178 protein-coding genes, 3 tRNA genes and 2 riboswitches (1 of these 183 cut by a window edge) are annotated in these 227,301 nt (G+C 66.0%); of the genes, 123 read left to right on the top strand and 58 right to left on the bottom strand.

Going from position 1 to position 227,301, the window contains the following annotated elements; translation table 11 throughout:
• Nucleotides 1-774 carry the 3' portion of a hypothetical protein gene (locus AC1AXT_RS02825; protein WP_476552869.1) on the top strand. Its footprint begins 141 nt before the window's first position, so the window shows 774 of its 915 coding nt (coding positions 142-915); its start codon lies beyond the left edge, outside the window; its stop codon occupies nucleotides 772-774.
• Between the two features lie 37 nt (nucleotides 775-811).
• Here AC1AXT_RS02825 and AC1AXT_RS02830 read toward each other — a convergent pair.
• Nucleotides 812-885: transfer RNA gene (locus AC1AXT_RS02830), tRNA-Ile, on the bottom strand.
• 155 nt (nucleotides 886-1,040) lie between these two features.
• Here AC1AXT_RS02830 and AC1AXT_RS02835 point away from each other — a divergent pair.
• The 12 genes from AC1AXT_RS02835 (at nucleotide 1,041) to AC1AXT_RS02890 (ending at nucleotide 14,456) form a co-directional block, all read left to right on the top strand.
• Complete coding sequence (locus AC1AXT_RS02835; RefSeq protein ID WP_476562922.1) at nucleotides 1,041-2,816, top strand: bifunctional aspartate transaminase/aspartate 4-decarboxylase; 1,776 nt, start codon at nucleotides 1,041-1,043, stop codon at nucleotides 2,814-2,816.
• A 99-nt stretch (nucleotides 2,817-2,915) separates the two neighbouring features.
• Nucleotides 2,916-3,128, top strand: coding sequence for a 50S ribosomal protein L31 (gene rpmE, locus AC1AXT_RS02840; RefSeq protein WP_476552865.1), 213 nt, complete (start codon nucleotides 2,916-2,918; stop codon nucleotides 3,126-3,128).
• 130 nt (nucleotides 3,129-3,258) lie between these two features.
• The gene (gene prfA / locus AC1AXT_RS02845) at nucleotides 3,259-4,347 is read left to right on the top strand and encodes a peptide chain release factor 1 (protein ID WP_476552863.1); all 1,089 of its coding nucleotides are present in this window, start codon (nucleotides 3,259-3,261) and stop codon (nucleotides 4,345-4,347) included.
• 9 nt (nucleotides 4,348-4,356) lie between these two features.
• Nucleotides 4,357-5,340: a peptide chain release factor N(5)-glutamine methyltransferase gene (gene prmC, locus AC1AXT_RS02850; protein ID WP_476552916.1), complete on the top strand. Its 984-nt coding sequence runs from the start codon at nucleotides 4,357-4,359 to the stop codon at nucleotides 5,338-5,340.
• Nucleotides 5,340-5,999, top strand: a complete 660-nt coding sequence (locus AC1AXT_RS02855) for an L-threonylcarbamoyladenylate synthase (RefSeq protein ID WP_476539046.1) — start codon at nucleotides 5,340-5,342, stop codon at nucleotides 5,997-5,999. The genes prmC and AC1AXT_RS02855 overlap by 1 nt, the downstream gene beginning before the upstream one ends.
• Nucleotides 5,996-7,147: an MraY family glycosyltransferase gene (locus AC1AXT_RS02860; RefSeq protein ID WP_476539047.1), complete on the top strand. Its 1,152-nt coding sequence runs from the start codon at nucleotides 5,996-5,998 to the stop codon at nucleotides 7,145-7,147. The genes AC1AXT_RS02855 and AC1AXT_RS02860 overlap by 4 nt, the downstream gene beginning before the upstream one ends.
• 97 nt (nucleotides 7,148-7,244) lie before the next feature.
• Entirely contained in the window at nucleotides 7,245-8,783 is a 1,539-nt protein-coding gene (gene guaB, locus AC1AXT_RS02865) for an IMP dehydrogenase (RefSeq protein WP_476539048.1), read from the top strand.
• A 209-nt stretch (nucleotides 8,784-8,992) separates the two neighbouring features.
• A complete protein-coding gene (gene orn / locus AC1AXT_RS02870; RefSeq protein WP_476539049.1) occupies nucleotides 8,993-9,646 on the top strand; it encodes an oligoribonuclease in 654 nt (217 codons plus the stop codon).
• Between the two features lie 2 nt (nucleotides 9,647-9,648).
• Nucleotides 9,649-10,521 carry a Cof-type HAD-IIB family hydrolase gene (locus tag AC1AXT_RS02875; RefSeq protein WP_476539050.1) on the top strand — a complete coding sequence of 291 codons (873 nt, stop codon included), beginning with the start codon at nucleotides 9,649-9,651 and terminating at the stop codon, nucleotides 10,519-10,521.
• Between the two features lie 53 nt (nucleotides 10,522-10,574).
• Complete coding sequence (locus AC1AXT_RS02880; RefSeq protein ID WP_476539051.1) at nucleotides 10,575-11,981, top strand: DEAD/DEAH box helicase; 1,407 nt, start codon at nucleotides 10,575-10,577, stop codon at nucleotides 11,979-11,981.
• Between the two features lie 123 nt (nucleotides 11,982-12,104).
• A complete protein-coding gene (locus AC1AXT_RS02885; protein WP_476539052.1) occupies nucleotides 12,105-12,551 on the top strand; it encodes a permease in 447 nt (148 codons plus the stop codon).
• 75 nt (nucleotides 12,552-12,626) lie between these two features.
• Entirely contained in the window at nucleotides 12,627-14,456 is a 1,830-nt protein-coding gene (locus tag AC1AXT_RS02890) for a proline--tRNA ligase (RefSeq protein ID WP_476539053.1), read from the top strand.
• 27 nt (nucleotides 14,457-14,483) lie between these two features.
• Here AC1AXT_RS02890 and AC1AXT_RS02895 read toward each other — a convergent pair whose 3' ends face one another.
• Together AC1AXT_RS02895 and AC1AXT_RS02900 are read right to left on the bottom strand one after the other, a co-directional pair.
• Nucleotides 14,484-15,068, bottom strand: coding sequence for a single-stranded DNA-binding protein (locus AC1AXT_RS02895; protein WP_476539054.1), 585 nt, complete (start codon nucleotides 15,066-15,068; stop codon nucleotides 14,484-14,486).
• Nucleotides 15,069-15,297: 229 nt separating this feature from the next.
• A complete protein-coding gene (locus tag AC1AXT_RS02900) occupies nucleotides 15,298-17,379 on the bottom strand; it encodes a M13 family metallopeptidase (protein WP_476539055.1) in 2,082 nt (693 codons plus the stop codon).
• Between the two features lie 224 nt (nucleotides 17,380-17,603).
• On the opposite strand from AC1AXT_RS02900, the gene AC1AXT_RS02905 reads away from it, so the two are divergent.
• From AC1AXT_RS02905 to AC1AXT_RS02980, 16 genes are all read left to right on the top strand, one after another.
• Entirely contained in the window at nucleotides 17,604-18,221 is a 618-nt protein-coding gene (locus AC1AXT_RS02905; protein ID WP_476539056.1) for an HdeD family acid-resistance protein, read from the top strand.
• Nucleotides 18,222-18,385: 164 nt separating this feature from the next.
• Nucleotides 18,386-19,168 (top strand): type I methionyl aminopeptidase, encoded by a 783-nt coding sequence (gene map / locus AC1AXT_RS02910; protein WP_476539057.1) that lies wholly within the window; start codon nucleotides 18,386-18,388, stop codon nucleotides 19,166-19,168.
• Nucleotides 19,169-19,335: 167 nt separating this feature from the next.
• Nucleotides 19,336-20,628: a citrate synthase gene (locus tag AC1AXT_RS02915; RefSeq protein WP_476539058.1), complete on the top strand. Its 1,293-nt coding sequence runs from the start codon at nucleotides 19,336-19,338 to the stop codon at nucleotides 20,626-20,628.
• 70 nt (nucleotides 20,629-20,698) lie between these two features.
• Entirely contained in the window at nucleotides 20,699-21,688 is a 990-nt protein-coding gene (gene dapD, locus AC1AXT_RS02920) for a 2,3,4,5-tetrahydropyridine-2,6-dicarboxylate N-succinyltransferase (protein ID WP_476539059.1), read from the top strand.
• Entirely contained in the window at nucleotides 21,688-22,167 is a 480-nt protein-coding gene (rlmH, locus tag AC1AXT_RS02925) for a 23S rRNA (pseudouridine(1915)-N(3))-methyltransferase RlmH (RefSeq protein WP_476539060.1), read from the top strand. The genes dapD and rlmH overlap by 1 nt, the downstream gene beginning before the upstream one ends.
• 103 nt (nucleotides 22,168-22,270) lie before the next feature.
• Nucleotides 22,271-23,398 carry a peptide chain release factor 2 gene (gene prfB, locus AC1AXT_RS02930; protein WP_476539061.1) on the top strand — a complete coding sequence of 376 codons (1,128 nt, stop codon included), beginning with the start codon at nucleotides 22,271-22,273 and terminating at the stop codon, nucleotides 23,396-23,398.
• Between the two features lie 24 nt (nucleotides 23,399-23,422).
• Nucleotides 23,423-24,742: a cell division ATP-binding protein FtsE gene (ftsE, locus tag AC1AXT_RS02935; protein ID WP_476539062.1), complete on the top strand. Its 1,320-nt coding sequence runs from the start codon at nucleotides 23,423-23,425 to the stop codon at nucleotides 24,740-24,742.
• Nucleotides 24,743-24,745: 3 nt separating this feature from the next.
• A complete protein-coding gene (gene ftsX / locus AC1AXT_RS02940; RefSeq protein WP_476539063.1) occupies nucleotides 24,746-25,669 on the top strand; it encodes a permease-like cell division protein FtsX in 924 nt (307 codons plus the stop codon).
• A gap of 131 nt (nucleotides 25,670-25,800) precedes the next feature.
• Nucleotides 25,801-27,252, top strand: a complete 1,452-nt coding sequence (locus tag AC1AXT_RS02945) for a CHAP domain-containing protein (protein ID WP_476539064.1) — start codon at nucleotides 25,801-25,803, stop codon at nucleotides 27,250-27,252.
• A gap of 21 nt (nucleotides 27,253-27,273) precedes the next feature.
• Entirely contained in the window at nucleotides 27,274-27,765 is a 492-nt protein-coding gene (gene smpB / locus AC1AXT_RS02950) for an SsrA-binding protein SmpB (RefSeq protein WP_476539065.1), read from the top strand.
• Nucleotides 27,766-28,054: 289 nt separating this feature from the next.
• Nucleotides 28,055-28,987 (top strand): ABC transporter substrate-binding protein, encoded by a 933-nt coding sequence (locus AC1AXT_RS02955; protein ID WP_476539066.1) that lies wholly within the window; start codon nucleotides 28,055-28,057, stop codon nucleotides 28,985-28,987.
• Between the two features lie 439 nt (nucleotides 28,988-29,426).
• Nucleotides 29,427-30,341, top strand: a complete 915-nt coding sequence (locus AC1AXT_RS02960; RefSeq protein ID WP_476539067.1) for an ABC transporter substrate-binding protein — start codon at nucleotides 29,427-29,429, stop codon at nucleotides 30,339-30,341.
• A gap of 36 nt (nucleotides 30,342-30,377) precedes the next feature.
• The gene (locus tag AC1AXT_RS02965; RefSeq protein WP_476539068.1) at nucleotides 30,378-31,364 is read left to right on the top strand and encodes an amino acid ABC transporter permease; all 987 of its coding nucleotides are present in this window, start codon (nucleotides 30,378-30,380) and stop codon (nucleotides 31,362-31,364) included.
• A gap of 37 nt (nucleotides 31,365-31,401) precedes the next feature.
• The gene (locus tag AC1AXT_RS02970; RefSeq protein ID WP_476539069.1) at nucleotides 31,402-32,202 is read left to right on the top strand and encodes an amino acid ABC transporter ATP-binding protein; all 801 of its coding nucleotides are present in this window, start codon (nucleotides 31,402-31,404) and stop codon (nucleotides 32,200-32,202) included.
• A gap of 96 nt (nucleotides 32,203-32,298) precedes the next feature.
• Nucleotides 32,299-34,191, top strand: coding sequence for a glutamine--fructose-6-phosphate transaminase (isomerizing) (glmS, locus tag AC1AXT_RS02975; RefSeq protein ID WP_476539070.1), 1,893 nt, complete (start codon nucleotides 32,299-32,301; stop codon nucleotides 34,189-34,191).
• A gap of 8 nt (nucleotides 34,192-34,199) precedes the next feature.
• On the top strand, nucleotides 34,200-35,018 hold the full coding sequence (locus tag AC1AXT_RS02980) for a pseudouridine synthase (protein ID WP_476539071.1): 819 nt from the start codon (nucleotides 34,200-34,202) through the stop codon (nucleotides 35,016-35,018).
• Here the strand turns inward: AC1AXT_RS02980 and AC1AXT_RS02985 are convergent.
• Entirely contained in the window at nucleotides 35,015-36,199 is a 1,185-nt protein-coding gene (locus tag AC1AXT_RS02985) for a CdaR family transcriptional regulator (RefSeq protein WP_476539072.1), read from the bottom strand. The two genes, AC1AXT_RS02980 and AC1AXT_RS02985, sit on opposite strands and share 4 nt — an antisense overlap.
• A 247-nt stretch (nucleotides 36,200-36,446) precedes the next feature.
• Between AC1AXT_RS02985 and AC1AXT_RS02990 the strand changes: the two genes are divergently transcribed.
• The 7 genes from AC1AXT_RS02990 (at nucleotide 36,447) to AC1AXT_RS03020 (ending at nucleotide 45,487) form a co-directional block, all read left to right on the top strand.
• The gene (locus AC1AXT_RS02990) at nucleotides 36,447-37,748 is read left to right on the top strand and encodes a GntP family permease (protein WP_476539073.1); all 1,302 of its coding nucleotides are present in this window, start codon (nucleotides 36,447-36,449) and stop codon (nucleotides 37,746-37,748) included.
• Nucleotides 37,749-37,758: 10 nt separating this feature from the next.
• Nucleotides 37,759-38,889, top strand: a complete 1,131-nt coding sequence (locus AC1AXT_RS02995; RefSeq protein ID WP_476539074.1) for a glycerate kinase — start codon at nucleotides 37,759-37,761, stop codon at nucleotides 38,887-38,889.
• A 167-nt stretch (nucleotides 38,890-39,056) separates the two neighbouring features.
• Nucleotides 39,057-40,808: an ABC transporter ATP-binding protein gene (locus tag AC1AXT_RS03000; protein ID WP_476539075.1), complete on the top strand. Its 1,752-nt coding sequence runs from the start codon at nucleotides 39,057-39,059 to the stop codon at nucleotides 40,806-40,808.
• Nucleotides 40,809-40,864: 56 nt separating this feature from the next.
• Nucleotides 40,865-42,685 carry an ABC transporter ATP-binding protein gene (locus tag AC1AXT_RS03005; RefSeq protein ID WP_476540448.1) on the top strand — a complete coding sequence of 607 codons (1,821 nt, stop codon included), beginning with the start codon at nucleotides 40,865-40,867 and terminating at the stop codon, nucleotides 42,683-42,685.
• A 102-nt stretch (nucleotides 42,686-42,787) separates the two neighbouring features.
• Entirely contained in the window at nucleotides 42,788-43,189 is a 402-nt protein-coding gene (locus tag AC1AXT_RS03010) for a hypothetical protein (RefSeq protein WP_476539076.1), read from the top strand.
• Between the two features lie 32 nt (nucleotides 43,190-43,221).
• Complete coding sequence (locus AC1AXT_RS03015) at nucleotides 43,222-44,610, top strand: ABC transporter substrate-binding protein (protein WP_476540450.1); 1,389 nt, start codon at nucleotides 43,222-43,224, stop codon at nucleotides 44,608-44,610.
• A gap of 109 nt (nucleotides 44,611-44,719) precedes the next feature.
• Entirely contained in the window at nucleotides 44,720-45,487 is a 768-nt protein-coding gene (locus AC1AXT_RS03020; protein WP_476539077.1) for a type III pantothenate kinase, read from the top strand.
• Between the two features lie 71 nt (nucleotides 45,488-45,558).
• Here AC1AXT_RS03020 and AC1AXT_RS03025 read toward each other — a convergent pair whose 3' ends face one another.
• Complete coding sequence (locus AC1AXT_RS03025) at nucleotides 45,559-46,626, bottom strand: tetratricopeptide repeat protein (RefSeq protein WP_476539078.1); 1,068 nt, start codon at nucleotides 46,624-46,626, stop codon at nucleotides 45,559-45,561.
• A 125-nt stretch (nucleotides 46,627-46,751) separates the two neighbouring features.
• Between AC1AXT_RS03025 and AC1AXT_RS03030 the strand changes: the two genes are divergently transcribed.
• The 10 genes from AC1AXT_RS03030 to AC1AXT_RS03075 all read left to right on the top strand — a co-directional run bounded on the left by AC1AXT_RS03030 (nucleotide 46,752) and on the right by AC1AXT_RS03075 (nucleotide 57,045).
• A complete protein-coding gene (locus AC1AXT_RS03030) occupies nucleotides 46,752-47,123 on the top strand; it encodes an MGMT family protein (RefSeq protein ID WP_476539079.1) in 372 nt (123 codons plus the stop codon).
• A gap of 45 nt (nucleotides 47,124-47,168) precedes the next feature.
• Entirely contained in the window at nucleotides 47,169-49,112 is a 1,944-nt protein-coding gene (locus AC1AXT_RS03035; RefSeq protein WP_476539080.1) for a hypothetical protein, read from the top strand.
• 27 nt (nucleotides 49,113-49,139) lie between these two features.
• The gene (locus tag AC1AXT_RS03040) at nucleotides 49,140-49,973 is read left to right on the top strand and encodes a hypothetical protein (protein WP_476539081.1); all 834 of its coding nucleotides are present in this window, start codon (nucleotides 49,140-49,142) and stop codon (nucleotides 49,971-49,973) included.
• Nucleotides 49,970-50,425 (top strand): hypothetical protein, encoded by a 456-nt coding sequence (locus AC1AXT_RS03045; protein WP_476539082.1) that lies wholly within the window; start codon nucleotides 49,970-49,972, stop codon nucleotides 50,423-50,425. Before AC1AXT_RS03040 ends, AC1AXT_RS03045 begins: the two co-directional genes overlap by 4 nt.
• A 369-nt stretch (nucleotides 50,426-50,794) precedes the next feature.
• Complete coding sequence (locus AC1AXT_RS03050) at nucleotides 50,795-52,435, top strand: ABC transporter substrate-binding protein (protein WP_476539083.1); 1,641 nt, start codon at nucleotides 50,795-50,797, stop codon at nucleotides 52,433-52,435.
• A 20-nt stretch (nucleotides 52,436-52,455) separates the two neighbouring features.
• A complete protein-coding gene (locus AC1AXT_RS03055) occupies nucleotides 52,456-53,418 on the top strand; it encodes an ABC transporter permease (RefSeq protein ID WP_476539084.1) in 963 nt (320 codons plus the stop codon).
• Nucleotides 53,415-54,356 (top strand): ABC transporter permease, encoded by a 942-nt coding sequence (locus AC1AXT_RS03060; protein ID WP_476539085.1) that lies wholly within the window; start codon nucleotides 53,415-53,417, stop codon nucleotides 54,354-54,356. Before AC1AXT_RS03055 ends, AC1AXT_RS03060 begins: the two co-directional genes overlap by 4 nt.
• Entirely contained in the window at nucleotides 54,332-55,102 is a 771-nt protein-coding gene (locus tag AC1AXT_RS03065) for an ABC transporter ATP-binding protein (protein ID WP_476539086.1), read from the top strand. The genes AC1AXT_RS03060 and AC1AXT_RS03065 overlap by 25 nt, the downstream gene beginning before the upstream one ends.
• Nucleotides 55,103-55,160: 58 nt before the next feature.
• A complete protein-coding gene (locus AC1AXT_RS03070) occupies nucleotides 55,161-55,949 on the top strand; it encodes an ABC transporter ATP-binding protein (protein ID WP_476539087.1) in 789 nt (262 codons plus the stop codon).
• An 85-nt stretch (nucleotides 55,950-56,034) separates the two neighbouring features.
• On the top strand, nucleotides 56,035-57,045 hold the full coding sequence (locus AC1AXT_RS03075; protein ID WP_476539088.1) for a LacI family DNA-binding transcriptional regulator: 1,011 nt from the start codon (nucleotides 56,035-56,037) through the stop codon (nucleotides 57,043-57,045).
• Nucleotides 57,046-57,379: 334 nt separating this feature from the next.
• Here AC1AXT_RS03075 and lacZ read toward each other — a convergent pair whose 3' ends face one another.
• Nucleotides 57,380-60,466, bottom strand: coding sequence for a beta-galactosidase, LacZ type (gene lacZ, locus AC1AXT_RS03080; protein ID WP_476539089.1), 3,087 nt, complete (start codon nucleotides 60,464-60,466; stop codon nucleotides 57,380-57,382).
• A 279-nt stretch (nucleotides 60,467-60,745) separates the two neighbouring features.
• Here lacZ and AC1AXT_RS03085 point away from each other — a divergent pair, with 279 nt between their 5' ends.
• Both AC1AXT_RS03085 and AC1AXT_RS03090 read left to right on the top strand, forming a co-directional pair.
• Nucleotides 60,746-62,269 (top strand): glycoside-pentoside-hexuronide (GPH):cation symporter, encoded by a 1,524-nt coding sequence (locus tag AC1AXT_RS03085; RefSeq protein WP_476539090.1) that lies wholly within the window; start codon nucleotides 60,746-60,748, stop codon nucleotides 62,267-62,269.
• 56 nt (nucleotides 62,270-62,325) lie between these two features.
• On the top strand, nucleotides 62,326-64,518 hold the full coding sequence (locus AC1AXT_RS03090; protein WP_476539091.1) for a beta-galactosidase: 2,193 nt from the start codon (nucleotides 62,326-62,328) through the stop codon (nucleotides 64,516-64,518).
• A 24-nt stretch (nucleotides 64,519-64,542) separates the two neighbouring features.
• Here the strand turns inward: AC1AXT_RS03090 and AC1AXT_RS03095 are convergent, their stop codons facing one another.
• From AC1AXT_RS03095 to AC1AXT_RS03110, 4 genes are all read right to left on the bottom strand, one after another.
• Nucleotides 64,543-65,754 (bottom strand): cystathionine gamma-synthase, encoded by a 1,212-nt coding sequence (locus AC1AXT_RS03095; protein ID WP_476539092.1) that lies wholly within the window; start codon nucleotides 65,752-65,754, stop codon nucleotides 64,543-64,545.
• A gap of 42 nt (nucleotides 65,755-65,796) precedes the next feature.
• On the bottom strand, nucleotides 65,797-66,834 hold the full coding sequence (locus tag AC1AXT_RS03100) for a pyridoxal-phosphate dependent enzyme (RefSeq protein WP_476539093.1): 1,038 nt from the start codon (nucleotides 66,832-66,834) through the stop codon (nucleotides 65,797-65,799).
• Nucleotides 66,835-67,265: 431 nt separating this feature from the next.
• Nucleotides 67,266-68,267 (bottom strand): helix-turn-helix transcriptional regulator, encoded by a 1,002-nt coding sequence (locus AC1AXT_RS03105; RefSeq protein ID WP_476539094.1) that lies wholly within the window; start codon nucleotides 68,265-68,267, stop codon nucleotides 67,266-67,268.
• A gap of 347 nt (nucleotides 68,268-68,614) precedes the next feature.
• Nucleotides 68,615-69,616 carry a pyridoxal-phosphate dependent enzyme gene (locus AC1AXT_RS03110; RefSeq protein WP_476552860.1) on the bottom strand — a complete coding sequence of 334 codons (1,002 nt, stop codon included), beginning with the start codon at nucleotides 69,614-69,616 and terminating at the stop codon, nucleotides 68,615-68,617.
• 138 nt (nucleotides 69,617-69,754) lie between these two features.
• On the opposite strand from AC1AXT_RS03110, the gene recQ reads away from it, so the two are divergent.
• The 8 genes from recQ (at nucleotide 69,755) to AC1AXT_RS03150 (ending at nucleotide 80,161) form a co-directional block, all read left to right on the top strand.
• The gene (gene recQ, locus AC1AXT_RS03115) at nucleotides 69,755-71,611 is read left to right on the top strand and encodes a DNA helicase RecQ (RefSeq protein WP_476562923.1); all 1,857 of its coding nucleotides are present in this window, start codon (nucleotides 69,755-69,757) and stop codon (nucleotides 71,609-71,611) included.
• Between the two features lie 45 nt (nucleotides 71,612-71,656).
• Nucleotides 71,657-72,142 carry an S-ribosylhomocysteine lyase gene (locus AC1AXT_RS03120; protein ID WP_476539098.1) on the top strand — a complete coding sequence of 162 codons (486 nt, stop codon included), beginning with the start codon at nucleotides 71,657-71,659 and terminating at the stop codon, nucleotides 72,140-72,142.
• A 4-nt stretch (nucleotides 72,143-72,146) separates the two neighbouring features.
• On the top strand, nucleotides 72,147-72,671 hold the full coding sequence (locus tag AC1AXT_RS03125) for a GNAT family N-acetyltransferase (RefSeq protein WP_476539099.1): 525 nt from the start codon (nucleotides 72,147-72,149) through the stop codon (nucleotides 72,669-72,671).
• A gap of 54 nt (nucleotides 72,672-72,725) precedes the next feature.
• The gene (gene alr / locus AC1AXT_RS03130; protein WP_476562924.1) at nucleotides 72,726-74,084 is read left to right on the top strand and encodes an alanine racemase; all 1,359 of its coding nucleotides are present in this window, start codon (nucleotides 72,726-72,728) and stop codon (nucleotides 74,082-74,084) included.
• A gap of 73 nt (nucleotides 74,085-74,157) precedes the next feature.
• On the top strand, nucleotides 74,158-75,492 hold the full coding sequence (locus AC1AXT_RS03135) for a deoxyguanosinetriphosphate triphosphohydrolase family protein (protein ID WP_476562925.1): 1,335 nt from the start codon (nucleotides 74,158-74,160) through the stop codon (nucleotides 75,490-75,492).
• A gap of 89 nt (nucleotides 75,493-75,581) precedes the next feature.
• The gene (dnaG, locus tag AC1AXT_RS03140) at nucleotides 75,582-77,642 is read left to right on the top strand and encodes a DNA primase (RefSeq protein ID WP_476562927.1); all 2,061 of its coding nucleotides are present in this window, start codon (nucleotides 75,582-75,584) and stop codon (nucleotides 77,640-77,642) included.
• 407 nt (nucleotides 77,643-78,049) lie between these two features.
• Nucleotides 78,050-78,658 carry a hypothetical protein gene (locus AC1AXT_RS03145; protein WP_476552846.1) on the top strand — a complete coding sequence of 203 codons (609 nt, stop codon included), beginning with the start codon at nucleotides 78,050-78,052 and terminating at the stop codon, nucleotides 78,656-78,658.
• A 309-nt stretch (nucleotides 78,659-78,967) separates the two neighbouring features.
• Nucleotides 78,968-80,161, top strand: a complete 1,194-nt coding sequence (locus AC1AXT_RS03150; RefSeq protein ID WP_476539104.1) for an SLC13 family permease — start codon at nucleotides 78,968-78,970, stop codon at nucleotides 80,159-80,161.
• A gap of 6 nt (nucleotides 80,162-80,167) precedes the next feature.
• On the opposite strand, the gene AC1AXT_RS03155 is transcribed toward AC1AXT_RS03150, so the two are convergent.
• Nucleotides 80,168-80,240, bottom strand: a tRNA-Arg gene (locus AC1AXT_RS03155).
• 71 nt (nucleotides 80,241-80,311) lie between these two features.
• Nucleotides 80,312-82,333 carry a 1-deoxy-D-xylulose-5-phosphate synthase gene (locus tag AC1AXT_RS03160; RefSeq protein WP_476540451.1) on the bottom strand — a complete coding sequence of 674 codons (2,022 nt, stop codon included), beginning with the start codon at nucleotides 82,331-82,333 and terminating at the stop codon, nucleotides 80,312-80,314.
• Nucleotides 82,334-82,550: 217 nt separating this feature from the next.
• Between AC1AXT_RS03160 and AC1AXT_RS03165 the strand changes: the two genes are divergently transcribed.
• The 4 genes from AC1AXT_RS03165 to AC1AXT_RS03180 all read left to right on the top strand — a co-directional run bounded on the left by AC1AXT_RS03165 (nucleotide 82,551) and on the right by AC1AXT_RS03180 (nucleotide 85,722).
• Complete coding sequence (locus AC1AXT_RS03165) at nucleotides 82,551-83,540, top strand: zinc-binding dehydrogenase (RefSeq protein WP_476539105.1); 990 nt, start codon at nucleotides 82,551-82,553, stop codon at nucleotides 83,538-83,540.
• Nucleotides 83,541-83,643: 103 nt separating this feature from the next.
• Complete coding sequence (gene purE / locus AC1AXT_RS03170; protein ID WP_476539106.1) at nucleotides 83,644-84,144, top strand: 5-(carboxyamino)imidazole ribonucleotide mutase; 501 nt, start codon at nucleotides 83,644-83,646, stop codon at nucleotides 84,142-84,144.
• Complete coding sequence (purK, locus tag AC1AXT_RS03175) at nucleotides 84,128-85,279, top strand: 5-(carboxyamino)imidazole ribonucleotide synthase (RefSeq protein ID WP_476539107.1); 1,152 nt, start codon at nucleotides 84,128-84,130, stop codon at nucleotides 85,277-85,279. Before purE ends, purK begins: the two co-directional genes overlap by 17 nt.
• 20 nt (nucleotides 85,280-85,299) lie before the next feature.
• A complete protein-coding gene (locus AC1AXT_RS03180; protein WP_476539108.1) occupies nucleotides 85,300-85,722 on the top strand; it encodes a Fur family transcriptional regulator in 423 nt (140 codons plus the stop codon).
• Here AC1AXT_RS03180 and AC1AXT_RS03185 read toward each other — a convergent pair.
• Entirely contained in the window at nucleotides 85,719-88,364 is a 2,646-nt protein-coding gene (locus tag AC1AXT_RS03185) for a bifunctional lysylphosphatidylglycerol flippase/synthetase MprF (RefSeq protein WP_476539109.1), read from the bottom strand. The two genes, AC1AXT_RS03180 and AC1AXT_RS03185, sit on opposite strands and share 4 nt — an antisense overlap.
• Before the next feature lie 254 nt (nucleotides 88,365-88,618).
• On the opposite strand from AC1AXT_RS03185, the gene AC1AXT_RS03190 reads away from it, so the two are divergent.
• Both AC1AXT_RS03190 and uriH read left to right on the top strand, forming a co-directional pair.
• A complete protein-coding gene (locus AC1AXT_RS03190; RefSeq protein WP_476539110.1) occupies nucleotides 88,619-90,769 on the top strand; it encodes an LTA synthase family protein in 2,151 nt (716 codons plus the stop codon).
• 305 nt (nucleotides 90,770-91,074) lie between these two features.
• Nucleotides 91,075-92,019, top strand: coding sequence for a uridine-preferring nucleoside hydrolase UriH (gene uriH / locus AC1AXT_RS03195; protein ID WP_476539111.1), 945 nt, complete (start codon nucleotides 91,075-91,077; stop codon nucleotides 92,017-92,019).
• 108 nt (nucleotides 92,020-92,127) lie between these two features.
• Here the strand turns inward: uriH and AC1AXT_RS03200 are convergent, their stop codons facing one another.
• The 4 genes from AC1AXT_RS03200 to purF form a co-directional block, all read right to left on the bottom strand.
• Nucleotides 92,128-93,027, bottom strand: coding sequence for an SPFH domain-containing protein (locus AC1AXT_RS03200; protein WP_476539112.1), 900 nt, complete (start codon nucleotides 93,025-93,027; stop codon nucleotides 92,128-92,130).
• 28 nt (nucleotides 93,028-93,055) lie between these two features.
• Complete coding sequence (purD, locus tag AC1AXT_RS03205) at nucleotides 93,056-94,324, bottom strand: phosphoribosylamine--glycine ligase (RefSeq protein ID WP_476539113.1); 1,269 nt, start codon at nucleotides 94,322-94,324, stop codon at nucleotides 93,056-93,058.
• A gap of 36 nt (nucleotides 94,325-94,360) precedes the next feature.
• Nucleotides 94,361-95,395, bottom strand: coding sequence for a phosphoribosylformylglycinamidine cyclo-ligase (gene purM / locus AC1AXT_RS03210; RefSeq protein ID WP_476539114.1), 1,035 nt, complete (start codon nucleotides 95,393-95,395; stop codon nucleotides 94,361-94,363).
• Nucleotides 95,396-95,488: 93 nt separating this feature from the next.
• Complete coding sequence (purF, locus tag AC1AXT_RS03215; RefSeq protein ID WP_476539115.1) at nucleotides 95,489-97,009, bottom strand: amidophosphoribosyltransferase; 1,521 nt, start codon at nucleotides 97,007-97,009, stop codon at nucleotides 95,489-95,491.
• Between the two features lie 244 nt (nucleotides 97,010-97,253).
• On the opposite strand from purF, the gene AC1AXT_RS03220 reads away from it, so the two are divergent.
• On the top strand, nucleotides 97,254-98,798 hold the full coding sequence (locus AC1AXT_RS03220) for a Y-family DNA polymerase (protein ID WP_476539116.1): 1,545 nt from the start codon (nucleotides 97,254-97,256) through the stop codon (nucleotides 98,796-98,798).
• A 5-nt stretch (nucleotides 98,799-98,803) separates the two neighbouring features.
• Entirely contained in the window at nucleotides 98,804-99,100 is a 297-nt protein-coding gene (locus AC1AXT_RS03225) for a hypothetical protein (RefSeq protein WP_476539117.1), read from the top strand.
• 81 nt (nucleotides 99,101-99,181) lie between these two features.
• Here the strand turns inward: AC1AXT_RS03225 and AC1AXT_RS03230 are convergent, their stop codons facing one another.
• From AC1AXT_RS03230 to AC1AXT_RS03245, 4 genes are all read right to left on the bottom strand, one after another.
• Nucleotides 99,182-99,583: a hypothetical protein gene (locus tag AC1AXT_RS03230; protein ID WP_476539118.1), complete on the bottom strand. Its 402-nt coding sequence runs from the start codon at nucleotides 99,581-99,583 to the stop codon at nucleotides 99,182-99,184.
• A gap of 148 nt (nucleotides 99,584-99,731) precedes the next feature.
• Nucleotides 99,732-100,391, bottom strand: a complete 660-nt coding sequence (locus tag AC1AXT_RS03235; RefSeq protein WP_476539119.1) for a DUF6320 domain-containing protein — start codon at nucleotides 100,389-100,391, stop codon at nucleotides 99,732-99,734.
• Nucleotides 100,378-101,862 (bottom strand): phthiocerol/phthiodiolone dimycocerosyl transferase family protein, encoded by a 1,485-nt coding sequence (locus AC1AXT_RS03240; RefSeq protein ID WP_476562928.1) that lies wholly within the window; start codon nucleotides 101,860-101,862, stop codon nucleotides 100,378-100,380. The genes AC1AXT_RS03235 and AC1AXT_RS03240 overlap by 14 nt, the downstream gene beginning before the upstream one ends.
• Nucleotides 101,835-103,019, bottom strand: coding sequence for an alpha/beta hydrolase (locus AC1AXT_RS03245; RefSeq protein WP_476539121.1), 1,185 nt, complete (start codon nucleotides 103,017-103,019; stop codon nucleotides 101,835-101,837). The genes AC1AXT_RS03240 and AC1AXT_RS03245 overlap by 28 nt, the downstream gene beginning before the upstream one ends.
• Before the next feature lie 329 nt (nucleotides 103,020-103,348).
• On the opposite strand from AC1AXT_RS03245, the gene AC1AXT_RS03250 reads away from it, so the two are divergent.
• The gene (locus AC1AXT_RS03250; protein ID WP_476539122.1) at nucleotides 103,349-104,587 is read left to right on the top strand and encodes a hypothetical protein; all 1,239 of its coding nucleotides are present in this window, start codon (nucleotides 103,349-103,351) and stop codon (nucleotides 104,585-104,587) included.
• Between the two features lie 115 nt (nucleotides 104,588-104,702).
• Complete coding sequence (locus tag AC1AXT_RS03255) at nucleotides 104,703-105,383, top strand: PspA/IM30 family protein (protein WP_476539123.1); 681 nt, start codon at nucleotides 104,703-104,705, stop codon at nucleotides 105,381-105,383.
• A gap of 314 nt (nucleotides 105,384-105,697) precedes the next feature.
• Here the strand turns inward: AC1AXT_RS03255 and AC1AXT_RS03260 are convergent, their stop codons facing one another.
• On the bottom strand, nucleotides 105,698-106,297 hold the full coding sequence (locus AC1AXT_RS03260; protein WP_476539124.1) for a DUF6591 domain-containing protein: 600 nt from the start codon (nucleotides 106,295-106,297) through the stop codon (nucleotides 105,698-105,700).
• Nucleotides 106,298-106,583: 286 nt separating this feature from the next.
• Between AC1AXT_RS03260 and AC1AXT_RS03265 the strand changes: the two genes are divergently transcribed.
• The 3 genes from AC1AXT_RS03265 (at nucleotide 106,584) to AC1AXT_RS03275 (ending at nucleotide 109,527) form a co-directional block, all read left to right on the top strand.
• Nucleotides 106,584-108,122, top strand: coding sequence for a DUF308 domain-containing protein (locus AC1AXT_RS03265; protein WP_476562643.1), 1,539 nt, complete (start codon nucleotides 106,584-106,586; stop codon nucleotides 108,120-108,122).
• A gap of 317 nt (nucleotides 108,123-108,439) precedes the next feature.
• Nucleotides 108,440-108,910, top strand: coding sequence for a hypothetical protein (locus AC1AXT_RS03270; RefSeq protein WP_476539126.1), 471 nt, complete (start codon nucleotides 108,440-108,442; stop codon nucleotides 108,908-108,910).
• Nucleotides 108,911-108,996: 86 nt separating this feature from the next.
• Nucleotides 108,997-109,527: a hypothetical protein gene (locus AC1AXT_RS03275; RefSeq protein ID WP_476539127.1), complete on the top strand. Its 531-nt coding sequence runs from the start codon at nucleotides 108,997-108,999 to the stop codon at nucleotides 109,525-109,527.
• Nucleotides 109,528-109,610: 83 nt separating this feature from the next.
• Here the strand turns inward: AC1AXT_RS03275 and AC1AXT_RS03280 are convergent, their stop codons facing one another.
• The 3 genes from AC1AXT_RS03280 to purT all read right to left on the bottom strand — a co-directional run bounded on the left by AC1AXT_RS03280 (nucleotide 109,611) and on the right by purT (nucleotide 115,835).
• A complete protein-coding gene (locus AC1AXT_RS03280) occupies nucleotides 109,611-113,423 on the bottom strand; it encodes a phosphoribosylformylglycinamidine synthase (RefSeq protein WP_476552841.1) in 3,813 nt (1,270 codons plus the stop codon).
• A 112-nt stretch (nucleotides 113,424-113,535) separates the two neighbouring features.
• Nucleotides 113,536-114,285, bottom strand: a complete 750-nt coding sequence (purC, locus tag AC1AXT_RS03285) for a phosphoribosylaminoimidazolesuccinocarboxamide synthase (RefSeq protein WP_476539130.1) — start codon at nucleotides 114,283-114,285, stop codon at nucleotides 113,536-113,538.
• Between the two features lie 251 nt (nucleotides 114,286-114,536).
• On the bottom strand, nucleotides 114,537-115,835 hold the full coding sequence (purT, locus tag AC1AXT_RS03290; protein WP_476539131.1) for a formate-dependent phosphoribosylglycinamide formyltransferase: 1,299 nt from the start codon (nucleotides 115,833-115,835) through the stop codon (nucleotides 114,537-114,539).
• A 286-nt stretch (nucleotides 115,836-116,121) separates the two neighbouring features.
• Here purT and AC1AXT_RS03295 point away from each other — a divergent pair, with 286 nt between their 5' ends.
• The 8 genes from AC1AXT_RS03295 to AC1AXT_RS03330 all read left to right on the top strand — a co-directional run bounded on the left by AC1AXT_RS03295 (nucleotide 116,122) and on the right by AC1AXT_RS03330 (nucleotide 127,186).
• Entirely contained in the window at nucleotides 116,122-117,327 is a 1,206-nt protein-coding gene (locus tag AC1AXT_RS03295) for a glycosyltransferase (RefSeq protein ID WP_476539133.1), read from the top strand.
• 799 nt (nucleotides 117,328-118,126) lie between these two features.
• Nucleotides 118,127-118,202 (top strand) — tRNA-His (locus AC1AXT_RS03300).
• A gap of 189 nt (nucleotides 118,203-118,391) precedes the next feature.
• A complete protein-coding gene (locus AC1AXT_RS03305; RefSeq protein WP_476539135.1) occupies nucleotides 118,392-119,423 on the top strand; it encodes a threonine aldolase family protein in 1,032 nt (343 codons plus the stop codon).
• Between the two features lie 291 nt (nucleotides 119,424-119,714).
• A complete protein-coding gene (rpsL, locus tag AC1AXT_RS03310; RefSeq protein WP_006294990.1) occupies nucleotides 119,715-120,086 on the top strand; it encodes a 30S ribosomal protein S12 in 372 nt (123 codons plus the stop codon).
• Nucleotides 120,087-120,091: 5 nt separating this feature from the next.
• Entirely contained in the window at nucleotides 120,092-120,562 is a 471-nt protein-coding gene (gene rpsG / locus AC1AXT_RS03315) for a 30S ribosomal protein S7 (protein ID WP_476539137.1), read from the top strand.
• A gap of 30 nt (nucleotides 120,563-120,592) precedes the next feature.
• The gene (fusA, locus tag AC1AXT_RS03320; protein WP_476539139.1) at nucleotides 120,593-122,722 is read left to right on the top strand and encodes an elongation factor G; all 2,130 of its coding nucleotides are present in this window, start codon (nucleotides 120,593-120,595) and stop codon (nucleotides 122,720-122,722) included.
• Between the two features lie 169 nt (nucleotides 122,723-122,891).
• Entirely contained in the window at nucleotides 122,892-124,091 is a 1,200-nt protein-coding gene (tuf, locus tag AC1AXT_RS03325; RefSeq protein ID WP_476539141.1) for an elongation factor Tu, read from the top strand.
• Nucleotides 124,092-124,216: 125 nt separating this feature from the next.
• Entirely contained in the window at nucleotides 124,217-127,186 is a 2,970-nt protein-coding gene (locus tag AC1AXT_RS03330) for a glycoside hydrolase family 3 C-terminal domain-containing protein (RefSeq protein ID WP_476539143.1), read from the top strand.
• A 139-nt stretch (nucleotides 127,187-127,325) separates the two neighbouring features.
• Here AC1AXT_RS03330 and AC1AXT_RS03335 read toward each other — a convergent pair whose 3' ends face one another.
• On the bottom strand, nucleotides 127,326-128,042 hold the full coding sequence (locus AC1AXT_RS03335; protein WP_476539145.1) for a Pr6Pr family membrane protein: 717 nt from the start codon (nucleotides 128,040-128,042) through the stop codon (nucleotides 127,326-127,328).
• Nucleotides 128,043-128,268: 226 nt separating this feature from the next.
• Here AC1AXT_RS03335 and efp point away from each other — a divergent pair, with 226 nt between their 5' ends.
• From efp to gmk, 6 genes are all read left to right on the top strand, one after another.
• Nucleotides 128,269-128,832 carry an elongation factor P gene (gene efp, locus AC1AXT_RS03340; RefSeq protein ID WP_476539146.1) on the top strand — a complete coding sequence of 188 codons (564 nt, stop codon included), beginning with the start codon at nucleotides 128,269-128,271 and terminating at the stop codon, nucleotides 128,830-128,832.
• Nucleotides 128,833-128,917: 85 nt separating this feature from the next.
• Nucleotides 128,918-129,376: a transcription antitermination factor NusB gene (gene nusB, locus AC1AXT_RS03345; protein WP_476539148.1), complete on the top strand. Its 459-nt coding sequence runs from the start codon at nucleotides 128,918-128,920 to the stop codon at nucleotides 129,374-129,376.
• Nucleotides 129,377-129,469: 93 nt separating this feature from the next.
• Nucleotides 129,470-130,708, top strand: a complete 1,239-nt coding sequence (gene carA / locus AC1AXT_RS03350) for a glutamine-hydrolyzing carbamoyl-phosphate synthase small subunit (RefSeq protein ID WP_476539150.1) — start codon at nucleotides 129,470-129,472, stop codon at nucleotides 130,706-130,708.
• A complete protein-coding gene (carB, locus tag AC1AXT_RS03355) occupies nucleotides 130,701-134,078 on the top strand; it encodes a carbamoyl-phosphate synthase large subunit (RefSeq protein ID WP_476539152.1) in 3,378 nt (1,125 codons plus the stop codon). The genes carA and carB overlap by 8 nt, the downstream gene beginning before the upstream one ends.
• Before the next feature lie 119 nt (nucleotides 134,079-134,197).
• On the top strand, nucleotides 134,198-135,118 hold the full coding sequence (gene pyrF, locus AC1AXT_RS03360; RefSeq protein ID WP_476539154.1) for an orotidine-5'-phosphate decarboxylase: 921 nt from the start codon (nucleotides 134,198-134,200) through the stop codon (nucleotides 135,116-135,118).
• Nucleotides 135,119-135,175: 57 nt separating this feature from the next.
• Nucleotides 135,176-135,826: a guanylate kinase gene (gene gmk, locus AC1AXT_RS03365; RefSeq protein ID WP_476540453.1), complete on the top strand. Its 651-nt coding sequence runs from the start codon at nucleotides 135,176-135,178 to the stop codon at nucleotides 135,824-135,826.
• A gap of 260 nt (nucleotides 135,827-136,086) precedes the next feature.
• On the opposite strand, the gene ilvD is transcribed toward gmk, so the two are convergent.
• Nucleotides 136,087-137,946, bottom strand: coding sequence for a dihydroxy-acid dehydratase (ilvD, locus tag AC1AXT_RS03370; RefSeq protein WP_476539156.1), 1,860 nt, complete (start codon nucleotides 137,944-137,946; stop codon nucleotides 136,087-136,089).
• Between the two features lie 144 nt (nucleotides 137,947-138,090).
• Here ilvD and rpoZ point away from each other — a divergent pair, with 144 nt between their 5' ends.
• The 5 genes from rpoZ to fmt all read left to right on the top strand — a co-directional run bounded on the left by rpoZ (nucleotide 138,091) and on the right by fmt (nucleotide 144,140).
• Complete coding sequence (rpoZ, locus tag AC1AXT_RS03375) at nucleotides 138,091-138,396, top strand: DNA-directed RNA polymerase subunit omega (protein ID WP_476539158.1); 306 nt, start codon at nucleotides 138,091-138,093, stop codon at nucleotides 138,394-138,396.
• 292 nt (nucleotides 138,397-138,688) lie between these two features.
• The gene (gene metK, locus AC1AXT_RS03380; RefSeq protein ID WP_476539160.1) at nucleotides 138,689-139,903 is read left to right on the top strand and encodes a methionine adenosyltransferase; all 1,215 of its coding nucleotides are present in this window, start codon (nucleotides 138,689-138,691) and stop codon (nucleotides 139,901-139,903) included.
• Nucleotides 139,904-142,198, top strand: a complete 2,295-nt coding sequence (locus AC1AXT_RS03385) for a primosomal protein N' family DNA-binding protein (protein ID WP_476539162.1) — start codon at nucleotides 139,904-139,906, stop codon at nucleotides 142,196-142,198.
• Between the two features lie 78 nt (nucleotides 142,199-142,276).
• Nucleotides 142,277-142,957, top strand: coding sequence for an HAD family hydrolase (locus tag AC1AXT_RS03390; RefSeq protein WP_476539164.1), 681 nt, complete (start codon nucleotides 142,277-142,279; stop codon nucleotides 142,955-142,957).
• Between the two features lie 181 nt (nucleotides 142,958-143,138).
• Nucleotides 143,139-144,140 (top strand): methionyl-tRNA formyltransferase, encoded by a 1,002-nt coding sequence (gene fmt, locus AC1AXT_RS03395; RefSeq protein WP_476539166.1) that lies wholly within the window; start codon nucleotides 143,139-143,141, stop codon nucleotides 144,138-144,140.
• On the opposite strand, the gene serB is transcribed toward fmt, so the two are convergent.
• Nucleotides 144,132-144,833 (bottom strand): phosphoserine phosphatase SerB, encoded by a 702-nt coding sequence (serB, locus tag AC1AXT_RS03400; protein WP_476539168.1) that lies wholly within the window; start codon nucleotides 144,831-144,833, stop codon nucleotides 144,132-144,134. The two genes, fmt and serB, sit on opposite strands and share 9 nt — an antisense overlap.
• A gap of 121 nt (nucleotides 144,834-144,954) precedes the next feature.
• Between serB and AC1AXT_RS03405 the strand changes: the two genes are divergently transcribed.
• From AC1AXT_RS03405 to AC1AXT_RS03430, 6 genes are all read left to right on the top strand, one after another.
• A complete protein-coding gene (locus AC1AXT_RS03405) occupies nucleotides 144,955-145,575 on the top strand; it encodes a DedA family protein (RefSeq protein WP_476540454.1) in 621 nt (206 codons plus the stop codon).
• A 115-nt stretch (nucleotides 145,576-145,690) separates the two neighbouring features.
• Nucleotides 145,691-147,220 (top strand): proteasome ATPase, encoded by a 1,530-nt coding sequence (arc, locus tag AC1AXT_RS03410; protein ID WP_476539170.1) that lies wholly within the window; start codon nucleotides 145,691-145,693, stop codon nucleotides 147,218-147,220.
• A gap of 32 nt (nucleotides 147,221-147,252) precedes the next feature.
• Complete coding sequence (gene dop / locus AC1AXT_RS03415) at nucleotides 147,253-148,842, top strand: depupylase/deamidase Dop (protein WP_476539172.1); 1,590 nt, start codon at nucleotides 147,253-147,255, stop codon at nucleotides 148,840-148,842.
• A gap of 60 nt (nucleotides 148,843-148,902) precedes the next feature.
• Nucleotides 148,903-149,757 (top strand): inositol monophosphatase family protein, encoded by an 855-nt coding sequence (locus tag AC1AXT_RS03420; RefSeq protein WP_476539174.1) that lies wholly within the window; start codon nucleotides 148,903-148,905, stop codon nucleotides 149,755-149,757.
• 16 nt (nucleotides 149,758-149,773) lie between these two features.
• Nucleotides 149,774-149,977: a ubiquitin-like protein Pup gene (locus AC1AXT_RS03425; RefSeq protein ID WP_476539176.1), complete on the top strand. Its 204-nt coding sequence runs from the start codon at nucleotides 149,774-149,776 to the stop codon at nucleotides 149,975-149,977.
• Nucleotides 149,977-151,485 (top strand): proteasome accessory factor PafA2 family protein, encoded by a 1,509-nt coding sequence (locus AC1AXT_RS03430; protein ID WP_476539178.1) that lies wholly within the window; start codon nucleotides 149,977-149,979, stop codon nucleotides 151,483-151,485. The genes AC1AXT_RS03425 and AC1AXT_RS03430 overlap by 1 nt, the downstream gene beginning before the upstream one ends.
• A 113-nt stretch (nucleotides 151,486-151,598) precedes the next feature.
• On the opposite strand, the gene AC1AXT_RS03435 is transcribed toward AC1AXT_RS03430, so the two are convergent.
• The 12 genes from AC1AXT_RS03435 to AC1AXT_RS03490 all read right to left on the bottom strand — a co-directional run bounded on the left by AC1AXT_RS03435 (nucleotide 151,599) and on the right by AC1AXT_RS03490 (nucleotide 164,053).
• Entirely contained in the window at nucleotides 151,599-151,883 is a 285-nt protein-coding gene (locus tag AC1AXT_RS03435) for an HU family DNA-binding protein (RefSeq protein ID WP_476539180.1), read from the bottom strand.
• Nucleotides 151,884-152,052: 169 nt separating this feature from the next.
• Entirely contained in the window at nucleotides 152,053-154,593 is a 2,541-nt protein-coding gene (locus tag AC1AXT_RS03440) for a lysylphosphatidylglycerol synthase transmembrane domain-containing protein (protein ID WP_476539182.1), read from the bottom strand.
• A 131-nt stretch (nucleotides 154,594-154,724) separates the two neighbouring features.
• Nucleotides 154,725-156,167 carry an adenylosuccinate lyase gene (gene purB / locus AC1AXT_RS03445; protein WP_476539184.1) on the bottom strand — a complete coding sequence of 481 codons (1,443 nt, stop codon included), beginning with the start codon at nucleotides 156,165-156,167 and terminating at the stop codon, nucleotides 154,725-154,727.
• Nucleotides 156,168-156,232: 65 nt separating this feature from the next.
• Entirely contained in the window at nucleotides 156,233-157,717 is a 1,485-nt protein-coding gene (locus tag AC1AXT_RS03450) for a PGAP1-like alpha/beta domain-containing protein (protein WP_476562773.1), read from the bottom strand.
• The gene (locus tag AC1AXT_RS03455) at nucleotides 157,699-157,977 is read right to left on the bottom strand and encodes a hypothetical protein (RefSeq protein WP_476539188.1); all 279 of its coding nucleotides are present in this window, start codon (nucleotides 157,975-157,977) and stop codon (nucleotides 157,699-157,701) included. Before AC1AXT_RS03455 ends, AC1AXT_RS03450 begins: the two co-directional genes overlap by 19 nt.
• 101 nt (nucleotides 157,978-158,078) lie before the next feature.
• Complete coding sequence (locus AC1AXT_RS03460; protein ID WP_476539190.1) at nucleotides 158,079-158,624, bottom strand: DUF6466 family protein; 546 nt, start codon at nucleotides 158,622-158,624, stop codon at nucleotides 158,079-158,081.
• Nucleotides 158,621-159,646 carry a vWA domain-containing protein gene (locus tag AC1AXT_RS03465; protein ID WP_476539192.1) on the bottom strand — a complete coding sequence of 342 codons (1,026 nt, stop codon included), beginning with the start codon at nucleotides 159,644-159,646 and terminating at the stop codon, nucleotides 158,621-158,623. Before AC1AXT_RS03465 ends, AC1AXT_RS03460 begins: the two co-directional genes overlap by 4 nt.
• The gene (locus AC1AXT_RS03470; RefSeq protein ID WP_476540456.1) at nucleotides 159,643-160,701 is read right to left on the bottom strand and encodes a VWA domain-containing protein; all 1,059 of its coding nucleotides are present in this window, start codon (nucleotides 160,699-160,701) and stop codon (nucleotides 159,643-159,645) included. Before AC1AXT_RS03470 ends, AC1AXT_RS03465 begins: the two co-directional genes overlap by 4 nt.
• Nucleotides 160,698-161,213, bottom strand: coding sequence for a hypothetical protein (locus AC1AXT_RS03475; protein ID WP_476539194.1), 516 nt, complete (start codon nucleotides 161,211-161,213; stop codon nucleotides 160,698-160,700). Before AC1AXT_RS03475 ends, AC1AXT_RS03470 begins: the two co-directional genes overlap by 4 nt.
• An 11-nt stretch (nucleotides 161,214-161,224) precedes the next feature.
• Nucleotides 161,225-162,190 carry a DUF58 domain-containing protein gene (locus AC1AXT_RS03480; RefSeq protein ID WP_476539196.1) on the bottom strand — a complete coding sequence of 322 codons (966 nt, stop codon included), beginning with the start codon at nucleotides 162,188-162,190 and terminating at the stop codon, nucleotides 161,225-161,227.
• Nucleotides 162,187-163,248 (bottom strand): AAA family ATPase, encoded by a 1,062-nt coding sequence (locus tag AC1AXT_RS03485; RefSeq protein ID WP_476539197.1) that lies wholly within the window; start codon nucleotides 163,246-163,248, stop codon nucleotides 162,187-162,189. Before AC1AXT_RS03485 ends, AC1AXT_RS03480 begins: the two co-directional genes overlap by 4 nt.
• Before the next feature lie 88 nt (nucleotides 163,249-163,336).
• Nucleotides 163,337-164,053, bottom strand: a complete 717-nt coding sequence (locus AC1AXT_RS03490; RefSeq protein WP_476539199.1) for a uracil-DNA glycosylase — start codon at nucleotides 164,051-164,053, stop codon at nucleotides 163,337-163,339.
• Nucleotides 164,054-164,176: 123 nt separating this feature from the next.
• Between AC1AXT_RS03490 and AC1AXT_RS03495 the strand changes: the two genes are divergently transcribed.
• From AC1AXT_RS03495 to groL, 3 genes are all read left to right on the top strand, one after another.
• The gene (locus AC1AXT_RS03495; RefSeq protein ID WP_476539201.1) at nucleotides 164,177-164,872 is read left to right on the top strand and encodes a LytR C-terminal domain-containing protein; all 696 of its coding nucleotides are present in this window, start codon (nucleotides 164,177-164,179) and stop codon (nucleotides 164,870-164,872) included.
• 242 nt (nucleotides 164,873-165,114) lie between these two features.
• A complete protein-coding gene (locus AC1AXT_RS03500) occupies nucleotides 165,115-165,324 on the top strand; it encodes a cold-shock protein (protein ID WP_476539203.1) in 210 nt (69 codons plus the stop codon).
• 638 nt (nucleotides 165,325-165,962) lie between these two features.
• Nucleotides 165,963-167,579, top strand: coding sequence for a chaperonin GroEL (gene groL, locus AC1AXT_RS03505; protein ID WP_476539205.1), 1,617 nt, complete (start codon nucleotides 165,963-165,965; stop codon nucleotides 167,577-167,579).
• Between the two features lie 149 nt (nucleotides 167,580-167,728).
• On the opposite strand, the gene AC1AXT_RS03510 is transcribed toward groL, so the two are convergent.
• Nucleotides 167,729-168,019 (bottom strand): WXG100 family type VII secretion target, encoded by a 291-nt coding sequence (locus AC1AXT_RS03510; protein WP_476539207.1) that lies wholly within the window; start codon nucleotides 168,017-168,019, stop codon nucleotides 167,729-167,731.
• A 108-nt stretch (nucleotides 168,020-168,127) separates the two neighbouring features.
• Between AC1AXT_RS03510 and AC1AXT_RS03515 the strand changes: the two genes are divergently transcribed.
• The 5 genes from AC1AXT_RS03515 (at nucleotide 168,128) to AC1AXT_RS03535 (ending at nucleotide 173,375) form a co-directional block, all read left to right on the top strand.
• On the top strand, nucleotides 168,128-169,195 hold the full coding sequence (locus AC1AXT_RS03515; RefSeq protein ID WP_476539209.1) for a TPM domain-containing protein: 1,068 nt from the start codon (nucleotides 168,128-168,130) through the stop codon (nucleotides 169,193-169,195).
• The gene (locus AC1AXT_RS03520) at nucleotides 169,188-169,919 is read left to right on the top strand and encodes a response regulator transcription factor (protein WP_476539211.1); all 732 of its coding nucleotides are present in this window, start codon (nucleotides 169,188-169,190) and stop codon (nucleotides 169,917-169,919) included. The genes AC1AXT_RS03515 and AC1AXT_RS03520 overlap by 8 nt, the downstream gene beginning before the upstream one ends.
• A 21-nt stretch (nucleotides 169,920-169,940) precedes the next feature.
• The gene (locus tag AC1AXT_RS03525) at nucleotides 169,941-171,743 is read left to right on the top strand and encodes a sensor histidine kinase (RefSeq protein WP_476539213.1); all 1,803 of its coding nucleotides are present in this window, start codon (nucleotides 169,941-169,943) and stop codon (nucleotides 171,741-171,743) included.
• Nucleotides 171,744-171,879: 136 nt separating this feature from the next.
• Nucleotides 171,880-172,269 carry a cold-shock protein gene (locus AC1AXT_RS03530; RefSeq protein WP_476540457.1) on the top strand — a complete coding sequence of 130 codons (390 nt, stop codon included), beginning with the start codon at nucleotides 171,880-171,882 and terminating at the stop codon, nucleotides 172,267-172,269.
• 8 nt (nucleotides 172,270-172,277) lie between these two features.
• Nucleotides 172,278-173,375, top strand: coding sequence for a DUF3027 domain-containing protein (locus AC1AXT_RS03535; RefSeq protein WP_476539215.1), 1,098 nt, complete (start codon nucleotides 172,278-172,280; stop codon nucleotides 173,373-173,375).
• On the opposite strand, the gene AC1AXT_RS03540 is transcribed toward AC1AXT_RS03535, so the two are convergent.
• Nucleotides 173,362-174,372 carry a universal stress protein gene (locus tag AC1AXT_RS03540; protein ID WP_476539217.1) on the bottom strand — a complete coding sequence of 337 codons (1,011 nt, stop codon included), beginning with the start codon at nucleotides 174,370-174,372 and terminating at the stop codon, nucleotides 173,362-173,364. The genes AC1AXT_RS03535 and AC1AXT_RS03540 overlap by 14 nt on opposite strands.
• Nucleotides 174,373-174,529: 157 nt before the next feature.
• Here AC1AXT_RS03540 and AC1AXT_RS03545 point away from each other — a divergent pair, with 157 nt between their 5' ends.
• Nucleotides 174,530-177,124: an ATP-dependent Clp protease ATP-binding subunit gene (locus AC1AXT_RS03545; protein WP_476539219.1), complete on the top strand. Its 2,595-nt coding sequence runs from the start codon at nucleotides 174,530-174,532 to the stop codon at nucleotides 177,122-177,124.
• 152 nt (nucleotides 177,125-177,276) lie between these two features.
• Nucleotides 177,277-177,903, top strand: a complete 627-nt coding sequence (locus tag AC1AXT_RS03550; protein ID WP_476539221.1) for a hypothetical protein — start codon at nucleotides 177,277-177,279, stop codon at nucleotides 177,901-177,903.
• Between the two features lie 237 nt (nucleotides 177,904-178,140).
• On the opposite strand, the gene AC1AXT_RS03555 is transcribed toward AC1AXT_RS03550, so the two are convergent.
• A complete protein-coding gene (locus AC1AXT_RS03555) occupies nucleotides 178,141-179,523 on the bottom strand; it encodes a DUF349 domain-containing protein (RefSeq protein ID WP_476539223.1) in 1,383 nt (460 codons plus the stop codon).
• 198 nt (nucleotides 179,524-179,721) lie between these two features.
• Here AC1AXT_RS03555 and hisS point away from each other — a divergent pair, with 198 nt between their 5' ends.
• The 8 genes from hisS (at nucleotide 179,722) to AC1AXT_RS03595 (ending at nucleotide 188,841) form a co-directional block, all read left to right on the top strand.
• Nucleotides 179,722-181,116 carry a histidine--tRNA ligase gene (gene hisS, locus AC1AXT_RS03560; protein ID WP_476539225.1) on the top strand — a complete coding sequence of 465 codons (1,395 nt, stop codon included), beginning with the start codon at nucleotides 179,722-179,724 and terminating at the stop codon, nucleotides 181,114-181,116.
• 102 nt (nucleotides 181,117-181,218) lie between these two features.
• Complete coding sequence (aspS, locus tag AC1AXT_RS03565; protein WP_476539227.1) at nucleotides 181,219-183,018, top strand: aspartate--tRNA ligase; 1,800 nt, start codon at nucleotides 181,219-181,221, stop codon at nucleotides 183,016-183,018.
• 91 nt (nucleotides 183,019-183,109) lie between these two features.
• On the top strand, nucleotides 183,110-183,883 hold the full coding sequence (locus AC1AXT_RS03570; protein WP_476539229.1) for an alpha/beta hydrolase: 774 nt from the start codon (nucleotides 183,110-183,112) through the stop codon (nucleotides 183,881-183,883).
• 287 nt (nucleotides 183,884-184,170) lie between these two features.
• Nucleotides 184,171-184,950 carry an amino acid ABC transporter ATP-binding protein gene (locus AC1AXT_RS03575; RefSeq protein WP_476539231.1) on the top strand — a complete coding sequence of 260 codons (780 nt, stop codon included), beginning with the start codon at nucleotides 184,171-184,173 and terminating at the stop codon, nucleotides 184,948-184,950.
• 123 nt (nucleotides 184,951-185,073) lie between these two features.
• Nucleotides 185,074-185,913, top strand: a complete 840-nt coding sequence (locus AC1AXT_RS03580) for a glutamate ABC transporter substrate-binding protein (RefSeq protein WP_476539234.1) — start codon at nucleotides 185,074-185,076, stop codon at nucleotides 185,911-185,913.
• Nucleotides 185,914-185,916: 3 nt separating this feature from the next.
• The gene (locus AC1AXT_RS03585; protein WP_476539236.1) at nucleotides 185,917-186,594 is read left to right on the top strand and encodes an amino acid ABC transporter permease; all 678 of its coding nucleotides are present in this window, start codon (nucleotides 185,917-185,919) and stop codon (nucleotides 186,592-186,594) included.
• Nucleotides 186,595-186,600: 6 nt separating this feature from the next.
• A complete protein-coding gene (locus AC1AXT_RS03590; protein ID WP_476539238.1) occupies nucleotides 186,601-187,713 on the top strand; it encodes an amino acid ABC transporter permease in 1,113 nt (370 codons plus the stop codon).
• A 138-nt stretch (nucleotides 187,714-187,851) separates the two neighbouring features.
• A complete protein-coding gene (locus AC1AXT_RS03595) occupies nucleotides 187,852-188,841 on the top strand; it encodes a PPK2 family polyphosphate kinase (protein ID WP_476539240.1) in 990 nt (329 codons plus the stop codon).
• Between the two features lie 6 nt (nucleotides 188,842-188,847).
• Here the strand turns inward: AC1AXT_RS03595 and AC1AXT_RS03600 are convergent, their stop codons facing one another.
• Nucleotides 188,848-191,442: a DEAD/DEAH box helicase gene (locus AC1AXT_RS03600; RefSeq protein ID WP_476539242.1), complete on the bottom strand. Its 2,595-nt coding sequence runs from the start codon at nucleotides 191,440-191,442 to the stop codon at nucleotides 188,848-188,850.
• A gap of 60 nt (nucleotides 191,443-191,502) precedes the next feature.
• Between AC1AXT_RS03600 and AC1AXT_RS03605 the strand changes: the two genes are divergently transcribed.
• The 3 genes from AC1AXT_RS03605 to AC1AXT_RS03615 all read left to right on the top strand — a co-directional run bounded on the left by AC1AXT_RS03605 (nucleotide 191,503) and on the right by AC1AXT_RS03615 (nucleotide 196,454).
• Nucleotides 191,503-192,972: a replication-associated recombination protein A gene (locus AC1AXT_RS03605; protein WP_476539244.1), complete on the top strand. Its 1,470-nt coding sequence runs from the start codon at nucleotides 191,503-191,505 to the stop codon at nucleotides 192,970-192,972.
• A gap of 117 nt (nucleotides 192,973-193,089) precedes the next feature.
• A complete protein-coding gene (locus tag AC1AXT_RS03610) occupies nucleotides 193,090-194,667 on the top strand; it encodes an MFS transporter (protein ID WP_476539246.1) in 1,578 nt (525 codons plus the stop codon).
• A gap of 221 nt (nucleotides 194,668-194,888) precedes the next feature.
• Nucleotides 194,889-196,454 carry an MFS transporter gene (locus AC1AXT_RS03615; RefSeq protein ID WP_476539248.1) on the top strand — a complete coding sequence of 522 codons (1,566 nt, stop codon included), beginning with the start codon at nucleotides 194,889-194,891 and terminating at the stop codon, nucleotides 196,452-196,454.
• 132 nt (nucleotides 196,455-196,586) lie between these two features.
• Here the strand turns inward: AC1AXT_RS03615 and AC1AXT_RS03620 are convergent, their stop codons facing one another.
• Together AC1AXT_RS03620 and AC1AXT_RS03625 are read right to left on the bottom strand one after the other, a co-directional pair.
• A complete protein-coding gene (locus tag AC1AXT_RS03620) occupies nucleotides 196,587-197,282 on the bottom strand; it encodes a GNAT family N-acetyltransferase (protein ID WP_476539250.1) in 696 nt (231 codons plus the stop codon).
• Nucleotides 197,283-197,323: 41 nt separating this feature from the next.
• A complete protein-coding gene (locus AC1AXT_RS03625) occupies nucleotides 197,324-198,925 on the bottom strand; it encodes a DUF6508 domain-containing protein (RefSeq protein ID WP_476539252.1) in 1,602 nt (533 codons plus the stop codon).
• 203 nt (nucleotides 198,926-199,128) lie between these two features.
• Here AC1AXT_RS03625 and AC1AXT_RS03630 point away from each other — a divergent pair, with 203 nt between their 5' ends.
• From AC1AXT_RS03630 to AC1AXT_RS03640, 3 genes are all read left to right on the top strand, one after another.
• Nucleotides 199,129-201,003, top strand: coding sequence for an AMP-dependent synthetase/ligase (locus AC1AXT_RS03630; RefSeq protein ID WP_476539254.1), 1,875 nt, complete (start codon nucleotides 199,129-199,131; stop codon nucleotides 201,001-201,003).
• A 321-nt stretch (nucleotides 201,004-201,324) separates the two neighbouring features.
• On the top strand, nucleotides 201,325-201,480 hold the full coding sequence (locus tag AC1AXT_RS03635) for a hypothetical protein (protein ID WP_476539256.1): 156 nt from the start codon (nucleotides 201,325-201,327) through the stop codon (nucleotides 201,478-201,480).
• 9 nt (nucleotides 201,481-201,489) lie between these two features.
• A complete protein-coding gene (locus tag AC1AXT_RS03640) occupies nucleotides 201,490-201,861 on the top strand; it encodes a metallopeptidase family protein (RefSeq protein WP_476539258.1) in 372 nt (123 codons plus the stop codon).
• A gap of 20 nt (nucleotides 201,862-201,881) precedes the next feature.
• Here the strand turns inward: AC1AXT_RS03640 and AC1AXT_RS03645 are convergent, their stop codons facing one another.
• On the bottom strand, nucleotides 201,882-202,241 hold the full coding sequence (locus AC1AXT_RS03645) for a YccF domain-containing protein (RefSeq protein WP_476539260.1): 360 nt from the start codon (nucleotides 202,239-202,241) through the stop codon (nucleotides 201,882-201,884).
• A gap of 94 nt (nucleotides 202,242-202,335) precedes the next feature.
• Nucleotides 202,336-202,465: riboswitch (TPP riboswitch) on the top strand.
• On the opposite strand from AC1AXT_RS03645, the gene tenA reads away from it, so the two are divergent.
• On the top strand, nucleotides 202,457-203,200 hold the full coding sequence (tenA, locus tag AC1AXT_RS03650; protein ID WP_476539262.1) for a thiaminase II: 744 nt from the start codon (nucleotides 202,457-202,459) through the stop codon (nucleotides 203,198-203,200). (Overlaps the previous riboswitch by 9 nt.)
• 70 nt (nucleotides 203,201-203,270) lie before the next feature.
• Here tenA and AC1AXT_RS03655 read toward each other — a convergent pair whose 3' ends face one another.
• The 4 genes from AC1AXT_RS03655 to AC1AXT_RS03670 form a co-directional block, all read right to left on the bottom strand.
• Nucleotides 203,271-203,579, bottom strand: a complete 309-nt coding sequence (locus AC1AXT_RS03655) for a YhbY family RNA-binding protein (protein WP_476539264.1) — start codon at nucleotides 203,577-203,579, stop codon at nucleotides 203,271-203,273.
• Nucleotides 203,580-203,865: 286 nt separating this feature from the next.
• Nucleotides 203,866-204,693 (bottom strand): aldo/keto reductase, encoded by an 828-nt coding sequence (locus AC1AXT_RS03660; RefSeq protein WP_476539266.1) that lies wholly within the window; start codon nucleotides 204,691-204,693, stop codon nucleotides 203,866-203,868.
• 235 nt (nucleotides 204,694-204,928) lie between these two features.
• A complete protein-coding gene (locus AC1AXT_RS03665) occupies nucleotides 204,929-207,295 on the bottom strand; it encodes an energy-coupling factor transporter ATPase (protein WP_476539268.1) in 2,367 nt (788 codons plus the stop codon).
• Nucleotides 207,292-207,879, bottom strand: a complete 588-nt coding sequence (locus AC1AXT_RS03670; protein WP_476539270.1) for an ECF transporter S component — start codon at nucleotides 207,877-207,879, stop codon at nucleotides 207,292-207,294. Before AC1AXT_RS03670 ends, AC1AXT_RS03665 begins: the two co-directional genes overlap by 4 nt.
• A gap of 9 nt (nucleotides 207,880-207,888) precedes the next feature.
• Nucleotides 207,889-208,024, bottom strand: a riboswitch (FMN riboswitch).
• 215 nt (nucleotides 208,025-208,239) lie between these two features.
• Between AC1AXT_RS03670 and ppgK the strand changes: the two genes are divergently transcribed.
• Nucleotides 208,240-209,007 carry a polyphosphate--glucose phosphotransferase gene (gene ppgK, locus AC1AXT_RS03675; RefSeq protein WP_476539272.1) on the top strand — a complete coding sequence of 256 codons (768 nt, stop codon included), beginning with the start codon at nucleotides 208,240-208,242 and terminating at the stop codon, nucleotides 209,005-209,007.
• Between the two features lie 93 nt (nucleotides 209,008-209,100).
• On the opposite strand, the gene AC1AXT_RS03680 is transcribed toward ppgK, so the two are convergent.
• The 3 genes from AC1AXT_RS03680 to AC1AXT_RS03690 all read right to left on the bottom strand — a co-directional run bounded on the left by AC1AXT_RS03680 (nucleotide 209,101) and on the right by AC1AXT_RS03690 (nucleotide 213,426).
• Nucleotides 209,101-210,267 carry a pyridoxal phosphate-dependent aminotransferase gene (locus tag AC1AXT_RS03680; RefSeq protein WP_476540459.1) on the bottom strand — a complete coding sequence of 389 codons (1,167 nt, stop codon included), beginning with the start codon at nucleotides 210,265-210,267 and terminating at the stop codon, nucleotides 209,101-209,103.
• 122 nt (nucleotides 210,268-210,389) lie between these two features.
• On the bottom strand, nucleotides 210,390-211,190 hold the full coding sequence (locus tag AC1AXT_RS03685; RefSeq protein ID WP_476539274.1) for an ATP-binding cassette domain-containing protein: 801 nt from the start codon (nucleotides 211,188-211,190) through the stop codon (nucleotides 210,390-210,392).
• 34 nt (nucleotides 211,191-211,224) lie between these two features.
• Nucleotides 211,225-213,426 carry a hypothetical protein gene (locus AC1AXT_RS03690; protein ID WP_476540461.1) on the bottom strand — a complete coding sequence of 734 codons (2,202 nt, stop codon included), beginning with the start codon at nucleotides 213,424-213,426 and terminating at the stop codon, nucleotides 211,225-211,227.
• 179 nt (nucleotides 213,427-213,605) lie between these two features.
• Between AC1AXT_RS03690 and AC1AXT_RS03695 the strand changes: the two genes are divergently transcribed.
• Together AC1AXT_RS03695 and ligA are read left to right on the top strand one after the other, a co-directional pair.
• The gene (locus AC1AXT_RS03695) at nucleotides 213,606-216,983 is read left to right on the top strand and encodes a tetratricopeptide repeat protein (protein WP_476539276.1); all 3,378 of its coding nucleotides are present in this window, start codon (nucleotides 213,606-213,608) and stop codon (nucleotides 216,981-216,983) included.
• Between the two features lie 64 nt (nucleotides 216,984-217,047).
• On the top strand, nucleotides 217,048-219,924 hold the full coding sequence (ligA, locus tag AC1AXT_RS03700) for an NAD-dependent DNA ligase LigA (RefSeq protein WP_476539278.1): 2,877 nt from the start codon (nucleotides 217,048-217,050) through the stop codon (nucleotides 219,922-219,924).
• Nucleotides 219,925-219,950: 26 nt separating this feature from the next.
• On the opposite strand, the gene AC1AXT_RS03705 is transcribed toward ligA, so the two are convergent.
• A complete protein-coding gene (locus tag AC1AXT_RS03705) occupies nucleotides 219,951-221,066 on the bottom strand; it encodes an Mrp/NBP35 family ATP-binding protein (protein ID WP_476539280.1) in 1,116 nt (371 codons plus the stop codon).
• A 133-nt stretch (nucleotides 221,067-221,199) separates the two neighbouring features.
• Nucleotides 221,200-221,679: a D-aminoacyl-tRNA deacylase gene (gene dtd / locus AC1AXT_RS03710; RefSeq protein ID WP_476539282.1), complete on the bottom strand. Its 480-nt coding sequence runs from the start codon at nucleotides 221,677-221,679 to the stop codon at nucleotides 221,200-221,202.
• A gap of 718 nt (nucleotides 221,680-222,397) precedes the next feature.
• Here dtd and AC1AXT_RS03715 point away from each other — a divergent pair.
• Nucleotides 222,398-224,122 (top strand): ATP-binding cassette domain-containing protein, encoded by a 1,725-nt coding sequence (locus tag AC1AXT_RS03715; RefSeq protein ID WP_476539284.1) that lies wholly within the window; start codon nucleotides 222,398-222,400, stop codon nucleotides 224,120-224,122.
• 182 nt (nucleotides 224,123-224,304) lie between these two features.
• Here the strand turns inward: AC1AXT_RS03715 and glnA are convergent, their stop codons facing one another.
• Both glnA and AC1AXT_RS03725 read right to left on the bottom strand, forming a co-directional pair.
• Nucleotides 224,305-225,741, bottom strand: a complete 1,437-nt coding sequence (gene glnA, locus AC1AXT_RS03720) for a type I glutamate--ammonia ligase (RefSeq protein ID WP_476539286.1) — start codon at nucleotides 225,739-225,741, stop codon at nucleotides 224,305-224,307.
• 516 nt (nucleotides 225,742-226,257) lie between these two features.
• Nucleotides 226,258-227,049: a DUF4191 domain-containing protein gene (locus tag AC1AXT_RS03725; protein ID WP_476539288.1), complete on the bottom strand. Its 792-nt coding sequence runs from the start codon at nucleotides 227,047-227,049 to the stop codon at nucleotides 226,258-226,260.
• Between the last annotated feature and the right edge of the window lie 252 nt (nucleotides 227,050-227,301).

A 227,301-nucleotide genomic window follows, 5' to 3' on the forward strand; every position in this document is an offset into this window, starting at 1 on the left:
ATCACCATCGGCTGCGTCGTGTTCCTCGTGCTGTTCGGGCTGGTGTGCGGGGGAGTGGCGCTGTGGCACCGCAACGCCACGCAGCGGCTCGAGGCGGCGAAGACGCGGTGCGAAAGCGCGCTGCAGACGCTGGAAGGCAAGGAGAAGTCGTATGCCGACTACAAGGCCGGCGACGCGACGGCGGCGGCCGACATCTCCGACGCGCAGGTCGTCGACGCGACGACGGTGACGCGGCTGGCCGACGTCATGAAGGTCTCCGAACCGTCGTCCGTAAGCTGCAACGCCGCCAGCATCGACGAGCTCGACCGGCGCATGGACACGATCGGCTCGAACGGCGAGTGGTACGACACCCATGAGGCGAGCCTGCGGCAGGCGGTGCAGGACGTCAACGATTCGAAGCGGGCCAAGGACGTCAACGACGTGCAGACGTCGCTGGCCGGGGAAATCACGACGGCCGAAACGCTGCTTGTTTCCACGAAGGGCGACGTCGCCGACGAATCGACGTGGACGGAACTGTCCGACCTCGTGTCGAAGGCCAACCAGATGAAGAACAGCGACGACGTCGACGCGATGAACGACATGATCGCCAAGCTGCAGTCCGCCTCCACCGCCGTGACCGACTCGCGCGACAAGAAGGACGAGCAGGAAGCGGCGGCCGCGAAGGCGCTGGAGGAAGCTAAGCAGAAGGCGGCCGAAGCGAGCGCTTCCGCGAAGGCCAGCGCATCGGCCAAGGCGAGCGCCTCGGCGTCGGCGAGCCCCTCCAAGAAGCACTGACGAAGCGCGGGCGGCAGGAAATAAGGGAAAAGAAGAGTGGGGCCGCAGGGGCTTGAACCCTGGACCGGCGGATTATGAGTCCGATGCTCTAACCGACTGAGCTACAGCCCCACGCTGGCCAAGAAGCCAACGGCCACAGTGTAGCAACACCGGCGAATTTCGGCCCGTCAGGAAAGCCGGCGCCGCCCTCCGGCGCGCCGTGGCTATGATGGCCCCGGAATGGATTGGCCGCACGGGGCGGCCATGCAGCGAACAGGGGGCAGGCGATGGCGGACAGCGGGCGCGGCGCAAACGGCAAGCAGCTGCTTGAGGAAATGACGATCGAAGCGAACCACGACAAGGCGTTCGAAGAGGCGACAAGCCACATGTCGCCGTTCGAGAAGAAGAACATGCTGCTGTCGTTTGCGCGCGAGGAAACGAAGGCGTCGTCCTCGAAGCTGCTCAATGCGGGCCGAGGCAACCCGAACTGGATCGCGATGCAGCCGCGGCAGGCGTTCTTCCTGCTCGGCCAGTTCGCCATGCAGGAGGCAAGCCGCTCGATGGTCGTGCCCGGGGTCGACATCGCCGGCATGCCGCAGGCCGCTGGCGCGGCCACGCGGTTCGCGCAGTTCCTCGCCGCCCATGAAGGCGAGCCCGGCCAGCGGCTGCTGTCGGACGCCGTCGCCTATGCGCAGCGGCGCGGATGGGACGCCGACGCCGTCGTCGACGAATGGTCTCAGGGCATCGCCGGGTGCGAATACCCGATGCCGGAACGCATCCTGAAGTACACCGAGCAGATCGTCGGCGACTATTTCCGGCAGGAAGTGTGCGGGGGCGCCGTGCCGCAGGGCGGCCTCGACCTGTTCGCCACCGAAGGCGGCACGGCGGCGATGTGCTACGTGTTCTACTGCCTCAAGTGCAACTTCCTGATCCACGAAGGCGACACGATGGCGCTGATGACGCCGATCTTCACGCCGTACATCGAAATCCCACAGCTCAACGACTACGCCCTCGACGTCGTCAACGTCAACGCCTCGACGATGAACGCCGACGGCACGCACGCATGGCAGTACCCGGATGAGGAGCTCGAGAAGCTCGCCGACCCGAAGGTGAAGCTGCTGTGCCTCGTGAACCCGTCGAATCCGCCGAGCTACGCGATGGACGAGGCGAGCCGCAGGAAGCTCATCGACATCGTGCGCACGAAGAACCCGAACCTGATGATCATCACGGACGACGTCTACGGCACGTTCGTGCCCGGCTACCGCTCGCTGTTCGCCGACCTGCCGTACAACACCATCAGCATCTACTCGTTCTCGAAGTACTTCGGCGCCACCGGCTGGCGCCTCGCCGTCGCCGCCGTCGCGCAGCGCAACGTCTTCGACGACCTGATTGCCGCGCTGCCCGACGACAGCAAGCAGGTGCTCGCGTCGCGCTACTCCTCGCTCGGCGACGACGTTCCGGCGATCCGCTTCATCGACCGCATGGTCGCCGATTCGCGGCTCGTCGCGCTCAACGGCACCGCAGGCCTGGGCACGCCGCAGCAGGTCCAGATGTCGCTGTTCGCGCTGTTCAGCCTGCTGGACGGCGAAGGCCTGTACCGCAGGAAGATGCTCGAGCTGGTCGGCGACCGCTTCTCGACGCTGTGGAAGTCGCTGGGCTGGACCGTCGACCCCGACCCGCTGCGCGCCGGGTACTATTCCGTCGTCGACCTGGAGCTGTGGGGGCGCAAGCTGTACGGCGACGCGTTCGTGAAGTGGCTGGAGGCGACCTACGAGCCGTTCGATTTCGTGCTGCGCCTGGCGAAGGACACCGGCATCGTCGTCATGGGCGGCGACGGATTCGACGCGCCGGAATGGAGCATCCGCGTTTCGCTGGCCAACCTCAATATAGAGGACTACGAGACGATCGGGCGCCATATCGTCGCGCTGCTCGGCGAATACGCCGACGTCTGGCAGCGCGAAACGGGCGCCGCCCCGGCGCCGGGGCAGCAGGCCGCGGATGAAGCGCCGGAGCCCGGGACGTCCGCGCCGGCCCCGGCGTCCGGCGAGCCGAGCGGGAAATAAACGCGTCGGCGCGGTGGTTTATACTGGCACGTTGTCCGGTTCACGCCTGCCGACGGGGCATGGCGACCCGGGTTTCCCGAATCATTAGGAGACACGATTATGCAGAAGGATATCCATCCTGATTACCATGCCGTGGAAGTGCTCTGCTCCTGCGGCAACACCTTCATCACCCGCACCACCGCCGAGGGCGACCACATGACCGTCGACGTGTGCTCGAAGTGCCACCCGTTCTACACGGGCAAGCAGAAGATCCTCGATACCGGCGGCCGCGTCGCCCGCTTCGAGAAGCGCTACGGCAAGAAGAGCAAGTGAGCCTGATGTTGGCATCATGATGCTTCGGGCCGGCCCGCAAGGGCCGGCCCTTTTCGTTGCCTGAGCGGGGGCCGGGCAGTGGTCGGGGTAGTATGGAGCGGTTTGCACTATAGGAAGGCCGAGGAGAATCGTGGCGGACGAACAATTTGCTGCAGCGGTGACCGCAGCGGAGGAATATCGCAAGATCGAAGCCCAGATGGCTCAGCCCGAGGTGGCTTCCGATCCCGATACGATGAAGAAGCTGGGGCGGCGCCATGCCGAGCTCGGCGCCATCGTCAGCGTCTACAACGAGTACCGCTCCATCGTCGACGATCTGGAGGCCGCCCGCGAAATGGCATCGCTCGACGACGACTTCGCCGAGGAGGCCAAGCGCCTCGAGGCGCAGCTGCCGCAGGCCGAGGAGAAGCTGCGCACCGCGCTGATCCCGCGCGACCCCGACGACGCGCGAGACGTCATCATGGAGATCAAGGCCGGCACCGGCGGCGAGGAAGCCGCGCTGTTCGCCGGCGACCTGCTGCGCATGTACACGCGCTATGCCGAGAAGCGCGGCTGGACGACGAGCATCCAGAGCGAGAACTCCACCGAGCTCGGCGGCGTCAAGGACGTCCAGCTCGCCATCCGCGCCAAGGGCACCCCGGCGCCGGAGGACGGCGTATGGGCGTCGCTTAAGTACGAAGGCGGCGTGCACCGCGTCCAGCGCATCCCCGTCACCGAATCGCAGGGCCGCATCCAGACGTCGGCGGCCGGCGTCATCGTGTTCCCCGAAGCCGACGAGGACGACGACGAAATCGAAATCGACCCGAAGGACCTGAAGATCGACATCTTCATGAGCTCGGGCCCCGGCGGCCAGTCGGTCAACACGACATACTCGGCCGTGCGCATGACGCACATCCCCACCGGCATCGTCGTGTCGATGCAGGACGAGAAGAGCCAGATCCAGAACCGCGCTTCGGCGCTGCGCGTGCTCAAGAGCCGCCTGCTGGCGATGAAGCACGAGCAGGAAGCGGCCGAAGCCGCCGACATGCGCCATTCGCAGGTGCGCAGCCTCGACCGTTCCGAGCGCATCCGCACCTACAACTTCCCGGAGAACCGCATCGTCGACCACCGCACGAACTACAAGGCCTACAATCTGGACGCCGTGCTCGACGGCGACCTGCAGGCCGTCATCGATTCCGACATCCAGGCCGATGAAGCGCAGCGCCTGGCCGACCAGCAGTAGGATGCCATGATGGGAGACATGCGGGCCCCGACGGTAGCCAAAGCGGTGCGCGAAGCGGCCCGCCAGCTCGACATCGCCGGCGTGGATACGCCGCTCAACGACGCCAAGCTGCTGGCGGCGGCCGCGTTCGGCTGCACGGCCGGCGACATCGACAAGGCCATGCTCCTGGGCTGGAACGCAAGGCGGCTGGAAGCCGAAGCTGCGGGAATGGATGCGGCAGCGCAATCTGGAGCCGTCCCGGAAGAAACCGAAAGCGAAACGCGCGGCGAACAGCGGTTCTCGATGATGGTGCTGCGCCGGCGCCGGCGCGAGCCGCTGCAGTATATCGTCGGCCACGCGCCGTTCCGGTTCCTCGACCTGCTGGTCGGGCCCGGCGTGTTCATTCCGCGCGCCGAAACCGAAACGGTCGTGCAGGCCGCCATCGACTGGATCACCGCGCAGGGCATGTACAGCCCGCGCGTCGTCGACCTGTGCGCCGGCAGCGGCGCCATCGGCCTGGCGATCGCGCAGGAAGTGCCGGGGGCGCAGGTGTGGGGCGTGGAAGTCGACGCCGACGCGGCCGCGTGGACGCGCCGCAACGTCGCCCACGTCGTGCGGCAGTCGCCGGCCGTCGACATGAACTACCACCTTGAGCAGGCCGACGCCACCAGCCCGCTGACGCTTGCGCAGCTCGACGGCACCGCCGACCTCGTCATCTCCAACCCTCCGTATGTGCCGGAAAACATGCCGGTGCAGCAGATGGAGGCGCGCGACTGGGATCCGCGCATGGCGCTGTACGGAGGCTCGGCGGACGGCATGATGATCCCCGAGCGCATCATCCGGCGCGCCGCGGCGCTGCTGCGGCCGGGCGGCGCGTTCGTCATGGAGCATGACGTGACGCAAGGCTCGCGCACCTGCGCGTTCGCGCGCGCCAATGGCTTCGTCGACGTGACCACCGGCATCGACCTGACCGGCCGGCCACGCTACCTGTTTGCAGTGAAAGGGGACGCGTGATGCCCGACGTACGTACCGTAACCGATGAATCGCTGGACCTGGCGAGGCGGCTCCTGGCCGAAGGCGAGCTCATCGTCGTGCCGACCGACACCGTCTACGGCATCGCCTGCGATCCGCGCAACGACGAGGCGATGGAGCGTATCTACGCGGCCAAGGGACGCCCGAAATACAAGGCGCTGCAGGTGCTCGTGTCGTCCGCCGACGACCTGGACGGCCTGGGGCTCGACCTGCCGGCGCCGCTCAACCGCCTGGCTGCCGCGTTCCTTCCGGGCGCCTTCTCGCCGATCTGCATCGCGCGCGACGACTGCACGCTCGGCACCGTGCGCCCCGATGGCGCGGGGCACATGACGCAGGGCATCCGCGTGCCCAATTCGGCGGTATCGCGGCAGATTCTCAAGGCCGTGGGCCCGCTGGCATGCTCGAGCGCGAACCGTTCCGGCGAACAGAGCGCGCAGAGCGCGCAGGAAGCCGTCGAGGCGTTCGGCGACGACGTGGCGCTCTACCTTGACGCCGGCTCGACGCCGGGGCATATCGCCAGCACCGTCGTGGCGGCCGATCCGCTGGAACGCGACGGCATCGCGATCCTGCGCGAGGGCATGATCCCCGAATCCGCCATCCGCCGCGCCATCCACCTGAACGGGGGCGGCCTCGGCGCATGAGAGTCTACCTGTTCATCGCGGCGGTAGCCGCCTGCGCAACGTACCTGCTGACGCCGCTGATCAGGCACCTGGCCATCCGCATGGGCGCCGTCGGCGAAGTCCGCGCGCGCGACGTGCATACGGTGCCCACCCCGCGCATGGGCGGCCTGGCGATGCTGCTGGGCTTTACCGTGGCGATGTTCGTGGCCTCGCGGCTGCCGTTCCTGCAATCGGTGTTCCGGGCCAACCACCAGCCATGGGTCATCCTCATCGGCGCAATCCTGATCTGCCTGCTCGGCATCGCCGACGACTGCTGGGACCTGGACTGGATGCTCAAGCTCGCCGGGCAGATCCTCATTTCGGTATTCGTCGCCTGGGGCGGCCTGCAGATCATTTCGCTGCCGCTGGGCTCGCTGGTCACCTTCTCGCCGACGCTGTCCATCGCCATCACGGCGCTGCTGATCGTCGTGTCGATCAACGCCGTTAACTTCGTCGACGGGCTCGACGGGCTGGCCGCCGGCATCGTGGCGATCGGCGGCATCGCCTTCGGCATCTACTCGTACATCCTGGCGCGCACGTCGCCGTCGTATGCCTCGCTGGCCACGCTGATCGACGTCATGCTCGTCGGCATCTGCATCGGGTTCCTGCTGCACAACTGGCACCCGGCGAAGCTGTTCATGGGCGACTCGGGCTCCATGCTGCTGGGCTATCTCATCACCTGCGCCTCGATCGTCATGACCGGGCGGCTCGACCCGGCCTCCGTGCACGCGTCGATCTACCTGCCGGCCTTCATGCCGGTGCTGCTGCCGATCCTCGTGCTGTTCCTGCCGGTGCTCGACATGGTGCTGGCCATCGAACGGCGCCTGCGCAAGGGCCAGTCGCCGATGCACCCCGACCGCATGCACCTGCACCACCGCATGCTGCGCATCGGCCACACGGTGCCCGTCGCCGTGCTGATCCTGTGGGGATGGGCCGCGCTGTTCTCCTTCGGCTCCATCATGCTGCTGTTCTTCGAGCCGCTGGAAGTGCTCATCGGCTTCATCATCGCCGCCACGCTGCTGACGCTGGCGACGATGTCGCCGTGGCTGCAAAAGCGGCTGCGCGACGGTTCCGACGGTGCCGTGCTCGACGAAACGGCGCGCCATGCCGGCGACCACGAACGCCGGTAGCCGCCCAGCCTGCAGCCGTCATCGCGGAAAAAACGGAGAGCGACGGTTTGCGGCACATGCGCCCCTGTGCGTCTAGTTCACTCCATATAGTGGTTGCATGGCTACAACCGATATGAATGCAGATTCTACGTTCACCCCGCTCCCTCCGATTTTCGCCCAGCTCGGCCTCGCCTATGACGACGTGCTGCTGCTGCCGAACGCAACCGACGTCATCCCCTCCGAAGTGGATACGACGACGCATCTGACCCGCAATATCACGATGAAGGTGCCGGCGATCTCCGCCGCCATGGACACCGTCACCGAAGCCGAAATGGCCATCGCCATGGCCCGCAACGGCGGCATCGGCGTGCTGCACCGCAACCTTTCCATCGACGACCAGGCCGCCCAGGTCGACGTCGTCAAGCGCAGCGAATCCGGCATGATCACCGATCCGGTCACCGTCAACCCGGACGTCACCCTCGCCGACCTCGACAAGCTGTGCGGCAAGTTCCACATCTCCGGCCTGCCGGTCGTCGACGCCGACGGCAAGCTCGTGGGCATCATCACCAACCGCGACATGCGCTTCATCGCCTCCGAAGACTACGACCACCTGCGCGTGCGCGACGTCATGACGAAGGACAACCTCGTCACCGGCCCGTCCGACATCTCCAAGGAGGCGGCGCACCGCATCCTCGCCGAGCAGAAGATCGAGAAGCTCCCGCTCGTCGACGAGCACGGCCGCCTGACCGGCCTGATCACCGTCAAGGACTTCGTGAAGACCGAGCAGTACCCGGACGCCACCAAGGACGAGCAGGGGCGCCTGCGCGTCGCCGCAGGCGTCGGCTTCCTCGGCGATGCGTGGCAGCGCGCCTCCGCGCTGATGGAGGCGGGCGTCGACGCGCTCGTCGTCGACACCGCCAACGGCGAGGCCCAGCTCGCGCTCGACATGATCCGCCGCATCAAGAACGACCCGGCCTTCAAGAACGTCGACATCATCGGCGGCAACATCGCCACGCGCCAGGGCGCGCAGGCCATGATCGACGCCGGCGCGGACGCCGTCAAGGTCGGCGTGGGCCCCGGCTCGATCTGCACCACGCGCGTCGTCGCCGGCGTCGGCGTCCCGCAGCTGACGGCCGTGTACGAAGCCGCCCAGGCGTGCAACGCCGCCGGCGTGCCGTGCATCGCCGATGGCGGCATCCACTATTCCGGCGACATCGCCAAGGCCCTGGTGGCCGGCGCCTCCTCCGTCATGCTCGGCGGCACGCTCGCCGGCTGCGAGGAAGCCCCGGGCGAGAAGGTGCTGCTGCACGGCAAGCAGTACAAGCTGTACCGCGGCATGGGCTCGATGGGCGCCATGGCGCCGCGCGGCAAGAAGAGCTACTCGAAGGACCGCTACTTCCAGGCCGACGTCACCTCCAACGACAAGGTCGTGCCGGAAGGCGTCGAAGGCGAAGTGCCGTACCGCGGCCCGCTCAACGCCGTCCTCTACCAGATGATCGGCGGCCTGCACCAGTCGATGTTCTACATCGGCGCGCACAACATTCCGGAAATGCGCGAAAAGGGCCGCTTCATCCGCATCACCGATGCCGGCCTGCGCGAATCGCATCCGCACGACATCGTGATGACGGCCGAAGCGCCGAACTACTCGACGCGCTGAGCCATCGCCGGGGCTGCCCGTAGCCGCCTATGAACGCGCTGCGGCAGCCCGGGCGTGCGTGCCAACGGGCCGCGGTCTTTGCCTGCAAAGCCGCGGCCCGTTGGCGTATGCGCGCGCATGCGGACTCCGAAAGCGGCGGCGCGCAGCAGACAGCGCCGAGGTATACAGTGGTGGGGGACTGTATGGAACGAGCGCAGGAAGGAAACGCGATGGTAGACGCGCATGACGGCGAGACCTATCGGGCAGAGGATTCGCGGCTGATCTGGATCGATTGCGAGATGACGGGGCTGGATATCTTCAAGGACGAGCTGTGCGAGGTGTCGGTGGTGCCGACCGACTTCAACCTCAACGTGCTCGACGACGGCATCGACTTCGTCATCAAGCCCAGCGACGCGGCCGTCGCCAACATGAACGATTTCGTCCGCGCGATGCATACGCGCTCGGGGCTGATCGACGAGTGGGAGAACGGCCTCGACGTCAAGGACGCCGAACAGCGCGTCATCGACTATGCCGCCCGCTTCACGCCCGAAGGGGTCAAGCCCCTGCTCGCCGGCAACTCGGTGGGCTCCGACAAGAAGTTCCTCGACCGCTACATGCCGGGGCTGATGGAACGGCTGCACTACCGCGTCATCGACGTGAGCACGCTCAAGGAGCTTGCGCGCCGCTGGTACCCGGCCGTCTACGAGAACCGTCCGGCCAAGGCCGGCGGCCACCGCGCGCTCGCCGACATCATCGAAAGCCTCGACGAGCTGCGCTACTACCGCGACGCCATCATGGTGCCCGCGCCGGGGCCGAGCGCCGAACAGGCCGCTGAAATCTCGCGTCAGGTGAGCGAGACGAGCCTCAACGGCATCGAGGAATAGCGATGGTGACGGATAGCGCCGGCAACGCCGGAAACAAGGACTGGAGCGCCATCGAAGGCCCGCAGGACATCCGCCTCGTCGTGGCCGACATGGACGGCACGCTGCTCGACGGGCACAGCGAGATCCCGGCCTCATTCTGGCCGATGCTGGAGAAGCTGGAAGCGCGTGGCATTCCGTTCGTGCCAGCCAGCGGGCGCCAGTTCGCCACGCTGGAGCGCATGTTCGGCGACCGCAGCGAGCACATGAGCTTCATCGCCGAAAACGGCAACGTCGTCAGCTATGCCGGCGACATCGTGTCGGTGCGCGGCATCGACCGAGACGTCGTGCGCCGCGTCATCGACGCCGTCGACGAAGCCGTGGCGTCCGGCAAGCACGACATCGGGCTGATCGTCTGCGGGCTGGCCAGCGCGTACGCGTCGCGCACCGACGAGCCGTTCGTCAAGGAAGCCAGCAAATACTATGCCCGCCTTGCCGAAGTGGACGACCTGCACGCCGTGCTCGACGACGAAGGGGAGACGATCCTCAAGCTCGCCGTCTTCGACTTCGATGCGGCCGAGCCGATGGCCGAGGAGCTGTTCTCGGACCTGAAGGACGACTATGCGGTCGTTGTCTCCGGCGCCCACTGGGTCGACATCATGGACAAGTCCAGCGACAAGAAGCTGGGCGTCGAGGCGCTGCAGAAAACGCTGCACGTCACGCCGGCGCAGACCGCCGTGTTCGGCGACTACCTGAACGATGCGGGCATGCTCGAAGCGGCCGACTGGTCGTTCGCCATGGCCAACGGCCACGACGACGTCAAGGCGGTGGCCAACTACATCGCCCCGGCCAATACCGAAGGCGGCGTCATGACGGTGGTGGACCGCCTCATCGGCTGAACGCGCCGCCACGGCGCCCGACCCTCCGGCAACCCCCAAGCGAAAGGCCCAGCATGAAGCAAAGCGAAGCGCTCGCCATTCTGGACATGGGCGCCAACGTGTTCCTGACCGGCGCTCCCGGCGCCGGCAAGACGTACGTGCTCAACGAATTCGTCGCCGACGCGCGCCGCGCGGGCAAGTCGGTGGCCGTCACCGCGTCGACCGGCATCGCCGCCACGCACATCAACGGCCAGACCATCCACTCGTGGAGCGGGGCCGGCGTTTCCAAGGCGCTGACCGACACGCTGCTCAAGCAGATCCGCACGAAGCGCGGGCGCAAGATCCGCGATACCGACGTGCTGGTCATCGACGAAATCTCGATGATGCATGCATGGCTGTTCGACATGGTCGATGAAATCTGCCGCGCCGTGCGCCGTGACCCGAGGCCTTTCGGCGGCCTGCAGGTCGTGCTGTCCGGCGACTTCTTCCAGCTGCCCCCGGTGACGCGCGGCGCCCGGTCGCGCGGCGACTTCGCGCCGTCGCCCGAACTGGCGGCGATGCAGGAACGCTATCAGGCGGCCGGGCGCGACATGGAGGGCTTCGTCACCGAATCGTTTGCGTGGCGCGACCTCCATCCGGTCATCTGCTACCTGACCGAACAGCACCGCCAGGACGACGGCCAGCTGCTCGAAGTGCTCACCGACATCCGCGAAGCCGCCGTGAGCCAGGACGACCGCGACCTGCTGCTCACGCGGCTGGGGGCGCAGCCGCCCGAAGGCAGGCAGGCTGTCAACCTGTTTCCGGTCAACCGGCAGGCCGACGCGCTCAATGACCTGCGGCTGGCCGAAATCGACGCGGAAGAGCACGTCTTCGAAGCCTCGAGCGCCGGTCCCGCCGACCTCGTCAAGCGGCTCAAGAAGAACATGCTCGCCCCGGAAACGCTGGTGCTCAAGGAAGGCGCGGTCGTCATGGCCGTGCGCAACGACCAGGAAGGCCAGTACGTCAACGGTTCGCTCGGCACCGTCATCGGCTTCAAGCGCGAAGCGCAGGGCGGCTGGCCGGTCGTCGAGTTCGAAAACGGGCATGTGGCGACGATGCGCCAGGCCGATTGGGAAATGACCGACGGCGAAACGGTGCTGGCATCGGTGTCGCAGGTGCCGCTGCGCTGCGCGTGGGCCATCACGATCCATAAATCGCAGGGCATGACGCTGGACGCCGCCGTGATGGACCTGAAGCGCACGTTCGCCCCCGGCATGGGCTACGTGGCGCTTTCCAGGGTCGAACGGCTCGACGGGCTCTACCTCAACGGCGTTTCCGAACGCATGTTCCTCGTCTCGCCGCAGGCCATCGAGCTCGACGCGCAGCTCAAGGCTGCTTCGCAGTCGGCGAGCGAGGAACTAGCCGCCCACGGTGCGGAAACGTTCGACCCGAGACCGCCGATGACGCAAGAGGAGGAATTCGGCCAGGACTGCCTGTTCTAGCCATGTGCATGGCAGGCAAGAGCACGGGGATGGCGAATCCGCTGCATGCCGAAACGGCGAAACCTCCTATGATGGTGGTATCGCTATGAAGGATTCACGGGAAACCGGAAGGGGTTGAGGACGATGAAAAACTGGTGGAATACGGTGGTATCGGCAATCGGCATGCTGATCCTGTTCGCGTCGTTTGTCATTTACGAGGCAGGCGGCAACCGCGCATGGGGCACGATCAAGCTTACCGACATCATGATCATCCTCGGCGGCCTGATGTTCATCCTGCCGTTCTTCTTCTCGTCGGTCGTTCGCAAATCCGCGGACAACGCCCCGAATCGCTTCGTATGGTTCTGGCTGCCGCTCATCGGCATCGTGCTCGTCGTCGTCGGCATCCTGCTGCCCAATTCCGTGGCCTCCATCGGCTCGGTGTCGCTGCCCGACTGGATGTACCTGTTCGGCTGCCTGTTCATGCTGCTGATCTTCTGCTACCCGCCGAACGAGGTCAAGCAGGAAATGCTCGAAGACGACGTCGAGCGCATGACCGGCACGCAGGACGCCAGCTCCGCATCCAGGCACTAGGCGCTATCCGGGCGCCGCATGCACTGGGCTTGCCTGCGCCGCGCGTTGTCGGGCAAATTGAATAGCTTTATGGGTATGACCAAAGCTCTTCGCATGTCTACCCTGTTCCTGCGCACGCTGCGCGAGGATCCCGCCGACGCCGACGTCGATTCGGCCAAGCTGCTCCAGCGGGCCGGCTATATCCGCAAGGCCGCTCCCGGCATCTGGACCTGGCTGCCGCTGGGCCTCGCCGTCCTCAATAAAATCGAGGGCGTCATCCGCGAGGAAATGAACGGCATCGGCGCCCAGGAAGTGCATTTCCCGGCGCTGCTGCCGCGCGAGCCGTATGAAGCCACCCATCGCTGGGAGGAATACGGCGACAACATCTTCCGCCTGAAGGACCGCCATGAGGCCGACTACCTGCTGGCTCCGACGCACGAGGAAATGTTCACGCTGCTCGTCAAGGACCTCTACAAGTCCTACAAGGACCTGCCGGTCACGCTCTACCAGATCCAGACGAAGTACCGCGACGAGTTCCGCCCGCGCGCCGGCCTGATCCGCGGCCGCGAGTTCATCATGAAGGACGCCTACTCGTTCACCGTCGACGAGGAGGGGCTCAAGCGCTGCTATATGGAGGAGCGCGGCGCCTACGAGCGCATCTTCAACCGCCTTGACCTGAAGTACGTGCCCGTCTTCGCCATGTCCGGCCCGATGGGCGGCTCGGCGTCCGAGGAGTTCCTTGCCCCGATGCCGATTGGCGAGGACACGTTCGCGCTCGCGCCGTCCGGCAAGGCGTGGAACGTCGAGGCGCTCAAGACCCCCGAACCGCCGGCCATCGACTGCTCCGGCGCCGCGCCGGCCGAGAAGAAGGCTACGCCCGACGCGGGCAGCGTCGAGGACATGGTCGCGTTCGCCAACGCCACCTACCCGCGTGAAGACGGCCGCGCCTGGCAGGCGTCCGACATCCTCAAGAACGTCGTCATCGCCGTCAAGCACGCCGAGGACGACACCCATGACGAACCGTGGCGCGAGCTCATCGTCGTCGGCGTCCCCGGCGACCGCGAAGTCGACCTGAAGCGCCTCGAGGCCCAGTTCGCCCCGGCGGAATTCGACGAGGTCACCGAGGAGGAGTTCAAGGCGCACCCCGAACTCGTGCGCGGCTACATCGGCCCCATGGCCCTTGGCCCCCAGGCCCGTCCCGAAGGCGTCGAAGCCGGCGCCGAGGGCGACACGGCCCTGCGCTACTTCGTCGATGCACACGTTGCACGCGGCTCGGCCTGGTTCACCGGCGCCGATGAGCAGGACACCGACTACTACGGCCTCGTGTACGGCCGCGACTTCGAAGCCGATGGCACCGTCGAGGCCGTCGTCGTGCGCGACGGCGACATGAGCCCGGACGGCTCCGGCCCGCTTTCGTTCGAACGCGGCGTGGAAATCGGCCAGATCTTCCAGCTGGGCCTGAAGTACTCGAAGGCACTCGACCTGAAGGTGCTCGACCAGAACGGCAAGACGGTGCCGGTATGGATGGGCTGCTACGGCATCGGCGTTTCCCGCGTGCTCGCCTGCATCGCCGAAACGCACCACGACGACGCCGGCCTGGCATGGCCGGCGAACATCGCGCCCGCGGCCGTCCACGTCGTCGCCACCGGCAAGGACGAAGCGGCGTTCGAAGCCGCCGAAAAGCTCGTCGCCGAACTGGAGGCGCGCGGCCTCGAAGTCATCTACGACGACCGCAAGAAGGTGTCGCCGGGCGTCAAGTTCAAGGACGCCGAGCTGATCGGCGTGCCGCTGATCGCCGTCGCCGGCCGCGACACCGTCAACGACGGCACGATCGAGATCCGCAACCGCGACGGCTCCGCCAAGGAAGCCGTCCCCGCCGAAGCGGCGGCGCAGGTGCTGGCCGACCGCTTCCGCGAGCTACAGTAGAATTCGCCGGCCGGCTCTTCGCCGCTGCTAGAACGGGTCGGCCGCAAACTCGCCATCGCCCTGCAAACCCTGGTTTGCAGGGCTTTGCTGTTGCCCGGCGCCGGACGCAGGATCCGGCTCCGGGGCGACGAACTGCGGTGCAGGCGCGGCAAACTGCGGTGCAGCCGCGGCAAACTGCGGCTCCGGGGCGATGAACTGCGGTCCTGCCTCCGGCGGTACCTCGGGTGCCTGGTCTGCCGGCCGCGGATCGCGCGGCATCTTGCGGTAGGTGCAGATGCCGTAGTTGAGGTCCAGCCCGATGACCGACGCCTCGATGGCCACGCGCGAGCGCAGCTCGCCTGCATTGGTCGTCCACTCCTCGGTGACCAGGCGCCCCGATATGAGGACCGGATCGCCCTTGTGCAGCGAATTGAAGGCGTTGAGCGCAAGCGTGCGGAACGCCTTGATGGTGATCCACGTCGTCGGCAGCTTGCGCCACTCGTGGTTCGCGTCCATGTACCCCGGCGTGCAGCCGAGGCGGAACTGCACGCCGTTGCGCGGTTCCTCGCCGAATTGCGCCGGCTCCGAGCCGATCCTGCCGGTAATCGTGATGATGCCTTGCTGCGATGCCATGATGCCGCCCTTCTCTAGCCGTACCTGTTGCCATGTTGGGTGCCGCGGCTGCCGCGGCGCCATTCCACTATCGCGGCAACGCGAAGGCCCCGGCAATGATGCCGGGGCCTTGTGGATGGAAAGGCGTGTCGTCCACATTGCGCCCGCCGTGACGGTGCACGCGGCAACGACGGTGCATGCACAAGCAGCGGTGCATGCCAGCGGGTACGCGGCGCAATGCGGGGGTGCGCTACCAGATGTGCACGCGTTCGCCCTCCGCCAGCCACATGCCGTTTTCCGGCTTGACGTCGAACGCATGGTAGAACAGGTCGACGTTGCGCGCGATGCCGTTGGTGCGGTGCTCGGCCGGCGAATGCGGGTCGATCTGCAGGTACTGTTCGGCCAGCTCGTCGCGGTTCTTCGAACGCCAGATCGACGCGTAGTTGAGGAAGAAGCGCTGCAGTCCGCTGAAGCCGTCGATGACCGGCGCCGTGTCCAGCGACGCTTCCACCGCCTGCGGGCTGCCGTCGATCGGGCGTCCCGCGGCTTCGTCGAGCGCGAACGCGTAGGCCTTGAGCGCGATGTTGACGCCCGACAGGTCCCCGATGTTCTCGCCGATGGTCAGCGCGCCGTTGACGTGCGGGGCGCTTTCCGGCTTGTCGGCGTACTTTTCGGCCAGCTGCGCCGGCACGAAGCCGTTGTACTGGTCGATGAGCGCCTTCGTCAGCTCCTGGAAGCGTTCCTTGTCTTGAGGCGTCCACCAGTCGTTGAGCTTGCCGTCGCCGTCGAACTGGGAGCCCTGGTCGTCGAAGCCGTGGCCGATTTCATGGCCGATTACCGCGCCGATGCCGCCGTAGTTCGCCGCGTCCTCCGCCTTCGGGTTGAAGAACGGCGGCTGCAGGATGGCCGCCGGGAACACGATGATGTTCAGGCTCGGCTCGTAGTAGGCGTTGACGGTCTGCGGGTTCATCAGCCACTCGTCCTTGTCGACGGGCTTGCCGCACTTGGACAGCTGGAAGCCGAACTCGTAGAGCGCCGCCGCGTCCATGTTCTGCGCGAAGCCGGCGCCGTCGGCGATGTCGAGGGCCGCATAGTCGCGCCAATGGTCCGGGTAGCCGATCTTCGCCGTGAACTTGCCGAGCTTGGCCAGCGCCTTCTCCTTCGTATCGTCGGACAGCCACGCCGAATTGAGGATCGACACATGGTAGGCCTCGATGAGGTTGTGCACCAGCTGCTCCATGCGGTCCTTCGAGGATTGCGGGAAATGCTCGCGCACGTACGCCTGGCCGACGTCCTCGCCGCACACGCTGTTGACGAGGGAAACGCCGCGCTTCCAGCGTGCGCGCTGTTCCTTGGCGCCCGACAGCACCTTGCCGTAGAAGTCGAAGTTCGCCTTGTCGAACTCTTCCGGCAGGGCAGTGGCGGCATGGATGATGACGTGCACGCGCGCCCACAGCTTCAGGTCGTCCAGCCCGGCTTCCTGCCAGTAGGCGTCCAGCCCCGACACGAACGACGGCTCGTGCACGATCGTATGGTCCAGCGCGCCGCGCAGGTCGACCGGCTGGCTGGCCGCGGCCGGGCTGGCGTCGTACGCCTGCTGGGCGGCCTCGGCCCATGCCGCGATGTCGAAATGGGAGAGCGACGAGGCGAGCTCGTCGAACGTCGTCGGGTTGTAGGTCTTCTGCGGGTCGCGCACCGTCACGTTGTCCCAGTGGTGGGAGGCGATGGCCGTCTCGACGGCCAGGAAGCGCTCGGCGGCCGCCTGCGCGTCGTCCTTCGAGGCGGCATAGCCGGCGTTCGCCAGCTGCGTGGCCACCATCTGCACGTACGCCTCGCGGATCGGCGCGTAGTGGTCCTCGCGGTAGTAGGCTTCGTCGGGCAGCCCCAGCCCCGACTGCTCGATGTGCAGCACGTTGACGTCGGGATCCTTCGGGTCGCCGTAGATCGCGAAGTCCAGCAGGTCCGGGCCGCCGGCCGGGTTGAGCGAGCCGAGGACGCGCGTCAGCTCCGCCTTCGAGCCGGCCGCGTCGATGGCGTCCAGTGACGGCTTGATCGGCGCGATGCCTGCGGCGTTGATGGCGTCGACGTCGAGGAAGGAACGGTAGAGGGCCTTCGATTTGGCGGCGTCCTCGCCGTCCGATTCGAGGATGTCGCGGATCTGGTTTTCGGCGTCTTCCGCGAGCCGGTCGAACGCGCCGTAGCGCGAGCGGTCGTCGGGAAGGCGGTAGGTATCGATCCACGGTCCGTTGACGTAGCGGAACAGGTCATCTGCAGGGGAGGTGACCGACGAGAACGACGTCGGGTCGATGCCGGAAGTAAACGTTTCACTCATGCCTTACCACTATAGCCCGTGCGGTTGGCGCCCGGCGGCGCGTTCGGCCGGGCGCAATCTTCCTGAAAGAATCTTGGGAATAATACGCCGGTCGGTGAAACGCCGCGTTCCGCTCCGCCCCTTCGACAAGACTGGGAGGTGAGTCCCGGCGGAAGAGTGGAACCGCCGCGGCAGGCTACGTTGGTTGGGGCGGCGTAACGGCGGCCCGTAGAGAAGGAGACTATATGTCTGACAGCAACGGCTACAGCAATCCCGAAGGGCAGCAAAGCCCCTTCAAGCTCGTGGAGGACATCCTCCCGACCCGCGCGAAGAACGGCATCCGCGCGGCATACGGCATCATCGGCATCGCCGCCATCATCCTGGGCATCGCGCTGCTGGTGTGGCCGGGCCGCACGCTCGTCGTCGCCACCGTCATCATCGGCATCTACTTCCTGATTTCCGGCGTCGTGCGCATCGTCAGCTCGATCGTCGAGCTGGGGCTGCCGGGCGGATGGCGCGTGCTCGGCGTCATCGTCGGCATCCTGCTGATCATCGCCGGCATCGTGTGCCTCAAGTACGTCACGATGTCCGCGGCGACGCTGACCATCATGTTCACGATCATCGTCGGCATCGGCTGGATCATGGAAGGCATCATGTCGCTGACCGAGGTCAGCGGCTCCGGCTCCGGCTGGGGCATCGCCTACGGCATCATCTCGATCATCGCCGGCTTCGTGCTGCTGTGCATGCCGCTGGCGTCCACCGTGTGGCTGATCCTGTTCGGCGCGATCGCGCTCGTCGTCATGGGCGTCTTCGCCGTCATCCGCGCCTTCACGTTCGGCCGCGGCAGCAAGCAGGCTGCGTAGGCGCAGCGTACGCAAGCGTACGAAAAGGGGCGGCCGCCGGCAATCTTGTTCAAGATTCGCCGGGGGCCGCCCCTTTCCGTGTCGCCGGCCAAGCCGTGTCCGGTTTTTGTTTGGCTCCCGGACTAACGTTGGCCCTATCGTTCGCCCAGGTGGAAAGACACGACATGATTGAAATCAAGACCGCGAAGGAAATCGAGGAGATGAAGCCGGCCGGCAGGTTCGTCGGCGGCATTCTCAAGGAACTCCAGGAAACGACGAAGGTGGGCACCAACCTGCTGGAAATCGACGAGTTCGTGCACAGGAAGATCGTCGACCGCAAGGGCGCCGAATCGTGCTATGTCGACTACGCGCCGGACTTCGGCACCGGCCCGTTCGCCCACTACATCTGCACGTCCGTCAACGACGCGGTGCTGCACGGCGTTCCCTATGACTACGCCCTCAAGGAAGGCGACCTCGTCAGCCTCGACCTGGCGATCAACGTCGACGGCTGGGTCGCCGACTCGGCCATCAGCTTCGTCGTCGGCGCCCATCCGGACCCCGAGGACCTGCGCATCATCAAGAGCACCGAGGAGGCGCTGGCGGCCGGCATCGACGCGGCGCGCTCCGGCAACCGGCTCGGCGACGTCTCCCATGCCATCGGCGAAGTCGCCGCGAGCTACGGCTACCCCGTCAACCTCGAGTTCGGCGGCCACGGCGTGGGCCACATCATGCACGGCGATCCGCACGTCCCCAACGACGGGCGCGCCCACCGCGGCTTCAAGCTGCGCGAAGGGCTCGTCATCGCCATCGAGCCGTGGTTCATGAAGACGACCGACGAAATCTACCAGGATCCGAAGGACGGCTGGACGCTGCGCAGCGAGGACGGCTCGCGCGGCGCCCACAGCGAGCATACGATCGCGATCACCGACAACGGCCCGATCATCCTGACGGACCGCTCGAACCTGTAGCCAGCGGTTCCCTCCGGTTTTCCCACGGCCTTTCTCCATCGAGGAAAGGCCGTTTTTCGCGGTTTTGAGACGGACAGCGCCCCCGGAAACGTTCCTGCGCTATATTGAACGGACTTTGCGATGCGACAAGGGCCCTGAGCGAGGGGCGCCGAAAGGGGTGGAAGCGTATGGATAATGCGCAGCTTCATGTTGATTCCGACGAATTCAAGATGCCGGTGGTCAAGGCGACCGAAGGGCCGGACGGCATCCTGATTTCGGGGCTGCGCAACGACCGGTGGGTCACCGTCGACCCTGGCTTCCTGACGACGGCGCAGTGCGAATCGAAGATCACCTACATCGACGGGCAGAACTCCATCCTGCGCTACCGCGGCTATCCGATCGAGCAGCTGTGCGACCAGTCCGACTTCCTCGAGGTGGCGTGGCTGCTGCGCCACGGCGAGCTGCCGAGCAAGGACGAATACGAACGGTTCGTCGGCCAGATCAACCACCGCACGATGGTGGGGGAGGACTTCCGCAACTTCATGGGCTCCTTCCCGCATGAGGCGCACCCGATGAGCGTGATGGCGTCGGCCATCAACGCGCTGGCGACGTTCTACCCCGAAACCACCGACATCAACGACCCCGAGCAGCTCGACGAGGCCGCCACGATCATCATGGCCAAGGCCCGCACGATCGTCAGCTACATCCTGCGGCGCCGGCGCGACGAGCCGATGCTGTACCCCGACTATGCGCGCGGCTACGTGGACGACTTCCTGCGCATGTGCTTCGCGGTGCCCTATGAACGCTACGATTCCGACCCGCAGCACGTCCACGCGCTGGGGCGCCTGCTGATCATCCACGCCGACCACGAGCAGAACTGCTCGACGTCGGTCGTGCGCATTGCCGGAAGCGCCCACGCCAACCTCTATTCGGCCATCGCCGCCGGCATCAACGCGCTGTCCGGGCCGCTGCATGGCGGCGCCAACGAAGCGGCGCTGCGCCAGCTGCACGACATCCAGGAATCCGGCATGAGCGTGCGCGAGTACGTCGAGACGGCGAAGAAGGAAGGCCGGCGCATCTCCGGCCTGGGCCACCGCGTCTACAAGTCGTACGATCCGCGCGCCGCCATCGCCAAGCGGTGCCTGCAGCAGGTCATGGCGCACGAGAACGCGTTGACGGTCGACCCGAAGGAAGTCGAGATGTACCGCATCGCGATGGAGCTCGAGGACATCGCGCTCAACGACGACTATTTCGTGTCGCGCCACCTGTACCCGAACGTCGACTTCTACACGGGCCTGGTGTACCGGGCCATCGGCTTCGGCCCCTCGATGTTCACGACGCTGTTCGCGCTCGGCCGCATTCCCGGCTGGATCGCCCAGTACCGCGAGATGCTCGACGACCCGATGACGAAGATCGGCCGGCCCCGCCAGGTCTATACCGGTCCGGAAAAGCGCGACTACGTCCCGATGGAGGAGCGGTAGGCCAGCGGCTAGAGTAGGGGCAAGCAGGCCGCCCGGTCAAGAGGCGGCCTCCTAGCGAAGGAGTCTGTACATGGCCGCAATGGGCAAGGCATGGGGCTGGGGCCTGGCAAGCGTCGACGCTGCCGGCAACACGCTCGACGTGTGGTATCCGCAGCTGACGATGGGCGACGCGCCCGCCGAGGCCGACCGACCGAACCACGGGTTCGGCGTGCTGGCCCACAAGGGGCCCGACCTGCGCGGCGTGCGCCGCGTGCCGGTGTTCACCGAATCGGACCTGGACGCGCCGATCGAGGACGCGGCCGACGCGTTCCTGCGCCTGCACCTGCTGAGCATGCGCCTGGTCAAGCCGAACACCATCAACCTCGACGGCATCTTCGGCAAGCTCAAGACGGTCGTGTGGACCAACTACGGCCCGTTCGCCCCCGAGGACTTCGCGCTGCGCAAGCTCGACGTCATGAACGGCAATGCCGACGCCGGGCTGCCGGGCACTCCGGTGGACGTCAGCGTGCTCGCGCTCGACAAGATCCCGCGCATGGTCGACTACGTCATCCCCTCCGGTGTGCGCATCGGCGACGCCGACCGCGTGCGCCTGGGCGCCTACCTGGCCGAAGGCACGACGGTCATGCACGCCGGCTTCGTCAACTTCAACGCCGGCACGCTCGGCACCTGCATGATCGAGGGCCGCGTCTCCCAGGGCGTCACGGTCGGCAACGGCTCCGACGTCGGCGGCGGCGCGTCGATCATGGGCACGCTGTCGGGCGGCGGCAAGCTGCGCAACTCGATCGGCGAGCATTCGCTGCTGGGCGCCAACGCCGGCATCGGCATTTCCCTGGGCGATCACTGCGTCGTCGAAGCGGGCCTGTACGTCACGGCCGGCACGAAGGTCAAGGTCGTCGACAAGCGCCATCTCGCCGAAGGCGAGGAGTTCCAGGTCGTCAAGGCGGCCGAGCTGTCCGGCAAGGACAACATCCTGTTCATCCGCAACTCGCTGACCGGCGGCATCGAGGCGCGCTTCCGTTCCTCGGGCATCGAGCTCAACCACGACCTGCACAAGAACTGATGAATATCACGCTGGCAACGGTCGGGAAGGTCAAGGAACGCTATCTGCGCGACGCCATCGACGAATACTCGAAGCGGCTGTCGCGCTACTGCAAGCTGGACATCATCGAAGTGGCCGATGAAAAGACCCCCGACCATGCCAGCGACGCGCAGGCGCTCGCCATCAAGGAACGCGAAGGCGAACGCCTGCTCAAGCGCATCAAGCCCGGTTCATACGTCATCGTCCTTGCCATCGAGGGCAAGATGCTGTCCAGCGAGGGGTTTGCGCGCAAGATCGCGTCGCTGGGCCTGTCGGGCGAAAGCCACATCGTGTTCGTCATCGGCGGATCGCTGGGGCTGGACCCGCGGGTGCTCCAGCGCGCCGACATGCTGCTGAGCTTTTCGCCGATGACCTTCCCCCACCAGCTGATGCGCGTCATCCTGCTTGAGCAGATCTACCGCGCCTGGCGCATCAACTCCGGCGAACCGTACCACAAATGAGGGCGCCGTGCCCAGCGCGGGCCAACGTTGGCGCCATTGGGTAGACTGAAACGTCGGTTAGTACGAAACGTTCGAAACGACGAAGAACGAAGAGATTGGTGACATGGCTGAATTTGACTATGCGCAGGCCATAAGCGACGCCCGCGCGAAATACGAAACGATTGCCGCGGCGCTCGACGTCGACCGGCTCAAGGAGCAGGAAGCGCAGCTCGAAAAGGAAGCCGCCGAACCGGGCCTGTGGGACGACCCGGAGCATGCGCAGAAGGTCACGAGCAAGCTGTCCGCCGTCCAGTCGCAGCTCAAGCACCTGGCCAGCGCGGCCACGCGCATCGACGACGTCGAGACGCTCGTCGAGCTCGGCCAGGAGGAAAACGACGCCGACACGCTCAGCGAGGCGCGCACGGAGGTCGAGTCCATCGCCAAGGACCTGTCCGACATGGAGATCCAGACGCTGATGGACGGCGAATACGACGAGCGTTCGGCCGTCGTGACGATCCGCAGCGGCGCCGGCGGCGTCGACGCCGCCGATTTCGCCCAGATGCTGCTGCGCATGTACCTGCGCTGGGCCGAACGTAACGGCTTCAAGGCGAAGGTGATGGACACCTCCTACGCCGAGGAAGGCGGCATCAAGTCCGCCACGTTCCAGGTGGACGCCCCGTATGCCTACGGGCGCCTGTCCGTCGAGGGCGGCACGCACCGCCTCGTGCGCATCTCGCCGTTCGACAACCAGGGCCGCCGCCAGACGAGCTTCGCGGCCGTCGAGGTCGTCCCGCTCGTCGAGGCGACCGACCACATCGACGTGCCGGATTCGGAAATCCGCGTCGACACCTACTGCTCGTCGGGCCCCGGCGGCCAGGGCGTCAACACGACGTATTCCGCCGTGCGCATCACCCACCTGCCCACCGGCATCGTCGTGACGATGCAGGACGAGCGCAGCCAGATCCAGAACCGCGCGGCCGCCATGGCCGTGCTCCAGAGCCGCCTGCTCGTGCTGCGCCGCGAGGAAGAGGCCAAGAAGAAGAAGGAGCTCGCCGGCGACATCAAGGCCAGCTGGGGCGACCAGATGCGTTCCTACGTGCTGCATCCGTACCAGATGGTCAAGGACCTGCGCACCGGCTACGAAACCAGCCAGACGCAGGCGGTGTTCGACGGCGATATCGACGCCTTCATCCAGGAAGGCATCCGCTGGCGCCACGAACAGCGCCGCGAGGCCGCACAGGAAGAAGCGTAAGGATCCGCACGGATTGGAGACCAGATGGCGCTGATCACGCTTGACCATGTAAGCAAGATCTACCCGAAGGCGACGCGCGCCGCGCTCGACGACATCAACCTCGAAATCAACCGCGGCGACTTCGTGTTCCTCGTCGGCGCCTCCGGCTCCGGCAAGACGTCGCTGCTGCGGCTGCTGACCCACGAGGAGGAGGCGACCAAGGGCGAGATCCGCGTCGCCGGCCACGACCTGCGCCGCATGAAGAACCGCCAGGTCCCGCAGTACCGCCGCTCCATCGGCACGATCTTCCAGGACTACAAGCTGCTGACGAACAAGACGGTCTGGCAGAACGTCGCGTTCGCGCTCGAAGTGATCGGCACGTCGCGCTCGACGGTCAGGTCGCTGGTGCCGAAGGTGCTGGAGACGGTGGGCCTGACCGGCAAGGAGAAGAACTATCCGCACGAGCTGTCCGGCGGCGAGCAGCAGCGCGTGACGATTGCCCGCGCCTACGTCAACCATCCGCAGATCCTGCTGGCCGACGAGCCGACCGGCAACCTCGACCCGACGACGTCGCTGGGCATCATGGAGGTGCTCGACGCCATCAACCGCACCGGCACGACGATCGTCATGGCGACCCACAACGAGGAAATCGTCAACTCGATGCGCAAGCGCGTCGTCGAGCTGCACGCTGGCAAGATCGTGCGCGACCAGGAGGGCGGCGTCTACGATTCGACGCTGTACTTCCCGGACGCGCAGACCGAGGCGCAGGCCCACGAAGCCATCTCGTCGCTCGGCGTCCAGGACGCCGGCGTCTCCAGCGTGCGCGAGCGGGTGGTGGCGCAGGGCACCGAAGCCGACCGCAAGCCGAATCTCATTGCCCCCGCTACCGAGGACGACGACCGCGTCATGACGGCGGCCGACGTCGTGACGGCGATTTCGGACGCCGTGCAGGCGCCGTACGAAAACGAAGGCATCGCGCGGCTGGCCAAGTCCGTCCATTCCGGCAAGACCGGCCGCTACGGCGAGGCGTTCGCGCCGGTCGAGACGACGCTGACGTGGGGTAAGGGGCTGCCGGTGGCCGACGAAGGCGCGGATGCGTCCGATACGGCAAGCGAATCCAAGACGACCGAACCGGACGCCGCCAACGCCGGCTCCAGCACGGACGAAGCGACTGCAACGGCGGCAACGCAATCCGCTGCCGCTGCCGATGCGGAACGGTCAGCGCAATCCGCACAGGAACATACGGCTGGCGAATCTGAAGCGAAGGAAACGCCCGCGGTCCCCGCGCCGCCGGCCCCTCCGGCGCCACCCGCCCCGCCAGCCGCTCCCGCGGCCCCAGCCGACGCTGCGAACGGGAAGGAGTAGGCAGTGCGATTTCGGTTCATACTTTCGGAAACCTGGACGAGCCTCAAGCGCAACGTGCCGATGCTGCTGTCGGTCATGCTCGTCACGTTCATCTCGTTCCTGTTCATCGGCGCGTCGCTGCTGACGCAGGCGCAGGTGTCCAAGGCGAAGGGCGACTGGTACGACAAGGTCGAAGTCGTCGTATGGCTGTGCCCCGACGGCACGAGCTCGTCGGCGAACTGCGCGTCCGGCACCGGCGCGACCGTCTCGCAGATCAACGCGCTGCAGAAGGTCATCGACACCGAGCTGGCCGACGACGTGTCGAGCGTGACCTACATGAGCAAGGAGGAGTTCTATCAGGACTCGTTCCTCAAGCAGTACCCCAACGGGCAGTACCAGGGGCGCACGCTGACGGCGGACGACATGCAGGATTCGCTGTGGCTCAAGCTCAAGAACCCGGAGAAATACAAGGTCGTTTCCGAAGTGCTCTCCGGACAGGAGGGCGTTGAGGAGGTCGTCGACCAGCGGCAGATCTTCGAGCCGGTGTTCTCGATACTCAACCGCGCGACCGTCGCGACGGCGACGCTGGCCATCGTCATGGTCATCGTCGCGATCATGCTGACGGCGACGACGATACGCATGTCCGCCGCGTCGCGCAGCGAGGAAACGGAGATCATGCGCCTGGTCGGCGCGTCGAACTGGACGATACGGCTGCCGTTCATCCTCGAAGGCGTCGTCGCGTCGCTGCTCGGCTCGATACTCTCGTGCGTCGCGCTGTCGGTCATCGTCAAGGTATTCATCACCGACTGGCTTGCCCAGTCGATTACGTGGATTCCGTATGTCAACCAGACGACGGTGCTGTGGACGTCGCCGGTGCTGATCGTCGGCGCCGTGCTGCTCAGCGTCATCGCCTCGACGGTGTCGCTGCGCCGGTACCTGAAGGCGTAGCCGCCAGCCGGCTGCGTTATGCGGGCCGGTACGGCGGAATGTAATGAGATTGTCAGGACGTGCGGCAGCGTTCCGGCCTTCCAGCAAACGATGCTAGGGTAGGAGGCACTGCCGTCCACGAAAGGGAGCACATGGCCAGGGTGAAAGCGTTCAAACCGATTGCCGCAACCACGCTCGCGGGAGCGCTGTGCGTCGCCGCGATGGCGCTGCCGTCGGCGCCGTTTGCCGATGTCGCGCAGGCGACCACCTACAGCGATCTCGTCAACGCGCAGAACCAGACGCAGGCCAGCAAGGAACGCGAGGCGAACCTTCGTTCGCAGCTTGCGAACGTCGACTCGGCGCTTGCCGACAAGATCGTCGAGCTCGACGACCTGACGAACAACCAGATTCCCGCCGCCCAGGCCAAGGTCGACGCGGCGAATTCGGCCGCGGCGGACGCGGCCGAGGCCGCCGATGCGGCGGCCAGCAGGCTTTCGGCGGCGCAGGACGACAAGAAGAACCTCGAACAGCAGATCAAGGAAACCGGCGAGAACTACGACGACGCGCACGCCGCCGTCGCGCAGATGGCCCGCGAGTCCATGCACGGTTCCGACACGTCGGACGTCATGAGCGTCGTGACCGGCTCGAAGACGACGGCCGACTTCATCCAGTCGATGCAGTCGCGCGACGCCGTCAGCCGCAGCGAAGCGAACGCCGCTTCCGACTATGCGAACGACCTGAGCACGTCGATGACGCGTTCCGAGCGCCTCGACGCCATTGAAAAGCGCATCCAGACGCTCAAGTCCGAAGCCGACCAGAAGTCCGCCGCCGCGCAGTCGGCCGCCGCTTCCGCCGAAGAGGAGCGCCAGGCGCTCGACAGCCTGCGCGCCGAAGGCGAAACGAAGCGTGCCGAACTGGAAAGCCAGAAGAGCAGCCTGAACGACTCGGCCGCCGCCGCGGCCGCCGAAACGGTCCTGCTGCAGTCGCAGGTCGATTCGCTCAACCGCCAGTACGCCGCCGAACAGGCCGCCGCCGCGGCCAGGGTCCAGTCGACGGTGCAGGCAGCCCCGGTCTCCACGACGACGACCGCTTCATCCTCCTCATCCTCTTCCTCCGGCGTCGTCTCCAAGCCGGCGAACACCGGTTCCTCGTCGGGTTCCTCCGGCTCGTCGGGCGGCTCCAATGCAGGCTCCTCGAGCTCCGCCGGCACGGCCGGCGCCGTTACGCAGCCGTCGACGTCCGGCTCGATTCCGGCCTCCGACTACGTCAAGAACAATCTCTACCCGTGGGGCCAGTGCACCTGGTGGGCCTATGAATGGCGCCTGAACAACGGCTACCCGGCCTATACCTACTTCGGCAACGCACGCGACTGGGGCTACAATGCCCGCGCCCGCGGCTACACCGTCAACAACACGCCCTCCTACGGCGCCATCATCGTCTTCCAGCCTGGGCAGGCCGGCGCAGACGCCACCTACGGCCACGTCGGCGTCGTCGTCGGCGTTTCGGGCAGCACCATCACGATTTCCGAATCCAACGTGGCCGGTCTGGGCGTCATCAGCTCGCGCACGCTGTCGAACGCCTACGCCTACACCTACATCCACTGAGCGCGGCTACACTGGAAAGCTATGGCTAAGAAGAAGGAAGTAGACCAGCGCAACCACATGGTCGTGCAGAACCGGCGCGCCCGGCACGACTATGCCATCGAGGACACCTACGAAGCCGGCATCGCGCTGACCGGCACCGAAGTGAAGTCGCTGCGTGAAGGGCGCGCCTCGCTTGCCGAAAGCTTCGTGACGATCGACCGGCGCGGCGAAATCTGGCTCGAAGGCGCCAACATCCCCGAATACCTCAACGGCACCTGGAACAACCATGCGCCCAAGCGCAAGCGCAAGCTGCTGCTGCACCGCGAGCAGATCGCCAAGCTCGCCCGGCAGATCGAGGCGAAGGGGTACACCATCGTGCCGCTGTCCATCTATTTCAAGGACGGGCGTGCCAAGGCCGAAATCGCGCTGGCGAAGGGCAAGAAGGAATTCGACAAGCGCCAGGCGCTGCGCGAAGAGCAGGACAAGCGTGAAGCCCTGCGCATCATGCGCTACAAGAACATGCGCGCCCGCTAAGCCTCGCTGGACCACGCTGGTTGCTCAATCCATAGCCGTGGTCCGTCGGAACTTTTCATGCCCCTGATGCCCGTGCCATTCGGTTTCCTGCGTTTGCGGGGAGGACTGCCATGCGGGTGGTTGCCCCCAGCGCTGCCGCCCCGTGGCTCAACTTCGGTAAATTCTATGTTACGAAGCGGCATGCAATGCCCCCTTTGCGGCCAGTCGGCAATACATTCGTAGCAAAACCACGTTAGCGTTCCCCTTGCAAATGCACAGGCAATACGCTCGTGAACGGGAGGAACGGAAGATGGCTGGCAACGGCAAGGGAATGCAATGGCGGTGGCTCGCGGCGGCGGCCGCGGCGGCGATGTGCGTGGGGGCGGCCGGCTGCGGCACGAGCGACGCCTCTTCCGACGGGGAATCCAGCGCGACGGTAACGTCCTACGACGTCTCCTCGGTCGAGACGGACGAGCAGATCGCCGCCCTGGTGCCCCAGGCCGTCAAGGTGGACGGCAAGCTGACCATCGGCACCGATACGTCGTACGCGCCCGCCGAGTTCCTCGATGCCGACGGCAAGACGCCGGTCGGCTTCGAAATCGACCTCGGCAAGGCCGTCGCCAAGGTCATGGGCCTGGAAGCCGACCCGCAGACGGCGACGTTCGACCTGATCATCCCCGCCGTCGGCTCGAAGTACGAAGTCGGCATTTCGGCGTTCACCGTTACGCCGGAACGCGAGGAAAGCGTCGATTTCGTCACCTACTACAACGCCGGCTCGAGCTGGGTGACGCAGAAGGGCAATCCGGACGGCTTCGATTCGTCCAGCCTGTGCGGGCTGAAGATCGCCGTGCAGACCGGCACGACGCAGGAAACGGAACTGGAAGAGGAGAACGCCCAGTGCAAGGCCGACGGCAAGGGGTCCATCGAGATCCTCTCGTCCGCGCTGCAGACCGACGTGACGACGAACGTCGCCACCGGCAAGGCGGTGGCGTTCTACGCGGACAGCCCGGTCGCCGGCTACGCCGTCGAGCAGACCGGCGGCACGCTGGAAACGGTTGGCGAGACGGAAGGCATGACGCCGGAAGGCATCGTCGTGGAAAAGGGCAACGACGACCTGGCCAACGCCGTCCAGCAGGCGCTGCAGAAGCTCATCGACGACGGCACCTATGGCAAGATCCTCAAGAACTGGGGCGTCGAGTCCGGCGCCATCGAGAAGGCCGAGATCAATCCGTCCGTCGGCTGACGGAGGCTGCCGGCCCGGGGCGCCGTGCGGTCGCCGCGCCCCCGGCGATGCGGTAGACTGGAACTATCGTGATTCGGCGTGAAGGGACGTTACGTCGGACCCAATTACGGGAGCGACGCAGCCAGCCGGAACGCCGGAAACGGGTTTGAATCCTGGGCTGCCATCCTTCCGTTCCCTACTCGGCAGGACGGCAGCCTTTCCCATGCCCCGGATTGTGGAGAACCGGTGAACACTGCATAAAGTCGCCGGGTTATGCAACGCCAGAAGTGTCGGCGTTTCCTAATGGCTGCAAGAGATTTCCTTCACCTAAGTTGGTACGCTCGCTTTCGTTATATGCGGCGCACGGTATATTGATGCTATTCGATTCTTACGCCAGATCAATCACTAACGCGCCGGCAGGCCCCGTTACGCCTGCCTTTTGTCAAGGAGAGAACAATCCATGCGCATGATGAAGAAGGCCATCGCCTGCGTGGCAGCGGCCGCCGCACTCGTTTCGTTCGCCGCCTGCGGCACCACCGACCACGCCGATTCGGACACGACGGGCACGACGAACTACGACGTGTCGTCAATCGCCAAGGTCGATTCGATCGCGTCGATGCTGCCCAGCGACGTCAAGGACAGCGGCAAGCTGACGGTCGGCATGGAGCTGTCGTACGCGCCGGCCGAGTTCCTCGCCGAAGATGGCAAGACGCCGGAAGGCTACGACGTCAATCTCGCCCAGGCGATGGGCAAGGTGCTGGGGCTCGATACCGAAATCGTCGCGGCCAATTTCGATACGATCGTGCCGTCGGTGGGCGCCAAGTTCGACATCGGCATGACGGCGATGACGATCACCGAGGAACGCGAGAAGTCGGTGGACTTCGTCAGCTACTACCGTGCCGGCTCGATGTGGGTCGTCAAGTCTGGCAATCCGGAAGGCGTCGACACGTCCGACATGTGCGGCAAGAGCATCGCCGTGCAGACCGGCACCGTCCAGGAGGACGAGGCGAACTCCATCAAGGAGCAGTGCGCGGCCGACGGCAAGAAGGCGGTGGACGTGCTGTCCTACCAGGCGCAGACCGAAGCCGCCTCGAACGTCGTCAACGGCAAGGCGTCGGCGTTCTATGCCGACTCGCCGATCGGCGGCTACGCCGTCGAGCAGTCGGACGGCGCACTGGAGACGCTGGGCGAAGTGAGCGATACGACGCTGCAGGGCATCGCCGTCAAGAAGGGCGACGACGAACTGGCCAAGGCCATCCAGGCGGCCATGCAGCAGCTGATGGACGATGGCACCTACACCGCCATCCTCAAGCACTGGGGCGTCGAATCGGGCGCCATCGACAAGGCCGAAATCAACCCGGCCAACCTGTCCTGAGTCCAGGAAGACCTGAGCTTCGAGAAAAGAGGAACGATGCCGCACCATGAACCCCTCGACGGGGAAGGACTGCCCATCCCCAACCGCGTGCATGCCAAGCCGGTGCGCAAGACCGGCGAAATCGTGGCCGCCGTCATCGTCGCGCTGCTCGCGGCGATGCTCATCAAGGCGCTGATCACCAATCCGCGGTTCGAATGGAACGTCGTATGGAAATACCTGTTCAACGAGCGCGTGCTGGAAGGCGTCGGGTATACGCTGCTGCTGACGTTCATCGCGATGGTCGTCGCGATCATCCTCGCCGTCATCCTGGCGATCATGCGCAAGTCGCTCAATCCGGTGCTGCGCGGCGTCAGCTGGTTCTACATCTGGTTCTTCCGCGGCACGCCTGTGTACACGCAGCTGATCTTCTGGGGTCTGTTCGCCGTGCTGGTGCCCAAGCTCAGCCTCGGCATTCCGTTCACGTCGATCGAGTTCTGGAGCATCGATTCCTCCGAGGTCGTCACCGCGTTCAACGCCGCGTGGCTTGGCCTTGCGCTCAATGAAGCGGCCTACCTGTCGGAAATCGTGCGCGCCGGCCTCGAAGCGGTGGACAACGGGCAGGCCGAAGCGGCCCAGGCCCTCGGCATGAAGCGTTCGCAGATCATGCGCCGCGTCATCCTGCCGCAGGCCATGCGCATCATCATCCCGCCGACCGGCAACGAAACGATCGGGATGCTCAAGACGACGTCGCTCGTATCGGCGGTGCCGTTCACGCTCGAGCTGCAGTTCGCCACGACGGCGATCGCCAACCGCATCTACAAGCCGATTCCGCTGCTGCTCGTGGCCGGCCTGTGGTACCTGCTGATCACGTCGATCTTCATGGTCATCCAGTCGCGGCTGGAAAAGCATTTCGGCAAGGGCTTCCAGGCGCGTCCCATCGGCACGAAAGGCAAGCAGCCGCCGCTGCCCGGCAAGACGGACGGCGAGCCGAAGGACGACGTGAAGAAGGAAAACGACGCGACGATGCTCGGGTTCAATGCCTAGCACCACGGCGGATCGCATAAGCAAGGAGCATCAACCGATGGCCAATGAAACGAATGCGCAGCCGGCCCAGCCGGCCGTCGTCGCCAAGCAGGTCCACAAGGCGTTCGGGCACCTGCACGTCCTCAAGGGCATCGACATGACCGTCGAGCCTGGTACCGTCACCGTCATTCTCGGGCCGTCCGGCTCGGGCAAGTCGACGTTCCTGCGGCTGATCAACCAGCTGGAAACGCTCACCGGCGGCGAAATCGACGTCAACGGCGAACGCATCGGCGTCAAGGACACCGTCGACCGGCACGGCAACCATGTGCTGCAGCAGCTGACCGACAAGGAAATCGCCGCGCAGCGCGCGCAGCTGGGCATGGTATTCCAGAAGTTCAACCTCTTCCCGCACATGACTGCGCTGGAAAACGTCATGGAGGCGCCGGTCCACGTGCACAAGATGCCGAAGGACGAGGCGCGCAGGCTCGCCGTGGAGGAGCTGGAACGCGTCGGTCTGGGCGAGCGGCTCGACTATTACCCGTCCCAGCTCTCGGGCGGCCAGCAGCAGCGCGTCGCCATCGCCCGCGCGCTTGCCATGAAGCCGGGCATCATGCTGTTCGACGAGCCTACGTCGGCGCTCGACCCCGAGCTTGTCGGCGAGGTGCTCGGCGTTATGCGCTCGCTGGCCGACGAAGGCATGACGATGATCGTCGTCACCCATGAGATCGGCTTCGCTCGCGAGGTGGCCGACCAGGTGGTGTTCATGGACGGCGGCGTCGTCGTCGAGCAGGGCGGCCCCGACATCATCGACAACCCGAAGGAAGAGCGCTTCCGCGACTTCCTGCAGCACGTCCTGTAGGAGCCGCTGCGAAAACTTGAAGGAATATTGAAAAATCGCCCCCCGATGCCCCGTGACTGTTCTTCAAGCCATGGGGCATCGGTTATGCTTGAGTGCATGTGTGGAATTGTAGGTTTTGCTGGAAATATCGATAGCCCTTCGCAGTTGCCGCTGGAAGTGTGCCTGCAGGGGCTGGAGCGGCTGGAATATCGTGGCTATGATTCTGCCGGCGTAGCCCTGACGGCGCCGGGCATGGACCATGTGGAGGTCCGCAAGAAGGCGGGACGCCTGTCCAATCTCGTGGAAAGCATCGAGCGGCGCCCGATGCCGGACGCTACGGTGGCGATCGGGCATACGCGCTGGGCCACCAACGGCGCTCCCTCCGATTCGAACGCCCATCCCCATTCCAGCCGCGACGGCAAGGTCGCGATCATCCATAACGGCATCATCGAAAACGCCTCGCAGCTGCGTCTCGACCTGATGGCCGAAGGCTACCATTTCGCGTCGTCTACCGACACCGAAGTGGCGGCCAAGCTGCTGGGCAAGACGGTGGATGCCGTCATCGCCGAAAAGGGCGAGCCGGACCTGTTCGAGGCGATGCGCCGCCTGGCGCGGATGCTCGAAGGCGCGTTCACGATCCTCGCCATCGACTGCCGCCAGCCGGGCCTCGTCGTCGGCGCGCGCCACGATTCGCCGCTCGTCGTCGGGCTGGGCGGCGGCGCGAACTACCTGGGCTCCGACGTCGCCGCGTTCGTCGCCTACACGAAGCGCGCGATGGAAGTCGATCAGGACCAGGTCGTCGCCGTCACCGCATCCAGCGTCGAAGTCACCGACTTCTTCGGCAACGCGGTCGCCGAGCCGGCGACCTTCACCGTGGACTGGGATGCTTCGGCTGCTGAAAAGGGCGGCTGGGACTCGTTCATGGACAAGGAGATCCATGAGGATCCGGCGGCCGTGCAGCGCACGCTGATCGGCCGGCTCGACGAAGACGGCAACGTCAACCTCGACGAAATGCGCATCGACGAAAACGAACTGAAAATGGTCGACAAGATCATCGTCATCGCATGCGGCACGGCCAGCTATGCCGGCATGGTCGCCAAGTACGCCATCGAGCACTGGTGCCGCATTCCGGTGGAAGTGGAGCTCGCCCACGAGTTCCGCTACCGCGACCCGATCCTCAACGCACGCACGCTCGTCGTGGCGATTTCCCAGTCCGGCGAGACGATGGATACGCTGATGGCGCTGCGCCACGCGCGCGAACAGGGCTCGAAGGTGCTGGCGATCTGCAACACCCAAGGAGCCTCGATCGCCCGTGAATCGGACGCCGTGCTCTACACGCAGGCCGGCCCGGAGGTCGCCGTCGCGTCCACGAAGGCGTTCGTCGCGCAGATCACCGCCGCCTACGTGCTGGGGCTGTACCTGGCGCAGCTCAAGGGCACGGTGTTCCGCGACGAAATCCACCACACGCTCGACTCGCTCAAGGAGATGCCGCGCAAGATCCAGTGGGTGCTGGATACGCAGGGCCCTGCCGTCGAGAAGGCGGCCGCCGAACTGGCCGATGCGAAGTCGTTCCTGTTCCTGGGGCGCCACGTAGGCTACCCGGTCGCGATGGAAGGCGCGTTGAAGCTCAAGGAAATCGCCTATACGTTCACCGAGGGCTTCGCCGCGGGCGAGCTCAAGCACGGCCCGATCGCGCTGGTCGAGGAAGGCGAGCCGGTCGTGTTCATCGTGCCGCCCAAGCGCGGCCGCGACGTGCTGCACGCGAAGGTCATCTCCGGCATCGAGGAAGTCAAGGCGCGCGGCGCGTTCATCCTCGCCGTCGCCGAGGAAGGCGACGAGGACGTCAAGCGCTACGCCGACATCGTGTTCTGGCGCCCCGCGTGCCCGACGCTGATGAGCCCGCTCGTCGACGTCGTGCCGCTGCAGCTGTTCGCGATGGACATGGCCAAGCGCAAGGGCTACGACGTCGACAAGCCGCGCAACCTCGCCAAGTCCGTCACCGTCGAATAGCGCCCGGCATGCCCTGCGCAAGGCACCGCTGGGTGCTCGACGAGCCCGACGTGCCGTTCGGGCTCGACGTGCTCTACGAAGACGGCGACATCATCGTCGTCGACAAGCCGCATTTCCTCGCGACGATGCCGCGGGGCATGTGGTACCGCCAGAGCGTCGTCATGCGGCTGCGCGAACGGTACGGCGACGAGGGCATCGTGCCGGCGCACCGGCTCGACCGCATGACGGCCGGCGTGCTGATACTGGTACGCAACCCGCAGGTGCGTGGCGCCTACCAGAAGCTTTTCCAGGAACGGCGTGCCGTCAAGACCTACGAGTGCGCCGCGCCGCTGGCCCCGGTGCATCCCACGGGTTCGGGCGGCCATCCGTTCGCCGGCACGCTGCGCCGCGCTTTGGGCCCGGGCCAGCACACGCCGTTCCCGCTGGTGCGCCGCTCCCATATCGTCAAGCGCCCCGGCGTGCTGCAGGCCTATGAGCTGCCGGGCGCCGCGCCAAACGCCGAAACGCTCATCGAGCGCGCCGGGCTGATCGATGCCGCGGGTTCCGCTCTCGCGGCGCCCGGCATGCGCGCCGGCAGCGGGGCTGCGTCCGCCCGGCCGCTGTGCCGCTACGTGCTGCATCCCCGTACCGGCAAGACCCACCAGCTGCGCGTGCACATGGCGTCGCTGGGGCTGCCGATTGCCGGCGACGACCTGTACCCGGCCGTGCGCGAGCCCGACTACGCCGACTTCTCCCGGCCGCTGCAGCTGGTGGCACGGCGCCTGGAATTCACCGATCCGATTACCGGCCAGCCGCGCGCGTTCACGTCGCGCATCCCGCTGGGCTAGCCATGCGTCTCGGCGGTGGCGAACCGCACGTAGGCGCGGATCGAGAACGCCATCGACAGCACGGTGAAGTCGGCGAGCGTGCGCGGATTGTAGCCGGTATCGGCCGCCAGCGCATTGAGATGGTTCTGCAGCGTGTTCTTGTGGATGAACAGTTCGTCGGCCGCATGCGTAATCGAGCCGTTATGCCGTTCGTAGACGCGGAACGTGCGTTCGTAGGCGTCGATGGCCTCGTCGTCGAGCGTACCGAACACGCGCCGGCAGAACAGCCTCATCGAGTCGAGCGTCAGGTCCGGCACCAGCAGCCCCACGTCCAGCGAATCGTAGGAGCCGACGTCCGGCGCGCCCTGGAAGCGCTGCCATTTGGTCACCGTCAGCGCCTGCCGGTAGCTCGCCGCGTAGCCTTCCAGCGACCGGGCCGTGCCGCCGATGCCGAATCCGAACGGCATGCCGCATTCGGCCCGGAACGTCTCCTGCAGCGACCGCAGCAGCTGCGTCGGCGAGTCGCCCCGTGTGCCCGCATACGCCCGCGCGATGTCGGCGGGGTCGAGCAGCAGGCAGCATTCGCGCGTCGTGACCGCATACAGCGAATGCTTCAGCGGCCGCACGATGCGGTCGAGCACCGAGTAGAGCTCGTCGGTGCTCGCCGAGCTCATCATCGTCGGCGTCTGCGAATGCGGCTGGATGATGCGCCCGACGGCGACAAGCCGGGGCCGTTCGATATCGCAGTCCAGCACCGACGCCAGGTATCCGGCGATCGTTACGTCGGGGGAGGGGGAGATGAGCTGGTTGATCAGCGACGACATCGACATGCGCCGTTCGTAGCGCGCCGTCTGCTCGAGATTCTCCCGCAGCAGTATCTCGGTCATCTTGCGGATGATGTTGCCGAACGGCTCGACGTCGCTGCGCTGGCCGGTCACGCCCACGACGGCCGCGACGTCGCCGTCGATGATCACCGGCACGTTGATGCCGTCCTTGGCCCCCGCATAGCGGTGCGTGTCGTCGACGCAGACCGTGCATTTGTCGCGCGCCGCCTTCAGGGCGCCGGCATGATGCGTGCCGATGCGCGCCGGATCGGTGCTGGCGATGATCATGCCATGGGTGTCGAACAGGTTGATCTCGTGCTGCAGCACGTCCTTGATATTCGCGACAATCGTCGTGGCGATATCCGGGTTGATATCCATGGAGAATAGTATACGTACCATTTTCCGCGAAGAATCGCGGCGGGTTTCGTGGCGCTTGGGACAGCCGTTCCCGTGCGGGCGCCGGCGATAATGAAAGCAAGAGGAAAACCAAAGGTTGCTCAACGAAGAGCATCGCAACGACAACCGCCGATATCTGCAGAACAGTGCCAGCGACTTGGCCTACGTACCAAGCCGCAGCGGCAGCTTTGCCATAAGGCCTGCAGGGGAGGCGGGGAAAGGATTCATCATGGACGGCACTCTGGCATGGTGGGCGGCCCTTATCGGCCTCGCGCTCGCCATCGTCCTTATCCTCCTCAAGCTCAACACCACCTATTCGCTGCTGCTGGGCGCCATCGTCGGCTGCCTGATCGGCGGCGCGTCGCTGAGCGACACCGTCAACGTGCTGGTATCCGGCTCGCAAAGCGTCATCGGCACGATCCTGCGCGTGCTGGCGGCCGGCGTGCTGGCCGGCGTCATGATGGAATCGGGCGCCGCGGAACGCATATCGCGCACGATCGTCGACAAGTTCGGCGAGGCGCTGGCCATCTTCTCGCTCGCCTTCGCGACGATGATCATCTGCGCCATCGGCGTGTTCATCCCCGTCGCCGTGCTGATCGTCGCGCCCATCGCCATCGAGGTCGGTTCGAGGCTGCACATCTCCAAGCTGGCGCTGCTCGTCGCGCTGTCGGGCGGCGGCAAGGCCGGCAACATCATCTCCCCGAACCCGAACGCCATCGCGGCGGCCTCCGGATTCAACGTCACGCTTTCCGACGTGATGGTCCACAGCTACATCCCCGCGCTGTTCGGCCTGGCGATGGCCGTCATCCTGGCGATGGTGCTCCAGCACCACGGCAACCCGGTGTCGATGGCCGACCTGCAGATGGGCGAACGCGAGGAGAAGGAAGAGGACCGCGACCTGCCGTCCCTCGGCAGCGCGCTCGTCGCCCCGGCCGTCGCCATCGTCCTGCTGCTGCTCAACCCGATCGGCTCGGTATTCCACATCGAGGTGCTGGAGAAGTTCCAGGTCGACGCGCTCTACATCCTGCCGCTGGCCGCCATCATCGGCATGATCGCGATGGGCAAGGCCAAGCACGTGCTCAGCTACTGCGCTTCCGGCATGAGCCGCATGATCGACGTCGTGCTGATCCTGATCGGAGCCGGCGCCATCGGCGGCCTGATCACCAATTCGACGCTGCCGCAGGCCATCGTCAACCTCATCACCGCCATCGGCGTGCCCGGCTCGATGCTCGCCCCGATTGCCGGCATCCTGATGGCCGCCGCCACCGCATCCACCTCCACCGGCGTCATCCTCGGCGCCTCCGCGTTCGGCGACTCGATCCTGAGCTTCGGCGTCTCCAACGTCGCCGCCGCCGTCACGATGCAGGCAGGCGCCACCGTCATCGACGGCCTGCCGCAAGGCAACTACTTCCATGTCACCGCCAAGGCGATGAACATGACGCTCGGCGAACGCATGAAGGTCGTGCCCTACGAAGCATGCGTCGGCCTCGCCATGACGATCGCCGCCACGCTGATGTACATCGTGTTCTAAGGAGAGCATCATGAAAATCGTCATCGCACCTGATTCGTTCAAGGGCTCGCTCAGCGCCCGGCAGGCGGCCGACGCTATCGAACGCGGCGTCAGGAAGGCGTTGCCGGATGCCGAAACCGTCAAGGTCCCGATGGCCGACGGCGGCGAGGGAACGGTGCAGTCGCTCGTCGACGCAACCGGAGGCAATCTGGTTTCGGCAACGGTCACCGGGCCGCTGGGAACGCCGGTCGACGCCAGGTACGGCATTCTGGGCGACGGGGTGACCGCCGTCATCGAAATGGCCGCCGCCAGCGGCATCCAGTTCGTCGACGACGCGACGAAGGACCCGCTGATCACCACGACGTACGGCACCGGCGAACTCATCCGCGACGCGCTGGACCGCGGCGTGCGCTCGTTCATCGTCGGCCTTGGCGGCTCGGCCACCAACGACGGCGGCGCCGGCATGGCGCAGGCGCTCGGCGTGCGGCTGAAGAACGCAGCCGGCCAGGAGCTGCCGTACGGCGGCGCGGCGCTGGCCGACCTCGCCTCCATCGACGTGTCCGGACTCGATCCGCGCCTCGCCGAAAGCACGATCCAGCTCGCATCCGACGTGACGAACCCGCTGACCGGCCCCACCGGCGCCTCCGCGGTGTTCGGACCGCAGAAAGGCGCGACGCCGTCGATGGTCGAGGAACTCGACGCGGCGCTCGCCCATTACGCGGCCGTCATCCGCAGCCAGCTGGGCCGCGACGTCGAACACGTCCCCGGCGCAGGGGCGGCCGGGGGACTGGGCGCCGGCTTCCTTGCCTTCACAGGCGCGACGATGAAATCCGGCGTCAAGCTGGTCGTCGAAGCCACGCACCTGGAAGACAAGGCGGCCGGAGCCGACCTGTGCATCACCGGCGAAGGCGGCATCGACCGGCAGACCCAGTTCGGCAAGACGCCGATGGGCACGGCCTGCGCGGTCAAGGAAGCCTCCCCGCACTGCAAGGTCGTCGCCATCGCCGGCAACGTCGGCGCCGGCATCGACGAACTCTACAAGGTCGGCATCGACGCGATCTTCGGCATCCTTCCCGGCGCCGAAACGCTCGCCGACGCCATGGCGCAGGGCGAAGCGAACCTCGAACGCACCAGCGAGAACATCGCGCGCCTCGTAGCCTGAAACGCCCCGCTCCCCGGCCGCCAACGCACGGCCGGGGAGTTTTTGCGCAAGATTGACACCCTGTGCCACTATAGGTAGCGAGAGATTTCACAGAGACTCCCGACTCTGCGGATGGCGCTGGCCATTCCACGAATTTCGGGCCGCCACTCACGAAGGATTTGCTTCCCTTGCGATTGGTACTGCGTTATATCAAGCCCCAGTGGCCGCTGGCCACGCTCATCGTGCTGCTGACGTGCGTCAATGCCGTCACGTCGCTGCTCATTCCCACCTACTCCGCCGACCTGATCGACCAGGCCGCTTCCGGCAAGGGCTTCGCCGCCATGGCCGGCAGCTGCGTGGCGATGGCCATCGCTTCCGTCATCGCGTCCGGCACCGCCATCTGGTGCGGCTACGCGGTGGCGAAGCTGTCCGCCAAGGTCGCCAAGGACATGCGCGACGACTTCTACGCCAAGTCGCTGGAACTGTCCTCCTACGACTTCGCGCAGTTCGGCCTCGCCTCGATGACGACGCGGACGATGTCCGACATCAACGTCATCCAGGTCGCGCTGACGGACTTCAATTTCATGCTGCTGCCGGTGCCGTTCATCGTCGGGGCGTCGCTGGTGCTCGCCTTCCGCGTTTCGGTACGCATGGGATGGCTGCTGACCGCCGCGATGGCCGTCGTGCTGCTGCTCGGCGTCGTCATCCTCAGGGCGGCATCGCCCTTGTACCGCAAGCTCCAGCGCCTGCTCGACCGCATCGGCGCCGTGCTGCTTGAAAACCTGACCGGCGCGCGCGTGGTGCGCGCGTTCGGCAGGGAACGCTACGAAGAGGGGCGGATGAACGCCACGTTCCGCGGCTACGCGGACACGTCCATCAAGGCGAACCGCATGTTCGCCAACCTCGACGGCCTGAGCCTGCTGATGGTCAACGTGTTCATCGCCGCCATGCTGTTCGTGTCCGGCAAGTTCATTGCGCTTGGCGAATTCCAGATCGGCGGCCTGGTCGCGCTGTCCGAATATGCGTTCATGTGCCTGTTCTTCCTGATGATGGCGCAGATGATGATCGCGATGTTCCCGCGCGCCCTCGAATGCGCGCGCAGGTTCCGCGAAGTCATCGATTTCACGCCGTCGATCGCCGATCCGGCCGATCCGGTCGACATGGCGGATTGCAAGCCGCTGCCGGACGGGGAAGTGCTGGCGTTCGACAACGTCAGCTTCCGGTTCCCCGACGCGTCGGAAGACGCGCTGTCGGCCGTGTCGTTCACCTGCCGGACCGGCGAGACGACGGCGGTGATCGGCGGCACCGGTTCGGGCAAATCCACCGTCGCCATGCTGGCGCTGCGGTTCCACGACGCGACGAGCGGCCATGTGCGGCTCGACGGCGTCGACGTCAAGGAGATGACGCAGGCCGACCTGCGCCGCAACGTCGCCTACATCCAGCAGAAGGCGTGGCTGTTTTCGGGAACCGTCGGCGAGAACCTGCGCCATCGCAGCGATGGCGCCGATCTGGACGAACTGCGCCGCGCGCTGGAGATTTCGCAGTCGGTTGGCTTTGTGGGCGACCCCGGCGCCGATGGTGGCGTGCTGGAGCAGCCCGTCGCGCTCGGCGGCGCGAACTTCTCCGGCGGCCAGCGCCAGCGCCTGTCGATTGCGCGGGCGCTGGTCGGACCCAGCCAGCTCGTCGTGTTCGACGATTCCTTCTCCGCCCTCGACTTCGCCACCGACGCCGCGCTGCGGCAGGCGTTGCAGGACCAGATGGCCGACAAGGCGGTGCTCATCGTCGCCCAGCGCGTCAACACCATCCGCCACGCCGACCATATCGTCGTGCTGTCGGACGGGCGCGTAGCCGGCCAGGGCACCCACGACGAACTGATGCGAAGCTGCGACGTCTACCGGGAAATCGTAGCGTCCCAGACCCACGAGGAGGCAGGCGCATGAGCAACGCGACCGATGAATTCGTCGAGGACCTCCGTGCCGACGAAACGCTGCAGGCCATGGAACAGTCGCAGCAAGAAGAGCTGGGCGAGGCGCCGAAGCATGCGTGGCAGACGGCCAGGCGGCTGATGAAGCAGTTCGGCAACCAGCGCGTGCGGCTCATCGCCGTCATCGCCTCGACGGTGCTCTACACGGCCTTCCATGTGGCAGGCCCCGCCTACAGCGCCATCGTCATCAACATGCTGTGGGCCGACATCCAGCATGCCTGGCGGACGGGGGAACCGTTCCACCTGTCGTTCGCGAACGGCAGCGCGGGCCTCGCCATCGCCGTCTACGCCGGCATCCTGCTCGGCGAGTGGCTGTTCTACTACATCCAGGTCGTGCTCGTCGCCAGCGTGGCCGAGAAGCTCAACCTGACGCTGCGCGAGCAGATTTCCGCCAAGCTGGGGCGGCTGCCGCTAAGCTGGTTCGACGCCAACCGGCCAGGAGAGACGCTCAGCCGCGTGACCAACGACCTCGACCGGATCAGCGAAACGATGCAGAACGGGCTGGTGAGGCTGCTGCAGGCCGTGCTCAATACCGTCGTCGCGCTGGTCATCATGTGGATCTACTCGTGGACGCTGACGCTGGTATTCCTCGCGTTCGTGGCGCTCAATCTCGTCATCACGAAGGTCGTCGCCGCAAAGAACCTCGCCGCCGCCAGCAAGCGGCAGCGGCTGATCGGCGAGCTGACCGGCATGGCCGAGGAATGCTACCAGGGGCGCCAGGTCATCAAGGCGAGCAACCGCGAAGCCGCAAGCCGCGCCGAATTCGAGCGGCTGACCGAGCAGGTGCGCAAGGTGTCGCAGTACGCCGACTTCCTGACGAACTGCGTCAATCCGCTGGTGCGCATGGTCAACCGGTTCGCGCAGGTCGTCGTCGCGCTGCTGGCCGCCTGGATGATGGCGGCCGGGCGCATGTCGATCGGCGTGGCGCAGGCGTTCTTCCAGTACATCATGCAGATCGGCGAGCCGATTACCGAAGCGACGTTCGTCATCAACTCGCTGCAGTCGTCGCTCGCGTCCGCCGAACGCACGTTCGAGCTGCTTGACGCCCCCGAGGAGCGGCCCGACCCCGCGCCGTCTCAAGCGCTGGCCGTCGCCGAACCGGTGCGCGGCGACGTCGAGTTCGCCGACGTCACGTTCGGCTACGACAGGGCGGCCGCGCCGCTGATGCGCGACGTGTCGTTCCGGGCGAAACCTGGCCAGAAGGTGGCGATCGTGGGCCAGACCGGCGCCGGCAAGACGACGCTGATCAACCTGCTCATGCGCTTCTACGACGTCAACGGCGGCGCCATCACCATCGACGGCGTCGACACGGCGAAGATGACGCGCGCCGGGCTGCGCTCGCATTTCGGCATGGTGCTGCAGGACACGTGGCTGTTCGGCGGCACCGTCGCCGACAACATCGCCTACGCGAGGCCCGAGGCCACGCGCGAGGAAATCGTCGCCGCGGCGAAGGCCGCGCACGCCGACTTCTTCATCCGCACGTTGCCGGACGGCTATGACACGATGCTCGACAACGAGGCGGCCAACCTGTCGATCGGCCAGCGGCAGCTGCTGACCATCGCCCGCGTCTTCCTCGCCGACCCGGCCATGCTGATCTTCGACGAGGCGACCTCGTCGGTCGACACGCGCACCGAAGCGGCGATTTCGCGCGGCATGACGGCGCTGATGAAGGGGCGGACGTCGTTCGTCATCGCGCACCGGCTGTCCACCATCGAGGATGCCGACCTCATCCTCTACATGGAGCACGGCGACATCCTCGAACAGGGCACGCACGCCTCGCTGATGGCGCGGGGCGGACGGTATGCGCGCATGTACAACGCGCAGTTCGCGTGAAGCCGCTCCGGCGCGGCGCCGAAAGGCCGCGCCGGCGCGCTCCGCTGCGGCACGTTGGTAGAATCTTGGAGGACAGTGTGCTGGAAGGCAGGGAGGGCGACGATGCAGTATGCAGCGCTGGTGCTGGTCGTGGTGGTGGTCGCGGTCATCGCGATCATGAGCACGAACCGCGGGGTCGATAAAATCCAGTCGTCGTTCGAGGAACTGACGGACGAGCAGTACGCCATCCTGCGCGATTCCGTCGTCGAGGTCGACGAGGACGGCCCGGAAGGCCATGCGTGGGACCAGGTCGGGCTCGTATCGTCCATCAAGCCGCACGGGACCAGCGTCACCGTGCGCGTCATGTGGTTCAACAAGGTCATCCACAACGACAGCTATGGGCAGGTCGCCATCGCGCAGATCATCATGCCGCGCCGGGACGTCAAGGAGCGCGGGCTGCAGGAGGGCGACTACGTGAGCCTGCACATGGACACGGCCAAGGGCGCGTCGATCAACTTCTCCTGAATTCCCTTCGCGCCGCTAGACTTTGTAGCGTGATGAGACGGAAACTGGTGGCGCTGCTGGCGGCATGCGCGATGCTGTGCGGCATCGCGGCATGCGGCGAAACCGACAGCCGCACCGTGCTGACGGTATGGTCGTGGGAACCGAGCATGAAGACGCTGATCGCGCACTTCGAGGAGGCCAATCCCGACATCGTCGTCAAGCAGGTGTCGACGGCCTCGTACGACAAGCTCAATTCGGCGATCCAAGATGGCTACGACACCCCGGACGTCGTGCAGCTTGAATACTACGCATTGCCCCAGTACGCGGTGGCGGGCCAGCTCGTAGACCTGTCCAGCCGCACCCACGGCTATTCGTCGTTCTATACCCCCGGAAGCTGGGCGTCCGTCCAGCTCGACGGCAGCGTATTCGCGCTGCCGATGGATTCGGGCCCGATGGCGTTCTTCTACAACGACGACGTGTTCCGCCAGGCCGGCGTCGACCCGACGAAGATCGCCACATGGTCCGACTACTACGCCGCCGCCAAGAAGCTCAAGAACATCGGCGTGTACATCGCCTCGGACTCGGGTTCCGACGCCAGCTTCTACGAATCGATGATCTGGCTGGCCGGAGGGCGCCCCTTCTCGACGTCCAACGACGGCCGCGAAGTGAAGATCGACCTCAACCACGACGAGGGAACGCTGACCTTCACGCAGTTCTGGCAGAAGATGATCGACGAAGACCTCGTCGACACGACGCTGACGACGTGGTCCGACAAATGGAAGAACGCGGTAGGGTCAGGCCAGATCGCCTCGATGTTCGCCGGCGCATGGATGCCGTCGATGCTGCTTGCCGACGTGCCCGGCACCGCCGGGCTGTGGCGCGTAGGGCAGATGCCCACCGAAAACGGCGAGGCGACGAACGCCGAGAACGGCGGATCGGCGCTCGGAATCTTGAATTCAAGCCGCGTTCCCGACGCTGCGTGGCGCTTCATTGAATACGTATGCCATGAACGGGAGGGCATCGATACGCGCGTGGACGGCGGCTCGTTCCCGGCCGACAACGAGACGCTGGAAAGCGACGGCTTCCTCAACAAGACGACCGTTACCGACGGCCGCGGCATCGCGGTGCCGTATTTCGGCGGACAGAAATACAACCGCGTGCTCGCCGAAGCGGCGGGGCGCGTGTCCACCGGCTACCAGTACCTGCCGTTCGAGGTGTATGCGCGCAGCGACTTCCGCAATACCGTCGGCAAGGCGTACGCGTGGGAAAACAAGGAGCACGAGTATGCCAAGGCGCTCGCGCGCGTCGAACAGGGGCTGGCGGAGCGGTCGAGCCTGCCCGACAAGCCCGGCGAACAGGTGACGCTGCGGGGAGGGCTCGCCGACTGGCAGGCGAATCTCAAGGAATACGGCGCCAACCAGGGCTTCACGATCAAGCAGTAGCCGCGCTGTGTGGCGGCTTTTGGGCATGCGGCGGCCTGCGCTGGCGTTCGCTGGTACAGTTGGAGGCTAACGCAGCAACAGGAGGCTGCCCGACCGGAAGGGGACCGTCATGCTGATCGCCGTGGACATTGGCAATACGAACATCGTGCTTGGCTTCATCGAGGAAGGCAAGATCGTCGGCACCTACCGCCTGACGACGCACGCCGACCATACGTCGGACGAATACGGGCTGCTCATGTCGCAGTTCCTCGACCTGCATGGGTATGCGCCGGAGGACGTCGACGACGTCATCATCGCGTCGGTCGTGCCGAAGGTCATGCACTCGTTCCGCTCGTCGATCATCAAGTTCCTCGACATCGACCCGATGATCGTCGGGCCCGGCATCAAGACGGGCATGAACATCCGCATCGACGACCCGCGCTCGCTGGGCGCCGACTGCCTGGCCGATTGCGCGGGTGCCTTCTACGTGTACGGCGGACCGGCGCTGGTCATCGACTTCGGCACCGCCACGACGTACAACTATGTCGATGCGCGCGGCACGATTACCGCGGGCCTGATCACCACCGGCATACGGACGGCCGCTTCGGCGCTGTGGGCGAATACGGCCCAGCTTCCGGAGGTGGAGATCACGCGCCCCGAATCGGTCATCGCGACGACGACGAAGGACGCGATGCAGGCCGGCCTGTACTACAACTTCCTCGGCGGCGTCGAACGGACGATCCTGCAGTTCCAGCGCGAAATGGACGAGGAATTCAAGGTCATCGCCACCGGCGGCCTGGCCAGCGTCTTCGAGGATGACACGTCGCTGATCGACGTCATCGACCCCGACCTCATCTTCAAGGGCATGGCCGTCATCTTCAACAAGAACGTGGATTAACGAGTTTTCGGGCTTCTGCTCCTCGCGGAGGGGCAGAAGCCCGCGCTGACTTCATACAGCGGAATGAGCCATCACCAATCAGAAGGAGGGATGGCGAGTTCCTGCGACATGTCCTCCACTCCTTCTTCGGCTTCTTTGAGGCGCTTTTCATAGATGCCGTTGCCGTCCCGTACGGCGATGTCCAGTCCGGTGACTGCCAGCCTGTACCACTTCAGTGCTTCCTGAGGCGAACGGCCGGTGCCGCGTCCGGAAGAATATGCGCGGCCCAGCCGCAAGGCGATACTGCCCCATGTGCGCGGTGATTCATCGTTCTCCATCGCTAGGTCAAACGCCCCATGATACATCATTACCGCTGTTACTTGGTCACGTTCCCCTCCACGGCCATCCATCAGCAAATCGCCGTATTTATAGCAGCCTTCGGCGATGCCTGCATCCGCAGCCACTTTGAAACAGTGACGCGCCCGTTGGTCGCAGACCGTACGCGACAGCCGTTGCCATGTCATGACGCCTTCTTCAGGCCAGCATTCCGGGTGCGTGATTGGCGATCCGTAGTAGTCTCCTTCGCATCGGTCATACATGTATACATAGCCAAGGCACATCCATCCCTCGGGGTTGCCACGCGCTGCCGAATGCAGGTAGAACAGCTCGACAGCGTGGAAACAGTCGACCCGTAATTCACGGTCTTCTTCAGTGGTATACGACAGCCCCTCGCTGTAATAGCGGCCACCGTATTCCAGTGCCTGCCATCCTTCTGGGTCGGTGAGGTCGATCTCTTCGCATGCCGTCGTCATTGCGGGGATGGCCCCGGCAAGGGGAAACCCTGCAGTTCCGCGAGCGGAAGCGATAGGCACGCTTCCCGGAACGTTAGCTATGTCGCAGACCTTTACCGGCTTGATTTTCGACACTGCATCCTTTTCGCCCATATTGCTCAGCATCGGGCCAATAGGGTAGGGCATCTGCACTTCCCGTCGCCCCGTCGCACGCCCATTCCCGTCAACGGCAGGCATCGTCAGCATCACTGATGGCAACGCGTATCCGGTAATAGGTTCGTCGTAAATCAGGAAGGGCGTAGAGACGTCGCATACAGGCGCATCGTCTGGATCGTATTCCCCGTTCGCATATTCTTCTGATTTTCCCATGGTCCCTCCTTTGCGACGCAATAGCGTCATTGTAATAGACATGTAGGTTGGCATCTTCCGCGTTGTCCATATCCACATTGGAGGCGAGTCCTTCTTGGGGGCGTCGTTTTGTGATAATAGTGCGCATGACAAAGGCACCAATATCAGACGATAAGCAGCCGAGCTCGTTTAACGCCATCGTGTATGAAATCGTGCGGCGCATTCCGTGCGGTTGCGTAGCGACGTATGGGCAGATTGCCGCGCTTGCCGGGCGTCCCCGGAACGCCCGGATGGTGGGCTATGCGCTGCATGCGAATCCTGCGGAAGGCGATATTCCCTGCCATCGCGTAGTGTTCCGCGACGGTTCGCTTGCCCCGGGGTTCGCCTTCGGGGGGCCGGACGTGCAGCGCGAGCGTCTTGAAAAGGAAGGCGTTCCCTTCATCGCGGAATCGCCCAGGGGCAATGCCGGCGCTCCCGGTCCGCGGGTGGACTTGCGTTCCTGCCAATGGGATGAATAGGAGCCGCTATTTCCTCTTTGATGCGCAGCCACCTAGTATGAGACCATGGATAGGAACCAGCTCATTGCGGCCTACCGGCAGCATCTTGACAATCTCGAGAACCTGACCAAGCCAGTCAGCGAAGCGCTTGGACGCATAAGCTTGCTCAAGGAATCCGATGATCCCAGAATCGCATTCGGCGCCAAAATAAAGACCATTCGCTGGAGAACGCTGCCCAAGCTCTTTGGCTTTGAAATCAAGGAAGTACGCCGCATTCTCGGCGGTCTGGAACATGACGTTAGCCAAGGGGAGGACACGGCGTCCTCTCTTGAGCGCGATGAAGAAATCCTGGCGAACCGGTACATCCCCTATTATCGCGGCGTGAAGGAAGAATTGCACCTGCTTCGCCTTGCCATTGCGGCTATGCAGACTTCCCCTGAAGACTTCCTTGCGCAACTGTCGGATGAGGACAAGATCCATATTGAAAACGGTGTCGCCCACCTCCTGCAAACCACGATGTTCCGTCGCGAATACGATGCCGAATCCAGCCAGGAAGGCGAGGGGGATGCCGCTGTGCTCCAAGATTCCTTTTCCTATAGGACCGACCTGTATACGCCGGCCGCCGAGGCGTTGGAAAGGCATGACTACCGTACGATGGCGATTTATGCTGCATGCAGCGAGGAGAGCTTATGGGACACTGCGCGGAATCGCTACCATGAACTCCATCGTGAGGAGCGGGAACATGACAGGCAGGAAAGGGAACGGCGACAGAAAGAACGGAAGGCCAAGGAGCGCAAGGCATTAGTCGACAAGGCCAAGGCAACGCCTTTCCCGGATGCAGACCCGCTCTTCGATGTTGCTGGAGCCGTCCATGATATGCGCTGGCTTGGTGGCCATCCGGAGGAACCGGTTGCCTATCCTAATGGGCTGCGGCATGAAATCGGAGACTTCGACCGTTTCCAGCCCCCATCGGATCCGGAACATTCCGGCACTCCGACGCCGCGCCTCGTCAATGCCCACGACGATATCCCCGTCCTTGAACTTGCTGGAGGCTGGTACTTCAAGCATGACGACCCGATAATCGGTCCTGTGTTGCCATCTCTCTTCATCACCATTCCTGTTTGGCAGCAGGGCCGCGTCATCGGGCGCGACCGCATCTGGCAGTATCCGGCGGCATGCATCGAGCATACCGGAGTCGTTGCAGACTGGGGCCATGCTTCCGATGCTCCGTTTGGCATTGCCTGCTACCACGATATGTACAGCGACGGCGACAGCACCGACGAAGTCGATGTTTCCGACCCGGAAGGCGAGGACGCGATGGCTTGGGCGGCCGACTACTATTTCGATGGCGTCCGCTTTACGCAACCGGAGCGACGGCAAGAGAGAATCGACAGTTTTCGTGCTGCGGAAATCCTGTTCCGGCATGCGGCTGGCCGCGGCTGCGCATGGGCATGGCTTTGCTTGGGATATCTCTATGCCTATGATCGCGCGGAAGGCAAATACTTCCGCTCCGCTTTCGATTGGTCCCCGCAAAGCGATACGGCATGGGGGCGGCAATTCTACTCCGCGCCGCCAAAGCCGCCCCTTCCGATTCGTGCGGCCGCCTGTTTTCGCCGTGCTGCTGGCGAGGGTGTCGCCGAAGGATGCCTGGCGTACGCCGAGACATTGCGCAAGCACCCGGAGTTCAAGGAAGATTCCTACGTGCTGGAGGAAGGACGGAGCTCAGATGAGCCCGCTTCCGATTTCTCAGCGCGCGACTGGCTACGGCGCGCCTATGATATCGCCGTCGTGCAGCGGAACCCGCGGATTTGGGGGTCGGCAGCCCTCAGGCTTGGCGAAATGGCGGCCGCCGGGACTTCGGATGAAAAGCCGGATGCCAAGGCGGCTCTTCGATGGTATGAGACGGCGGTTCGCGGGCTCGAACAGACGGTGCGGTCCGGCCTTGACATGTTCGACCAGTTGCTGGCTGAAGCGCAGAACGGCGTGGAAGATATGAAGCAAATCTTTTAGGATGAAGAAAAGCGGTGAGGGGGCGACATGGACGATAGCGGTCACGGGAATGCCGGAGAGAACGCAACGCGTCAGGCGTTGACTGGAACGCTTGCGAGGCTGCGCGAGGAACTCGCGGATTCCGTCGCTGCCTATGATCAGCTGATGCAGCAGACGTTGCCACAAGTCAAGGCTGATTACGCGACGAAAATCGGCGTATGGGAAACGAGGCTGCTAGAGGTGTCTCTGGAAGCAGCCCAGGCTAAACGACGGTTTACGTTGCTTCAGCAGCTCGTCAACGTAGGCGAAGCGCTGGATGGCAGCCATCTGGACGCAGTCGAAGCGCAACTGGCTGGCGAGTACCGCGAATGGCTGCAATCCGTCGAAAAGCAGCAGTCGGAACTTACATCGTTGCTTGACAAACGCGCCCATGCGCATTATCTCAATGCCGCAGATACCAAGAAGCTGAATAAGCTTTTCCGATCCCTTGCGCGCAGGCTGCATCCCGATTTGCATCCTGGCGACCGGCAGCGGGCGGAATACTATCGGATTGCGCAGGCGGCGCTCGCGAACGGCGACCTGAATGCGCTGGAATCACTGGCGGTGCTGACGGCGAGCCAAGCCGAGGATCCGGATTACCAGACGTTTTCCAACGATGAGCTTGCGCATGAAATCGACATCATTCATGGGCGCCTGCAGGCGATGGCGACGCGTACGGCTGAACTGATGGGCGTCCCTCCGCTGCTGTACCGCAAGAATCTGCAGGATCCGACGTGGATTGCGGAGCGGACCGCGGACCTTAAAGCCGCCATCGACGCGTATGAAAAGCGCCGCGACCATTACCGCCGGCGAATCGCGGAACTGAAGAAAGGGCAGCTATGACCGATGATGCTTCCAGGGAACTCCTGTCATTCGAGAATTTTTCCGCCGGCGAGGGCGCGGTGGCGCTTGCGAATCTCATGGCAGGAGGTGCGGTGCCCCAGCCGTACGGACAGGAGATTCTTCTGATTGAACGGACGTATCTGGTAGCGAACCGCGGATTTCGTGATCCGCACAGGCCGGACCCCTACGATCCAGCCGAGCTGGAACCGCTCGTCAATGAAACGCCGTCCAGAGCGAAGCTGGTTTTCCGGCGCCGTCCGAACGATATCGCCGATCGGTGGACCGTGGAGGTCTTTCTTGGCGAACGGTCGCTGGGTTTCCTGCGGGCGCATGAGAACGAGATCATCGCGCGGCTGATGGATGCCGGCAAACGCGTGTTCGGAGAACTGCTCTACGCTGAAAAACTGGGAGACTATCTGCGTATCTATATCAACGTCACGATGGAAGACTGAAATCCGCGGGTGGACTTGCGTTCCTGCCAGTGGGAATGTTGAAGCGGCCTAAACGATTGCTTCTGATTTCTTAGATTGCGCGTGGCGGACGCGCTGGGGGAGGACCTGGTTGGCGCGGATGCGGCCAAGGTCCGTCGTATAGGGGTCGACGGCGCCCACGAGGGGGTCGGCCAGCTGGAGGATGCGGGCGATGCTCAGCAGCGAATCGGTTCCGTACGGCGGGGGTGCGGGCTATACTCGATAGCTGGCAGCCGACCTCGATGGCGGTGAGCCGTAACCATAACCATCTGTATTGCGCATGGCCAGGGGCCGTCGACGCCGGCATTGCGGCGCGGGCCCCGCGCCAGCGTGGCTGGAGAATATCGCAGGATGACAGAAGAGAAGGAACCGGGGAAACTCAATGCCGATGCCCGCGCAGCGGGAGCGACGCTGGACCAGTCGCTCGCCTCGCGCGCGAAAGGACCGAAGAAGGGCGTGCCGAAAGGCTGGATCGCAGCGGTCGTCGTCGTGGCGCTCGTCGTGGCGTTCGCCGTGGCGTGGCTGGCCCCCAAGCGCAGCGCCGAAGCCGTAAGCCGGCAGGATACGGTGACGATCGGCCTGAAGCTCGCGCCCACCAATCTCGATATCCGTTCCACGGCCGGATCGGCCATCGACCAGGTGCTCATCGGCAACGTCTATGAAGGGCTCGTGGCGAAGAACGAGTCGAACGAAGTGGTGCCGGCGCTCGCCAAAAGCTGGACGGTCAGCGACGACGGCCTGACCTACACGTTCGACCTGCATGAAAACGCGACGTTCTCGAACGGCGATCCGGTGACCGCCGACGATGCCGCCTGGTCGATCCAGAGCCTGATCGACAACCAGTATGCCGACTACGACCAGCTTGAGCACTTCAAGTCGGTCAGCGCGCCCGACTCCCACACGGTGGTCGTCACGCTCAGCGAGCCCTACGCCGAACTGCTGTGGGTGCTCACCGGACGCCCGGGCCTCGTGTTCGACAGCAAGGTCGAGAAGGACGCGTCGACGGCGACCGACCTGAAGACGGACGCGCTGGGCTCCGGCCCGTACGCCATCGGGCAGTTCAACGAGAACGATTCGGTCGTCCTCAAGGCCAACGGCTCCTACTGGGGCGACAACAAGGCGCAGACCGGCACCGTCGTGCTCAAGTACTACGCCGACGACAACGCCGCCGTCAACGCGCTGAGCGCCGGCGACGTGCAGGTGCTGGCGCCGATCAACGCGTCGCTCGCCAGCCAGTTTGAGAACGACGACGCCTACGTCGTCAAGACGGGCGACGGCACCGACAAGTACGTGCTCGCCATGAACAACGGCAAGGGCGCCGCGACCGGCGACATCAAGGTGCGCCAGGCCATCCGCTACGCCATCAACCACGACGAGCTCATCGCCTCCCGCGGCGGCACCGACGTGGCGCTCGGCGGCCCGATTCCCTCGCTCGACCCGGGCTACGAGGACCTGACCGGCCTGTACCCGTACGACCTCGACAAGGCGAAGGAACTGCTCGCCGATGCCGGCTACGACGAAGGCAACCCGCTCAGGCTCACGCTGACCTACGCGAACACGTACGGCACCGAAATCGGCGACCAGCTGCGTTCGCAGCTGAAGAAGGCGAACATCGACCTGACCGTCAACGTCGTCGAGTTCTCCACCTGGCTGCAGCAGGTCTACACCGACAAGGACTACGACCTCTCGCTCGTCGACCACAACGAGAGCCACGACTTCGTCAACTTCTCGCGCCCCGACTACTACTTCAACTACACGGGCGACCATAGCGGCGACGTGCGCAAGCTGACCGAACAGGCGCTTTCGAGCGCCGGCCAGGAGGAAAGCGAAGCGCTGCTGGCGAAGGCCGCGCGCCTCGTTTCCGAAGACGCCGTATGCGACTGGCTGTTCAACTACCGCATCACGACGGCGATGAACGCCGGCGTTTCCGGCTTCCCGGTGAACATGAACCAGACGGTGCTCCCGCTCTACAACGTCGTCTACGTCGCCTGAGGGGAGGAAAGGCAGCCTCTATGAGATTCATCCTGCAGCGGCTTGCGCTGCTCCTGCTTGCGCTCGCCGTCGTATCCATCGTCGTGTTCGCGGCGATCCGCGTGCTGCCCGGCGACGTTGCTTCCGTCATGGCCGGCATCAACGCCTCCCCGCAGCGCGTTGCGGCGCTGCGGGATGAACTCGGCCTCAATGAACCGCTGGCGGCGCAGTATGCCGACTGGATTCGCGGCTTGCTGACCGGCGACTTCGGCTCGTCGATGCTCACCGGCCAGCCAATCGCCTCCACGGTGGCGTCCCGCGCCAGCGTGACGTTCCCGCTCATCGTGCTGGGGCTGCTCGTGGCGCTTGCCGTCGGCGTGCCGCTGGGCTGCGCCGCCGTACTGGCCCGGCGTCGCTGGGTGCGTTCGACGCTGCATGCGCTCGCCATCATCGGCGGAGCGGTTCCGGCATTGTGGGCCGGGCTGCTGCTCATCATGCTGCTGGGGCGCGGCGTGGGCCTGTTCGGCATCCTTCCCTCGCAGGGATTCCCGCTGGAAGGGTGGTCGGGCGATTGCTCCGGCGCACTGGCCAGCCTGCTGCTGCCGGCCCTGGCCACCGGGCTGATCGTCGGCGCGTCGATCATGCGCTACACCCGTTCGGCGTTGCTGGAGGTGGAAGGCAGTGGCGACGTCATCGCGCTGGCGATGGCATGCGGCATGACGCGCCATCGCGCGATGCTGACGACAGGGCTGCGCCTGGCGATGCCGCAGCTGGTATCCGTCGTCGGCCTGACGTTCGCGGAAATGATCACGGGCGTCATGGTCATCGAGAACCTGTTCGCGCTTCCCGGCATCGGCACCGGCCTGGTCAACGACATCGGCCAGCGCGACCTCATCGCCGTGCAGAGCGAGCTGTTCCTGCTGGCGGCGTTCTTCCTGGTCATCGGGTTCGCCGTCGACGTCGCGCATCGCCTGCTCGACCCCAGGCTGGAGCGTGCGGCATGAACCTGAACAAGCATATGCGTCGCGCCGGCATCGTCATCGCGTCGATCTGGCGCAAAGGCACCGGCAAGTTCTCCATGATCGTGCTGGGCCTGTGGGTGCTCGTGGCGCTCGTGTCGCTCGTATGGACGCCGCGCTCGCTGTGGGATACCGACGGCTTCAACGTATGGTCGTCGCCCTCGTCCGCGCACTGGCTCGGCACCGACGGCACCGGCGCCGACGTGTTCAGCTGGCTGATGGCCGGCTCCGCTACCAATCTGCTCATTGCGCTGCTCTCCGCGGCGGTGGCCACGCTGATCGGCACGCTGCTGATTGCGGCGATGCTGGCGCGGGGGCCGCGCCTGTCGGCCAACGCCGGGTCGTCGCTGGGGGCGCATGCGGCGGTCGTCGGCGTCGACGCGCTCATCTCGATACCGACGATACTGGTCGCGCTGATGCTGGCCGTGCCCTTCGGCGCGTCGATCTGGGTCATCGTCGCCGCCTGCGGATTGAGCTACGGCCTCAATCTTGCGCGCGTCGCCCGGCCGGCGGCCCTGCTGGCCGCCAACAGCCAGTACGCACAGGTTTCGCGGCATGCCGGCGCGTCCTTCTCCTATATCTTCCGGCGCCATGTGCTGGGCAATATCCGGCCGGTCATGACGGTACAGCTGTCGCTGGCGGCCGGCACGTCGGTGCTGGCCGAGGCAGGGCTGACCTATCTGGGGGTCGGGGTGCCTTCCGGCACGCCAAGCTGGGGGCATTCGCTGGCGACGTCGGCGAAATTCATCACCGCCTACCCGGCGACGGTGCTGTGGATCGGACTGGCGGCGACGCTGGCCGTGCTGGCCATCAACCTGTTCGGGGACTGCCTGCGCGACGCGTGCGATCCGCTGGCGAATCCGCGACTGCGGGAGCAGCCCGCAAAGGAGGGAAGCGCATGGGACTTCGCGTCGACGGACTGACTGTCGGCCACGGCGGCCATGCCATCGTCGACGGCGTGACGATGGCGATTGGCGACGGCGAACGCGTCGGGCTGATTGGCTCGTCGGGTTCGGGCAAGTCGATGATCGCCCGCAGCATCGCCGGGCTGCTGCCGGATACGTTCACGGTGGCCGGCAGCGTCACGATGGACGGCCAGCCGCTGCTGGGGCTGTCCGACGCGGACATGGCGCAGCTGCGCGGGGCGGCCATCGGCATGGTATTCCAGAACCCGCGTTCGGCGCTCAACCCGGTGCTGACGGTGGGCCAGCAAATCGCCTTGCCGCTCAAGCTGCACTACGACCTGACGAAAACGGAACGCAGCGAACGCGTAGCGGCCATGCTGCAGCGCGTCGGGCTGGATGCGGCGCTGGCTTCGCGGCCCGTGCTGGCGCTTTCCGGCGGCCAGCAGCAGCGCGTCGCCATCGCCACGGCCCTGGTGACGTCCCCGCGGCTCATCATCGCCGACGAGCCGACGACGGCGTTGGACTCCACGACGCAGCGCCAGATCGTCGACCTGCTCGTTTCGCTCGTCGATGGCCTGGGTGCCTCGATGCTGTTCATCACCCATGATTTCTCGGTGCTCGCCCATGCCACCACGGCCACCTACGTGCTGCAGCGCGGGCATATCGTCGAGCATGGGGCTACGTCCGCGCTGCTGGAGCGTCCTGAAAGCGCGGCGGCCCGCGAACTGGTGGACGCCGCACGCGCGCTGACGCTGACGCGCTGATATGCCGACCGGCCGGGGCGTGAAAGACGACGGCCTATACAACCTATACAAGGGGAGGATGCCGATGACGGAGTCGGTTGCGGTGCTTGCAGGCACCGGGCTGCGCAAATCCTATGGGCGCGGGCGCAAGCGCGCCGAAGTGCTTCATGGCGTCGATATCGGGGTCCATGCCGGCGAATGCCTGGCGATCATCGGGGAATCCGGCTCCGGCAAGACGACCGCCTCGCGCATCCTGTTCGGGCTTGACGACGCGGATGGCGGCGACGTGGCGTTCGAAGGGCGTTCGCTCGCCGGCAAGGAAGGCCGCGCTGCGCTGGGGCGCCTGCGCGACGCCAGCGGCATCGTCACGCAGAATCCGTTCGATTCGCTTGACCCGCGCTGGACGGCGGGGCAGTCGGTGGCCGAACCGCTGCGGCTGCGCGAGCGTTCGCTGGAATCCGGGCAGGTGGCCGCACGGGTGGCGCAGGCGCTGGAGCTGATGGCGTTGCCTCCTGCCGATTTCTTCGGGCGGTATCCGTGCGACATGTCTGGCGGCCAGGCCCAGCGCGTCGCCATCGCCCGCGCTATCGTGACGTCTCCGGCGCTGCTGCTGGCCGACGAGCCGATGAGCGCCGTCGACGTGGCGGCCCGCATCCAGATCCTCGAAGCGTTCGAGGCGATCCGCGAGGCGCGCCCCGAAACGGCGATCGTGATGGTGTCGCACGATCTGGGCGTCGTGCAGCATATCGCCGATACCATTATCGTCATGCAGGATGGCTGCGTCGTCGAGCGGGGAACGGCGGCGCAGGTGCTTGCCGACCCGCGCGAGCCGTATACGAAAACGCTGGTACGGGCCGCCACGCTCTAGGCGGTAGCGGAAAATCCTCAATCTTAGTAAAATTTTTACCAAGATTGTTGGCGCCAACGGCAATGAACGCCGGGAAGGGGAATGGATGGTCACCATCAAGGACATCGCGAGGGAATCGGGCTTTTCGCCGGCCACCGTGTCGCGCCTGCTCAATGGGGACCCCACGCTGAGCGTCCGCGAGGAAACGCGCCGCAAGATCATCGAAACGAGCGAGGCGCTCGGCTACGCCGTGCAGGCCAAGCACGTCACGATGCCCAGGCGCATCGCCATCCTCGACATCATCAACCCCGGCGACCACGTGCAGGACGAGTACTTCAGCTCGCTGCGCGACATCGTCGAACGCTGCGCCACGAAGCAGCGCATGGAATACACGTTCTACCATGCGGTGGCCGACCTCATCGCCGACGCCGAGCTGTATGACGGCTTCATCGTCGTCGGCGCGGAGCTCATCACGCAGGACGACCTGATCGATCTCAAGAAGGCGCTGCCGTTCGGCGTGTTCCTCGACATCAACCCGGCGCCCAGCCTCTTCGACTCGGTCCAGCCCGACCTGTCGCAGACGGTGCTCGACGCGCTGGACGAATGCAGGAAGGCAGGCATGCGGCGCATCGGCTACATCGGGGGACTGGGGCGCATCATGGGCACGCACGACTATCCGGATGACGTGCGCCACGTGGCGTTCGAGAACTGGGCGCCGCGCCTGGGCCTCGATACCGACGGCTACATGTTCATCGACGGCACGTTCAATGTGGAAACGGGGCGCCGGCTTGGCGAACGCATCATCGCCGAGCTTGGGCCCCGCGGCTTGCCGGACGCGTTCATCTGCGCCGCCGACGTCATCGCGGTCGGCGTGCTGCAGGCATTCAATGCGGCCGGCATCATCGTGCCGCGCGACGTTGCGCTGATTTCCGTCAACGACCAGCCGATCGCCCAGTACACGTCGCCACCGCTGACGACGTACCGCATCGACCAGCAGGACCTGGCGGACAGCGGCATCAGGATGCTCGCGGAGGCGATCTCCACGAAACGCGAGGTGCGGCACCATCTGCTCATCTCCACGAATCTCGTAGTCCGTTCCAGCTTCATCCCCGCCTAGCCAACGCCTCGCTGGAACATTCCACCTCGCCTACGTTCCAGTCGCTGACAGCACGTAAGCGACTGGAACGTTCCCATCGGACTACTTTCCAGTTGCTGACCAAGCCTGAGCGACTGGAAAGTAGTATTTCTTCTACATTCCAGTCGGTGGGGACGCGTGAGCGACTGGAACGTAGCAGGCCGCCTACGTTCCAGCGGTTTTTGGGGTAGAGGTGGGAAGAAAAGATGGGAGGGCGGCCCGCCAAGGGTTGCGACAAACGGGCCGCCCCATGTGTCCGCGCCCGGAAAACTGCGAAAAGGCGCGGAACGCAGGGGCGACGCTGCCCCGGCCGCCGTCAAAGGGGCATGACGGCGACATCGAGCGCCAGCGGCTCGCTGGCGGGAATCTGGTATTGGCGATGGACCGGCGCGCCCCACGAATCGTCGCCGCCGACGCCCATCTGCGCGGCGAACAGCCGCAGCCACGAATAGCGGGGCTCCGGCAACTCGTTCTGGTGGCGCGCCTGCTCGATGTCGAGCGTGGCGTAGGGCAGCAGCGACGCCGCGAACGTGCCGTCGCCGTTGATGCCGCCGGCAGCCGACGCCCGTTCGATGCGCAGGCCGTGGCCGTCGATGTCGGTGACATCCATCCAGCGCACGCCTTCATGGTTGCCGGTTTCCTGCGGCACCAGGTACGGCGCCATCGATTCGGCGGCGGTGGACTGCCAGATGCCCAGCTTGCCCCCCGCGTTGCGGTCCCGGTACGTTTCCTGCGGTCCCGGACCGTAGAACCGGATGCGCTCGTAGCGCCCTGGCAGCATCCATTCGAGGCCGAATGCCGGCAGCGACGGCGCGTCGACGCCGCCGGGGTACGTCGCCGTCAGCCGCATGCGCCCGTCGGCGCCGATGCGGTAGCGCACGGTGACGCGCGTGCGGTTCGGCTCGGCAAGTTCATAGACGTACGTGCCTTCGATCCGCCCCTCCTGCGTGGCGAACGTGGCGTCGACGCACCGCGCGTAGCGGCCGGCGCCGAACCATTGTGCGCGCTCGAAGCCGGAACCGCAGCCGCGGTCGTTGTCGGTCAGCGGCCGGAACGTGAGCAGCTGCGGCGCCCGCAGCGCCATCTCGCGGCCTCCGAAGTGGTACGACACCAGGCCGCCCTGCGTGCGCGAGAGCATCGCTTCGCCCAGCGGGCCGGCGATGCCGACGTTGAACCGGCCGTCGGCGATGCGCCCCGCCGGTGCGGGTGCCGGCTCGGCGACGTGCGCGCGGCCCACGACCGTCTGGCCGAACGCCAGTTCGTAGCCAGCCGGCGCCCAGTCGGCCGGCGAGGCGAGCCGCTGGCTGACTTCGGCGACGTATTCGACGCCGTCGTCGCAGGCGTGCGCCGGAATCGGGAACGGCACGTCGAAGCGCCGGGAAGCGCCGGCCGGCACGTCGAAGCGCAGGTCCTGGCTCCAGATTTCCTCGCCGTCGGCCAGCAGCCGCGCGCGGAACGCCGAGCTGGCCGTCGAAACGAACAGGTTGCCGTTGGTCACCGTCACGCCGCACGCGTCCGGCACCAGCTTCACGTTCGCATAGCAGGCCTTCACTTCCTGCGCCTTCGGGGAGACGGCGCGGTCGGCGAACACGATGCCGTCGCCGGAGAATTCGTAGTCGTGCGGCCGGTCGCCGAAGTCGCCGCCGTAGGCGAGCCGCACCGAACCGTCGTTGCCGGCGCCGTCGCGCTGCCAGAGGGCCTGGTCGATGAAGTCCCAGATGAAGCCGCCCTGGTACTTTTCGTAGCGTTCCAGCTGCGTATAGAGGTGCAGGCCGCCGACTGAATTGCCCATCGCGTGCATGTATTCGCACGACACGAACGGCTTGGCCCCGTCGCCCTGCACATACGAGGCGATTTCGTCGGGCTTGGCGTACATGCGGCTCTCCACGTCGGAAACATGGTCGAAGGCGCGGTCGTGGAACACGCCTTCATAATGCACGAGGCGGTGCGGATCCAGTTCGCGCGCCAGGTCGGCCATCGACTCGAACACGCTGCCGCCGAACGATTCGTTGCCCAGCGACCACAGCAGCACGCTCGGATGGTTGAAATCGCGCCGTATCATCGAGGCGAGCCGGTCAAGGCAGGCGTCGCGCCATTCGGGACGGCTGCCGGGAATGGCGGTATCGGGCGTTTCGGCGTCGCCGGGCGCCGCCCAGGTGCCGTGCGTTTCGAGATTCGTTTCGTCGATGACGTAGATGCCGTATTCGTCGCACAGGTCGTACCAGCGTTCCTGGTTGGGGTAGTGCGACGTGCGCACGGCGTTGATGTTGTGCCGCTTCATGAAGCGCACGTCCCACAGCATGTCCTCTTCGGTGACGGCACGGCCGCGCGCCGCGTCGAACTCGTGCCGGTCGACGCCCTTGAACACGATCCGCTTGCCGTTGAGCTTCATGATGCCGCCGGACAGCTCGAACCGCCGGAAGCCGACGTGCAGCGAGCGGCGCGACACGGTGCCGTCGGGTGCCGCCAGCGCAATCTCAAGCCGGTATCGCGTCGGTTCCTCCGCGCTCCACGGCCACACGCCGCCCAGCTGAGCCCGGAACGCCGCGCGGGGGGCCGCTTCGCGTTCCTCGCTCCAGATTTCCCTGCCGGTTTCGTCGAACAGCGCGGCCTGCAGCGTGGCTCCTTCCAGATTTCCCGCGGCGTCGACGGCGACATCGAGCGTGCCGGCGCCGGTCGGCGCGTCGTAGTCGGCGACGGCGCGCACGTCGGCGACATGCGCCGGTTCCAGCGCCGTCAGCTTCACGCTGCGGAACAGGCCGTACAGGCGCCAGTAGTCCTGGTCTTCCAGCCAGCTGGCGCTCGAGTATTCGAAGCAGGCGACGGCCAGCAGGTTGCCGGCTGGCTTGAGGGCGTCCGTCACGTCGAACGACGCCGGGCAGAACGAATCCTCCGAATAGCCGACGAACGCGCCGTTGAGCCACACGTAGATCGCGGTCTGCGCGCCGTCGAACGTCAGCGTCACGCGGCCGCCGCGCGACAGGGCGTCCAGCATCGCCCCGTCGGCGTCGAAGCGGCGCCGGTACAGCCCGACATGGCCGTCGGGCGTGGCCGGCGCCTCGACGTCGACGTGGCCGTCCCACGGGTACTGGATATTGACGTACTGGGGCCCGAAGAAGCCCTGCAGGTTCAGATGGCCGGGCACGTCGGCGGTGGCGTATGCGGCGTCGTCGCCTTCGGCGGCGAACGGCGGCACGCAGCCGTCCACGATGCCGCAGCCGCAGCGGCGGGCGAGGCGCACCTGCCAGCGGCCGTCGAGCGATTGCGTGGCCGCGCCGTCGAGCGAGGCGTGGGCGGGCAGCCGGTTGACGGCGAAGACGTCGGGGTCGTCGATCCACGCGATGTCGGCGTGGCCGGCCTGCAGCGGCTGGGGGATGGATGGATGCGTGGCGGTGTGTGTCATGGCGGAGTCTCTCCTTGGTCTGATCACGTCGTTGTGACATGAAGAGTAAAAAGCATTACTAAAAATCTTACCTAATGAAACGCCGGAACGCAAACCTAGGCTGTAAGCGCTCTTCCGGAGGTTGGGAAACGGTTGCGAATCCTTGCGACACTCCGAAGAGGTATGCTGGATTTTACTGAACTGAAGTAAATTAATATACTCATTTACGTAAGTTCATTTCCGAACGGTCACGGACGATCGCAAAGAAACCGCCTGAACCTCCTCACGAAAAGAGCAATCATGAAGGAAGCAACGCAGCCAATGGAGGCTGGAACGAAACCAAAGGTGCATTACGGGCGCCGCATCGCCTTCGCGATGGGCAACCTCGGGCAGTCGGCGTTCTACAACGCGCTGTCCACCTATTTCGTCGTCTATGTCACCAGCGCGATGTTCATCAACGTCGACAAGGACCTCGCCACCCGCATGATCGGCATCATCACCGGACTGATCGTCGTCATCCGCATCGCCGAGATCTTCATCGACCCGCTGCTGGGCAACCTCATCGACAACACGACGACGAAGATGGGCCGCTTCCGGCCATGGCAGCTTATCGGCGGCATCACGTCGGCGGTGCTGCTGATGGTCGTCTACACCGGCCTGTTCGGCCTGGTCAACGTGTCGGAAACCTGGTTCATCGTCCTGTTCATCATCGTGTTCATCGTGCTCGACGTGTTCTACTCGATGCGCGACATCTCCTACTGGGGCATGGTGCCGGCGCTGTCCGAGGACTCGCATGAGCGCTCCGTCTACACGTCGCTCGGCTCGTTCACCGGCTCGATCGGCTACAACGGCATCACCGTCATCGTCGTGCCGCTCGTAACGTTCTTCACCTACAAGTTCACCGGCGAATGGACCGAAGGGCAGTCCGGGTGGACGTCATTCGGCATCATCGTCGGCCTGCTGGGTATCCTCACGGCGCTGTGCGTGGCGTTCGGCACGAAGGAAAGCGAGAGCGCGCTGCGCAGCAAGGCGCAGAAGAACGGCAACCCGATCCAGGCGTTCGGCGCCATCGTCAAGAACGACCAGCTGCTGTGGGTGGCGCTGAGCTACCTGCTCTACGCCATCGCCAACGTCGCGACGACCGGCGTGCTGTTCTACCTGTTCAAGTTCGTGCTCGGCATGCCGAACGCCTTCTCCATCGCCGGCGTCATCCCGATCATCATCGGCCTGATCGCGGCCCCCGCCTACCCGGTGCTCAACAGGTTCATCCCGCGCAAGTTCCTCTACGTCGCCGGATGCGTGTTCATGATCGCCGCCTACCTGATGTTCATCTTCGGCTCCAAGTCGCTGCCCGTCATCATCGTGGCGCTCGTGCTCTTCTACATCCCCGGCACGCTGATCCAGATGACGGCCATCCTGTGCCTGACCGATTCGATCGAATACGGCCAGCTCAAGACCGGCCGGCGCAACGAGGCCGTCACGCTGTCGGTGCGCCCGATGCTCGACAAGATCGCCGGCGCGTTCTCCAACGGCATCGTCGGCTTCATCGCCGTCGCCGCAGGCATGACCGGCACCGCCACCGCCGCCGACATGACGGCGTTCAACATCCACACCTTCTCGGTCTTCGCCTACTACATCCCGCTGGCCCTGATCGTGCTCAGCCTGCTCGTGTTCCTGTTCAAGGTCAAGATTGACGAGAAGGAGCATGCGCGCATCGTCAAGGAGCTCGAACGCAAGCTGGCCGAGGGCGAACTGGCCGAAGAACCGGTGGCCGACGAAGCGGCCGCCTACACCGAAGTGCCGCAGGTCGTGGAAGCGAAGTAGGCAGGAAAGGCGCACGTAGCGCAACCGGTTGGGAATCTCATACAAAGGAAACAGCAATGGAACGCAACGCAACCTCTGAACCCCGCGGTGAACGCCGCTGGCCGCAGCTGCTGGGCGCCTCGGCGCGCGGCATCGCGTACGGCGGCGACTACAACCCCGACCAGTGGCCCGAGGAGATCTGGGACGAGGACGTGAAGCTGATGAAGCAGGCCGGCGTCAACGTCGTCTCGCTGGGCATCTTCAGCTGGGACCGCGTGCAGCCCTCCGAAGGCGAGTGGGATTTCGCATGGCTCGACCGCATCATCGGCAAGCTCGGCGCCGCCGGCATTTCGGTCGACCTGGCCACGATGACGGCGGCCGCGCCGCTGTGGCTGTACGAAACGTACCCCGAAGTGCTGCCCGTCGAGGCGGACGGCACCGTCGTCAACGCCGGCAGCCGCCAGTCGTGGCGCCCGACGTCCCCGGTGTTCCGCAAGTTCGCGCTCGAGCTCGTACGCAGGCTCGCCGAGCGCTATGGCGACAACCCCGCCGTCACCGCCTGGCACGTCGACAACGAGCTCGGCTGGAACAACCGCCATGACTACTCGGACGACGCGCAGCGGGAATTCCGCCGCTGGTGCGCGCGCAAGTACGGTTCTGTCGAGGCGCTCAACGAGGCATGGGGCACGGCGTTCTGGTCGCAGCACGTCAACTCGTTCGACGAGGTGCTCCTGCCTCGGCACATGGGCGCCGATTCGATGGCCAACCCGGCCCAGCAGCTCGACTTCGAGCGGTTCGGTTCCGACTGCCTGCTGGACTTCTACCACGCCGAGCGCGACGTCATCCGGCAGATCTGCCCGGACAAGCCGTGCACGACGAACTTCATGGTCTCCACCGACCAATGCTGCAACGACTACGCCAAGTGGGCGCGCGACGTCGACTTCGTGTCGAACGACCACTATTTCAAGGACGGACCGGAGCACCTGGCGGAACTGGCATGCTCGGATTCGCTCGTCAGCGCCTTCGCCGCCCACGAACCCTGGTACCTGATGGAGCACTCGACGTCCGCCGTGCAATGGAAGCCGTTCAACGCGCGCAAGCGGCACGGCGAACTGGTGCGGGACGCGCTCGCCCACGTCGCGTTCGGCGCCGACGCCATTTGCTTCTTCCAGTGGCGCGCCTCGCGCTCCGGCGCGGAATGCTTCCATTCGGCGATGGTGCCGCATGCCGGCGCCGATTCGAAGGTCTTCCGCGAGGTATGCGAGCTTGGCGGGCTGCTGGAAACGCTCGGCGAGGCGGGGGTGCCTGGCTCGCGGATGGCTGCGTCGCCGTCGCGCACGGCCATCCTGTTCAGCGCCGACTGCGAATGGATGACGCGCTGCGAAACGCTGCCGTCCAGCCAGCTCAACCACTTCCACGCCGTGCGCGACTGGTATTACGCGTTCCTCAACGCGGGTCTGCGCGCCGACGTCGTGCCCGCCGCGGACTTCGTTGGGGCCGACAGGTCATGGCAGGCGGCCGGCTACGATACGGTTGTCCTGCCGACGATGGTGAACGTGTCCTCGGAACTGGCGGCGGCCGCCGAACGGTTCGCGGCGGCCGGCGGCACCGTCGTCATCGACTATGCGACGGGCTTGACCGACGACGACTACAAGGTGGCGCTTGGCGGCTACCCAGGCATGCTGCGCGGGGTCGCCGGGGTACGCAGCGAGGAATTCAACCTCCTCGCCGGCGACGAGGAAGCGGGCGGCGCAGCCGACGATTGCTGGGTATCCGAGGACGACCCGGGGTTCGTGCGGCTCGACAACGGGGCGACGGCGCGCCGCTGGGCCAACGTCGTCACGTCCGTGGACGGCTCGGCCACCGTGCTCGCGCGCTATCTCGGGGCGGAGGCGGAAGACTGGGAGCTCGACGGCGTGCCGGCAATCGTGCGCAACGCCGTCGGCGACGGCGAAGCGTTCTATATCGGCTGCGATCTCGACGTGGCCGACATGACCGCGTTCGTCGTCGCGCACCTGGGCGCTGGCTCCGGCGCCCGCGAACTGCCTGGCGTCATCCATACCGTCCGCGAAGCGGCGGCCGTGGATGGCAAAGCGGGGCGCCGTTTCCATTTCTACCTGCCGACCAGCAAGTTCGGCGCCGAACTGGCTCCTGGCTGCGTCGCCGGCGAGCCGGTCGTGCAGTACCGCTGCGACGGCGCGTCCGGCGACGGCTCGTGGCGGCTCGACCGCAACGGCGTCCTCGTCACGGTGGAACGCGCCGCCAGCTGACGGCGCGCCCTGTGCCGGCGACGTTCAAGCGGCCAGCGAATCCAGCGCCTGCTCGAGGTCGGCGATGAGGTCCTGCGGGTCCTCCAAGCCGGCTGACAGGCGCACGAGATTGGAGGGCACCTGCAGCGTCGTGCCGGCCACCGACATGTGCGTCATCGCCGCCGGCACCTCGATCAGGCTTTCGACGCCGCCGAGCGATTCGGCAAGCGTGAAGATCTTCGTCGCCCCGGCGAACCGTTCGGCCGCCTGCATGCGCTCGCCGTCGGTCCGCCCGGCGAGCTCGACCGACACCATGCCGCCGAAACCGCCGTGCATCTGCCGCGCGGCCACCGCATGGCCCGGGTGCGATTCGAGGCCCGGATACCATACGCGCTCTACTTCGGGGCGCTCTTCAAGCCAGCGGGCGACGGCCATGGCGTTGTCGCTGTGGCGGCGCATGCGCAGCTCCAGCGTTTTAAGGCCCCGGATATCCAGCCACGAGTCGAACGGGGAGGGTACCGCGCCTGCGGCGTTCTGCAGGAACGCGACGGCGTCGGCGATGCCGTCGTCGTTGGTCAGCACGGCGCCGCCCACCACGTCGGAATGGCCTCCGATGTATTTCGTCGTCGAATAGGCCACCGCGTCGGCGCCGTCCGCCAGCGGATGCTGCAGGATCGGGGAGGCGAACGTGTTGTCGACGGCGAGCAGCGTGCCGGTTTCATGTGCCAGCGCCGCCGCCAGCGCGATGTCGGTGATGCGCAGCATCGGATTGGTGGGCGTCTCCACCCACAGCACGCGGTAGCTCTTCGCATGCAGCGCCCGGTTGAGTTCCGCAGCATCGGATGTGTCTACGACGTCGATCTGCACGCCCCAGGGCGCGAACACCTGCGCGAGTAGCCGGTAGGTGCCGCCGTACACGTCGTTGCCGATGAGGATGGCGTCGCCGGGCTTGAGCAGCGACCGCAGCAGCACATCGATGGCCGCCAGCCCCGACGAGAAGCTCGCCGCATGCGCCGCGCCCTCCACCGAGGCAAGCTGGCGGTCGAAGGAGGTGCGGGTCGGGTTGATCGAGCGGCTGTAGTCGTGGCCTCCGCGCAGGCCGCCTACGCCGTCCTGCTTGAACGTCGACGTCATGTAGATCGGCGTGGATACGGCGCCGGTGGCGGCGTCCGGCTCCTGGCCGGCGTGGATGGCGCGGGTGGCCACGGCGCTGGAAGCGAGGGCCTGGGCATCGGAGGCAATGGTCGTGGAGTGCATCGTAAGGTTCCCTTTCTCGTCGGTTCCGGTTTCGATCGTGCCTTAGGCGGCCTGCGTCTGGCGGCTGGCGGCGAAGGCGCTTTCCACCGGGGACGGCTGCGCGGTTTCGGCGACAACGCGCCCGAAGCCGTTGGCGACCATCCAGCGGTCGTTGAAGATCTTCTCGAGGTAGCCGCGGCCGGAATCCGGCGCGAGGACGACGACGGTAGCCGATTCGTCGAGATTGTGGGTGCGGGCGTATTCGATGGCCGCGGCGACGGCCATGCCGGAGGAACCGCCGACGAGCATGCCTTCTTCGGCGGCCAGCCGGCGGGTCATCGCGAACGCCGTGCTGTCCGGAATCTGGACAATGACGTCGGGAACGGAACGGTCGAACGTGGCGGGATAGAAGTCCTCGCCGACGCCCTCGGTGGCGTACTGGTGGACGTTGCCGGGGTCGGAATAGATCGAGCCTTCCGGGTCGGCGCCGATGACGGTGACCGCTCCTGCCGACATTTCCTTTAAGTACCGTCCGGTGCCGGAAATGGTGCCGCCGGTGCCGACGCCGGCGACGAAATGGGTGACCTTGCCGTCGGTATCGTTCCAGATTTCGGGACCGGTGGTGAAATAATGGCTTTCCGGTCCGTTGGGGTTTTCGTACTGGTTGGGCTTGAACGCGCCCGGAATGCCGGCGGCCAGCCGGTCGGACACCGAATAGTAGGAGCGCGGGTCGTCGGGGTCGACGTCGGTGGGGGTGACGACGACGGTCGCCCCGTAGGCGCGCAGCACGGCGCGCTTGGATTCGGAGACCTTGTCGGGCACGACGAACACGGTGCGGTAGCCCTTCTGCTGGGCGACGAGCGCCAGCCCCACGCCGGTGTTGCCGGAGGTGGGCTCGACGATGGTGCCGCCGGGCTTGAGCTTGCCTTCGCGTTCGGCCGCTTCGATGATGCGCGCGGCGATGCGGTCCTTCGACGAGCCGCCGGGGTTGAGGTATTCGAGCTTGACGGCGATCGTCGCGCGCACGTCCGGCGCGACATGGTTGAGGCGCACGAGCGGGGTATTGCCAATTAATTCGGTGATATTGGATGCGATGACCATGGGAAAATCCTTGCGTTTCGTAACAGGGGCGATTGATGAAAAGAAGAGTGAAGCAGAAAGCGAAATCGACGCAGAAAATCTGAAACGAAAAGCAAAGGGATAATTCCAGCAACGCAAGAAGAAAAATAAAGAAAGCGTCGCTACCAAAGCGAAGGTTTCATGGGTTGCGCCGATACGGCGCCGCACAGGGCGGTGCTCATCGACAGCAACAACACATGAAATTCGTCATGCGCCCCATCTTAGCCCAACTCCCGACATCCGAAGGAGATGTATCACATTGTGAACAATGGGTGTCAGATAAATATCAACTATGTATGCAACAGTGGCTAAGGCATGTGTATGTGGTTTTCTTCCAGCCGTAGGACCGGAAGAAAAACCATACGGGGCCTTGACAGGTCGCTGGAATCATCAATCAATGGAGAAGCCGGTATTCACTGACTGGAAGGCATGATGGCATCGATGATGAGCGATGCCATGCCGCACAGCAGGCCGCCTACAGGCCAGTACACCCAGAACAGTTCCTGATTGCCGATGCTCCATACGCCGAACATGGACAGAAGCGCCAGAATGGTTGCCAGCAGCATGATGGACCCGCATACAGCGTTCTGGATGGTCTGTTTACGGCTGCCGTCGGCACTGTGTGTCTCCGATTCGTCGTTTTCCTCGTTGTAGGAGTCGATATCCATCCGGCGATGCATGAGGGAGCCGTGGATGATAATCGTGACGCCCGCGGCAACGCAAGCCAGGAACAGCGTTAATGGCCAGCCGTCGGAGTCATGGCCTGTGAGCGATTCGCAGGCGACAGGAATCACGGTGCTCAGGACAATGATCCCGATGCCGCTGACTAACGTGAGTGCGAACGATTTGCGGTCGGCTTCACGCTCCTCTTCGGTATAGAAGTCGACAACGAACGGATGCTGTCGCTTGAACGATTCATGCGACAGGCTGGCTGGAATGATCAACGCAAGACCAGCCACCACGCCGATGAATACGCACAGGGTCAGCAGCGCTTCATTCAGCGGATTGACGCCTAGGACGGATGCGTTGCCGTCAAAGAGCATGCCGACGGCCACGCCGAGGATGATGGCGCCCACGCCGAGTGCGATATTGCCGGCGAATGCGCGCATCTGCTGGTCGTAGCCGGTGGCATCCTGCACGGGTGCATCCGCATGTGGCATATCGTTCTGGGACGGGTCATCAGCGGAGCGGGGGATGGTCCCGGATCCAGGCCGGGACACATCGCCCAGTACCAAGTCGTCCAGCGTGCATTCAAACAGGTCGCAGATGATGAGTAGCTTGTCCATTTCCGGATAGGCCTTCTCGCCTTCCCACTTGCTGATGGACTGCCGGGATACGCCGAGGAGCATGGCCATCTGTTCCTGACTCATGTTGCGTTGGCGTCGGAGAGCCTGCAGATTGGTGGAAAACGTCATGGTTCTCTTCTCTTTCCGAAGTGTATAGGGGATGCCCGCCCATCCCTCATGTCCGGTCCATTGTAGGGAAAGCCTTGAGGGAAGGAGCGATGCTCCCACTATGCGGCAGACGCGCCTGGCATCGCTACCAACTTCAGGTTGACTTGCGCCACGCACCTGCAACGCGCTGTCAACCAGCGGTTGCATCGGCGCAATTCCAACGGTTGCATAACCGGTTATCGGAAGAATCATGCACGTTGAATGACCACGATGCGAACGCCATGGTTGGGATATAAGCCTGCGAAACCATAATTCGCCACGGCTTGTGGATCAACGTGACCCCATGCGACGTCGTCTCCGCCAGTCCGCTACAGCAGCGAAGGCCTTGACGTTTCCTCCACGACGTCGGCGAAGCCGTTGTCGCGCATCCAGTCGTCGTCGAAGATCTTCTCGAGGTAGCCGCGGCCGGAATCCGGCGCAAGGACGACGACGGTGGCCGACTCGTCGAGGCCATGCTCGCGCGCATACCGGATCGCCGCCGCCACGGCCATGCCTGAGGAGCCGCCGACGAGCATGCCTTCCTCGGCGGCCAGCCGGCGCGTCATGAGCAGCGCGTCGTGGTCGTTGACGGTGATGAGCTCGTCGGGAATGGAACGGTCGAACGCTTCGGGGAAGAAGTTCTTGCCGACGCCTTCGATGGCGTAGCCGTGCGTCGAGCCGTCGGGGCTGTTGAAGATCGAGCCGTCCGGATCGGCTCCGATGACGGTGACCGCGCCGCCCGACATTTCCTTCAGGTAGCGTCCGGTGCCGGAAATCGTGCCGCCGGTGCCGATGCCGGCGACGAAATGGGTGACCTTGCCGTCGGTATCGCGCCAGATTTCCGGACCCGTCGTCAGGTAGTGGCTTTCGGGGCCGTTCGGATTGGAATACTGGTCGGGCTTGAACGCGCCGGGAATCTCGGCCGCCAGCCGGTCGGACACGGCATAGGACGACGTCGGGTCTTCAGGCGGCGCGGCGGCCGACGCCATGACGAGTTCGGCGCCGTAGGCGCGCAGCACGGCGCGCTTGGACGGCGACACCTTCTCGTCGATGACGAAGATGGTGCGGTAGCCCTTCTGCTGCGCGATCATCGCCAGCCCGACGCCGGTATTGCCGGAGGTGGGCTCGACGATGGTGCCGCCGGGCTTGAGCTTGCCTTCGCGTTCCGCCGCCTCGATGATGCGCGCGGCGATGCGGTCCTTCGACGAGCCTCCCGGGTTGAAGTATTCGAGCTTGACGGCGATCGTCGCGCGCACGTCCGGCGCGACATGGTTGAGGCGCACGAGCGGCGTGTTGCCGATGAGTTCAGAAAGATTGCCCGCAATGGCCATGCTGCTCCTTAGGTTCGTCGCGGCGTCGAAGCGGCAGCCGAAAGCCGTCGTAACGCACCAACCTACCGTCCGCGCGATGCGCGCCGCCGGCCCCGTTCCGCATCGTGGAACCAGCGGCCGGTTGGTACACTGAAACGCATGGCTACGGATTGCAACGGCGACGCGGCGCTGGGGGCGCTCAAAACGGTATTCGGCTACGACGGCTTCCGCACCGGCCAGCGCGACGTCATCGACGCCGTCATGGCAGGGCGCGACGCGCTCGGCGTCATGCCGACCGGCGCCGGCAAATCGCTGTGCTACCAGATTCCCGCCACGCTGCTGCCCGGCGTCACGCTCGTCATCTCCCCGCTGATCTCGCTGATGAAGGACCAGGTCGACGCGGCCAACGAGAACGGCATCCCGGCGGCCTACATCAACACGACGCAGACGCCCGACGAGCAGGCGATGGTGCTGGCGCAGGCCTCGCGCGGCGACGTCAAGCTGCTCTACGTCGCGCCCGAACGGCTCGAAACGCCCCGGTTCCAGGCGTTCGCGTCCCACGGCGCGCTGTCGCTCGTCGCCGTCGACGAGGCGCACTGCGTGTCGCAATGGGGGCAGGATTTCCGCTCGTCCTATCTCGCCATCGGCGACTTCCTGCGCGCGTTGCCGGACCGCCCTCCGGTGGTCGCGCTGACGGCGACGGCGACCGAGCGCGTACGCGGCGATATCGTCCAGCTGCTCGGCCTGGCCGACCCTTCCGTGACCGTGACCGGCTTCGACCGCGACAACCTCTATTTCGACGTCGAGCGGATGGCGGCGCGCGACAAGACGCCCTGGATCGCCGACTACATCGCCGCGCACCCCGGCGAAAGCGGCATCGTCTACTGCGCCACGCGCAAGGAAGTGGAGCGCGTCGCCGCCGCGCTCGGCGCCCTCGCCTACCACGGCGGCATGGATGCGGCCACGCGCGAGCGCGCCCAGCGGGCGTTCATCAACGACGAGGCGCCGGTCATCGTCGCCACGAACGCGTTCGGCATGGGCATCGACAAAAGCAACGTGCGCTTCGTCATCCACCACAACATGCCGGAAAGCATCGAGGCCTACTACCAGGAGGCGGGCCGCGCCGGCCGCGACGGCGAGCCGAGCCGCTGCACGCTGCTGTGGAACGACGGCGACGTCAATACGCGCCGCCGCCTGCTCGACATGGACTCGGGCAACGACCGCCTCAGCGACGAGGAACGCGGCATCGTCCACGCCGCCAAGCGCCGCCTGCTCGACGTCATGGTCGGCTACTGCCGCACGACCGAATGCCTGCACCGCTATATGACGCGCTATTTTGGCCAGGAGGACGACGGCTCGCCGTGCGCCGGCTGCGTCAACTGCGAGCGCGGGTTCACCACCGTCGACGTCAGCCGCCAGGCGCGGCTGGTGAGCATGTGCGTCCACGACGTGGGCCAGTCGGTCGGCGCCGGCAAGATCGCCGGCATCCTGCGCGGCTCGAAGGCCCAGCCGATCCTGGCGATGGGAGGCGACCGGCTGCCCACCTACGGCCAGCTGGAAGGTGAGGACGAGGGGTCGTTGCGCGACCTGATCAACCAGATGGCCGCCGACGGGTTCCTCTCGATCGCCGCCGGGCGCCTGCCAATCGTGGGGTTCGGCCCGCGCGCCGTGGAAACGGTCAGCGGGGATTTCCACTACGAGATCAAGAAGACGGAGCCCCGGTTGCATGCCCGCCGCTCCGCCGATCCGTCGGCCCCCGGTTTTTCGGGGACGTTCGGGGCGAACGGTTCCGGCGACGACGAGCTGTTCGAAGCGCTGCGCCAGCTGCGCCTGCAGATCGCGCGCGAAGCCGGCAAGCCGCCGTACATCGTCTTTTCCGACCGCACGCTGCGCGACATGGCGGCGCGGCGGCCGGCGAACCGGGAGGAATTCCTCGCCGTCAACGGGGTGGGGGAGAAGAAGTTCGCGCTCTACGGCGAGCGCTTCCTCGCGGCGATCGCGTCGGCCGGCCAGTGAAGACTTCAAGATTCCCGTCCCACCCGCGCCGCACAATCGTGAACTATGACTGACCAGACTCCGGTAGTGGAAAGCTTCCAGCTCGACCATACGAAAGTGAAGGCGCCGTACGTGCGCTATATCGACACGCAGACGGGGCCGAACGGCGACGTCGTGTCGAACTACGACCTGCGGCTTGTGCAGCCCAACGAGAACGCGATTCCCACGGCCGGCCTGCACACGATCGAGCATACGATCGCCGTGCTGCTGCGCGAACGCATCCCCGGCTACATCGACTGTTCGCCGTTCGGCTGCCGCACCGGCTTCCATCTGCTGGCGTGGGGCGAGCATTCGACCGAAGACGTCGCCCGGGCGCTCAAGGAATCGCTGGAGTTCATCGCCAACGAGGCGACGTGGGACGACGTGCCGGCCACGACGGCCGAAAGCTGCGGCAACTACCGCGACCACAGCCTGTTCACGGCGAAGGAGTGGGCGAAGAAGATCCTTTCCGAAGGCATCAGCTCCGACCCGTTCGAACGCAAGGTGGTCTGAGCCGATGGCGCAGGCTTCAACGCGAAGGTTCCGCCACGGCACGATGCGCGATTTCGAGGCGATGCAGCATATCTACGGGCATGCCCGCGAACTGATGGCGCGCAACGGCAACCCGACGCAGTGGGGCACGACGTTCCCGCGCACCGAAGTCGTGCTCGACGACATCGCGCAGCACCGCACGGTGCTGCTCGTCGACAAGGCCGAAGGCAGGGAACGCATCCTCGCGCAGTTCGCGCTGTGCACGGGGGAGGACCCCACCTATCAGACCATCGAAGGGGCGTGGCTGGACGACGCCCCGTACGTCACCATCCACCGCATCGCCTCGTCGGGGGTGGCGCGCCATGCCGCCCGCGAATGCATTGAATGGGCGCTGCGGCACTACGGCAACGTGCGCGTCGACACGCACCCGAACAACAAGGCGATGCAGCACGTGCTGGAAACGGCCGGCTTCGCCCGCTGCGGCCTCATCCAGCTCATCGATCGCGACGAGGACACGACCCGCATCGCCTACCAGCGCCACGAATGGTAAGCGTCCCTGTGCGGCGGCGTGCCTACGTCGCCGCACAGCGCCACAATAGGGGCCATGACTGTCAGCGCCAGCTCCAAATGGGAATTCTCGAGTGAACAAGGCAAAACGAACTATCTTGCGGCATGCCGCCGGTATCCGGCGCAGGCCATCATCGACCTGAAGGCGCTGCGCGACAACATGCGCCGGCTGGTGGACACCGTCGGCGCCTCCGAAGGCGACACCGAAGTGATGGGCATCGTCAAGGCCGACGCGTACGGCCATGGGCTGGTCCCGACGGCGCTCGCCGCGCTGGCCGGCGGCGCCACGTGGCTGGGCACCGCCCAGGCGCGCGAGGCGCTGCTGCTGCGCGAAGCGGGCATCGGCCCCGAACGCGCCCGCATCCTGACCTGGGTCAACAACCCGGTGCTCGCCCCCTACGACGACCTGATCTGCGCCGACGTGGACATCTCCGTCGGCACGATGGACGCCATCGACGAAATAGCCGCGGCCGCCCGCAAGGTGGGCCGGCGTGCCCGCGTGCACGTGAAGGTCGACACCGGCTTCGGGCGCAACGGCTTCCTGCCAGCCCAGTTCGACGAGGCCCTGGAACGCCTCGTTGCCCTCGAACGGGAGGGCGTCTTCGACATCGTCGGCCAGCTCAGCCACCTGTCGGTCGCCGACGCCCCCGACTCGCCGCAGTTCGTGGCCGAAACGGACCGGCAGATCGCCGTGTTCGGCGAATTCACCGCCCGCATGGAACGCGCCGGCATCGCGCCGCGCATCCGGCACCTGGCCAATAGCGCGGCCACGCTGACGCGTCCGGAAATCCACTACGAACTGGTGCGCCCCGGCGTCGCCTTCTACGGCTACGAAGCGGACCCGGCGATGGGCACGCCGCAGGACTACGGCCTCAAGCCGGCGATGACGCTGCAGGCGCAGCTGAGCTCCGTCAAGGACGTGCCGGCCGGCCAGGGCCTCAGCTACGGGCGCGTCTACCTGACCGACGGGCCGACGGCGGCCGCCATCGTGCCGATCGGGTACGCCGACGGCATCCACCGCACCGCCTCCGGCTTCGACAAGGCCGGCGCGGCCGGGCAGGACAAGCCCGGCGGCCCGGTGCGCGTCATGACCAGCCACGGCCCGCGCCTGGCGCGCGTGTCAGGGCGCGTATGCATGGACCAGTTCATCATCGACCTGCATGGGTCGATGGAGGAGCTGGGCGTGCACGTCGGCGACACCGTCGAACTGTTCGGGCCCGGGCGGGGCGAGGACTACTGCGAGCCCACGGCCGACGACTGGGCGCGCGCCGCCGGCACGATCAGCTACGAGATCTTCACCTGCCTGCGCAACCGCATCCCGCGGCTGTACCTCAACGCCCGCGAAGTGCTGCCCGAAGAGGACGTCGCCAAGCTCGACCCGTTCTCGCTGCTCTAGCCGCCTGCGAACCGCGGCGCGAACGGCTATCCTCGAAAGCAGGAACTGCCCGCGGCATCAAGGGGGCGCAACAATGGACGGCCAGGCGAATCTTGAAGGGTACGAACCGCGCGACATGGAGCGCTGGGCGCCGGAAGCCGCCAAGTCGCCGTCGCGCACCGAATTCGAACGCGACCGCGCGCGCATCATCCATTCGTCCGCGCTGCGCAGGCTGGGCGCCAAAAGCCAGATCCTCGTGGCCGGCACCGACGATTTCGCGCGCACCCGCCTCACCCACACCCTCGAAGTGGCGCAGATCGGCCGGCAAATCGCCCAGCTGCTCGGCTGCGATCCGGACGTCGTCGACTGCGCATGCCTGGCGCATGACCTGGGCCACCCGCCGTTCGGGCACAACGGCGAACGGGCGCTGGCGGCCATCGCCACCCCGATCGGGGGCTTCGAAGGCAACGCGCAGACGCTGCGGCTGCTGACCCGGCTCGAGCCCAAGGTCTTCTTCCCCGACGGGCGTTCCGCCGGCGTCAACCTCACCCGCGCTTCGCTGGACGCCGCCATCAAGTACCCGTGGACCTACCGCGAGGCCGCGGCGCACCCCAAGGGCGAACGCAGCCTCAAGTTCTGCGTCTACCCGGACGACGAGCCGGTGTTCTCCTGGCTGGACGCTGGCAGCGGGCGCCACAGTCCGGCCGTTCCTGCCGCCTCGCCCACGGCGCCCCTGGCGCCCGTCGCGCCGGTCGCCCCCGCCACACCGATGGAATGCCAGGTGATGGACCTGTCCGACGACATCGCCTACAGCGTCCACGACGTCGAGGACGCCATAGCCACTGGCGCCTTCGAGCCGCAGGCGCTGCGCGACGAGCGCGAGGTGGCCCGGGTCGTCGACGATACCTGCGCATGGTACGGCAGCCAGTGGGAGCCGAGGCGCATCGAGCGCGCCTTGCTGCGCCTCGCCGGCCTCGGGGCGTTCCCCTCGTCCTTCGACGGTGGCAGGCGCGCCCTGGCACAGCTCAAGAACATCACCAGCATGCTGATCGGCCGCTTCGCCGGATCGGTGGAGCGCGCCACGCGCGACGCCTACGGCGACGGCCCGCTGACGCGCTACCATGCCAGCCTCGTCGTGCCTGCCCAGACGCGCTACGAGATCCTGGCGCTCAAGGGCATCGCCGTCCATTTCGTCATGGAGCCGCGGGAAGCCGAGCCGCTGCATGCCGAGGAGCAGCAGATCGTCGCCGACCTCGTCGACGTCATGATGGCCGACAGCCCGGCCCCCTCGGTCGCCCTCGAACCGGTATTCCTCGACGACTGGAGATGCGCGGAAAACGACGGCGAGCGCCTGCGCGTGGCCATCGACCAGGTGGCGAGCCTGACCGACGGCAGCGCCATGGCGATGCACAGCATCCTGTGCGGATAGGCGCGTCGCGGCGACGTCCCGCGCCGCGATGGGGGCCGCGGGTCCCATGCGCCCATGCGCTATAGCGCCGGTTCGGTATATTGGTGGACATGGCCGGGATGATCGCGAAGGAAGACATTGAAAAGGTGCGCGCGGCGGCGGACCTGTACGAAATCGTATCCGACACCGTGCTGCTCAAGGCATCCGGCGCCGGCTCCTTCACCGGCCTATGCCCGTTCCACGACGAGAAGACGCCGAGCTTCAACGTGCGGCCCGCGCTGGGCGTATGGCACTGCTTCGGCTGCGGCAAGGGCGGCGACGTCTTCAAGTACGTCGAGGAGCGCGAGAACATCGACTTCCGCGACGCGGTCGAGCTGCTGGCCGACAAATACCATATCGAGCTGCATTTCGACGAGGCCCAGGGCCGTGCCGAGCACCACGGCTCGAAGCGCGCCCGGCTGCTGGAGGCCAACGAGGAGGCCCAGCGGTTCTTCACCGGCCAGATCATGACGAAGGAAGCGCTCGCCGCCCGCAAGCTGCTCGGCGGCCGCGACTTCTCCCAGGCCGACTGCGAGCGGTTCGGCTGCGGCTACGCGCCCAAGGGCTGGGACAATCTCGTGCGGCACTTGGCGTCCAAGGGCTTCACGCAGCAGGAGATGCTGGACGCCGGCCTGGCCCGGCAGGGGCAGCGCGGGGTCTACGACTATTTCCGCGGCCGGGTCACCTGGCCGATCCGCGATTCGACCGGCCGCACGCTCGGATTCGGCGCCCGCAAGCTCTACGACGACGACGCCATCGCCTCCAAGTACATCAACACGCCGGATACGCAGCTGTACCGCAAGAACCAAGTGCTCTACGGCATCGATCTGGCCAAGCCGGCCATCGTCAAGAAGCGCCAAGTGGTCATCGTCGAAGGCTATACCGACGTCATGGCCATGCACCTGGCCGGCATTGACACGGCGGTCGCCACCTGCGGCACGGCGTTCGGCCCCGACCACGCCAAAATCGTGCGCCGGCTGATCGGCGACGACAAGATCGGCGCCATCCAGCTCATCGGGCCCACGAAGGTGGCCGGCCAGCCGCTGAGCTCGCGCGTCGTGTTCACGTTTGACGGCGACAAGGCGGGCCAGCATGCCGCGCTGCACGCCTTCGGGCTTGACACGGCCTTCCTGTCGCAGACGTTCGTCGCCGTCGCCCCCGACAACCTCGACCCGTGCGACCTGCGCATGGAACGCGGCGACGAGGCGGTACGCGCGCTCATCGAGAACCCGGGCCTCAAGCCGCTGTACGACTTCGTCATCGACACGGCCGTCGACCGGTTCGACACGTCGTACACGACCGGCCAGATGGGCGCGGTCAAGGCCGTCAGCCCGCTGGTCGCGCAAATCCGCGACAAGTCGCTGATGGACCTGTATATCCGCAAGGCCGCGCGCCGCATCGGCGTGGATCTCGACGTCATGCGCCGCGAAGTGAACCAGGCCCGCGCCTCGCTGCACGTGCGCAGCGAGGACGCCTACGCCCCGCGCCAGCGCTTCGCCGAGGCTTCGGGCAGCCAGCCGTCCTCGCCGGCCGTCAACCAGGCCGCCCTGCTGGCGCTGGCGGAAAAGGACGCGCGCGAACAGGGCTACTACCGCGTCGACGACCAGGTGTTCATGGCCGAACAGCAGTTCATGGCCACGCTCGTGCAGCTGCCGCTCGCCATCGACCCCCAGCTGTTCGGCATGCTGACGGTGAGCTGCTTCATCACCCCGGTGTTCCGCACGATGTTCCAGGCCGTCGCGGCGGCGGGTGGGCTGCCGGAGCCCGGCACGCCGGTCGGCCTGTGGCTGCACGCGCTGACGAAGGCAGGCGGCCCGACGCTCGAATCGGCCATCAACGAGCTGGCCGTCATGCCGCTGCCGCTGCCCGGCTCCCAGCAGCCGCAGGCGGCCGCCGGCCTCGAGCGCGACGGCAAGCCGGTCATGCTGCGCCAGCCCGACGACGCGGAACGCCAGTATGCGCGCGAACTGACCGGGCGCCTGCTCGACCTGGGCGTCATGCGCCGCATCGGCTCGATGAAGCGCCGCATGGCGCAGATGCCGGACGGCGACGCGAAGATCGCCGCGCTCGGCGAGCTGGCGCGCCTCGAACAGGAACGCGTCGCCCTGCGTTCCCAGACCTTCCAGTCATAGCCCGTCAAGGAAGCGTGCAGCGGGAAGCCGTTTGCGGCACGGCAACGCACGCACGTTGCCGAAGGCGGCATGGCCCCATATGAAGCGCCACGCATCGCTATCCCGTCTTGGCCTGTTGCGAGCGCAAACGCTAGGCATTTATTGAAGACGCGCTCTAAATCTTTGCGCTCTGAGACTGAAAAACGGCTTTGCGGGCGCCTTTTTGCGGCAAACGGGCGGTGAACACCCATCGGTGCCCCTAAAGTGGAAACTGGTTCGCCGGCAACGGCGGATCCAGGCCGTCTTCTCCGGCTCGCAGCATATGAAAGGGAAAGGGGCGCCGGCGTGAAAGGGCACGCCGGCGGCCAGGGGTAGCGTACCGGGGAGTACGGGGGAAGAGGCGATGCGTCATGAAGGTTGGCAATTGCATGCATAGGCTGGCGGTAGCTCTGGCCGTTGCGTTGCTCTGCGTTGCCGTGGCCTCTTCGGCGCCGCTGTCCGGCCCGGCAATCGAAGAGCCGGCATCCTCGACCACCAGCGTCATGTCCGACGATACGATGGCGACGACGCTCGCTTCCAGCGACGCCGACGAGCTCAAGCCGTCCACCGACCAGGGCGTCGCGTGGATGGACGCGGTCAATGCCAGCGTCGGCTTCGCGCGCGACGGCTCGCCGCACCGGCTTTCGAAGGCCGATTCGGCGCCCTATTCGAAAACGACATGGTGGACGGCGCCGGTCGCCGACGCAGACGGCAACGTCACGTCGGCGCAGCCTACCGACATGCAGGTGCTCAGCCCGGTCCCGGAAGGCGACTACGAGCTGTCCGCCTACTGTTCAGGCGCCGGCTCCTTCACGATCAGCATGGTCGTCGACGGCCAGGCGATGGATTCGTCCCAGATTTCCTGCGATGCCGCGATGCCGGCGTCGACGAGGGTGCCGCTCGAGGTGGACGAGTCGAGCGAGCAGCTGTCGGTGACGTTCGTGCCGTCGCCGACGACGCAGGCAGCCGCCGGCTTCTTCCTCAGCGACAGGGGGTAGACGGGCGGATAGGCAAGCCTCTTTCTTGACGACGGGGATAGGCGGCCATGCCGCGCGGGCCCGTCGTCTCCAGGGCGCTTCCTTCCGGAAAATAGTGAGCGGTGCGCGGCGCCTCTTAATCAAACGATTTTGCAAAATAGCGCCCATGCGGTTCGCCTGGAGAAAAGGTCGGGTGCAATCCCATATTTCCGTAAGCTTAACGTGGCTTAACGCTCGAAACCGTCGGAAAAGAACCACGCCGGAACCGTTGCAATGGCTGGGTTGTGTGTAGGATTGAGCTGTTTTGACGGTTTCTTTGCGGAGGGGCGGATGCGACGTCGGTTGCTGAATCTGCTGAGTAGCGAAACGATTCTCGTGGTTGCTACGGTGCTGGCGATCATCTCCTGTTTCATTGTGCATCCCGATGACGATTATTGGGGATACGTGCACGTTTCGACGATTGCGCAGCTGTGCTGCCTGATGCTCGTCGTCGTAGGGCTGCAGCGCATTGGCGTGTTCCGGATGGTGGGCTCGCGCCTGCTGCGCCGCGTCAGCACGGCGCGCGGACTGGTGCTTACCCTCCTGGCGCTCACGTTCTTCTCCGCGATGTTCATCACCAACGACGTGGCGCTCGTCACGTTCGTGCCCTTCGCGATAGCGGTGCTCAAAATGGCATGCATGGAGCGCTATACGGTGCTGGTGGGGGCGATGATGACGGTCGCCGCCAACGTCGGCAGCATGCTCACGCCCATTGGCAACGCGCACAACCTCTACCTCAAGGCCCTCACCGGGTATTCCACGTTCAGGTTCATCGGCATCATGGCGCCGTATTCGGCGCTGGCGGCGCTGTTGCTGGTCATCGTCACCTGCTTCGTGTTCCGCGGCAAGCCGGTATCGCAGTTCCGCGACCTGTCCGACGAAGGGTTCGAGGCCGGGGTGCTCGCGCCGAACCCCGAAGGCCACCAGCCGGACGAGATCCGCCTGGCCGGCTACGGTTCGTCGTATGGCGGCTGGCGCATCTGGGTATACCTGGCGCTCTTTCTCGTGTGCATCCTGACGGTCAGCGACCTCATCCCGCTGTGGGTCATGGTCGCCGTATGCGTCGTGGCGTTCCTGATTACCGATCCACGCGCCTTCCGCCATGTCGACTGGGGGCTGCCGCTGACGTTCATCATGTTCTTCATCTTCATCGGCAACATGCGCCGCGTGCCGGAATTCTGCGAGCTGGCGCAGGCCTTCGTCGGCCAGGAGCCGCTGCTGGTGGCCGTGGTGTCGAGCCAGGTCATTTCGAACGTGCCGACGACGCTGCTGCTCTCCGGCTTCAGCAGCCAGTACGTGCCGCTGATCATCGGCACGAACCTGGGCGGCATGGGCACGCTGATCGCCTCGATGGCGTCGCTGATCACCTACAAGTACGTCACCAAGTCGTACCCGAAGCAAAAGGGGCGGTATCTGGGCGTCTATTCCGCGGTGTCCTTCGCGTTCCTCATCGTGCTGGTGGCGCTGAGCTTTCTCATCGAATAGATAAGGTGCCCCAGGCCGGACTCGAACCGGCAACCGACGGATTAGAAGGCCGTTGCTCTATCCATTGAGCTACTGAGGCGCAACAGCCAAGTATGGCACTACCCGAGGATGGATGCAACCGCAGGATCGCCGCATCCCGGCGCCCCGGGCCTACCCAAGCGCCTGGCGGATCGCCGAGACGATGCCGGGCACCGTCATCGCGTAACGGTCGAGCAGGTGCGCCAGGCCGACGCGGTCGGTGAACTCCTTGCGGGCGCCGAAATTGAACGTCTTGACGCCGGCATCGGGCATTTCGTTGGCGTAGAACGCCGTCACCTTCTCGCCCCAGCCGCCTTCGAGCTGCCCGTCCTCGATCGTCACGACGACCTGGTGCGTGGCCGGCAGCCGGCGCAGCGTCGCCTCGTCGATCGCCGAGAACTGCAGCGGATCGATCCAGGTCGCGTGGACCGCCTCGTCGGCCATGCCGTCCGTTGCGCAGGCGCCCTGTGCGTCGCCCTCTTCCAGCGCGCGCACGACGCGGCCGGCGATGACCGACGCGTCCGACAGGCCGAGGATGGCGACGCGGGAGCCATGCTGCTTGACGGCATAGCGCGCGAACGGCTCGGGCCGGTCCGTCAGCCGCGCGTCGACGGCGGCCGCCACCTGCGCGGAGGGCTTGAGCTCGCCGGAGCGTTCGGCGTCCAGCGTCATCTGCCCGGGCACGCGGATCAGCACCGGCTTCGTATTGGCCAGCGACGTCGACCATTCGAGCATGCGCAGGAACATGCGGCCATTGGTCGGCGCCAGGCATGTCAATCCGGGGATGTTGCCGAACATGGCGATGTCGAATGCGCCGGAATGGGTGTTGTCGGCGTCGGACAGGCCGCCGCCGAACGACAGCAGCGTCACCGGCGTGGCGTTGAGCGACAGCTCCTGCTGGATCTGGTCGAAGGCGCGCTGGAAGAACGTGGCGCTTGTCGCCACGACCGGCCGGCCGCCTGCGCGGGCGATGCCCGATGCGTACGCCACCGCATGCTCCTCGGTGATGCCGGTATCGACGTAATGGCTGCCGGCCTGGCGGCGGAACGCGCGCGTGATGCCGTTGGAGCCCGGCGTCGCCGGGGAGATGACGACCAGGCCCGGCTCGTCGCCGAAGCGGCGCGACAGCGCGTCCATCGCCAGCTGGCCATAGTATTTGCGCGCGCCATGGGGGTGCGGGGCCGGCACGTCGGGGGCGCCCAGCGCATCCGCTCCGCGCAGCTCGCCTGCGGCGTCGCGCATGGCCTGCACGGCCGGGGCAGCCGGCGTAGCCGGCATGGAAGCGTCCTGGAGCGGATCCTGCCAGTGGTTGGCTTCGCAGCGGCCTTCCCGGTAGCCGGCGGCCACGTCGTCCGCGTCGGCGTCCATCCCCAGGCCCTTGCGCGTATGGATATGCAGCACGATCGGATGATCGATGTCCTTGACGTCGTCCAGCGCCTCGACGAGCGCGGCGACGTCGTTGCCGGCCTCGACATAGCGGTAGTCGAGCCCGAACGCCTCGAACAGGTTCGGTTCGGCCGTGCCGCCGGATTCGCGCATCCTGGCGAGGGTCGCGTACATGCCGCCATGGTTTTCGGCGATCGACATTTCGTTGTCGTTGAAGACGATGATGAGGTTGCCGCCCTGCTCGGCGGCGTTGTTGAGCCCCTCGAAGGCCACGGCCGAGCTCAGCGCGCCGTCGCCGATGACGGCGATGACGTTGCCGGTTTCGCACGCCTTGCCCGCGGCGCGCTCCATGTCGCGCTGCCGGGCCAGGCCGGTCGCCAGCGAAATGGACGTGCCGGTATGCCCGAGCACGAACTGGTCGTGCCCGCTTTCCTGCGGATTGGTGAAGCCGGTGACGTCGCCGAAACGCTCCGGGTCGAGGAACGCGGCGGCGCGGCCGGTCAGCATCTTGTGGACGTAGCTCTGGTGCGAGACGTCGAAGACGATGCGGTCATGCGGGGAATCGAAGACGCGGTGCAGCGCCACCGTCGCCTCGACGAGCCCGAGATTCGAGCCGATATGGCCGCCGTGCCGCTTGCCGAACGCCACGAGCGCTTCGCGGATCTGCCGGCACAGTTCCTCCAGCTGCGCGGCGTCGAGCCCCTTGACGTCCTGCGGGCCGCGGATCGACGCCAGCAGCGGCCAGCGTCCGGCTGCCGCTTCTGCCATTGCGTCCGATTGGCTGCCGTATTGCGCTGTCGTCATGCTGTATCGATCCTCACCGTACCGTTCGTCTCACCCGTCGTTCTGACGAGAATACTACGCCGTACCGTCCATAACGGCCCAGCCGCGCCATTCGCGTCCCATCGCGCCCATGCGTTTCCCCGCGGCATTTGGTAGTATTCTCGCCAGCACGGTGAACCATCCCTGCACGAAAGGCAAGCCAATGAAGGCCGTATACGCTGCATCCATCAATCCCGACGACCCGCTGGGAGCCCTGGCGGTGGGCGAGCGCCCCGAACCGCGGCTGCCCCAGTACTGGAGCGCCATCGACACCCAGGCCGTGTCGGTGAACCACCATGACATCTGGAGCCTCAAGGGCGTGGGGCTGCCGGCCAGCCGCCTGCCGATGATCCTCGGCACCGACGTGTGCGGCACGCTGCGGGAGACCCCTGAAGGGGACACGGGGCTCAAGGCCGGCGACGAGGTCGTCGCCTATACCGTCATCGGGCATGACGGTTCCGGCGTGGCGCCGGGGGAGCCCCGCTCCATCCTTTCGGAACGCTACCAGGGCACGATGGCGCAGGTCGCCGCGGTGCCCAGCGCCAACCTGTTTGCCAAGCCGGCGCATCTGTCCGCCCCCGAAGCGGCCGCGCTGGGCACCAGCTGGCTGACGGCCTACTCGATGCTCTTCAGGCAGGCCAATGTCGTTCCGGGCGATTCGGTACTCGTGCAGGGCGCCGGGGGAGGGGTGTCGAGCGCGGCGATCCAGATGGCCCACGCCGCCGGCCTGGCCGTCTACGCCACGTCGCGTTCGGAAAGCAAGCGGCGCCGGGCGCTCGACCTCGGCGCGGACATGGCGTTCGAGCCGGGAGCGCGCCTGCCGCGCAAGGTCGACGCCGTCATCGAGTCGGTCGGCGCCGCGACCTGGGCGCATTCGGTGCGCGCGGTGCGCCCGGGCGGCACGATCGTCGTATGCGGCGCCACGAGCGGCGATCAGCCGGGAGCCGAGCTGACGCGCATATTCTTCCAGGACATCCGCGTGGCGGGCAACACGATGGGTTCGCGCGGCGATTTCGCATCCATGCTGCGCCTCGTCGAGCACAGCGGCCTGCAGCCCGTCATCGACGCCGAATACCCGTTCGAGCAGGCGCGCCAGGCCTTTAGCAAGGTGCTCTCCGGCGACGTCTTCGGCAAGGTCGCGCTGCGGTTCTAGGGCGGCAGGAGCCGGCAGCCGCCTCCATGGACGCGCCAACGCGTTTGCCCCGCGCGGCGCGTACAGTGGTTCAGGTTGGTTTCGTTAGCGACGAAAGGTGACTATGGCATCGCACAGCAGCCCCGAAGTGGCCGTGATCATGGGTTCGGCCAGCGACTGGGAAACGATGAAGCACGCCTGCGAAATCCTCGACGATTTCGCCGTGCCGTATGAAAAGCAGGTGGTGTCGGCCCACCGCACCCCTGAACTGATGGCGGACTTCGCGCATGGCGCGCGTGGCCGCGGCATCAAGGTCATCATCGCCGGCGCCGGCGGCGCGGCGCATCTGCCGGGCATGGTGGCGGCGCAGACGACGCTGCCGGTCATCGGCGTGCCGGTCAAGTCCCGCGCCCTCAACGGGCTCGATTCGCTGCTGTCGATCGTGCAGATGCCGGGCGGCATTCCGGTGGCGACGACGGCGATCGGCAATTCGGGCGCGACGAATGCCGGCCTGCTGGCCGTGAGCATGCTGTCGATGGACGACGAGGCACTGGCCGGCAAGCTGCAGGCCTACCGCGACGGCCTCAAGGAGAAGGTGGCGCAGTCCAATGCCGAGCTTTGCTGAGGAAACGCGGTCGGGGGCGCGCACCCTGGCGCCGGGCGCGACGATCGGCATCGTCGGCGGCGGCCAGCTGGGCCGCATGATGGCCCTGTCCGCGAAGTACATGGGCTATCGCGTCGGCGTGCTGGACCCCACGCCCGATTGCCCGACCGCGCAGGTCGCCGATTTCCAGGTGACTGCCCCCTACGACGACCGCGAGGCCATCGCCGAACTGGCGCGTCGCAGCGACGTGCTGACCTATGAATTCGAGAACGTCGACGCCGACGCGCTCGACGAGGTGCGCGGCGACGTCGCCATCCCGCAGGGCACCGACTTGCTGCGCGTCACGCAAAACCGCATCGCGGAGAAGACCTTCATCAACGGCCATGGCGTGGCGACGGCGCCATGGGAGGAGGTATCCAGCCGGGCCGGACTCGAGGACGCGCTGGGGCGCATCGGCTATCCGGCGGTGCTCAAGACGGCCGAAGGCGGCTACGACGGCCATGGCCAGATCGTGCTGCACGGCCCGGAGGACCTGGCCGGCGTATGGCCGGACGACGCCTTTCCGCAGGCCGTGCTGGAAGGGTTCGTGGACTTCGCGTTCGAGGCGTCGGTGCTCGTGTGCGGCAACGGCTCGCAGTACGTGACGTTCCCGGTCGTCGAGAACATCCACCGCGACAACATCCTGCACGCCACGCTCGCCCCCGCCCGCATCGACGCCTCCATCGCCGAGCAGGCGCGCCAGCTGGCGCTGACGCTGGCCAGGGGCTTCGAACTGGCCGGCACGCTGGCCATCGAGCTGTTCGTCACGCCGTCGGGGAAGGTCATCGTCAACGAGCTGGCGCCCCGCCCGCACAATTCGGGCCACTACACGATCGAGGCATGCGACTTCGACCAGTTCGACGAGCATATCCGCGGCATCGCCGGGCTGCCGCTGCCCGAGCCGCAGCTGCTCGGGGACGCCGTCATGGTCAACGTGCTCGGCCAGCATGTCGCGCCGGTGCGCGAAGCCAGCCTCGAACACCCCGAATGGCACGTCCACGACTACGGCAAGGCCGACGTCAAGCACAACCGCAAGATGGGCCACGTCACCGTGCTGACGGACGACCCCAGGGCCACGCTGGCCTCGATGGAAGCCACCGGCTGCTGGAATGGCTGAATCCGGGAACTAGGCGGCCGATGGAACGCAATACGAAGCAGAAGGACGCCGTGCTCGAGGCGCTGCGGCATACCGGCGAATTCATGTCCGCCGCGCAGCTGCATGAGCGCCTCGGCGAACAGGGCACCTCCATCGGGCTGGCGACGGTATACCGCCAGCTCAACGCATTGGAGGACGCCGGCCTCGTCGACACGGTCCGGATGGACGGCGTCCAGCTGTTCCGGCTGTGCGGGAGCACCCACCATCACCACCTGGTATGCACCGGCTGCGGCAAGACGGTGGAAATCGACCCGCCGAGCGAAACATGGCTCAAGCGGGTCGCCGACCAGCACGGCTTCACCGTCCAGTCGCATACGCTGGAGGTCTTCGGCCTGTGCCTCGAATGCCGCCGGGGCGCGGCCCGCGGCACCGGCGATTGTGAGCCCGAAGGGCGCAACGGCTAGGCGCTGGCGGCTCCGTTCCTGCCTGTGCCGTTGCCGGACTGCCTGCCTGCGTCCCTGGCGTTTTCCTTGCCCGACTCGTCGCCGCCCTTGAGCGTGCCGAGCAGGCCCAGCGCCTCGCGGACCGTCAGGCCCGGCAGGTAGGCGCGCAGGATCGCCAGCGCAAGGTTCGGCAGCTTCGCCGGGTCCGCATAGCACAGGTACACCGGGTAGGCGGCCGGCTGGAACTTCTTCTTGAAGTTGAACAGCGACTTGAAGCCGTATTCCGGCTCGAGGAAGTTGGCCACCAGCGCCAGTGCATGCTGCAGCACAATCGTGCCCGACACGTTCGTATTGTCGTCGCTTGTGGCGTCCTCCTGGCTGTCGAGGCCGGCCAGCGGGGCGGCCGACAGGCTGACGAATTCGACGGCGTCGTTGGGGTTTTCCTCGCCCAGGTCGTGCATGCGCTGCGCCATGCGGGCGATCAGGAATTCCATGATGCCGTTGGGCGAATCCATGCGGTGGCGCATGAAGTCGAGCGTCCAGCCGACGACGCGCCCGTTGCGCCACGTGGGCAGCCAGCTGGTCACCCCCTGTACGGTGCCATCGGCGTCGATGGCATACAGCACCTTGACGCGCGGGTCCTTGAGCTCCTCCACGCCGCCGAGCGTGAACTTCATTTCCGGCAGCGCCTTGCCTTCGCTCCACTGTTCGGAAATCTCCTCGAACTGGTCCTGCACGTCGGCCGGGCATTCCTGCCAGGTGCAGAACTCGTCGGAAATCCCCTCCCTTTTCGCCTTGTTGATGGCGGTGCGGATGTCCTGCCACTTCTTGCCGGTGGTCTTCCAGGCCGCCGGGTCGATGACCATTTCCTCGCCGACCAGCAGCGAATGCCATCCCAGCGCCGACAGGTGGTCGCGCGCCTCCTGATGCACCGCGTAGAACACCGGCGTCCACGAATGCTCGTGGCAGAAGCGCGAGAACTCGTCGAGGTCGGCCATCCATTCGTCCGGGTCGCCGAACGGCCCGGTGGTGGTCAGCGCGATGCCGCCGCGCACGCGGTAGGCGATGGCCGAGCGGCCGGTGGCCGATAGCCAGTAGTCGTTGCCTTCCCAGGTCGTCATGAAGCTCATCGATTCGCCGCCGGCCTCCACGAGCGCCTCGGCCGCCTCCCGCTCGCGCCGGTCATGGTCGACCGACGTATGCAGCCATACGATCGAGGCGATGACCAGCACGAGCCAGAACACGATGCCGACGCCCTGGTACACGATCGAGGCAAGCGTCGTGGCCGGCATGAAGTCGAGCCTCGTGTCGGCCAGGAAGCCGATGGGCAGGAACCGGCACGGCAGCTCGGCGAGGATCTGCGCGAACGTCGGCCTGGGCGTGAAGCTCGAGGCGTTGAACAGCCCGTACAGCAGGTAGATGGCGGAGCATGCGGCCAGCGTGCCGATGACGATCGTGACGCCCAGCCGCATGGCCTTGTGGTCGGTGCGGATCGAGAAGGCCTTGATGTGGACGGCCGTGACGATGGCGAACGCCGCGGGCACCGCCGTGTTGACGATGCACGACCACAGCGCGGCCCTGGAGAACGCCTGCTGCGAGCCGTTGATGGTATAGGGGACCAGCAGGTAGTAGCACAGCGTGATCAGCGCCGAGGCTCCATAGAACACGATGGCGAACCACGCCGCCGTGCGCCGGCCCAGGTACATGCCCCATGCGATGACGAGCATGACGACCAGCGGCAGCAGCGAACGCAGGATGTCGCCCGGCATCGACGCGCGCGCCAGCTCGTACTGCGTGAAGCATCCCTCCATCGCCACGCCGTGCATGCAGGCGGCCAGCTTGCCAGAGTTGACCGATTCCGGGCTCATGATGAACGCCAGCGACGTCAACGGCCCGGCATGCGAACGCGACGTGGAGGCGACGAGGGGCCCCAGGGCCAGCACGATGCCGATGGCGCCGAGCGTATGGCGCGTCTCATACGACGAGGAATGCTGCCAGTTCCACTGGTCGGCATGGCTGGGCGCCCCGGCGATTGCGCGGCCGATCAGCTGGCCGATGATGGCCGCCATCAGCGTGCAGTAGTCGCCCGGATTGCCGCCGTACAGCAGCACGACGGCAATGGCGCAGTAGCCGATGATGCGGATACGCCGGCGCCACAGCTGGCCGGAGAAGCAGGTGGCGGCCATCAGCGCGCCGACGACGAGCATGACCGGGCTGAGGGTGAAGCTGATGCGGAAGACCTCGATCGAATTGGAGAACAGCGAGGAGATCCCCGCGCACAGCAGCAGTCCGAGCGCTACGCCACCGAACGCCGACGCCAGGCAGATGAACGTCGTGCGCACCCACCCGAGGATCGGCTCGGCCAGCCCCAGCACCAGCAGCATCAGCAGCGCCTCGACGATGAGCTGGAACGCCCCGCGCGTCAGGAACAGCGACGGAATGAGGCGGCCGAGGTCGAAATGCCCCAGGTCGCTTGACAGCTGCGCATAGGGCAGCGCCTTGTGCTGCACGGCATAGAACAGCCACCATAGCAGGTTCACGATGACGAATCCGGCCGTCACCCACAGCGCGAACGCCTGTTCGTGCGCCCACTGGCGCAGGTCGGCGGCCAGCTGCGCCCCGGCTGCCGACCGCATCCGGGGCCCGCGTTTCGTCGCTTCCATCTTCCCTCACCTCGTCTTGTCGTGTGTTTCCGGCATCCTGCCTTCACCTTACCGGGCCGGCGCCGCACAGGCCTCCGCGTTCGGCAGTTCGCTGAAGCGCCCCCGGCTTTTCGCAGGGCTTCAAGATTCCTTTGCGCCGGCGTTCGGGTTCCCCCAAGCCTGTGCGGTTTGTCGGCTTGTGAGGGAACAATGACGATGTTGACTTAACCATCATGTCCCAACAGGCCACAGCACAACGAACGGAAGATTGCGACGTGAATGCAGATCAGTCGGAACAGAACCCCGAAACGAATCCTGAAACGGACGGGCGCGACCATGCCCGCTCCAGCGCCTACGATCCCGTGGGCGTCGAATCGCTGGAAATCAAGACGGTGGCGCCGTCAACGGCACGCCGGCGCCGTGGGTGGGCGGTGCCCGGATGGCTGTACGGAGTGCTCTTCGTCGTCTTCGATTTCTGCTGCTTCGCCATGCTGCAGTGGGGCGTCTCTTCGGAAGCCGGCCGCGTCTCCGGCGCGTCCATTGCCTCGATGGGGCAGATGATCGAGAAGATGGGCTCGGGCAACTACGTGTTCCTGCTGAACCTGCTCATCATCGGCCTGGCATACCTGGCGGTGCTGATGGCGACGAACAGGTTCTGGGTGGCCACGCCGATCATGCTGTGCGTGTCGCTGGCCATCGCGGTGGCCGAGCATTTCAAGATCGAGGTGCGCTACGAGGCCATCCAGCCGGCCGACCTGAACTTCCTCGGCGGCAACGCCACCGAGATCGCCGGATTCATCCCCGACGACGGGGCGAAGGTCATCGGCATCGCCGTGGCGATCATGGTCGCGATCATCGCGCTTGCCGTGCTCATCAGCCATTTCGACCTGCGCCACGGCTCGATGGTGCGCATGTCCGGACGCGCCAAGCCGCTGGGCGCCATCGTGCGCCTGCTGCTCGTCGTGCTGCCGATCACGGCGCTGGGCATGTATACGCACGACGTCGGCACGACCGATTCATGGGCGTATCGGGTGTCGCGCGGCATGGGGGACACGCCCTCGATGTGGGACTCGGTCTACGACGCCCAGCGCAACGGGCCGATCCCGTCGTTCCTGCGCGCCGTCAACCCCAAGGTCATGGACGAGCCGGCCGGCTATTCCAAGGCCACGATGGAGGCGCTCGCCGACAAGTACGCGTCCGAAGCGGCGTCGATCAACGAATCGCGTACCGGCACGCTGACCGACAACACCGTCATCTGCATCCTGTCCGAAACGTTCTCCGATCCGGAAAACGTCCCCGGCATCACGCTCAACAAGGACCCGATCCCCAACGTGAGGGAAATCATGGGCGACACGACCAGCGGCAAGATGCTCTCCAGCGGCTACGGCGGCGGCACCGCCAACCTCGAGTACATGCAGCTGACCGGCCTGTCGATGGCGAACTTCGATTCGTCGCTCACGTCGCCGTACCAGCAGCTCGTGCCGGCTGCCAGCTGGACGCCGACGTTCAACCAGCTGTGGGGCTCGTCGACGGACTCGGTTGCGCTGCACCCCTATGAGGCATCGATGTACTCGCGCGAAACGAACTACGTCAAGTTCGGCTTCTCGAAGTTCTATGCGCTTTCGGGCGGTACCGGCAAGATCTCCCACACCGACAGGATCGACGATTCGCCGTACGTATCCGACGAATCGGCGTACAAGAGCACGCTTGAGCAGGTCGAGTCGTCCGATTCGAACCAGTTCATCCAGCTGATGACGATGCAGAACCACATGCCGTATACGAAGTGGTACAAGGACAACGAATACAAGGTGACGAGCGCCGAAGCGTCCGGCCTGAAGGACTCCGAGGTGTCGTCGATCGAAACGTACGCGAAGGGGCTGAGCTATACCGACGAAGCCACCGCCGATTTCCTCGAGGAGCTCGACCGGATCGACAAGCCGATCACCGTCGTCTTCTACGGCGACCATCTGCCCGGCATCTACAAGACGGCCGGCGAGGATTCGTCCAATTCGATTGCGCTGCACGAAACCGACTACTTCATCTGGTCCAACAAGGCGTCCGGCAACCAGGGGCGCACGATTTCGGACGCCGCCTACACGTCGCCGAACTTCTTCATGGCGCAGGCCGCCGACCAGATGGACGCGAAGGTCTCGCCGTACCTGGCCTTCCTGACCGAACTGCACGAGAAGGTCGCGGCGATGGAGCCTCCGGTCGTCAACACGATCCAGGGCTGGGACCGCATTCCGGCAGGCAGCGCGATCTACCTCAACCAGGAGGGCGAGCAGATGTCCTACGGCTCGCTCGACGATGACGCGAAGCAGCTGCTGGAAGACTACAAGCTGATCCAGTACGACATCACGGCCGGCGAGCACTACCTGAAGGATACGTCTTTCATGGCGCTGCCCGACAACGCCGGCACGATGTAGCGTCGCGCCAAGCCCGACGCCCCTGGAGACAGGGGCGTTTCCAGTTTGGGCTGTGGACTCAGGAGACCAGGGCCCCAACGCCCCTGAAGACAGGGGTGTTTCTTTTTTCTGTGGGAGAATGCCAAAACGTTTTATCATTTTTCCGCGTTTCCCCGGCAGGCGAGCGGTATCGTGAAAGCTGTACGCATTCGAAGGCTACCCCGCGTGCGGCGCATCCCTGTTGCGGCATCATCGCCGCGGCCCGCTGCACGGGGGCTGCCGGACTGATTGAGCTTCGCCGTCCGGCAGCGTCCAAAGGAGGACTGATGGTAGAGAAAATCATTCTTGACTGCGATCCCGGCCACGACGACGCCGTGGCGCTGCTGCTCGCTGTCGCGAACCCGGCGATCGAGCTGGTCGGCGTGACGACGGTCGGCGGCAACGCCGCGCTTGAGAAGTGCACGTACAACGCGCGCGCATGCCTCGAGCAGTATGGCGCCACCGATGTCCCCGTCCATGCGGGCTGCGACCGTCCGCTCGTCCATCCGCTGGAAGTCGCCGACTACGTGCATGGCGAGACCGGCCTGGACGGAGCCGAACTGCCGGTGCCGACGCGTCCGCTGGATGAAGGGCACGCCGTCAACTGGATCATCGACACGATCATGAACAATCCGCCGAAGACGATCACGCTGGTGCCGACCGGCCCGTTGACGAACATCGCGATGGCGATGCGGCTGGAGCCGCGCATCGTCGAGCGCGTCAAGCAGGTCGTGCTGATGGGCGGCGGCTACCACACCGGCAACTGGTCCGCCGTCGCGGAATTCAATGTCAAGACGGATCCGGAAGCCGCGCACATCGTCTTCGCCGAAAAGGGCTGGCCAGTGACGATGATCGGGCTGGACCTGACCCACCAGGCGCTGTGCACGCCGGAAGTGCAGGCGAAGATCGACGAGATCGGCACGCCGACGGCCAAGTTCGTCAGCGACCTGATGGACTACTTCCGCAAGTCATACCAGGATGCCGAGGAATTCGTCGACCCGCCGGTCCACGACCCGTGCACGGTGGCGTACCTGATTGACCCGAGCGTCATCACGACGCGGCGTGCGCCGGTGGAGGTCGAGCTGCGCGGCGACCTGACCGTCGGCATGACCGTCGCCGACCTGCGCGGACTGGAGCCCAGCCCCGAGGAATGCAATACGCAGGTGGCCGTCAAGCTGGACTTCGACAAGTTCTGGAACCTGGTCATCGACGCCGTCAAGCGCATCGGCTGATATCGGTCCCTGGGAATCGTGAAGCGGGGCTCCGGAGTCAATCCGGAGCCCCGCTTCACGTCGTGGCGCAGCCGGTTTCCGTACGGCTGGCCTGTGCGCGGCCGCGCGTCATTTGCCGGTCGCGCTGCCGGCGGCCAGCATCTGCACGAACATCGAGCTGGTCTGCTTGAAGTCGCTGGGCAGCACGACGGTGGAGGAGCGGCCGTCCTTGGCGAATTCGCCCATCATGTCGGTCCACTGGGTGAAGGCGAACAGCTCGTTGGCCTCCTGCGGCGTGACGCCGGCTTCCTGGATCGTCGCCAGCGAATCCTTGATGCCTTCGGCGATTGCCTTGCGCTGCTCGGCGATGCCTCGGCCCGCTTCCTTCATCGCGTCGGCCTTCGCCGTCGCGTCGGTGACGACGCGGATCTTCTCGGCTTCGGCGCGCGACTGCGTGGCGATCTTCTCGCGCTCGGCGGCGTTGATCGAGTTCATCGCCGCCTCGACGTCCTGCGGCAGCCCGATCGACTGGATCAGCGTGCCGACGACCTCGAATCCGTACTGGATCATATGGTCGGCCACCTTGCGGCGCACGCTTTCGGCAATCGCGTCCTTCTCGTCGAATACCGAGTCGAGGTCGAACTGGGGGATCGTCGAGCGCAACGCGTCGACGATGTAGCTCTTCATCTGGTCCTCGGGGTCGGCCAGCGCGTAGAAGCTGCGGTAGATGCCGGAATCCTGGATGGAGCGGCCCGGGTACTGCGAGACGCGGTACTGCACGGCGACGGTCATGCGGATCGTCACGTTGTCCCGCGTCTTGGCGGACAGCTCGAAGATGTCCTGCAGCGTGCGCAGCTCCACCTTCTTGCTGATCTTGTCGACCAGCGGGATGCGCATGTGGATGCCGGCGCCCACGATGCGGTGGAACTTGCCGAACCGCTCGATGATGTCGGCCGTCTGCTGCTGGACGATGAACACGCCGCAGCACAGCAGCACCAGGATGACGATGACCAGGATCACGATTGGCATGGGTTCCCTCTTCTCTCTGTCGATGCCGTCAGGCGAGCGCCTTGGCGCCGATGTCGTGCCGGTAGAACAGGCCGGGCGTCTCTACGGCGTCCAGCATGGCGTAGGCCTTTTCCTGGGCGGCCGCGATCGTCGGCGCGTTCACTTCCAGCAGCATGACGCGGCCCGAATTGGCGGCCAGCTTGCCGTCGTCGTCGAACCCGACGCCGGCATAGTAGACGTGGCTGTCGTCGTCCGTCGCGATGGCCGGGATGGGGGCGCCCTTGACGACGTCGCCGGGGTAGCCGTCGGAGGCGAGCACGACGCCCAGCGTGGCGTTGTCCGCATCCCACGCGAATTCCGGCGTGCCGCCGTCGAGCAGCGCGGCGATGGCGGCGCCGAGGTCGCTGGTGAGCTTCGGGAGCACCACTTCGGTTTCCGGGTCGCCGAAACGCGCGTTGAATTCGATGACCTTCGGGCCGTCAGCCGTGGCGATCAGCCCGGCGTACAGGATGCCGGCAAACGGCGTGCCTTCGGCCGCCATCGCCTCGACGGTGGGCTTCACGATCGTGTCGATGGCCTCGTCGACGACGGACTGCGGGATCTGCGGCACGGGGGAGTAGGCGCCCATGCCGCCGGTGTTCGGGCCCTCGTCGTTGTCGTAGGCGCGCTTGTGGTCCTGGCTGATCGGCATCGGGTAGAAATCGGTGCCGTTGACGAAGCTCATCAGCGAGAACTCCTGGCCGTCGAGGAACTCCTCGATGACGACCTTGGCGCCGGAGGCGCCGAACTTGTGATCCACGAAGATGTCGTCGAGCGCGGCGATGGCCGTGTCCTCGTCCATCGCGACGGTGACGCCCTTGCCTGCGGCCAGGCCGTCGGCCTTGATGACGATGGGGGCGCCCTGCTCCTTGACGTAGGCGATGGCCGGCTCCAGCTCGCTGAACGTGCGGTAGTTCGCAGTCGGGATGCCGTGGCGCGCCATCAGCTGCTTGGCGAAGTCCTTCGACCCCTCGATCTGCGCGGCCGCCTTCGTCGGGCCGAACGCCTTGATGCCGGCCTTGGCGAACGTGTCGACGATGCCTTCGATGAGCGGCACTTCCGGGCCGACGAACACCCAGTCGATGCCGTTGGCGCGCACGAAGTCGATCAGCGCGGCCTGGTTGGACGGGTTGATCTGCACGACGCGGATGCCGTCGCCTTCCATGCCCGGATTGCCCGGGGCGACCGCGACTTCGTCGACCGAGCCGCCCTTGAGCAGCGTGTGGGCGATGGCGTGCTCGCGCGCGCCCGAACCGATAACCAAAACCTTCTGTCCCATGTTCCTCACTTCTTTCCTGGTAGAGCCATCCGGATGTCAGCGCAGCTCGACGTCGGCGCCTTCGTTGGCGATGATCTCGCCGATGCGCACGCCCGTTTCCCCGTTGGCTTCCAGCAGCGCGAGCGTTTCGTCGGCGCGGTCGGCCGGCACGGCGACGACCATGCCGATGCCCATGTTGAACACGTTGAACATCTCGTCGTGGTCGATGCCGCCGGCGCGCTCAATCAGGCCGAAGACCGGCGGGACCTGCCACGCGCCGCGCTCGATCCTGGCGGCCAGGCCGTCGGGGATCATGCGGGGGACGTTCTCGATGAAGCCGCCGCCGGTGATGTGGGCGACGCCCTTGACGACGCCGGCCTCGAACAGCGGCTTGAGCGTCTTGACGTAGATCTTCGTGGGGGTCAGCAGCGTTTCGCCGATGGTGGCGCCGCCGAGCTCGGCCGGCGCATCGTCGATGGCATAGCCGCCCTGCTCGAACAGGGCCTTGCGCACCAGCGAGAAGCCATTGGAATGCACGCCCGAGGAGGGCAGCCCGATCAGCACGTCGCCTTCGACGATGCCCGAGCCGTCGACGATCGCCGACTTCTCGGCCACGCCGACGGCAAAGCCCGCAAGGTCGTATTCGTCTTCGTCGTACATGCCCGGCATCTCGGCGGTTTCGCCGCCGATCAGGCCGGCTTCGGCCTCGATGCAGCCGTCCGCCACGCCGGCGACGACCTGCTCGAGCATGGCCGGGTCGTTCTTGCCGCAGGCGATGTAGTCGAGGAAGAACAGCGGCTGGGCGCCCTGGGCGGCGATGTCGTTGACGCACATCGCCACGACGTCGATGCCGACGGTGTCGTGCTTGCCGGCCATCTTGGCGACCAGCAGCTTCGTGCCGACGCCATCGGTGCCGGACACCAGCACAGGTTCCCTATAGCCAAGCGACGCGAGGTCGAACAGGCCGCCGAAGCCGCCGATGCCGCCCACGACGCCGGGGCGCTGGGTGCGGGCGACGTGCGACTTGATGCGCTTGACCACTTCATAACCTGCTTCGACGCTGACGCCAGCGTCCTCATATGTCTGGGGCATTGCTGCAAGCCTTTCTGTATGTTCGGTTGGTTGGGGTAAATCTTGGGGAAACGAAAAGCCGCCGGCGGGAGGAACCTGCCGGCGGCGGGACGTTCAGTTGCCGTCGGAAAGCGCGAACGAAGACGCGTTGTATTCGTTGCCTTCGTATTCGCTGGCGGTGAGCGCGAACTTCGGCAGCTTCACCTGGTCTTCCGGCGTCAGCGAGGCGAGGAACTCCTGCTCGTAGTCGTCGAGCGCGGTGGGGTAGTCGCCGTTGAAGTACGCTACGCACAGGCCGCCGTACGGGGCGTCGGCGTTCAGGCCGATCGATTCGATCAGGCCGTCGAGCGAGAGGAACGCCAGCGAATCGGCGCCGATGTACTCGCGGATCTCCTCCACCGACTTCTTCGCGGCGATCAGCTCCTTCGTCGTGGAGATGTCGATGCCGTAGAAGCACGGGTACTTCAGCGGCGGCGAGCTGATGCGCATGTGCACTTCGGCGGCGCCGGCTTCCTTGAGCAGCGCGACGATGCGACGGGACGTCGTGCCGCGCACGATCGAATCGTCGAGCACGATGACGCGCTTGCCCTTGACGACGCTGCGCACGGCCGACAGCTTCATGCGCACGCCCTGCTCGCGCAGCTCCTGCGTCGGCTGGATGAACGTGCGGGCGACGTACTGGTTCTTGATCAGGCCCATTTCGTTCGGCAGGCCGATCTCCTCGGCGTAGCCGGTGGCGGCGGACAGCGACGAGTTGGGCACGCCGATGACCATGTCGGCGTCGGCCGGCGCCTCCTTGGCGAGCGTGGCGCCCATGCGCTTGCGGGCCGAGTGGACGTTGACGCCGTAGATGTCGGAGTCGGGGCGCGCGAAGTAGATGTACTCCATCGAGCAGATCGACAGCTGCGTATGGCTCGTGTACGTCGTGATCTGGTAGCCGGAATCGTCGACGACGACGATTTCGCCGGGGCGGATGTCGCGTACCAGCTCGGCGCCGACGACGTCGAGCGCGCACGTTTCCGAAGCGAGCACGTAGGCGCCGTTCTTCATGCGGCCCAGCGACAGCGGGCGGAAGCCGTTGGGGTCGAGCGCGCCGACCATCTTGTCTTCCGTCATGATCAGGTACGCGAAGCCGCCGTGCACGGTGTTGAGCGCTTCCTGCAGCTTGTCGAGGAACGTCGGGCGCAGCGAGCGGCGGATGAGGTGCATCAGCACCTCGGTGTCGGAATTGGAGTGGAAGATCGCGCCTTCGTCCTCGAGGGCCTTGCGCAGCGACGGGCAGTTCGTCAGGTTGCCGTTGTGGCACAGCGCCATGTCGCCGTCATGGAAGCGGAAGACGAACGGCTGGATGTTGTCGATGCCGCCGGAACCGGCCGTCGCGTAGCGTACGTGGCCGATGGCCGCGTTGCCCTTGAGCTTGGCGATTTCCTTCTCGTCGTGGAACACCTGGGTCAGCAGCCCCAGGCCGCGGTGGCCGATCAGCTCGCCGCCGTTGTTGGAAACGATGCCTGCGCCTTCCTGTCCGCGGTGCTGCAGCGCATGCAGCCCGAAGTAGGTCAGGCGCGCCGCGTCGGGATGGCCCCAGACGCCGAAAATGCCGCATTCTTCGTGAATCTCTTCGAGTTCAGCCGACAAGCCGTGGCTCCTTTACTGACGCGCGGGATTTGCTTTACCAGCGTAACAACCGAAGGGTACAGTCGGGCGGTTTCGCGCCGTATCCGCACGCATTCTTTTCGAATGCTGGACTGCGGCCCGATGCAGGGCCCAAGCTTTCTGTGTGGCGGTGGCGTCCGCGATACGAAGCGGTTCGGCGGAGCAGGGGCACCCGGATGGCGCGACACGATTCGAACACCTGTTCGAATGCTGCTAAGCTGGGGGCATGACCCAGCAGCCCACGTACCTCGCCATCGACCTGAAGTCGTTCTACGCTTCGGCCGAGTGCGCCGCGAGGGGGCTGGACCCGCTGGCCACGAATCTCGTCGTCGCGGACCCGTCGCGCACCGACAAAACGATCTGCCTCGCCGTCTCCCCGTCGCTCAAGGCCTATGGCATCGCCGGGCGCCCGCGGCTGTTCGAGGTCAGGGAAACGCTGCGGCAGGTCAATGAACGCCGCCGGCTCGCCGCGCCCGGCAGGCGCCTGCGCGGCGCGTCGGCCGACGCCGCCGAGCTGGCGGCCGACCCGGCGCTGGAAGCGTCGTTCGTCATCGCCAGGCCGCGCATGGCCTACTACATGGAGACGAGCGCGGCCATCTACGGCATCTACCTCGACTATGCCGCGGCCGACGACATCCACGTCTATTCGATCGACGAGGTCTTCATCGACGTCACGCACTACCTGGGCTACTACCGGTGCACGGCGCACGAGCTGGCCCGGCGCATCGTCGCGGACATCTGCCGGCGCACCGGCATCACCGCCACCGCCGGCATCGGCACCAACCTCTACCTGGCGAAGGTGGCGATGGACATCGTCGCCAAACACATCCCCGCCGACGAGGACGGCGTGCGCATAGCGCAGCTCGACGAAGCGTCCTACCGGCGGCGGCTGTGGGCGCACCGGCCGCTGACCGATTTCTGGCGCGTGGGGCGCGGCATCGCCCGCAGGCTCGAGCGTCACGGCCTGGCGACGATGGGCGACATCGCCCGCTGCTCGCTGGGCAGCCCGGGGGAGTACTACAACGAGGACCTGCTCTACCGCATGTTCGGCGTCAACGCCGAGCTGCTCATCGACCATGCATGGGGCTGGGAGCCGTGCACGATCGCCGACATCAAGGCCTATGCGCCCCAGGCGCACAGCCACGGCGAAGGGCAGGTGCTGCAGCGGCCCTATAACGCCCGTGATGCGCGCATCGTCGCCTGCGAAATGGCCGACCAGCTGGCGCTGGACCTCACGGCGCGTTCGGCGACGACCGACGAGGTGGCGCTTGCCGTATCTTTCGACGGCTCCAGTCTCGGCTCCGGTCCGGGTTTCGGCGCGGGGCGCAACGCGGCGCACGCCTACGACGGGCCGCTCTCCATGGACCGGTACGGCCGGCGCCGGCCGGCAAGCGTGCATGGCAGCCGGCGCCTAGGATGCTTCACCGCGTCGGCCGACGCCATCCGCCAGGCGATCGGCGCCATCTACGACGACATCGTCGACCCGTCGCTGCTCGTGCGGCGCCTGAACGTCACGGCATGCCATGTGCGCGGCCCGCAGGACGCGCCGCCGGCCGCCTATGAACAGCCCGACCTGTTCGAGGCGCTCGCCGGTGCCGGGGAAGCGCAAGGGGCGAGCGATGACGGCGAGGCGCGCGATGGGGACATCCAGCGCACGATGCTTGCCATCAAGCGCAAGTTCGGCGCCAATGCGGTCATCAAGGCGATGAGCCTGGACGAGGCGGCGACGGGGCGCCAGCGCAATATGCAGATCGGAGGCCATGCGGCATGAAGGAAATGCGAGAACCCCCGGAGCCGCAGGCGGCGCAGGGGCCATGGGGGCTGCCGCAACCGCATGGCCCGGAGGAACCGCGGAAGCTAGAAGAACCGCGTGGGCCGGAGGAACCCCCGGAGCCGGAGGCTGCGGGACCGTACGACGACATCATCGGGCTGCCGCGGCCCGAACCGCGCCGCCACCCGCGCATGCCGATGGCGGCGCGGGCGGCGCAGTTCATGCCCTTCGCGGCGCTGCGCGGCTTCGACGACGCGCTCGAGGCGGCCGAAGCCGCGCATCGGGCCTCCCGCGAGGAATGACGAAAACGCCCCCGGCCGTAAGCCGGAGGCGTGGCGGTGGACGCAGCACGGGCGGCCGCCAGAAGGTTCGCTGACGGCCCGTCAGAACATGCCGATGATGAACGCGGCGACGAACATGACGGCCGCAATCCAGCTGCCGGCCATGCCGCGATGCTCCTTGTTGCTCGGCTTGTAGGCGTCGGTGAAGCCCCAGACGCACAGGATGAACGGCACGATCGCCATCCAGAACAGGTACTTCTGCTGGGTGCCGGCGCAGGCCTCCAGAATCATCAGCACGAGGAACAGCGCGCTGAACACCAGCGCAAGGACCACCCCGGCCGGATAGTGCTTGGCGGCCGCCGCCTGCTGCTCGCTGGAAATCTTGTGCTCGAGCTCCTCCGGCGACAGCTTGCTGCGCGTATCTACCACGCTCGGCTTGCCGTCGGCCGCCGTCGCGTCGACGATCTTCTTCGGCTCGTCGGAACCGTTCGTTGCATTCGACATGATGTTTCCCCTTTTCGCTGGAACCTTGCGTGCGGGGCGTGGGCTCCGGCGCAGGCGTTCATGAATCCATCTGGATTCCACGCTACGCGCGCACGCCGGCGTGGCGGGGCCGACTCAGCTGAAGGAGTGAACGATTCGGCCGGCGGCGCTAGGCGCTGAACTGCTTGCGGAACTCGCGGCCGACAAGCCGCGAGGCGAAGATGCCCAGGCCGCACGCGAACAGCGCCGCGCACAGCGCCGAAACGAGCGCGAGCAGCTTCCACGGCGCCCATCCCAGCGCAATGAACAGCAGCGGCACCAGCGCGAAGACGACGTTGAACACGCAGTACTTGAAGAACCGTTCCAGCGCCTCCAGGCGCAGCACAATCAGCACGACGGCGCTGAAGGCGATCGCGGCGATGCAGGTGATCGGCACGACCATCATCGTGATGATGCGGCTGCCGGTGAGCGCGAACCAGATCGCCGAGCCGGCCAGCACCAGGTAGAACGCGCGGAACAGCATGCGCAGCGGGCCGACGGCGCGCAGGATGCCGTTGTTCGCGTACAGCATCGTCGCCAGCAGGCACAGGCCGCTGGCGAGCGCCACTCGCCACGGCCAGTGGAACCAGTACGTGAAGAACGCCAGCAGCACGATGGCGGCGCACACGGCGAACGACACGATCTGCACGGCGATCTGGCGCGGATGGAGGAACACGCGCTGCGACGGCAGCGGGGAGGGCACCGGCTCGCCGCGCAGCTCGCCCTGGCACAGCGGGCAGCGTGCCAGGTAGCCGGTGAAGTCGGCGTGGCAGGCGTTACAACGCAGCATCGTCGTTCTCCTTCTCCTTCTCCTTCTCCTTCTCCTTCTCCTTCTCCTTCTCCTTCTCCTTCTCCTTCTCCTTCTCCTTCTCCTTCTCCTTCTCCTTCTCCTTCTCCTTCTCCTTCTCCTTCTGGTCTTTCCTCTTCTTTCGCGGTCGTCCCTTTGCCATATGGGCATCGGGGTTGCCATCCTTGCGCTTGCCGTCATCTTCAGGGGGTGTACTCCCAGGCTGCGGCAGCTCCTGCACCAGCGCGCCGGCGACGTCGAGCGTGCCTTCAACGCCTTGCGACGCAAGCAGCCGCACGAGGTTCTTCATGACCTGCAGCTCGTGGTAGATCGACGACATGCCGATGCACAGGTCGTCCCCGAACGAGCAGACGGTGAAATTCAGCCCCGCCGGCGTCGTCAGCATCGACACGCTGCGGATATGCGCCGCCAGCGGCCCTGGAAAGCGGATGCGCCCCACGTTCGACAGCGTCGTCGTGGTCTGCCGCTCGGCGATCCGCTGCGCCGCGTCGAGCGCGAGGTCCTTGAGCGCGGACGGGGCGACGCGCAGCACCGGGTTCTTCTCCAGCTTCACCATCGTGTTCATGTACCCGGCGATCCGTTCACGGCCCGTCGCCGACTTCAGCTGCCCGGCGACCTGCCGCGCGACCTGTTCGAACGGGGCGTCGGCGTCGCCGGGCACGTAGGCGACGTAGGTCATGCCGTAGAAGTTGCGCACCGTTTCCGAATCGTAGAAGCCGCGCAGGTCCACCGGAATGTCGACGCGGATCGCGCGGCTGCGGGCGCGCAGCGGCATGCACTGGCGCACCGAGCAGACGACGGCGGCCACCAGGTACGCCGTCAGCGTCACGCCCGCCCGGTGCGCGCGGTCCAGCACGCTTGCCGCGCTGACATGGAATTCAGCGAACGTAGGCGCCGAACGGTCCTGCATGCCCGGCAGCCGGAAGATCCGGGTTCCCGGCGTCCCTGCCGCCTTGTCCTTCTCGAAGAATTTGTCGAAGCTGTTCTCCGCCTTGTCGGTATCGGAGCCGGCATAGTCGGACGGCACGCCTTCGACGCCGTAGCGGCGCGCGATGTATTCGTGGACGATGGCCTTGAAGAAGGGCAGGGCGCCGCGGCCGTCCGACACCATGTGCGAGACCTCGAGATTGATGCGCTCGCGGTGGTAGGTCACGCGGAACAGCGTGCTGTGCTGCCCCTCGTGCAGCCGGCTGCATATCGGCAGGTGCTCGGGCTGTACCAGCGGCCGCACGCTGGCCTGCACGAGGTAGTGCCAGAACAGCCCGTTGCGCAGGCTGACATTGAAGCTGGGGAACCGCTCGACCGCGGCGTCCAGCGCCTCCTGCAGCGCTTCGGGGTCGACGGTGTCGTCCATCGCGGCGGAAAAGCGGAACACCGTCTGCAGCGAGCGGCCGGCCTGCGCCGAATAGAACTTGCCGACGTTGTCTAATCGGTACCAAGTATGCGGCGCCAACCCGTCTCCTTTCCCCCGGCGGCTTCCAGCGGGGTTCCGTCGAGGAAATGCCCGATGACCCGGTAGGTGTCCGTCACCAGATGCGAAACGCGCGGATACAGGAAGTAGCCGTGCACCCCGTTCTTAATCCTATAGCATGCGACGTCGTTGCCGGCTTCCTGCAGCCCGCGCGCGTACGTTTCCCCCTCGTCGCGCAGCGGGCAGAATTCGGCGGTGACCAGCAGCGTGCGCGGCTGGCGTGCCAGCGACGTCGCGTTGAGCGGCGCGAAGTACGGGTCGAGCAGGTCGGCGGGGCTCGAGCGGTACATCGCCACGTAGTCGGCCATGTCCTGCGCGGTGAGCATGTAGTCGGAGCCGTTTTCGCGCACCGAATCGAACAGCGTGGTGTGGGGGTCGTAGTCGTTGTTCAGGCACGGGTAGAGCATCATCTGCTGCGGCACGGCGAATTCGCCGCGGTCGCGCGCCATCAGCGACACTGCCGCCGTGAGATTGCCGCCGGCGCTGTCTCCGAACACCGTCACGCGCTGCGGCAGGATGCGCTGTTCGATGCCGTGGACGGCGGGCAGCTCCAGCGAGCCGTCCATCGCGGCGCGCACCGCTTCATAGCAGTCTTCGGCGGCCTGCGGGAACCGGTGGTCGGGCGCGCGCCGGTAGTCGACCGATACGACGCGCCGGTTCGTCTGCGCCGCCAGATTGGCGCAGGCGTCGGTATACAGCTGCGGGCTGCCGGTGGCCCAGCCGCCTCCGTGGATGAACACGATCGTGCCGTTGAGATGCGCCGGCATCGCCGCGGGGTCTTCAAGATTCGGCACGGCGCAGGAATCTTCCGTTGCGCTGCCGTCTGCCGGCAACAGTTCGCGGGCGATCTCCTCATGCTCGAGCGCTTCGAGCACGGCCGTCACGTCGCCGCCGGCCGGTTCCGGCGCGCTCGCCGCACGCTTCGTTTCCCGGACGGCTTGCAGCGGCGTGAAGATGCGCAGCGGCAGCGCGTAGCCGTCCTCGAGCGTGAAGCGGATGTCCTGCACGGCGCATTGGCCGCGCAGCCCTCCTTCGAGGCGCGAGCCGACGCCTTCGACGACGCGCTGGAGCTTGTAGGCGTGCTTGGCGTCGGGGGTCAGGTGGGTGATGGCGGCATAGAGCGCCTTGGGAATGGGCATGTCGACCGTCCTTCCGCCGGCGGCTGCATGCCGGCCGTTCCATTATGCCGTCTCGAACGCGCCGATGCACCCGCATCCCGCGACGGGAGGAAAAGCGGGAAGTCGGGTGGAGAAAAGGGAGTGAAGAATGCGGGAAACGGCGGTTTTGGAATGTCGCCCGATGCCCCCGTGCGACGCCTGATACGATGAGGGGAATTTCGGTGCCCGCGGATTCGCCGTTCCCGCGCCGTCAATCCGCGCTACGGTGGGCCACGGGGAACCATTGGCATGGAATCCGCCGCGCGGCATGCAGCGATGCGTGCGCCGGCACGGGGAAAGGACGCGGGATTATGGGCAGGCCAGGGGCAGGCAGCGGCGGCGGCCGCGGATCGACGAGCGGCAACAGATTCGGCGGTTCCCGGCCCGGCGGCGGGTCGTCGGGCGGTTCGTTCGGCGGCTCCTTCGGGGGCGGCCGCCCCGGTGGCGGCTCGTCCGGCGGCATGTTCGGAGGAGGGCGGCCCGGGGGAGGCCACCATGGCGGCGGTCATGGAGGGCCCGGCGGCCCGCACGGCCACGGCGGCCCCGCTCCGGGCTTCGGCGGCTTCTTCGGCGGTCCGTACCATAGGCCGCCACGCCGGCGCACGACGATCGTGCCGGTCTTCATCCCAACCGGGGGAGGGGCGGCTCCGCAGCCATCGTCGTCGCCGCCGCAGGGCGGTCCGGACGACCAGGGCGCGCCTCGCAAAAGCCATACGGGCATCATCATCGCCGTACTGGCTGTCATCCTCGTCGTGCTGCTTATCGTCGGCTTCGGAGCCGGCGGCGACTCAGGGGCTTCGTCGGTGTCGGGGGACATTCCGGCGAGCACGGCCAACCGCACGAAGGTCGACAACCCGAACTCCTACGACATGGACGACGTCGTCGACGAAACGCACTGGATTTCCAGCCTGTCGACGACCGAGCGCGGCCTGAAGGCGTTCTATGAGAAGACCGGCATCCAGCCCTACGTGGTGCTGAAGAGCTACGACGCGTCGCTTACCACCGACAGCGAGAAGAACGCGTATGCCGAGCAGTACTACGACGAGCACATCGACAACGGCACGAGCCTGCTGTTCATGTACTTTGCCGAGAAGGACGCCGACACCGTCGGGTACATGGCGCTGATCAGCGGCAACCAGGCTGAAGCCGTCATGGACACCGAAGCGAAGGACATCTTCTGGGCGTACCTGCGCGAGTACTGGTACTCCGACATGTCGATGGACGACGTCATCATCAAGGCCTTCGACAGCACCGCCTCGCGCATCATGACGAAGACGACCACGTCCGCCGACATCCTCAAGTGGGTCGTCATCGCCGTCGCCGTCATCGGCGCGGGCATCGTCATCGTCGTCCTCGTACGCCAGAAGTTCAAGCGCGACAAGGAGAAGGCGGAGGAAACCGAACGCATCCTCAACACGCCGCTGACCTATTCGGATCCGACGCTGAGCAAGTACGAGAACGGCGGGTCGTCCGATGCCGGCGCCACCTCGTCGTCGGGAACGAGCGAAACGATCAGCCAGCCCGAAGGGGGTGCGGGCAACGGCCGGTGAGCGGCAGCCGGCGCGGCGCGGCCGCACCTGTCCGCGAGCTGGACCGTTCCAGCGAACCTTCAGCAATCTCAAGCAGACTTACTAACCAATATCCAATGACAGAAAGCAGGTAACCATGGGAATCCTCCAGCGTTTCGGCGACATCATGCGCAGCAATATCAACGCGCTGCTCGACAAGGCCGAAGACCCCTCGAAAATGGTCGACCAGATGCTCCTTGACCTCCGCCAGGACCTGGCGGAAGTGAAGACGGAAACCGCGGGCGTCATGGCCGACGCCCGCAACGCCAAGCGGCAGCTCGACGATTGCGACGCGACGATCGACCGCTATGCCAAGGCCGCCCGCGCGGCCCTGAAGGCCGGCAACGAAGCCGACGCCCGCGAGCTGCTCTCCAAGAAGCAGCAGTACGAAACGACGCGCGTCAGCCTGGCGCAGGCCTACGAGCTCGCGGACGCCAACGCCACGAAGATGCGCCAGCTGCACGACAAGCTGGTCGGCGACATCAGCACGCTCGAAGCGCGCAAGAGCGCCATCAAGGCGAAGGTGGCCGCGGCCAAGGCGCAGGAGCACGTCAACGACATCACCAGCGGCGGCGACAAGGCGCGCAGCTCGATGGAGGCTTTCGACCGCATGGAGGCCAAGGCCAACCGCATGCTCGATCAGGCCGAGGCGAAGGCGGAGCTCAATGCCGGCGCCAACTCCACGTCCGAACTGGCCGACCGCTACCTGCAGGGCGCGGATTCGCCGAGCGTCGACGAAGAGCTGGCGGCGCTGAAGGCCGAAATGGGCCTCGAGTAGGCCGACTCTCACTATTCAGCGAATGGTGCGCCTGGCTGCCGATGACGGAACTAACAGCCAAGCGCACCATTTATTGCTGGTCATTGTCGTCATGAAGGTCCTGTATAACGGCAACAATTTGGACGCCCTCGAGTATGGCGGTAATAATCGCAGCTACCCACCAGTATCGAAATGAATGGGTTATTTTTCCGACGGCTACCATGGAGATGAATCCAAATAACAGGAAATATCCTGCTAATTTCCATATCGCTTTTGCTGTACGACTCATAGGAAGCATCCTGCCACGGCGTCGCGTCGTCGTCTGTGGAAGGGGGCTATTCAGCCGAATCCGCGCTGGATTCGTCGCTGGACGCGTCGTCGGTGGCGGTGCCTGCTGATGACGCCGAGGCCGACGCGCGCGCCTCGGCCTGCGCTTCGGCCTCCTCTTCGGTGCGCGGAATGCCGATGAGGTCGTCGCCGGAGGCTTCCTTGAGCCGGGCGTCGACGCGGTCGATGACCTCATCGAAATACTCCTGCTGCTCTTCGGTGAGTTCGACGTCGTTCACGGCGTTGAGCTGCGCGTTGATGTCGTCGAACTGGGCGATCCAGTCGGCATATTCCTCCACCTTGTCGCTGGGGATGCCCTGGTCGCTGTTGAGCATTTCCAGGTAGTCGGCGTATTCCATCATGAACGCTTCGTAGTTGGCGATGACCTCCATCGGATCGGTCGTCGATGGCGTCACCTCGGACGTGGAGGCCGCCTCTTCCGCCGCCGGCTCGGAATCGAATGGCTTGACGACGAATACGACGATCAGTGCTGTCGCGACGAGCGCGGCGATGGCGCTTCCTACGATAATCCAAATGGCCTTGCGGCTGAGCTTCTTCTTGCCGGTTGCGCCGGCGTCTTCGGTCTTCTCGGTTGCCTGATCCTGCATCGGTGTCGCTTCCTCGTGATCCTGATCTGTTCGCGGTACGTAAAAAAACTAACGGAACGTGCCCTGATTGTACCAAAATACGCCTTCGAAACGCTTGGATGTCGCCAATCTTCTCCAACCCTGCACTTATCGCTGTATTTTACTGCCGCGCTGTCCTTGATTTTCCCGGGATGTGCAAGTTTTGTAGTCCTTTTTATAAAGCCCCCGTAATCTCAGTTTTCCGTCTTGGGGGGGGGTAGCTTAAAAGAACCTTAGGAGAAACTGCAACGAAGCGAAAGAATGAATGATGTCCAATCCACAATCGAATCCCCCGGCGAGTCCGGCACAGCCCCAGCCTACGACGCCCACTCAGGCAGCTCCTTCGCCGCAGGAAATGCCTGCGCAGACGATGCTGCAAGTGCCGATGCAGATGTTTCCGCAACCGGTCGACGTCGTATATCAGGCATTGAAAAATTCCCTGGCGCATAGCCAAAGCTTTGCGCTGGTCGCGGCAGACGACATTGCAAAAACGGCAAGCATTACCTCCCGGATTGACGGGTCGGCATATGCCGTGTACGTGATTCCGGGGCCGCAGGGCGGCAGCATGGTGCAGCTCGCTGCGCAGAATCCGGCGAATGCAAACGCGCAAATGGAATCCGCTGTGCTGTTCGGCGAACTGAATCGGGAGCTCATGATGCAGCAGATGGCGGCTTCGGCTGGACAAAATCCTCCTGCCACACAGCCTGTAGCCATGCAGCCGGCGAATGCCGGTGTACAGCCAGAAGCCAATGATGCGGAATCTGCCGCAAAGAAGCCGGCGCCATGGGTGCTGTATGTGTCCATCGGCGCTTTGGCCGTGTCGGTAATCGCGTTGATCCTGCTGATTGTGCTTACCCCGAAAACCGGGGCATGGCTGGTATGGGTGCTTGGCCTTGTATCGCTGGCATTTTCAGGGTTTTCGCTCTACGCGGCCCTCGCCCTTGACAAGAACGTCGTGAACCGGATTCTTTCCGGAATCGCCGTCGGCATTTCGGTCTTGGCGCTCATTTTCGGCTGCGTTAATATGCCGAAAGCTCCTGCAGTCGCGTCGGGTTCGAAAGATGTCGCATCGGCTCCAGCCTCAAGCGATGCAAACGCAGATAGCGGCAGCGTGAACGAATCCGCTTCTCCGAGCACGGATGCGGGCAATGGCTCCTCTGACACGTCGCAGACCCAGCAGCCGACCGATGCGAACACTCTTGATGGCATTCTTGCAGCCATCGACGAGGATGAAGCCAGTGCGGTGGAGACCATCAACGCCAAGCTCGCGGAAGCCGACGGAAAACTTGGCAGCACGTATGAATCCTATGTCGCCAATAAGCAGGCGTTGACGGATTGGTACGCAACGCTCGAAAGCGAAACGGCGAAATTCTACGGAAAGCTCACTGCCAACACGGTGAAGTACTTCCAGCTGCTGTCCCAGCAGGGCGAAGCTGATCCTGATATGGATTGGGATGAAGCCACGGAGGAATTCTATGATTCCGTGTACGACACGACGCTGGATAATTTCTACGATGACATCTACGACACTACGTTGGATGACGTCTACGATAAGTACTACGACGGCGCACTCGACGACAAGCCTGACAACGTGGAATACACAACGTGGTCGGAACAGCGCACCGAATGCTACAAGGCATGGACCAATGAACGTTCCGATTTCTACAAGGCATGGTCGAATATGCGGTCGAACGTATATAAGCTGTGGTCCGAGGTGCGCTCCACGCTGTGGAAGGACAAGTACGACTTCACTTCCGATATAGAGCGTTTCCAGAAGAAGTGCGCTCCTTATATCGCTTCCGAGTGACCGCGAAGCCTGTGTGCCGTTTGGATGCGGCACGCAGGCCTTTTCACCATCCGCACGCATATATGTCAATGATTCACCGAGAAGCGCGGCCGCTCTAAGGAGAGTGGGCGCTATCCATTGTCCTGGGAAAGCGAGGGGCGATGTCCCGCCGCACTGCATTCAGTAAATTCAGCAAATACAAGACGCTGTTGATTGCCGTTATCAGTGGCTTGGTCGGCATGGTGCTCATTACGGGAATCTGGAGCCTCTTTCCGGGCATGATGCCCAGTTCCTTGAAGGAGAAGGCTGGCTCTTCGGATCCCCAAGTGATCCATGCAATGGAGCGCACGAAAGAGGTCTCCCTGCTGCGGCTTGGCATTACCGGCATCAAATCGCAGGAGAACAAAAGCCATTTCTTCAATATGGAGATTCCCGGCAGCGAGCGTGCCCGGTTCATTCAATACACGTTCGACGCGAAGCTTGGATTCGAGGGCAAGGACGTAGCCATAACGCAAACAGGTGAGAACACCTTCGACATCTCGATTCCGGAATTCAAGTTCATCGGCTATGACCATCCTGAATACCGCGTGGTCGTGGAGCAGAACGGCGCCTTAAGCCTTGGTACTCCTCAAATCGATACCGCCGACATGATCAATGAGATTCTCAACGATACGGCAAAGCAGGAGTATGTCGACAGCAACCGGGAAATCCTCGAAGAGCAGGCGAAGGCGTTCTATACGTCGATCGTCATGAGCGTCGATCCGGATGCCAAGCTCAACTTCAGTTTTCCGGAGGCGAAGGCTTCCTGAAATCTGCCTCGTGGTGTGCTGGAAGCCGGGGCCAGTTTAATGTACGCCCTGCATGTGCAGGGCAAAAATAAAGGATAGGAGGGGATATGCCCAACCAGACCACTTCACCACAGACAATTGCTTCGAAGATAACGGCGGCTATAGGCAATGCGCTCATGCTGCTGTGCATCTTCCTGCCGTATGCCTGTGCGGCGAAGGACTCCTCATACCGCACGTACCCCGACGAGATGTCCGATGGCGTGCGGGCCGGGGATCTGGCGGATCCTTCGATGATAAAGTTCGTAACGCTGTACAACAAGCTCAAGGATTCGGTCAGCAACGGCTCTTCAATAGCGGCCATTGTGACGGTGATTGTCGTTGCCATCGCCGTGGTTGCGATTGCGGCGCTGGTCTTCGCGCTCGTAGACAAGGGAATCCCTGTTCTCGTATTTGATATCATCGCATTCGTTCTGTTTCTCCTTTTGAACTGGGACTTCACTGATCGCGGCGTCGTCCCTTCCGACGATTACAGCTGGGGCGCAGGCTACTATCTGTTCTTTGTCGCGGTCATCGTCGCCGTGGTAGGGAGCATCTGGATGATCGTAGCCAAGCGTCAAGCGAAGAAATCGAACGTCTGACTTTTCCATTTCTGGTATAGGACAAGCAAACCCCCGGGAACGGCTTTTGACGGCGTTCCCGGGGGTTTGCTTTATGCTATGCGTCAGGCGGCGAAGTATTCCACGCCGGCTTCGAACAGCGGCTGGAACTTGTTGCCGGGCACGTTGGCGTACAGGCCTTCGCCGGCGCGTTCCGAGTGGCCCATCTTGCCGAGCACGCGGCCGTCCGGCGACGTGATGCCTTCGATGGCGAGCATCGAGCCGTTCGGGTTCACGTCCAGCGCCATCGACGGGCGCCCTTCGGCGTCGACGTACTGCGTGGCGATCTGGCCGTTCGCGTCGAGCTGCGCGAGCATTTCCGGCGTGGCGACGAAGCGGCCCTCGCCATGGGAGATGGCGACGGTGTGGATATCGCCGACCTCCGTTTTGTTGAACCACGGCGACAGGTCCGAAGCGATGCGCGTGCGCACGAGGCGGCTCTGGTGGCGGCCGATCGTGTTGAACGTCAGCGTCGGGTTGGCGGCGTCCGGCGGCACGATGTCGCCGAACGGCACGAGGCCGAGCTTGACCAGCGCCTGGAAACCGTTGCAGATGCCGAGCATCAGGCCGTCATGGTCGTTCAGCAGCGTGCGCACGGCGTCGGCGACCTGCGGCGCGCGGAAGAACGCCGTAATGAACTTCGCCGAGCCATCGGGCTCGTCGCCGCCGGAGAAGCCGCCCGGAATCATGACGATCTGGCTGCGGCGGATTTCGTCCGCCAGCGCCTGCGTCGATTCGGCAACGGCCACCGGCGTGAGGTTGTTGATGACCAGCGTCGTCACGTCGGCGCCGGCGCGTTCGAACGCGGCCGCCGAATCGTATTCGCAGTTGTTGCCGGGGAAGACCGGGATCACCACATGCGGCCGGGCAATCGGGGCGCCGGCATAGAACGCGCGGTTCTCGGCGGCGTAGTAGGAAATCTGCGGCACCGCCTCCCCGCTGTCGCGCCCGCTTTCCGTCGCGGCTGCAGCCTGGGCCGAAGCGGCTTCGGCCTGCGCCTGCGCGTCGCCGGCGTCGCGGTAGGGGAACACGCCTTCCAGGCCGCCCTCCCACAGTTCCTGCAGCGCATCGCCGTTCAGCGTCTCGCCGGCGGCATGCATGGCGTAGGCTTCGGTCGTGCGGCCGATTTCGCCAGCTTCCACGAGATTCGGCACGGCGGGCAGCTTCGCGTCGTCGGCGAGCTCGACGAAGAACGAACCGTATGCAGGCGCGAACAGGTCGTCAGCGGCGATCGAATCGTCCAGCTCAATGCCGATGCGGTTGCCGACCATCATCTTGAACAGCGCGAGCGCCGCGCCGAAATCGCCCGGCGTGGACACGGCCAGCGCGTCCCCGGAGGAGACGAGCTCCTCGACGACGTCGAACGCGGCCAGCAGCGCCTGCGGATCCGGGGTCAGGCCGTCGGCCCGGTAGCGCGGGGCGATGCGCACGACGCGGTGGCCGGCGCCCTTGAATTCCGGGGACGTGGCGCGGCGCATGTCGCCGACGGCGACGGCGAACGATACGAGCGTCGGCGGCACGTCGAGGTCCTCGAACGAGCCGGACATCGAGTCCTTGCCGCCGATGGCGCCGACGCCGAGATCGGTCTGCGCCATCAGCGCGCCCAGCACGGCGGCGGTCGGCTGGCCCCAGCGGTCGGGGTCGTTGCCGAGCTTCTCGAAGTACTCCTGGAACGTCAGGTACGCCTTCTCGTGCTCGAAGCCGGCGGCCACGAGCTTGGCCAGCGATTCGACGACGGACAGGTAGGCGCCGGTGAACTGGTTCGCCTCCATGATCCACGGGTTGAAGCCCCATGCCATCGCCGACGCGGTCGTCGTCTCGCCGTGCTCGACCGGGATCTTCGCCACCATCGCCTCGGCAGGCGTCAGCTGCCGGGCGCCGCCGAACGGCATCAGCACGGTGCCGGCGCCGATCGTCGAGTCGAAGCGTTCGGCGAGGCCCTTGTGCGAGGCCGCGTTGATGCCCGGCAGCATCGCCTCCATGCGCTGGCCGAACGACCCCTGCTTGTCGCCGACGAACGGCGCTTCATACGTGCCCTGCGCCGGCACATGCACGTCCTGGTGCTTCTCGGCGCCGTTGGATGCGAGGAATGCGCGGGACAGGTCGACGATCGGCTCGCCGTTCCAGCGCATCACCATGCGCGGCTCTTCGGTCACCGTGGCGATGACGGCGGCTTCGAGGTTCTCCTCGGCCGCGTAGCGCAGGAACTCGTCGACGTCCTCGGCGGCGACGTCGACGGCCATGCGTTCCTGCGATTCGGAAATCGCCAGTTCGGTGCCGTCAAGACCCTCGTACTTCTTCGAGACCTGGTTGAGGTCGACGTCCAGCCCGTCGGCGATCTCGCCGACCGCCACCGACACGCCGCCGGCGCCGAAGTCGTTGCACCGCTTGATCAGGCGCGTCGCCTCGCCGCGGCGGAACAGGCGCTGCAGCTTGCGCTCGACCGGCGCGTTGCCCTTCTGCACTTCGGCGCCGTCCAGTTCCAGCGAATCGACGTTGTGCGCCTTCGAGGCGCCGGTCGCGCCGCCGATGCCGTCGCGTCCGGTGCGGCCGCCGAGCAGGATGATCTTGTCGCCGGGCGCCGGCGTCTCGCGGCGCACGTGGTCGGCCGGAGTCGCCGCGACGACGGCGCCGATCTCCATGCGCTTGGCCGCGTAGCCCGGGTGGTAGATTTCGTCCACCTGTCCGGTCGCCAGGCCGATCTGGTTGCCGTAGGAGCTGTAGCCGGCCGCGGCGGTGGTGACGAGCTTGCGCTGGGGAAGCTTGCCTTCCATCGTGTCGGAGACCGGCACGGTCGGGTCGGCCGCGCCGGTCACGCGCATCGCCTGGTACACGTAGGCGCGCCCCGACAGCGGGTCGCGGATGCAGCCGCCGATGCAGGTGGCGGCGCCGCCGAACGGCTCGATTTCGGTGGGGTGGTTGTGCGTTTCGTTCTTGAACAGGAACAGCCACGGCTGCTTCTCGCCGTCGACGTCCACGTCGATCTTCACCGTGCAGGCGTTGATCTCCTCGGATTCGTCGAGACCGGTCAGCACGCCGTTCTTCTTGAGCCACTTCGCGCCGATCGTGCCCATGTCCATCAGGCACACCGGCTTGCCTTCGCGGCCGAGTTCCTCGCGCATCGCCAGGTATTTGGCGAACGCGCGGCGCACGTCGTCATCGTCGATCTGCACCGAATCGAGATTCGTCCCGAACGTCGTGTGGCGGCAGTGGTCCGACCAGTACGTGTCGATGACCTTGATTTCGGTGATCGTCGGGTCGCGGCCGACTTCGGTGAAGTAGTCGCGGCAGAACTTCAAGTCGGCTTCGTCCATCGCCAGGCCGCGTTCGTCGATGAACGCCTGCAGCTGGCCGTCGGGCATGTCGCGGAAGCCTTCGATGACCTCGACCGGCGCTGGCACGGGGACGGCGGCGGCCAGCGTTTCGGGAAGCTCCATGCCGGCTTCGCGTGCCTCGACCGGGTTGATGACGTACTTCTTGATGGCGGCGATGTCAGCGTCGGACAGGTCGCCCTGAAGCGCGTACACCTTCGCCGAGCGGACCGTGGGCCGCTCGCCCTGCGAAATCAGCTGGATGCATTCGCTCGCCGAATCGGCGCGCTGGTCGAACTGGCCCGGCAGGAATTCCACGGCGAACACGGCTGCGCCGTCGCCGAAGTCCGGCAGCTGCGCGCTGGCGTTGTCCACCTGCGGCTCGCTGAACACGGTCTGGGTGACCTGGGCGAACAGCTCTTCGGAAATGCCCTCGACGTCGTACCGGTTGACGATGCGCACGGCCTCGAGGCCGTCGATGCCGAGAATCGTGCGCAGTTCATGCGTCAGCTGCTGCGCCTCGACGTCGAACCCCGGCTTCTTCTCCACATGGATGCGAAAAACCACTTGTCGTTCCTTCTGGTGTGATGGTTGCCCCGCCGGCTGGTCGTGGCGGCGGGGATGGATCAAACGGACAATGAAAAAAGAGCCTGTATCGGCTGGGATACAGGCTGATGGGCTAGCGCCGCGCTACGCCTTCGGATTCGGCCAGCGCCGTCAGGCGCTCGAGGATCTCCTCGTAGGCCGGGATGATGTTGCCCAGGTCGCGGCGGAACAGGTCCTTGTCGAGGTGCTCGATTTCGCCGGAGCCGTCCTTCAGGTCCCACAGGCGGCAGGTGTCCGGCGTGATCTCGTCGGCGAGCAGGATGTCGCCGTCGGACGTCTTGCCTTCCTCGATCTTGAAATCGACGAGCTGCACGTCGATCTTGGCGAAGATGTCCTTGAGCGCTTCGTTGACGGCGCGCGCCTGGCGCGAAATCTCCGCGAGCTCCTCTTCGGTCGCCAGGCCGAGCGCGACGATGCCGTCGTCGTTGATGAACGGGTCACCCAGCTCGTCGTTCTTGACGCAGAACTCGAGGATCGGCTTGGCCAGCGGCGTGCCTTCCTCGACGCCATAGCGCTTGGCGAAGCTACCGGCGGCCGTGTTGCGCATGATGATTTCCAGCGGGTACATGTCCATCCGCCGCACAAGCTGGTCGGTGTCGGACAGGCTCTGCACGAAGTGGGAGTCGACGCCGCGTGCCTTGAGCAGGTCGAACAGCACGGCGGTGATGCGGTTGTTCAGCGCTCCCTTGCCTTCGATCTGCGCCTTCTTGGCGCCGTTGCCGGCGGTGGCCTGGTTCATGTATTCAACCCACAGCACGTCGGGATCATCGGTCGCGTACAGTTTCTTGGCCTTGCCCTCGTAGAGCTTGTCCAGTTTCTCCATTGGTTGCCTTCCTTGGGGTTTCACCTTGGTTGGAAATGGCGGATGATGACGCCCTAAGACTATCAACGGAGCGTTACATAGTCCACGATGCGGACGCGGGAAAAAGATTTTGCAAAAGAAACGGAAACGGCGCCTTTTTACGGCAAAGAACCTGCGTTGCCGGGAAAAAGAAGGATAAAACGTTACGAAAAACCGCCGCGCGGCGCAAGGCGTCCGGGCGGCGGCTTGGAACGGCTGTGCTGTCCTATGCGTCAGCCTGCGCTCGGCACGACGTCGATGCGCAGCGCCTGCTCCACCTGCGCGGCGCGCACGCGCGCTTCCTGCGGGTCGGCGCCGGTCGCCAGCGCGACGCCCATGCGCCGGTGGCCATGGACTTCCGGCTTGGCGAAGATCCTCAGGTCGGTGCCGGGCTGCGCGAGCGCTTCATTGAGATTGCTGAATTCGGCCTGCCCGTCGCCTTCGACGACGATGGCGTGGGAAGCGGCGCCGGCGAAGCGTGGCAGCGACAGCGCGACGTGCCCCTGCTTGACCGGAATGCCGAGGATCGCGCGGGCATGCAGCTCGAATTCGCTCAGCGCCTGGCTGGCCATCGTCACCATGCCGGTATCGTGCGGGCGCGGCGAGACCTCGTTGAACAGCACGGTGCCGTCCTTGAGCACGAACAGCTCGACGCCGAACACGCCCCAGCCATGCTCCTTGCCGCGCCGGGCGATCGACACCAGCCCGTCGACGGCTTCGGTGGCGATCTCGTTGGCGCGTTCGAGGACGGATGCGGGCACCTCGGCCGGCTGCCACGATTCGCGGTAGTCGCCGTGTTCCTGGCGCTGGCCGATCGGCTGGCATACGACGATGCCGGCGCACGAGCTGACGGTGAGCATCGTCAGCTCGTAGTCGAGGTCGACGAGCTTTTCGACGATGACGCGCGACACGCCGCCCTCCCCGGCAGCGCGGCGCCCTTCCTGCGCTTCCTTCCACGCGGCCGGCACGTCCTGCTCCGAGCGTACGACGGACTGCCCGTGCCCGGACGAGCTCATGACCGGCTTGACGACGCAGGGGACCCCGATGGCCCGCACGCCTTCGGCAAGCTCCTGTTCGGAGCCGGCGAACCGGTACGGCGTCGTCGGCAGCCCGAGGTCGTCGTGGGCGAGCGTGCGCAGGCGCTCGCGGTCCATGCAGATCGCGGCGATTTCGGCGCTCGGCACCACCTGGATGCCGCTCGAGGCCGCGTCGGCCAGTTCGCTGGTGGCGATGGCCTCGACCTCGGGGATGATGATGTCGGGCTTGACGTCGGCGATCAGCGCGCGCAGCTGCCCGGCGTTGGCCATGTCGGTGACGCGCGCCTCGTGGGCGACCTGCGCCGCCGGCGCGCCTTCGTAGGAATCGGCGGCGCAGACCCATACGCCGAGCCGCATCAGCGCGATGGCGACTTCCTTGCCCAGCTCGCCGGAGCCGAGCATCAGGACGCGGGTGGGATGGTCTCCGAGCGGGGTGCCGACGGTACGTCCGTCGCCGGCGATGGAGGCAAGCGTTGACTGATCGAGAAGAACCATAGGCAATATTGTGCCACCTGCCGTGCCGCGGGAACCGGCCGCGACGTTTCCCGCATTTGCTTGGGTCGGGTTCCTCCGCGGGTGGCGTGTTGGGGAACCGGGCGCAGGTTTTCGTGCGTTTGCTACGTCCGGTTCCTCTGCCATCGGCGTGTTGGGGAACCGGAAGTCTGGTTTGCTGCATTTGCTGGGTCGGGTTCCTCCGCGGACGGCGTGTTGGGGAACCGGAAGGGGAGGAGGAAAGAAAATTAAGATTGGGTTCCTGTGTGGCTGCGTGGACTGCATTAAGATGGCACCCATGAGCGATTCCCAGCAAACCTCCGGCCAACGTCCACTCACGATAGCGATGGTCGTCGAGACCGGCGGCAACCGGGGCAACGGCACGTCCAATTCTGCGCTGCAGTGGGCGGCCGAGCTGCGCCGGCAGGGCCATGAGGTGCGGCTGGTAGGCATCGGTTCGCCGGACTACCCGGCGAAGGTCAACCGCATTCCGCTGGTCAGCCGGATTTCAGCCAAGCAGCAGATGCAGTTCGCCGAGCCGAGCGCCACGCTCTTCGAGCGCGCCTTCGACGGCGCCGACATCGTCCATATCTACATGCCGTTCCGCTTCGGCCGCCATGCGTTGCGTGCGGCGCGGAGCATGGGCCTTCCGGTGACGGCCGGCTACCATGTGCAGCCGGAGAACGTCACCTATTCGGCGGGCCCCCTCAAACGGCTCGGGTTCGTTTCCCCGTTCATCTACTGGCTGTTCAACCGCTGGCTGTATTCCAAGGTCGACGCCATCCATGTGCCTACGCGGCTGGGGGCGCAGCTGCTGGCGTCCCATCATTACGCCACGCCGATCCACGTCATTTCGAACGGCTATGAGAGCCGCTTTTCGGCACGCGCCCCGCGCACCGCCGCGAACGCGTCGCCGCGGCCATTCCATATCGTCGCCTCGGGCAGGCTGACGAACGAAAAGAACCACACGATGCTGATCAAGGCGATCGCGCGCTGCGCCCACGCGCAGGACATCCGCCTGACGATTGCGGGTACCGGCCCGCTCAAGCGCCGCCTGGAGCGTCAGGCGCAGCGCGAGCTGGCGAACGGCGCCGCCATCGGCTTCCATCCCAACGCCGACATGCCGGCGCTGCTGCATTCGGCGGACCTGCTGGTCCATCCCTCGATCGCCGACCTCGAATCGGTCAGCGTGCTCGAGGCCATGGCCTGCGGCGTGGTGCCGGTCATCGCCGATTCGCCGCTGTCGGCCGCCGGCCATTTCGCCCTGCTCGGCGAATCGCTGTTCGACGTCGACGACGTGGACCAGCTGGCGGCCCGCATCGACTGGTGGATCGACCGCCCGGAGCAGCTGGCGCAATGGGGCGACCGCTATGCGCGGCAAGCCCGGGCGCATTACGCCGTCGAAGAGTCGGTGCGCCGCTTCGTGGCGATGGAGCGCGACGTCATCGACGGGCATCCGGAGCGCGGCGCCTACGTGCCGTCCGAGGAAGACTGAACGCCGTTACGCCGCCCCTCGCCGCTGAATGCTTGGGATACATCTTGATGGCGCGCACGCCTGCCGCGCGGAACCACCCTCGCCGCTGAATGCCTGGGATACATGGCTACACGCCGCCTGAGGGGCTGAACGGGGCACGGGTAGCGCAAAAAAGGAGCCCCCGGAACCGTGCGTTCCAGGGGCTCCTTACCCTGCATTGACGTGCCGGGCCATCTCCTCGTTGCAAACCTGCCCGGCTTGTCGTTTCACCAGCCTTGCTTTGGTTGTTCCTTCGCGAATAAGGCCGGTGCAATCAACATGCGCTTCCCGTTATGGCGGGCGCCTTGCTTGTCCGGTTGCCCTCTGCTGTTATGTCGTGTCTGCGCTGCCTGCCGGGGGAGCGCTTGTCCATCACTCTGGTACCTTCGTTGCCATCACGGCATACAATCCCGACGCCAAACTACCGAACCTGCATCCGAGGCGTCGAAGACCTGCAGGGTTATTCAGTTATGCCATTTGCTGCAGCCTTCAATGCCATCCATCAATCGTTTGGCTGTTGACTTCCGTTCAACTTGCCGTGCCCTTGCACGCCGCCTTCTCCACGTGAAGGCCAATTCTTCAATCCCTATTCGCGTCCTTGCGTATGCTCTTTGCTTTTCACTTCATTAGTATAGTCGCTCGACGCTGGCAACACGAGGGCTGGACAACGAAAACGGCGTGTCATTGGACGGTCCGACACGCCGTGTGGGCACCGGGGCGTGAAACGGTGTATAGTCTTCATCTGTTGCTTGGCGCTGCTTGATGGCGCAAGGCGAACATGGTGGCTATAGCTCAGTTGGTAGAGCATCTGATTGTGGTTCAGAAGGTCGCGCGTTCGAGCCGCGTTAGCCACCCCACCAAGAGGCCCCTCCGTTTAGCGGAGGGGCCTCTCGCGTTCCCGGCGGCGATGCCTAGGCGAAGGCGGCAAGGTAAGCCCAGCGAGGAGGAGCGCTCCGCCGCGCCCGGCGCCGCCCTACGCTGGAATGAACCAAGATTGTTCCGAGCTAGAATTGGCGCCGACGGTACCGCCAGCGCAAGGAGTTGCCATGCTTTCGTTTGAAAACGACTATTCGTCCACCGCCGCGCCGGAAATCCTGCGCAGGATGCAGGAAACGGCGGACCAGCAGATCAGCGGCTACGGCGCCGACGGCTTCTGCCAGAGCGCGGCCGCCAAGATCGCCAAGGCCTGCGACGCCCCCGAATCGAAGATCACGTTCCTGGCCGGCGGCACGCAGACCAACCAGACGGTGCTGGACGCCATCACGCCCCAGGATGCCGGCATCGTGTGCGTCGACAGCGCGCATATCAACGTGCACGAAGCGGGCGCCATCGAGGCCACCGGCCACAAGGTGCTGGCCATCGCCGGCAAGGACGGCAAGCTGGAGGCTCAGGCGCTCGACGATTTCTGCCAGCGGTTCTACGCCGACGCCAACCATGAGCACATGGTCGCCCCGGGCAGCGTGTACGTGTCGCAGCCGACCGAATACGGCACGCTGTATTCGCGCGAGGAACTGGCCGCCATCGCGCAGGTCGCCCATGACAACCACATGCCGCTGTACGTCGACGGCGCGCGGCTGGCCTATGCGCTGACGGCCGCGAGCAACGACAACGACATGACGCTGGCCGACCTGGCGCGCATCGCCGACGTGTTCACCATCGGCGGCACCAAGTGCGGCGCGATGTGCGGGGAAGCGGTCGTGTTCACCCGCGGCGACGTGCCGGCGCGCTTCACCGCGCTCGTCAAGCGCCGTGGCGCGCTGCTGGCGAAGGGCTGGCTGCTGGGCCTGCAGTTCGACGTGCTGTTCACCGACGACCTGTATTTCAAGCTCGGCAAGCACGCCAACGTCGAGGCCGACAAGATCCGCGAGGCGCTGATGGCCAAGGGCTACGACGTCGAGTACCTGTCGAGCACCAACCAGATCTTCGTGGCGATGACGCGCGAGCAGGCCGAACGGCTGCAGAAGAGCGTCAAGCTCGGCTTCATGGAGAACCTTCCCGACGGCCGCGTGCTGCTGCGCATCTGCACCAGCTGGGCGACGACCGACGACCAGGTCAAGGAGCTCATCGCGCTGCTGTAGCTTCGGCGTGTCGCAGCCATTGCCCATTTCGGCCCCGCATGATAATGTCGTAATTCGTGTGTGCCAGCCATGCGCCTTATGTAACAGGGGCATCGCGCTGGGATATCCCCGCCTCCGTCATCACGGCGCGCAGCAATGCGGCCAGCCAGAGGGGGAGGGGCCATCGGGCCGGTGGACAGTGGCTGAACGCTTTCTTGACCGAAAGGCTTCCTTCCGGGCAGTGGGAGGGTGTGGCTGCAGCGAGGCGGCTCCACCAGAAGAACAGATAACCACTGAATCGGAGAATTCAAGTTGCCTACTATTGAACAGCTCGTCCGCAAGGGACGCAAGGCAAAGCCGAAGAAGTCCAAGACTTTGGCTCTTAAGGGCAGCCCGCTGCGCCGCGGCGTGTGCACCCGTGTCTATACGACCACCCCGAAGAAGCCGAACTCGGCGCTTCGCAAGGTCGCCCGTGTGCGCCTGTCCTCGGGCGTCGAAGTCACCGCCTACATCCCGGGCGAAGGCCACAACCTGCAGGAGCACTCCATCGTGCTCGTGCGCGGCGGCCGTGTGAAGGATCTGCCGGGCGTGCGCTACCACATCGTGCGTGGCGCGCTTGATACCCAGGGCGTCAAGGACCGCAAGCAGGGCCGTTCCCTGTATGGAGCAAAGAAGGCGAAGTAAGCAAAATGTCACGTAAAGGACCTTCCAAGAAACACCAGGTGCTGCCCGATCCGATCTACGGCTCGACCGTAGTGGCGCAGCTGATCAACAAGATCCTCCTCGACGGCAAGAAGTCGATCGCCGAAGACATCGTCTACTCGGCGCTCGATATGGTCAAGGAGAAGACGGACCAGGAGCCGGTGGCCGTGCTCAAGCGCGCCCTCGACAACATCCGCCCGTCCCTCGAGGTGCGTTCCCGCCGCGTCGGCGGCGCCACCTATCAGGTGCCTGTCGAAGTCAAGCCGGCCCGCGCGAACACGCTGTCGCTGCGCTGGCTGACCGATTTCTCCCGCGCCCGCCGCGAGAAGACGATGGCCGAGCGCCTCGCCAACGAAATCCTCGACGCCTCCAACGGTCTCGGCGCTTCCGTGAAGCGTCGCGAAGACACCCACAAGATGGCCGAAGCCAACAAGGCCTTCGCTCACTACCGCTGGTAATCAGCCGAGCCTAGAAAGTAAGGAAACCTCATGGCACAAGACGTGCTTACTGACCTCCACATGGTCCGCAACATCGGCATCATGGCCCACATCGATGCCGGCAAGACGACCACGACGGAACGTATCCTGTACTACACCGGCAAGAACTACAAGATCGGCGAGACGCACGACGGCGCCTCGACGATGGACTTCATGGCCCAGGAACAGGAACGCGGCATCACCATCCAGTCCGCCGCCACCACCTGCTTCTGGAACCGCCAGACCCACGACACCGGCGACAAGTACCAGATCAACATCATCGACACCCCGGGCCACGTCGACTTCACCGCCGAGGTGGAGCGTTCGCTGCGCGTGCTCGACGGCGCCGTTGCCGTGTTCGACGGCAAGGAAGGCGTGGAGCCGCAGTCCGAAACGGTGTGGCGCCAGGCCGACAAGTACGGCGTGCCGCGCATCTGCTTCATCAACAAGATGGACAAGCTCGGCGCCGACTTCTACTACTCCGTCGACACCATCAAGCAGAAGCTGGGCGCGACCCCGCTCGTCGTGCAGCTGCCGATCGGCGCCGAGAACGACTTCGCCGGCGTCGTGGACCTGATCCGCATGAAGGCCTACGTCTGGAACGACGTCAAGGACGACATGGGCGCCCACTACGACACCGTGGACATCCCGGACGACCTCAAGGACCGCGCTGAGGAATACCGTTCCCAGCTGCTCGACCAGGTCGCCGAGTCCGACGAAGAGCTGCTCGAGAAGTACCTCGAGAGCGGCGAGCTGAGCGAGGACGAGATCCGCGCCGGCATCCGCAAGCTCACGATCAACCGCGAGGCCTACCCGGTCCTGTGCGGCTCGGCCTTCAAGGACAAGGGCGTGCAGCCGATGCTGGACGCCGTCGTCGACTACCTGCCGAGCCCGGAAGACGTTCCGAGCATCAAGGGCTTCGACCCGAAGGACGAGTCCATCGAAATCGACCGCAAGCCTGATTTCGACGATCCGTTCTCGGCCCTCGTCTTCAAGATCTCGACCCACCCGTTCTACGGCAAGCTCGTGTTCGTGCGCGTCTACTCCGGCGTCGTCAAGCCGGGCGACACCGTGCTCGACTCGACGAAGGGCAAGAAGGAACGCGTCGGCAAGATCTTCCAGATGCACGCCGACAAGGAGAACCCGGTCGATTCCGCAGAAGCCGGCAACATCTACACGTTCGTCGGCCTGAAGAACGTCACCACCGGCGACACGCTGTGCGATGAGAAGGCCCCGATTTCGCTCGAGTCGATGACCTTCCCGGATCCGGTGATCGAGGTCGCCGTCGAGCCGAAGACCAAGGCCGACCAGGAGAAGATGAGCATCGCCCTGGCGAAGCTGTCCGACGAGGATCCGACCTTCCAGGTCAAGACCGACGAAGAGTCCGGCCAGACGCTGATCTCCGGCATGGGCGAGCTCCAGCTCGACATCATCGTCGACCGCATGCGCCGCGAGTTCAAGGTGGAGTGCAACGTCGGCAAGCCGCAGGTCGCCTACCGCGAGACGATCCGCAAGGCCGTCATGAACCAGGAATACACGCACAAGAAGCAGACCGGCGGTTCCGGCCAGTTCGCAAAGGTGCTCATGAACTTCGAGCCGCTCGACACCGAGTCCGGCGAAGTCTACGAGTTCGAGAACGAGGTCACCGGCGGCCACATCACGAAGGAATTCATTCCTTCGATCGATGCTGGCGTGCAGGAAGCCATGGAATCCGGCATCCTCGCCGGCTTCCCGGTGGTGGGCGTCAAGGCGACCGTCACCGACGGCCAGGTCCACGACGTCGATTCCTCGGAAATGGCGTTCAAGATCGCCGGCTCCATGTGCTTCAAGGAAGCCGCTCCGAAGGCCAAGCCGGTCATCCTCGAGCCGATCATGGCCGTGGAAGTCCGCACGCCGGAAGAGTACATGGGCGACGTGATGGGCGACCTCAACGCCCGCCGTGGCCAGATTCAGTCGATGAACGACGCCACCGGCGTCAAGGTCATCGACGCCAAGGTGCCGCTGAGCGAGATGTTCGGCTACATCGGCGACCTGCGTTCCAAGACGCAGGGCCGCGCAATGTTCACGATGCAGATGGACTCCTACGCCGAGGTCCCGAAGGCAGTGTCCGACGAGATCATCAAGGCCCAGCGCGGCGAGTGATAAATCTCCTCATTTCGGACTGGACAGTGTCCCCAGTCAACGCTAATATTCTGTAGCGTTGACTGGGTGCGCTTCGGTCCGGGTGGAGGAACCAAGAAACCCAGTAAAATGTAGCAAGTGCCTTGAGGCCATCAAGGCTTACTACGAGAACGTCCAGGAGGACAAATACATGGCAAAGGAAAAGTACGAGCGCACTAAGCCGCACGTTAACATCGGTACCATCGGCCACGTCGATCACGGCAAGACGACGCTGACTGCCGCCATCTCGAAGGTTCTGCACGAAGAGTACCCGGATGTCAACCCGGCCTACGACTTCAACCAGATCGACGCCGCTCCGGAAGAGCAGCAGCGCGGCATCACGATCAACATCGCCCACATCGAGTACCAGACCGAGAAGCGTCACTACGCTCACGTCGACTGCCCGGGCCACGCTGACTTCGTGAAGAACATGATCACCGGCGCTGCCCAGATGGATGGCGCTATCCTCGTTGTGGCCGCCACCGACGGCCCGATGGCCCAGACCCGCGAGCACGTGCTGCTCGCCCGCCAGGTGGGCGTGCCGAAGATCCTCGTCGCCCTGAACAAGTGCGACATGGTCGACGACGAAGAGCTCATCGAGCTTGTCGAAGAAGAGGTCCGCGACCTCCTCGACGAGAACGGCTTCGACCGCGACTGCCCGGTCGTGCACACCTCCGCCTACGGCGCCCTGCACGACGACGCTCCGGATCACGAGAAGTGGGTTGAGTCCGTCAAGGAACTCATGAACTACGTCGACGAGTACATCCCGACCCCGACGCACGATCTCGACAAGCCGTTCCTGATGCCGATCGAAGACGTCTTCACGATCTCCGGCCGTGGCACCGTGGTTACCGGCCGTGTTGAGCGTGGCCGCCTGCCGATCAACACCAACGTGGAGATCGTCGGCATCCGCCCGACCCAGAACACCACCGTCACCTCCATCGAGACCTTCCACAAGCAGATGGACGAGTGCGAGGCTGGCGACAACACCGGTCTGCTGCTCCGCGGCATCAACCGTACCGATGTCGAGCGTGGCCAGGTCGTGGCTGCTCCGGGCTCCGTGACTCCGCACACCAAGTTCGAAGGCGAAGTCTACGTCCTGACCAAGGATGAAGGCGGCCGTCACTCGCCGTTCTTCTCCAACTACCGTCCGCAGTTCTACTTCCGTACCACGGACGTCACCGGCGTCATCACGCTGCCGGAAGGCGTTGAAATGGTGCAGCCGGGCGATCACGCGACCTTCACGGTCGAGCTGATCCAGCCCATCGCCATGGAAGAGGGCCTGACCTTCGCTGTGCGTGAAGGCGGCCACACCGTCGGCTCAGGCCGTGTCACCAAGATCCTCGCCTGATTCCCCTCGAATCAGTCAGCAGATCTGACACGCTGAACTCGCGTAATGCTCCGCTCCCGGTTGGGGGCGGGGCTTTTCTGTTGGGTAGAATGGGAGGAAATGTCCAACGCGAGTCTGGGGGAAACATGGCGACGCAGGCAACCGAAGGCCATGACCGACGCAACGACTACCGCTCCACGCCGCTGTGGAACGAATCTCTGCCCATATCCGAACGCGTCGAATGGCTCCTGAACGAACTGACCATCGACGAAAAGCTCTCGCTGCTGGCCTCCAGCACGCCGGGGGTGCCGCGGCTGGGCATCGAGCCGTTCAATATCGGGGGAGAGGCGGCGCATGGCGTCGAAGCGCGCCATGACCAGGGCGCCGACGGCCCCGAACCCAATGGAAGCCTGCCGCACGCCGAATACACGACGTCGCTGCCGCAACCCATCGGCATGAGCGCTACGTGGGATGCCGACCTCATGGAACAGGCCGGCGCGCTCGTCGGCACCGAAGCGCGGGCGCTCTACCGGCGTAACCCAAGCGGCGGCCTGTGCCGCTGGACCCCCACCGTCGACCTCGAACGCGACCCGAGATGGGGGCGTACCGAGGAAGGGTATGGCGAAGACCCGGTGCTTACCGGCGTGCTGGCCGGAGCCTACGTGCGCGGGCTGCAGGGAGGCGGCCCGGAGGAAACCCGCGACCATCTGCGCGTCAGCGCCGCATTGAAGCATTTCTTCGCCAACAACGTCGAGGAAGGGCGCTGCGTCACGTCGTCGACGGTGGGTGCGCGCGACCGCAAGGAATACTACCTGGAGCCGTTCCGCCGCTGCATCCAGCACGATGGCGCCAGTTCGGTGATGATGGCGTACAACGCCGTCAACGGCACCGTCGAAATGCACGACGCCCGCGCGCGGGAACTGCTGCGCGGCGAAGACGGGCTCTACGGGCATGTCGTCAGCGACGGCGGCGCGATGCGGCTCGTGCGCGACGCGCGGGGCGACACCGCCACGCATGCGCAGACGGTGGCGCTGGCGCTCAAGGCCGGCGTCGACTGCATCGTCGACGACCCGGACCTCGTACGCGAAGCGGCGACCCAGGCCTATGAAGAGGGGCTCATCGACGTCGGGGACATCGACGCGGCGCTCAGGCATTCGTTCACGACGAAGCTGCGCCTCGGCCTGTTCGACGCGCGGCCGGTCAATCCGTTCGCGGCCGTGCGCGACGACGCCGTCAACAGCGCGGCCCATCGCCGCATAGCCAGGCAGCTGACGGACGAATCGCTCGTGCTCCTCAAGAACGACGGGCTGCTGCCGCTGCAGGTGCCCAGCACGGCTGACGGCGCGGCGCCGGAACGCATCGCCGTCTTGGGGCCGCTCGCGGACCGCTGGTACCGGGACTGGTACGGCGGCGAGCCGGACAGCCACGTGACGATAGCCGAAGGGGTGCGCAGGGCCGCGGGCGCCGACGCGGACGTCGTCGTCGACGATGCGCTGGACGTCGTGCTGCTGAAATTCGACGGGCGCTATGCCGCGCTCGGCAACGATGCGCGGCTGCGGGCTGTCGACGACGCGGCGAAGGCGGAACGCTTCCGCCTGCAGGATTGGGGCCATGGGGTGCTGACGTTCGTTTCCGAAACGACCGGCAAATACCTGACGGCGCTGGACGACGGCACGATCGGGGCCATCAAGGACATGCCGTTCGGCTGGTTCGTCAAGGAAACCTTCCATCGCAACGCCGCCGGCAACCTGTGCATCTACAGCGGCGTGCCGATATCGATCGGCGAAGATGGCGGCATCGTTGCCGCGGGCGGCACCGACCTCGCCTCGCAGCGCATCGGGGTGCCGCAGACCCATGGCTTCGGCACCGCCGCGAGCCAGGGCGCGATGCTGGAATTCGAAGTGGAGGAGTGGGGCATCGCGCGCGCCGAGCGGCTGGCGGCGGTCGCCGACGTCGCCATCGCGGCGGTCGGCTGCTGCCCGGTCATCAATGGCAAGGAGGACGAGGACCGGCATTCCACCGCGTTTCCGCCGTCCCAGCATGCGCTCGTGCGCAGGCTCGCCGCAGCGAACCCGAATACGGCGATGGTGCTCGTCGCCAACTATCCGTACGACATCGACTGGGAGGAGGAGCATGTGCCGGCCATCCTGCTGACGGCTTCGGGCTCGCAGTGCATGGGCGATGCCGTTGCCGACGCGCTGTTCGGCGCCGTCGCTCCCGCCGGCAGGCTGTCGATGACGTGGTATGGCGCCGGCGTCGAGCTGCCCGACAAGAACGACTACGACATGATCGGCGGCGGCCGCACGTACCAATGGCACCGCGGCCCCGTGCTCTACCCGTTCGGCCACGGCCTGACCTATGCGCCGTTTTCGTACGCGTTCCGGGCGCTGCCGAACGGCGGCCGGCACTTGAGCGCCGTCGTCGACCACACGGTGCGCGTGCCGGTCAAGATCGTCAACCGCGGCGACATGGCCAGCGACGCCGTCATCGAAGCCTACGTGCGCTATCCGCGCGAAGAGGGGGACGATCCGGTGGCGATGCCGGTGCGCCGCCTGGTCGGCTTCGTCCGCGAGCGGCAGGTCCAGCCGGGCGAGGAGCGCCGCCCCGTTCTCAAGATCCCGATGGAGAACCTGCGCATCTACGACGTGCGCCTGGGCGACTACCGCATTCCCGACGGCCGCTATGCGCTGGAAATCGGCGCGTCCAGCGGCGACATCCGCGCCAGGGTGCCGCTGGACGTCGACGGCGTGCCGCCGCAGCCGCGCCCGGTCAATGAATGGATCCGCATCGACCACTGGGACGACGCCTCCAACATCGCGCTGGTGCCGTCGGCGCCGATCATGGGGCAGCCGGCGGGGGCGGCCTGCGCGGCGACCGTCCTGCAGCATGGGCATCCCGGCACGATAACGTTCAGCGGCTTCGAGCCCACGGAACCGGGCCGGCGCGTGCGGCTCGCCGGCAGCAACTGCATGGTCGGCAGCCCGGTGCATCTGCGCGTGGGCCGCAACGACATCGTGGCGGATGGAGAAGGCGCGTTCCCGCTGCCCGAATGGACGACGTCCTTCACGCTCGTGCTGTGCGGACAGGCGCAGGTTTCCGGCATCCGCGTCGACTAGCGCACGTTCCCGTCCTGAGGCAAAAGATTTCGGGCCCCGCGAGCGTATGCCGCGGGGCCCGTCGCTATCGCGACGCTGCGGAGTTGCCGCTGCGCCTGCGGTCCTGCTGTGGTTTGCGTTCCTACTTTGGTTTGCGTTCCTACTTGGCGAGGGAGGGGGAGGCGGCTTCGGCGGCCAGCTCCTCAAGCCCTTCGAGCGTGCGCCGTGCGCTTTGCGTGGGCTTGAGCAGGCGGTCGAGGCCCATCTGCAGGTAGCCGAACGCCATGAACGCCACCAGCAGGATGGCGATCCAGCGCGCTACGCCGGCCAGCCCAAGCGTATCGAGATTGAGGAAGAAGTAGGGGTAGATGTTCGGCGCGTCCGGATTGAACCCGAGCAGCGCCGCGCGCGTATAGATATAGACGAGGAAGAGCAGCGGGAAGACGGCCGACAGCAGCGGCCACGTCCAGCGGGCGACCTGATGGCGGTAGAAGAGGATCCAGTCGGCGGCGAACATCAGCGGCAGCACCGTATGGAACAGGATGCAGGTGACCGTTACGTTCTGCGCCGGCGAACGGTCGGGCTGGTTGGCCAGCAGGAAGTTGAACACCAGGCAGGTCAGCAGGATGGCGGTGACGGACACGAATTTCAGGCGCGGCGCCGTCTGGACGAAGCCGTCCTCCTTGCGGCGCGCGGTATGCACGAGTTCGGCCACCATGACGCCGATGCACAGGTAGTTCGACAGGTTCGTGAAGTACGTATACCACACGGCATCGTACTGGTATTCGTACAGCCCGAAGCTGCCGACGATGCCGACGACGCCGAGCGCCACGTACATGCTCTGCAGCATCAGCTGCGCGGTACGGTTGGTGAACATGCTGCTCCCTTCGAAAACAGGCCGGGGTTTGGTCAGGTCCCCAATCTAGCGCAACGAAGGCGCGAAGGCATTGGACCTTTCCACAAAATCCATGGAAATGATTGGACGGGGCGCCACTGTAGGGCGGGTATGGCATAATGGCGAAGGCTTAATCTAGGCTTGCGAAGCGTTGGAACGGCGCACGGCGCCGTCTCGAAGCTCGAATCTAATGGAATAGGTGAAAAAGTTGGCACAGACTACTAACGACATCAAGAACGGCTCCATCCTGAACCTCGACGGACAGCTGTGGCAGGTCCTGAAGTTCCAGCACGTCAAGCCGGGCAAGGGCCCCGCTTTCGTGCGCACGACGATCAAGAACGTGCTGAGCGGCAAGATCGTCGACAAGACGTTCAACGCCGGCATGAAGATGGAGTTCGAGACGGTGGACAACCGCACGCTCCAGTACTCCTACGAAGACGGCGACAACTACGTGTTCATGGACATGACCACCTACGACCAGATCATGATCCCGCAGTCGCTGGTGGGCGACCAGTCGAAGTTCCTGCTCGAAGGCACCGACTGCATCGTCTCCTTCCATGACGGCACCCCGCTGTCGGTGGAGCTGCCGGCGTCCGTCGTGCTGACGATCACCCACACCGAGCCGGGCCTGCAGGGCAACCGCTCGAACGCCGGCACGAAGCCGGCCACCGTCGAGACGGGCGCCGAGATCCAGGTCCCGCTGTTCATCGGCGAGGGCGAAAAGGTGAAGGTCAACACCGCCGACGGCTCCTACCTGGGCCGCGAAAACTGATCCGTGGCCGTTTCCGGCGCCGCAAGGCGCCGGAGTGCTATGGTGGTCAACGACATCCATCCTGGGAAAGGAAACCGAAGCTTCCATGTCACGTTCCACTGCCCGCAAGAGGGCTTTGAATACGTTGTACGAAGCGGATGAGAAGGGGCAGGACATCCTGTCCCTTCTTGATGAGCGCATCGCCGAACCGGGCGCCCAGACCCCGCTTCCCGCATACGCCATCGATATCGTGCGGGGCGTCGCCGACCACCGCAAGGAGATTGACGACCTGCTCAACCGCCATTCGACGGGCTGGAAGGTCTGGCGCATGCACGTGCTCGACCGCAACATCCTGCGCATCGCCGCATGGGAAATCATGTACAACGACGACGTGCCCGACAAGGTCGCCATCGATGAGGCGCTGAATCTTTCGAAGACGCTATGCGACGATGATTCCCCCGCCTTCATCCATGGACTGCTCAGCGCCGTGTGCGCAGAGCGCAAGCCCGAAACGCCCCAGAAGCCGGATTCGCCCGGCAAGCCGGAAGGGACGCCGGAGGGCTGACCGGCCGTTTCAATGCGTTTGGCCGGGTCGCTTTCCAAACCGGCCGCAAGATTGATTTTTATGGAAAATGAACCTTGGAGAATGGGGGTTTGGGTGAGCCAGAACGACTCGGCTACCGCGCAATACACTGCCGACGATGCGGTGCTTCTTCTGGAAGACGGGCAGGTGTACGTCGGCGAACCGTACGGAGCGACGGGCGCCACCACCGGCGAAATCGTGTTTTCCACGGCGATGACGGGCTATCAGGAAACGCTGACCGATCCGAGCTATGACCGCCAGATCGTCGTGCAGACCTTCCCGCACATCGGCAATACCGGCGTCAACGGCGAGGATAGCGAATCGGAGCGCATCTGGGTCGCCGGCTACGTCGTGCGCGATCCCAGCCGCACCGTCAGCAACTGGCGCGCGACCGGCAGCCTTGACGACGAGCTCGTCGCCCAGGGCATCGTCGGCATCGGCGGCGTCGATACCCGCAAGCTGGTGCGCCACCTGCGTTCGGCGGGCGTGATGCGCGCCGGCATCTTCTCCGGCGCCGCGCTGGTGGACGAGGACGGCTCGCTCAAGCCGCTCGAAGCGCTTGCCGCCCAGGTCGCCGGTACTCCCCAGATGAAGGGCATGAGCCTGTACGACGAGGTGAGCACCGACGAGGCCTACGTCATCGAGCCTTCCGGCGCATTCGAAGGCAAGGAGCCGCTGTTCACCGTCGCCGCCATCGACCTTGGCATCAAGGGCATGACGCCGGCGCGCATGGCCGAACGCGGCTGCCGCGTGCATGTGCTGCCCTCCTCCACGACGTTCGAGCAGATCGAGGCGCTCAATCCGGACGGCGTGTTCTTCTCGAACGGCCCGGGCGACCCGGAGCAGGCCGACGGCGAAGTCGCGCTGCTGCGCCAGGTGCTCGATGCCGGCTACCCGTTCTTCGGCATCTGCTTCGGCAACCAGCTGCTGGGCCGCGCGCTCGGCTTCGGCACCTACAAGCTCAAGTTCGGCCACCGCGGCGTCAACCAGCCCGTGCAGGACCTGACCACCGGCAAGGTGGAGGTCACGGCCCACAACCACGGCTTCGCCGTCGACGCGCCGCTGGGCGCGCCCGTCGACGCCCCGTACGGCGGCGGCAAGTACGGCAAGGTGTTCGTCAGCCATGTCGACCTCAACGACGACGTCGTCGAAGGGCTGCAGTGCGTGGACATCCCGGCCTTCTCGGTGCAGTACCACCCGGAAGCCGCCGCGGGCCCGCACGACGCTGCCTATCTCTTCGACCGCTTCAACGAACTCATGGCGACGCGCAAGCCCATCGCCACCAACGCCAAGGAGGACAACGCGCATGCCTAAGCGCAACGACATCAAGTCCGTCATGGTCATCGGCTCCGGCCCGATCGTCATCGGACAGGCCGCCGAATTCGACTACTCCGGAACGCAGGCGTGCCGCGTGCTGCGCGAGGAAGGCATCCGCGTCATCCTCGTCAACTCCAATCCGGCCACGATCATGACCGATCCGGAAATGGCCGACGCCACCTACATCGAGCCGATCTCCACCGACATCCTCGAGCAGATCATCGCCAAGGAACGCCCCGACGCGCTGCTGCCGACGCTGGGCGGCCAGACGGCCCTCAACGCCGCGATGGCGCTGGGCGAGGCGGGCGTGCTCGACAAGTACGGCGTCGAGCTGATCGGCGCTTCGCTGGAAGCCATCGACCGCGGCGAGGACCGCGAGATGTTCAAGGAAGTCGTCGAGGCGGCAGGCGCCGAATCGGCCCGCAGCGACATCGCGCACACGCTCGAGGAAGCGGACGCGATCGCCGAGCGCTTCGGCTTCCCGATCGTCGTGCGACCCAGCTTCACGATGGGCGGCCTGGGTTCCGGCATCGCCCACGATACCGAAGAGCTGCACCGCATCGCCGGCGCCGGCCTGCACTACTCGCCGACCGACGAGGTGCTCATCGAAGAGGGCATTGAAGGCTGGAAGGAATACGAGCTCGAGCTCATGCGCGACCGCAACGACAACGTCGTGGTCGTCTGCCCGATCGAGAACGTCGACCCGGTCGGCGTGCACACCGGCGATTCGATCACCGTGGCCCCGGCGTTCACGCTCACCGACCGCGAGTACCAGAAGCTGCGCGACATCGGCATCGCCATCATCCGCGGCGTGGGGGTCGATACCGGCGGGTGCAACATCCAGTTCGCCGTGCATCCGGAAACCGGCCGCATCATCGTCATCGAAATGAACCCGCGCGTTTCGCGCTCCTCGGCCTTGGCTTCCAAGGCCACCGGCTTCCCGATCGCCAAGATCGCCACGAAGCTGGCGCTGGGCTACACGCTCGACGAAATCCGCAACGACATCACGCAGTCGACGCCGGCCAGCTTCGAGCCGACGATCGACTACGTCGTCACCAAGGTGCCGCGCTTCGCGTTCGAGAAGTTCCCGGGCGCCGACCTGAAGCTGACGACGTCGATGAAGTCCGTCGGCGAGGCGATGGCGCTGGGCGGCAACTTCACCGAATCGCTCGGCAAGGCGATGCGTTCGATCGACAAGCGCCACATGAACTTCAGCTGGGACGGCGAAGCGCCGGACCGCGCCGAAGTCGAGCGGCTGCTCGAGGCGATGAAGGAACCGACCGAACAGCGCTACCTGCAGATCATGCGCGCGCTGTGGGGCGGCGCCACCGAGCAGGAGATCTTCGAGGCGACGAAGATCGACCCGTGGTTCGTCGAACAGCTGGCGCACATCAACGCCGTGGCGATGGAGGTCAAGGCGGCCGAAACGCTGTCCGCGAAGCTGCTCAAGAAGGCGAAGCTCGCCGGGCTCTCCGACGTGCAGGTCGCGCACCTGCGCGGCCTGGGCGACGCCGGCGAGAACACCATCCGCGAGCTGCGCTGGAACTACGGGCTGCACCCGGTGTACAAGACCGTCGACACCTGCGCCGCCGAATTCGACGCGGCCACCCCGTACTACTACTCCTGCTACGCCGACGAAACCGAACTGCGCCCGCGAGAACGCGAAGCCGTCATCATCCTCGGCTCCGGCCCGAACCGCATCGGCCAGGGCATCGAGTTCGACTACACCTGCGTGCATGCGGTGCAGGAGCTTGGCAAGGACTATGACACGATCATGGTCAACTGCAACCCCGAAACCGTCTCGACCGACTACGACATGTCCGACCGGCTCTATTTCGAGCCGCTGACGTTCGAGGACGTGCTGGAGATCTACGAAGCGGAAAAGAAGATGGGTCCCGTCAAGGGCGTCATCGTCCAGCTCGGCGGCCAGACGCCGCTGTCGCTGGCCGCGCGCCTCAAGGCGGCCGGCGTGCCGATTCTCGGCACCAGCCCCGAATCGATCGACCTGGCCGAGAACCGCGAGCTGTTCGGCGAGGTGCTGCGCCAGGAGAAGCTCAACGCCCCGCGCTTCGGCACCGCCCTGAGCCTCGAGGAGGCCCTCGAAGCCGCCCACTCCATCGGCTACCCGGTGCTCGTGCGCCCCAGCTACGTGCTCGGCGGCCGCGGCATGGAGATCGTCTACGACGACGCGCAGCTCGAGAAGTACGTCAACCGCGCGCTGGAGGAAGCGCAGGCCGACACCGTGGTGTCCGGGCGGCTGCCTTCGCCGCTGCTGATCGACAAGTTCCTGCAGGACGCCATCGAAATCGACGTCGATGCGCTGTTCGACGGCGAGGAACTGTACATCGGCGGCATCATGGAGCACATCGAGGAGGCCGGCGTGCATTCCGGCGACGCCGCCTGCGCGCTGCCGCCGAGCACGCTGTCCGACGACCAGATCCGCCGCCTGCGCGAGGCGACCTACGCGATCGCCAAGGGCTGCGGGGTGCAGGGCCTGATCAACGTGCAGTACGCGTTCATGGCGAACACGCTCTACGTCATCGAAGCCAACCCGCGCGCCTCGCGCACCGTGCCGTTCGCCTCGAAGGCCACCGGCGTGGCGCTGGCGAAGGCCGCGGCGCGCATCATGGCGGGGGAGACGATCGAGCAGCAGCGCGCCAACGGCCTGCTGCTGCCGCACGGCGACGGTGCGGACATCCGCGGCGGCCAGCAGGTGGCCATCAAGGAATCGGTGCTGCCGTTCAAGCGCTTCCGCACGCCGGTCGGCAAGACGGTCGACATCCTGCTGGGGCCCGAAATGCGCTCCACCGGCGAGGTGATGGGCTTCGACCGCGATTTCCCGCACGCGTTCGCCAAGAGCCAGCTGGCAGCCTACGACGGCGGCCTGCCGACCAGCGGCAACGTGTTCATTTCGGTCAACGACACCGACAAGAAGCAGCTGCCGCTGTTCGCCGTGCGCCTCGTTGAGCTCGGCTTCAAGCTGTGGGCGACCGAAGGCACCGCTTCGGTGCTCGCCCGCTACGGCATCGATGCGAAGATCGTGGACAAGATTACCGGCCGGCTTGATTCCGATCCGGACAGCCCGGTGACGGTCGAGCATGCCCCCGGCAGCGTCGGCAAGAACGTCGTCGAGCTGATCGAGGACGGCACGATCGACATGATCCTCAACACGCCGAATTCGCGTGGCTCGCGTTCCGACGGCTATTCGATCCGCGCCGCGGCGATCGCGGCCGACCTGCCGCATTTCACGACGATGACCGAGTTCTCCGCCGTGCTGATGGCCATCGAGGCCGTCAAGCGCCATGACTACCAGATCATGAGCATCCAGGAGCATTCGAAGCTCCTCTTCGAGTCCGAAGCCAAGTAAGGCCCGGACCGTCCTGAGGCGCCCCGTTCGCTGCCGGCGTGCAGCGCACGGGGCGCCTGTCTTTCATCGCGGCCGTGGTACCTTGGCTTGTAGGACCAAACGACGAAACGAGGTGGACGATGGATGCGAAAACCCGCGTCGGACGCGAGTTGCAGATCAAGCGCAACGAATTCGGGCTGCGCCTGGGCAATTCGATGAAGCATTTCGGGCCGCTCTGCGTCGGCATCGACCCGCACCGCAACCTGCTGCTCGACTGGGGCTACAACGTGGACGCGCAGGGCGCCGAACTGTATTCGATGCGCATGCTGCAGGCGGCCAACGGGCGCGCAGCCGCCGTCAAGTTCCAGCTTTCGATGTTCGAACGCTACGGCTCAAAGGGCTTCGCCGCGCTGGAACGGGTGCTCTACGCCGCCAAACAGATGGGCATCATCACGATCGTCGACTGCCTGCATGGCGGCCTGCCGACGACGATTTCCGCCTTTGCGGACGCCTACTTCAAGCCGAGGGCGCCGTTGCGCGCCGACGCCATCACGCTGCTGCCGTATTACGGCGCGCGCTCCCTGGCCGGGCTGATCGACGAGGCGCTCGACAATGAACGCGGCGTGTTCATCGCGTCGCTGACGTCCAACGAAGAGGGCGCCAGCCTGCAGACGGCCATCCGCCAGTCCGGGGAATACCGCGGGCGGACGGTGGCGTACGGCATCGCACACATGGCGCAACGCTACAACGAAGCGGCCGCGCCGAATCTTGGTTCAGTCGGCCTGATCATCGGCGCGACGATCGGCGAATGGATGCAGGACAGCGACGTGGCGCCGTCGACGTTTACCGGGCCGATCCTGTCGCCGGGGTACGGCTGGCAGGGAGCGGAGGCGGACGACCTCAAGCAGGTGTTCCGCGGCACGAACGGCAACGTGCTGGTCACCGTCTCCCGCGCCATCGCCAAGCACGGGCCCGATATCTCCGCGCTGGTACAGGCCACCGAAGCGGTGGCGCTCGACGTACGCAAGGCGCTGATGGAAGTCTCGCTCGAACCGCGCTAGCTTCTTCGCGGCGCCGAGCTACGCTAGGGGAGTCGATACGCCCTGAACGAAACGAGGATTGCAGCCATGAACGATGCCGCAACGCAAGCGAAACCCACCGCCCAGTGCAAGGCAGCCGGAACGGCGGCGTCGCCCAGGGGGCGCCTGCTTGTGCTGACCGGGCCGACTGCCGTAGGCAAGGGAACCGTCGAGGCGGCCCTGAAGGCCGCACACCCGCAGATCTGGGTGTCGGTGTCCGCCACGACCCGCGCCCCGCGGCCGGGCGAGGAAAACGGCGTCACCTACTGGTTCATGGACGAAAGCGAGTTCACGGCGAAGGAAGAGGCCGGGGAGTTCCTGGAGACCGCGCTCGTGCACGGCATGGCCCATTACGGCACGCCGCTGGCGCCGGTGCGGGAGCACCTGGCGGCAGGCGTGCCCACCATTCTGGAAATCGACTTGCAGGGGGCGCGGCGCGTCAAGCAGCGCGCGCAGGAACTCGGCCTCGAAGTCGTCTACGTGTTTCTGGCGCCGCCGAGCTTCGAGGAGCTCAAGCGGCGGCTGGTGGGACGCGGCACCGAAACGCCCGAGCAGCAGGCGAAGCGCCTGGAAACGGCGAAGGTAGAGCTGGCGGCCGAAAGCGAATTCGACGTCACCGTCGTCAACAACGACGTCGACCAGGCGGCCAGCGACCTGTGGAACATCATCGCCGCGGAATACGGGCTGTAGGGGGCAGGGCTGCCTGACCACCGCGAAGCCGCGTCCGTCGGCCAGCCTGGACGGCTCATCGCAGCCTTCCTTGCGTCATTATCGTCATTATTCGTCTTCCTTGCCTGATGAAACGGATGGCCAAAACCGGCAGCAAGCGGCAAACCCAGGCGTTGGCGTTTAACGTGAAAAGGGGCTCCCGGATGTGCCGGGAGCCCCTTCGCCCTTCTTCTGTGCGGATGCGCAGCGACGTACCTTGGTACCTTGCGCTGCGTGCGCCTTTACGCCAGGCCGCTGAGGCGGTCGATCAGCTCCGGGTCGCGGGTGGCGCCCTTGTCGGCCGAACGGGCGAAGGCGGCGAACGCCTTGAGTGCCTGGGACACCTGGCGGTCGCGGTGCGCCACGTAGCCGTCACCGGCCTCGAGTTCGGCGCGGCGCGCCTCAAGTTCCTCGTCGGTGAGCTTGACGTTGATCGTGCGGTTCGGGATGTCGATCTGGATGATGTCGCCGTCCTTGACGAGCGCGATCGGGCCCTTGTTCGCGGCTTCGGGCGCGACGTGGCCAATCGACAGGCCGGAGGAGCCGCCCGAATAGCGGCCGTCGGTAATCAGCGCGACTTCCTTGCCGATGCCCTTGCCCTTGACGAACGAGGTGGGGTAGAGCATTTCCTGCATGCCCGGACCGCCCTTGGGGCCTTCATAGCGGATGATGAGCGCCTGGCCCGGCTTGAGCGTGTCGTTGAGGATGACCTCGATGGCCTGTTCCTGCGATTCGACGACCAGCGCCGGCCCTTCGAATTCCCAGATCTCGCGCGGCACGCCGGCCGTCTTGACCACGCAGCCGTCGGGGGCCAGGTTGCCGCGCAGCACGGCCAGGCCGCCTTCGGTCACGGCAGGATGATCGATGTCGTGGATGGCGCCTTCCTGGCGGTCCGTGTCGAGCGAGTCGAACTTCGTGTTGTGCGTCCACGGCTCGGGGGAGACGATGTGGCCTGGCGCGTCCAGGAACATGTCCTTCGCCTCGGCGGTGCACGTCTCGCGCATGATGTCCCAGTCGGCGAGCTTGGCTTCCAGGCTCGGGTAGTCGATGGAATGCACGTTGCGGTGCAGCTTGCCGGCGCGGTCGAGTTCGCCGAGGATGCCGGTGATGCCGCCGGCGCGGTGCACGTCGGAAATCTCCCACGGGCCGGACGGCGAGGCCTTGCAGATGCACGGCACCGTGTGGGAAATGCGCTCGATGTCGTCGAGCGTGAAGTCGACGTCGGCGCTCTGCGCCATGGCGAGGATGTGCAGCACGGTGTTCGTCGAGCCGCCCATCGCGACGTCCATCGTCATTGCGTTCTCGAACGCCTCCTTCGTGGCGATCGAACGCGGCAGCACCGAAGCGTCGTCTTCGTCGTAGTAGCGGTTTGCGATTTCGACGGCCGTCTTCGCGGCGCGTTCAAACAGCCGCTTGCGGTCTTCGTGGGACGCCAGGATCGTGCCGTTGCCCGGCAGCGCCAGGCCGATGGCCTCGGTGAGGCAGTTCATCGAATTGGCGGTGAACATGCCGGCGCACGAACCGCAGGTGGGGCACACCGTCTTCTCGTAGGCGAGTAGATCCTCGTCGCTCATCGAGTCGTCGGCGGACGCGTACATGACGTCGATCAGGTCGGTGTTTTCCTTGACGGTGCCGTCGGGCAGGACCGTCGTGCCGGCCTCCATCGGGCCGCCGGAGACGAACACCGTCGGGACGTTCAGGCGAAGCGCGGCCATCAGCATGCCCGGGGTGATCTTGTCGCAGTTGGAAATGCAGATCAGCGCGTCGGCGCAGTGGGCGTTGACCTGGTATTCGACAGTGTCGGCGATGATCTCGCGGCTCGGCAGCGAATACAGCATGCCGGTGTGGCCCATGGCGATGCCGTCGTCGACGGCCATCGTGTTGAACTCGCGCGGGATGCCGCCGGCCTTCTTGACGGCTTCGGACACCAGCCGCCCGACCTTGTTGAGATGCACGTGGCCCGGCACGAACTCATCGAACGAATTCGCAATCGCAATGATCGGCTTGCCGAAATCGTTCCCGTCGACGCCGGCCGCGCGGTAGAGCGCTCGGGCTCCGGCGAAGATTCTTCCATTCATCAGTTTCGCAGATCGCTTTTCCATAGAATCCATTCAACCCAAAAATCCTTCCGCTGCCGAGTTCAGGCCACATTGTGGCCACGAAAATGACCGTCGAGCGGGCGCGATAGACTGGCATTTTTGGAAAAGGATTTCCTCACCGCGACTTTTCAGATTGGGAGAACGACTATGGCAAACGCCACTGAACCCACTCAATTCGGCACCGAACCCACCCCGACCGGCCTGGCGGACCCGCCGATCGACGACCTGATGGAGCATGCCGACTCCAAGTACGCGCTGGCCATTTTCGCCGCCAAGCGCGCGCGCCAGATCAACTCCTACTTCACGCAGCTCAACGAAGGCCTGCTGCAGAACGTCGGGCCGCTGGTCGAATACCAGAACCAGGAGAAGCCGCTGTCGATTGCGTTCCGCGAAATCAACGAGGGCCTGCTCGAGGAAACCCTCGGCGACGACGACCTCACCGAAGGCAATTAATTAAATGAAAAATGGGGAGAGGGCACGGCCAGCGCCGTGCCCTCTCCCTTTTTGATGGTTTGCTGTCCAGACTTTTGGCGGGGGGAGCCTACTGGACAGAATCAATGGTTTGCTGGAACTGCCCAGCACATCAAAATGGCTTGATTCCAAGGGTTGCGAATCGAGCGCCGTATGCGTCGCTGTCCAGTGGCGTCCTCGGCCGGAAACTCTGGACGCATGGGCATCTCTTTTGATAGGGTGAAGCCGTTTACGTGAATGATTGAGAGCGCACTCTGCTCCGGAAGAAGGAATGATGGCCGAACTTAGATTGATTTCCGCCGAATCGGTGACGGAAGGGCATCCCGATAAGGTCTGCGACCAGATTTCCGACGCGATTCTCGACGACATGCTCGCGCAGGATCCGCATTCGCACGTGGCCGTCGAGACGTGCGCGACCAAGGGCCAGTTCTTCGTGTTCGGCGAGGTGACCAGCGAAGGCTATTCCGACATCCAGAACATCGTGCGCTCCGTGGTGCGCAATATCGGCTATACGAGCTCCGACATCGGGCTGGATGCCGATTCGTGCGGCGTCGTCGTGTCGATCTGCGAGCAGAGCCCCGAAATCAACCAGGGCGTCGACCGGCTGGGCCGCGAAGGGGAGAGCGCCGCTTCGCGCGAGGAGCGCTATGAAGCGCAGGGCGCGGGCGACCAGGGCGTCATGTTCGGCTACGCGACCGACGAGACCGACGCCTACATGCCGCTGCCCATCCACCTGGCTCACCGGCTGGCGCAGCGGCTTACCGACGTGCGCAAGAGCGGGGAAGTGCCGGGGCTGCGTCCCGATGGCAAGACGCAGGTGACGATCGAATACGACGAAGACGACCGCCCGGTGCGCCTTGATACCGTGCTCGTCTCGACCCAGCATGATCCGGACGTCGACCAGGAAACGCTGCGCCGCGAGCTCAAGGAGCACGTCATCGACCCGGTGCTCGCCGAAACGCTCGACCCGTCCATCGACGTCGACGGCTACCGGCTGCTCGTCAACCCGACCGGTTCGTTCGTGCTGGGCGGCCCGGCGGCCGACGCCGGCCTGACCGGCCGCAAGATCATCGTCGACACCTATGGCGGCGCGGCGCACCATGGCGGCGGCGCGTTCTCCGGCAAGGACCCGAGCAAGGTGGACCGTTCTGCCGCCTACGCCGCCCGCTGGGTGGCCAAGAACATCGTGGCTGCGGGGCTGGCCCACAAGGTGGAGGTCCAGATTGCCTACGCCATCGGCGTGGCCGACCCGGTCAGTGTCAACGTCGAGACGTACGGCACGGAGATTGGCGTGACTCGCGAGCAGATCCAGCACGCCGTGCGCGAGGTGTTCGACCTGCGCCCGGCCGCCATCGTCGACGAACTCGACCTGCTGCGGCCGATTTATGCCGCCACCGCGGCCTACGGCCATTTCGGCCGCGAAGGCGAAGGCTTCACCTGGGAGCGGCTCAACCGCGTCGACGCGCTGAAGCAGGCCGTCGGGCGCTAGATGGAGGCCACGCAGCCCACGTTCGACGGCATGGCGCCCCGCCGACGCCGCAAGGCGCCGGCGAAAGCCGCGCGCCAGAAGCCGGCGGCCGATCTGCCCGTCGCCCGCGTCGTGCTCGACGTTCAGGCGCCGCATTTAGGGCAGCCTTTCGACTATTTCGTCGACGACAAGCAGGCGCAGGCAGCCCAGCCGGGCACGCTGGTACGCGTGCGCTTCGGCGGCCAGCGCGTCAACGGCATCGTATGGGGCCGTTGCCAGGCCAGCGATACGCCGGATGAGGCGATGCGCTTCATCGAACGCGTCGTCAGCCCGGAAATCCTCGTGCCGGCCTCGATGCGCAGCGACATCGCCGCCATCGCCGACGCGTTCGGCGGCACCTGCGCCAATATCCTGCGCGTAGCCGTCCCTCCGCGCGTCGCATGGGTCGAGCAGGCCCAGCAGGCCAGCGAACCGATGGAAGCGAACCGCGACGCGCGCATGGCGCTGCTGGCCCAGCGCGTCGAAGGCGATGCGCAGGCGTTGGCGGACCGGATGGAGGGCGGCGCGAATCTCATTGCCGCATTGCGCCAGCGTGAAGGCGAGCGGCGGTTCGAGGCGTTCGCCGCCGACGCCTTTCCCGGCGCCGGCGCATGGCAGCGTGACCTGGCCACCATGCTGGCTACAGCACTGGGCCACGGACGGCAGGCGCTGGCGGTGCTGCCGGGCATGCGTGAAACATGGGACCTGGTCCGCGAGCTCGAACGGCTCGGGCTGCGCCTGTTCTCGCCGGCAGAGGAGAGGCCTGGCAGCGTGGCCCCAGCGAATGGCGAGAGGCCACGCGATGCGGAACGCGTGCCCTACTTCGGCGACGTCGCCGTGCTCAGCGCCTCGATGTCGCCGGCCGAACGCTACCGCGCGTATCTGGCGGTGTCGCGGGGCCACGTGCGCTGCGTGGTCGGCACCCGCGCGGCCATGTACGCCCCGGTGGAAGGCGAAGCGCTGTTCGCCGTCGTCGACGACATCGCCTACCAGCAGGCGGACGGCATGGCGCCGTACGCCAACGCCCGCGGCGTCCTGCGGCTGCGCGCGCGCAACCACAACGGCTTGTTCGTCGCCTATGGCGACGTGCGCAGCCCGCTGAGCCAGTGGGAAACGGGCGGCGGCCATGCCGTCGAAACGTCGGTGTCGGGGCTGTCGACGTCGGTGCATCCCTCCGGCGCCGCGCTGAAAGGGGCCATGCCGGCCGTGCGATGGCTCAACCGCGACGAGCTCAACCGCCTCGCCGACCCCAGCATCGGATCGCGCGTGCCGCACACCGCCGTGCGCGTGCTGTCGAAGGCGCTGGAAACCGGGCCGGTGCTGCTGTCCATCCCCTCGGACGGCATCAGCGAATCGCTCAGCTGCGCGTCCTGCCTGGCGCAGGCGAGGTGCATGAAATGCAGCGGGCCGCTCGAGCGGCTGCAGGGCGACGGCACGGCCCGGTGCCAGTGGTGCGGCGTCACCGCTGCCAGCTGGACATGCCGCCATTGCGGCGGCGAACGGCTGCGCGTCATCCGCGTGGGCGCCGCCGGGACCATCGAACAGCTCCAGGGGCTGTTCCGGCATGTGCCGATGGTGGTGTCGAGCCCCCATCAGCCGCAGGGCGTCATCGAATGGATCTCCGATGCGCCGGTCATCGTCGTGGCCACCCCCGGTGCCGAACCGCATGTGCGTTCCAGCGGCGACGCGGCGCAGGGCTCCTACCAGGCCACCGCCATCCTCGACGCATGGACCAGCCTGTACATGCGCGGCATCGACGCGCGCGAGGACGCGCTGGCATCGTGGATGCGGGTCGTGCGCCAGACCGCGCCGCGCGCACAGGGGGGAACGGCGCTGCTCATCGGCGAAAGCGACCCCGTGCTGGCGCGCTCGCTGATGCTGTGGGACAGCCGCCTGCTGGCCGAGCGGGAAAACGCGGAACGCGCCGAAACGGGCCTGCCGCCTTCCGTTGGCGCCGCATGCGTATGGGGACGGCGCGACGCCGTGTCCGAAACGCTCGAGCGCATCGGCGTCATGCCGGGCGGCGAATGGGACGTCGTGGAGGCGCCGTGCGGCGAAGTTCCGGCCGTGCTTGGCCCGGTGCCGATTGCGCTGCCGAAAACCATCGACGCGCGCGAGCTGGAAAGCATGGGCGACCGCGTCAAGGCCGTTGTGCGCGTCGGCCACGCGCGCCGCGACGAGCTCGCGCTGCGCCTGCGCACCGAGCTGGCGCGCCATGCCGCCCGCAGGAACACCGGCGAGCTGCGGTTCCAGATGGATCCGAAGGATCTCATGTAGATTGCCGGCGCCGGAACCGCCGCTTTGATAGTGTGGAGCTGGCCGCATGACAGGAACCATGCAACGAAAGGGGAGCGGATGGAACGCAACGTCATCATAGCCGAGGGGAACGCAGCCGCCGCTGCCGGACGCCCCATTGAAAACGTCATCTTCGATTTCGGCAACGTGCTGGTTGGCTGGGATCCGCAGGCGCCGCTGCGGGGCCGCTATTCGCCGGCGTTCATCGCCGATTTCTTCGACAACGAGGTTTCGGGCACGTACACCGCATTCGACATGGCGGACCGCGGCATGCCGCTCGACGACGTGCACCGCTATGTGGAGGAGCATAGCGGGCGCCGCTGGGCCGAGGCGATGCGCTACTACCATGAGCATTTCGACGAATCGCTGCGCGGCGTCGTGCCGGGCGCCCGGCTGCTCGTCGAGCAGCTTCGCCAGGCCGGCATCGGCGTATGGGGCCTGTCCAACTGGGACGTCGAGACGTTCCCGGAAGCCGAGAAGGCCTACCCGATCCTCTCCAGCCTCGACGGGCGCGTCGTCTCCGGCTTCGTCGGCATGATCAAGCCGCACCGCGACATCTACGAGAAGGCGCTGGACCAGTTCGGCATCGCGGCGGCGACGGCGCTGTTCGTCGACGACAAGGCCGTCAACGTCGCCGGGGCGAACGAGGCCGGCATCCGCGGTCTGCAGTTCAGCGAGCCCGAGGCGCTGCGGCACGCGCTGGTCGAAGCCGGCGTGCCGTTGCCCGAGCCGCTCTACTAGCCGGACGGATCAGCCGCTCCGGACCACCCCGCCGGCGTGGGGCCGTCAAGCGCCGGAAACCTGCCGCGTTTCGCTTACCGGCGGATAAGGCGCCGGGGCCAAGGGACGCCCGAGTCTAGACTGTCAGCTGGGACCAGGGCCGGGCAGCCAGCCTGGCCGATGCATAGGGAGGATAACGAGGATGCTGCGCGTGTTGTTCGCGGGCACGCCCGAAGTGGCGGTGCCGTCGTTGAAGAAGATTGCCAGGGATACCGACCATTTCGAGGTCGTCGCCGTGCTGACGCGGCCGGACGCCCCCACCGGCCGGGGCCGCAAGCTGGTGCCCAGCCCCGTCAAGCAGGCGGCGCTCGAGCTGGGGCTGCCGGTCATCGAATCCGACCCGCACGAGGATACGTTCGTATCGGAGCTCAAGGCGACCGGCGCGCAGGCGGCCGCCGTCGTCGCCTATGGCAAGATCCTGCGCGAACCGGTGCTGGACGCGTTGCCGCTGGGATGGTACAACCTGCATTTCTCGCTGCTGCCGGAGTGGCGCGGCGCGGCCCCGGTGCAGCGGGCGATCTGGGCCGGCGACACGCTCACCGGCGCCACGGTGTTCCGCATCACGCGCGGCATGGACAGCGGCCCGATCCTTGCGCAGTCGACGGTGCAGATCGGCGCGCATGAAACGGCCGGCGAACTGCTCGCGCGGCTCGCCGACGACGGCGCGCAGCTGCTGGCCGCCGCGCTGGAAGGCATGGCCGAAGGCCAGATTACGCCGGTGCCGCAGGCGGCGGGTTCCTACCAGATTGCGGCCAAGATCAGCGTCGAGGACGCCCACGTACGCTGGGACGTTCCGGATTTCGCCGTCGACCGCCAGATTCGCGCCTGCACGCCGAATCCCGGCGCATGGTGCCATCTGGAAAGCGACGGGGAAAGCGAAGCCGAGGCGCCGACGCTGCACATCCTGCGCGGGCGGACGCTGGCCGCCGAAGACGAGGCCGAATTCAGCCGCCAGCTGGCGCAGGCGGGGCTGGGCGCACGCCTGGAGCCCGGGCGCCTGCTGGTCACCAAGCGCCATGTGTGGGCCGGCACGAAGAGCGGCCCGTACGAACTCGAACAGGTCAAGGCGCAGGGCAAGAAGGCGATGGCCGCGGCAGACTGGGCTCGTGGAGCGCGCCTGACAGGTAGCGAACGCCTAGCGTAGCATCGGCAAGACGAGGCCGAGATTGCGTTCGGTGATTTCGTGCGGGGCCTGCGCCCGCACGGCCGGCTTCGCGCAGAACGCGATGCCGAGGCCGGCTGCGTGGATCATCGGCAGGTCGTTGGCTCCGTCGCCGACGGCCACGGTCTGCCGCATCGGCACGCCGGCGTCCTGCGCCCAGCGCATGAGCGATTCCAGCTTGACGTCCTTCGTGACGATCGGGCCGTCCAGGCGCCCCGTCAGCGCCCCGTCGCGCGTTTGCAGGCGGTTGGCGATCCAGTAGTCGAGCCCGGCGTCGCGCGCCAGCAGGTCCACCACTTCGTGGAAGCCGCCGGAGACGACGCCCACCTTCCAGCCGTGCCGGTGCAGCGTGTCGATGAGGCGGTGCGCGCCGGGGGTGAAGGTAACCGATTCGTAGACGCGGCGGAATACCGATACGGGGAGCCCCTCCAGCAGCGCGACGCGCTCGGCGAGGGCCTGCGCGAAGTCCAGTTCGCCGTTCATGGCGCGGCGCGTGATGTCGCAGATCTGGGGGCCGGCGCCGGCTGCGTTCCCGAGCTCGTCGATGACCTCCTGGTCGATCAGCGTCGAATCGACGTCCATGACGAGCAGGCCCGGTTCTTCAAGCGTCGGGGCCGGCTGGGGACAGGAGGCCGCGGCGTTCTCGTCAAGACCTTGCAAAGCTTGTGCGCACATGCTTTTGATTGTGTGTAAACGTTGGGACAATAAGGGCATGCGACTTTCCCTGATTGCGGCGCAAGCCGCCAACGAAGCGCCGCTGCAGTGCGCGACCGGCAGCGACGGACTGATCGGCATGATGACCTCCTGGCTGCTTGGCCTGATGGAAACGGTCGGCGGCGTAGGCGTCGCGCTTGCCATCGCCATGGAATCGATCTTCCCGCCCATCCCCAGCGAAATCATCCTCCCGCTGGCCGGATTCACGGCGGCGCGCGGCTCGATGAGCCTGCCTGAAGCGGTGCTGTGGGCGACGATGGGCTCGCTGCTCGGCGCCTGGGCGCTCTACGGCATCGCCCGCTGGTTCGGGCTGCACCGCATCCACCGCGCCGTCGACCGCATTCCCGGAGTGGCGCGCAAGGACGTCGACAAGGCCAACGAGTGGTTTACCCGGTATGGCCGGTGGTCCGTGCTGTTCGGACGCGTCATTCCCGTCGTGCGGTCCCTCATTTCGATTCCCGCCGGCTTCAACGGCATGAACTTCGCGTCGTTCTCGCTGTTCACGTTCATCGGCTCCGCCGTGTGGAACACGGTGCTCGTGTCGGCCGGATACGTGCTGGGCGACCAGTGGTGTTCGGTGCTTGGCGTGCTCAACGTGTTCGAAGACGTCGTCATCGCCATCTTCCTCATCCTCATCGTCATCGCCGTGGTGCGCTGGGTGCGCCGCATCGCCAGGCAGCGCTCGATGACGAAAGCCGACTGACGCCGCTTCGCTTTTGCAAACTCGAAGGCCGCCTCCTAAAGTAAGGGGAGCGGCCTTCACGCTTGCACGGCAAGCCGGTTGGCCCGATCCGGTGCGACAGGAAGGCCAGGAACAGGTGCAGCAAGACGAGGGCGGCGATCTGGCCGCGGCATACGACCGGCTTCAGGCCAAGAACCATGCGCTCGCCGCCGCGTTGCGGCGCGCCAGCGACGAACTTGAAAAGGCCAAGGGCCGCATGGCGCTGTACGGCAAGCCGCCTCTGACCTACGCCACGCTCGTACGCGTGGCCAGCGACGCCGTCGATGCCGACGGCGTGCAGCATGCCACGGCCGAGGTCATCGCCGGTACGCGGCGCCAGGTGCTGTCCGTCGCCCCCGACGTGCAGGCCAGCAGGCTGCATCCGGGCGATACGGTGGTCATCAACGAGAATCTTGTCATCGTAGGCAAGGGACCGGCAGCGGAGCAGGGGCCCGTACGCACGGTGGCAGGGGAGCTTCCCGGAGGGCGGCTGGTACTCAAGGACGCCAGCGGCGCGCTGTCCGTTGCCACGCGTAGCGACCGGCTGCGCGGCATGCAGCTGGAAGCCGGCGAACGCGTGCTGACCGACGGCGCCGGCGCCATCGCCCTCGAAACGCTGCCCGCGCCCGATGACCGGGATCTGGTGCTGGAAGAGACGCCCGACGTATCGTTCGGCGACATCGGCGGCCTCGACGCCCAGCTGGAGCGCATCCACGATGCCGTGGAACTGCCGTGCCAGCATCGCGCCCTGTTCGCGCGCTACGACCTGAAAGCGCCGAAAGGGGTGCTGCTGTACGGGCCGCCCGGCAATGGCAAGACGATGATCGCGAAGGCGGTGGCCAAGGCGCTCGCCGACGAGGGGCGCCAGGGCGTCTTCCTGTCGGTCAAGGGCCCCGAACTGCTCAGCAAATACGTCGGGGAATCGGAACGCATGATCCGGCGCGTGTTCCAGCGTGCCCGGCAACGGGCCGCGGAGGGGCGCCAGGTCGTCGTGTTCATCGACGAGATGGATTCGCTGCTGCGTACGCGGGGCTCCGGCGTGTCGTCGGACGTCGAAACGACCATCGTGCCCCAGTTCCTCGCCGAAATGGACGGCGTGGAGGAACTGGACAACGTCATCGTCATCGGGGCGTCCAACCGCATCGACATGATCGACCCGGCCGTGCTGCGCCCCGGGCGCCTGGACGTCAAGATCCGCGTGGACCGCCCCGGCCCCGAGCAGGCGCAGGCGATCGTGCGCCGCTACTTGACGGACCGGCTGCCCCTCGAGGACGGCATGGATGCCGGCACGCTGGCGGATATGCTGGTACGCGACGCGTTCGCGCAGGAACCGTCGCGCCGCATCGCCATCGCGCTCGACGACCAGGGCGTACGGTTCCCGCTGTACTTCGGCGACGTCGTGTCGGGCGCCGCGCTCAAGGGCATCGTCGACAAGGCGAAGACCTATGCCGTCAAGGCCTCGATCGAGCAGGGCACGCCGGTCGCGGTCGGCCCCGCGCTCCTCGCGCGCGCCGTCGACGAACAGGTGGCTGAATCGCGCCAGGCGGTGGCGGGCGTCGACGCGGCGCAGTGGTCGAAGACGAATGGCGTGGCGGACGGACATGTCGCGCGCATCATCGGGCAATAGGCCCTTCGGCCTCGCAGGGAAAGGAACGCACAATGACGGTACGGCGGGTCATGGGGACCGAAACGGAATACGGGGTGGCGGCCCCTGGACGGTACAATCCGGTGCAGCTGTCGTTCGACGTCGTGGAGGCGGCGTCCACGCCGCAGACCCGGCATATCCGCTGGGACTACCGCCAGGAGAACCCGGTATGCGACGCCCGGGGCTTCACGCTGGAACGGGCGGCGGCCCCGGCCAGCATGCTCACCGATACGCCGCAGGCCGCGCTGGTCAACGTCATCGCCCCCAACGGCGGACGCATCTACGTCGACCATGCGCACCCCGAGTATTCGTCGCCCGAAACGAGCGGGCCGATGGACGCGCTGCTCTACGACCGCGCCGGCGACGCGCTGATGCAGCAGGCGGCGCAGCGTGCCGGCGGCATAGCGCTCTACAAGAACAACGTGGACGGCAAGGGCGCGAGCTGGGGCTCGCACGAAAACTACATGGCTTCGCGCAAGGTCCCCTTCGCTGTGGTGTCCACGCTGATGGCCACCCATTTCGCCACGCGGCTGATCTACACGGGATCGGGACGCGTGGGGCTCGGAGAACGCAGCGAACGGGGCGGCTACCAGCTGAGCCAGCGCGCGGACTACCTCCAGGCCGTCGAAGGGCTGCAGACGACGTTCGACCGTCCGCTGGTCAACACGCGCGACGAACCGCATGCCCCGGATTCCATGCGGCGCCTGCACGTCATCGCCGGCGACGCCAACCGCATGGACGTGCCGGCGTTCCTCAAGCTGGGCACGACGTCGATGCTGCTGTGGCTGCTCGAATGGCATGAAGGCCAGGGCGTCGATCCGCTGGCGGTGGCCAGCCAGTGGCGCCTGGCCGATCCGGTGGAAGCCGTCCACGCCGTGTCGCGGGACCTGTCGCTGGCGGCGCCGCTGAAGCTGGCCTCGGGCGAAGAGACGACGGCGTGGAACCTGCAGCTGGCGATGTTCTCCGCGGTCTATGAAGCCGCCGCGCAGGCCTACGATACCGGCATCGACGGGGAGCCGCGCTGGCCTGACCGCGACACGCGCAACGTCATGGCGATGTGGCGCCAGGCGCTGATGGACACTGCCGCGCTGCGCCACGCCGACGATGACAAACGGCTTGGCATGGATGCGGAAGGCTCGCGCGTCGAATGGCTGCTCAAGTGGCAGCTGCTCGAACGAACGCGCCGGCGCAGCGCGCCGGACATGCCAATGGATGAATTCATGGCAGGGGCGAAGGCCGCCGCGTTCGACTTGCAATGGGCCGCGCTGGACCCTCGCCGATCGGTGTTCGCGAAGGTGCAGGCGTCTACCGAGCGTCTCGTCACCGACGGGGAGGTCCGGCAGGCCATGCAATGCCCGCCTGCCGACACGCGTGCCTGGACGCGCGCCGAAGCCGTGCGCCGGTTCGCGCCGGGAATCAAGGCCGCATCATGGACGCATCTGGCTGCGGACGCCGGCGACGGGCGCCTGTGCGAGCTGGCCATGGACGATCCGCTGGCCTATGGGCAGCAGGCGGCGGCCGAAACGCTGGACGCGGCGGCCGACGCGGCCGAGGCACTGCGCCTGCTGGGGCGCGCCGGCGGCGACGGTGCGTGCTGCGCGTAGGCGCCGGCATCTTCTATCCTTGAAAGAACCAACAGCAACGCGAAGGCGAGGAACACGACCATGGAGTTACGCGAACTGGCGCTCGAAGCGGCAAAGGTCGCGCAAGAGGCCGGCAAGCATGCCCTGACCGACCAGATGACGCCCCGGGACCTCAATCCCGTCAATCCTGAAGAGCACGACTACCACGAGGGCCTGGAAGTGGAGAAGCAGCTCAGCCGCTTCCTCTATAACCGGCTGAGCTTCATCGAGCCGTTCAACGGGCCGTGGGACGAACGGCCTGAACATTGCAATCCGGGCGAACGCTACTGGTGCCTTGGCGGCATCGATGGCGTCATCAACTTCTCGCGGAGCATGGCCGAGTGGACCATTCCGATTTCGCTGTTCGAATTCAACGAACAGGGCTCGGCGCAGCCGGTGCTCGGCGTCGTGCATGCCCCCGCGCTCAGCCTGACCTACGTGGCGGCGCGCGGACAGGGCGCCATCCGCATCCGCAAGACCCCGATAGGGGAGAAGCGCGAGAAGATCATCCCATCCACCCAGAGCAGCCTTGACGGGTCGGTCGTCAGCTTCGGCATGTCGCACCGGCCGGCGGAGTCGAAGCGCGCGCTCGACGTCGTCGCCGCAATCGCGGGGCATCCCGCCGATATCAAGCGCATCGGGCCCGCGTCCCTGGACCTGTGCAAGGTGGCCGACGGCACCTATGACGCGTATTTCGAACCGCACCTGCATAGCTGGGACGTGCCGGCGATGTCGGCCGGCGCCATCGTCATCTGGGAAGCGGAAGGCCAGCTCGCCCAGTGGGACGGCAGCCAGGTGCACTGGCGCAGCGAAAACGACGTGGTGGCGACGAACGGGCTCATCATGAACGAACTCAAGCCCATCCTCATCGAGCACTCCAATCAGGACAACGACTAGGCGAAAGGCGGCCAATATGCCCCAGGAACGGCACACCATCCATCAAGCGGACCAGCAGGCGCAGTCTGCGCGGCCGGAGCAGGAGGCCAGCGCCAAGGGCGCCGAGGAGGCCCTGCAGGAAACGGATGCGCTGGGTGCGGTGCTTGACGACATCGAATCGGTGCTGGAATCCAACGCGGAGGAATATGTCAGCAGCTTCGTGCAGAAGGGCGGCCAGTGATGGCGCAGCTGCATGACAGCGCGTCCCGGCGCGAGGAGGGTGGCCGGGTCGCGGATGACACCGCTGCGCGTATTTTCGGGCTTGAAACCGAATACGGCGTCAGCCTGACGGGAACCGCCAGGAAGTTCAACGCCTCCAGCGTGGCGCTGGAGATGTTCAGCCCGCTGACCCGTACGCTGCGTTCCACGAACGCCTACCTCGACAACGGTTCGCGGCTCTACCTGGACGTCGGCGCCCACCCCGAATACGCCACTGCCGAAGCGCGCACGCCCTTCGATGCGCTGCTGGCGGACGTGGCAGGGGAGCGGATCATGGCGGCGATGGCGCGCAAGGCACAGGAATCCTTCCGGAAAACCTGCGGGGAAGGGGCCAAGGTCCATCTGTTCAAGAACAACGTGGACAGCGCCGGCAATTCCTTCGGATGCCATGAAAACTACCTGCTGCGCCGCGCCATCGGGCTGCAGGAAATCAACGACCAGCTGCTGCCGTTCCTCATCACCCGGCAGATCTATACCGGCGCCGGCCGGTTCGTCGACGGCAAGGTGGAAACGACGCAGCGGGCGCAGTTCGTCGATGAAACCGTGTCGTCCGCCACGACGCGTTCGCGGCCGATGATCAACACCCGCGACGAACCGCATGCCAACCCCGAGCATTACCGGCGCCTGCATGTCATCATCGGGGACTCGAACCGTTCCCAGTGGGCCACGTTCATGAAGCTCGCAACGACCCACATGGTGCTGTGCCTGATGGAGTCGGCGCATCGCCACGGCTACCTGTCGGGGCTGGAACGCATGGCCCTGGCCAATCCGGTGGAAGCCAACCGGCTGGTCAGCCTGTTCGGCGCCGATGCCGTGCTGGAACTGGAGGACGGCGCGACGTTGACGGCCCTGCAGATGCAGGAGCACTACCTGAGCGCCGTCGAGGCGTTCATCGAGCGCTTCCCCGATTTCATCGAGGCCTCGCTGGCCCTCGCCCCGACACGCGGGGCGGGATGGATTGCGGGGCAGTGGCGCTGGGCGCTCGAGGCGCTGGCGGCCCACGACATGCCGGCGCTGGCGAGGAAGATGGACTGGGCCGCCAAGAAGCGCCTGTTCAACGCCTACGCCGCGCGGCAGGGCACCTCCATCGACGATCCGGCGATAGCGGCGCGGCTCGAGCAGATCGACATGGACTACCATGACGTGCTCAACGGCAGCGTGTTCGAGGCGCTGATGGACCATGGCCAGATCGACACGCTGGCCACCGAAGCGGCGGTCACGCGCGCCATGCACGTGCCGCCTTCCCACACGCGCGCCACGCTGCGCGGGGACTTCGTCGCCAAGGCGTCCCAGGTGCCGTCCGTGACGTACGACTGCGACTGGACCCATTGCAAGGTCACGGCGCCGGTGCGCGCATCGTGCACGCTGATGGATCCGTTCAACGACGAGCCGGATTCCGGCTACCTGCGGATGAACGGCGTCCTCGAGGCGCTGGCAGCCGGCGCTCAGGACGTGCGCATGCCGGTGTGATGCCCGACCGATGGCTGCGTAAAGGCATGCAAAAAGGGCCGTCCAGCTTTGGACGGCCCTTTCACGTATCGCACGTGCAGCGGGTTACCGCGTAGCTATGCGCAGCCTTGCGCTCACTCCTCGGTAACGGCCTTCTTGAGCAGGGAGCCTGCGGAGATGCGCACGCCGTAAGTGGCCGGGATCTCAATGGTTTCGCCGGTGCGCGGGTTGCGGCCCGTGCGGGCGGCGCGCTTGACGCGTTCTGCGGAGAACAGGCCAGTCAACTTCAGGCCTTCGCCAGACTTCATCGCCTCGACGAATACATCCTGGAATGCGTTGACAGCCGCCTCAGCCTGAGCCTTGGTCAGGTTGGACTTCTGAGCGATCTTCGAAACGAGATCAGACTTGTTGTATGCCATGTGCATCCTTCTTGCGGTAAGGGGAGATCCTTTTCGACGGGTCTCTCACACGTTCACTTCGCAATCTTAGCGCATAATCTTGCCGAAAACGGCGGTTTATAAGGGTTTTTGTGACTTTTTTCGCATTGGGCCCGGTTTCGGGGGCATCCGGGGCTCCCGAAACCGGTCACTACAGCAGGTTATGGCGGTCAAGCCACTTGGAGGCGAGGGCGCCGATGGGTATGCGCAGCCAGTAGAAGGCGATGCGGTACAGCAGCGTAGCCGACACGGCGATCGTCGAGGGGATGCCGATGGCGGTGAACGCCACGGACAGGGCAGCCTCGACGGCGCCCAGGCCGCCCGGGGTCGGCACGGCCGAGCCGAGCGTGTTGGCCAGCAGGAACACGAAGATCGTTTCAATCGGGTTGGTCTGCTGCCCGAATGCCAGCAGCGCGGCCCAGAAGCCTAAGCCCGTCGCGATGTTGAGAATCAGCGCGCCGATGATGCCGGTGAGCAGTTCACGCGGCTGCGTCAGCGTTTCCAGCAGGCTGCGGGCATAGGACTTGACCAGCGGCAGCAGGCGGTCGATGACGATCTTGCGGATGGGCGGAATCAGCATGGCGACCGAAAGGACGAGCGCGACGACGGCGATGACGATGATCAGCGTATTCGTCGGAATCATGCCGGACAGCGTATTGCGCCCCGTGAAGATGCCGATGACCAGCAGCAGCACGACGGTGATCGCCGCCTGCACTGCCCATACCGCGCTCATGATGGCGGTGGCCACCGTGTTGCGGTAGCCGCTCTTGCGCAGGAACTGGAGATTGACGAAGGCGGGGCCGATGCCGGCGGGCATCGATACGGCGGCGAAGCCCTGCGCCATCTGGGAGCAGATCAGGCCGGCCGGGTTGCGCTTGTCGCGGTCCATGAAGCCGCCGAGCGTGATCGCCGACCCCACCCAGGCCAGGAACGAGAACAGCAGGCATACGGCGCCATACCAGAAGTTCGCGTTCTTGACGGCCCGGATCATTTCGTCCGGCTTCATCTGCGTGAAGACGACGTAGACGGCGATGATCAGCAGCGCGAGGCCGACGAACGAGCGCACCGAGAAGCGCGACAGCGTGACCTGCTCGATCGACTCGGTCACCTCCACCGGCGCGAGCGCGCTCATCTGCTTGCGCAGGTCCTCCAGCAGCGTTTTGCTCCAACCGTCCAGGGCGCGCGTGGCGGCGGGTACCGCGGCTTTCTGGACAAAGGGGATCAGGTCGATCAGCATCGGGTCGCCCCACGCCTGGCGGGCGACGCCGACCGTGCGTTCGACGCCGTAGAGCGCGGCGAACAGCGCAAGCAGCTGCACCTTGTCCAGCGCGACGTTGGCCGAGGCGCTGGCGAAATCGCCGTTCTGCCACCCGGCGACGAACAGCTCGCCCGAATCCTTGAAGCGGCCGAGCGTGTCGGCGGTGATCTGGCGGTGCGTATAGCCGCGGCGATGCGCCTGCTCCATGTAGTCCATGACCGCGAGCAGGTCGTCGTCGTCAAGGGATGCGGGGTCGCATGCCTCGCAGGCCGGTTCGGCTTCGAACACGAACACCGACGATTCGCCGTAGTCGGCGACGCCATAGGGAGCGACGGTGGGCAGCCCCAGGCTGCGCAGGCCCAGCAGCATCGCCAGATGGTGGTGCGCGGCATCGATGGCCGAGCGGTCATGGCGGATCGCGACGCCCGACAGGCGGAACCATTGCCATAGCTGGCCAAGATAGCCCGAATAATGCGACTGGTTGTCCAGCACCGACACGATGTAGCTGCCACCGTCGGCGGTTGCCAAGCGGTAGAGCCGCGAATGCTCGACGAGGTCGTCCTCCAGTGTCGGCGCGGCCGCATAGGCCTGGGCATCCTCGTTGCCGGGGCAGCGGTCGAGCCGGGCGGCGTCAAGCCCGATCGTGCGCAGGGCCGCCACGATCTGCTTGCCCCAGGCGCCGGTGTTCTGCGTGCCGACGATGAAGCGCACGACCAGGCCAACGACGCGCCCCAGCAGGATGGCGATGACGACGCCCGTCACGGAGCTGTAGGAGCAGATGATCAGGATGACGGCGGCGATGCACAGGATGTTCCATCCCCATTTGACGGCGGAACGGGTGCGCCTGGGCCCCGCAACCGTCAGGAACGCCGCCAGCGCGGCATAGAAGTCGGGAAGCAGGCCCGGACCGGCGCTGGTGCCCGCGGAAAGCAGCTGGCTGGTCAGCAGCGGGTCGCCAAGCAGCGACAGCAATGCGGAAACGCCCCAGGCGCTGGCGAAGCCCAGCAGCAGCGACACGATGGAAATGGCCGACTGCAGCCATTCGCGGTTCATGATCAGCTGGATCAGCACGCTGACGGTGATGCCGACGATGACCAGCTGCTGCAGCAGCGAGGCAGGCACTTCGAGGATCCAGTCCACCGCCTTGGCCGCGTTGCGCGCATCGTATTCAACGCCCGACGTGATGCCGCGCAGGTACATCGCGAAGAACACGACGAGCACGCCTGCCACCAGCGCGATGCATGCATGGAGCAGGTCGCCGGCGACGCGCGTGCGCTTGGGCTCGATATCGTGGATGACCGGCTTGCCCGGGCGGCCCTCGATCGCCTCGTCCAGCGGATCGGGCTCAAGCGCGCCCAGCGGCGACGGCCGTCCCGGCGATCCGGAAGGGGACGGGTGAGTTTCGCAAGTGCCGGTTTGGTTCGTGGTTGCCATCAACGCCCTTTGGTCCGTGAACGGCTTGCCGCCGCCTACAACGATGCAGCCCGCCACCCTTCGCGGATGGCGGGCAAGGTTAGCATCAATATTGTACCCAATGACGGTACGACGCCCCCGTCGGGGCCCGTCTATCGGATGAAGTCGACCAGGCGGGATGCGGCGCCGACATAGGATGCCGGGGTGAGCGCCTTGAGCCGGCCCGCCGTGGCGTCGTCGAACGGCAGCGAATCGATGAACCGTTCCACGTCCTCCTGGCTGATGGCATGACCGCGCATCAGTTCCTTGACCTTTTCATACGGGTGGTCCATGCCCTCGATGCCCTTGAGTTCGCTGGCGCGCATCGCCGTCTGGATCGGCTCGCCCAGCACCTCCCAGTTGGCGTCGAGCTCGGCGCGGATCGCCGTTTCGCTGGGATGGATCGATTCCAGGCCCCCGAGGAGATTGTCCAGGGCCAGCACCGAATAGCCGAGCGCGGAGCCGACGTTGCGCTGCGTGGTGGAATCGGTCAGGTCGCGCTGCCAGCGCGATTCGACGAGCGTGGCCGACAGCGTATCCAGCAGCGAGCACGACAGCTCGAAGTTCGCCTCGGCGTTCTCGAAGCGGATGGGGTTGACCTTGTGCGGCATCGTCGACGAGCCGGTGGCGCCCTTGACGGGCACCTGCGCGAACACGCCGCGGGAAATGTACATCCACACGTCCACGCACAGGTTGTGCATGATGCGGTTGGCGTGGCTGATGGTGCCGAACAGCTCGGCCTGCCAGTCATGCGATTCGATCTGCGTGGTCAGCGGGTTGAACGTCAGGCCCATGCGGTTCTCGACGAATTCGCGGGACACGGCGATCCAGTCGACGTCGGGCAGCGCCGCCAGATGCGCCCCGAAGGTGCCGGTGGCGCCGTTGATCTTGCCCAGGTATTCCTGCCGCTCGATATGGCGGCCTTGCCGTCCCAGGCGGTAGGCGTAGACGGCAAGCTCCTTGCCCAGCGTCGTGGGGGTCGCCGGCTGGCCGTGGGTCAGCGACAGCATCGGCAGATCGCGGAATTCCTGCGCCTTGGCCTCCAGGTGCGAAACGATGCGGCCGAACGCGGGCATCCACACGTGCTCCACGGCGTTCTTGATGCAGCGGGCCGTCGAGAGGTTGTTGATGTCTTCGGAAGTGCAGGCGAAATGCACGAGCGTCTTCAGGCCCGTCAGCTGCGTGGGGCGTCCGAGGGCCTCCTCGGCGCGGTCGAGCTCGTCGTCGATGTAGTATTCGACGGCCTTGACGTCATGGTGCGTGACGGCTTCATGGGCGGCGTGCCGGCTGATGCCGTCCGCGCCGAAGTTCTCCGGGATGGCGCGCAGATAGGCCTGCTCCTCGTCGTCGAGGGGGCGGACCCCTTCCACGATCGGGGCGAACCCGTTGCCTGCGAACCCGTTGGCCAGCAGGATCATCCACTCGACTTCGACGCGCATGCGTTCGCGGTTGAGCGCGGGTTCGCTCAGGTATTCGACGAGGGGGGCGGTCTGGCGGCGATAGCGTCCGTCAAGAGGGGTAAGGGCGATTGCGGGGGTGATGTCAGTGAGCCTCATGGTTTCCCACCCTACCGGCACAGCGGGATAGCGCCGGCGTACCGGTCCATCTGGCGGTCGATGCGTCAGTCGCCCTCGCCATCGCCCTGGCCCTCGGCCGACATCCTGCCCTGCCAGTAGGTAGTGCCCGCATACGCACCCGACACGGTCTGCTGGAAATGGGCTTCATGGCGTTCCACGGCCGGATTGCCCAGGCCGCTTGCATCCTCGTAGGCCGCCTGATGGTACTGCAGCCAGTGGGTGATTTCATACGAATCCGGCTGCGGGTCGACATCCGTGCCGGTCAGGTAGGCGCTCGAGCCGTCGACGAGCGTCCCGCGCACCGTCAGCCAGTACTCGTTCGACGGGTTGGCGCTGCCGTCGAGGGCCGCCACCAGCTCGTCGTCCATTTCGATGGCCGTCACCCAGGTGCCTTCGGCGACCGGATGGCTGGCGATTGGAGAGCCGGCCGTGACGATGTGGCTGACGGTGAACTCGTCCGCGAAATCCGAGGCGATCGTCGCCGCCACGATGCCGCCCTGCGAATGGCCGACGATGGCGACCGGCTCGTCGGCGCCGATGCCGGCCATCCGCATCGCCTCGGCCACCATGCGGGCGCTGTCGGCGTTGGCGCGTATCTGCGCGTCGGACGCCATCAGCTCGATGTTCTGCTCCCATCCGAACGGCGAGTCGGCCTGCCCGTCGGTCCCTGGAACGGTGACCAGCCAGCTGGCGCAGCCGTCGTCGTCGACGTATCTGGAGATGGCGATCGTCGCATAGGAGATGCCGTCGCCGCCCTCCATGCGCGTCGTGCCCAGGCGGTGCAGGCCGGCCAGCGCATCGCTGACGCTGGCCGCGGCGCCGACGACGTCCTGCCCCGGCTCGATCTGCCTGACCTGCAGGTCGTCGCCCTGCCACTTGTCGTTGGCCTGCGCCGACACGGAGGCGATGACGCCTGCCGCGGAGGATACTTCGGACGTGGAGAGGAGGCCCTGCGCCAATGAGGTGCCCCCGATGACGGCGCCGAATCCGGACAGCAGCCCTTCCTGGGCCCATGTGGTGGCGTTGAGCATGTGGATCGGGTTGACGCTTCCCTCGGCGCCCAGCGAATAGACGGCGCCCCCGGCGGCGAAGGCGGCGGTGCCCAGCAGCGTATAGCCGGGCCATGTTTTCGTGACAGCCTGCAGCGTTTCGGTCATGACGCGGCGCACCGCCGATTCCGCCGATTCATAGAGATTGAAGGCGCGGGCCAGCCGGTCCGACAGGCCGATGGCTTCCTGGCCGGCCGCATTGAGCGACGACGACATCTGCAGGGACCGGTCCGCAAGGGCGGCGTAGTCGACGGTGCAGTGGGCGCCGTCGGAGGCGGCGTTCCCCGCGCACCAGGCCTGCTGCGTCTTGAGCTGCGACAGGCGCATGGCGGCGTCGCTCCATGACAAGGCCACGGCGACGCTCTGGCGCCCCGCATCCGACAACGCCGTGCACAGCGTCTGGAACGAGGAGGTGTCTACCGATATGAGGCCGCCGGAAACGGTGGACTTGACCTGCGTGGTCATGATGCATCCGCCCATGTGATCGACCCGATGCGCGCCAGGTCATCGGGCAGCGGGGCGAGTGCCTGGCGCAGCGCGTCGATGCGCTCGCGGAACAGCGTGGCGGCCTGGCCGTCCCAGTCGGTCGCCGCGCCCGATACGCAGCATGCGCACAGCGCGTCGATGGCGCGCTGCGACGAGGAGCGTAGCGTGTCGGTGAGGGTGCGCGCCTCGCTTGCCAGCGAAACGCAGGTACAGGATGCGCCGAACGCGGCGCTTGAGCTTGCCAATCCAGTCATGGCCCCATTGAACCGCGCCGGTACGCGGGCCTTCAAACGCGAGCGGACCCTGTGGATGGCAACGTGTGTCGTCCACAGGGCCCGCTCGGGGCAGGCGCCCCTTACCAGGGCTTGGCCGTGCTCTGGCTCGTCGAGGTACTCGCACCGCCGGCGGATGTCGACGGGGAAGCGGACGTCTGCGTGCCGTTGGCCTTGAGCATCTCCTCGATCTGCTGGCGCTGCTCCTCGGTAAGGGACTGCGTGGCCGTCGACGAGGACTGCCCCCCTGCCTGGCCGTCCTGCGACGTGGAGGAGGAGCCGGCGTTCAGGGCCTTGTCGATCATGTCGGTCAGCTGCCGCGATACCGCCGCATTGCGTTCCACGGAGCCTTTCAGGCCGGGCAGCAGCACGTTCTTCATCGCCGAAGCGGAGGCGAACTGCATGTCCACCTGCTGCTGCGAGAGCGCCAGCGACTGCAGGTCGGCGTCGTCGTCAGCCGCCGCATGGATGTTGTTTTCCAGCGTCTGCGTGGCTTCGTTATAGGAGTGCAGCGCCGACAGGTTCATGGCGCCGAGGCAGGTGACGGCCAGCAGCGCGGCCGCCGCCAGCACGAGGATGATGCGCGCCCACGCCGGGGCCTTGGCGCGCCGGTTGCTGCGTGCGCTCATAGGAGCCTCCTTGATGTTGCAAGCCATGCGCCGGCCTCCCATGCCAGCAGCGCCGCCAGCACGATGGCGAGCGGCCAGACGACGGGGGTGGTGCGCGTGCGTTCCTTGACGGTGCTGGTTACGCGCCACTTGGAGGACTGGGCCGCGATGTCGCTTTCCCCAAGCGTCTTGCCTTCGTCCAGCAGCAGGTATGAGCCGCTGAGTTCGTCGGCGATCGACTTGATCTGGTCCGCGTCCATCCGGGAAATGCCGGGCTCGCCCGTCGACGGATCGGTGACGTACTGGTCTGCGGACTGCGTGCCCGCCGAATCGATGACGGGGATCTTGCCTCCGTCGGCCGACCCGACGCCGATGACGCACGAATCGTTGACGTACTGGCGCAGCGACGAGAAGGTGCGGCGGGTGGTGGGGGAGGTCTGTTCGCCATCGGTGATTAGGTACAGGATGATCCGGTCGTCGGGATGCTGGTCGTGGATGTCCTTGACGGTGGTCAGCAGCGTGTCGAGGGACGCGTCCAGCGATGAGCCGGCTGAATCGGAAGTGGGTTCGGCCTTCAGCGACGAAGCCCACGAATCGATGGCCTGCGTGTCGGGCGTCAGCGGAACGTCGAGCGTGCCGGCCTTGCCGAAGCTGACGGCGGCGAAGCTCGAGTTCGCATACAGGGACGTGATGTCCTGTATGGCCAGCCTGGCGGCGTCCAGGCGGCTGATGCCGTTGGCGCCGCTGCCGTATTTGCCGTCCTTGACGGCCATCGATCCGGTGACGTCGGTGGCGATGACGACATCGGTCGCGTTGATGGCGCGGCTGGTCGTCGCCGTCGCGATGCTCGGGGTGAGCGCCATGAGCGCGATGACGATGCAGGCGGCGATGCGCCGGATGCACATGCCCAGCGTCTGGTCGGCGCCATCGCGCTTCATGCGGCGCCACTGCGCGCCGATGAACGCGGCAAGCGCGCACATCGCCACGGCGATGGCGATGCCGGCCGGCCATCCGAGGGCCGGCGAGAACGTGAACGTGCTCATCGCTTCAACCTCCATGCCACAAGGAACCATCCGGCGCACAGGACGGCCACGGCAAGCGTCCACCATCCCGGAGCGTCGACGATGGCGGCCTGCGAACGCTTCTCGACGGTGGCGACCTGCCGCTTGTCGATTTCACGGACCAGCGCATCCACCGACGTGCCGTCGGACTGCGTGAGGAACACGCCGCCATGCGCTTCGATCTGCTGGTCCATCTGCCTGGTGGCCTCGTCTCCTTCGCTGCTGGACGGCCCGGAATACAGGCCGTCCACCGTGATGCCCGCCTGGCGCGTCAGGTCGAGCGCCTGGGAAAGGGTGTAGGTTTCCTGGCCGGACACGACGTTGTCGGTCGCCAGGACGATGGATGCTTCGCGGTCGGCGCCGTTTTCCCCGGCCGACGAATAGGTGAAGCCGGGCAGCATGGCGGCGCAGCTGACCAGGCCGTCGCCGATCAGGCTCGTGGCGTCATTCTTGTTCTGCGTGCCGTCAAGCCAGTCCGACACCGCCTGGTACTGCTGGTCGGTGAGGCTGTCGATGTCGTCCTGCGTCTCGACGCCCTTGAGGATCGTGCTGGCTTCGGACAGCTGCGCGGTGACCAGGTCGTAGTCGTCGGTCAGCGGGAATACCGTGCGCGACGTGGAATTGAAGATCGACAGGCCGATACGCTCGCCCTGGAAGTGCTTGACGAGCTGCAGGTAGGTGTCGATGACCTGGTGGTCATAGGGGAGCGTCGATCCGGACACGTCGAGGCACAGGACGATGTCGCGGCTTGCGCTGTTCTCGTCTTCCTGGTCCACCGCGCCGGGCCGTCCCGTCATGATCAGCGCGATGACGGCCGCCAGCGCCATGAACGCCGCCGCGAGGCGGTTGAGCGTCTTCCAGGCGCGCATCGCGGCGCTGGCGTGCTCGCCCGACATGTCGTCGGCCACGCCGAAGGCCTCGATGGGCTGCTGCCGGTCGAGCTTGCGGTTGGCCAGGGCACCCGCGATGAATGCGATGGCGGCGCATGCGACGGCGGCGATCAGGATGGCCCACGGCCACTGGAACCTCAGCATCAGCGCCACCTTTCCACCATGGAGGACACCCAGCCGGCCGCCTCGGCCACGCTAGCGTCCTTCGCAATCGGATGGTGCTCGCCGTCCGCGAACTCAGGCGGGTACAGCGCGGCTATCGTCTGGCGCAGCAGGACCCAGTTGCCGTCGTCGCCGGCATGCCGCTGCCGCTTGATGTCGACAAGCGTATGGGAGTCCAGGCGGCTGCCGGACGCTTCGGAGGCGAAGCCGCGGGCCACGGCCGCCAGCTCGGCGAAGGCTTCCTGCTTCGACAGGATGCCTTCCTTATAGCGCTTGACGATGTCGTCGATGGTGCGCTGCCATCCTTCCTTGCCGTTGTGGACGGCATGCGCGCCTCCCGCAGGGGCGGGTGCCTTGCGTTTCGATGGCCGGCTCAGCAGCACCGCCGCCACGATGAGCGCGACGGCTGCCACAAGCGCTATGGCGCTTGCGGCGATGAGGGGCGCGTTCAGGTCCAGCGTGCCGGACGGGTCGAGGCCGGTGGTATCGAGGGCCATGACGGCATGGTTCACCGGGAACCTCCAATCAGCGACTGCGAAGGGGACGCCGCGTGCTTCACGAACGTTCCCTGGGTGCGGGAAACCAGCGCGACGAATTCATGGAACATGCCTTCGGACGATTTGGAATGGATGATGCGCGCGCCGGCGCGGCTCAGCTCCCGTTCCAGCGCCTGGGTGGCATAGGCGCGGTGGGTGTCGACTTCCTCGGCGTTGGCGCGGGTGCGCAGGAACGCCGGAATGCGCCGCCCGTTTGCCGCGTCGGATACTGGCATCGGCCCGTGGCCTGCCACCGGCTCGACGTCGAAGGGATTGATGGCGGTGACGTCGATGACGACGAGGGGATGCGTCTGCGCGATGCGGCGCAGGGCATGCAGGTGCCGTTCGCCAAGCGCCTGCCCTTCGGTGGCCAGCACGACGAGGGCGTCGCGGTCCGACAGCCCCTGCGCGTAGTCCAGGAGCGCGCCGATGTTGCGAGGGGACTTCCACTCGCGTTCGAGCGCGCGGTCCAGCGTGCGCTCGAACTGGGCCAGCCCTCCATGGAACGGCACGCGCGTGATGCTCGATGCGTCGCCGAGCACGAGGGACACGTCGTCGGAGCGGCGCAGGCTGAGCGCGGCGAACATGCACAGCGCGTTGGCTGCGATCTGCCATGCGCGCTCGCCGGACGGGCAGGTGCCCGTCATCTGCCGCCCCACGTCGAGCAGCAGGTAGGCATGGCTGCTGGAGAGGCGCTCGCGGTTGACGACCATGGGCCGGCCGTTGCGCGCGCTGATCTTCCAGTCGATGAGCCTTGCCTCGTCGCCGGATTCATAGGCGCGGATATCGAGCAGGTCGTCGGAGCCGCCGCGCCGGTTGGACGCGTGCTCGCCTTCCAGCGTTCCCAGGGCGCGCCGCACGGTCGGCAGGCTCATGGCGGTGCCCAGCGACTCGATCTTGCGCCGCGTTGCGCGCGCGGCGTCGGTGCCGTCGATCATGGAACGGGAACCGCCTGGACGATCGAATCGACGACCTGGTCGGAGGAAACGCCGTCCGCCATAGCCTCGAATGTCAGCAGGATGCGGTGGCGCAGCACTTCATGGGCGAAGGACTTGAGGTCTTCGGGGATGACGTAGTCGCGGCCGGCCATCAGCGCGGCTGCCTGCCCGATGCGCACGAAGGCGATCGAGGCGCGCGGGGACGCGCCGAGCCGCACGAGCGCCGACAGGCCCTGGATCGGCTTGGGGCCGGCCCCGCGGGAGGTTTCCGCCAGATCGACCGCGTACTTCATGATCGCGTCGGACACGTGGACGCGCCGCGCCGCCTTGAGCAGGAAATCGACGTCGGCGACCGAGACGACCTGGCTGCCTTCCTTCGTGGGGTCGAGCGTGTCGGAACCGCGCCGCGTGAGCAGCTGCAGCATGCCGACTTCCTGGTCCGCCGTGGGGTACGTCATGACGGCCTTCATCATGAAGCGGTCCATCTGCGCTTCGGGAAGGTTGAACGTGCCTTCCTCCTCGATCGGGTTCTGCGTGGCGATGACCATGAACGGCTTGGGCAGCGCGATGCGGTTGCCGCCGATCGTCGTGGCGCCTTCGGCCATGGCCTCGAGCATCGCCGACTGGGTCTTGGCATTGGCGCGGTTGATTTCGTCGAGCAGCACGAAGTTCGCGTGGATCGGGCCGATCTGCGTCGTGAACCGCTGGGTGGAGAAATCGAATACCTGGGTGCCCACCAGATCGGAGGGCATCAGGTCCGGCGTGCACTGCACGCGCTTGAAGGAGCCCGAGACCGACGTGGCCAGCGTCTGGGCGGCCGTCGTCTTGGCCAGGCCCGGCACCGATTCGATGAGGATATGGCCGCCGGCGACCATCGTGGTGATCAGCGACTCGCGCAGGTTCTCCTGGCCGACGAGCGTTTCGCTGAACCGCGAACGGATGCGGTCGGTCAGCTGGCGCGCCCTCGCCACTTCCTCCTTGGTAAGCGCCGTGGAAGGGGCGGGCGCGGCGACGGGGGCAGCAGCAGGGGCTGCGGGCTGGTTTGAGAAAAAGGACATGGTGTGCACTCTATCGTTCATAGTGGTCTTCAATGGGTTGCTTTCCCTTGTCGAAACAGCCATTGTACGTCACCTGGCTTGGGCGCCGTCAACGCGTCTGGGAGGCCATGCTCCAGTCGATCGGGGCCGCCCCCATGGAGGCGAGCGCCTCGTTGGCCCGGGAAAAGGGCCGCGAGCCGAAGAATCCGCGGGAGGCGGACAGCGGGCTGGGATGCGGCGACTTGATGACATGCGCATGGGCCAGCAGCGGTTCAAGCGACTGGGCGTTTCGCCCCCAGAGAATGGCGACCAGCGGCCGCGGGGCGCCGGTCGCCGGATCGACGCGGGCATCCAGCGCGCGTATGGCCTGCTCGGTGACCGGCTCCCACCCCTTGCCCTGATGGCTGTTGGCCGCGCCCGCGCGCACCGTCAGGCACCTGTTGAGCAGCATGACGCCCTGGCGCGCCCATCCCGTCAGGTCCCCGTTGGGCGGAGGCGGGCAGCCGATGTCGTCGTGCAGCTCGCGGTAGATGTTGACCAGGCTCGGCGGCAGCGGCGAAACGTCGGGCGCGACCGAGAAGCTCAGGCCGACCGGATGGCCCGGGGTGGGGTAGGGGTCCTGGCCCACGATCAGCACCTTCACGTCGTCGAAGGGCATCGTGAAGGCACGCAGGATATTCGGCGCCGCCGGCAGCGTCGGATGTCCCTGCGCGTGTTCGTTCCTGAGGAAATCGCCCATGGCGTGGATCTGGCCCTCCACCGGCGCGAGGGCCTGGGCCCATCCCGGATCGACCAGTTCGCTCAACGGCTTGGCATGTTCGTTCATGCCTCCACTCTACAAATGGGCACGCCACCGAGCTATACTGGCGCCATTGGCCCTAGCCCGCGCGGGCCATGCAAGGCGCGGGCGGCATGCTCCACGGACACGCGACTTTACGGAAGGGACGCTATGGCTCAGCGCAGCAACGATGGCAAGGACAAGGGCGGCTACGAATCCTATCCCAAGGATTCCTACGACACCCCTCCGGCGGGTCCCGTCGGCGTGCATCGCGGGCCGCGTTCGGCGGCCGCGCGCACCGCCCCGCTCGTGGCGGTCCTCGTCATCGCCGTGCTGGCGGCGCTCGTGTTCTGGGGCGTCTTCTCCGGCGAGGCGGCCAACGTCTTCAAGTCCGGCTCCTCGTCCTCGCAGGCGTCCTCCGCCACGGCGAGCTCCCAGGCGGCTTCCTCCTCCACGGCGTCATCGTCCGCTTCCTCTTCGGCATCCGCGTCCGCGCAGGACACCGCGACGGCCACCGAAACCCCGAGCGAAACGCCCAGCGAAACGGCGACGCCGTCCGAATCCGCAACCCCCGAGGAAACCGCTTCCCCGGTGGTGAATTACGGCACGGCGGTGCATGTGGTCAACGGCACGGCGATCCAGGGCTATGCGGCGCAGGAATCCGCCAAGCTCAATACCGCAGGCTTCACCGACGTGACCTACGGCAACCCGACCGATACGGCGACGCTGCCCGCGTCGAGCATCGTGTGGTATCAGGGCGACGACGATCTGGCGACGGCGCAGCAGATCGCCAGCACGCTGGGCATCGCCACCGTCGCGCAGTCGGACTCGATCGGCGTGCCGGTCATGGTGGTCCTGATGCAATAACGCGCGCGGCACCGCGTTCCGGGCACCTTCGGCAGGAAGGTGCCTTTTTTGTTACTGCAACGTAAAAATAACTCGTAGATAGTCGCTTCTTTTCGGCAGCTATGCCGGTTTTTCGGCGTTTCATTTTCAATGCCTTTTATTACAATGAACTGCAGTTGCGGCCCGGGAGGCGAACTGGGGTGGTGTTGTGGTTTTCTCCGTCGGGGCCAGCCGGGCTACCAAAAGAGAAAGAATGCGAAATCATGGCAAGGGGTACCGTTAAGTTCTTCAGCGCAGGCAAGGGATACGGCTTCATCAAGCCTGTCGAGGGCGGTGAAGACGTATTCGTCCATTATTCCGTCATCGAGGCCGACGGCTTCCGCACCCTCAATGAAGGGGATTTCGTGGAGTATGACGCGGAGCAGACCGCCAAGGGGGCGCAGGCCACCCATGTAGTGAAGATAGACCAGTAGCGACCAGACCGTTCCGTTTGTCCGTTCCGTAGCCCGGTGCCCCGGCCTGTATGGCCGGGGCTTTTCCGTTTCCGGTCCGGATCTTCCGGGGTTCATTGCGCCTTGGGGTGCATATACCCGTTTTGTGTAGTTTTTCTTCTATGATGTAAAAATAGGTTACAATTCGCAAAAAATAATTATCCGGTGGTAAAAAACCACCGATGAGGTAGGGAAAAAGAGTTTGCGGGGGTGCCGGCACGACACGCCGATGCGGCGACTGTGTAGCCGAAGCGGATTCGGCGCTAGGGCCGCGCCGGGGATCGGTAAGGGCTTCTGCATGCGTTTGCGCGTGCCGAGGGGCATTCCGCGGGCCGCTCTGGTGGCGTAGGGGCAACGTCGCCTCTTACTCGCGCAGTCCCGGAAGATTTCCCGTAGCGAACGCGCGGCGACACGGCGCGGCGAGGTGTCTGTTGCCTTGGCGCGGAAGGCCCGCGGCGAAACGCGGCGGCGAAAGTTGGCACTCGGGCACCGAGAGTGCTAATCTCACGAGTTAGCACTCGAAGGCGCGGAGTGATAATCCGGTAGCTGACGGCCGGAAACACGCCACAAGCTCGGGTGGCAACGTATCCAGCTAAGCCAGCGTGGAGGAACAGAACAATATGGCAAAAATCATCGAATATGACGAGGAAGCACGTCAGGGAATGCTCGCGGGCCTCGACAAGCTCGCCAACACCGTCAAGGTCACCCTTGGCCCCAAGGGCCGCAACGTGGTGCTCGACAAGACGTACGGCGCCCCGACCATTACCAATGACGGCGTTTCCATCGCCAAGGAGATCGACCTCGAGGATCCGTTCGAACGCATCGGCGCCGAACTGGTCAAGGAAGTCGCCAAGAAGACCGACGACGTCGCAGGCGACGGCACCACCACCGCAACGGTGCTCGCCCAGGCCCTGGTTCATGAAGGCCTGAAGAACGTCGTGGCCGGCTCCAACCCGATCCCGCTGCGCCGTGGCGTCGAAAAGGCCACCGAAGCCATCGTCAAGGAACTCGTCGCCGCCGCCAAGCCGGTGGAGACGAAGGAGCAGATCGCCGCCACCGCGACGATTTCGGCCGCCGATCCGGAAGTCGGCGAGAAGATCGCCGAGGCGCTCGACAAGGTCGGCCAGGACGGCGTCGTGACCGTCGAGGACAACAACCGCTTCGGCTTGGACCTTGAGTTCACCGAGGGCATGCGCTTCGACAAGGGCTACATCTCCCCGTACTTCGTCACCGATGCGGAGAACCAGACCGCGGTGCTCGAAGACCCCTACATCCTCCTGACCTCCAACAAGGTCTCCTCGCAGCAGGACATCATCCACATCGCCGAGCTCGTCATGAAGACGGGCAAGCCGCTGCTGATCATCGCCGAGGACGTCGACGGCGAAGCGCTGCCGACGCTGATCCTCAACAACATCCGCGGCACCTTCAAGTCCTGCGCCGTCAAGGCCCCGGGCTTCGGCGACCGCCGCAAGGCGATGCTGCAGGACATGGCCATCCTCACCGGCGGCCAGGTCGTCTCCGAGGAAGTCGGCCTCAAGCTCGACTCCATCGACCTGTCCGTGCTTGGCCAGGCCAAGAAGGTCATCGTCTCCAAGGACGAGACGACGATCGTCGGCGGCGAAGGCTCCAAGGAAGAGGTCGAGGCCCGCGTGGCCCAGATCCGCGGCGAGATCGAGAACACCGATTCCGACTACGACCGCGAGAAGCTCCAGGAACGCCTGGCCAAGCTGGCCGGCGGCGTTGCCGTCATCAAGGTCGGCGCCGCGACCGAAGTCGAGGCCAAGGAACGCAAGCACCGCATCGAGGATGCCGTGCGCAACGCCAAGGCCGCCATTGAGGAAGGCCTCGTGCCCGGCGGCGGCGTCGCCCTGGTGCAGGCTGCCGAAAAGGCCGAGAAGGACGTGAACCTCGAAGGCGACGAAGCGACCGGCGCCTCCATCGTGTTCCGCGGCATCGAAGCCCCGCTCAAGCAGATCGCCGAAAACGCCGGCCTGTCGGGCGACGTCGTCTACGACAAGGTCAAGAACCTGCCGCAGGGCGAGGGCCTGAACGCCGCTACCGGCCAGTACGAGGACCTGATGAAGGCCGGCGTCACCGATCCGGTCAAGGTCACCCGTTCCGCGCTGCAGAACGCCGCTTCGATTGCAGGCCTGTTCCTGACCACCGAAGCCGTCGTCGCCAACAAGCCGGAACCGCCGGCAGCCGCGCCTGCCGCCGGCGCCGACATGGGCTACTGATCGGACGCGATCCGTCAGTACCACCGACGCATCCAGAGAAGGCCCCGCCGCATATGCGGCGGGGCCTTCCCGCGTCTATGCGCGCGGTTTGCTGGGCGAACAGGCGGGGCGTGCAGTTGGCCGCCGTCTTACGGTACCGTGCGCCGCGTTCACTGGGCGAACAGGCGCGATGCCTGCAGCTCGGCCTCCTCGTAGACGGAGGACGCCTGCGCAAGGGCCCGCTGGATGGCGTCCAACGAAAGCTCCATCTGCTGCTGCGCCGAGCGCCAGTTGGCGGCTACCGACGAGAACTGCGAGGCCGCCGAGCCGGTCCATACCTCCGCAAGGGCGTTGAGATTGACGTACATGCCGTTGACGGCCTCCCGGATGGAGGCCACCGACGCATTGACGGCGGCGCTTGCCGACTGGATGCGCTGCGAATCTACCTGATACTGTGCCATGATGCTGTCCTTTCGAGCGTTGTGGTGGGGGCCGGGGCGCCCGTGCATGCCGATCGCCGCCGGTGGAGCGGCCGGCGCATGGCGTGTCGGGCCGCTACTGTGGAGGGTATGTCGAATGAGCATGAAACCGAAGGCAGCCCCAAGGCTGTGGATGGCAACCCGTGTCGTCCACAACGCAACGCCCTTGCGGCATGGATGGCGAAGGCCGTGGCCCTGTTTGCCGCATTGGCGATGGCGCTGGGCCTGATGGCGGCCACGCTGCCGGCGACGGCCGACGAAACGGCCAGCCCGTCGGACAGCGAAAGCCCCAGTACGGCCACCCAGTCCGCGGATACCTCCAACATCACCGATACGCAGAACCTGCTGGGCAGCGACCTGAGCCGCGTAAGCGACGCCATCAAGCGCACGAAGGACAAGACCGGCGTGACGGTACGCCTGCTCTACCTGGCCTCCTTCAATACCGATCTCAAGCCCTCCCAATGGGCCTCGAACCTGCTGGACTCCCTCGACCCGGCGCCCAATACCGTCATGCTGGCGGTGGCGTCGAACGACGGCAACCTCGTCGTGGCGGTGTCGTCCAATTCGGACGAATGGCTGAAGAACTCCGCGACGGTCGACGACATTACCGACGCGGCCCTCAAGCCGATCCTCGATTCCGACGATTCCCAGAAGCCCGACTGGGCGCAGTCGGCCATCGACATGATGTCGGCGATAGAGACCGCCAAGCAGACGGCGACGACGAAGGCGACGTCGCATGTCGGCATCATCGTGCTCGTCATCGTGCTGGTGCTGATCGTTGCCATCATCGTCTTCATGATCGTGTGGCGCCGCAAGCACAAGAAGAAGGTCGGGCGCCATGCCGATACGCGCACGATCGAAGACTTCGAGAAGGCCGGCCCCGGGGCCGTGTGGCATGCGGCAAGCCATGTGCCCGAGGAAGAGAAGACCGGCAAGCCGCGACGCAAGCGCCGCAAGGACGGCCGCAAGGGCGGTGCCGATGGCGTCCGCAACGGCAAGGGCGGCGATGCGGTCAACGCCGCTGATGCCGGCAACGGCGATGAGGAGGGCAACGGCGATACCGTCAAGGCTCGCGGTGAAAGCACCGATGGCGGCGCGTCGTCAGCGGATGTTCAGGAAGCTCCAAGTTTGCTGGCCGAAGATGAACAGCATGAGTAAGCCAATTGAAGCCAAGCTTGTTGTCGTCGACGACGAACCCTCCATCCGCGAACTGCTCGTCGCTTCCCTGCATTTCGCAGGCTACGAGGTGGCCACGGCGTCTTCCGGTTCGGAAGCCATCGAGGTCATCGAGAAGACGCAGCCCGACCTCATCATCCTTGACGTGATGCTTCCTGATATCGACGGTTTCACGGTGACGCGCCGCATCCGCCAGGAGGGCATCAACGCCCCCGTGCTGTTCCTCACGGCGCGCGACGATACGCAGGACAAGGTCATGGGCCTGACGGTGGGCGGCGACGACTACGTCACCAAGCCGTTCAGCCTCGAGGAAGTGGTCGCCCGCATCCGCGCCATCCTGCGCCGCACGCACGAACAGGTGGAGGACAACCCGATCATCAGGGTCGGCGACCTGGAAATCAACGAGGATTCGCATGACGTGACCCGTGCCGGCAAGCAGATCGACCTGAGCCCCACCGAATACAAGCTGCTGCTGTACTTGATGGACAACGAAGGTCGCGTGCTGTCGAAGGCGCAGATCCTCGACCATGTCTGGCAGTATGACTGGGGCGGGGACGCGGCAATCGTCGAATCGTACATCTCCTACCTGCGCAAGAAGATCGACGACGTGACCGTCACGGATCCCGACGGCACCACCCATAAGGTCAAGCCGCTCATCGAGACCAAGCGCGGCATCGGCTACATGATCCGCGCGCCGAAGAACTGACGAATTCACCGAGGAGGGACCATGTCGTTCGGGGCCGCACATCCCCGCAAGCCGCATGCAGGCGGCCCCGCGGCGGCAGCCAAAGGCGCGCAGGCGGACGCCTCCCGCACGGGAGGCGATGGCGGCGTTTCGCTGAGCACCAAGCTGGTGTCGATCATCATCGTGCTGCTCGCGCTGGGCACGACGGGGATTTCCCTGTCGATCCGCGAGCTGGTCAGCAACTACCTGATGGACAAGACCGACACGCAGCTGATCCAGCAGGCCGAGCTGGTGTTCAAGAACACCGACCTGCTGGACAGCAACCCGAACCTTTCCAACGGCGTGACGAGCTACTACGTCAAGGCCTACAACAAGTACCAGGGACGCAGCCAGGTGCTCGTGCAGCCGATATACAAGAGCGGCGTCATCTCCAGCCCGTCGCTGCCCGACAACGGCGACCTGCAAGGGCACCAGATCGGCGTGCCGTTCACGACGCCGGCCGTCGTGTCGCTGCAGGACACGTCCACGACGCCCGACCATGCGACGCTCGAGAACGCCGAAGCGCCCTGGCGCGTCGTGGCGCTGACCTGGGTGCAGAAGACGGACAGCGGCTCGGTGCAGGACGTCGGCTACGTCTATATCGGCCTGTCGCTGAGCAACCAGATCGACACCGTCAATACGCTGACCAAGTTCTGCGTGCTGGTCGGCATCGCCGTCGTGCTGCTCGGCGCGGTGCTGGGCGGCATCGCCGTGCAGCGTGCGCTCAGCCCGCTCAAGCGCATGGAGAAGACGGCAGCCAAGATCGCCTCCGGCGACCTGAGCCAGCGCATCCCGCCGGCCCCGTCCAACACCGAGGTCGGCTCGCTGGCCCTGTCGCTGAACAAGATGCTTGCGCAGATCGAGCAGTCGTTCCGCGAGCAGGAGGCCACCACCGACAAGATGAAGCGGTTCGTCTCGGACGCCAGCCATGAGCTCAGGACGCCGCTCGCGGCCATCCACGGCTATGCCGAGCTCTACAAGATGCAGCGCGACATGCCCGGCGCCCTGGAACGCGCAGACGATTCGATAGCCCATATCGAGGCGTCCAGCACGCGCATGACGCTGCTGGTGGAGGACCTGCTGTCGCTGGCGCGCCTCGATGAGGGCCGCGGCGTGACGATGAACCAGCAGATCGCCTTCGCGTCGGTGCTGGACGATTCGGTCGACGACCTGCATGCGCTGGACCCGGAACGCGAAATCACCACGGGCACGCTGTCGCTGGTGCCCGTCAACGGCCAGGGGTTCGGGCCGGAACTGCAGTTCCATGCCGGCAGCTTCCCCCAGGTCACGCTGCTGGCCGATGGCACGAAGCTGCACCAGGTGGTGACCAATATCGTCGGCAACATCCATCGCTATACGCCGCCGGATTCCCCGGTGGAGATTTCGCTGGGAGTGCTGGGCGTGGACCTCGATCCGCATGCGATGAGCCGCTTGAAGCCCGACGAGGCGTCGCTCGAGCTGATCCTCAGGGCCGCGCAGCGCTATGGGGTCGACCGTCGCGGCACGCAATATGCAGTGGCGCGGTTCACCGACCATGGCCCCGGCGTGCCGGCGGAATCGCTGCCGAAGATTTTCGAGCGGTTCTATACCGCGGATCCCTCGCGCGCCCGCGAAAAGGGCGGCACCGGCCTGGGCATGGCGATCGTGCTGTCGGTCGTCAAGGCCCATGGCGGCTTCATCTGCGCCGGCGAAAGCCCCGGGGGAGGGCTGACCTATACGCTGTTCCTGCCCCTGTCGGGCCCCGGCGGCGAACCGCAGGGCAAGCCGGCGCAGAAGGCGTCCAAGGGCAAGCAGCCGCGGCGCTAGGCCACGCTGCCGGCCGATGCGGATACCGAAGGTATAGAATGGATGTCCGTGCTCATTCGGCGCAGGCCGCCCGGCGGCCTGCGCCGAATGGCGGTTGGAGGACAAGGCAAAGCGAGAAGGATCAGGTGAGGTGACGATGCCCAGCGGACGTGTACGTTGGTTCGACGCCAGCAAGGGATTCGGTTTCATCGAGGCGCCCAACGGCAAGGACGTGTTCCTGCCGGCCGCGGCGCTGCCGAAGGGCATGAACTCGATCGACAAAGGCGTGAAGGTCGAGTATTCGCTGATCGACGGCCGCAGGGGCCCGCAGGCCATGGACGTGAAGGTGCTGGCGGCGCCCCCGTCGATGGTGAAGGCCGCCAGGCCCAAGCCCGATGATATGGCCGCCATTGTTGAGGACCTGATTAAGCTATTGGATGCGGCCGGCAACGGATTGCGGCACCACCGCTATCCCGGCGCGGCCGAAAGCAGGAAGCTGGCGGCGTTGCTGCGTGCCGTCGCCGACGATTTCGACGTACAGGACTGAAGACATCTATGGAAGCAAGCGATCTTGATCCGAAGGCGCTGGCGCGCGCGATGGCCATCGAGACGGCGGAGGACCCGTCGCAGGTCGGCGACTACGTCGGCGAGCTGCCGGCCGGCGACCACGTCGTCGACTACCGTTTCCAGGCTCACATTATCGGGTACGAGGGCTGGCAATGGTCGGTGACGCTGTTCCACGACGAGCAGGCGCAGCGCTGGACCGTCGACGAGTCCACGCTCGTGCCTACCGACGATGCGCTGCTGCCACCCGCGTGGGTGCCGTGGAAGGACCGGCTGGAGCCGTCCGACCTGTCGGTGACCGATTCGATCGGCACCGATCCCGACGACCCCAGGCTTGAGGAGGGCCTTGTTGCCTCGAGCGTCGTGGAGGAAGCCGGGCAGGATGGCGCCGGGCGCGAGGCGCAGGCCGTCGAGGAGAAGGCCGAGGTCGTGCCGACGGCTACGGGCAGCGACATCATCCTCGAGCGGGCCGAAGCGGACGTCGAGGAAGGCCCGGCGGGCGCATCCGTGCAGGAGAGCGGGGACGTGCAGGTCCAGGCTACCGCCGACAGCCCCGAGGACATCCAGGAGGCGGTGCAGGCCTTCGACCTGTCGCGCCGCCACGTGCTGAGCCCCCTGGGCCGTTCGCAGACGGCGAAGCGCTGGTACGAGGGGCCACACGGGCCCAAGTCGCTGTCGACCAAGACGGCCGACGGGAACGTGTGCTCGACGTGCGGCTTCTTCATTCCGATCCAGGGCGAGCTCGACCGCATGTTCGGCGTGTGCGCCAACCGGTGGAGCCCGGACGACGGCCGCGTCGTCTCCCTCGACCATGGCTGCGGCGAGCATTCGGAAATCGATCCGCCCGAGCCGAGCCGCCTGTGGGTGCAGACGAAGCCGGCCTTCGACGACATGCATATCGACATCGTGGCGCAGCGCAACCGCGACGAACGCGGCGACGTGGAGCTGATGGAGCAGGTCGAGGACGCCGACGGCACCGTCGAGGAGACGACGCAGGCAAGCATCACCGTCGACAACGCGGTGGAAAGCGCCGATCCGCAGGAGGCGTCGCCCTCCGTCGAATCGACGCTCGATGTCAATGCACGATAGACAGGTTACACTCGGCGAGGCTGAGCACCTGCTTGGATACCGAGCCGAGGAAATGCGCATCCAGGCCGGTCAGGCCGCGTGAGCCCACCACGAGGTGGCGCGCATAGCGCGACGCGCTGACCAGCCCCTTGCCCGCGGCGATGTGGAAGGCTTCGGGAATGACCTCGAGGCCATCAGGCATCGTCGTGGACTCGACCATCGACGTGACGCGCTCCTCGGCGAAATGCTGTGCGACGGGCATCGGCGGCACGCTCGTTTCATAGCCGGGCACCGGTCCCAGGTCGCGGAACTGCCAGCAGAACATGACGTGCAGCGGCGAATGGTGCAGCGCCGCCAGCGACGAGGCGAATTCCAGCGCGTGGCGCGAATCGTCGGAGCCGTCGACGCCGACGACGATCGGGCGGCTTGCGCGCGGCACCGGCGAGGACGGCAGCTCGTAATGCACCGGCTGGTCGCCGGGCGTGAGCGCATTGGCGATTTCGTCCTGCACCGTCAGGTCCGCGTCTTCCATCGAGCGGATGACGGTGACCGGCACCGGGGATTCCTCGGCGAGCGAAGACGACAGGGAACCGGCGAACCAGCGGGCGACGCGGCCCATCGAACGCCGGCCGACGACGATCTGCTGGGCGTTGGCGCCGATTTCCAGCAGCGCCGCCGAACCGGAGGAACGGATGGAAATGAGCTCGATCTGGTCGTCGTCCACGTCGAAATCGGCGGTGGCCTCGTCGACCCACTGGCGCAGCCGGTTCGACATTTCGGCCCGCACCTTCTTGAGCTCCGCTTCGGTGGTGGGTTCGGGGCCCATGTCCCATGAATAGGTCCATCCGTATACGGCGTCGACCTTCTGGCCGGTCATCGCCGCCTGGCGCAATGCCCAGCGCAATGCGCCGAACGATTCGTTCGTGCCGTCGACGCCGACGACGATGTCGGCCTTCAGCCCGTAGTAGTCGTGGGGTTGGCGCGGCGCGGCGGCGCCGTGCTGCTCGGAAGCGGCCATGTTGACCTCCTTGGCGTGGATAAACGGATACTAGCAAGCCTAGCGCACCGGTTGTGGTGAAAGCGTAAACCGCCGGGTAGCCGTGAGACGCAGGGAAATAAACGTCACATCGGATTTGTAGAGTGTATCGGGTTATTGACAATATGGAAGGACAAGCATGTTCGAACGGTTTACCGACCGTGCGCGGCGCGTCATCGTGCTCGCGCAGGAAGAGGCTCGTGCCCTCCAGCACAATTACATTGGCACCGAGCATCTGCTGCTCGGGCTGATCCGTGAAGGAGAGGGAGTCGCCGCCAAGGCGCTCGCTTCCAAGGGCGTGACGCTGGAAGACACGCGCAAGCAGGTCGTGGAGATGATCGGAAAGGGCAACGCCGCTCCGAACGGCCACATCCCCTTCACGCCCCACGCCAAGCAGGTGCTCGAGCTGTCGCTGCGCGAGGCGCTGCAGCTCGGCCATAGCTACATCGGCACCGAGCACATCCTGCTCGGGCTGATTCGCGAAGGCGAAGGGGTGGGCACGCAGGTGCTCATCAAGATGGACGTCGATCTGGCCGACCTGCGGTCCACCACCATCGACATGATCCGCGGCAACTCCAACGGCGCCGACGGGGACAAGGGCGAGCTCGCCAACGCAGGCGGTGTCGCCGACAAGAGCCGCCAGAGCGGTTCGGCCATCCTCGACCAGTTCGGCCGCAACCTGACGGCGGAAGCCGCCGAAGGCAAGCTCGACCCGGTCATCGGCCGCAGCAACGAAATCGAACGCGTCATGGTCGTGCTGTCGCGGCGCACGAAGAACAACCCGGTCCTCATCGGCGAACCCGGCGTCGGCAAGACGGCCGTCGTGGAAGGCCTCGCCCAGAAGATCAACGCCGGCGACGTTCCGGAAACGCTCAAGGGCAAGCAGGTCTATTCGCTGGACCTCGGCTCGATGGTGGCCGGCTCGCGCTACCGCGGCGACTTCGAGGAACGCCTCAAGAAGGTGCTCAAGGAAATCAAGACGCGCGGCGACATCGTGCTGTTCATCGACGAGATCCATACGATCGTCGGCGCCGGCTCCGCCGATGGCGCGCTGGGCGCCTCCGACATGCTCAAGCCGATGCTGGCGCGCGGCGAGCTCCAGACGATCGGCGCCACCACCACCGACGAGTACCGCAAGTACATCGAGAAGGACGCCGCCCTTGAACGGCGCTTCCAGCCCATCCAGGTCGAGGAGCCCTCGATCGCCGAAACGATCGAGATCCTCAAGGGGCTGCGCGCGCGCTACGAGAACCACCACCACGTCACGATCACCGACGGCGCCCTGCAGTCCGCCGCCGAGCTGTCGAGCCGCTACGTGCAGGACCGCCACCTGCCGGACAAGGCCATCGACCTGATCGACGAGGCCGGCGCGCGCCTGCGCATCAAGCGCCTGACCGCCCCGCCGGAGCTCAAGGAGCTCGATGGGCGCATCGCCTCCGTCGCCAAGGAGAAGGACCAGGCCATCAAGGACCAGGAGTTCGAGAAGGCCGCCGAACTGCGCGACAAGCAGGAGAAGCTCGAAGCGGAACGCAAGGAGAAGGAGAGCTCCTGGCGAGAAGGGGAGTCCGACGTCAAGATGGTCGTCGACGAGGATGTCATCGCCGAGGTCATCTCGCAGAACACCGGCATCCCGGTCTTCAAGCTCACGCAGGCCGAGTCGAAGAAGCTGCTGACGATGGAGGATGAGATCCACAAGCGCATCATCGGCCAGGACGAGGCCGTCAGCGCGCTCTCGCGCTCCATCCGCCGCACCCGCGTCGGCCTCAAGGACCCCAAGCGCCCCTCCGGCTCGTTCATCTTCGCCGGCCCGACCGGCGTCGGCAAGACCGAGCTTGCCAAGGCGCTCGCGGAGTTCCTGTTCGACGACGAGGACGCGCTGATCCGCGTCGACATGTCGGAATTCTCCGAGAAGTACGCCGCGTCGCGCCTCTTCGGCGCCCCTCCGGGGTACGTCGGCTACGAGGAGGGCGGCGAACTCACCGAGAAGGTGCGCCGCAAGCCGTTCTCCGTCGTGCTGTTCGACGAAATCGAGAAGGCCCATCCGGACATCTTCAACACGCTGCTGCAGGTGCTCGACGACGGCCATCTGACCGACGGCCAGGGCCGCAAGGTCGATTTCAAGAACACGATCATCATCCTGACGACGAACCTCGGCACGCGCGACATCGAGAAGGCCGCCAACACGGGCTTCAACCTGGGCACGAACACCGAGTCGAGCTACCAGCGCATGAAGGACCAGGTGTCGAACGAGCTCAAGCAGCAGTTCCGCCCCGAGTTCCTCAACCGCCTGGACGACATCATCGTGTTCCGCCAGCTCACCGAGCCGCAGGTGCGCCAGATCGTCGACCTGGACGTCAAGCAGCTCAACGAGCGGCTCTTCGACCGCCACATGGAGCTGGAGCTGACCGACAAGGCCAAGGACCTGCTCGCCGAGAAGGGCTTCGACCCGCTGCTCGGCGCCCGTCCGCTGCGCCGCGTCATCCAGCGCGACATCGAGGACGCCGTTTCGGAGCAGATCCTCATGGGCGAGCTCGAGGACGGCCAGTGCATCGTCGTCGACGCTCAGGGCGAGGGCATCCTCGGTTCGTTCACGTTCGCCGGCGAGAAGTTCGAGCAGCTTCCCGCCGCGCCCGAGGACGGCGGCGATGCCGGCGACGCTGGGGACGGCGACGGCAAGCCAGCCGAATCCGGCGATGAGCACGCCGAGAACGCAACGGTGGCCGCGCAGTCTTGACGGCCCTGAAAATCCCAAGGCCCCCGCTGGCGCGGGGGCCTTTCCTGTTGCGCCGGCGCGTTTCCTCTGTGCGTTGAAAAGAGGCGCCGTCCCAATCTTGCGTAGGTAAGCTGGCCCTGAACGAATGAAAAGTCTCGTGAAGGGGATTGATGATGAGCGAACTTGAAATCGACGGCGTCAACGGCACCGATATCGACCCGGAGAGCCTTGCGGACGTCTATACCGAACGCACGGCCTCGGAATACGGCGGCTACTTCCCGGACACGCGCGGCGTGTCGTTCCTGGGCGCCGATTTCGTCAAGCTGGCGGCCGAAGCGATCCAAAAGCAGCTGACGACGGGCGGCGAAGTGGAGTTCCAGGGCGACGCCACCGACGAAACGGTCGCCAACATGCGCGAGGAACTGAAGATCGCGTCGTACCGCACGCCGCTGCTGGCGATTGCGCGCGCCACCGTCTTCGACTGGATCCGCTTCCAGTTCGTCGAGCTCGAGCAGGCGCCGAGCGAGGCGATGGACCCGAAGAAGTCCGCCATCGCGACGCTGTTCAAGGCCTACGCGACCTCCGTGCTCGAGCCGGTCAACGACGAGAAGGAGGCGGCGCTCAACACGGCGGCCTTCCTCGCCGAGGGCGACAAGGTGCAGAGCCTGGTCAACTCCATCGACGAGACCAATGTCGAGCACCTTTCCGGCAAGCACATGCAGGACGGCGTGTTCCTCGTCTACGACGGCACCAAGTACGAGGATCCGCTGCAGGATCCGAACCTGGTGATGTTCGAGTAAGCCCCGCAACCACGGGCTGAACGGGCTGCATCAAGCATCGCAAGCAGAACGGGTACGAAGTAGCACCGCACTCACGGGCTGACACGCAGGAAGGCCCCCGCTGTTCCTTGAAGCGGGGGCCTTCCTATCGTTTTCTACGGAGCCGTACCGGGCGGCCCGGGGACTGCGCCAGTGGCTGGGCGCCGTCGCTGGGGCGGCAGGAGCTGCGGCGCCCCGGACAGGAGCCGCAGCGCTGGCCTACTTGATGGCGTTGAGCCACTGTTCCTTCGTGGCCTTCTCGGCTTCGAGCTTCGCCTTCTTCTTCGGGTCCGTTTCGGCGGCGATCTTCTCGTCGAGCTCGGCGAGCTGCGCGTTGAGCTGCTCGGAGAAGCTGGACTTGCGGGCATCCGCCTCCGGATCCTTCTGCTTCCACGCGGAGTCCTCGACGGCCTTGATCTGCTTGTCGACGGCGTCGAGGCGCCCTTCGATGCGGCGCATGTCGTCGCGCGGCACGTAGCCGATGGCGTCCCATTCCTCCTGGATCTTCGCGAGCTCGGCGCGGGCCTTCTTCGCGTCGGCCTCCGTCTTGACCGGCAGCAGCGCCTCGGCCTTGGCCAGCAGGGCCTCCTTCTTGGCAAGGTTGTCCTTCTCCTGCGAATCCATCTGGTCGCGGTCCGCCTGGCGCGCGTTGAAGAACGTGTCGGCGGCCTCGCGGAACTGGTTCCACAGCGCGTCGTCGTCGTTGCGCCCGGCGCGGCCGGCCTGCTTCCAGCGGTTCATCAGGTCGTTGAACTTGCGGCTCGTGGCGCCCCAGTCGGTGGAGTCCTTGATTTCGTTGGCCTCGGCGATGATCTGCTCCTTCGCCTTGCGGGCGGCCGCGCGTTCGGCGTCGCGTGCCTGCGCCCACTTGCGGCGCGACTGGTTGAACGTCGTGCGGGCCGTGGAGAAGCGCTTCCACAGCGCGTCCGCCTCCGGCTTGTCGAGGCGCACGCTGGTGCGCTGGTGCTCCTGCCACTGGTCGAACAGCTCGCGGAAGCGGTCGGCCGTGTTGCGCCAGTTCGTGTTCTCGCCCAGGCTGGCCGTCAGCTTCTCGGCTTCCTCGACGATGGCGAGACGTTCCTTCGTAGCCTTCTCCACGGCGGCCTTGTGCGCGGTGGCGATGGCGATCTTGCGTTCCTCGGCCTGCTTCTTGAGCGCGTCGAATTCGGCGTGCAGGGCGTCGATGTCGCCCACGACGTCCGGCTTGGCCACCTCGTCGGCGAGGGTGGCGAGCGTTTCGTTGATTTCGCGCGGCTTGACGGCGTTCGACTTGAGCCGGTTGGCGAACATGGCCAGCTTGGCCTTGAGATCCAGGTAGCGGCGCGCATACAGCGCCAGCGCTTCGGCCTTGGACGCGTCGGGGAACTGGCCGACCTCGCGTTCGCCGTCGCCTTCGCGCACGTATACGGTGCCGTTGTCGTCGACGCGTCCGAATGATTCAGCCTTCTCGATGTCGGCCTGCGAATAGCCGGCGCCGGCCGGCTTGGCGGCGGCATGGGGCGCCTTGGCGAAGGCGGCGGGGGAGGGGGCGTGCGACTTGAGGCTTGCCGGGGTGGGCGCGCCCGGCTTGGTGGTTTCGGTTGCGGCGGTAGTTTCGGCCATGGTCAGCTCCTTAGCATGTTCGAAGGGTCGGGCGTGGCGCCATCGCTCGGCTCCGGCGCAGCCCAATCACCATACCAGTCTATTCGTCGCCCCCGATAGCGCGGGATACCCAACGCAATGCCCATGCGGCGACCGCTTGCGGATAGCCAGCGGCGGCCGCGGCGGCGCGGGGCACGCGCTGGGCTACTATAGGAAAACGTGGCAAAAGGTGCATCGATTTCAGGTTTCCCAGAATGGCTCCCCTCCGAACGCGTGGTGGAGCAGCGCGTGATCGACACGCTGCGTACGGTCTTCGAGCTCAACGGCTTCATCGGCATTGAAACGCGTGCCGTCGAGCAGGGCTCGAGCCTGCTGAAGAAAGGCGAGACGAGCAAGGAGATCTACCTCCTCTCGCGCCTGCAGGACGTCGGCAACGAGTCCGACACCCCGGTCGAGGAGCGCCTCGGCCTCCACTTCGACCTGACCGTGCCGCTCAGCCGGTACGTCGTCGAGCATTCCGGCGACCTGGCGTTCCCGTTCAAGCGCTGGCAGATCCAGAAGGTATGGCGCGGCGAACGCCCGCAGGAAGGCCGTTTCCGCGAATTCGTCCAGGCCGACATCGACGTGGTGGGCAACGGCGAGCTGCCGGAGCACTACGAGGTGGAATGCCCGCTCGTCATGGTCTCGGCCCTCGAGCAGCTGCGCCAGTTCGGCCTGCCGAAGGCGACGGTGCACGCGAACAACCGCAAGCTTTCCGAAGGCTTCTACCGCGGTCTGGGCCTGAGCGACATCGAAGGCGTGCTGCGCGAAATCGACAAGCTCGACAAGATCGGCGCCGACGCCGTCAAGGAGCTGCTCATCGAGCAGTGCGGCGCGGATGCGGACCAGGCGAACGCCTGCCTCGAGCTGGCGCAGCTGACCGCCGACAACGGCACCGACCTGACCTACCGGTTCAACGCGCTGTGCGAAATCCACCACATCGGCTTCGATACCGACGCGTACAGGCTCGCCAAGGACGGCCTCGACACGCTCGCCAACATCATCGACGGCGCGGCGAAGATCCGTCCGGGCTCCGTCATCGCGGACCTGAAGATCGCCCGCGGCCTGGACTACTACACCGGCTCGGTCTACGAAACGTTCCTGGAAGGCGCCGAATCGCTCGGCTCGGTGTGCTCCGGCGGCCGCTACGACAACCTGGCGACGCAGGGCAGCAAGAAGTACCCGGGCGTCGGCCTGTCCATCGGCCTGTCGCGCCTCGTGTCGTACATGCTGCATACGGCGGGCGCCGAAGCGACCCGCGTCTCGCCGGCCGCCGTCATGGTCGCCGTGTGGGACGAGAACGACCGTCCCGATTCGAACGCCATCGCCGACGCGCTGCGCAAGCGCGGCATCGCGGCGGACGTGGCCCCGACCGCGGCCAAGCTCGGCAAGCAGATCAAGTACGCCAGCAAGCTCGGCATTCCGTACGTATGGTTCCCGGCGAACGCGACGGAGGACGGCGCCGAGAGCGACGAGGTGAAGAACATCGTCACCGGCGAGCAGCAGGCTGCCGACGCGGCTACCTGGGAGCCGGAGCCGGTCTACGCCGAGCAGAGCGTCACGATCCGCCAGTAGCGCCTTCCCGGCCGCCCCTTTCGGCGGCTGGGACTAGATTATTGTTTCCAGCGTCCCCGCAACGGGGCAGCATACCGATTATCGACACAAAAGTGAGGGAGCATGAGCCAGTCGGCTTACCGTACACACCATGCGACCGACGTGACGGAGGATCTCGTCGGCCAGCGCGTCAAGCTTTCCGGGTGGGTGGACCGCCGCCGCGACCACGGCGGGGTCGCCTTCATCGACCTGCGTGACAATTCCGGCCTCGTGCAGGCCGTCATCTACGACGAGGAGATGGCGCGCCCGCTGCGCAGCGAATACGTCATCGAGCTCGAAGGCGAGGTGCGCCTGCGTCCGGAAGGCAATGAGAACGACCATCTGGCCACCGGCAAGGTGGAGGTCGTCGCCGACCGCATCGACATCCTGGCCAAGTCCGACGCGCTGCCCTTCCAGGTCTCCACCGCGCTGGAGAACGAGAGCGAGAACAAGCTCCCCGGCGAGGACGTGCGCCTGAAGTACCGCTACCTCGACCTGCGCCGCCCGGCGATGCAGAAGAACCTCAAGCTGCGCTCCGACATGATGAAGGCCGCCCGCACCGTGCTCGACGAGATGGGCTTCCTCGAGGTCGAGACGCCGACGATGATCAAGTCCACGCCGGAAGGCGCGCGCGACTTCGTCGTGCCGGCCCGCCTGGTGCCCGGCTCCTGGTATGCGCTGCCGCAGTCGCCGCAGCTCTTGAAGCAGCTGCTGATGGTGTCGGGCGTCGAACGCTACTACCAGTTCGCCCGCTGCTACCGCGACGAGGATTTCCGCGCCGACCGCCAGCCCGAGTTCACGCAGCTGGACATGGAGATGGCGTTCGTTGACCAGGAAGACGTCATGGCCGTCACCGAGCGCCTGATCCAGGCGATCTGGAAGTCCGCCGGATACGACGTGCAGCTGCCGCTGCCGCGCATCACCTGGAAGGACGCGATGGACAAGTACGGCTCCGACAAGCCGGACCTGCGCTTCGGCAACGAGCTGGTCGAGCTGACCGAGTACTTCAAGGACACGCCGTTCCGCGTGTTCCAGGCCCCCTATGTCGGCGCGGTGCTCTTCAAGGGCGGCGCCGCTACGCCTCGTCGCCAGTTCGACGCATGGCAGGACTGGGCCAAGCAGCGCGGCGCCAAGGGGCTGGCCTACGTCGTGTTCGGCGAGAACGGCGAGCTCAAGGGCCCCGTCGCCAAGAACCTCTCCGAAGCGGAGCGCGCCGGCCTGATGGACGCCGTCGGCGCCGAGGAAGGCGATGCCGTGTTCTTCGCCGCCGGCCCGCGCGAATCCTCCCAGATGCTGCTGGGCGCCGTGCGCGTCGAGCTCGCCGAGCGCGCGGGGCTGCTCAAGCCCGACGACTTCGCGTTCACCTGGGTGGTCGACTTCCCGCTGTTCAAGCCCACCGACGACCCCGATGACGACGACGTCGCCGTCGGCCATTCGAAGTGGACGAGCATGCACCACCCGTTCACGATGCCGAGCAAGGACTGGATCGACACGTTCGACAAGGATCCGGAACACGCCATGTCCGACGCCTACGACATCGTCTGCAACGGCAACGAGATGGGCGGCGGCTCGGTGCGTATCCACCGCGACGACATCCAGGACCGCGTCCTCGACGTGCTCGGCATCAGCGAAGAGGAAGCCAACGACAAGTTCGGCTTCCTGCTCGAGGCCTTCAAGTACGGCGCGCCGCCGCACGCGGGCCTGGCGCTTGGCTGGGACCGCACGGCGGCCATCCTTGCCGGCGCCGATTCGATCCGCGACGTCATCGCCTTCCCGAAGGCCGGCGGCGGCCGCGACCCGCTGACCGGCGCGCCGGCCCCGATTTCCGACGAGCAGCGTGCGGAAACCGGCGTCGACTACGACCCGGACGAAGACGAGGACTGATACCGGGCGCCACCCTGCCGGGCGGTTTTCTGTGTCGGCGCAAAAGCCCCTTGCCGTTTACGATGATGCGTAAACGGAAGGGGCTTTTGCCATGGAACATCGGTATGACGAAACGGACATCGAACGCGACGGCGTGGCCATCCACGTGCGCATCGACGAAGAGGGGACGGGCCGCAAGCCGGCCGTCATCCTCATGCACGGCATGATGGGCGACTCGGGGTACGACGGCGGCTCCCTGCTGCAGCAGCTCGCCGAGAAGCTGGCCGTCGCCGGCTTCAAGGCCGTGCGCTTCGACTTCAACGGGCATGGCCGCTCCGGGGGCGAATTCGCCAACGCCGACGTGTTCAACGAAACCGAGGATGCGCTGGCCGTGCTGCGCTACGTCGAGGCCATGGACGACGTCGACGGCGTCTACCTGCTGGGGCATTCCCTCGGCGGCGTCATCGCCGGCATCGTCGCCGGGCTGGAAAACGAACGCATCAAGGGCCTGGTCATGCTCGCGCCGGCGGCCAACATCAAGAACGACGCGCTCAAGGGGGAGCTGCTCGGCGTCGCGTACGACCCGGTGCGCATCCCGGACGACATCGAGCTTGATGGCGGCAAGGCCAGCGTCGACGGCAAGTTCGTGCGCATCAACCGCATGCTGCCGGTCTATGAGGCGGCCGCGCTGTTCAAGGGCCAGGCGCTGGCCATCCAGGGCAAGCACGACCAGGTGCTCAAGACCCCGGTCGTCAAGAACTACGAAAAGGCGATGGCGCGCTGCACCGCCAGCGTGTTCGAGGACCTGACCCACGCCTTCGACGGCATGGACCGCCAGCTTGCGCTCAACGAAGCCGTGCAGTTCCTCGCGGGACTCAAGGACTGATTGGCGCGTCCGCCCGCTGGAAGGCGGCGCGTGCGGGTCCGGCGCGCGTGCGGCATTGCCGTGCGCGCGCCGTTTGCGTTGCCGGCGGCAGGCCAGGGCGGTTGGCGGCGCGGATGGAGCGGGGCGCAAGGCAGCGACGCAATCTTGAACCTTTGCATAATCTCCCCATGCCGGCGGTGGCGCGTTGCCGCCGTCGGCGCTACAGTGGCGACGGGAAGGACCGGCGCCGCGGGCCGGTCGCTTCGGATTCATTCGTTCGTTACAACGACCTTATATACTGACCCACTATGACTCAGCTAACCGAACAGAACGCTCCCCTCGGGCAGGACCCCAAGTACCTGGTCGAGCTTGAGCATGTCGAAAAGCATTTCGGCAATCTCCATGTCCTCAAGGACATCAACCTGAAAGTGAAGAAGGGCGAGGTGCTCGTCATCGTCGGGCCTTCCGGCTCCGGAAAGTCGACGATGTGCCGCACGATCAACCGCCTGGAGACCATCGATTCCGGCGTCATCCGCATCGACGGGCAGCCCCTGCCGCAGGAAGGCAAGGCGCTTGCGCAGCTGCGCGCGGAAGTCGGCATGGTGTTCCAGTCGTTCAACCTGTTCGCCAACAAGACGATCCTCGACAACGTCACGCTGGCCCCGATGAAGGTCCGCGGCATCGACAAGACCACTGCCGAACGCGAGGCGATGGACCTCCTGTCGCGCGTCGGCGTCGCCACGCAGGCCGAGAAGATGCCGGCCCAGCTTTCCGGCGGCCAGCAGCAGCGCGTGGCCATCGCCCGCGCGCTGGCGATGCACCCCAAGGTCATGCTCTTCGACGAGCCGACGTCGGCCCTCGACCCGGAAATGGTCAACGAGGTGCTGGACGTCATGGTCGAGCTGGCCCAGGAAGGCATGACGATGCTGTGCGTCACGCACGAAATGGGCTTCGCGCGCAAGGCCGCCGACCGCATCGTGTTCATGGCCGACGGCCAGATCCTCGAGGAAGGCACGCCCGACGAGTTCTTCGAGCATCCGAAGACCGAGCGCGCCAAGGACTTCCTGTCCAAGATCCTCACCCACTGACGGCTTTTCCGTGCCGTCGCTACCGGCCTGCATTCCGTCCGGCCCCCGCCATGAGAGAGAAGAGGGGGCGGAGCGCCATGCCGGGTATCCCCAAGGTTTTTCCGCCTGCAAGAAGGAACTTCTATGAATCAATCACCAAAGCGGCTGGGCAAGCTGCTGCGCAAGGGCGTCGCGTTGCTGTGCGCGGCGGCCTGCGTCGTGGGGGTGTCCGCCTGCGGATCCTCGTCCGACGAGAAGAAGATCACGATCGGCATCAAGTTCGACCAGCCTGGCCTCGGCTTCAAGAAGTCGGGCACCTATGAAGGCTTCGACGTCGACGTGGCGACGTACATCGCCAAGAAGCTCGGCTATTCCGAATCGGAAATCGAATGGAAGGAAGCGCCGTCCAAGCAGCGCGAGGCGATGCTGCAGAACGGCGACGTCGACATGATCCTCGCCACCTATTCGATTACCGACGCGCGCAAGCAGGCCGTGAGCTTCGCGGGCCCGTATTTCGTGGCCGGCCAGGACCTGATGGTGCGCGCCGACGACGATTCCATCCAGGGTCCCCAGGACCTCAACGGCAAGCGCCTGTGCTCGGTGACCGGCTCGACCTCCGCGACGACGGTCAAGGAAAAGTTCGCCAACGAAGTGCAGCTGATGGAGCAGCCGGGCTACGCCGAGTGCGCGACGGCACTGTTCTCGGGCATCGTGGACGCCGTGACGACCGACGACATCATCCTCGCCGGCCTCGCCTCCGCGTCCCGCGGCAAGCTCAAGGTCGTCGGCAAGCCGTTCACGCAGGAATACTACGGCGTGGGCATCAAGAAGGGCGACACCGAGCTGGCGACGAAGATCAATGCGGCCATCGAGGAGATGATCCAGGACGGCTCGTGGGAACGCGCCATCCAGGAGAACACCGAAGGGACCGACTACACGCCGAACCCCGAATACAACCCGCCGACGCCGAACGAGGGGGAGTGAGCCATGCACGCATTCGTCGAACTCTTCCAGTCCTATAACATCCCGGGCGCGTTCCTCGTCAACATCGAGCTGACGCTGTGGAGCGCGCTGTTCTCCACCATTCTCGGCGTGATCCTGGTGATGATGCGCATCTCGCCGATTTCGTCGCTGCGCCACATCGCCGGCGGCTACGTCGAGCTGTTCAAGAACATGCCGTTGACGATCATCATGGTGTTCATGGTGCTTGGCGTATTCGCGCAGCTCAAGCTGAGCTTCTCCGACAACTTCAGCACGAACTTCTTCTGGCTGGCCGTGGTAGGCCTGAGCCTGTATACGGCGGCGTTCGTCTGCGAGTCGCTGCGAAGCGGCATCAACACGGTGCCGCTCGGCCAGGCAGAAGCCGGGCGCGCGCTGGGCCTGAGCTTCATGCAGTCGGCCACCGAGATCATCCTGCCGCAGGCGTTCCGCGGCGCCGTGGCGCCGCTGGGCAACACGCTGATCGCGTTGCTGAAGAACTCGACCGTCGCCGCGGCGGCGTCGGTGGCCACGGAAACGTCGTCGCTGATGAGCGAAATGATCGAATATCGCCCGGACGTCATCATCCAGATCTTCCTGATCTTCGCGTTCGGCTATGTCATCATGATCATCCCGATCGGCCTGCTGACGACCTACCTGTCCAACAAGCTTGCGGTGAGGAGGTAACGCGCCATGGCAAGTGCAAACGAAAGCAGCGTGCTGTTCGACCAGCCGGGCCCCAAGGCCCTCAAGCGCATCCGCGTCGCCAACTGGATCGCCGGCATCGTGTTCGCCGTCATCATCGTGCTGATCCTCATGCGCCTGCACAATCCGCCGGACGGCGAGAACCAGTTGAGCTGGGAGCTGTGGAAGCCGGCGCTGGAATGGGAAGCGTGGAACGACTTCTACCTGCCGGGCCTGTGGGCCACCATCCGCGCCGCCGTCGTCGCCGTCATCGGCTCGGTGATCTTCGGCCTGGTGTTCGGCGTCGGGCGCCTCGTGCCCAACCCGATCGTCAAGGGCGTGTGCGCCATCGTCATCGAATTCTCGCGCGCCGTGCCGGTGCTGATCATGATGATCTTCTTCTGGCGCTGGTTCGCGTTCGCCGGGCTCGCGAGCCCCTCCTACTGGGCCGTCGTCATCTCGCTGATCCTGTACAACGGCTCCGTCGTCGCCGAGCTGATCCGCTCGGGCGTCGGCAACCTGCCCAACGGCCAGCATGAAGCGGGCCTGGCGCTGGGCCTGACGCGTACGCAGACGCTGATGAGCGTCGAGGTGCCGCAGGCGATCTACGCCATGCTCCCGGCCGCCGTCACGCAGCTTGTCGTCGTGCTCAAGGACACGGCACTCGGCTCGATCATCATGTACACCGACCTGCTGCAGGAAGCGCGGCGCCTTGGCTCGATGTACTTCAACATCCTGCAGACGCTCGTCGTGGCCGCCGTCATCTACTTCATCGTCTGCTGGCTGCTGAGCCGCCTGGCCGAATGGCTGCCCAGCCGCATGCAGCGCATGACCGCGGCGCCGACCGAAATGGAGCCGATCGCCCCGATCGCGATCATGGATCCGTCGAACGTCAACCAGATCGCCGTGGCCCAGGAAGGCGAGCGCCCGCTGGGCGGCTCGCAGCGCCTCTACCACGTGCATCATCGCGGCACCAACGCCTCGATCCACGGCTGGCGCCGCACCCGCTACATGCAGGGCTTCGACGAAACCCAGCCGCAAAGCCAGCGGGATGCCGAACCCCATCCGCTCAAGCTGGCGTTCGGCGCGCCGAAGAAGGACAAGGACAAGCCGAAGAAGTAGCCGGCGCTTGCTGGCGAAGGCCGTTCCGGAAGGATCCGGTCCATCGAAAGCCCCCTCTGGCATGAGGGGGCTTTCCATTTGTTCGTTGGGCGGGTATTCGCGTGGCGCCCCATGAATGCGGCAATACAATCGTGAGCTATGGCAAAGGACAAGGCAAAGCATACGAAGAAGGCGACGAAGGTCGCCAAGACGATCGACAAGGTGGCGCAGCGCGCCCCCAAGATGGAGGAGGGCTCGGAGGCCGAGCGGCTGTCCGAAGCGGCGAAATCCAGCGACCTGCTCTCATCGGTGTTCACGCTGCCGCCGGCGCAGATGCTCGTCTACCGGCCGGGAACGCGGCTTGCCGACATCGACGCCGGCGCCACTCCCGGCTTCTACGGCGACAAGAAGGAATGCGAACGGTTCATCCAGCTGTCCGCCACCGAGATCTCCCGCTACCAGCGGCTGATGTACGCCAACGGGCTGCACGGGGCCAAGCGGCGCGTGCTGATCATCCTGCAGGGCATGGACGCGTCCGGCAAGGGCGGCATCGTGCGCCATGTGTTCAGCCAGGTCGACCCGATGGGCATCCACTACCATGGCTTCGGCGCGCCCAAGGGCGAGGAGCTCAACCACGACTACCTGTGGCGCATCGAGCGCGAGCTGCCGGCGCCGGGCTGGATTTCCATCTTCGACCGCTCGCAGTACGAGGACATCGTCATGCCGCATGTCTACGGCACGTTCCCGAAGGACGTGTGGGAGAAGCGCTACGACGAAATCAACCGCTTCGAGGAGGGCCTGGTCGACTCGGGATGCCAGATCATCAAGATCTACCTGGTGTCCAGCAAGGCCGCCCAGCGCCAGCATTTCATCAAGCGGCTCGAGGACCCGCGCAAGTACTGGAAGTTCGACCCGTCCGACCTGGATGCGCGCGAGCGCTGGGACGACTACATCGCCGCCTGGCAGGACGTGTTCGAGCGCACCAGCACCCCGTACGCGCCGTGGTACCTCATTCCCGCCGACCACCGCTGGTATTCGCGCATGGTCGTCTCCGAACTGCTGCGCTGCACGATGAAGAACTTCAACATGACGTGGCCGCCGCTCGATGTCGACCCTGCCGTGGCGCTCGAACGGCTCAACGCCGACTGAGCTTCCCTAGATGCTGGCGACGGCGTAGTCGACGAACACGACCTCGCCGGACTCCTGCGTGGCATCCAGATCGACGGTTCCGGTGATGGCCCAGTCGTGGTCGCCGTCGGAATCGTCGATGATCTGGCGCACCTTCCAGGTGTGCTCGCTTTGCTCAAGCCGGTTGTCGAGGATGAACAGCTCGCCGCTGCGGGCCGCCGCATCGATGCCCACGTATTCGTGCTCGTCGTAGAACGCGTCGAGGGCGTCCTCCCATTCATGCACGCCGAACCCCCACGGCTTGTCGAGCGTGCCGAGACGCTCCGGGTCGTCGAGGTCCATGAGCTGCACGCGCCGGAACATGGCGTTGCGCACCAGCACGACCAGCCCGCGCCGGTCTTCGACGACCGGAGCCGCGGCTCCGGGAGCCGCCAGCGTCGCCGCCTGTTCGCTGCGTTCGAGCGCGCCTGCCGACTCCCATTCGTCGACGAGGCTCGAATCGATCGAGCGCACGACGACGCGCAGCCATGAGATGATGTCGTCGAGCTGCTCGTTGCGCTTTTCCTCGGGCACCGTGCGCGCCAGCGCGCGGTAGGCATCCGACAGGTAGCGCAGCAGCGTGCCCTCGGAACGGGCGATGTTGTAGCGTGCGATGTAGCCGGTGAAGTCGGAGGCCGTCTCGACCATGTCGCGCACGACGGACTTGGGGGAGAGCCAGTAGTCGTTCGCCCACGGCACGTCGTGGCGGTACTGCGTGAAGGCCGCGTCCAGCATGTCCTCGAGCGGCTTGGGATAGGTGATGTCCTGCAGGCGGTCCATGCGCTCGTCGTAGTCGAGGCCGTCCTCCTTCATCTCCTGCATCGCCTTGTCGCGCGCCTGGCGCTGCTGCGCCTTGAGGATCTGCTTGGGGTCGTCCAGCGTCGCCTCGACCATCGAGATGACGTCGAGCGCATAGGTGTCGCTGTCGGGATCGAGCAGTTCCAGGGCGGCGAGCAGGAACGGGCTCAGCGGCTGGTCGAGGGCGAAGTTGTCGGGCACGTCCACGGTCAGGTAGTAGTCGAAGCCGCCATCGCGGCGTTCTTCCGTTTCGATGACGCCGGTGTCGAACAGCGTTTCGAAGATCTCGTCCGCCCGCTGGTGCAGCTGCTCCTTCTGCTCGGGGGTTTGCGACGAGTCGTCGATGAGCCGGCCGATGCGGCGTCGTGCATCGCCGCCCTGCTGCACCTCGTTGAGCACCATCGAATGGGTGATGCGCATATGCGGCACCAGCGTTTCCGGAGCCGCGTCGATGAGCTTGTCGAACGTCGTCTCGGTCCAGTTGACGAACCCTTCCGGCGCCTTCTTGCGCTTGACCTTCTTGAGCTTCTTCGGGTCGTCGCCTGCCTTGGCAAGCGCCTTGGCGTTCTCTATTTCGTGCTCCGGCGCCTCGGCGATGACCAGGCCTTCGGTGTCGAAGCCGCTGCGGCCGGCGCGGCCGGCGATCTGGTGGAATTCGCGGGCGCGCAGGCGGCGCATATGCGAGCCGTCGAACTTCGTCAGCTGCGTGAGCACCACCGAATGGATCGGCACGTTGATGCCCACGCCCAGCGTATCGGTGCCGCAGATGACCGGCAGCAGCCCCTGCTGGGCCAGCTGCTCGACCAGGCGCCGGTAGCGCGGCAGCATGCCGGCATGGTGGATGCCCACGCCGGTGCGCAGCAGCCGCTGCAGGATCTTGCCGAAACCGGTCGTGAACTTCGTGCCCTTGATCGCCTCGGCGATCTTCTGGCGCTGCTCCTTGCTGGAGACGCCGGCGCTCGCCAGCGCCTGCGCCGTTTCCAGCGCCGCGTCCTGCGAGAAGTGGACGACGTAGATGGGGGTCTCGCCCCGGGAGAAGGCGAGCTGCACCGTCTTGTCGAGCGGGTCGAGCGTGTACTCGTAGCTGAGCGGGATCGGGCGCGGGGCGTCGGCGATGACGTCGACGTCGCGGTCGGTCATCTCCTCCAGCTTGGCGGCGATGGCGTCGACGTCGCCGAGCGTCGCGCTCATCAGCAGGAACTGCGTGTCCGGCAGCGTCAGCAGCGGCACCTGCCATGCCCAGCCGCGTTCAGGGTCGCCGTAATAGTGGAATTCGTCCATCGCCACGCAGCCGATGTCGGCATGCGCGCCTTCGCGCAGCGCCTGGTTGGCCAGGATCTCGGCCGTGCAGCAGATGATCGGGGCGTCGGGGTTGATATGGCTGTCGCCGGTGATCATGCCGACGTTCTCGCGGCCGAAGACCTCCACCAGGTCGAAGAACTTCTCCGACACCAGCGCCTTGATCGGCGCCGTGTAGTAGGAGCGGCGCCCGGTGCACAGCGCCGCGAAATGCATGCCGAGCGCCACCATCGACTTGCCCGAGCCGGTCGGGGTGTTGAGGATGACATGGTCGCCCGCCAGCAGGTCCATGACCGCCTCCTCCTGGTGCGGCCACGGCTCGACGTGCTTCGTGTCCTCGACCCAGCCGAAGAAGCGTTCATAGATATCGTCGGAGTCCAGATTGCGTCCGCCTTCGTCCGCGCGCGGCGCCAGCGCCCCCAACGTGCCATATGCGCTTGCGGCCTTGTGCGTATCTTCATCCTGCTGCATCGTTCCTGCTCCCATGGTTGCCAAGTATAGCGGGCCGTGAACGCCCCTTTTCTCCCTGCGGCTAGGATGGAGGCTATGGCGGATGTACAGGGCGATCTTTTCGAAATGGGCGGCGACGATGCGGGACTCGTGCGGCCTCTTGCGGTGCGCATGCGGCCGACGACGCTTGACGAGGTCGTGGGCCAGCAGCGCGTGCTCGTGCCGGGGTCGCCGTTGCGCCGTCTGGCGGATCCCGCTTCGCTGGGGTCGCTGACCGCGCCGAGTTCGGTCATTCTGTTCGGCCCTCCCGGGGTCGGCAAGACGACGATAGCCAATATCGTCGCGCAGTCTTCCGGCAGGGTGTTCGAAGAGCTTTCCGCCGTGACCAGCGGCGTCAAGGACGTGCGCGACGTGCTCGCCAGGGCCCGCGAACGCCTGGTGACGCAAGGCAAGGAGACGGTGCTGTTCATCGACGAGGTGCACCGGTTCTCCAAGGCGCAGCAGGATGCATTGCTGCCCAGCGTGGAAAACCGCGACGTGACGTTCATCGCCGCAACGACCGAGAACCCGAGCTTTTCGGTCATCAAGCCGCTGCTGAGCCGTTCGGTGGTCGTCAAGCTCGAATCGCTGGAGCCGGGCGAGATCCGTACGGTGCTCGAGCGCGCCATCGCCTCGCCCAAGGGGCTGGACGACGCCGTGTCCGTCGAGCCGGCGGCGCTCGACGACATCGTGCGCATGGCGGGCGGCGACGCCCGCAAGTCGCTGACGATTCTCGAGGCCGCCGCCGGCGCCGTCAGCGGCCCTGCACGGGTTGCTGCCCAGGCAGCCCATGAATCCGGCGATGCACCCGCCAAGGGGGCAGCGGGGGAGGCTGCCGTGCCGCTGGTCACTTCCGAGGTCGTGGCGAAGGTCATGGACGAGGCGACGGTCCGTTACGACAAGGACGGCGACGACCACTACGACGTTGCCTCGGCGTTCATCAAGTCGATGCGCGGCAGCGACGTGGATGCAAGCCTGCACTATCTGGCCCGCATGCTGGCGGCGGGGGAGGACCCGCGCTTCATCGCCAGGCGCGTCATGATCGCCGCGGCCGAAGAGGTCGGCATGGCGGCCCCGCAGATCCTCCAGGTGGCCGTCGCCGCCGCGCAGGCCGTGGCGATGGTGGGGATGCCGGAGGCGCGCATCATCCTGGGCGAAGCGGTCATCGCCGTCGCCACGGCGCCGAAATCGAACGCCAGCTACGAGGCGATCAACGCGGCGCTCGCCGACGTGGAGGCCGGCAGGATCGGCGCCGTGCCGCTGCACCTGCGCAACGCCCCGACGAAGCTGATGGCCAGCTGGGGCAACCACGAAGGGTACGTCTATGCGCACGATGAGCCGGGCGGCATCGCCACGCAACAGTACATGCCCGACGAATTGCTGGGCACCGAATACTACCATCCGAAAGGCCGCGGATACGAGCGTGAAATCGGGCCGCAGCTCGAACGGATGAGGGCTGTCATCCATCGCGACGACAAGGATCACGGACAGGCAGGCGACGGGGATTTGTCCAGCGCGAAGCGGTAAGCTGGCCGCTGCTGCCGCGAGCCGGATGCCTGCAATCCAGCCGCGGTCGACCGCGCGTTGCCGGGCTGCCCGGGCGCCGTATCCTGTCGACCGGAAACATACGGATCCATTCCCATCATGACGCAATCCCATGCCGCCAAGGGCGGCGCAAACATCCCTTCCACTTCCGAACTGCGTACCGAAACGCGCCTTGAGGAGGACGACCAGCTGCTCAAGGACGAATGGGGGACGAACCCCGAACCGCTGGGCGACCAGAAGATTCCCGGCAAGCTGATCGGGGCGATCGGCGCGGTAGGTTCGCTGGCGTTCATCGGCATCCTGACCGAAACGCTGATGACGGTGCTGTTCCCGGAACTGATGGAGGAATTCTCCATCAGCATGTCCTCCGTGCAGTGGGTGACGACGATCTACCTGCTGTCGGTGGCCGCCACGATGCCGCTGTCCGGCTTCATCATGCGCCGCTTCACGCTGAAGAAGGCCTTCATTGCGGCCATCGCGCTGGCCGTCGTCGGCTCCGTCATCATGATCTTCGGATACCAATTCTGGCTCATCCTCGTCGCCCGCGCGCTGCAGGGCATCGGCTCGGGCATCGCGACGCCGCTGATGATGAACATCATCCTCGAGCAGTCGCCGCGCACGAAGGTCGGGCGCCTGATGGGCGTCGGCGCGCTGGTCATCACCGTCGCCCCGGCCCTGGGCCCGACGATCGGCGGCGCCGTGGCGGCTGTCGCCCCGTGGCGCACGGTGTTCATGGCGGTCGTGCCGATCGTGCTGATCGTGTCGCTGCCGCTTGGCCTGCACTGCATCGAGCAGAAGCAGCCCGCCAGCGCCGACGTGCGCCTCAACGGCATCCAGTTCGTCGCCATCGTCATCGCGCTGGTCGGCTTGCTGCTCGGCGTCAACCAGCTTGGCGTGGCGATTTCGGACGGCGTCGCCGGCCAGCCGGTGGGCTCCGCCGTGGCCATCACGCTCGTCGCGTTCATCATCGGCATCGCGGCGCTCGTGTTCTTCTGCTTCTCCTCGCACCGTTCGTTCTCGCCGCTGCTGCGCATCGGCTGGCTGCGCAACCCGGTATGCCTGCTCATCGTCATCGCCTACATGCTGCTGCCGCTGCTGAGCTTCGGCTTCGGCTATGTCATCACCAACCTCGCGCAGCTGTCGCTGGGCACCAGCGCCCTGGTCGCGGGCCTGCTGATGATGCCGGGCGCCCTGGTCGGCGCACTGTGCGCGCCGATCGGCGGCATGCTGCTGGACAAGTACGGCCCGGCCAAGCCCATCTTCGGGGCCCTGGCGGCCTGCCTGCTCGGCCTGATCCTGCTCTTCGCGTTCTCGCAGCACCTGACGCCGTTCACGCTCGCGGCGTTCTTCTTCCTGTTCGGCGTCGGCTACGCGCTGTGCATTTCGAACATCATGACCGCCGGCATGTCCAACATCCCACCGCAGTTCATGCCCGACGGCAACGCCGTGTTCAACACCGTCATGCAGTTCGGCGGCGCCGCCGGCATCACGCTGTTCTCGACGATCATGGCGGTATGCCAGGCCGGCCATGGCCAGATTGGCACGCCGGCATACGTGCAGGCCACCACCAATGGCGGCACGTGGATCTTCCTGTCGATGCTCATCGTGTTCGCCATCGCGTTGGCCTGCCTGATCGTGGCGTTCCGCTTGCGGGAGCGCCAGATGAAGCGCGCCTAAGCTCTGGACGTTTGTCGGGGGTGTGCCGGTAATCTTGTTCCGGTTTCTTTCGCAACCCAACGGCATGGCGACCGCCGGTCTCTTCCGGCGCTGGACGCCGCCGCGATAAATCCAGCGAAGCCAAGCAACCGACATTTTCGGCAAACCCGGTGCGCGGGAGGGTCCCGCGTGCCTGACGAGGAGCGATTCAACTGAACAGGAACGAAGAACGGAACGAAACCATGGCCAGCCCCGCGAACGGAACGTCGCCGGCACCGGCCGCGCCACGCGATAGCGGGCAGGTCGCCGCGCCAGACGGCGAGAAGATACCCGGCCGGCTGCTGGGAGCCATCGGAGCGGTAGGTTCGCTGGCGTTCATCGGCATCCTGACCGAAACGGTCATGACGGTGCTGTTCCCGGAACTGATGGAGGAATTCAGCGTATCGATGTCGACGGTGCAGTGGGTCACGACGATCTACCTGCTCGTCGTCGGCGCGACGATGCCGGTTTCCGGGTTCCTCACGCGACGGTTCACGCTCAAATCGAATTTCGTGGCGGCCGTGACGCTGGCCGTGGCCGGCTCGCTGATCATGATCTTCTCCACGAGCTTCCCGATGGTGCTGCTGGCGCGCGTCGTGCAGGGCATCGGCTCGGGCATCGCGACGCCGCTGATGATGAACATCATCCTCGAGCAGTCGCCGCGCTCCAAGGTCGGGCGACTGATGGGCGTCGGCTCGTTGGTCATCACCGTCGCCCCCGCCATCGGCCCGACCGTCGGCGGCGCGATTTCCTCCGTGCTGCCGTGGCGCGCGATCTTCATCATCGTCATCCCGATCATCGTCATCGTCTCGCTGCCGCTGGGGCTGGCGACGATCCGCCAGTCGCGGCCGACCGAAGCGGCCCGGCTCAACGTCGTGCAGTTCATCGCCATCGTCGTCGCGCTGGTCGGCATGATTTTGGGCGTCAACCAGCTCGGCGTCGCCATTTCCGACGGCGTAGCGGGGGAGCCCTTCGGCACGGCGCTGACCGTCGCCATCATCGCGCTCGTCGCCGGCATCGGCGCGCTCGCGTTCTTCTGCTGGTCCTCGGCCCGCTCATTCTCGCCGCTGCTGCGCCTGGGCTGGCTGCGCGACCCGGTGGAGCTGCTGCACGCCATCTGCTATACGATGCTGCCGATCATCGGCATCGGCTTCGGCTACGTCATCACCAACCTGGCGCAGCTGTCGCTGGGCACGGATGCGTTCACCGCCGGCCTGCTCGTGCTGCCGGGCGCCCTGGTCGGCGCTTGCTGCGCGCCTATCGGCGGCATGCTCTACGACCGCTTCGGCGCCGTCCGCCCGATCCTTGGCGCGATGGGCGCCGCATTCGTCGGCCTCGTGCTGCTGCTGTGCTTCTCGGCGCACCTGACGCCCTGGCTGCTCGCCGGCTTCTACTTCATTTTCGGCGTCGGCTACGCGCTGGGCTATTCGAGCATCATGACCAGCGGCATCTCCGGCATCCCCGGACCGTTCGTGCCCGACGGCAACGCCGTGTTCAACACCGGCGTGCAGTTCGGCGGCGCCATCGGCATGACGCTGTTCTCGACGATCATGGCGGTATGCCAGGCAGGGCGCGGCGCCATCGGCTCGGCGTCGTTCGTCGCCGCGACGGCGGCGGCCGGCACGTGGATCTTCGTGGCGATGATCGCCGTGTTCGTCATCGCGATCGCGCTGCTGTGCTGCGCCTTCGCCATCCGCGCGCGCCGCGGGGCCGGGCGCCCCAAGACAGCCGCCGATGAAGAGCTGGAGGCGGCTGCCGACCTGCGGTAGGCTCCGGTTGCGCCGTACAAGCCAGCGCAATGGCAAAAGGCTCGGACGCCCTTTCTCGAGGGGGTGTCCAGGCCTTTTGCCATTGCGCGCAAGCGGAACGCCGGCGTTGCGCACGTGGCTACGGGACGGCCTTCAGTCGCGCCCCAGCGGGTTGACGCCTTCGTTGGACGCGTCTGTTTCGTTGTCGTACATCAGCACCCGCAGATGGTTGTCGAGCACCATGTTCTCGTCCGGCGACTGCGGCCACGGCGTGGTGTTCTCGAGGCTCAGGCCCTGATGGTCATAGAAGGCGAAGTCGCAGGTCGTATCGGTCATCAGGAAGTAGTTCTTCACGCCCGCGAGCTTGAACCTGTCGAGCAGCCAGGAGAACAGATGGCCCCCGATGCCCTTGCCCCGCCATGCCGGGTCGACGAGGAACAGCACGATTTCGGCGTCGTAGGCGTTGCCGGTTTCCCTGGCTTCCTTCAAGAGCTTGCTGTCGGCCTTTTCGCGGGAGCGCAGCTCGCGCACGGCCCTGCGTCCGGCGGCCGAACGGCACAGCGGCAGCAAGGCGGAAGCGACGTGCGCATGGTGCCGGTTGACCAGCGGTCGCGTTTCGTTGGCGTCGATGCGTCCGAGGATGACGCCGACGACATTGCCGTCCGCCACGGCCACCTGGGCTTCCGTGGAGCGGGCCAGGCAGTATTCGAAGTCCGCTTCGGCGATGCGCGCGCTGATCTGCGGATCGAGATTGTCGTTGGCGTACCATGCATCGGCCATCATCGACACGATGGCGGGGTAGTCGTCGCGCTTCATGGCGCGGTAGGTCACGGTGGTTGTTTCGTCCATGCCTTCTATCGTAGGGGCGCAGCTTGCGGCGCCATGCCGCGTCAAGCGTTGGGCTGAGCGCGTTTGGGGCCTTTGGGCCCGCTTTCGGCGTCGATGGCCGCCAGGCGGCGCAGCATGCGCAGCAGCGTGCCGTTTTCCAGCGATTCGGCCAGGATGCCTTCGTGCGACTTCTCCTGATGGACCAGCATCGTCACCAGCGCCTTGATGAGCATGCCGTCGAGCGTTTCGACGTTGAGGATCGACAGCGTCACGTTCTTCTCCAGGCCGTAGCGGTCCAGCACCTTCGCATAGTCGCCGGCGTCGTGGTGGATGACCTCCTCGATGAACGAGAGCATGACCTTCGAGTAGACGCACAGGCCCACCTTGTGGCGGCCGGCCGGGTCGACGGCCATGAACTCGATGTGGTAGAGCGACTCGGTGGAATGCTCGATCGGGTCGATATAGGCGGTGAGCCAGCCATAGCGCGGCGCGTCCCCGGCCCCCTCGTGGATGAGCGTCAGGGCGTCGGCGTAATGGCGGTAGCGGTCGGAATCCAGCGCCGAGTCGCGGTGCCGCGCCGCCAGGTTGCCGCCGGAACGCTCGAGGCGCGCATCGGGCACGGCCACGCGGAACTGGAAGCGGCGCCCCAGCTCCAGCACCGTCGCCGTGACGTGCTTGCAGATATGCCGCGCCTGGCCTTCATCGCATGAACAGGTGACCTTGGCCAGCGCATTGTGGCGCAGCAGCACGTCCACCTGGGCGTCATAGCGCAGGTCGGGGTCATGCACCAGCGCATGCCAGATGCCGTATACCGTTTCGTCAAGCTGGCCGACGGCGTGCTCCTTGAACAGCTCGTTGCCGTCGCGCAGCGCGGATGCGGGGGCCCATTGCGGCATGTCGGTCAGCGTGCGGCCGATCTGGATGCTCGATTCGATGATCCGCAGGCGCGCGGCGTTGCCGATGGACAGCAGGCGCCGCCGGTCGTTGGGGATCGACAGCTGGCGTTCCGCCTCGCTCACTTCGGTGGTGTCGGCGGCGAACCGCGCCAGCGGGTCCTTGTTGAGCGCGCGCAGCGTTTCGATCTGCTCGTTGCGCGGCTCGGTGCCCGGAATGCGGTGCCACGAGGCGACCGGGCGCAGCACCTTCGCGTTTTCGTACAGCACGATGAAATTGCGGCCGATGGCGGCCGACCACCATTCGTCCAGGCTCGTATTGCCATGGTCGAGCAGGGCGTCCTTGACGACCTTCCAGCTGGGCAGCCGGTCCACGTCGGTGTGGTAGAGGTCGGCGAGGTTGTCCTTGAACGCGTCCGAATACATGATGCCGCCGGTGACGCCGGACGACATCAGGGCCCTGAAGGAGCGGTAGGTGGGCGGGATGGAGGCCAGGTCGCATTGCTCGTAGACGGTGCCCGGGCCGTTCGTGATCATCGGGTCGTTGCCGCGTTCCACGCCGTTGAACGGGGGATAGGGGCAGAACGTCAGCGCCCCGCAGGCCGGGCACAGCTCAAGCACGCGGCCGCCGGGAAGATGCACGCCGTCTTCGAAGGGCAGTTCGTAGTTGTAGTGGGCGAGGGACGACGACGGGATGAACGTGAACCGCGATGGTCCGGATACGGCAAGGCCTTGCAGCTGCCTGCCGCAAACGCATCGTTGCCGGATCATACGGCGCCTCCTCGGGGAAATCGGATGCTGATGACGATCAATCAACAGAATATAGCATTCTGACTGTCAACGCACCAAGCGCAATCTGTGCAAAACCTCTACGGAGGCGGTTTTCGGCGCGTCCGGCGCGTCGCGTTACGTACGGTTACGTTTCCGTAACTTAAAGGCCGCGAAGGTCAATGTGTGCGTGTATCCCAATACGTATGGCAACACAAGAACTTCAGGGCGCCGGCGCCGCCGCACAGCCTGGCATCCGCAAGCAGTATACGACGCCGCTCAAGGAGCCGATCAACCCCGATATCAACCTGTTCGACTTCCTCGAGGACCGCGTCAACCGCCTTCCCGACGGCGACCTCATCGGCTACAAGGACGAGTCGGCGCCAAGCGGCTGGGGCTACTATACGGCCACCGAGTTCCGCGACCTGGTCATCAAGATCGGCAAGGGCCTGATTGGCTGGGGCGCCCGGCCCGGCGAATCGATTTCGATCATCGCCCACACCTGCTGGGAATGGGTGGCGCTCGACATGGCGATCATGGGCATCGGCTGCGTGACGGTGCCGGTCTACGAAACGAATTCGGCGGCGCAGATCCGCTCCGTCTACAACGATTCCGAAGTGGTGCTGGCGTTTGCCGAGGACGACACGCAGCGCGACAAGGTCGAATCCGTTGCCAATGACATCCCGTCGCTGCGCGATACGTTCGTCATCGACATGGGCGCCATCGACGCGATCATCGCGTTCGGCGAACACATCACCGACGAGGAGTTCTACGCGCGCAAGAACGCGGCGCATGGCGATACCCTGGCGACGATCATCTACACGTCCGGCTCCACCGGCACGCCGAAGGGCGTGGAGATCAGCCACCGCAACATGGCGGCCGAATGCATGCATTCCTACCAGAAGATGCCGCGCGCGATCGACATCCCCGACCGCCGCCTGCTGCTGTTCCTGCCGATGAGCCACGTGTTCGCCCGCTTCATGACGATCGTCGGCATTGGAGGCACCGTAACCGTCGCGCTGAGCGGCGACATGAAGTCGATCGTGCACGATTTCGAAACGTTCGGCCCGACGCTCCTGCTGGCGGTGCCCCGCGTGTTCGAGAAGGTCTACAACGCGGCTTCGCAGCGCGCCGGCACCGGCGTTTCCGGCAAGCTGTTCGCCCGCGGCGTCAAGACGGCCATCGAATGGTCGAAGACCGAGCAGGCCGGCGACAAGCCGGGCTTCGGCCTGAAATGCCGCCACGCGTTCTACGAGGCCGCCGTCTACAAGAAGATCCGCACGATCTTCGGCCCGAACGCCGACTTCGCGATCACCGGCGGCGCGCCGATGGACCCGGAGCTCTCCCACTTCTTCAGCGGCATCGGCGTTCCGCTGTACGAAGGCTACGGCATGACTGAAACGAGCGGCCCGGTGTCGGTGAACCTGCCCGAAGGCAACAAGATCGGCACCCTCGGCCAGCCGCTCAACGGCACGACGGTGGGCATCGCCGACGACGGCGAGCTGCTGTTCAAGGGCGAAAGCATCTGCATGGGCTACCACAACCAGCCGGAGGTGACGGCCGAGCAGATCACCGACGGATGGCTGCATACCGGTGACCTTGGCGACATCGACGACGAAGGCTACATCACGATCACCGGCCGCAAGAAGGACCTGATCATCACCGCGGGCGGCAAGAACGTTTCGCCGTCCGCGCTGGAAACGACGGTGATGACGTCGCCGGTCGTCTCGCAGTGCCTGGTCATCGGCGACCGCAAGCCGTTCGTCGCCGCCCTGGTCACGCTCGATCTGGAAGACGGCAATGCTTGGCTGCAGTCGCGCGGCGCCGCGCCGGCAGCCAATCTCGAGGAGATGGCGAAGAACCCGATCGTGCACGCCGAAGTCGAGCGCATCATCAACAAGGCGAACGAAGGCGTTTCGCGAGCCGAGTCGATCCGCAAGTTCGAGATCCTGCCCGAGCAGTTCACCGAGGAAAACGGCATGCTCACCGCCTCCCTCAAGACGCGCCGCAAGCAGATCACCGACCATTACAAGAAGCTCATCGACACCGTCATCTACGTGCCGCGCAAGAAGCAGGCCTGACGTTCCCGGCGAAATCCGCCATACAGGGCGTTGATTGACCGGCAATGCAAAGTGCGGGGTTCCTTCCTCCGGAAGGGCTCCGCACTTGCCGTTTGGCGGCATCGACGGTATCGGGCAGTATGGGGGCTGCATGCTTTCCTGTGAAAAGGATTGGAACACGCTGGCGTTACTCGGTTGAAGGAATCGCTTACGCGGGAACCCAAACCCCCGTATATTGAAGGCGTAGGGAGAGCGAAGGCGGTTGGGGAACCGCTGAGCTGGAAGGGCCGAGGAAAGCGCTGCGTTGGGATGACGCAGCCACGGCATGGCAGGGGGATCCACATGTTGAGCGTTGCAGTCGTAGTCATAGTATTCGCGTTCGCGGGACTGTTCGTCTTCACGGCGGACCGGGCGTCGTGGGCGCCCGAGAAGGACGCCGAGAAGGTGCCGGTGCCGGCTGAAGGCGATTCCGCGGAATCTCGGCTAGGGAACCGGTAGGGTAGTCGTATGAAGATGAGCGAACAGGAGTTCGAACGCACCGTGACGGAAGCGGTGGCGGCGCTGCCGGACAAGTTCAAGAAGGCGCTGAGCAACATCGCGATCACCGTGGCCGACGAACCGACCCGGCAGGAGCTGAGCAGCGTCGGATGCACGCAGGGCGGCGAATTGCTGGGGCTGTACCAGGGCATTCCGATTACGCAGCGCACGACGTCGTATGCCGGAGTGCTGCCGGACAAGATCACGATCTACAAGGGGCCGCACGAACGCGTCTGCCATACCCACGCCGAAATGGTCAAGCAGATCCAGAAGACGGTGCTGCACGAACTCGGCCACTACTTCGGGTTCGACGACGCGTACCTGCACAGCCACGGATACTGAGCCGCCCTGTATTGCCGCCTTTATTCAATCGTGGCGCCGAAAGGCCACAGCGCCAGCTTCGCCATCTTGAACGACTGCAGGCCGAACGGGATGCCGACGATCGTGACGCAGTTGACCACGCCGGCGGCGACGTAGCCGATCGCCATCCACAGGCCGGCCAGGACGACCCAGACGATGTTGAGGATCAGCGAGCCGACCCCGCCGCCGTACTGCACGGACTTGCCGAACGGCGTGAGCGTGAGGCCGGCCATTTTGAATGCCTGCACGCCCAGCGGAATGCCGACGATCGTGATGCACAGCACTACGCCGATGACCGCCCATCCGAACGCCAGCTCCAGGCCGCCGAACACCAGCCAGATGATGTTTGCCAGAAGTCTCATGCCATCCAAGTGTAGGGGATTGGGGCGTGCGCGGCGTGGAGGCGGCGTGGAGATTGCCGGAAGGAATCGTCGCCGCGTTCTGGTTGGATGAAACGGACAGACACAGGGGAACCAGGCCGGCGACGTCGCAGGACGCTGCCGGAGCGGTTGAGAAAGGCCTGGCGGCCTGACCCTTCGAACCTGAAATGGCCAATACCAGCGTAGGGAGTGCTCCGATGACGCATGCTTTGATGACGTACGATGAATCCAAGCCGACGATGCCTGGCAATCTGCCGCCGTTTGCGGCGACGCTGCGGCAGGCGGCGGATACGGTGTGGGAGGAAGGCTACCGGCAGCCGTTCCTGCGCGAACTGGGCGCCGGCACGCTGGAACGCGACCGGTTCGCGTTCTACATGACGCAGGATTCCCTCTACCTCAACGACTACGCGAAGGTCCACGCGCTGGCGCTCGCCAAGACGGACGATCCACAGATCATGCAGTTCATGGCGAAGGTGCAGAACGACGTGTTCCACGTCGAGACGTCGCTGCACCGCTCGTTCCTCGCGTCCTTCGGCATCACGCCGGAAACGCTGGCCCAGTCGCGCCAGTCGGCGTTCGCGCGGGCGTACACCTCCAACATGCTCGCCATCGCCTACGGCGGCGACATCCTCGACGTGATGGTGGCGGTGCTGCCGTGCGCATGGGTGTATGCCGACTACGGCCAGCGGCTTGCCGAAGAGTTCGCCGGCACGCTGGAAACCAACCCGTACCGGCCATGGATCGACATGTACAGCACCGGTTCGTTCTGGTCCGGCGCGCAGTGGCTGATCGACCATATCGAGCCGATGGCGCAGGAAGCCGGCGAAGACAAGCGGCGGGAACTGACCGACCTCTTCGTCGACGGCGTGGAGAACGAATACATGTTCTGGGACAGCGCCTACCGCAGGCAGATGTCCTGGAAGCCCGGCTGGGAGCGGTAGGGCGCGGCGCTCCCAGCCGGCCGGGGCGCCCCTGGGAAACCGTCAGCTGTCCCACGGGAAGCGGACAGGACTAGTCGCGCACGAGGGCGATATGCTCGATGTCGGTGCGGCGGGAGCGGCGGAACAGCACGAAGCGGTTGCCGATGACCTGCACCACTTCGGCGCCCAGCGCCTCGGCGAGGCCCTGCGCCGCATCCTTGGCGTCCAGGCCCGATCCGTCGAGCACGGCGCACTTGATGAGCTCGCGCTTCTCGATCGTTTCGTCGGCCTGCGCGATGGCCGTGTCGCTCAGGTCGTTCTTGCCGATCTGGACGAGCGGGTTGAGGTGGTTGGCCAGCGTACGCAGCTGCTTGATCTGCTTCTTCGAAAGCGATGCCATGGGTTGCCTTTCCTGTGGTTCGTACATCTTGTTCCTGAAAATCTTGTTTCTCTCGCCGGGGATTGCGCAAACGGCGCCCGCGGAGCGTTGCCCGGCAAAGCCGGTTGCCATCGTACCGGCGGCGCCGGAACAAGGCAACCGGCGGCAAAGGAAAACGCCCGCGGCGCATACGTTCTGCGCACGGCGGGCGTTTCGTTCGATTCAAAGGCCTTCGCGACGGACGATGAAAGGGGTGGGGAATGAGTCCGGCACGCAGGCGCAAAGGACCGAAGCGTTACAGGGAAGGCTAGAAGTCGATGTGGCTCGGGTCGGCGCCATTGCGCACGCCGGTGCCGATGGCATCGATGGCCTTCATATCCTCGGGGGAAAGCTCGAAGTCGAACACGTCGAAGTTCTGCTCGATGCGCGCGGCGTGGCGCGAGCGCGGCAGCGGGATGACGTCGCGCTGGATCTGCCAGCGCAGCGCGGCTTGCGCCGGCGACTTGCCGTACTTCGTGCCGATCTCGATCAGCACCGGGTTGTCGAGCACCTTCGCGGCGCTGTCCTGGCCGCCCAGCGGCTGGTACGCCTCGACGACGACGCCCTTGGACTGGCAGAACCTCACCAGGTCGGTGTTCTGGAACTGCGGCGACGACTCGAACTGGTCGACGGCCGGGACGACGCCGCCCATCGACAGGACCGCCTCCATGTTCTCGCGCTCGAAGTTGCTCACGCCGATGGCGCGTACCAGGCCGTCCTCGTACAGCGACTGCATGTCTTCCCAGGCACGCTGCCAGCCTTCGACCGGCCAGTGGATGAGGTAGAGGTCGACGTAGTCCATCTTCAGGTCGTCGAGGCTCTTGCGCAGCGCGTCCTTGACGCGGCCCTTGCGGATGTCGGTGTTCCACGCCTTCGTGGTGATGAACAGCTCGTTGCGGGCGATGCCGCTCGAGGCGACGGCGGCGCCCACCGATTCCTCGTTGCCGTAGACGGTGGCGGTGTCCAGCAGCCGGTAGCCGGTTTCGAGCGCCGTGGAGACGGCGTCCTCGGTGTCCTTGCCGTTGTCGAGCTGGAAGACGCCGAAGCCGATCTGCGGGATCATGACCTCGTTGTTCAGGGCCGTGCGATGCATCATGGATGAAGCCTCTTTTCTTGCGATGTGCCGGCGGCGCCCCAAGGCGCCCCGGGCCGTTGCCCACCATCCTAGGAAGACGGGCGCCCGGAGCAAAGCGCCGTTTGCACTGGGAGAAGCCGCTGGAAGCGAACAAGCGGGCTTGTGCAGGGGAGGGCGGGATGCTAGGCGGCTGCTGCCGGCGCCGCGGAGCCGGGCGCGACGGGGCGGAGGGGGAGGGTCGGTCAGCGGCGCATTCCTAGAGGTGCGCCAACGCGACCAGGGCGGCGATCTGGGCGGCTGCCAGCGCCAGGAACAGCCAGTCGTGCGCGTCGAAGCGGTAGCGGCGCCAGTGGGTGCGGCTGATGCCGTCCTCGTAGCAGCGCGCATCGAGTGCCAGCGACAGGTTGTCGGCGTGGCGCAGCGCGGCCGCGAACACCGGCACGACGATGGCGCACAGCGCGCGGATGCGTTTGGACGGCGAGCCGCTCTCCACGGAGCCCCCGCGGCATTGCTGCGCCTCGAGGATCGATTTCGCCTCGGCGCCCAGCGTCGGCAGGAACCGCAGCGCCAGCGACAGCACCAGCGCTATTTCCTGCGTATGCACGCCGGCGGCCTTCAGCGGCGCCAGCGCGGACTCGAACGCATCGGTCAGCGCCGTCGGTGTCGTCGTGGCCAGCAGCAGCGCGCCGAGCACGATGACCAGCGAGAAGCGCAGCATGTACAGCACCGCCACCGACACGCCGTCGTCGGTGATCGCCAGCGGCCCGATATGCGCCAGCGGCGTGCCGGAACGCACGAAGAACACGTTGAGCGCGCCCATGATGACGAACATCGCCAGGAACATGTGCACCGAACGCAGCAGCGCGGACGGCTTGATGTGCGCGAGCGCCACGAGCGCCGCGCATACGGCGAAGCCCACCGCCAGCTGCGGCCAGCGCGACATGGCGAACGCGGAGAACATCAGTGCCAGGAACCCCAGCGACTTGGCGCGCGGGTCGAGCGAGGACACCCAGCTATAGCGTTCCTGGCTGCTGGCATGCTCGCTCGCCTCGGCCGCCTGCGCGGCCGCCGGCAGCGGCGTGGCGTTGACGCGGGTGACGGGAAGGCCGTGCCGGTTCCATCCGGCGTCCTGCGGACCGTCGCCGAACAGCACGATGCGGTCGGCGTAGCGGTTCGCCTCGTCCATGGCGTGCGTGACGAGCAGCACGGCGACGCCGCGTCGCTTGAGCTCCTCGATCAGGCTGCCGATCCTGGCGCAGGCGCGCTCGTCGAGGCCGGCGGTCGGCTCGTCGAGGACCAGCAGCGACGGGTGGCAGGCGATGACGCCGGCGATGGCGGCCAGGCGCTGCTGGCCGCCCGACAGCTCCATCGGCGAACGCTGCGCCAGCGGCGCGATGCCGAGCAGCTCCAGCGCCTCGCCGACGCGTTCCTGCACGGCCTGCTCGCCGAGCCCCTGCGAGCGCGGCCCGAACGCGACGTCCTGCGCGACGGTGTCGGCGAACAGCTGGCGTTCGGGATGCTGCATGACATAGCCCAGCGTGTGGTGCAGCGCCATGCGCTGACGGCGCCCGGCTTGGCGCGAGGGGCGTTCGCGCCCGGTGCGCGTGCGGCGCCCGGCCGTGGCCACGTCGATGCCGCAGACGCGGATCGAGCCGCGCTGCGGGGTCTCCAGCCCGGCCGCGAGCCGGGCGAACGTCGTCTTGCCGGAACCGTTGCGGCCGATCAGCGCCACCGTTTCGCCGGCGCCGACCGACACCGTCACGTCGTCGAGGGCCGGCCGCTGCGCGTCGCCATAGCGGAACGTGACATGGCTGAACGAGATTGCCGGCTCGCTGGCCGCAGCGCCCGGCGTGTGAACCATGTCCGCATCTAGGGGCGGGTTGCCGGAGGTGGACGGCGGAACGTTCACCTCCGGCAGGGCGGTGCCGGGCGCGGTGCCGGAGGGGACGATGCGCCCTTCCTCCAGCCGGATGACGCGTTCGGCGGCGTCGATTTCATCGCGGTGGTGGGTGACGAACACGACGGTGGTGCCGGCATCGTGGATGGCGCGCACCGTGCGCATGACGTCGGCGCGCGCATCGGGGTCGAGCATGGCCGTCGGCTCGTCGAGCACGAGGATGGAGGCGTCCATCGCCAGCTGGCCGGCGATGGCGACGCGCTGCTGCTGGCCGCCGGACATGCGCGTGGGGTCGCCATGGCGCGCATCCTGCATCGACACGGCGTCGAGCGAGCGGGCGATGCGCTCGCCGATGCCCGGCGGGTCGACGCCGAGGTTCTCCGGGCCGAACGCGACGTCGTCCTCCACGGTGGTCGTGACGATCTGGTCGGCCGGGTTCTGGAACACGGCGCCTACGAGCCGCCGCGCCGCGCGGTAGGCGGCCGGATCGGGCTCGCCGGCGATGCAGGCGCGCTGGCCGGCGAGCGTGACGTCGCCGGCGTCGGGCGCCACGAGCCCCGCGATGACGCGGGCCAGCGTCGACTTGCCCGAGCCGTTGGGCCCGGCGATGGCGACCCATTCGCCGGCGCGGATGTCGAGCGACACGCCGTCCAGCGCCCACGAACGGCCTGCGTCGTAGGTGAACCTCACGCCGCGCAGGCTGATGGCGCCCTCCTGTACGCTCATCGGCCGATCAGCTTCGAGATGGGCTTGTAGACGAGGAACGTCACGACGCAGTTGATGGCGAACTTGACGAGATTGAACGGCAGCAGCACCGGCACGATCATCGCGGCGACCTGCGCCATCGTCATGTGGGCGTACAGCGGCGTGATCAGCAGGTTGGCGACGATGGCGACGGCAAGCGCGCATACGGCGCCCAGCGCCAGGCCTCCTGCGGCCGCGCGGCGCGACTTGTGGCCCCGGTAGACCAATGCCGGCGGCAGCGAGAGCGCGAGCGCGACGAGGACGCCCATCAGGCAGCCCCACGGATTCGTGAACAGATGCGGCAGGAACCCGAGCGTCGAGACGATGACGGCGCCGGACGGCCCGAATGCGAAGCCGGCGACGAGCGCGACGATGCCGGACGGATCGTACTTGAGCCACGGCGTGCCGGGAATGAGCGGGAATTCGATGAAGCTCAGCGCCATGGCGAGCGCGACGAACAGCGCGTACATGGCGATGCGCCTGGTGGACCAGCGGCCGGATGCGCCGACTCCCGTCGAATGGGCGTTGTCTGGGCGCGTTGCCGGGGCATGGGTGGATTTGCCCATGGTGGGGCCTCCTTGTTTCTTCCATCCGGACTGTAACCGTTGGCTCCGGAATCGCACCGGATCGGCCGCCGTGAAGCGGGTCGCGGGCTTCGGGCGTGCCGCCCGTTACCGCCAGTAAGGAATTTCACCTTCCCTGAAACCTGTCGGTTCATTCTTAGCTGCAAGCAAAGACCGGCGTTTGCGAAGGTTTGCAGAAATCTTGTATTCAAAGAGACGAATTCAATAAGTCAAACGCTTAAACTAATATAGAATGGAAAAAGTGAAAACAAGCCTGCCGTGTTCCTCCGGATACGGTAGGGTAGGTTTTGCAAACGTTTTCGTTTCTGCAGGAACACTACATCATTTAGGAGAAGGTCAACGATGATTGAAACTGCTCAGGCATTCGGCGTAGACATCGGCGGCTCCGGCATCAAGGCCGCCCCCGTGAACCTGGAGGAAGGCCGCTTCGCGGAACCGCGCTACAAGATCCTCACTCCGGAACATTCCACCCCGCAGGCCGTGGGCGACATCGTGCGCCAGCAGCTCGAGCATTTCGACGTGCCCGAGGACGTGCCGGTCGGCATCGCGTTCCCGGCCCCGATCAAGCCCGGCAAGAAGCTGGACTTCATGGCCAACCTCGACCAGTCGTGGATCGGCGTGGACGTCACCGAGGTCTTCTCCGAGGCCTGCGGCCGTCCGGTCACCGTCGTCAACGACGCCGATGCCGCCGGCCTGGGCGAACAGCAGTTCGGCGCCGCCAAGGGCCAGGAGGGCCTGGTCATCGCCACGACGCTGGGCACCGGCATCGGCACCGCGCTGATCTACAACGGCGTGCTGATCCCGAACACCGAGCTGGGCCACATCGAGCTCAAGAAGGGCAAGGGCGACGCCGAGAAGTACGCCGCCTCGTCGGTGCGCGAGAAGCTCGACATGGGCTACAAGAAGTGGGCGAAGCGCCTGACGAAGTACTACAGCCTCATGGAGATGTACTTCAACCCCGAACTGTTCGTCGTCGGCGGCGGCGTGTCCCGCGTGTCCGAGAAGTTCCTGCCGTACATCGAGATCAACACGCCGATCGTGGCCGCAACCCTGCACAACGAGGCCGGCATCATCGGCGCCGCGTACTACGCGTCCGTGCAGTCCAAGTGATTTGCCGTGGGGATTCCCGCGGATTGAGGATCCAGGCGAAGGCCGTCCCTTCTTCGGCAAGGGGCGGCCTTCCGTCGTTATCGGGCGCTTGCGTCAGGCAATCAGCTCCCGGACGGCGCGCAGCAGCCCGTGTACGTTGCGTTCGAATTCCGCAGGCTCGGGCAGCAGCGAAAGCGCCACGTACCCGTTCGAGGGCATGTCGAAGAAATAGCCGGGCTGGCCGCTGAGCCGCTGCGTGGCGACCATGTGCAGCACCAGCTCGTTCTCGTCGATGACCGACGGCACGCGCGCCAGCACGTTCCAGCCGCCCTCGGCGCGCAGCACGTCCACCAGGCCATCCGGGTCCGCCGCCAGCATGCGGCGCAGCGCGGCGAGGTTGCCGCGCACGCGCTCGCCGACCCGCGCCGTCTGTTCCGGCGCCTCGCGCAGCATCGCCGGGATGCGCGAAGCGACCGTTTCGCCCATCGGCAGGAAATCGTCGGCGATGACGTCGAGGCGGCGCATCGCCTCGGCCACGTCGCCGCGCGGGCCGGACGCCTCGATCCAGCCGACCTTGGCATGCGGGGCGGCAAGCATCTTCGAGAAGCCGTCGAGCGCGAACGTCAGCACGCGCCTCTCGCCGGCGAAACGGCGGTTGCCGGCAAACGGTTCCAGCCCGTAGCCGAAGAACACCTCGTCGGCGATGACGGCGATGCCATGCGCGGCGCACAGCGCCACCAGCTCCTCGCGCTCGGACGGCTTGACGTACGAGCCGGACGGGTTGTTCGGGTTGATGACGACCAGCGCGCGGATGCGTGCGCCGTCCGGGCCTTCAAGCGCCTGGCGCACCGACGGCACGTCGATCGTCCACGAGCCGTCGAACGCCAGGCGGTAGGGCAGCGCGTCCACCCCTTCGAGCCGGCCGATCGATTCGATGAGCGGATAGCCGGGCTTGGGCGCCAGCACCGCGTCGCCGGGGTCGCACAGCAGCTTCATCAGCCATGAGTAGGCCTGCGACGTGGACGAGAGCACATAGAGATTCGCCGCCTCGAGCGGCGCGGCGGCGTCGCCTGCGCCGTCGCGCCCGTCGCGCGCGTTGATGAAGGCGGCGAGCGCTTCGCGGGCCTTGACGGGCCCGCGCGGATCGGCATCGTAGACGGCCGGAAGGCATGCCGGTGCCAGGCCGTGGCGGGTGGGGTTCGAATCGTTGAGCCTGCCCAGCGCGACGCCGTCGGCGCGGGCCTGCCGTTCGGCGGCGGCAATCGGATTGGGGGCGGACATGTCGACGCGGGAAGAAAAACGCACGGCCCCATGCTACTCCGGGCCGTGCCGGCGGCTGCATAGGGGTCTTTCCAGGGATGCGTGCAGGGTCGCCGCCAGGGGCGCACGGGCCGCCGCGGCGGCTAGCGGGAGGCGCCGGTCATCTCCTCGTATTTGCGGCGGATCATCTGCGCGTAGAACTCGCTGGCCTCGTCCGGCAGCCCGTCGAAGACGACCGCGGCGCCGTCCATGACGAGCGTGCGCGACACATGGCAGTCGGGGCGCGTCACCAGGTCGACGTCGTGCGTGGCGAAGACGACGGGGCGGTCGCAGGAGAACAGCGCGCGCGCCACGTGCAGGCTGCTGATCTCGTCCAGGCCGCGCGTCGGCTCGTCGGCGATGATGACGGCGGGATTGAGCGCGCAGGCGATGGCCAGCGACAGCAGGTGCAGCTGCTCGGCGTCCATCGCCGCGGCCGGCGTGCGCGCCATGCCGGACAGGTCGAAGTGGGCGAACACGCTGCCGATCGTCGCCAGGCGTTCCGTCTGGGGGACGTGGCGCTTGGCCAGCACCTTGTCGAGCGCTTCATGGATCGACACGTCGGCGTTGAATTCGCGGGGGATCTCCTCGCGCTCCACGTAGCCGGCAACCGTTTCGAGCCTGCGGCGCTGGCGGCCGGAACGCGCGTGCAGCGTGGCGTGCGGCGTAATGGCCTCGAGCACGCCGCCCGTGGGGGCGACGCGGCCGGCCAGCAGCTTGAGCAGCGTCGACTTGCCGGCGCCGTTGAGCCCGATGACGGCGACGTGGCCGTCCTGGGCGAACAGCTGCAGCGTCGTGGCCTGGAGCCCCACGCTGCCATCCTCGTACACGTATGACGCGCCCTGCAGGCTGTAGTCCACCGACGCCACGTCGTTGAGATGCCGCCCGAGTCCGAAAAGTCCCATGCCCAATATTCTATGCTGCGCGCGCCGCTTCGGTTCACGGCATCAGCGAAAACCAGGAACGCACCGTCAGGTAGAGCCCCGGATTGTTGGACAGCAGCGCGTCGTCGCGGCCGACGGTAAAGCACGACATCGCCGCGATCGCGACCGCCCACGCCACCGCAAGGACGAGCACGCAGCGCCACGGGCGGAATCTTGTGCAGCCGTATTCCATGGGACCGCTGGAAAGCGCGGTGGGCAGCGCGTCGCGTCCCGGCGGGCAGGTCAGCCGCGCGGCCGGGGCGAGCGCGGCCAGCATGAACAGCCAGCAGAAATCCGCCATGTAGCGCCAGCCGAACCCGCCGACGTACGCGTCGAAGACGAGCAGCGCCCAGCCCAGGGCCACTGCCGCCGCCAGGAGGCCCCACAGGCCGCTGGAAGCCAGCCGGCGGCGCAGGAACGGCACGGCGAAGCCAAGGGCGATGAGCGGGCACAGCGCGATGATGCCGCCTACGCTGGGCTCGGTGAACGACCATTGCGGCAGCGGCGTCGGCGAGATGGCCAGGAACGGGAACGAACGCTGGAAGCGCAGCGGCAGCGCGAGGTAGTAGCCGACCGTCGCCGGCATGTTGGCCAGCGGCGTGTGGAATTCGGTCATGTCGGTGACGGTCAGCTGGTAGGCGTTGCCGAAATCCAGCCACGAACCGAATCTTATGTAGTTGTAGGCGAGCAGCGGCGCGACGATGGCCGCCGCCGGCACGATCGCCGCCGCCAGCGGACGCCACAGCGTGCGCAGGCCGGCGCGGGCGATGGCGCGGATCTGGGGCCAGAAGAGGGGGATGGCGAGCAGCGCCGCCAGCGCGAACGTCGGGCGGCAGCCGACCGTCGCCGCGATGGCGAGCGAACCGCCGGCGACGCGCGACAGCGACAGCGGCGCGGCGCCGGGAACCTGCCAGTACGCTTTGCGCTCGCCCTTGCGCCGGCCGAAGCGGTAGCGTTTGCCCCACGCCGGCGCCTGGCGCGCGCCGATCCACAGCCACAGGCCGAGCGCGGCCAGCAGCAGGGACGAGGCGAACGGAATCGAATAGAAATTGGTGCGGTAGAGCAGGTAGACGGCATTCGAGCCGACGAGGAACGCCGTGCACAGCAGGCCGGTGGCGGCCAGCGACGTGCGCGGGGCGACGGCCTTGATGACGCGGATGGCCAGCAGCGTGCCGAACAGCAGGAAGCCGAACATCAGCAGCAGTTCGGCGCTGGCGGCCGGCAGCATCGCCGCATGGCCGGTCAGCAGCGTTGCCAGCAGCTGGTACGGCACGAACAGCACGACGGCCGGCAGCACGCCGAAATACGAATACCAGTGGCCGTCGTGGAACGCGTAGTCCCAGAACAGCGGGGTGGCGCCGGAAGCCTTGAGCTCGCCGCGCGTGGCGACGCTGTAGGGGTTGGCCGCGTCCTTCAACGCGTCGGGAACCGGCAGGTCGAGCCATGCGTGGCCGTGCAGCAGCGCGTCGGCGACGTGGCCGTACTGGTCGAAGTCGTAGGTGTAGCCGCCGGCCAGATGGAACGACAGCGCGCCGCTCGAGGCCGCGATGGAGGCGGCGCCGGCGACGCTGGCCGCGCCCAGCAGGCCGAAGACGGCCGCGAAGGCGCCGCGCTGGCGGCGGCTGGACGTGTCGAGCGTCGCCGACCATAGGCGCGAGCCGGGCTTGAGGCCCGCGATGGCGAGCGCGGCGGCCGCCATCAGCGCCACCTGCGCCCAGCTGAACGAGAACGGCACGCGCTGGTTGGCGCGGATGTCGTTGACCGGCAGGATGCTGCCGGCGCTTTCCACGACCCAGACCTTCACCGTGCCGTCGCTGGGGCCCTGGAAATACAGCGACCGCGCCGAGGCGGGGGAGACCGGGTTCTCGTCCCCGGTGCCGGCGGAGCTCTCGACGCGCAGGTGCACCGTCGACAGCACCGTTTCCTTGCCGGATGCGGCGTCGGCCTGCCGCGCGGCGTCGATGGCGCCTTGCGAGGCCGTTTCGGCGCGGTAGTAGCGCGAGGAGCCGTCCGCCTTCACCTCGAAGTACGCCTGCGTGGCGTCGGTGACCTTCACCAGGCCGTCCGGCAGCCGTTCGAGGCCCGTGCCAAGCGCGTTGTGCGCCGAGGCCGAGTCGCGGCTGGCGCCCATCGACGTCCAGTACGGCAGGTTGAGCACGCTCGCCTCGACCAGCACGATGGCTGCGGCCGCGATCAGCACGGCCAGCGCCCGGCGCAGCCAGCGGCGCGGCGCGGGGGCGGTGGCGCGGCGGCCGGGGCGGGGGCGGCTGTCCGCGGCGCGGCGGGAACGGAGCCTGGAACGGAAGCCGGGGCGGAGGGATTTGCACAGCACGGCTTTTATTCTATAGGCACGAACGGCTAACGCGCCTGCGCGGCCGGCGAGGTACATTGGAAGGCATGGCTAGAGACGAGCGCCGTTCAATGGCTGACGAATTGACAGGGCTTTCGCGCCGCCTGCGCAAACGCGTGGCGCTGGCGAAGGACGATGCCGCCGTGCGCCGCGCCCAGAACGCGCAGCCGGGCACGTCGCGGGGCATGTTCGGCGACCCCAAGGCCGTGGAGGCGATGCTGGCGCTGGTCGGCTCCGACAAGAAGATCGTGCTGCCGCCGCTGGCCAAGCGCCACGTGCTGCCGGCGATGCCGTTCCTTCCCGGCGGGGTGCGCGTCGGCTGGGCGCAGCTGCCGCGCCAGGCGGGGGCTGGCTTCTCGCTGGGGCTGTTCGCCTCGCCGCGCGAGTTCGTGCCGATTGCCGTGGCGGACGGCGCCGGCCGCGTATTCGCGGGCTTCGATCCGGCGATGGATACGCAGTCGCGCGAACCGCAGTTCATGTTCGTCAAGGAGCGCGAGGTCAGCGTCGCCGAAGGGGCGCGGCTGGCGCCGGCCGGACGGTCCGCGCCGATGCGGATGGTGCGGGCGATCCAGGGCAACATCATTGGCGCCGGGCCCGATGGGCGCATGCTGTGGCTCGCCTCGTGGCTCAAGCGCAACAACCGCTACGCCCTCGAACAGCTGCGCGTCGACCTGCCGCCGGCGCTGCTCAAGGGGCTCGAATACCGCGACGCGATCACGATAGCGTATTTCGCCGCCTACATCGCCCCGCAGGCGCTGGGGCTGCTCGGCGGCTTCGGCGCGGGCAATATTTTCCGCAGGCTCAACCGGGAGGCGCCGCTGGGCGCGATACGCCGCAGCGTGCACGACACCCGCGAGGCGCGCTCGCATGGCCTGCGCGTGTCGGGGCTGGAGGAGTTCTTCGCGTCGCTGGCCGAGGAGTCCGGCGCGCTCGGGCAGGTGCCGGGGCTGGAAGCCGTGCACGGGCTGGAGCCGCTGCGGCTGGAACGCTCGGCCACGTCGGGCACGTTCGGCTTCGCGTGGCAGACGTCGCTGCCGTTCGACGCCGCGCTGACGTCGCTCAAGATCGAGGGCGCGCTCAACCGGTTCGCCGCGGCCAGCAACTGGCTGGAACGCAACGCGGCCGCGGGGCGGCTGCCGATCGAGGATACGGCGTCGCGCGCGGACGTGGCGATGATCGACCAGGCGCTGCTGGCCAACCCGGCGCTGCTCGCCTTCGACTTCCCGGCCTCCGCCGGCCCGGACGACCTGGTACGCGACGACGCGTTCCTGGCGGTCAACGCGTTCGTCGAGCTGGCGGCGGACGTGGCGGCCGAGCTGGCCGCGCGGCTGCCAGCGCCTGGGGGCGGCGGGGCGGCGACGCCCAGGGACGCGGGCGGTTCGGAATGGGTGTACCGGCAGGCGATGAGCGCGCTGCTGCGCAAGATGGCGCTGCCGTTCCGCTTCGATTCGGAGTTCCGCGCCGACCTGGCTTCGGGCCGCGTCGGCGTCGCGTTCACGCTGGCGGGGCCGGCCGTCATGCCGGCGAGCGCCTATGACGAAACGCGCCATGAATGGGCCGTGCTCGACGACCATCGCCGCGCCATGGCCAGCGTCGTGTACAACATGCGCGTCAGCCTGATGATGGCGGCGCTCGCGTTCGGCGCCGACGCCGGCGTGCAGGAGGTGAGCGTGCAGATCGATTCGCTCGGGCTCGAGGAGGCGATCGCGCAGCAGGACGACGCCATCCGTGCCGCCGTCGGCGACGCGGTCAGCTCGTTCGAGGGGCTGAGCCTGGGCGACATGGAATACGACGGCGTGCAGGGACAGTCACGTCCGGGCCCGGCTGTGCCGCCGGCCGGCACGCCTGGCGAGGCCGCAGCGGGCGCGGATGCGGCGGATGCAGGCGCCGCGGACGTCGGCGACGTCGGCGACGTCGGCGTCGACGCGGCCAAGCTGCGCCTCGATGACGAATTCACGCGCCTGATGAGCGGCGCCGACATCGATGAAACGGTGTTCAGCGACGAGGCCTTCGCCGCTCTCGGCGAGCCGGGCGACGCGCCGGACGGCGCAGGCGCGCAGGGCGGCGCGGCCAAGGGCGCGGACCCGCTCGAGGCGCTGGGCGAGCCGCCCACGATGAAGCCGGCGCTGTCGGTGACGTTCACGCGCGCGGCGTTCCTTGAACGGCTGGAGCAGGACGGCCTGGCCCATCCGATGGATACGTACCGGATGTTCGGCGCGGTGATGGATATCGATCCGGCCATCGGGTTCAAGCCGATCGTGCCGTCCGCCGACCTGCACGGCGAACGCTTCGCCCCGCAGGGCGCGCAGGACGCGCCGGAAGCGGACGAGCGCCCCGTCGACGCGCAGGTGCGCGAGACGCTGCGGGTGCGCGGGCCCTGGGACCTGTCCATCCAGCGCGACGACCTGCTGGCCCATGCCAACGAGCTGATGCGCGCGCTGGCGGCCGACGACGCGATGCCGAGCGCCGCCAAGGCGCAGCGGGCGATGGAGGCGATCGAGCGGATCAACGACCCCGAGCTCAACGCCATGGCGCCCGCGCTGACGGCGGCGCTGATCGACGGCGAGCCTCCGGCGCCCATCGAGCCGGCGGCCGCACGCGAGCTCGAAGAGGTGCGCAACCGGGCGCGGGGCCTGCTGTTTTCCGGCGACCTCGACGCGGTATTCGAGCCGATAGCGGAGCAGGTGGCGTCGCTGGACGCGATGTTCCGCGGCTCCGGCGTGCCCAGGTATTTCAATTCGTATGCCGAGCGGGCCGTATACAACCACCTGTTCGCTACGCCGAACGAGTCGACGGTGCTCATCCCGGACAATCTCTTCTATGCGCACATGGAGCTTGCGGATGCCTACGCGCAGCTCAAGGGGCCCGACGCGGCGCTCGAACACCTCAATATGATGGTGTCCTACGCGCCGGCGTACGCGTTCGCCCACCTTAAGCTCGCCTCGGCGCTGGCCGCCGGCGAGGACTGGGAATCCACGAAGGCCGCCTGCCTCAACGCGCTGCGCGTCAGCCTCGACGGCGGCGACGCGGCGGCCGCCTACCACCGGTATGCGCAGGCGGCGTGGATGCGCGACGAATTCGACGTGGCCGTCGCCTGCACGATCATGTGCTCCTACGTGGGGCCCGGCATCGTCGAGGAGGCCGGCGAAGAGCTCGAGGAGCTCACGAGGCGTGCAGCGCGCCAGTGCATCGCCGTGCCGCAGACCCTTCCGCAGGCCGTCGTGACGCTGCAGGCGCACGGCATCCCCGTATGGCCCAGCCCCGATATCGCCGCGCTGATGCGCGAGGGTGCGCGCATGCTCGTCGACGCCGGCATGTTCGTTCCGGCGCGCACGCTGTCGGTGGCCGCGGCGCGCATGAACGCGGCGTCGCCCAACGCCATCGACGCCGTGCAGGTGCAGTTCCTGCGCTCGCTGAGCAAATGAACGGCATCGGCATGCGGCGTTTGTATTGTGGAGTGGTATTCCTGCGGATCGGGAGGATGGATTGATGGATCAGCAGTCGGCATTCGACCTAGGCGACGTGGCGCTCAAGCCGGGTTCGGCGCCGTGGATCGCGGCGCTCACGCCGAGCGACGCGGACGCGATGCGCCTCGAGGAAGTGGACATGGCGCAGCTGGGCGCGCAGGACGCGGCCCGGCTGTGGGCGAAGGTGGCGGCCTGGGTCGAAGCGGACCAGATCGCCTACTACATGAAGTCGGCGCCGACCTCGTCGGATGCCGCCTACGATGCGCGCATGCGCTTCCTGCAGCGCCTCGAGGCCGCGTTCCCGTCCCTGGACACCCCGCAGTCGCCCACGCACCGCGTCGGCGGCACGTTCTCCAACGAATTCGAATCGGTGCGCCAGCCCAGCCGCATGATGAGCCTGGACGACGTGTTCTCGGTGGCCGAGCTGCGCGAATGGTACGACGGCGTGCGCCGCGACCTGGCATGGCCCGACGGCGAGCGGCTGCCGATGACCTGCGAGGTCAAGATCGACGGCCTGGCGCTGAACCTCATCTACCGCGACGGCGTGCTCGTGCAGGGGCTGACCCGCGGCGACGGCATCGTCGGCGAGGACATCACGCTCAACGTGCGCACGATCGACGGCATCCCCGCCCAGCTGGGGGGAGATCCGGGCGACGTGCCGCACATGGTGGAGATCCGCGGCGAGGTCTTCATGCGCTGGGACGACTTCAACGAGCTCAACGAACGGCAGGAGGACCTCGGCAAGACCCCGTTCGCCAACCCGCGCAACGCGGCCGCCGGGTCGCTGCGCCAGAAGGACCCGAAGATCACGGCCACGCGCCACCTGTCGTTCTACGCCCACGGGCTGGGCATCCTCGACTGGGGCGACGGCAAGCCCGTCACCGCGGCCGATGCCGTCGAACGCCAGTCGCAGGCCTACGAACTCTACGAGCGCTGGGGCGTCCCCGTCTCCCCGCACAACCGCGAGGTCGGCACGTTCGACGAGATCCTCGACATGATCGACTACTACGGGCAGCACCGCGGCGACATCGAGCATGCGCTCGACGGCATCGTCGTCAAGGTCGACGAGCTTGCGCTGCAGCGGCGGCTCGGCGCCACGTCGCGCGCCCCGCGCTGGGCGACCGCCTACAAGTACCCGCCGGAGGAAGTCAACACCGAGCTGCTCGACATCATCGTGTCGGTCGGCCGCACCGGCCGCATCACCCCCGGCGCGGTCCTCAAGCCGGTGCACGTCGCCGGGTCGACCGTTTCCAGGACGACGCTGCACAATGGCTACGAGGTCAAGCGCAAGGGCATCCTCATCGGCGACGTCGTCGTCGTGCGCAAGGCCGGCGACGTCATCCCCGAACTCGTCGGCCCCGTCGTCGAGCTGCGCCGGGGCCGCGAAAGCGAGCTGCGCGAATTCACGATGCCGACGCATTGCCCTTCCTGCGGCGCCGAACTGGCCCCCACGAAGCCCGGCGATAAGGACCTGCGGTGCCCCAACTGGGAATACTGCCCGGCGCAGATCGGCGAGCGGATCATCAACATGGGCTCGCGCGCCGCGTTCGACATCGAGCATCTGGGCGAGCAGAGCGCCATCGCGCTGACCAACCCCGAAGACAACCGCCCGTCGTCGGTGGCTGAATACGCCCCCGGACTGCGCGAGATCATCGTCGGGCCCGGCGAAGAGGCGCCCGTCTACGAACCGGCCCCGGGGCTGGAGCTGCCGCCGCGCCAGACGCCGGTGCTCGCCAGCGAAGCCGACCTCTTCTCGCTGACGGCGCCGATGCTGCGCGACGTCTACGTCTGGCGCGAGATTCCGGTCATCGAGGTGCACGAGGCCGCCGGCGCCGACGGCAGGCGCCGCAAGGTGCGGCGCAACCGCGGCGGCTCCGGGCTGTGGCGGCGCGTGCCGGCGTTCTGGACGGAACCGAAGGAAGCGGCGAAGGTGCCGGCGTCGAAGCGGGCCGAACGGGCGGCGGCGCTCGCCGACGCCGAGGCGCTGCTGGGCAACGGCAACGGCGGGGCGGCCGCGCAATCGGTGCTTGCGGGCGTGCCGGGTGAATCTTTGGCGGCGAATGGTGCCGACGGCCTGGCGCTGGATGCCGTGCTTGACGCTGCCTATGGCGTGACGGAAGCGAAGAAGCTCGGGGAGGCGGACGTGAAGGTGCGCGCGGCGGCGCTGCTCAAGCGCTACCCGGAGTACGCCGTGCCGGACGACGCCGTCGTCGTGCGCGAGGAAAGCCGCACGGCGCGCGACGGCAGCGTGACGCTGCGGCCCGTGTATACGTGCCCGACCGAAACGACCCGCGACCTGATCGAGGAGCTCGAGAAGGCGACGCACGCCCCGCTCGACAAGGTGCTCGTCGCCATGTCGATCCGCCATATGGGCGCGCCGACCGCGCGGACCGTCGCGCGGCATTTCGGCTCGCTCGACGCCATCGCGCATGCCACGCTCGAAGAGCTCGAGGCGGTCGACGGCGTGGGGCCGGCCGGCGCGCAGGCCATCGTCGACTGGTTCAAGGACGCCGGTGACCCCGACACGTTCCACGGCTCGATCCTGGCGGCGTGGAAGGCGGCAGGCGTCGGGCAGCAGGCCGCCGCGCCGGCGTCGTCGCCGCAGACGCTGGCCGGGCTGACCGTCGTCGTCACCGGTTCGCTGGAAGGCTTCACGCGCGACGCCGCGAAGGAGGCGATCGCCGACCATGGCGGCAAGGCCGCCGGGTCGGTGTCGAAGAAGACCGACTACGTCGTCATCGGCGCCAATGCCGGCTCGAAGGCGAAGAAGGCGGAGGAGCTGGGCATTCCGATTCTCGACGAGGACCAGTTCCGCCAGCTGCTCGCCACCGGCGTGCCGGACGGGCACGCCGAAAAGGGCGAGCTGGAACTCGACCTGGGCGACGGAGACGACCGTTAGCGTCTGCGCGGGGTGATGGAGGCGCCTTAGCGCTGCGGCGGCTCCATCAGGCGGCGCGCCATCGACGTGAACGCCTCGCCGAGCGCGTCGGCGCGCAGCGTGCCGTCGGCGTTGAGCACGGCCGGACGTCCCGCCTCGCCGGTCTCGCGGATCTCCGGTTCGAGCGGCAGCTGGGCGAGCAGCGGCACGTCGTAGGCAAGGTCGCGGGTCAGCTGGTCCGCGACGCGCTGGCCGCCGCCGGAGCCGAAAATCTCAAGCCGCTCGCCATTGTGCTCGAAATAGCTCATGTTCTCCACGACGCCGCGCACCGTCATCGGCAGCTGCAACGCCACGAGGCCGGAACGCACGGCGATGTCGGAAGCGCTCGGCTGCGGCGTCGTGACGACGACGAGCTCGGCGTTCGGCAGCGCCTGCGCCACCGAAATCGCCATGTCGCCGGTGCCGGGAGCCAGGTCGAGCAGCAGCACGTCGGGGTCGCCCCACCATACGTCGGCGAGGAACTGCTCAAGGCTGCGCTGCAGGCGCGGGCCGCGCCACAGGATCGCGCGGTCGGAGCCGGCGAAATTGCCGATCGACATGAACTTGACGCCCCAGGCCGTCGCCGGCATCAGCATGCCGTTGAGATTGACCGGCGCGTCGGAGGCGCCGAACAGGCGCGGCAGCGAGAAGCCGTAGATATCCGCGTCGATGGCCGCCGTGTCGTAGCCAAGCGCGGCGAACGTGGCGGCGAGATTCGCCGTCACCGAGCTCTTGCCGACGCCGCCCTTGCCGGACGCGACGGCGAAGATGCGGGTCTTCGAACCCGGCTTCGTGAACGGGTTCTCGTGGCGTTCCTTCTTGAGCCGCTCGACGAGGCTGCCGAGCTTGTCGGGGGACATGGCGCCGACGTGGATGTGCGGAACCAGCGTGGCGTCCGTGTACGATTCGACGGCGCCGTTGATCTGGCTGGTGATCGTCCCCGACAGCGGACAGCCCGGCACCGTCAGCTCAAGCTCGATGTCGACATCCCACGTGCCCGGCTCCGCTTCGCGCTGCGTGGCGTGGATGCCGGTCACCATGTTCAGTTCGGTGACGGATTTGCCCAGCTCGGGGTCGATGACGTGCGTCAGGCGGCGGTAGATCGCTTCCTCAATGGGGTTCATGGGCGCCTTTCTTCGTGGGTGGTCGCTCTTGCGGCATTCCACGTTAGTCCCCGCCGGCGAAGTGGCCAAGGAGGAACGCCCGGCAAGAAACCCAAATGGCGTGTCCGGCCCGTTTCGCCGCAACAGACATGGACTAGATTCCCAGCTCGTCGGTGTCGAACAGGATCGTCACCGGGCCGTCGTTGACGAGCGAGACGCGCATGTGGGCGCCGAAACGGCCGGTGGCGACGCCAAGGCCCTCCGCGCGCAGCGCGTCGTTGAATTCCTCCCAGATCCTTTCGGCGTGTTCCGGCTTGCCGGCGCGGGTGAAGCCTGGGCGGTTGCCGCGGCGCACGTCGCCGAACAGCGTGAACTGCGAAATGGAGAGGATGCTGCCGCCGACATCCTTGATTGAGAGGTTCATGCGGCCGGCTTCGTCTTCGAACACGCGCAGGTTCGCGATCTTATGCGCCAGCCATTCGATTTGCCTGGGGCCGTCGGAATCTGCGATGCCGACGAGCAGCACGTAGCCGATGCCGATGGACTGAGGGAGGAACGTGGAATCGGGTTCGCCGGTCTGCTCGTCGACGACATCGACCGAAGCCTGGCTCGCTTTCTGCAAAACAATGCGCATGCGCATGATTATAGGACGGGGCGTTGCGTGGAAAGAGGAGGAGAAAAGGGGAAGAAGAGAAAAGAGGGGGGTGGGAAGAGGAAAAGAATAAAACGGGGCGGTGATGAAAGAGAGCGGGAGTGACTGAGAGGGAGTGAGTGAGAGAGGGGATGACTGAGGGAGAGGGGCGGCGGAGGGAGGAGAGAGAGGGGAGAGTGGGAGAGCATAGAAAGCGGGAGGATGGCGTTGGCGCGTCTTGCACAACGAGGCTGTATAGTAGGGAGCAATGTGTCGTCAGGTCGCCCATTATGCCAAGCGGCCTTCAGGAGAGGAAACGGAACCTTGCTGAGCCTGTGAACGCCGGAACCGTGCGCGTCCCAGCGCGCCGCTTCGCGTCAGCATGCTTCCATGCCTTCCTTCGGTTTCCGGCATTTCCCCATTCGTTGCGCTTCCAGCAATATGCTCCTCATGCAACCGCATGCAACGATGCGGCACGGTTGACGAACCCGCAATCGATTCCCGACGGCGATGTGCCATATGCGTCTGCATATCCGGTACGGTCGAGGAAGAATGCGGGCAGACATGGGCGCCCATACGGCCGTACTCATAGACTGCCATTGACAGCGCGCAGTGCCGGCGGCCATGGGTGCCCGTACGGCCCCCTGGGCATATCCGGTGCGGTGAAGCAGGAAGGCAACGCAAGGCCTTAAGCGGTGCGCTTGAAGAGAAAGAGCCTTCCATGACGCAGCTCAGATTGAACCATATTTCGTTGCGCTATCCCGGTGCAGCCGATCCGGTGCTCGATGACGTGTGCGCAACGTTCCCATCCGGCTGGACGGCGCTGCTGGGCGACAACGGCATCGGCAAGACGACGCTCGCAGCCATCGCCGCCGGCAGGCTCGCACCCGATGCGGGTACCGTTACGCCGTCGGGACTGCTGGCGGCCTGGATCGTGCAGGAAAGCGACGCCGAGCCGGAAACCCTCGGGGAATTCGGCGCCGACTGGACGCCGGAGGCAATCGCGCTGCGCGACGTCCTCGGCATCGGCGACGACTGGCCGTACCGCTGGGAGGAACTCTCCGGCGGCGAACGCAAGCGGCTGCAGATTGCCTGCGCGCTCGCGTTGCGTCCGGACATCCTCGTCGCCGACGAGCCGACGAACCATCTCGACATCCCGTCGCGCCGGGCCGTCATCGCGGCGCTGCAGCGCTTCCATGGCGTCGGCATCGTCGTGACGCACGACACCGACGTCATCGGCGCGCTGGCCCAGCGCAGCTATATGCTGCACCGTGTGCATGGCGCCAGCGGCATCCGCACCGCCGTCGATTTGCTGGAGGGGGATTGGCAGGCCATTTCGTCGCAGCTGGAAGCGCGCGACGCTGCGGCGCGCGAGCGGCTCAGCCGCGCGAAAGGCGAAGTGCGCCGGCTTCAGGCCGAGCAGGCGCGCCGGCGTGAGAAAGTGCGGCAGGCGGCTGCGGCCGCCCGGCGCGTTCCCGACCGCAAGGACCACGACGCATGCAAGCTCAAGAAATTCGCGCGCGGCGGCCTCGATGGCGGCGTCGGCCGTTCGGCCGGCCAGCTTGCGGGACGCATCGAGGATGCGCGGCAGGCAGCCGGCGGCATCGAGACGGCGGCGAAACGCTACGAAGGGACGGTGGAATTCGCCATCCAGCCAAGCAGCCGCAAGGAACTGATGCATCTGGAGCCTGGCGTCGTACGCTTCGGTTCCTCGCGGGCCATTCCGCTGCCCGGGGCCTGCGAAGGTTCAGGGGAAGAAGACGGGGCAGCAGGGGCGGGTGGCTTCGTACCTATCCAGCCAATGGATGCGACAGCCGGACCGGCGGCAGCGCAATCGGGCGGATTCACGCCGATTCGACCGATGGAGGCAGCGATGGAACAGGCTGAAGAACAGCGCAGGGGCGGTGAAGAACGGTTTGCCCATGCCGTATATACGGGGAACCGCATTGAGATTGCCGCCGTGCCGGGCGCAACCGGCGTAGCCGTCCCGCGCATCAGCATCGGGCCGCGCGACCACGTTGCGTTGACCGGGCCGAACGGCGCCGGCAAGTCGACGCTGCTGCGTGCGCTCGCAGCCACGCTCGACGCTGCGGTGCCTGTGCTGGTGATGGGGCAGGAGACGGAACCGGCGCAGGCGTTGCTGCAGCGGTTCGCCGCGTTGGACGGTGCGGCACGCCAGGCGACGATAGCCCGGTTCGCGCAGCTCAATGGCAATCCGGAGTCGCTGCTGGGCGGCGATGCACTGTCGCCGGGAGAGTGCCGCAAGCTGGTGCTGGCAATGGGCCTTGCGTCGGGCCCTCAGGCGCTGGTGCTCGACGAGCCGAGCAACCATCTTGATCTGTCCAGCAAGCAGGCGCTGGCGCACATGCTGCAAGCCTATCCCGGCGCGCTGCTCGTAGCGACGCACGACAGCCTGCTGCTGAATGCTTTGGGAGGTGGGTGTTGAATCGCTATCCTTGCGGGGTGGCTGAATCGTTTTTTCCAGACATGTTGCTGAATGGCGGTTTGCCTTCCTCGCCGGGACATGCGGCGATGGACGCTGACAACGAAAAATGCCGGGAACCGTTGCAAACACGGGGTTTGCGCCGGTTCCCGGCATTGCTTCACCGATATGCGCGAAATCGCGGATCAGATGTGGAAGTAGAGCTCGTACTCGAGCGGGGTCGGCAGCAGGCGAGCCTGGTCGATCTCGGAACGCTTGAGGTCGATCCACGTTTCGATCAGGTCGTCGGTGAACACGTCGCCGGCGGTGAGGAAGTCGTGGTCCTCTTCCAGGGCGTCCATCGCTTCGGCCAGCGAGCTCGGCACCTGCTTGATGCCGGCGTGCTCTTCCGGCGGCAGCTCGTAGAGGTCCTTGTCGACCGGCTCCGGCGGCTCGATGTGGTTGAGGATGCCGTCCAGGCCGGCCATGAGCTGCGCGGAGAACGCGAGGAACGGGTTGCAGGACGGATCCGGAGCGCGGAACTCGATGCGCTTGGCGGCCGGCGACGTGCCCGCGAGCGGGATGCGGATGGCCGCGGAGCGGTTGCGGGCCGAGTAGACCAGGTTGACCGGCGCTTCGAAGCCCGGCACCAGGCGGTGGTAGGAGTTCAGCGACGGGTTCGTGAAGGCGAGCACCGAGGAGGAGTGCTTGATCAGGCCGCCGATGTACCAGCGGGCCAGGTCGGACAGGCCGCCGTAGTTCTTCTCGTCGTAGAACAGCGGCTTGCCGTCCTTCCACAGCGACTGGTGGCAGTGCATGCCGGTGCCGTTGTCGCCCGCGAGCGGCTTCGGCATGAACGTCGCGGCCTTGCCGGCGAGGGCGGCCGTTTCGTGGATGACGTACTTGTACTTCATCAGGTCGTCGCCGGCGTGCTGCAGCGAGTTGTAGCGGTAGTTGATTTCCTGCTGGCCAGCGCCGCCGACTTCGTGGTGGGCGCGCTCGAGGATCAGGCCGACCTTCTGCAGGTTGGCGACCATGTCGTCGCGCAGGTCCTGCGTGTGGTCGCTCGGCGGCACCGGGAAGTAGCCGCGCTTGACGCGGTTCTTGAAGCCGATGTTCGGGGTGCCGTCTTCCTCGACGCCCAGGCCGGTGTTCCACGGGGCCTCGATCGAGTCGACTTCATAGAAGGAACGCTGCATCGAGTTCTCGAAGCTCACCTTGTCGAAGATGAAGAATTCGGCTTCCGGGGCGAAGGACGCGGTATCGGCGATGCCCGTGGACTTGAGGTAGGCTTCGGCCTTCGCCGCGACCTGGCGCGGATCGCGCGAGTACGGCTCGTCGGTCAGCGGGTCGACGATCGAGAAGGCGACGTCGAGCGTCTTGTGCTTGCGGAACGGATCGATGAACGCGGTCTCGATGTCCGGAACCAGCTTCATGTCGGATTCGTTGATGGCCTGGAAACCTTCGATGGAGGAGCCGTCGAACGGCATGCCTTCGTCGAACGCGTCCTTGAGGAATTCGACGGCCGGCACCGTGAAGTGCTGCTGGACGCCGATCAGGTCGGTAAAGCGGACGGAGACATATTCAATGCCTTCCTTGTTGATAAGGGCCTCGGCATCTTCCTTGGTCTTGAGTTCTGCCACGGGACCGCTCCTTTCGAAAAGTTGCTTACGGGTTTAAAGAATAGGAAAAAGAGTTTCGCCCACTTGATCGCCGGGTTACGAAAATGTTTCGTGAAGAATCGTCTAGTTTTGCAAAATGGCGGAATTCCAGTCTTTTCAAGATTTCTGTCCCGTATTTGCGGCTCTTGCGCCCCCGTTCGGTTGCTGGACAAATCACCGATTGCCGTTATCCGCAGCAGGCCGTGGCCATGAATCGATGGCGTCGAGAGGACGGGGAAGGGACTGACCGGCACGGGCACCGTGGGCGTTATCCGGATGGTGCCGAGGGGCGGGGAAAAGATCCGACTGAGAGAGGAAAGGATAAGAAGGGGAGGAGGAGAAGGTGGAGAAGGTGGAGGAGGGGGAAGAGGGGACAGAAAAAGGCTCCCCCGAGGAAGCCGATGTCGCTGAGCTCCGCCAGCATCGGGGGAAAGAAGGGACAGAAAAAGGCTCCCCCGAGGAGAGCCTTTTTGGAAAAGCCTTGGGAAGGCGGGCGGCCTACTTGCCGCGCATCGCGCGGCGGGAGACCTTCGGCGGACGGTTGGGGTCGATGCCCTTCGGCACGCCGAGCATGTTCTTCTTCTGCAGCGTGGCGATGCGTTCGTTGAGCACCATCAGCTGCGGCTTGGTCATCATGAACCGGCGGCGCGGGTGCACCTTCTTCGCCACGGCGTTCTTGTGCTCGGACGGCACATAGGACTTCTGCTTGACGATCGTCTTGCGCAGGTCGCGCAGCTTGACCTGCTTGGGCCCGTTGCCGACCGAAATGCGGTAGATCGGGATGTTCGAGCCGGCGGTGACGCCCTTGAGCCGCTTCTCGAGGCGGTCCATCGCGCGCTGCACGCGGCCGTAGTCGCCTTCGCCGATCAGGTAGATGCCGCTATAGCTGGTGCCGTACCATACGACGTCCTGCGTCTTGGGATCGACCCACATCGGTTCCTGCGGGAACGAGAACCCGGCGCTCTTGACGTTGCCGAGCACGCTGATCGCGGCGCCGGTGCGTCCCTCGAGCTGCTTGTAGCCGACGGCGTCGGCGCGGCGCGTCAGGCCCATCGTGAACAGCAGCAGGCCGATCATGACGGCGAGGATCATCGAGAAGATCCAGCCGATGACGCTCCAGTGCAGGCAGATGCCGAGCACGACGAATACGACGATCGGCAGCGCGAATAGGCCCCACACGATCCACGGCATCGCCTTGTCGTCGCGGTACGTGAACTGGTAGATTTCCTTGAGCTGCTTGAACATGCCCTTCTTCTTGGGCTTCTTCGGCTTCTCTTCCTTGTTGGCCATGCTTCCTTACTTCCGCTTCACTGCATTTTGCGCGCATTGCGTTGCGTCCCGCGGGACGCGAAAAACACCACTACCTTATCAGGTTCCCACCCCCGCGGTTGTGCAGGGATAGGAAGGATGTTCCGGGGAGGGGACGGAACCGCACACCGCGTAGCGCTGTCCTCGGGCAGCGTCGCCATGCGGGGAGCAGCCGGGCGAGAGTATCGGGCCGGTTCGCCATGAAAATAGCGTCGCGTTGCGGGGGGGGGGGAG

It is taken from the genome of Bifidobacterium sp. LH_450, assembly GCF_056356715.1.

Coding starts and splice junctions, on each gene's coding strand:
- AC1AXT_RS02835 (WP_476562922.1), top strand. CDS start 1,041: ATGGCGGACAGCGGGCGCGGCGCAAACGGCAAGCAGCTGCTTGAGGAA.
- rpmE (WP_476552865.1), top strand. CDS start 2,916: ATGCAGAAGGATATCCATCCTGATTACCATGCCGTGGAAGTGCTCTGC.
- prmC (WP_476552916.1), top strand. CDS start 4,357: ATGGGAGACATGCGGGCCCCGACGGTAGCCAAAGCGGTGCGCGAAGCG.
- AC1AXT_RS02855 (WP_476539046.1), top strand. CDS start 5,340: ATGCCCGACGTACGTACCGTAACCGATGAATCGCTGGACCTGGCGAGG.
- AC1AXT_RS02860 (WP_476539047.1), top strand. CDS start 5,996: ATGAGAGTCTACCTGTTCATCGCGGCGGTAGCCGCCTGCGCAACGTAC.
- guaB (WP_476539048.1), top strand. CDS start 7,245: ATGGCTACAACCGATATGAATGCAGATTCTACGTTCACCCCGCTCCCT.
- orn (WP_476539049.1), top strand. CDS start 8,993: ATGGTAGACGCGCATGACGGCGAGACCTATCGGGCAGAGGATTCGCGG.
- AC1AXT_RS02875 (WP_476539050.1), top strand. CDS start 9,649: ATGGTGACGGATAGCGCCGGCAACGCCGGAAACAAGGACTGGAGCGCC.
- AC1AXT_RS02880 (WP_476539051.1), top strand. CDS start 10,575: ATGAAGCAAAGCGAAGCGCTCGCCATTCTGGACATGGGCGCCAACGTG.
- AC1AXT_RS02885 (WP_476539052.1), top strand. CDS start 12,105: ATGAAAAACTGGTGGAATACGGTGGTATCGGCAATCGGCATGCTGATC.
- AC1AXT_RS02890 (WP_476539053.1), top strand. CDS start 12,627: ATGACCAAAGCTCTTCGCATGTCTACCCTGTTCCTGCGCACGCTGCGC.
- AC1AXT_RS02895 (WP_476539054.1), bottom strand. CDS start 15,068: ATGGCATCGCAGCAAGGCATCATCACGATTACCGGCAGGATCGGCTCG.
- AC1AXT_RS02900 (WP_476539055.1), bottom strand. CDS start 17,379: ATGAGTGAAACGTTTACTTCCGGCATCGACCCGACGTCGTTCTCGTCG.
- AC1AXT_RS02905 (WP_476539056.1), top strand. CDS start 17,604: ATGTCTGACAGCAACGGCTACAGCAATCCCGAAGGGCAGCAAAGCCCC.
- map (WP_476539057.1), top strand. CDS start 18,386: ATGATTGAAATCAAGACCGCGAAGGAAATCGAGGAGATGAAGCCGGCC.
- AC1AXT_RS02915 (WP_476539058.1), top strand. CDS start 19,336: ATGGATAATGCGCAGCTTCATGTTGATTCCGACGAATTCAAGATGCCG.
- dapD (WP_476539059.1), top strand. CDS start 20,699: ATGGCCGCAATGGGCAAGGCATGGGGCTGGGGCCTGGCAAGCGTCGAC.
- rlmH (WP_476539060.1), top strand. CDS start 21,688: ATGAATATCACGCTGGCAACGGTCGGGAAGGTCAAGGAACGCTATCTG.
- prfB (WP_476539061.1), top strand. CDS start 22,271: ATGGCTGAATTTGACTATGCGCAGGCCATAAGCGACGCCCGCGCGAAA.
- ftsE (WP_476539062.1), top strand. CDS start 23,423: ATGGCGCTGATCACGCTTGACCATGTAAGCAAGATCTACCCGAAGGCG.
- AC1AXT_RS02945 (WP_476539064.1), top strand. CDS start 25,801: ATGGCCAGGGTGAAAGCGTTCAAACCGATTGCCGCAACCACGCTCGCG.
- smpB (WP_476539065.1), top strand. CDS start 27,274: ATGGCTAAGAAGAAGGAAGTAGACCAGCGCAACCACATGGTCGTGCAG.
- AC1AXT_RS02955 (WP_476539066.1), top strand. CDS start 28,055: ATGGCTGGCAACGGCAAGGGAATGCAATGGCGGTGGCTCGCGGCGGCG.
- AC1AXT_RS02960 (WP_476539067.1), top strand. CDS start 29,427: ATGCGCATGATGAAGAAGGCCATCGCCTGCGTGGCAGCGGCCGCCGCA.
- AC1AXT_RS02965 (WP_476539068.1), top strand. CDS start 30,378: ATGCCGCACCATGAACCCCTCGACGGGGAAGGACTGCCCATCCCCAAC.
- AC1AXT_RS02970 (WP_476539069.1), top strand. CDS start 31,402: ATGGCCAATGAAACGAATGCGCAGCCGGCCCAGCCGGCCGTCGTCGCC.
- glmS (WP_476539070.1), top strand. CDS start 32,299: ATGTGTGGAATTGTAGGTTTTGCTGGAAATATCGATAGCCCTTCGCAG.
- AC1AXT_RS02980 (WP_476539071.1), top strand. CDS start 34,200: ATGCCCTGCGCAAGGCACCGCTGGGTGCTCGACGAGCCCGACGTGCCG.
- AC1AXT_RS02985 (WP_476539072.1), bottom strand. CDS start 36,199: ATGGATATCAACCCGGATATCGCCACGACGATTGTCGCGAATATCAAG.
- AC1AXT_RS02990 (WP_476539073.1), top strand. CDS start 36,447: ATGGACGGCACTCTGGCATGGTGGGCGGCCCTTATCGGCCTCGCGCTC.
- AC1AXT_RS02995 (WP_476539074.1), top strand. CDS start 37,759: ATGAAAATCGTCATCGCACCTGATTCGTTCAAGGGCTCGCTCAGCGCC.
- AC1AXT_RS03005 (WP_476540448.1), top strand. CDS start 40,865: ATGGAACAGTCGCAGCAAGAAGAGCTGGGCGAGGCGCCGAAGCATGCG.
- AC1AXT_RS03010 (WP_476539076.1), top strand. CDS start 42,788: ATGCAGTATGCAGCGCTGGTGCTGGTCGTGGTGGTGGTCGCGGTCATC.
- AC1AXT_RS03015 (WP_476540450.1), top strand. CDS start 43,222: ATGAGACGGAAACTGGTGGCGCTGCTGGCGGCATGCGCGATGCTGTGC.
- AC1AXT_RS03020 (WP_476539077.1), top strand. CDS start 44,720: ATGCTGATCGCCGTGGACATTGGCAATACGAACATCGTGCTTGGCTTC.
- AC1AXT_RS03025 (WP_476539078.1), bottom strand. CDS start 46,626: ATGGGAAAATCAGAAGAATATGCGAACGGGGAATACGATCCAGACGAT.
- AC1AXT_RS03030 (WP_476539079.1), top strand. CDS start 46,752: ATGACAAAGGCACCAATATCAGACGATAAGCAGCCGAGCTCGTTTAAC.
- AC1AXT_RS03035 (WP_476539080.1), top strand. CDS start 47,169: ATGGATAGGAACCAGCTCATTGCGGCCTACCGGCAGCATCTTGACAAT.
- AC1AXT_RS03040 (WP_476539081.1), top strand. CDS start 49,140: ATGGACGATAGCGGTCACGGGAATGCCGGAGAGAACGCAACGCGTCAG.
- AC1AXT_RS03045 (WP_476539082.1), top strand. CDS start 49,970: ATGACCGATGATGCTTCCAGGGAACTCCTGTCATTCGAGAATTTTTCC.
- AC1AXT_RS03050 (WP_476539083.1), top strand. CDS start 50,795: ATGACAGAAGAGAAGGAACCGGGGAAACTCAATGCCGATGCCCGCGCA.
- AC1AXT_RS03055 (WP_476539084.1), top strand. CDS start 52,456: ATGAGATTCATCCTGCAGCGGCTTGCGCTGCTCCTGCTTGCGCTCGCC.
- AC1AXT_RS03060 (WP_476539085.1), top strand. CDS start 53,415: ATGAACCTGAACAAGCATATGCGTCGCGCCGGCATCGTCATCGCGTCG.
- AC1AXT_RS03065 (WP_476539086.1), top strand. CDS start 54,332: ATGGGACTTCGCGTCGACGGACTGACTGTCGGCCACGGCGGCCATGCC.
- AC1AXT_RS03070 (WP_476539087.1), top strand. CDS start 55,161: ATGCCGATGACGGAGTCGGTTGCGGTGCTTGCAGGCACCGGGCTGCGC.
- AC1AXT_RS03075 (WP_476539088.1), top strand. CDS start 56,035: ATGGTCACCATCAAGGACATCGCGAGGGAATCGGGCTTTTCGCCGGCC.
- lacZ (WP_476539089.1), bottom strand. CDS start 60,466: ATGACACACACCGCCACGCATCCATCCATCCCCCAGCCGCTGCAGGCC.
- AC1AXT_RS03085 (WP_476539090.1), top strand. CDS start 60,746: ATGAAGGAAGCAACGCAGCCAATGGAGGCTGGAACGAAACCAAAGGTG.
- AC1AXT_RS03090 (WP_476539091.1), top strand. CDS start 62,326: ATGGAACGCAACGCAACCTCTGAACCCCGCGGTGAACGCCGCTGGCCG.
- AC1AXT_RS03095 (WP_476539092.1), bottom strand. CDS start 65,754: ATGCACTCCACGACCATTGCCTCCGATGCCCAGGCCCTCGCTTCCAGC.
- AC1AXT_RS03100 (WP_476539093.1), bottom strand. CDS start 66,834: ATGGTCATCGCATCCAATATCACCGAATTAATTGGCAATACCCCGCTC.
- AC1AXT_RS03105 (WP_476539094.1), bottom strand. CDS start 68,267: ATGACGTTTTCCACCAATCTGCAGGCTCTCCGACGCCAACGCAACATG.
- AC1AXT_RS03110 (WP_476552860.1), bottom strand. CDS start 69,616: ATGGCCATTGCGGGCAATCTTTCTGAACTCATCGGCAACACGCCGCTC.
- recQ (WP_476562923.1), top strand. CDS start 69,755: ATGGCTACGGATTGCAACGGCGACGCGGCGCTGGGGGCGCTCAAAACG.
- AC1AXT_RS03120 (WP_476539098.1), top strand. CDS start 71,657: ATGACTGACCAGACTCCGGTAGTGGAAAGCTTCCAGCTCGACCATACG.
- AC1AXT_RS03125 (WP_476539099.1), top strand. CDS start 72,147: ATGGCGCAGGCTTCAACGCGAAGGTTCCGCCACGGCACGATGCGCGAT.
- alr (WP_476562924.1), top strand. CDS start 72,726: ATGACTGTCAGCGCCAGCTCCAAATGGGAATTCTCGAGTGAACAAGGC.
- AC1AXT_RS03135 (WP_476562925.1), top strand. CDS start 74,158: ATGGACGGCCAGGCGAATCTTGAAGGGTACGAACCGCGCGACATGGAG.
- dnaG (WP_476562927.1), top strand. CDS start 75,582: ATGGCCGGGATGATCGCGAAGGAAGACATTGAAAAGGTGCGCGCGGCG.
- AC1AXT_RS03145 (WP_476552846.1), top strand. CDS start 78,050: ATGCATAGGCTGGCGGTAGCTCTGGCCGTTGCGTTGCTCTGCGTTGCC.
- AC1AXT_RS03150 (WP_476539104.1), top strand. CDS start 78,968: ATGCGACGTCGGTTGCTGAATCTGCTGAGTAGCGAAACGATTCTCGTG.
- AC1AXT_RS03160 (WP_476540451.1), bottom strand. CDS start 82,333: ATGGCAGAAGCGGCAGCCGGACGCTGGCCGCTGCTGGCGTCGATCCGC.
- AC1AXT_RS03165 (WP_476539105.1), top strand. CDS start 82,551: ATGAAGGCCGTATACGCTGCATCCATCAATCCCGACGACCCGCTGGGA.
- purE (WP_476539106.1), top strand. CDS start 83,644: ATGGCATCGCACAGCAGCCCCGAAGTGGCCGTGATCATGGGTTCGGCC.
- purK (WP_476539107.1), top strand. CDS start 84,128: ATGCCGAGCTTTGCTGAGGAAACGCGGTCGGGGGCGCGCACCCTGGCG.
- AC1AXT_RS03180 (WP_476539108.1), top strand. CDS start 85,300: ATGGAACGCAATACGAAGCAGAAGGACGCCGTGCTCGAGGCGCTGCGG.
- AC1AXT_RS03185 (WP_476539109.1), bottom strand. CDS start 88,364: ATGGAAGCGACGAAACGCGGGCCCCGGATGCGGTCGGCAGCCGGGGCG.
- uriH (WP_476539111.1), top strand. CDS start 91,075: ATGGTAGAGAAAATCATTCTTGACTGCGATCCCGGCCACGACGACGCC.
- AC1AXT_RS03200 (WP_476539112.1), bottom strand. CDS start 93,027: ATGCCAATCGTGATCCTGGTCATCGTCATCCTGGTGCTGCTGTGCTGC.
- purD (WP_476539113.1), bottom strand. CDS start 94,324: ATGGGACAGAAGGTTTTGGTTATCGGTTCGGGCGCGCGCGAGCACGCC.
- purM (WP_476539114.1), bottom strand. CDS start 95,395: ATGCCCCAGACATATGAGGACGCTGGCGTCAGCGTCGAAGCAGGTTAT.
- AC1AXT_RS03220 (WP_476539116.1), top strand. CDS start 97,254: ATGACCCAGCAGCCCACGTACCTCGCCATCGACCTGAAGTCGTTCTAC.
- AC1AXT_RS03225 (WP_476539117.1), top strand. CDS start 98,804: ATGCGAGAACCCCCGGAGCCGCAGGCGGCGCAGGGGCCATGGGGGCTG.
- AC1AXT_RS03230 (WP_476539118.1), bottom strand. CDS start 99,583: ATGTCGAATGCAACGAACGGTTCCGACGAGCCGAAGAAGATCGTCGAC.
- AC1AXT_RS03235 (WP_476539119.1), bottom strand. CDS start 100,391: ATGCTGCGTTGTAACGCCTGCCACGCCGACTTCACCGGCTACCTGGCA.
- AC1AXT_RS03245 (WP_476539121.1), bottom strand. CDS start 103,019: ATGCCCATTCCCAAGGCGCTCTATGCCGCCATCACCCACCTGACCCCC.
- AC1AXT_RS03250 (WP_476539122.1), top strand. CDS start 103,349: ATGGGCAGGCCAGGGGCAGGCAGCGGCGGCGGCCGCGGATCGACGAGC.
- AC1AXT_RS03255 (WP_476539123.1), top strand. CDS start 104,703: ATGGGAATCCTCCAGCGTTTCGGCGACATCATGCGCAGCAATATCAAC.
- AC1AXT_RS03260 (WP_476539124.1), bottom strand. CDS start 106,297: ATGCAGGATCAGGCAACCGAGAAGACCGAAGACGCCGGCGCAACCGGC.
- AC1AXT_RS03265 (WP_476562643.1), top strand. CDS start 106,584: ATGTCCAATCCACAATCGAATCCCCCGGCGAGTCCGGCACAGCCCCAG.
- AC1AXT_RS03270 (WP_476539126.1), top strand. CDS start 108,440: ATGGAGCGCACGAAAGAGGTCTCCCTGCTGCGGCTTGGCATTACCGGC.
- AC1AXT_RS03275 (WP_476539127.1), top strand. CDS start 108,997: ATGCCCAACCAGACCACTTCACCACAGACAATTGCTTCGAAGATAACG.
- purC (WP_476539130.1), bottom strand. CDS start 114,285: ATGGAGAAACTGGACAAGCTCTACGAGGGCAAGGCCAAGAAACTGTAC.
- purT (WP_476539131.1), bottom strand. CDS start 115,835: ATGGTTCTTCTCGATCAGTCAACGCTTGCCTCCATCGCCGGCGACGGA.
- AC1AXT_RS03295 (WP_476539133.1), top strand. CDS start 116,122: ATGGCACCCATGAGCGATTCCCAGCAAACCTCCGGCCAACGTCCACTC.
- AC1AXT_RS03305 (WP_476539135.1), top strand. CDS start 118,392: ATGCTTTCGTTTGAAAACGACTATTCGTCCACCGCCGCGCCGGAAATC.
- rpsG (WP_476539137.1), top strand. CDS start 120,092: ATGTCACGTAAAGGACCTTCCAAGAAACACCAGGTGCTGCCCGATCCG.
- fusA (WP_476539139.1), top strand. CDS start 120,593: ATGGCACAAGACGTGCTTACTGACCTCCACATGGTCCGCAACATCGGC.
- tuf (WP_476539141.1), top strand. CDS start 122,892: ATGGCAAAGGAAAAGTACGAGCGCACTAAGCCGCACGTTAACATCGGT.
- AC1AXT_RS03330 (WP_476539143.1), top strand. CDS start 124,217: ATGGCGACGCAGGCAACCGAAGGCCATGACCGACGCAACGACTACCGC.
- AC1AXT_RS03335 (WP_476539145.1), bottom strand. CDS start 128,042: ATGTTCACCAACCGTACCGCGCAGCTGATGCTGCAGAGCATGTACGTG.
- nusB (WP_476539148.1), top strand. CDS start 128,918: ATGTCACGTTCCACTGCCCGCAAGAGGGCTTTGAATACGTTGTACGAA.
- carB (WP_476539152.1), top strand. CDS start 130,701: ATGCCTAAGCGCAACGACATCAAGTCCGTCATGGTCATCGGCTCCGGC.
- pyrF (WP_476539154.1), top strand. CDS start 134,198: ATGGATGCGAAAACCCGCGTCGGACGCGAGTTGCAGATCAAGCGCAAC.
- ilvD (WP_476539156.1), bottom strand. CDS start 137,946: ATGGAAAAGCGATCTGCGAAACTGATGAATGGAAGAATCTTCGCCGGA.
- rpoZ (WP_476539158.1), top strand. CDS start 138,091: ATGGCAAACGCCACTGAACCCACTCAATTCGGCACCGAACCCACCCCG.
- metK (WP_476539160.1), top strand. CDS start 138,689: ATGGCCGAACTTAGATTGATTTCCGCCGAATCGGTGACGGAAGGGCAT.
- AC1AXT_RS03385 (WP_476539162.1), top strand. CDS start 139,904: ATGGAGGCCACGCAGCCCACGTTCGACGGCATGGCGCCCCGCCGACGC.
- AC1AXT_RS03390 (WP_476539164.1), top strand. CDS start 142,277: ATGGAACGCAACGTCATCATAGCCGAGGGGAACGCAGCCGCCGCTGCC.
- fmt (WP_476539166.1), top strand. CDS start 143,139: ATGCTGCGCGTGTTGTTCGCGGGCACGCCCGAAGTGGCGGTGCCGTCG.
- serB (WP_476539168.1), bottom strand. CDS start 144,833: ATGTGCGCACAAGCTTTGCAAGGTCTTGACGAGAACGCCGCGGCCTCC.
- AC1AXT_RS03405 (WP_476540454.1), top strand. CDS start 144,955: ATGACCTCCTGGCTGCTTGGCCTGATGGAAACGGTCGGCGGCGTAGGC.
- dop (WP_476539172.1), top strand. CDS start 147,253: ATGACGGTACGGCGGGTCATGGGGACCGAAACGGAATACGGGGTGGCG.
- AC1AXT_RS03420 (WP_476539174.1), top strand. CDS start 148,903: ATGGAGTTACGCGAACTGGCGCTCGAAGCGGCAAAGGTCGCGCAAGAG.
- AC1AXT_RS03425 (WP_476539176.1), top strand. CDS start 149,774: ATGCCCCAGGAACGGCACACCATCCATCAAGCGGACCAGCAGGCGCAG.
- AC1AXT_RS03430 (WP_476539178.1), top strand. CDS start 149,977: ATGGCGCAGCTGCATGACAGCGCGTCCCGGCGCGAGGAGGGTGGCCGG.
- AC1AXT_RS03435 (WP_476539180.1), bottom strand. CDS start 151,883: ATGGCATACAACAAGTCTGATCTCGTTTCGAAGATCGCTCAGAAGTCC.
- AC1AXT_RS03440 (WP_476539182.1), bottom strand. CDS start 154,593: ATGGCAACCACGAACCAAACCGGCACTTGCGAAACTCACCCGTCCCCT.
- purB (WP_476539184.1), bottom strand. CDS start 156,167: ATGAGGCTCACTGACATCACCCCCGCAATCGCCCTTACCCCTCTTGAC.
- AC1AXT_RS03450 (WP_476562773.1), bottom strand. CDS start 157,717: ATGGGCGGATGCATCATGACCACGCAGGTCAAGTCCACCGTTTCCGGC.
- AC1AXT_RS03455 (WP_476539188.1), bottom strand. CDS start 157,977: ATGACTGGATTGGCAAGCTCAAGCGCCGCGTTCGGCGCATCCTGTACC.
- AC1AXT_RS03460 (WP_476539190.1), bottom strand. CDS start 158,624: ATGAGCGCACGCAGCAACCGGCGCGCCAAGGCCCCGGCGTGGGCGCGC.
- AC1AXT_RS03465 (WP_476539192.1), bottom strand. CDS start 159,646: ATGAGCACGTTCACGTTCTCGCCGGCCCTCGGATGGCCGGCCGGCATC.
- AC1AXT_RS03475 (WP_476539194.1), bottom strand. CDS start 161,213: ATGGCCCTCGATACCACCGGCCTCGACCCGTCCGGCACGCTGGACCTG.
- AC1AXT_RS03480 (WP_476539196.1), bottom strand. CDS start 162,190: ATGATCGACGGCACCGACGCCGCGCGCGCAACGCGGCGCAAGATCGAG.
- AC1AXT_RS03485 (WP_476539197.1), bottom strand. CDS start 163,248: ATGTCCTTTTTCTCAAACCAGCCCGCAGCCCCTGCTGCTGCCCCCGTC.
- AC1AXT_RS03490 (WP_476539199.1), bottom strand. CDS start 164,053: ATGAACGAACATGCCAAGCCGTTGAGCGAACTGGTCGATCCGGGATGG.
- AC1AXT_RS03495 (WP_476539201.1), top strand. CDS start 164,177: ATGGCTCAGCGCAGCAACGATGGCAAGGACAAGGGCGGCTACGAATCC.
- AC1AXT_RS03500 (WP_476539203.1), top strand. CDS start 165,115: ATGGCAAGGGGTACCGTTAAGTTCTTCAGCGCAGGCAAGGGATACGGC.
- groL (WP_476539205.1), top strand. CDS start 165,963: ATGGCAAAAATCATCGAATATGACGAGGAAGCACGTCAGGGAATGCTC.
- AC1AXT_RS03510 (WP_476539207.1), bottom strand. CDS start 168,019: ATGGCACAGTATCAGGTAGATTCGCAGCGCATCCAGTCGGCAAGCGCC.
- AC1AXT_RS03515 (WP_476539209.1), top strand. CDS start 168,128: ATGTCGAATGAGCATGAAACCGAAGGCAGCCCCAAGGCTGTGGATGGC.
- AC1AXT_RS03520 (WP_476539211.1), top strand. CDS start 169,188: ATGAGTAAGCCAATTGAAGCCAAGCTTGTTGTCGTCGACGACGAACCC.
- AC1AXT_RS03525 (WP_476539213.1), top strand. CDS start 169,941: ATGTCGTTCGGGGCCGCACATCCCCGCAAGCCGCATGCAGGCGGCCCC.
- AC1AXT_RS03530 (WP_476540457.1), top strand. CDS start 171,880: ATGCCCAGCGGACGTGTACGTTGGTTCGACGCCAGCAAGGGATTCGGT.
- AC1AXT_RS03535 (WP_476539215.1), top strand. CDS start 172,278: ATGGAAGCAAGCGATCTTGATCCGAAGGCGCTGGCGCGCGCGATGGCC.
- AC1AXT_RS03540 (WP_476539217.1), bottom strand. CDS start 174,372: ATGGCCGCTTCCGAGCAGCACGGCGCCGCCGCGCCGCGCCAACCCCAC.
- AC1AXT_RS03545 (WP_476539219.1), top strand. CDS start 174,530: ATGTTCGAACGGTTTACCGACCGTGCGCGGCGCGTCATCGTGCTCGCG.
- AC1AXT_RS03550 (WP_476539221.1), top strand. CDS start 177,277: ATGAGCGAACTTGAAATCGACGGCGTCAACGGCACCGATATCGACCCG.
- AC1AXT_RS03555 (WP_476539223.1), bottom strand. CDS start 179,523: ATGGCCGAAACTACCGCCGCAACCGAAACCACCAAGCCGGGCGCGCCC.
- aspS (WP_476539227.1), top strand. CDS start 181,219: ATGAGCCAGTCGGCTTACCGTACACACCATGCGACCGACGTGACGGAG.
- AC1AXT_RS03570 (WP_476539229.1), top strand. CDS start 183,110: ATGGAACATCGGTATGACGAAACGGACATCGAACGCGACGGCGTGGCC.
- AC1AXT_RS03575 (WP_476539231.1), top strand. CDS start 184,171: ATGACTCAGCTAACCGAACAGAACGCTCCCCTCGGGCAGGACCCCAAG.
- AC1AXT_RS03580 (WP_476539234.1), top strand. CDS start 185,074: ATGAATCAATCACCAAAGCGGCTGGGCAAGCTGCTGCGCAAGGGCGTC.
- AC1AXT_RS03585 (WP_476539236.1), top strand. CDS start 185,917: ATGCACGCATTCGTCGAACTCTTCCAGTCCTATAACATCCCGGGCGCG.
- AC1AXT_RS03590 (WP_476539238.1), top strand. CDS start 186,601: ATGGCAAGTGCAAACGAAAGCAGCGTGCTGTTCGACCAGCCGGGCCCC.
- AC1AXT_RS03595 (WP_476539240.1), top strand. CDS start 187,852: ATGGCAAAGGACAAGGCAAAGCATACGAAGAAGGCGACGAAGGTCGCC.
- AC1AXT_RS03600 (WP_476539242.1), bottom strand. CDS start 191,442: ATGGGAGCAGGAACGATGCAGCAGGATGAAGATACGCACAAGGCCGCA.
- AC1AXT_RS03605 (WP_476539244.1), top strand. CDS start 191,503: ATGGCGGATGTACAGGGCGATCTTTTCGAAATGGGCGGCGACGATGCG.
- AC1AXT_RS03610 (WP_476539246.1), top strand. CDS start 193,090: ATGACGCAATCCCATGCCGCCAAGGGCGGCGCAAACATCCCTTCCACT.
- AC1AXT_RS03615 (WP_476539248.1), top strand. CDS start 194,889: ATGGCCAGCCCCGCGAACGGAACGTCGCCGGCACCGGCCGCGCCACGC.
- AC1AXT_RS03620 (WP_476539250.1), bottom strand. CDS start 197,282: ATGGACGAAACAACCACCGTGACCTACCGCGCCATGAAGCGCGACGAC.
- AC1AXT_RS03625 (WP_476539252.1), bottom strand. CDS start 198,925: ATGATCCGGCAACGATGCGTTTGCGGCAGGCAGCTGCAAGGCCTTGCC.
- AC1AXT_RS03630 (WP_476539254.1), top strand. CDS start 199,129: ATGGCAACACAAGAACTTCAGGGCGCCGGCGCCGCCGCACAGCCTGGC.
- AC1AXT_RS03635 (WP_476539256.1), top strand. CDS start 201,325: ATGTTGAGCGTTGCAGTCGTAGTCATAGTATTCGCGTTCGCGGGACTG.
- AC1AXT_RS03640 (WP_476539258.1), top strand. CDS start 201,490: ATGAAGATGAGCGAACAGGAGTTCGAACGCACCGTGACGGAAGCGGTG.
- AC1AXT_RS03645 (WP_476539260.1), bottom strand. CDS start 202,241: ATGAGACTTCTGGCAAACATCATCTGGCTGGTGTTCGGCGGCCTGGAG.
- tenA (WP_476539262.1), top strand. CDS start 202,457: ATGACGCATGCTTTGATGACGTACGATGAATCCAAGCCGACGATGCCT.
- AC1AXT_RS03655 (WP_476539264.1), bottom strand. CDS start 203,579: ATGGCATCGCTTTCGAAGAAGCAGATCAAGCAGCTGCGTACGCTGGCC.
- AC1AXT_RS03660 (WP_476539266.1), bottom strand. CDS start 204,693: ATGATGCATCGCACGGCCCTGAACAACGAGGTCATGATCCCGCAGATC.
- AC1AXT_RS03665 (WP_476539268.1), bottom strand. CDS start 207,295: ATGAGCGTACAGGAGGGCGCCATCAGCCTGCGCGGCGTGAGGTTCACC.
- AC1AXT_RS03670 (WP_476539270.1), bottom strand. CDS start 207,879: ATGGGCAAATCCACCCATGCCCCGGCAACGCGCCCAGACAACGCCCAT.
- ppgK (WP_476539272.1), top strand. CDS start 208,240: ATGATTGAAACTGCTCAGGCATTCGGCGTAGACATCGGCGGCTCCGGC.
- AC1AXT_RS03680 (WP_476540459.1), bottom strand. CDS start 210,267: ATGTCCGCCCCCAATCCGATTGCCGCCGCCGAACGGCAGGCCCGCGCC.
- AC1AXT_RS03685 (WP_476539274.1), bottom strand. CDS start 211,190: ATGGGACTTTTCGGACTCGGGCGGCATCTCAACGACGTGGCGTCGGTG.
- AC1AXT_RS03695 (WP_476539276.1), top strand. CDS start 213,606: ATGGCTAGAGACGAGCGCCGTTCAATGGCTGACGAATTGACAGGGCTT.
- ligA (WP_476539278.1), top strand. CDS start 217,048: ATGGATCAGCAGTCGGCATTCGACCTAGGCGACGTGGCGCTCAAGCCG.
- AC1AXT_RS03705 (WP_476539280.1), bottom strand. CDS start 221,066: ATGAACCCCATTGAGGAAGCGATCTACCGCCGCCTGACGCACGTCATC.
- dtd (WP_476539282.1), bottom strand. CDS start 221,679: ATGCGCATTGTTTTGCAGAAAGCGAGCCAGGCTTCGGTCGATGTCGTC.
- AC1AXT_RS03715 (WP_476539284.1), top strand. CDS start 222,398: ATGACGCAGCTCAGATTGAACCATATTTCGTTGCGCTATCCCGGTGCA.
- AC1AXT_RS03725 (WP_476539288.1), bottom strand. CDS start 227,049: ATGGCCAACAAGGAAGAGAAGCCGAAGAAGCCCAAGAAGAAGGGCATG.